Raw genomic sequence first — 201,442 nt, forward strand, 5'->3', positions numbered from 1 at the left:
CCCAGTTCGGCCCGCGTTCCACGTTGCCGTGGGCGTCTTCCTGGAAAATCCCCTTGCCCAGGGCCCAGCGCAGGTATTCCGGGGCCGGTGCCAGGTCGTGCACCTCGCGCAGGGTCTGGTTGTCGTGGGCGCTGGTGTCGAAGTAGGCGAGCATGCGGTCGGTGCTCAGGTACACGTCCATGAAGAAGTTGGCCCCGGCCGCGGTCAGCAACTCGGTGGCCATCTGCTGGCCTTCCAGGGTTACTTGCGAGTGCAGGGTGTAGCAGGGGGCCATGCCCATGGGCAGGCCCAGCAACTTGCCCATGAACTGGTCCTGCAGGCAGGAATAGGTCATCTCGAAGTTGTCGAGGTGGGTTTCCGGGCCGATGAAGCCGGTGACGTTGTTCACCATGTACGGCCGGTAGCGCCGGGCAAGCCCGTAGCACAGGGCTTCGCAGGTGGTCATGTCGATGCCTTCGTGCTTGCCGTAGGTCAGCTCGCTGCCCTGGCCAGTCTCGAAGTACATGAAGTTTTCCGCCACGTCCCGCAGCGGGCCGCGCTCGGCCATGGTCTGCCAGGCCTGGTCCAGCAGTTGCACGGTAACGTCGAACTCGTCGGTCAGGGTACGTTCGGTGCCCGCCAGGCTCTGGAACATGATCTCTACTGGAGCGCCCTGGTCGAGGCAGGCCAGTTGGGTCTTGATATGGGACAGCACGCAGATTTGGGTGGGTGCTCCGGTTTCCCGGCGCAGCTTGTCCAGGTGGTGAAGCGTGGCGCTGATGTTGTCCACGGTGTCGATGGCCGGGTTGAGGCCGATCAGTGCATCCCCCGAGCCCATGCTCAGGCCGGTGTAGACCAGCAGGGTGATGCCGCTGAGGTTGTCGGTGGGATGGTTGGGCTGCAAGCGCGACGACAGGGTGCCGGGCAGGCCCACCAGGGTTCGGGCCTTGGCGGCCGCGCCACTCTTGAGCTTTTTCGACAGCAGGATCAGTTCATGCACATCCAGCAGCTTGGCCAGGGCGGCCACCATCACCCCGGTCAGGGCGCGGCCGATGCGGCGTATTTCGGTGCCGTGGCTGCGCAGCAGGCGATCTTTCAGGGCGCCCAGGGTAAGAGGGGCGATTTCCCCGAACACTTCGTGGTCGATGTCGTAGTTGACCTGCATGACACTGTCGATATGGCCGTGGCGGTCGGTCAGCGGGTGCTGGAAATAGTGATCCAGGGTCAGTTCCGAGAGCACCTTGCGCGCTGCTTCGCGAGTGATTTCATCCACGGCGGCCAGCCCCGCCACACGGTCCCCGGCCTTGCTGATGTCGGCGGCGCCGAGCACCGCCTTGAGGCTGTCGAAGGCGATCTGGCGATCCAGCACCCGGGTGCTGTAGCCACGTTCGGCCGGGACGACGGGAAGGCGGATGTGCTGCAGTTCGGTGAGTGACATGGCAAGACTCTCCTTGGCCGGCATCGGCATCAGTGCACACCGTAAAAGGCGACGGGCACTATGTGCTGATGGGGTGTTCCCAGATTGATGAAGTGCGCCGAGCGTTCACGTACTTCGTCGATGACGATCAGGTTGCAAGAACTGCGCCCCCAATCCGTGGCGTAGTTGCCCAGGACCTTGCCGACGTTGCTCTCCAACAGCAGCACCAGCGGCCATTGGGGCGCCGGGCGGGCAGTGCCCAGGGCCCGGCACAGCAGGGCGCCGAGGTGGCGTATTTCTTCCAGGCCTGGCGCCTGGCCGCCATCGAGCAATTGCAGGCAGGCACCGTCGCGGCTGCTCAGGGCCAGTTCCAGGGCCGCCTCCAGTTGCTGCCGGGAGGCGCGCACCGATAGACGGGCAACGATGGGCAGGTCCTTGAGCGGCAGTGCTTCGGGCCGGGGCAGGAACAAGGTGCTGCCGGAGATTTCGGTGTTGTGCAGGGTCAGCCCGTAGACCGTGGCCCGGCCACGGTTTTCCGGGACCAGGCGGCGGGCGTCACGCACCAGCCGCGGCTGGCGGGCAATGGCCAGGGCCAGGTCGATGCCCAGGTCGCCGTAGTGGGTGGTGCCGGGCAGGGTTTCACCCTGCAAGTGCCGATACAGCAACTCGCCGACGCCACCGGAAAAGGTCAGCGCCACATCAGGTTCGTGAGCCGGCAGGTTCAGCGGCAGTTGCTCCGTCAACCGGCCCAGCGGGCTGGCGAAGAACGCTCGGTCCCCCGACACGAGCGCCAGCAGGGCGTCGATGTACCAATCCAGCACGGCCTGCAGTTGTGAGCTGTCGAGGAGTTGCCCGGATGTTTTGCCAATCGCCAGGTGATCGAGCAGGGCCCGGCCGAACTCCGACATTCCGCTGAGCCGATAGCTGCCCGGCTCGAATTGCAGGTGCCGGGCACCGATGAAATGGCAACCGCTGGCCAGCACATTGCCCTCCAGGCCCCAGGCGGCATTGGTGGTGCCACCGCCGATATCCAGGTTGAGCATGGGCTGCTGCGCGTGAAAGCGGCTCAGGGCCGAGCAACTGCCCATGAACGCCAGCCAGGACTCCAGGCCGCCATCGTCGGCACGGGTGATCAGTGCGTTACCGATCAGTTGCCCCACCAGTTGCGCCAGGGCCTGGGCGTTGTGCCGCCGGGCCGCCAGCCCGGTGATGATCACCCCGCCGGAAAACAACTGCTGCGGGCGCACGTCCGCCTGTTCAAGCCAGGTTTCGATCAGGCCGCGGATCGCGGCTTCATCGATGACCTCATCCTTGAAGGGCGTGAACACCGGGTCGCCGCGAAACAGCACCCGGGGTTCGTTGAGGGCCATGCGCCCGGTGATGCAGTGGCTGCTGAGGCTGGCCTGGGCAATCAGCACGCTGCTGGTGGTGGACCCGAAGTCCAGCCCCAGCAGCAAGACCTGGGCGCCGCCGGTGAAGGCTTGCATGCAGGCGTTCCTCGCCGCGCCGGAGTCAGGCCGTGGCCTTCTGGCCTGCCGGTTCCGGGGTTTCCAGGGCCGTGCCGCCCAGGTACTCGCCTTCGCCGATGATTCCGGCAGCCCGGTCCTGGGCTTCCAGTTGCAGGGCCTTGGGTACCGACAGCCAATAGGCCAGTCCCACCGCGACGAAGCCGGCGCTGATCTTGCCGATCAATACCGGGAGGATGATGGTCGGCTGGAAGTTGGCGGTGAAGGACAGGTGGTCCCCCAGCAGGAAGGCGGCGCAGACACCGAAGGCGATGTTCACCACCTTGTCCTTGGGCGGCATGAAGCGCACCAGGCGGAACATGGCCAGGATGTTGGCGATGGTGGCCAGCATGCCGGCACTGCCTACCGCGCTGAGGCCGATCTTGCCGCCGAGGTTTTCCAGGGGCTTGCCCAGGTACTTGCGCAGCAGGTAGACCATGGGGAAGGCGCCGGCCAGCATGATGCCGATGTAGCCGGCGGTTTCCAGGGCGCGGGTCTGGTCCTCGGCGTCGGCGATGATCGGGTGGAAGCCCCAGCCGCCGAACACCGCGGAGAAGGCCCCGGTGAAGTACTCGACGATGGAGAACACCAGTACCAGCTTGATCGCCGCGTCCATGGCCCGGCCGAAGATGATGAAACCCTTGATCATCATGTCCGGCAAAAAGCGCAGGCCCAGGGCCAGGGCCACGACGAAGATCAGGATCGGCAGCAGGTTGGCGAAGATGCTGCCCAGGCCCAGGGCCAGTTGGTAGCTGGCTTCGCCGCTGGTGCTGACCAGTTCGCGTACCTGCGGGTTGCTGAAGGCCAGGATCAGGCTGGCGATCATTACGCCCACGGGAATGGTGAGGATCCCGGACATGATCCCCAGGGCCATGTACTTGTGGTCGCGCTTGTCGAGCATCGCCAGGCCCATGGGGATCGAGAAGACGATGGTGGCGCCACCCATGAAGCCGGTGATCAGCGCCATTACCAGCGCTTCCTTGCTGGCGGCCAGGGCCGAGGCCAGCTGATAGCCGCCCATGTCCGAGGCGATGATCATGGTCGCCGCCAGGGCCGGATCGGCTCCCAGGGAATTGAAGAACGGTCCGAAGACTGTTTCGATGACCACGGTGAGATAGGGGATGGAGGCCATGATGCCCGCGGCCGGCACGAAGATGTAGCCGGTGGCGTGAATGCCTTCCATGAATTCCTTGCCCAGGCCTCGCTCGCTGTCATAGATGGCGGCGAAGGCGCCAAGTACGGCGCAGAGCATGATGAGGTAGAGCACGTAGTTGCCGATCTGATCCATTGCGTTTGTCCCTTGTTATTGTTTTTCAAGCAGGGTCTGTGCACGACTGGTTTGGCGCAGAACTTCCGACAGCAGTGTCCCGTCCGGCAAGCCGTCGGCACCGGATCAGAGCAGGTGAACCTGTGCGGCAAGGCCGCGAAAAGGCCTCCCGGCGGCCTGGGCCGCCGGGAGGATCGATCAGAAGAAGCCCAGCGGGTTGATGTCGTAGCTCACCAGCAGGTTCTTGGTCTGCTGGTAGTGGTCGAGCATCATCTTGTGGGTTTCACGGCCGACGCCGGATTTCTTGTAGCCACCGAACGCGGCGTGGGCCGGGTACAGGTGGTAGCAGTTGGTCCAGACGCGGCCGGCCTTGATCCCGCGGCCCATGCGGTAGGCGCGGTTGATGTCGCGGGTCCAGACCCCGGCACCCAGGCCGAACTCGGTGTCGTTGGCGATCGCCAGGGCTTCGGCTTCGTCCTTGAAGGTGGTGACGCTGACCACCGGGCCGAAGATTTCCTCCTGGAACACGCGCATCTTGTTGGTGCCCTTGAGCAGGGTCGGCTGGATGTAGTAGCCGCTGGACAGGTCACCCTCGAGTTTTTCCACCTTGCCGCCGGTGAGCAGCTGCGCACCTTCATTCTTGGCGATGTCGAGGTAGGAGAGGATCTTGTCGAACTGCTGCTCGGAAGCCTGGGCGCCGACCATGGTGTCGGTGTCCAGTGGGTCGCCACGCTTGATCTGCTCGATCTTCTTCATCACCACTTGCATGAATTCGTCGTAGATCGATTCCTGCACCAGGGCGCGGGATGGGCAGGTGCAGACTTCACCCTGGTTGAAGAAAGCCAGCACCAGGCCTTCGGCGGCCTTTTCGATGAACTTGGGCTCGGCCTGCATGATGTCTTCGAAGAAGATGTTCGGCGACTTGCCGCCCAGTTCCACGGTGGACGGAATGATGTTCTCGGCGGCGCACTTCATGATGTGCGAGCCCACCGGAGTCGAGCCGGTGAAGGCGATCTTGGCGATGCGCTTGCTGGTGGCCAGGGCTTCGCCGGCTTCGCGGCCAAAACCTTGCACCACGTTGAGTACGCCGGGTGGCAGCAGGTCGCCGATCACTTCCATGAGCACGGTGATGCCCAGCGGGGTCTGCTCGGCGGGCTTGAGTACCACGCAGTTGCCCGCTGCCAGGGCCGGGGCGAGTTTCCAGGCGGCCATCAGGATCGGGAAGTTCCACGGGATGATCTGCCCGACCACGCCCAGGGGTTCATGGATGTGATAGGCCACGGTGTTGCCGTCGATTTCCGCAGCGCTGCCTTCCTGGGCCCGCAGACAACCGGCGAAGTAGCGGAAGTGGTCGGCGGCCAGGGGAATGTCGGCGTTCAGGGTTTCGCGCACGGCCTTGCCGTTGTCCCAGGTTTCGGTGATGGCCAGCAGTTCGAGGTTCTGTTCGATGCGGTCGGCAATCTTCAGCAGGATCAGCGAGCGCGCCTGCACCGAGGTCGCGCCCCAGGCGTCAGCGGCGGCATGGGCGGCGTCCAGGGCCTTGTCGATGTCTTCGGCAGTGGAGCGGGGGAATTCGGCAATCGGCTGGCCGTTGACCGGCGAGGTGTTGGTGAAGTACTGGCCTTTGACAGGCGCGACGAACTCGCCGCCGATGTAGTTACCGTATTTGCTCTTGAACGAAACGATAGCGCCTTCAGTACCGGGGTGTGCGTAACGCATGGTGGGTATCTCCTGGCTTTTATGCTTATGGGGGAGGACGCGCCGTAGCGCATATCAAGCGTAGAGCAAAGGTCGGGCCAGCGTGCTACAGGCCATATGCATCAAGGGTTTGCGGATGTTTCGAGGGGACCGCTACGGGGCGCTGTGACGGATCCGGTACAGGCTTGAGTGACAGTTTGTAACCTAAGTGGCACAACCTGTGACTCGGGAGTCAAGCCGGCATTGCAATGCAGCAGCGCCTGGAGGATGCTGGTTCGCGTGTCGAATCTTGTCGGACAAGTCTGATGAGCATTCCTCCTTCGTAGTCGATTGCAGCCCGGCAGTGGCGACAGTATTTCGTCTGAGCGTGACAGCGCAGCAGGAGAATAATAAGAAATGCACACTAGCAATTACTTGAGCCGGCATGCCCAGCAGGTGCTCACCGTGGCCCAGGGCAAGGCTCATTTGCAGGGCCCGGGCAGCGATCCTTCCATTGCCCGCTCCTGGCTGCGCTGCCTCGAGGACTATCATCTCGACCCGGCCCAGGTCATGGCCCCTACGGTGCTTGAGCATGGCCGCCTGTTGGAAAGCCGCGAGCGCCTGCAAGATGTCTTGCAGATTGCCGGCACCGAGATGGCCAACCTGCACCAACAACTGTCCGGCGCCGGGCATGCGGTGCTGCTGACCGATGCCCGGGGCGTGATCCTCAACTGCATTACCGCCCCCAGCGAACGCAAGATCTTCGAGCATGCCGGACTGTGGCTGGGCGCCGATTGGAGCGAGGCCCGGGAGGGCACCAACGGCATCGGCACCTGCCTGGTGGAGCGCCAGCCGCTGACCATTCACCAGGGCGAGCATTTCCGTGGTCGGCACACCGGCCTGACCTGCTCTGCGAGCCCGGTGTTCGACCCCCATGGCGAGTTGCTGGCGGTGCTGGATGTGTCGTCGGCGCGCCAGGACGTGTCCCGGCAGAGCCAGTTCCACACCATGGCCCTGGTCAATCTGTCGGCGAAGATGATCGAGAGCTGCTATTTCCTGCGTTATTTCGAGAACCAGTGGCTGCTGCGCTTTCATCTGCAGGCGGAGTCGGTGGGGCTGTTCAGCGAGGGCCTGCTGGCGTTCGATGGCGATGGCCGGATCTGTGCGGTGAACCAGAGCGCCCTGAACCTGCTGGGGCATATTCGCGGCGGGTTGCTGGGCAAGCCGGTGGAAAGCTTTTTCGATTGCTCCCTGGATGAACTGCTCGGCCGCGCCAGTATCAATGCCAGCGCCAGTTGGCCATTGCGCACCCGGGACGGGCGACGCCTGTTCGCCTTGTTGCGCGGCCAGCCACAGCCGGCCGCACAACCAGCGGTGCTGCGGGCACCGCAGGCCATTGCGCCGGCGCGGCCCTCGGGGATCTGCCTGGGGGATGACGGCCTGCAGAACGATTTTCGCCGCGCCTCGCGAGTGTTCGAGCGCGATGTGCCGTTGCTGATCAATGGCGAGACCGGCTCCGGCAAGGAGGCCTTCGCCAAGGCGGTGCACCAGGGCAGCGCGCGGGCGGGCAAGGCCTTTGTCGCGCTCAACTGCGCGGCTATCCCGGAAAGCCTGATCGAGAGCGAGCTGTTCGGTTATCGCGGCGGCAGCTTTACCGGGGCGCGCAAGGAGGGCATGCGCGGCAAGTTGCAGCAGGCTGATGGCGGTACCCTGTTCCTCGATGAAATCGGCGATATGCCCCTGGCCCTGCAGACCCGTTTGCTGCGGGTACTGGAGGATCGGCTGGTGGTGCCGATCGGCGGCGAGCCGCAACCGGTCAACGTGCGCATCATCAGCGCGACCCACCGTGACCTGCTGGAGCGGGTGCGCGACGGTAGCTTCCGTGAGGACCTGTATTACCGGCTCAATGGCCTGGAGATCGCCTTGCCGGCCTTGCGCGATCGCAGCGACAAATCCCAGTTGCTGGATTTCCTCCTGGCCGAAGAGGCGGGCGGCCAGCCGGTGATGCTGGAGGACGCGGTGCGCCAGAGCCTGTTGAGTTATTCCTGGCCGGGTAACGTGCGGCAATTGCGCAACGTGCTGCGTACCCTGGCGGCCTTGTGTGAAAACGGCCGCATTGGCCTGGATGATCTGCCGCCGCTGATCCGCCACAGCCGCCCGGCGCCGCTGGGCGAAGCGGAAGCAGAGGTGCCGGAGCGGCCACTGGAGGATGCAGAGCGGGTGGCGTTGCTGGCGGCCCTGGAGCAGCAGCGCTGGCACATGACCCATACCGCCGAGCAGTTGGGCGTGAGCCGCAACACCCTCTATAGAAAGCTGCGCAAGCACGGCATCGCGCGCTAGTCCGAGCTGCCGGCCGCTGCTGGCCCGTCGGGCTTGCGCCGGCGCAGGCCAGCAGCAACCTCCCGGTCAGCTAATGGGTGCGATTTGCAGCCCTCTACGCTAACCTGCGCCGATGTTTTTCGAGGTCGACTATGCACATCCATATTCTCGGTATCTGCGGCACTTTCATGGGGTCGATGGCGGTTCTGGCCAAAGAGCTGGGCCATCACGTCACCGGTTCCGACGCTAACGTGTATCCACCGATGAGCACCCAGTTGCAGGCCCAGGGCATCGAGCTGACCCAGGGCTACGATCCTGCCCAGCTGGACCCGGCGCCGGACCTGGTGGTGATCGGCAATGCCATGTCCCGCGGCAACCCGGCGGTGGAGTACGTGCTGAACAAGGGCCTGCCCTATGTGTCCGGCCCGCAATGGCTGGCCGACCATGTGCTGCAGGGGCGTTGGGTACTGGCGGTGGCCGGGACCCACGGCAAGACCACCACCAGCAGCATGCTGGCCTGGGTCCTGGAGCATGCGGGCATGAGCCCGGGCTTCCTGATCGGCGGCGTGCCACAGAATTTCGCCGTCTCCGCGCGCTTGGGCGGTACGCCGTTCTTCGTGATCGAGGCCGATGAGTACGACAGCGCCTTCTTCGACAAGCGCTCGAAGTTCGTCCACTACCGCCCACGGACCGCGATCCTCAATAACCTGGAATTCGATCATGCGGACATCTTCCCTGATCTTCCGGCTATCGAGCGGCAGTTCCACCATCTGGTGCGGACCATTCCCAGCGAAGGCCTAGTGATCCATCCCACCACCGAGCCTGCCTTGCAGCGGGTGATCGAGATGGGCTGCTGGACCCCGGTGCAGACTACCGGCGCCGGTGGCCAGTGGCAGGTCAAGTTGCTGAGCGCCGACGGTTCGGCCTTCGAGGTGATGTTCGAAGGCGTGAGCCAGGGCGTGGTGGAGTGGGAGCTGACCGGCCAGCACAACGTCGCCAATGCCCTGGCCACCCTGGCTGCGGCACGCCATGTGGGCGTGGTGCCATCGATGGGCATTGCCGGCCTGAGCGCGTTCAAGAGCGTGAAGCGGCGCATGGAGAAAGTCGCCGAAGTGCATGGCGTGACCATCTACGATGACTTCGCCCATCACCCGACGGCCATCGCCACTACGCTGGATGGCTTGCGCAAGCGGGTTGGCGATGCCCCGGTGATCGCCATCATCGAGCCGCGCTCCAACTCCATGAAGCTTGGCGCGCACCGCGATGGCCTGCCGGAAAGCGTCAACCAGGCCGATCAGGTGATCTGGTATGCCCCGGCCAACCTGGGCTGGGACCTGGCCGCCACGGCGGCCTTGTGCACGGTGCCGTCGATTGTCAGCGACTCTCTGGAAGGCATCATCGAGCGGGTGAAGAGCCAGGCCAAGCCGGGCACCCAGGTGGTGATCATGAGCAACGGCGGCTTTGGCGGCCTGCACGGCAAACTGGCCGAGGCGCTGCGATGAACAACGGCCCGGAACGCATCACCCTGGCCATGACCGGTGCCTCGGGCGCCCAGTACGGCTTGCGCCTGCTGGACTGCCTGGTGCGTGAGGACCGGGAGGTGCATTTTCTGATCTCCAAGGCTGCGCAATTGGTCATGGCCACGGAAACCGATGTGACCCTGCCGCCCAAGCCGCAGACCATGCAGGCCTTCCTCACCGAATACACCGGTGCGTCGGCGGGGCAGATCCGCGTTTATGGCAAGGAGGACTGGATGTCGCCGGTGGCCTCGGGCTCCGGCTCGCCGGCGGCGATGGTAGTGGTGCCGTGCTCCACCGGTACCTTGTCGGCGATTGCCACCGGTGCCTGCAACAACCTGATCGAGCGCGCCGCGGACGTGACCCTCAAGGAGCGCCGGCAGTTGATTCTGGTGCCTCGCGAGGCGCCGTACTCCAGCATTCACCTGGAGCACATGCTCAAGTTGTCGAACATGGGCGTGACCATTCTGCCGGCCTCGCCGGGCTTCTATCACCAGCCGCAGACCATCGATGACCTGGTGGATTTTGTCGTGGCGCGGATTCTCAATCTGTTGAACATCCCGCAGGACATGTTGCCGCGCTGGGGCGAGCATCATCTGAGCAGCGATGAGTAAGTCCCTGCTGGTGCTGTTGGCCGCCCTGCAACTGGGCGGCTGTGCCACGGCCCGGACCTTGAATGCCGCCCAGCCCGGGGCGCCGGTGGTGTATTCGGGGACGCGCCTGGACTTGTATGCGATGCAGGGTGGGTGCTGCGCCATGGACCGCTTTGGCGCTGAGGCACCGAGCTATCCTGGCGTGGATCTGCCAGCCAGTGCCCTGCTCGATACCCTGTTGCTGCCGCTGTCGGTGCTGACGGTATTGGGGGTGGGGTTTCAGGCAACGGGCGGGTTGTAGTGCTTCGCCGGCAAGCCGGCTCCTACAGGTACGTGCAGGAGCGGCTTGCGGGCGAGCGATTCATTTGCCCAGCTTGCGTAGTTCGTCGGACTCGACGATCCGCGTGCCGGTCTGCTCTTCCAGGGCCAGGCGCCACATGGCCCGGGCCAGTTGGCAGGCTTCGATCCCGCGGTACTTGCCCGGTATCAGCCGCGACAGTGGTCCGGCCAGCTGTTCGCCCAGGCGCGGCTCGATGCGATCCCCCAGCAGCAGTGATGGCCGGCAGATGGTCAGTTGTGGCCAGCCCTGCAGTTTCAGCGCTTCTTCCATTTCACCTTTGACCCGGTTGTAGAAGATCGACGACTTGGGGTCGGCGCCCAGGGCGCTGATCACGATCAGGTGCCGTGCGCCCAGCTCCCGCGCGCGTTTGCCGAAGGCCACCACCATGTCCAGGTCCACCGCGCGAAAAGCGGCTTCGGAACCGGCCTGCTTGAGGGTGGTACCCAGGCAGCAGAAGGCGATTTCCACTTTGCCGCTGAGTTGCGGCAGGAATACGGCGGGGTCGCCGACCGGGTTTTCCAGGCGTGGGTGTTCGCTCAGTGGGCGTCTGCTGGGCGCGAGGACGCGGGTGATGGTGGGCTCGTTGAGCAGACGATCGAGCAGTTGCTCCCCGGTCAGGCCGGAGGCGCCGGCGAGCAGGATATGCTGAGGCGTCAAGTACATGGTCATTCCCCCTTGATACTGTTTCAGCTTAGTTGCTCTGTGCTTCCTTGCTGCTTATAGAGACACTCTGCAGGGCCTTTCGTGCCTGCTGTTTGCGCAATTGTTGCCAATGGGCAATGACGCCTCTGGGCGCCCAGATCTGCGGCTCCGACGCTTCGAAGCCGTCTGCCTGCTCACGCTCGGCAACGATGCCCCGGGCCAGCTTGAATGCATGCTCCAGGTCGTCGGTCTGGTTCAGCGCCTGGGCGAACAGGGCATCGCCAAAGTAGGTGAAGTCGGCCTCTTCCGAGCAGCCGAAGGACACTCGGTCTGCCTGAGATGCGGTCATGATCAGGGTTCGCTCATCCTTGAGGGCCGGGATGAAGCCGCCGGAGTAGCAGGAAGAGATGACGATGATCTTGTCGCGGTTCTTCAGCGGGGCCAGGGCGGTGGCCAGTTCATCGGCGGGCAGGTCTGCCAGCTCCAGGCGCGGCTGGTCCAGCACCAGTTCGTGGGCGCTGGTGCCGTGGCTGGTGAGGTAGATGAACACCAGGTCTTCCGGGCCGCTGCGTTCGGCCAGGGTCTGGGCGGCGCGGCGCAGGTTTTCCCGGGTGGCCATGGGCCGGTTCATCAGGTGGTCGCGGTGATTGACCAGGCGGATCTGGCCGTAGGCGCCGAAGCGACTGGCGAGCATGTTGCTGACATAGTCGGCCTCGCGCAGGAACACGCTCTGCTTGCCGTCGCCGGCCAGGGTCAGGCTGTAGAGTTCGATGGCCGGGGTGGAGGCGGGCACCGTATCGAGGGCTTCCTTGAGCAAGCGGCCCTGGACCAGCAGCGCAGTTTCCAGCGGGTCTGGCAGTAGCTTGCCATCGGCGTCGCGAACCCGCAGGCCGTTGTTCCACACACCGCTTTGCACGCTGCCATCGCGCAGTACCAGTACGCCGTGGCCTTGGTAGTTGTCACTGTCGAAGCCGCCAACGTAGAAGCTGCCATCGCTGAGATTTAGCCGCCCCTCACCGCTGAAGCGCCAGTCGCTGAAGGTGCCGACATAGTGGCTGCCGTCGGCGCCGGTCAGTTCGCCCTTGCCACTCAGGGCGCCTTCCTTGAACTGGCCGATCCAGACGTCGCCGTCGGAGTTTTCGTAGCGGCCCTTGCCGTTGAGCTGGTTGTGCTTGAAGCCGCCGACGTAGATGTCGCCTTCGGCACTGTTGAAGGTGCCGTTGCCTTCCAGCTGGCCGTTGACGAAGTTGCCGGTGAACTGGTTGCCGCTGGCGTCGCTGCGCTGGCCTTCGCCATTGGGCTTGCCCTTGGCGAACTGGCCCTGGTACTGGCTGCCGTCGTCCAGTTCCAGGCGCCCGAGGCCCGAATACAGGTCGGCCTTGAATTCGCCGCGGTAGGTCATGCCGTCTTCTTTGAGGGTGCCTTCGCCATCCCGGCGGCCGAGCTTGAAGCCGCCGCTGTAGCTGCTGTCCTTGGTGGTCAGGGTGCCCTGACCATGGAACAGCCCTTGCTGGAACTGGCCGCGATAGACCTCGCCGTTGCTGCCGTGCCATTCCCCCTGGCCATGCCACTGGCCCTTGTCGAACTGGCCGGCGTACCAACTGCCGTTGGGGTAGTCGATGCGCCCTTGTCCCTGGAGCAGGCCATTGACCAGGTCGCCTCGATAGCGCCCGCCATCCGGCAGGCGGGCATCGGGCGGCAACAGCGATTCGCCGTCGCCACAGGCACTGAGCAATAGGGTCAAAACCAGGGGTGCAAGTGGGCGCATAACGGGTTCCGGATAATTAGGGGACCGAGTATGCCGCAGCGGTGTGTCTTATATATAGAGAGGTTGAGCGAAACAGCGTGAGCTGTTTCGCATCGGAGGGATTTCAGACGAAACAGAGCGACAGCGGCTCGGCGATATAGGCCGGTTTTTCCTGGCCGTCGATTTCCAGGGTGGCAGTCGCCTTGAGCAGCCACTGACCGGGTTTCTTTTCGGTGACTTCAGTCAGGTCGACCTTGAGCCGCACCTTGGAATTGACTGGCACCGGCTGGATGAAACGCACGCTGTCCAGGCCGTAGTTGACCACCATCTTCAGGCCCTGGGGCAGCACGAGGATGTCTTCCATCAGTTTGGGGATCAGCGACAGGGTCAGGAAACCGTGGGCAATGGTGCTGCCGAACGGGGTCTGTGCGGCCTTGACCGGATCCACGTGGATGAACTGGAAGTCACCGGTCGCCTCGGCGAAGAGGTTGATGCGCTCCTGGTCGATGGTGAGCCATGGGGAACGTCCGAGTTCCTTCCCGACATAATCTTTGAGCTCTGCAACAGGAACATGGGGCATTGAGACTCTCCTTGGATCAACGATTTATTAGTATTCGACGTTGTGTGGTGCGCTCTGAAACTTCCACTTTAGATCATCATGGCGATCCTTCCCGGTAAACATCCATGCTTTTGGCGAATGCCGGTTCATAGCACCTGCGTGCTTATAATGCGCGACGGGATCTGGCTGGAGAGGCGGTATGTTGTTACGCGGTTTGACATGGCTGGTGCTGTTCCAATTGCTCGGAACGGCGCTCAATCACCTGCTGTTGCCCGTGCTTCCCGGGCCCATCATCGGCCTGTTGCTGCTGCTGGTTTTCCTGGTGGTGCGCGGTGAAGTGGGCGAGCCGCTGAATCTCGCGGCTGGCAGCCTGCTGCGTTACCTGCCGCTGCTGCTGGTGCCGCCTGCGGTGGGGGTCATGGTCTATGCCCGGGACATCGCCGCGGACTTCTGGGCCATTACCGGCGCGCTGGTGTTGTCCCTGGTGATCTCGATGGCCTTTGTCGGCGTGCTGATGCAGCGCCTGGTCAAGCGCCAGGGCCGGCAGGAGGACAGTCAATGATCTTCGATTGGCAGGGGGCCTGGGCCGCGGTGATCCATCACCCGCTGTTTGGCATCGGCATCACGCTGGGTGCCTATCAACTGGTGCTGGCGGCGTTCGAGAAGACCCGCTGGATGTTCCTGCAGCCGGTGCTGGTGTCCATGCTATTGGTGATCGGCGTGCTGCTCGGCTGCGGCCTGAGCTATGCCGAGTACCGCAAGAGCACCGAAATCCTGAGCATTCTGCTGGGCCCGGCGACGGTAGCCCTGGCTGTGCCGCTGTACCTCAACCTGCGACGGATCCGCCAATTGTTCTGGCCGATATTGGCTACGCTGGTGGTGGGCGGCGTCGTGGCTACCAGCCTGGGCGTACTGCTGGGATGGTGGTTTGGTGCCGAGCACATGATCCTAATGACCATGGCGCCCAAGTCGGTGACCTCGCCCATTGCCATGCTGGTGGCCGAGCAGATTGGTGGCGTGGCGGCGTTGGCGGCGGTCTTCGTGCTGATTACCGGAGTGATCGGAGCGATATTTGGCCCGGGGCTGCTCAACCGTTTGGGGGTGCATGGCCCGGAAGCGCGAGGCATGGCCCTGGGCATGACCGCCCACGCAGTGGGCACCTCGGTGGCCCTGCAGGAAAGTGAGGAGTGCGGCGCCTTTGCGGCGCTGGCGATGAGTCTGATGGGCGTGGCCACGGCGGTGTTGCTGCCGTTGGCGGTGTCGTTGCTGGTTTAAGGAAGGAAGTATGAACCTGGCGCTTTTTCCTCTGAATACCGTGCTGTTTCCCGATTGCATTCTCGATCTGCAGATTTTCGAGGCGCGTTATCTCGACATGATCGGGCGCTGCATGAAGCAGGGCAGCGGGTTTGGGGTGGTGTGCATCCTTGAAGGGGAGGAGGTCGGGACGGCCGCCCAGGGCTATGCGCAAATTGGCTGTGAAGCCTTGATCACCGACTTCCACCAGCAGGACAACGGGCTGCTGGGAATCAGGGTCAAGGGCGGTCGGCGTTTTCGCATTCTGCAAAGCGAAGTGCAGAAAGACCAACTGACGGTGGCCCGGGTGCAATGGCTTGAAGAGGCCCCCGAACAGCCATTGCAGGATGAAGATGCGGACCTGATTGCGCTGCTCAAGGCCTTGGCCGAACATCCGATGGTCGAGGCCCTGGATATGGGGGTCGAGGCTACGGGGCAGCTGTCACTGGCCAATCAGTTGGCCTACCTGCTGCCTTTTTCCGAACAGGACAAGATCGACCTGCTGCAACTGGATGACCCGCAGCAGCGTCTGGATGCCATCCAGCAGTTGCTGGACGAGCTGCAAGGCGAACTCTTCGCCTGAGCCGCAGCCTGTAGTGGCGGCCGCAGCTTGCCTCTGGCGTTTTTAATAGGCGTACCGCAGCAGGGCGTGAGGCAAGTGCCGTGTCGCCATGTATCCGCACATCAACAGCATGACCGGCAGTAGCAGCCACCAGGCCCTGGCCGGCATCGGCTTGAGCGGGCCTTGCCATTGGCTCAGGGTCAGGCTGGCGGCGCAGACACAGGCCGCGAGCATGGCGCCGGCGAGAATGTCGGTTGGCCAATGGGCCCCCAGATAGACCCGGGACAAGGCAATGGCAGCCGCCGGCAGGCAGCCCAGCAACAGCCAGGTCAGGCGCATGCGGGGTGGCTGGCCACGGCCGGCCAGAACTGCCAGGGTCAAGAACAGGGCGAAGGAGCCGGAAGAGTGACCGCTGGGCATGCTGAAACTGGTGAGAGGCTCGCTCAGCACTTCAGGGCGTACCCGTGCGAAGAACCATTTGCTGCCGGTGTTGGCCAGGGCAGTACACAGCAGGGTCGCTCCGGCGAACGCGGCCTGGCGCCATTGGCGCAGGGCCAGGAGCAGCAGGGTCAGCACTGCGCTGAGGATGAACATGGCGCGGAACTCGCCGATCTGGGTGATCATGACCATGATCTTGTCCAGAGCCGGGTCCCGGTGCTCCTGTACCAGGGCGATCAGGCCCTGGTCGAACTGCGTCAGGTACGGATAGCCGATGAACAGCCCTGCCAGAATCAGCAGGCTCAGGCCGGACATCAACAGGGTTGCCCGGCGATGGCGCCGAAGGCTGCTGTTGACGCTCAGGCCGACAAGCACCACCAGGCTGCCAATGACGATGCCCGCCTGGGGCCAGAAGCCTTCGGGCAGGGGCAGGCGAATCGCCGCGCCCGTGGCCCAGCCCGGCAGCAGATAGGCCAGCGACCAGCCCGCCGCCGCCAGCAGGCTGACGGCGAGGAAGCGTGGGAACGGCATGTCGAACATTCCGGCCACCATCGGCAGCATCGGTCGTAGCGGGCCGATGAAGCGGCCCACCAGCAGGCTGGCGATGCCATAGCGCTGGAAGTAGCTTTCCGCACCGCTGATCCATTCAGGGTGATGACGAAGGCCGGGCAAGCGGCGAATGCCTTGGTGGAAATGCCGTCCCAGCAGATAGGACATCACGTCCCCAAGCAATCCGCCGGCAGCACCTAGGAGCAGGGTTTCCCCCAGTGACAGGGCGCCATTGCCGGCCAGTACCGCAATCGCGAACAGCAGGACCGTGCCCGGCACGATCAGGCCCACGATCGCCAGGCATTCCATGCAGGCCACGATGAACACTGCGGCTGCCAGCCATTGGGGGTTGCTGGTTAGCCAGGCGGTCACGCTGTCGAGCCATGGGCCCATAAATTCAACTCCGTTGTTGTTTTTTGCTGAGGTGGGACGGTGGCGTCAGCCGAGCACCAGGTAGTCGCGCCCTTCGACCTGGCCGCGACGCAAAGGGTTGCGCGTGCAGTAGGGGGCGTAGGCGGCATCGACAAAGCGATACATCAGGTGTTCGTCACGCCCATGGGGGATGCCCAGGCGGGTGGTCTGGAGGATGTGTGGCACGGCGGCACCCACATCTTCGACGAAGAGAATCTCGTGATCGAAGCGTTTCGCATCCCAGACCGGAACCTTCAGGCCCAGGGCCTTGCACAGCAGGGTCTGGCCGGCGCAGAGCTTTTGCGCGGGGCGCGGCCGGCCACTGGCGTCCGGATTGTTCAGCAGCATCTGCGCCAGGCTGGCAGGGCCGGAGACTTCATCGACCCAGGGATAGGCGGACTTGATCAGTACGGCATTGCCAGGGCCCCGGGCGCTGAAGTTCAGGGAGTCGCCGCCGCGGGCGTAGTACATATAGATGTGGCCGCCGTCCAGAAACAAAGCCTTACGCTTTTCTGTGTAGCCGAGGGAGGCGTGGCTGCCTTTTTCCTCGCAGTAATAGGCTTCGGTTTCGATAATGCGCGCGGACAGCCACAGATCGCCGACTTTATGGCGGATGACTTTGCCCAACAGTTCGCGGGCCAAAAGCTCGGCATCACGGTCGAAAAAGCCGTCCGGCAGGGCTTTTGGCAGTTTTGCAGAGGTCAGAATGGACATGGTGGCGAAGGGTTATGGCGGAAAAGGTGACGCAATGGTAACAACTCCAGGCTTAATTCAGGCTGAACGCCGGGTATTTGCACTCCATTTCGACCATCCGCCCGTGACCGCTGTCCGTGGGCCGGCGCGACAGCTATAATCAGCCGCTTTCCTCTTTGCCAAGACCACACCAGACCATGACTGAGTCCGTTCTTGACTACATGACCCGCCTGGGTCGCGCTGCCCGCCAGGCTTCCCGGGTGATCGCCCGTGCCACCACCGCGCAAAAGAATCGTGCGCTGCTGGCGGCTGCCGATGCGTTGGACGCGGCACGACCGGAACTGACTGCGGCCAACGAGCAGGACCTGGCCAACGGCCGGGCCAATGGTCTGGAGCCGGCTCTGCTGGATCGCCTGGCGCTGACCCCGGCGCGTATCGACGAAATGATCGAAGGCCTGCGTCAGGTGGCCAAGCTGCCTGACCCCATCGGTGAAATCCGCGACATGCGCTACCTGCCGTCGGGCATCCAGGTGGGCAAGATGCGCGTGCCCCTGGGGGTGATCGGCATCATCTACGAGTCGCGCCCGAACGTGACCATCGATGCGGCCAGCCTGTGCCTGAAGTCGGGCAACGCCACCATCCTGCGCGGCGGTTCCGAGGCGATCCATTCCAACCGCGCCATCGCCACCTGCATTCAGCAGGGCCTGGCGGCGGCCGACCTGCCGCCTCACGTGGTGCAGGTAGTGGAAACCACCGACCGCGCTGCGGTTGGAGCGCTGATCACCATGCCCGAGTTCGTCGACGTGATCGTGCCCCGTGGCGGCAAGAGCCTGATTGAGCGGGTCAGCCGTGACGCCAAGGTGCCGGTGATCAAGCACCTGGACGGCGTCTGCCACGTGTATATCGATGTCGCGGCGGACCTGGACAAGGCCATTCGCATTGCCGACAACGCCAAGACCCAGCGCTATGCACCGTGCAACACCATGGAAACCCTGCTGGTTCACTCCGCCATTGCCGAGCGCGTATTGCCGCCATTGGCCGCGATCTATCGCGACAAGGGCGTCGAGCTGCGTGGCTGTGCGCAAACCCGCGCACTCCTCGGTGCCGGTGTGTTGGAAGCAACCGAAGAAGACTGGCGCACCGAGTACACCGCGCCGATCCTCTCGATCCGCGTGCTGGACAACCTGGAGCAGGCCATCGAGCACATCAATACCTATGGCTCGCACCACACCGACTCGATCGTCACCGAAAACTTCAGTGACGCCCGGCGCTTCCTTAACGAAGTGGATTCCAGTTCGGTCATGGTCAATGCCTCGACGCGCTTTGCCGACGGCTTCGAGTACGGCCTGGGCGCGGAGATCGGCATTTCCACCGACAAGCTGCACGCCCGTGGCCCGGTTGGGCTGGAAGGGCTGACCAGCGAGAAGTACGTAGTCTTTGGCGACGGTCACGTGCGTACTTGATGGGCAAACGTATCGGTCTGCTGGGCGGCACCTTCGATCCAGTGCATATCGGCCACTTGCGTGGCGCGCTGGAGGTGGCGGAATCCATGCAACTCGATGAGCTGCGCCTGGTACCCAGTGCCAGGCCGCCCCATCGGGATACACCGCAGGTGTCGGCCCTCGATCGTCTGGCGATGGTCGAGTGTGCGGTGGCGGGCGTTTCACCCCTGGTGGTGGACGACCGTGAGCTGAAACGGGACAAGCCGTCCTACACCATCGACACCCTGGAACAGATGCGGGCCGAGCTGGCCGCAGATGACCAGTTGTTTCTGTTACTGGGCTGGGACGCGTTTTGCGGCCTGCCCACCTGGCATCGCTGGGAAGAGTTACTCCAGCATTGCCACATCCTGGTGCTGCAACGCCCGGATGCCGACAGCGAACCGCCGGATGCCTTGCGCAACCTGCTGGCAGCGCGTTCGGTGAGCGACCCTTTGGCCCTGCAAGGGCCTGGGGGACACATTGCATTCGTCTGGCAGACGCCGCTTGCGGTGTCCGCCACCCAGATCCGTCAACTGCTGGCCAGCGGTAAGTCGGTACGTTTCCTGGTGCCTGACGCGGTCCTGGCCTATATCGATGCACACGGGCTTTACCGTGCGCCGAACTGAAGGAGCGCTGCCGGCCTGTGCTGAGCGGCGTTCCAAACATACGAGCTAAACGAGTTTTATATGACTAACCAAGTAATGAAAGGCGAAGATCTGGTCAAGGTGGCTGTCGCCGCGCTGGAAGACGTCAAGGCCCAGGACGTCCTGGTGATCGATGTTCGCGACAAGCAGAGCATCACTGACTACATGATCATCGCTACCGGTACCTCCAACCGCCAGATCGGCGCGATGCTGGAAAAGGTCCGTGAAATGGTCAAGGCCCAGGGCGTGCGCCCATTGGGTGAAGAAGGCAAGGGCGACAGCGACTGGGTGCTGCTGGACCTGGACGACGTGATCGTGCACATGATGACCGCCTCGGCCCGCCAGTTCTACGACCTGGAGCGTCTGTGGCAGGGCGCCGAGCAGAGCCGCGCGGCCGATGGCAAGCACCACAGCCCGGAGCATGGCCACGAGCACTTCACCAAGCTCAACAAAGACCAGCAATAAGGGACGGCTGTGCGCCTGCGTCTGATCGCTGTCGGTTCACGCATGCCCAAGTGGGTGGAAGAGGGTTGGCACGAGTATGCCAAGCGTCTGCCATCCGAGCTGGCGTTGGAACTGGTGGAAATTCCGCTCAATACCCGGGGCAAGAACGCCGACGTGGCTCGCTTCATCCGTCAGGAGGGCGAGGCCATGCTGGCCAAGGTCGGGCATAACGAGCGCATCGTCACCCTCGAGGTGCATGGCAAACCCTGGAGCACCGAGCAACTGGCGGTGGAACTGGATCGCTGGCGTCTCGATTCGCGCACCGTGAATTTCATGGTCGGCGGCCCGGAAGGGCTGGCGCCGGAGGTCTGTGCGCGGGCGGATCAGCGCTGGTCGCTGTCGCCGCTGACCTTGCCGCACCCGCTGGTGCGGATTCTCATCGGTGAACAGCTGTATCGCGCCTGGACCGTGCTGTCCGGGCACCCTTACCACAAGTAGCCCGCGCCCCTCATGTCCCAGCCGATCCGCATCAAGGACCACGAAAAAGACGCCCGTCTGGTGCGTGGCCGTGTCGTGTTCGGCGCCATCATGGTGGTTTGCCTGATCGGTGTGCTGGTTGCCCGGCTGTATTACCTGCAGGTGATCCAGTACGACTACCACTCCACCCTTTCGGAGAACAACCGGGTCCACGTGCAGCCGATTCCACCGACTCGCGGGTTGATTTTCGACCGCAATGGCGTGGTGGTGGCGGACAACCGGCCCAGTTTCAGCCTGAGCATGACCCGCGAGCGTTCCGGCGACTGGCAGCAGGTGCTCGACGTGATCGTCGAGGTGCTGGAGCTGACTCCGGAAGACCGGGTGCTGTTTGAAAAGCGCATGAAGCAGGGGCGTCGGCCTTTCGAGCCGGTGCCGATCCTGTTCGAGCTGACGGAAGAGCAGATCGCCCGGATCGCGGTGAACCAGTTCCGCCTGCCCGGTGTGGAAGTGGTGGCCCAGCTGGTCCGGCATTACCCCCAGGGTGCGCATTTTGCGCACTCCGTGGGCTATATGGGGCGGATCAACGAGAAAGAGCTCAAGTCCCTCGATCCGGTGAACTACAGCGGTACCCACCATATCGGCAAGACCGGCATCGAGCGCTTCTACGAGCCTGAGCTGCACGGCCAGGTGGGTTACGAAGAGGTCGAGACCAACGCCCGTGGCCGGGTGCTGCGGGTGCTCAAGCGCACCGACCCGATTCCCGGCAAGGACATTGTCCTGAGCCTGGACATCAAGTTGCAGGAAGCCGCGGAACTGGCCCTGGGCGGGCGCCGTGGCGCGGTGGTAGCCCTGGACCCGAGTACCGGTGAAGTGCTGGCGATGGTCAGCCAGCCGAGCTTCGACCCCAACCTGTTCGTCACCGGCATCAGCTTCAAGGCCTATGCCGAGCTGCGCGATTCCATCGACCGGCCGCTGTTCAACCGGGTGCTGCGTGGCCTCTATCCGCCGGGTTCGACCATCAAGCCGGCGGTGGCCATTGCCGGGCTGGATGCCGGCGTGGTCACGGCTTCGACCCGGGTCTACGACCCGGGCTACTACCAGTTGCCCAACTACGACCACAAGTACCGCAACTGGAACCGTACCGGTGACGGTTATGTCGACCTGGATACCGCGATCATGCGGTCCAACGACACCTATTTCTACGACCTGGCCCACAAGCTGGGGATCGACCGGCTGTCCGCCTACATGAGCAAGTTCGGTATCGGCCAGAAGGTCTCTTTGGACATGTTCGAGGAGTCGCCGGGCTTGATGCCGACCCGCGAATGGAAGCGCGCCACCCGGCGCCAGGCCTGGTTCCCGGGGGAGACCCTGATTCTCGGGATCGGCCAGGGCTACATGCAGTCCACGCCGTTGCAACTGGCCCAGGCCACCGCCCTGGTCGCCAGCAAGGGCAAGTGGAACCGGCCGCACCTGGCCAAAAGCATCGAGGGCGAGAAGCCGGTGGATCACAACCCGATGCCGGACATTGTCCTGCGTGACCCCTCGGACTGGACGAAGGTCAACCATGGCATGCAGCAGGTGATGCACGGTGCCCGGGGCACCGCGCGCAAGGCTGCGGCCGGTTCGCCGTACCGGATTGCCGGCAAGAGTGGTACCGCCCAGGTGGTGGCGATCAAGCAGGGCGAGAAGTACGACCGCTCCAAGGTCCAGGAACGGCATCGTGACCACGCCTTGTTCGTCGGCTTCGCTCCGGCGGAAAACCCCAAGATCGTGGTCTCGGTCATGGTCGAGAACGGTGAGTCGGGCTCCGGCGTCGCGGCACCGGTAGTGCGTCAGGTGATGGATGCCTGGCTTCTCGGCCAGGACGGCCAGCTCAAGCCCGAGTTCGCCAGCCCTATCAGTGCGGAGGCTACGGCCCGTGAAGAGTAATTTTGACCGCATCCTCTCCAGTGAGGATGTGATGCGTCGTCGCGCGACGCTGTTGCAGCGCCTGCATATCGATGGCCCGCTGCTGGTGCTGCTGCTGACCCTGGCTGCCGGCAGCCTGTTCGTGCTGTATTCCGCCAGCGGCAAGAGTTGGGACCTGCTGGCCAAACAGGCCACTTCATTCGGTATCGGCCTGGTGTCGATGATCGTCATCGCCCAGTTCGAGCCGCGCTTCATGGCCCGCTGGGTGCCGCTGGGCTACGTGTTCGGCGTGGTGCTGCTGGTGGTGGTAGATGTCATGGGCCACAACGCCATGGGAGCGACCCGCTGGATCAACATCCCCGGGGTGATCCGCTTCCAGCCGTCGGAGTTCATGAAGATCATCATGCCGGCGACCATCGCCTGGTACCTGTCCAAGCGCACCCTGCCACCCCATCTCAAGCATGTGGGGATCAGCCTGGTGCTGATTGGCATTCCGTTCATCCTGATCGTGCGTCAGCCTGACCTGGGTACGGCCTTGCTGATCCTGGCCGGCGGCACCTTCGTGCTGTTCATGGGCGGCCTGCGCTGGCGCTGGATCCTCAGCGTGCTGGCGGCTGCGGTTCCCGTGGCCATCGCCATGTGGTTCTTCATCATGCACGACTACCAGAAGCAGCGGATCCTGACTTTCCTCGACCCGGAGAGCGATCCGCTGGGCACCGGCTGGAACATCATCCAGTCCAAGGCCGCCATCGGCTCCGGTGGGGTGTTCGGCAAGGGCTGGCTGCTGGGCACCCAGTCGCACCTGGATTTTTTGCCGGAGAGCCACACCGACTTCATTATCGCTGTCATGGGCGAGGAGTTCGGCCTGGTGGGCATCTGTGCGCTGCTGCTGATCTACCTGCTGCTGATCGGGCGCGGGCTGGTGATCACCGCCCAGGCCCAGACACTGTTTGGCAAATTGCTCGCGGGCAGCCTGACCATGACGTTTTTTGTTTACGTTTTCGTCAACATCGGTATGGTCAGTGGCTTGTTGCCGGTCGTAGGGGTTCCGTTGCCGTTCATTAGCTACGGAGGAACTTCGCTGGTGACGCTACTGTCAGCGTTTGGGGTTTTGATGTCGATCCATACCCATCGCAAGTGGATCGCGCAGGTTTGATTAAGGTGAAGAATTCAATGCAAGCAATGCGTGGCTGGGCCGCTCGGCAGGCGCCGTGGGTCGGTCTGGTAAGCATCCTTGGTGCAGCGCAGCCCGCGTTCGCCGGTGATTACGAAGGTTCGCCCCAGGTGGCCGAATTCGTGGGCGAAATGACTCGGGACTATGGTTTTGCCGGGGAGCAGCTGATGGCTGTGTTCCGCGAGGCCGAGCGCAAGCAGTCGATTCTTGACGCCATTTCGCGGCCCGCCGAGCGGGTCAAGCAGTGGAAGGAATACCGGCCGATGTTCATCACCGACGCGCGCATTGCCCGCGGTGTGGATTTCTGGCGCCAGCATGAAGCGGTGCTGGCCCGCGCCGAGCAGGAATATGGCGTACCGGCCCAGGTAATTGTCTCGATCATCGGCGTTGAAACCTTTTTCGGTCGAAATACCGGGAATTACCGGGTGATCGACGCATTGTCCACCCTGGGTTTCGATTATCCGCCCCGTGCCGAGTTCTTCCGCAAGGAACTGCGCGAGTTTCTGTTGCTGGCGCGTGAGGAGCAGGTCGATCCATTGAGCCTCAAGGGTTCCTACGCCGGAGCCATGGGCCTACCACAGTTCATGCCCAGCAGCTTTCGGGCTTATGCGGTGGACTTCGACGGTGACGGCCACATCAATATCTGGACCAACCCCGATGATGCCATCGGCAGTGTGGCCAGCTATTTCAAACGCCACGGCTGGGTGGCCGGCGAACCGGTGGTCAGTCGCGCCGATGTGCGTGGCGATCGGGTAGATGAAGGCTTGACCACCGGGATCGAACCGACGAAAACCGTCGGGGAGTTGCGGGCCCTGGGCTGGTCGAGTCATGATGCGCTGCGCGATGATATGCCGGTCACCGCTTTCCGTCTGGAAGGTGACAATGGCCCGGAATACTGGATGGGCCTGAAGAATTTTTACGCGATCACTCGCTATAACCGCAGCGTGATGTACGCCATGGCCGTACATCAGTTGTCTGAACAGCTGGTCCAAGCACGGGGCGTCAAGTAATGCTGGCAATGCCAATTCGCAAACCCCTGAAGCTGGTGGCTTTTGCCGCGTTGTCCTTGCTGGTGGTCAGTTGCTCGACGAGTCGCTCGCCGCAGCAGAAATCTTCCACCGCTGTGCGTTCCATGCCGGGCCTGGACGTCAACCGCGCCCACAAGGATGGCGCGCCGTGGTGGGATGTCGACGTTTCGCGCATCCCCGATGCGACCCCGACCCTGCATACCGGCCCCTACAAGGCCAACCCCTACACGGTACTGGGCAAGACCTATTTCCCCATCCAGGAATCGAAGAACTACGTGGCCTCCGGCACGGCGTCCTGGTATGGCACCAAGTTCCACGGCCAGAACACCGCCAATGGCGAGGTCTATGACCTGTACGGCATGAGTGCCGCGCACAAGACCCTGCCGTTGCCCAGTTACGTGAAGGTCACCAACCTGGACAACAATCGCAGCGTGATCCTGCGGGTCAACGACCGTGGGCCGTTCTATTCCGACCGGATCATCGACCTCTCCTACGCCGCGGCCAAGAAGCTCGGCTATGCCGAGACCGGCACCGCCCGGGTCAAGGTCGAGGGCATTGATCCGCAGCAATGGTGGGCTCAGCGTGGCCGTCCGGCGCCGCTGATGCTCAACGAGCCGCAAGTGGCGCAGAATAGCGCGCCGGTGGTTACGGCCTCGGCCGGCACTGTCGAACAATGGACCCCGCCGCCCCAGCAGCACGCGGCGGCTGTGGTTCCCGTACAAGTGAAAAACACGGCAGCAGCTTCTGGCCAGTATCTGCAGGTGGGCGCCTTCGCCAACCCTGACGCTGCCGAGCTGTTGAGGTCGAAATTGAGTGGCATGGTGAGCGCCCCGGTGTTCATCAGCTCGATCGTCCGCAATCAACAGACGCTGCATCGGGTCCGCCTGGGGCCATTCGGCACGCCGGGTGAGGCCCAGCAAGCGCAGAACAGCGTACGCCTGGCGAACCTTGGGCAGGCCAGCGTGGTCTCTGCCGAGTAAGAATACTGAAGATTGAAGATCCGCTTGCGGTATTGGGGGGTGGGTCCTGGTTGTTGGCTCGTCGAACAACAAAAGCCCGGCAAGGGTCAGTGAGTGAACAACTGCACACGCGACAGCCCTTTAGAAGGCTGTCTGAAATAGTTTTGCCCGCAAGGGCAAGTTTCCATTAGCAACTTCGAGAGACGGATGAACATCACCACCTTTGCCAAACGCCTGTGCCTGCTTGTCCCGCTGATCATCACGCCCGCCGCCTGGGCGGTCGAAGCGATGCCGTCGCCACCGCAACTGGCCGCCAAATCCTATGTGCTCATGGACGCCAGCAGCGGTAACGTGCTGGTGGAGAACAATGGTGACCAGCGCCTGCCGCCGGCCAGCCTGACCAAGCTGATGACCGCCTACATCGCGACCCTGGAAATCCGTCGCGGCCAGATCGGCGAGAACGATCCGGTGACCGTCAGCGAGAACGCCTGGCGTACCGGCGGCTCGCGGATGTTCATCAAGGTGGGTTCGCAAGTCACCGTCAGCGACCTGCTGCACGGCATCATCATCCAGTCGGGCAACGACGCCAGCGTCGCGGTTTCCGAGCATATCGCCGGTAGCGAAGACGCGTTCGCCGACATGATGAACAAGACGGCTACCGACCTGGGCATGAGCAACAGCCACTTCATGAACCCTACCGGCCTGCCGAACCCAGAGCATTACTCGTCGGCCCACGACATGGCGGTGCTGGCTCGCGCGATCATCCACGAAGACCCTGCGCACTACGCGATCTACTCGCAGAAGGAGTTCTTCTGGAACGGCATCAAGCAACCCAACCGCAACCTGCTGCTGTGGCGCGACAAGACCGTTGATGGCCTGAAGACCGGCCATACCGACGAAGCCGGCTACTGCATGGTGTCCTCGGCGGTGCGTGATGGCATGCGCCTGATCGCCGTGGTGTTCGGAACCAACAGCGAACAGGCTCGTGCTGCTGAAACCCAGAAGCTGCTGACTTACGGTTTCCGTTTCTTCGAAACCCAGACCTTCTACCAGAAGGGCACCGAGCTGGCCCAGGCCCAGGTCTGGAAGGGCACCACTCATCAGGTCAAGGCCGGTCTGGCCGAAGACCTGACCATGACTATGCCTAAAGGCCAATTGAAAAAGCTCGCCGCCAGCATGACCATGAACCCGCAACTGGTCGCGCCGATCGCCAAGGGCGACGTGATTGGTAAAGTCGAAGTGAAACTGGACGACAAGGTGGTGCACAGCGCTGATCTGATCGCCCTGGAAGCGGTCGACGAAGGTGGTATCTTCCGTCGCATGTGGGATAGCATCCGTCTATTCTTCTACGGCTTGTTCAACTGATATTGTCGACCTGCGTGGCCCTCGTTCCCCAGTGGAGCGGGGGCCATGTCCGTCGTCCGGCTATACGAGGCCGTTACTGCCATGACAGACACTGACGTTAAGTCGCACAAGATTGAGTTTCCCGTCGATGACTATCCGATCAAGGTGATCGGTGACACGGTTGTCGGCTTCAAGGACACCGTGATCGAGATCCTTGCCAAGTACGCCAAGCTGGACATCAAGTCCCTGGCCGAGCGTCAAAGCAGCAACGGCAAGTACACCACCGTACAACTGCACATCACCGCCACCGGTGAAGACCAATTGCGTGATATCAATAGTGCCCTGCGTGCTACCGGTGTCGTCCACATGGTGCTGTGATGCCACAGACGCTGGGCTTTCGTGAGCTTGGCCAGATGGCTTACGAGCCGGTCTGGCAAGCGATGCAGCGCTTTACCAATGAACGCGGTAGCGATGCACCGGATGAAGTCTGGCTGGTGCAGCATCCACCGGTATTCACCCAGGGCCAGGCCGGCAAGGCCGAGCACCTGCTGCTCCCGGGGGATATCCCCGTGGTGCAGGTGGACCGCGGCGGCCAGGTGACCTATCACGGCCCTGGCCAGCTGGTGGCCTACCTGCTGCTGGATGTGCGCCGATTAGGTTTCGGTGTGCGGGACCTGGTCAACCGCATGGAGCACTGCCTGATCGAGCTGCTGGCCAGCTACGGCGTGCCGGCGGCGGCCAAGCCCGATGCACCGGGCGTCTACGTCAATGGGGCGAAAATCGCCTCCCTGGGCCTGCGTATCCGTCACGGATGCTCTTTTCACGGTCTGGCCTTGAACGTGGACATGGATTTGCAGCCGTTTCGACGGATTAACCCCTGTGGTTATGCCGGGTTGGCGATGACCCAGCTGAGCGACCATGCAGGGCCGATTGAATTTGCCGAGGTAAGTGCCCGGCTGCGTGCGCAGCTCGTCAAACACCTCGACTATGCTGAGCAGACGACCCTAACGGGCGGAATCGACTGATATGACTACTGCGCAAGACGCTGTTCAAACCCTGATCCCGACGCTGGATATCTCCGAGCGAGCGGCCCGTCCGAAAGTTGAAACCGGCGTCAAATTGCGCGGTGCGGAAAAGGTCGCGCGCATTCCGGTGAAGATCATTCCGACTACCGAACTGCCGAAGAAACCGGACTGGATTCGCGTACGCATCCCCGTCTCCCCGGAAGTCGATCGGATCAAGCAGCTGCTGCGCAAGCACAAGCTGCACAGCGTCTGCGAAGAGGCGTCCTGCCCGAACCTGGGCGAGTGCTTCTCCGGTGGCACCGCGACCTTCATGATCATGGGCGACATCTGCACCCGTCGCTGCCCCTTCTGTGACGTTGGTCATGGCCGTCCGAAGCCTCTGGATGTCGACGAACCGATGAACCTGGCGGTGGCCATCGCCGATCTGCGCCTGAAATACGTGGTGATCACCTCGGTGGACCGCGATGACCTGCGTGACGGTGGTGCCCAGCACTTTGCCGACTGCATCCGTGAAATCCGCAAGTTGTCGCCGAACGTGCAGTTGGAAACCCTGGTTCCCGACTACCGTGGCCGCATGGATGTTGCCTTGGAAATCACCGCCGCCACGCCGCCGGACGTGTTCAACCACAACCTGGAAACCGTGCCGCGCCTGTACAAGGCCGCCCGTCCTGGCTCGGACTACCAGTGGTCGCTGACCCTGCTGCAGAAATTCAAGCAACTGGTGCCGCATGTGCCCACCAAGTCCGGGCTGATGCTGGGCCTGGGTGAAACCGATGACGAAGTCATCGAGGTCATGAAGCGCATGCGCGAGCACGACATCGACATGCTGACCCTTGGCCAGTACCTGCAACCGTCGCGCAACCACCTGCCGGTCCAGCGCTTCGTGCACCCTGACACCTTCGCCTGGTTCGCCGAGGAAGGTTATCGGATGGGGTTCAAGAACGTTGCTTCCGGCCCGCTGGTACGTTCTTCGTACCATGCCGACGAACAAGCGAAACTGGCCAAGGCAGGCCTGGTTTCCTGATCTGCCTGCCCGCAAGGCGCACGTCTTGCGGGCAGTTCCCCGGCTCTTTCGAGCACTTTCGCAGCGCCCGCCGCTTTTTAAATCCCGCCTCTTCTGTTTGACACCATTCATGGCTACTGTGCTTGGGTGAATTCACACAGGGAGAATCTGCATGCCTATCCAACCGACTGCTGCGCTGAACGCCCACCTGCCGGTGCCGGCGCTGGCCGCAGAAGGCGTTATCGGCCTTATTGCACCTGCCGGTCCCGCAGCGCTGGATACTGAAAAAGCCCACCAATGGATGCGCTCCAGGGGATACAGCCTACGGATCTTCCCGGGTGTCGGGTTGCAGGAGGGGTACCTGGCCGGTAGCGACGAAGCGCGCCTCAAGGATCTGCATGAGGCTTTCGCCGACACGGACATAGACGCCATTCTGTGCCTGCGTGGCGGCTACGGCAGCCCCCGCCTGCTGGACAAGATCGATTTCGATCTGTTGCGGCGCAATCCCAAGCCCTTTGTCGGCTACAGCGATATCACCGCCCTGCACCTGGCGATCAACCGTTATGCCGGCTTTGTGAGCTTTCACGGGCCGATGCTCAACGCCGACCTGCTGGGCGACAAGCAGGCGCCCACCGAGGCCTCCTTTTTCAATCTGCTTCGAGGCCAGGCCCGGGCTGGCAGCCTGCTGCCCCATCCCGTGGCCTTCCCCTTGACCACCATCGAGCCGGGTATTGCGCTGGGCTCCCTGCTGGGCGGGAACCTGTCGCTGATCGCCAGTACCCTGGGCACCCCGTATGAGATCAATACCGACGGCATCATCCTGTTTATCGAGGATGTCAATGAGCCGCTGTACCGCATAGATCGCCTGCTCAATCACCTGCGTCTGGCCGGCAAGCTGGAAAATCTGCGTGGGGTATTGGTGGGGGATGTGGCCGGTGTGGATTTTGCGGCGTTGTGCGCTTTGCTCAAGCAGACCTTCGAACCGCTGCGGATTCCGGTGCTGGCGGGATGGCGCAGTGGTCACTGCGACCCCAACCTGACCTTGCCCATGGGCGCGCTGGTCAGGCTGGATGCGGGAGCCCGAGAACTGACTCTGGCGCAGGATGTGGTCTTCAAGTAATCGCAGGGCCGGCGAGGGGAGTGTTTCCCCTGCGCCGGACCGGCTCCTAACGATTGCGCAGGCTTTCCAGCAGCTTGTGGGTCGGATAGCCATCCGCGGGCCAGCCCAGTGCCTGTTGGGCATTGCGAATGGCCTTGCGGGTGTTGGCGCCGATGATGCCATCGGGATTGCCGGCGTCATAGCTGTTGGCACTGAGCAGTGTCTGTAGCTCGATGCGCTCGGAGCGGCTCAGGGGCAGGTCGTCCTTGGGCCAGCTGCCGCTGATCTGGCCGGCTCCGCCGAAGCGTTCGGAGAGCAGGTTCACCGCCAGGGCATAGGACGAGGAGTTGTTGTATTTGAGCACTGCCCGGAAGTTGTCCAGGATCAGGAACGCCGGGCCGCGGTAACCCGCTGGCAAGAGCAGTGAGGCCGACAGATGTTCCGAGCCGTAAGGCAGGGCCTTGCCATTGGCAGGAGTCATGCCCAGGCGCATCCATTCGCCCACGCTCTTGCGGGTGGAGGCGTCGGCCAGGGCGTAGTCGAAACCACTGTTGAGCTGTACTTCAAGACCCCAGGGCTGTCCCTGCTGCCAGCCGGAACTCTGCAGATAGTGCGCGGTGGAGGCCAGTGCATCGGCCGGGCTGTTCCAGATATCCCGGCGGCCATCGCCGTCGAAGTCCACGGCGTGGGTGTTGTAGGTGGTGGGAATGAACTGGGTCTGGCCCATGGCTCCGGCCCAGGAGCCGAGCATTTTCTCGGGCTGTATATCGCCATGCTGGATGATCTGCAGCGCAGCGATCAATTGGCTGTTGGCAAAGGCCGGGCGCCGACCTTCATAGGCCAGGGTGGCCAGGGAGCGAATGACCGATTTGTTGCCCTGGAAGTCGCCGAAATTGCTTTCCATGCCCCACACCGCCACCAATGCCTGGCGGTCGACGCCGTAGCGCTGTTCGATCCGTTGCAGGATGTCGCTGTACTGCACCAGCAGTGCCTGGCCCTTGCGTACTCGGACCGGGGACAGCGCCCCCTCCAGGTATTCCCATACTGGGCGGCTGAACTCGGGCTGGCTGCGGTCGGCCTTGATCACGCTCATGTCCGGGGTCACGCCGGCAAAGGCGCGATCAAATACTTCGGCACGGATACCGGCGCCCAAGGCTTCGGCACGGAAGGCGTTCAACCATTGGTCAAAGGTCTGGGTGGGCTGGATATCCAGGTTGTCGACGGTCAGGGGCGCGACAGTGGCAGGTGCGGCAAGAGGGGCTGCCTGGAGGCTGGGCAGTGGCTGGGCGTCGGCGGCGGTGGGTTTTTCCGCGCAGGCGACTAGCAGAATAAGGCTGGAGGCAGCGATCAGTTGGCGCATGTGCCAACGACGGGAAAGACAAAAGGGCATGCACGGGTCCAGAGAGAATAACAATCAGGTGCAGACCTTATCATGCCGGCGGGGTTCTGGGCTTCAGGCAGCCAGAAAGTAAGAAGCCTCCCAGCTTTTAGACTGGAAGGCTTCGCGGCGGTAGCTGCCTTTGCCCTTGGCCGGGCGTTCCTGACGGCTGCGGAACAGTGGTTGGGCGACGATGGATTTGGCCTTGTTGGGGCCATGCTTGGATGGCTTGCTCATGCTCAATACTCACTTTGGGAGGGAGGTGTTGCGGCGCAGATCATCGGCCAGAGTCGGGCCGCTGTCCAGCATCATGGATGCAGAAAATTGTAAGCGTGACGGGGTGGCCGCTTTACTCGGCCGCAAGCGCCAGGCGCTGGCCGGCCATCAGCAGCGATAAGCGGCTCAGGCTGCTCCAGGGCGAGCCACTGGCCTGTCCCTTGATCTGCGCATCAATGCGCTGGGCATCGAGCAGCAGTTGGCCCCAGCGTTGTGCGGAGTAGCGCTGCAGGGCTTTGCTCATCAGGGGTTTGCGTTTGTCCCAGACGGGCGGGCGAGCCTGGCTGAAGACCTTGTCCAATGGCACGCCCTGGCTGAACTGCAGGGCCAGGTTGGCCAGCAGGCGCAGTTCTCGGGACAGTGCCCAGAGAATCACCGGTGGTTCCACGCCTTCGCCGCGCAAGCCTTCCAGCATGCGCAGGGCATGGGCCGCTTCACCATTGAGGATGGCGTCCACCAGGCCGAATACGTCGAAGCGGGCACTGTCGGCCACCGCCGCCTGGACCGTTTCGACGGTAATTTGCCCACCCTCGGCCATCAGCTTGAGCTTCTCGATTTCCTGGGCGGCAGCCAGCAGGTTGCCTTCGACCCGGGCGGCGATCAATTCGACGGCATCCTGGCTGGCGGACAAGCCGGCCTGGGACAGGCGCTGGCGAATCCACTGCGGCAGCTGGTTGGCATCCACCGGCCAGATCTGTACGAACTGAGTCTGGGTACCCTCGACCAGCGCCTTGCCCCATTTGGTTTTCTGCGCGCTGCCATCGAGTTTGGGCAGGCTGATCAACAGCACTGTGTCTTCGGCAGGCCGCGAACAGTATTCGATCAGCGCTGCTGCGCCCTTGTCACCAGGCTTGCCCGAGGGCAGACGCAATTCCAGCAGGCGTTTTTCGGCGAACAGCGACATGCTGGCGCCTGCTTGCAGCAGGGTGCCCCAGTCGAAACTGGCGTCGGCGCTGAATACCTGGCGCTCATCGAACCCCTGCTGGCGTACGGCAGAGCGAATGGCGTCGGCGGCTTCCTGGCAAAGCAGGGGATCATCGCCGCTGATCACGTAGATCGGCGCGAGAGTGCCTTGCAGGTGTTTGCCGAGTTGGGCAGGGGCGAGTTTCATAGGCGGGTGCCAGGGGGGCGCCGGAACGCCCCGCATGGCTTACTGGTTCGGCAGTTCCATAGGGGACTGTTGCGGTGTTTCCGCCTCAGCCTTGCGTGCGGCTTCCAGGGCGTCGGCTTCTGCCTTGGCCTTGGCTTCGGCGGTCGCCTGCAGTTGGGCAAGCTGGTCCGGGGTCAGCAATTGCAGACGAATCAGCATGCGCTGGATCAGGTCGCGACGCATTTCCTTGCGGGTCTCGGCAGACTCCTGGTCGGAGCCGGTGATGTTGTTGCCGTCGTGCAGGAAGACTTTCTGCACTTCCAGTTTGTCGCTGAGCAGATGCAGGTTGTCGTGTGTAAGGATCTCGTAGCTCAGAGTGGTGCCGATTTCGTACTCTGCGGAGGCGCCCCCCCCGGTATAACTGAGAGTGCGCTGAGAACTTTCCTCATTCAGCAGTACCAGCTTATAGGGTGCACCGGCATGGACCTGGACGCCGCTGGATTCCAGTTGCTGCTTGAGCATCTTGACGGTAGTGCCGTAGGCATCCCGGGCGCTCAGGTCGAGTTCTTTGACTGTCAGCTCGTTGGTGCCTGTGCCGCGCAGCTGGAAGCCACAGGCGCTCAGCAGCACGGCCAGGCCCATCACCAGCAGATTACGTTTGATCATGTATTGCTCCCCTTGAAACCAGATGGGCCAACCTTGTGGCCCTGGAGGTTTTATTCGGCGCCCGATCCCGGACCGGGCGCCTGATCCAATTAGCTGGCGACGATGTTGACCAGTTTGCCCGGCACCACGATGACCTTGCGAATCGTAAGACCTTCGGTGAAGCGCAGTACGTTCTCGTTGCTGCGAGCGGCCGCTTCGACTTCTTCACGGCTGGCGCTGGCTGGCATCTCGATCTGGCCACGCAGTTTGCCGTTGACCTGGATCACCAGTTGCAGGCTGTCCTGCACCAGCGCGCTTTCGTCCAATGCTGGCCAGCCGGCATCGATGATCGCGCCGCTTTGACCCAGTTGGCCCCACAGCTCATGGCTGATATGCGGAGTGATCGGGGCGAGCAACAGGGCTACGGTCTGCAAGCCTTCCTGCAGCAGTGCACGGTCCTGTTCGCTGCCTTGCGGCGCTTTTTCCAGGACGTTCATCAGAGTCATCACCTGGGCGATGGCGGTGTTGAATTTGTGATGCTGGCCTACGTCCTGGCTGGCCTGCTTGATGGCCAGGTGGATTGCACGGCGAATGGCTTTCTGCTCGTCGCTCAGGGTCGCTACATCCAGAGCCCCCGGCAGCCCCTGGCTGACGTGGGCCTGGGCCAGGCGCCAGACGCGCTTGAGGAAGCGGTGCGCACCTTCAACGCCAGAGTCGGACCATTCCAGGCTCATGTCGGGCGGCGAGGCGAACATCATGAACAGGCGGCAGGTATCGGCGCCGTATTGTTCGATCATCGATTGCGGGTCTACACCGTTGTTCTTCGACTTGGCCATCTTCTCGGTGCCACCGATCTCCACCGGCAGGCCGTCGGAGATGAGTTTGGCGCCAATGATCTTGGCCTTGCTGTCACGCTCCAGCTCGACATCCGCCGGGTTGTACCAGGTGTAGCTGCCATTGGCTTCGCGACGGTAGTAGGTCTCGGCAATCACCATGCCCTGGGTGAGCAGGTTCTTGAACGGCTCGTTGGAACTCACCAGGCCTTCGTCACGCATCAGCTTGTGGAAGAAGCGCGCGTAGAGCAGGTGCAGGATGGCGTGTTCGATACCGCCGATGTACTGATCCACCGGCAACCAGTGGTTGGCCGCGGCCGGATCTACCAGGCCGCCTTCATAGTGCGGCGAGGCGTAACGGGCGTAGTACCACGAGGACTCGACGAAGGTGTCCATGGTGTCGGTTTCGCGCTTGGCAGGTGCTCCGCATTTCGGGCAGTTGCACTCGTAGAACTCGGGCATGCGCGCCAGTGGCGAACCGGCGCCATCGGGAACCACGTCTTCCGGCAATACCACCGGCAACTGCTCTTGCGGGACGGGTACATCGCCGCAGCTGTCGCAGTGGATGATCGGGATCGGGCAGCCCCAGTAGCGCTGGCGGCTGATGCCCCAGTCCCGCAGGCGGAACTGGGTGCGCGATTGGCCGAGGTTCTTCTTCAGCAGCGCCACTTCGATGGCATCGAACGCGCCAGGGAAGTCCAGGCCGTTGAACTCGCCGGAGTTGATCAGCTCGCCATGCTCGCCGTAAGCGTCCTGCCAGGGCGCCGGAGTTTCATCGCCAGCGCTGGTGCGTACCACGGCCTTGATCGGCAGGTTGTACTTGGTGGCGAACTCGAAGTCGCGCTCATCGTGGGCCGGTACCGCCATGACTGCGCCGTCGCCGTAGTGCATGAGCACGTAGTTGGCGACCCAGACCGGGAGTTTTTCACCGGTCAACGGGTGCTCGACGAACAGCGAAGTCGGCAGGCCTTTCTTTTCCTGGGTCGCCATGTCGGCTTCGGCGACGCTGCCACCCTTGCATTCGGCGATGAAGGCCTGCAGCTCGGGGTTGTCCTGTGCTGCCAGGGTGGCCAGCGGGTGCTCGGCTGCCACGGCAACGTAGGTCGCGCCCATCAGGGTGTCTGGACGGGTGGTGAAGACTTTCAGGGTCCCGGCTTCGCCGATGGAGGCCTGGTCGTAGGGAAATTGCACTTCCATGCCACGGGACTTGCCGATCCAGTTGCGTTGCATGGTCTTGACCTGCTCGGGCCAGCCCGGCAGTTCGTCGAGGCTCTCCAGCAGTTCATCCGCGTAGGCGGTGATCTTGAAGTAGTACATCGGAATTTCGCGCTTTTCGATCAGCGCGCCGGAACGCCAGCCGCGGCCGTCGATCACCTGTTCGTTGGCCAGCACGGTCTGGTCGATGGGGTCCCAGTTCACGGTGCCGTTCTTGCGGTAGATCACGCCTTTTTCGAACAGACGGGTGAACAGCCACTGTTCCCAGCGGTAGTAGTCCGGCTTGCAGGTGGTGACCTCGCGGGACCAGTCCACCGCCAGGCCCAGGCTGCGCAGCTGGGTCTTCATGTAGGCGATGTTTTCGTAGGTCCACTTGGCGGGAGCCACGTTGTTTTTCATCGCGGCGTTTTCCGCCGGCATGCCGAAGGCGTCCCAACCCATGGGTTGCAGAACGTTCTTGCCTTGCATGCGCTGGTAGCGGGAGATCACGTCGCCGATGGTGTAGTTGCGCACGTGCCCCATGTGTAGCTTGCCGCTGGGGTAAGGGAACATCGATAGGCAGTAGTAAGTTTCCTTGCCTGGCTGTTCACTGACTTCAAAGGACTTTTGCTCGTCCCAGAACGACTGGGCGGCGGCTTCGATTTCACGGGGCTGATAGTGTTCGTGCATGGCTACTTTTGTACTGAATAGGGGTGGCCTAATCCTCTTCAACGCAACTTCGGGTGGCGATGACGCCAAATGCGGCGTTTTTCAGTGCCCGATGGAGCTGGAAGTGGAGTTACAGGAAGCGCCGTAGCATACATGACCGCACTCTGCCGAGGGAAACCCTGATTGCTCGGGCGGGCCGTTGGTCGCGGCGGCGCGTCGCTTTCGGCTGTCCGACTAAGCTCAAAAAGGGGAGTGAGTCTTATCTTCGATGAGGTGAACGGATGCTTGAATCGCAGCGAAAAGCAACAGAACCGGAGGTGTATGAAAGGCTCCTCAATCGACTGGCTCTGGCCCTGGATGCGGCAAAAACGGCGGATCGACTGCGCAATGAGCGGCCTATCGAGCTGGAGCTGCGGGGTTTGAGCCGGGCGGAGTTTGAATTGATCAGGGCCTATCTGGCCCGCCATCAACGTGAAATGCAGATCAATCCAATGGGCAGTCTGCAACACCAGGAGGTGCCTCGTTCGGCCAAGATCATTTGGCTGAAGGATCAGGCGCCCGTCAAGGCATCGGTGAAAGTCCGATCTCAGCAGTTCAAGTAGGTCCCAGGGCCCCTTATCGGGTCGAGCGAGGTCGCGGCCGAGGACCTCGGGAGCAAAAATACCAGGCATTGGTTGTTGCCGGACAGGTATCCCCTTTAGGCTTCGGGCATCTTGTTGGAGATGCTCGATGCCTTTTCGCTATTTCATCAAACAGTTGCTGCTGCCGCCCGGCATTCTATTGCTGTTGCTGCTGCTTGCCTGGGGCTTGCGCCGTTCCCGGCCACGGCTGGCAGGTTGGTGTTTTGCCTTGGGGCTGGGCGGTTTCTGGCTGATGAGCCTGCCGGTCATGGTGGAGTGGGGCGCGCGCGGTCTGGAGCGCCTGCCGCCCTTGCCGCAAAGCCAATGGGCGAGCCTGGCCGAGCAGGCGGATGTGATTGTGGTGCTGGGTTCGGGGCGGGAGCGGGGCGATCCGGCGTGGGGCTCCGACCAGCCCACCGGCGTGGGCCTGGAGCGCGAACGCTATGCCGCGCGCCTGGCCAAGGCCTCCGGGCTGCCGGTGCTGACCAGTGGCGGCCTGCATTACGGTACGCCGCCCACCGAGGCTGCGTTGATGGCGCAATCCCTGCTCGATGACTTTGGCGTGACGGTGCGCTGGCAGGAAGGCCGCAGCCGCACTACCTGGGAGAACGCGCAGTTCAGCGCCGAGGTCCTGCTGCCATTGGGGATCAAGCGTGTGGTGGTGGTGACCCAGGCCTGGCACATGCCCCGCTCGGTGTGGAGTTTCGAGCACGCCGGGTTTGAAGTGGTGCCTGCACCCGTGGGGTTCCTGGGAGTGGATAACGCCCGTCCGCTGGGAGGCTGGATGCCTGAGTTCAAGTCGATCTGGCAGAGTGGCCAGTTGCTCAATGAGGCAGTGGGCCAATTGGGCTACCGGTTGTTCTATCGCTGATGGCAATCCGGCTCCCTCGGGAGCCGGATTGCCAGCGAGGGCCCTCAAACGGTCTTGGCAATACGGCTGGCCAGCAAGGCCCAGCCAAACAGCAGGGTACAGAGCACCACCAGCGGCCAGGAGCGCCATTGCAGATACGGCGTCAGGTTGTGCATGGGCACGACCTCGCCGTACAGAATGCCGCGTTCGAACTGGGGAATCTGCACCGTGATCCTGCCGAACGGATCGATCAGCCCGGTGACGCCGTTGTTGGTCGCGCGAATCATCCAGCGCCCGGCTTCCAGGGCGCGCATCTGCGCCATCTGCAAGTGTTGCAGGGGGCCGATGGAAGTGCCGAACCAGGTGTCATTGCTGATGGTCAGCAGCAGGTCGCTACGGGCCGAAAGGCTGGCGGCGAATTCGGGGTAGACCACTTCGTAGCAGATGAACGGCGCTATCTGATAGCCCTTGGCCTGCAGCAGCGGCTGGTCGGCCGGGCCGCGGGCGAAGTCCGACATCGGCAGGTTGAAGAAGTCGATCAGGCCGCGCAGCACTTCCTGCAGGGGCACGTACTCGCCAAAAGGCACCAGCTTCTGCTTGAGGTAGGTGCCGTCCCCTTCGCCGGTCACGGTGATGCCGTTGAAGTAGCGTTTTTCATGGCGTACCAGTTGGCGCACCGGAACGCCGGTAATCAGCGCGGAATGACGGTCGGCGGCAAAGTTGCCCATCATCGTCAGGTAGCCTTCGGCCGACTCCTTGAGCACCGGTACTGCGGTTTCCGGCCAGACCAGCAGGTCTACGCGCTTGCTGCGAAAACTCATGTCGCGATACAGCGCCAGCTGGGCGTTGAGCTCGGCCGGGTCCCACTTCATGCTCTGTTCGATATTGCCCTGGATGGCGGCGACCGATAGCGGCTCTCCGGCGGGGCTGGTCCAGGCATGGCCTTTCAGGGCCAGGCCCACGACCCAGGGGGCTGCCAACAGGAGCACGCCCGCAACGATGAAGGCTTTGCGCCCGGCCTTGATCAGTCGCGGCAGGTTGTAGAGCAGCGCTGCGGTGAGGGCCAGGGAGAAGGAGATCAGCCAGATGCCGCCCAGCGGCGCAAGCCCGGCCAGTGGGCCGTCAAGCTGGCTGTAGCCGGAATACAGCCAGGGAAAACCGGTGAGGAACCAGCCGCGAAAGGCTTCCTGGCCCAGCCACAGGGCCGCGAATGCCAGGGCGTCCGCCAGCGGCGCTTCATTGCGTCGCAACCAGCGGGCCCAGAGCCAGGCAGGCAGTGCGAAAAACCAGGCGATGGCGGCGATGAAGGCCAGCATCAGCAGGCCGGCAAGCAGGGCCGAGGCGCCGCCATAGGTGTGAATGCTGACGTAGATCCAGCTGGTGCCGGCCCCGAACAGGCCGAAGCCGAAGCACCAGCCGCGGCCCAGGGCCTGGCGCGGTGTCAGCTCGCGCAGCCCGGCGTAGAACAGGCCGACTGCCAGCAGCGCCAGAGGCCAGATGTTGTAGGGGGCCAGGGCCAGGGTGGTGATGGCGCCGGCGATCACGGCCAGCAGGTTGCCGGGCCAGCCGGGGCGGGTTGAGCGCTGCAAGAGGCGTTTCATCAGCTCTTTCCTGTGTCGTACCGGGCGAGGCACGAGGAGAATGGTTGGGTTGTTTCAGATGAGCGTCGAGTCACGCAGCGCTGCTCGGCCGATGCGTCCCCGCCCTGTATCGCTTGAGGCCAGGCAAGTGGCCTCAAGACGATATCGCGGTGCGGGGGAGGGCAGATGACCCGTTTCCTCAGCGGGAAATGGGGGTCAGGCGCAGCAGATGAATCCGCCGGCTGTCGGCGTTGAGCACGCGGAAGCGATAGGCGCCGATTTCAGTGATTTCGTTGCGTTTTGGCAAGTGGCCGAACGCACTCATGACCAGGCCGCCTACGGTGTCGAATTCGTCGTCGGAAAAGTCGCTGTCGAAAAACTCGTTGAAGTTCTCGATGGGCGTCAGCGCCTTGATCAGGAAGTCGCCGCTGGGCAGTGGCTTGATGTAGCTGTCTTCCTCGACGTCATGTTCGTCCTCGATGTCGCCGACGATCTGTTCCAGCACGTCTTCGATGGTCACCAGGCCTGCCACGCCGCCGTACTCGTCGATGACGATGGCCATGTGGTTGTGGTTGGCGCGGAACTCGCGCAGCAGCACGTTCAGGCGCTTGGACTCGGGGACGAAGGTCGCCGGGCGCAGCAGGTCCTTGATGTTGAAGCTGTCACCGTTCTCCTTGAGGATCAGCGGCAGCAGGTCCTTGGCCAGCAGGACGCCCATCACGTCGTCATGGCTTTCGCCGATCACCGGGTAGCGCGAGTGCGCCGAATCGATGACTGCGGGCAGGAACTCCCGAGGGGTCTGGGTCGCCTTGATGCTGATCATTTGCGAGCGCGGAACCATGATGTCCCGGACTTGCAGGTCAGCGACCTGGATGGCGCCTTCGACGATGGCCAGCGCTTCGCTGTCCAGCAACTTGTTCTGATGGGCTTCGCGCAGCAGCTCCAGCAGCTCCTGGCGGTTTTTCGGCTCATGGGCAAAAGCCTGGGTCAGTTTGCCCAGCCATGACTTTTGCCCGTTGCTCGATCGATCTTCGCTCATAGCGATTGCTCTGAATCCTTGGTTGTTACAGGGGGTTGTTGATCAGCTTTCGTCATCTGCATAAGGGTCCGGATGACCCAGTTCTGCAAGCAACGTTCGTTCCAGCGCTTCCATTTCTTCGGCTTCGTCGTCATCTATATGGTCGTAGCCCAACAGATGCAAGCAGCCGTGAATCACCAGATGGGCCCAGTGGGCCTGAAGTTCCTTGCCTTGTTCAGCCGCTTCGCGTTCGACCACCGCAATGCAGATCACCAGGTCCCCCAGCAATGGGATATCCAGCAGCTCATCCGGTACATCGGCAGGAAATGACAGCACATTGGTGGCGTAATCTTTATGACGCCAGGTGTGGTTCAGCTCACGCCCTTCTGCTTCGTCCACCAGGCGGATGGTCAGTTCCGAATCGGCGGTGCGCTGGCGCAGGGCCAGCTCGCACCACTGGCGGAACTGTTCATCGCTGGGGGCCGGCTGTTGGCTGGCGCGCTGCAGGTCAAGCTCAAGCATCGTGGCGGTTGCCTCGGTCTGCGGCAGCCTTGGCGGCCTCGTCGGCAGCGTGCAGTTCGAAGCGCTCGTAGGCTTCGACGATGCGTTGCACCAGCGGATGGCGCACCACGTCCTTGGGCATGAAGTGAGTGAAGCTGATACCAGGCACATCCTTGAGTACGTTGATCACATGGGCCAGGCCGGACTTGGTGCCCTTGGGCAGGTCGACCTGGGTGATGTCGCCGGTGATCACCGCAGTGGAGCCGAAACCGATCCGTGTCAGGAACATCTTCATCTGTTCCACCGTGGTGTTCTGGCTCTCATCGAGGATGATGAAGCTGTTGTTCAAGGTGCGGCCGCGCATGTAGGCCAGGGGCGCGATCTCGATGACCTGGCGTTCGATGAGCTTGGCCACGTGTTCGAAGCCGAGCATTTCATACAGGGCGTCGTACAGCGGGCGCAGGTAGGGGTCGATCTTCTGGGCCAGGTCGCCGGGCAGGAAACCGAGCTTTTCGCCGGCTTCTACCGCCGGGCGCACCAGCAGGATGCGTCGCACCTGCTCGCGTTCCAGGGCGTCCACGGCGCAGGCCACGGCCAGGTAGGTCTTGCCGGTACCGGCCGGGCCAATGCCGAAGTTGATGTCGTTGCCGAGGATCTCTTTGACGTAGCGCTGCTGATTCAGGCCGCGGGGGCGAATCATGCCTTTCTTGGTGCGCAGGGCCACGGCGGCATCGGCTACCGAAGGGTTGTCCAGCTCTTGCACGGCAGACTCCTGCAAGAACAGGTGGACCAGGTCCGGCGACAGCTCGGTGCCCTTGGTTTCCCGGTAGAGACGGCGCAGAAGGTTTTCCGCGGAGGTGGTTTGCTTGGGTTCGCCGATCAGTTCGAACTGATTGCCGCGGTTGCGGATCTCGATCGTCAGGCGCTGTTCGATCAAGCGCAGATGCTCGTCGAATTGCCCGCACAGATTGGCGAAGCGGCGAGCCTCGAAGGGCTCGAGGATGAAACGATGAGGTTCTATGGGTGCGTTCAAGGTCGTTTTTAGCCGCCCAACGGCAATTAAGATGAATTCAAGGATAACGCCAGCAGCCTGGGTGCGAAAGCTCTTATGCGGAGCAAGGGCTGCTGGGGCTTTTCCCTGCCAGGTTATTGCAGCAGGGAGCCGCGCAGCGAGTGAGGCTGCGCCGAGTCGATGTACACGTCGGCGAACTGGCCGATCAGCGTGGGATTGTCACAGCGGAAGTTGACGATGCGGTTGTTCTCGGTCCGTCCCTGCAGTTCGCCCGGGTCTTTCTTCGAGTAGTCGGTCACCAGGATGCGCTGGGTAGAGCCGACCATTTGTCGGCTGATTTCAAAACCTTGCTGGTTGAGGCGGTGCTGCAAGGCGTTGAGCCGTTCCTTTTTCACCGCCTCCGGTGTTTCGTCGGCCAGGTCGGCGGCCGGTGTTCCCGGCCGTTGGCTGTAGACGAAGGAGTAGGAGAAGTCGAAACCGACGTCTTCGATCAGTTTCATGGTCTGCTGGAAATCCTTCTCCGTCTCGCCTGGGAAGCCGACGATAAAGTCCGAACTGATGCAGATTCCCGGAACAGCCGCCCTGAGCTTGCGCAGCTTGGACTTGTACTCCAGGGCGGTGTGATTGCGCTTCATGGCCGCGAGGATCCGGTCCGAGCCGGATTGCACCGGCAGGTGCAGGTGCTTCACCAGTTCTGGTACTTCGGCATGCGCCTGGATCAGGCTGTCGGAGAACTCCAGCGGATGTGAGGTGGTGTAGCGGATTCGCTCGATGCCATCGATCGCGGCAACCACACGAATCAATTCGGCCAGGTCGGCCATGCGCCCGTCGTGGGTTTGGCCGCGATAGCCGTTGACGTTCTGGCCCAGCAGGGTCACCTCGCGGACGCCGTTTTCCGCCAGGTGGATGATCTCGGCGATCACATCGTCGAAGGGCCGGCTGACTTCTTCGCCGCGGGTGTAGGGCACGACGCAGAAGGTGCAGTACTTGCTGCAGCCTTCCATCACCGAGACATAGGCGCTGGGGCCATCGATCCGGGGCTCGGGCAGGTGGTCGAACTTTTCGATTTCCGGGAACGAGACGTCGACCTGCGGCAATTTGGTGATGCGCGCGACGTCGATCATTTCCGGCAGGCGGTGCAGGGTCTGCGGGCCGAAGACCACGTCCACATAGGGTGCGCGGTCGCGGATGGCCGCGCCCTCCTGGCTGGCCACGCAGCCGCCTACGGCGATCACCATGTCCGGATTGGCCAGCTTGAGCTCACGCCAGCGCCCGAGCTGGGAGTACACCCGGTCCTGGGCGCGTTCGCGAATGGAGCAGGTGTTGAGCAGGATGACGTCCGCATCTTCGGCGCGTGCGGTGACTTCCAGGGCCTGATGTTCGCCCAGCAGGTCCACCATGCGCGAGCTGTCGTACTCGTTCATCTGGCAACCGTGGGTTTCGATGTAAAGCTTCTTGGCCATGGACGGGATCATCACGTGATTCAAAGAACCGCGCATTATAGGGGCCATGCCCACAGGTTCCTAGGGTTGTGCATCGGGTAGCTATGCTATAGTTCGCGCCCTATTTTTGTCCCCCGATGTGTTACCCGCCCGCCATGACCAAACGTGAAGCTCCAATCTACAAGGTGATTTTCCTCAACCAGGGCCAGGTGTTCGAAATGTACGCCAAGCAGATCTATCAGAGTGATCTGTGGGGTTTCCTGGAAGTGGAAGAGTTCGTCTTTGGCGAGCGCACGCAAGTGGTCGTTGACCCGAGCGAGGAGAAGCTCAAGGCCCAGTTCGAAGGTGTAGTGCGCAGCTTTGTGCCGATGCATTCGATCGTGCGCATCGATGAAGTCGAGCGCCTGGGTACGCCGAAGATCAGCGAGGCCCGCGGGGTGAGCAACGTCATGCCGTTCCCGATGCCGATGCCGGAAAAGTAAGCCTGGCCGATTCCGTCTTTCCGGGAGGGCGGTTGTCTGTGTGGAAGCCGGCTCACCGGCGACTGAGGCGCAAATGCCTACGGCAGGGGCGAGAAGGGTGAACGCCCATCGGCGCTCTGCAGTTCCATCAGGTATTTGCGGAAAATCTGTCCCAGCACCTGGGTCGCAACTTCCAGTTCGTCGCGCTGCATGTGCTCGGCGACTTCGTCGGCGGTGTCCAGGGCGTCTTCGGCGCCATTGACCGCAGCCATCTTCAGCACGATGTAAGCCTGGACGTTATTGGCCGGCACGCCTTCACCGTGGAAGAACATGGTGCCCAGCTTGAATTGCGCCTGGGCATGGCCTTGCAAGGAGGCCTTTTCGAAGTAGCTCAGGGCTTGATTGAAATCTTGCGGCGCACCTTTGCCCTCGTAGTAGAACTCGCCCAACTCGTATTGCGCCTCGGCATCCCCCTCGTCGGCGGCCTTCTGGCAGGCGGTGAGGGCCTCGGCCTGGTCCTGAGCCTGGGGATCGAGGGTGCAGCGACCCAGCGCCGGGATCAACAACGAGTTGCCACCTGCTTGTGCATGCGCGAGCAGGGGCTGAAGGAGCAACAGGCAGCCCAGTGTCAGGGCGCGGCCGGTGCGGTTCATGGGAATCGACTTACCTCTGAGGGGCGCGGGGCCCAGCGTGGGGCCCAATAAGCGCGCATTATGAAATAAGCAGGGCCCACCTTACAAAGTCTTTACTCGTTTTTCTGCTGCGTGGGCGCTATATCCCAAGGATTCATCAGCATTTGCAGGTTTCACTGCAGAAAATTCAAGTAAAGACTACAACGGGCGTGATGTTTCACACGCCCGCCGTCCAGCGCTTACTTCAGGGCGGCGAATGCCCGCTCTGCCGCATCCAGCGTCAGCTGCAACTCGGCCTCGCCGTGGGCGATGGAGGTGAAGCCCGCTTCGAAGGCACTCGGCGCCAGGTACACGCCGCCTTCCAGCATCAGGTGGAAGAAGCGCTTGAACAGGTTGGCGTCGCTGGCCATCACATCGTCGAAGGTGACGATGTCATCGGCACCGCTGAAGTACAGGCCGAACATGCCGCCAGCCTGGGTGGTGACGAACGGAATGCCTGCTGCATCGGCGCGTTGTTGCAGGCCTTCGAGCAGACGGCTGGTGTAGTCGCTCAGTTCGGCGTGGAAGCCCGGGCGGCTGATCAGGCGCAGAGTGGTGAGGCCTGCGGCCATGGCCAGCGGGTTGCCGGACAGGGTGCCGGCCTGGTAGACCGGGCCCAGGGGCGCGATGTGCTCCATGATCTTGCGCTTGCCGCCGAAGCAGCCTACCGGCATGCCGCCGCCGATGATCTTGCCGAAGGTCGACAGGTCGGGTGTCACGCCGTAATGGGCCTGAGCGCCACCGAGGGCAACACGGAAACCGGTCATCACTTCGTCGAAGATCAGCACTACGCCGTGCTGATCGCAGAGGCGACGCAGGCCTTCGAGGAAACCCGGTGCCGGGGGTACGCAGTTCATGTTGCCGGCCACTGGTTCAACGATGATGCAGGCCACTTCCTGGCCTACTTCGGCGAGCATTTTTTCCACCGCCGCAATGTCGTTGAAGGGCAGGGTCAGGGTGTGCTTGGCGAAAGCCGCGGGCACACCGGCGGAGCTCGGCACGCCTTGGGTCAGGGCGCCGGAGCCAGCCTTCACCAGCAGGCTGTCGGAGTGGCCGTGGTAGCAGCCTTCGAACTTGATGATGCTGTCCCGGCCGGTGAAGCCACGGGCCAGGCGAATGGCACTCATGGTGGCTTCGGTGCCCGAACTGACCATGCGCACCATTTCCATGGATGGCACGATGGAGCACACCAGGTCGGCCATTTCGGTTTCCATGGCGGTCGGTGCGCCGTAGGACAGGCCGTGTTCCAGTTGCGTGCGCACGGCGTCCAGGACATCAGGGTGGCTGTGGCCAAGAATCATCGGGCCCCAGGAGCCAACGTAGTCGACATAGCGCTTGTCGTCTTCGTCGGTGACGTAGGCACCTTCTGCGTGTTTGAAGAACAGCGGGGTGCCGCCCACGCTCTTGAAGGCGCGGACAGGCGAATTGACGCCACCCGGGATGTGTTTCTGGGCGTTGGCAAACAGGGTTTCGGAACGAGACATGATCGGGCTCTCAAAAATCAGCTGTTGAATAGGGCGTTGAAGGCGCGGGCGCGGCGGGTCACTTCTTCGGCGCTCTCGGCGCCGAACAGGCCGTGGACCACCGCCAGCAGGTCGGCGCCGTGGTTCACCAGTGGCGCGGCGTTGTCCAGGGTGATGCCGCCGATCACGCAGATCGGCAGGTGCAGGCTGGCCCGGGCCTGGTCCAGCAGCTCCAGGCTGGCCGCAGGCGCGCCGGGCTTGGTGGTGGAATTGAAGAAACGGCCGAAGGCGACATAGCTGGCGCCTTCCTTGGCGGCTTGCTCGGCCAGTGGCAACTGGCTGTGGCAGGTGGCACCGATGATCGCCTGGCGGCCCAGCAAGGCTCGGGCCGGGGTCAATGGGCCATCAGTCTGGCCCAGGTGCACGCCGGCACCGATACGCGCCGCCAGCTCGGCATCATCGTTGATGATCAAACGGGTCTTGTAGCGCTCGCACAAGGCCAGCAGGGTTTCGGCTTCCCGCAGTCGGCGGGCCTGGTCGTCGCTTTTGTCGCGGTACTGCAACAGCGTGACACCGCCTTCCAGCGCCGCCTCCACGTACTTCAGAAACTTGCCGGCCAACAGTTGGCTGTCGGTGATGGCGTACAGACCACGTAGTTTCATTGAGCAGGCCTCATGACATTACGAGCAGAAATCCAGCGGCAAGCGGCGCGGAACGAACTGGCCACGGCCAAGCTGTTCGGCATCGCGCAGGGTGCGCCAGGTGTAATCCAGGGCGGACTTCACCGCACTGGCCAGGTGTTCACCTTGGGCCAGGCGGCCGGCCAGTGCGCTGGCCAGGGTGCAGCCGGAGCCGTGGTAGCTGCCCGGCAAGCGCTGGCAGGTATAGGTTTTGCGCAGGCCGTCACGGCTGTACAGGCGATTGTGGACTTCGTGTTCATCGCCGTGGCCGCCGGTGATCAGCAAATGCTTGACGAAGGGCAGAAGTTTTTCGGCGCATTGGTCGGCGCTGCCTTCAGGCAGTTCCGCGAGAATTCGGGCTTCGGGAAGGTTGGGGGTGGCAATGGTTGCCAGGGGCAGGAGGCGCTCGCGCATGGCGTAGCCGACTTCATCCTTGCCCAGCCGGCCACCGCCGCCGGCGCGCAACACCGGATCGCAGACCACTGGCAGGTGCGGGTGGGCCTGGAGCAGCTCGACCACGGTGTCGACCATTTCCAGGGAACCGAGCATGCCCAGCTTGACCGCCGCTACCGTGGAGTCGTTGAGCACCGCATTGGCCTGGGCCAATACCCACTCGCGATCCAGGACGCGGAAGTCGCTGACATTGACCGTGTCCTGCACGGTCAACGCGGTGACAGCCGGAGCTGCATGACAACCCTGAGCCAGCAGGGCTTCGATATCTGCCTGCAGGCCGGCGCCACCACTGGGGTCGTGGCCGGAGAGACAGAGGACAACGGGGCGAGAGCTGTAGATATTCATGGGCGGCGAGCTTACCACCAAACGTTTTTTTTCGCGGCGCTCGACATATAAGAGAGGGGCGGTCTGGCGCCTGCCAGCCCACTTGACCGAAGCAACAGCTCTAGCCCGCTGGATTGCGCTGAAAGCCCCGTTCTAGAGCCTTTAGACTAAAACTTACAATGGTGTTCAATGGCCATCAGCGGCTATGCTAGAGTGGATTCAAATCAATAACAGGTCATGCCGGTTCTACGTCTGCTCAAGGGAAATGGGGGACTTCCTGACACCACCGGACAAGCCACGCTGGGGCTTTATGCACTATTTGCTGATGTTGCTGTTGAGCTTGCCGATGCTGGCTGGCGCCGCCGAGTTCGACGAGTTCACTCAACGCCTGCCCTTGGGCCGAGTGATGCAAGTACTCGAAGACGCGGGGGGTGAGGCGACCATTGCCGATGTCAGCTCGGGGCCTCTGGCTGAACAATTCAGACCCCACGACAAAGACACCCTCAACGCCGGTTATTCGCGCTCGGCGTTCTGGCTGAAGATCGACCTCGACTATCGCCCCGCCAACCCGAGCGCACAACGCAGCTGGTTGCTGGAGTTGGCCTATCCGCCTCTGGACCACCTTGAACTGTACGTCCCTGACGAGTCTGGTGGTTATCGCCTGGCGGGTCGTACCGGGGATGCCTTGCCCTTCGACAGTCGAGAGATTCGCCAGAACAACTACCTGTTCAACCTGAATTTTTCTCCCCACGAGCACAAGACCGTCTACCTGCGGCTGGCCAGTGAAGGCTCGATCCAGGCGCCGGTGAGCCTGTGGTCCAGCAGTGCTTACCTGGAAGCCCAGCCGGTGCGGTTGTATGTGCTCGGGCTGATTTACGGCGTGCTGCTGGGGATGCTGGTGTACAACCTGTTCATCTACCTCAGCGTGCGGGACACCAGCTACCTCTACTACATCTTCTATATCGCTTCCTTCGGTCTCTATCAGCTGTCGGTCAACGGCGCCGCAGTGGAGTACTTCTGGCCCGACAGCCCCTGGTGGGCCAATGCCGCGACACCGTTCTTCATCGGTTCGGCAGGTTTGTTCGGCAGCCAGTTCGCCCGCAGCTTCCTGCAGACTTCCCGCCACAGCCCCTGGGTCGACCGCGTACTACTGGCCTTGATGGCATTTGGCGCGCTGGTCATGGCGCTTTCACTGATGACCAGTTATGCCCTGGCATTGCGCCTGGCCACCACCCTGGCGTTGCTGTTTACCGTGGTGATTTATGTGGCGGGGATCGTCGCCTGGTGTCGCGGGTTGCGGGTGGCGCGTTACTTCATCATCGCCTGGTCGGCCTTTTTGTTTGGAGGGGTGATCAACACCTTGATGGTGCTGGGTTACCTGCCGAATGTGTTCCTGACCATGTACGCCAGCCAGATCGGCTCGGCGATCGAAGTGGCGTTGCTGTCCCTGGCCCTGGCCGATCGCATCAATGCCATGCGTGAGCAACAGGCCCAGACACTGCTCGAAGCCGGGCAGAAGCTTGAAGTGCTGAACCAGCAACTGGCCCACAGCAACCGGCTCAAGGACGAATTCCTGGCCACCCTGACCCATGAGCTGCGGACCCCGATGAACGGCGTCATCGGCTCCCTGGAACTGATGCAGACCCTGGAACTGGATCCGGAGCTGGAGCAATACCAGCAGACAGCGGCCGGCTCGGCGCGGGACATGATGCGCATGGTCAACGGCATTCTGACCCTGACCGAGCTGCAGGCCGGTAAGCTCAGTGCCCAGCGTCAGCCGTTCAGCCTGCGCTCCCTGCTGACGACACTGCAGACCCAATACGGCGCCAGTGCCGCCGCCAAGTCGCTGGCTTTCCAGATCGACTTGAGCGCCGGGCTGCCCGATCGCTTGCAGGGCGACCGCTGCAAACTCAGCCATTGTCTGGAGTGCCTGCTGGACAATGCCATCAAGTTCACCCCTTCGGGCAGCGTGGTGCTGCGGGTGCTCACGCGTTCCGTGTCGGCGCAGCGGGTCAGCCTGAGTTTCGAGGTGATCGACAGCGGTATTGGCTTCGTCAACCTGGATGAAGCGACCCTGTATCAGCGTTTCTTCCAGCTCGATGGTTCCATGACCCGCGAATATGGCGGGCTGGGTATCGGCCTGGCGATCTGTCGGCAGTTGGTGGAGTTGCTGGGCGGGCAATTGACCCACGAATCCACGCCCGGCCGAGGCAGTTGTTTCCGCCTGCTGGTGGAGTTCGACGCCCAGGAACCCGCCCCGCGCTCGCCGGTGGCAGTGGCGCGACGCTTGCCCCGGGACTGCACCGTGCTGCTGGTGGACGACAACGACGTCAATCAGTTGGTGGTCAGGGGCATGCTGCTCAAGCTGGGCTACCAGGTGCGCACCGCCGGTAGCCCTACTGATGCCCTGCAATTGCTCGGGCGTGAGCTGGTCAGTGCGGTGTTGATCGATGGCGAGATGTCCACGGCGCAACTGGGGGCGTTTCGCTTGCAGGCCCAGGCGCTGCCCGGCTATTCCCAATTGCCCATCCTGCTGGCCTGCGTGCCCGGCAAAGAGGGCTGCCCGGCGGGGGCTGGCTCCGACTATCTGGCTAAACCGGTGAAGTTTGAGGCCTTGCAAACGGCATTGTCGAGATATGTGCTCTCTGTGGAGCAGGGCGAAAGCGCCGACATTTAGGCAGGTATGCCACTTTGTTCGGGGTGGGGGCGGTGCTTAACTGGGGTCTTGGCACACCCTGAAGGAGCCCCGCGATGAACCTCCACCAGTTCGCTGAAACCCACGAAGTCACCAACCAGCCGCCAGCTTTGGACGGCGCCAATCTCTATCGGATCGACCTGCCGCTGCAGCAATGGATGCGCCGTTTCGATGCCGGTTGGGCCGAGTCGCGGGTCGACGCCTATGGCGCCCTGGCCGGTGGTCCGTTGATGGAGGCGGGGTTCCTGGCCAATCAGAACAAACCGGTATTTTCCAGCCACGACCGCTTTGGCCACCGGATCGATCTGGTGGAGTTTCATCCCGCCTATCACCAATTGATGCAGGCGGCGATCGAAGCCGGCCTGACCTCACTGCCCTGGACCGATCCGCAAGCGGGGGCCCATGTTGCCCGCGCCTCCATGACCTATCTGCACAGCCAGGCCGAGGCCGGCAGCGGATGTCCGCTGACCATGACCTTCGCCTGTGTACCGGCCTTGAAGCTGCAACCCGATATCGCCGACCAGTGGCTGCCCAAGATCCTTGCCACCCGGTACGACCCGCGAAATGTCGGCATGCAACACAAGGCCGGGCTGACCATCGGCATGGCCATGACGGAGAAACAGGGCGGCACCGATGTGCGTGCCAACACCACCCGGGCCTACCCGGTGGGGGCTGGCGGCCCCGGGCAGGCGTACGAGCTGGTGGGCCACAAATGGTTCTGTTCGGCGCCGATGTGCGATGCCTTCCTGACCCTGGCCCAGACCGACAAGGGCCTGACCTGCTTCCTCCTGCCCCGGCACCGTCCCGATGACACGCGCAACCAGTTCTATATCCAGCGCCTGAAGAACAAGCTCGGCAACCTTTCCAACGCTTCCAGCGAAGTGGAGTTCCGCGGTGCCCTGGCCTGGATGATCGGCGAGGAAGGCCGCGGCGTGCCGACCATTATCGAGATGGTGGCCATGACCCGTTTCGATTGCATGGTCGGCTCCAGCTCCCTGATGCGCCAGGCCCTGACCCAGGCCAGCCATCACTGTGCCCATCGCACCGTGGGCGGGCGGGTGCTCAGCGAGCAGCCCCTGATGCAGAACGTGCTGGCCGACCTGGCCCTGGAAAGCGAAGCGGCCCTGGCCCTGAGCATGCGCATGGGGCGGGCCCTGGATCATCTGGACGATGCCCAGGAGGCGAAGTTTTCCCGGCTGGTGACGGCGGTGGGCAAGTACTGGATCTGCAAGCGGGCCCCGGCGATGATCAACGAGGCGGCGGAGTGCATGGGCGGTGCCGGTTACGTCGAGGACAGCATCCTGCCACGGCTGTACCGCGAGGCGCCGGTGAACTCCACCTGGGAAGGCTCCGGCAACGTGCAATGCCTGGATGTGCTGCGAGCCTTGTCGAAGGAGCCGGGCGTGCTGGACGCCTTGTTCGCCGAATTGGGCGATGGCCATGGCGACAAGCGCCTGGCCGCCCATATCAACGGGCTGAAGGAGAGCTTCAAGGACACCGGCGACATTCAATACCGTGCTCGTCAACTCACCGAGGACATTGCCCTGGGCCTGCAGGCCAAGCTCTTGCTGGAAGCAGGCAACCAGGTGGTCAGCGACGCCTTTATCGCCAGCCGCCTGGGCGGCCAGGGCGGGCGGGTCTACGGCACCTTGCCGCGTGGCCTGGACGTGGCAGCCATTGTCGCCCGCTCCTCCCCTCAGGGCTTCTGACCCTCCCTGGGCGCCGGCTTCCCGGCGCCTGCGGTGATTGCGCTGTTCCCGTGGGACGGTCTTGCAGGCAAGATGAACGCCTGCAAGTTCAGAACACAGGATGCTTATCGTGACCGAAGCTTTTATTGTCGTTCAAACCGCCGAGCAAGCCGTGGACCGGCTTGCCGCCCTGCATGAGCGGGCCACCACGGCGCTGAGCCAGGCGCTCAAGCGTTATCTCAAGGACCGGGTCGAGCCGGATGCCGAGCAACGAGCACTGTTTCGCTACCCTGAGTTGCGCCTGACCTACCACTGCCACGGCGAAGTCCCACAGACCACAAGGGCCTATGCCAAGGTCCAGTTGCCGGGCACCTACAGTGTCACCGTGACCCATCCTGCAGCCTTCCGTAATTACCTGCTCGAACAATTGGTGCCGTTGATGCACGACTTCACCGTGACGGTGGAAGTGGGCGTCAGTGAGCAGAACATTCCTTATCCCTATGTCGTGGAACAGGGCGACGAGCTGGCAGGTTCCGGCGTGACCGCTGCGGCGCTGGCGCGGGTGTTCCCGAGTACCGACCTGTCGGCCGCCACCGATGGCATCGCCGATGGCCTCTACGATTGGGAAAATACCCATCCGCTGCCCCTGGCGCTGTTCGATGCCGCGCGAGTGGATTTCTCCCTGCGGCGCCTGGTGCACTACACCGGTAGCGACTGGCGTCATGTGCAGCCGTGGATCCTGCTGACCAACTATCACCGCTATGTGGACCAGTTCATCGTTCATGGCCTGGAGCAGTTGCGCAGCGATCCGCGCTTTGTGCGCATGGTCCTGCCGGGCAACGTGATCATCGAGAAAAGCATGGATCACGGCGAGGCCTCGGCCATCGCCGCCGGTGTGGTCTGGCACCGCTACCAGATGCCGGCCTACCACTTGCAGGCCAGCGATGGCCACGGCGTGACCCTGGTGAATATCGGTGTCGGCCCGTCCAACGCCAAGAACATCACCGACCACCTGGCGGTGCTACGTCCGCATTGCTGGCTGATGATCGGCCACTGCGGCGGCCTGCGGCAGTCCCAGACCATTGGCGACTACGTGCTGGCCCACGCTTATATGCGGCGCGACGGCATTCTCGACCGCGTGGTGCCGCCGAACATTCCGATTCCGGCCCTGGCCGAAGTCCAGCTGGCGTTGCAGCAGGCGGCGGCCAATGTCACCGGGGAAAAGGGCGAACAACTGAAGAAACGCCTGCGCACCGGCACCGTGCTGACTTACGACGACCGCAACTGGGAGTTGCGTTGGGCCGAAGAACGTCCGCTGATCAACCTGTCCCGGGCCGTGGCGGTGGACATGGAAAGCGGCACCATCGCCGCCCAGGGGTATCGCCTGCGAGTACCATACGGCACCTTGCTGTGTGTCTCGGACAAGCCATTGCACAGTGAAATCAAGTTGCCGGGCGCGGCCAACGCCTTTTATGAGCGTGCGGTCAGCCAGCATCTGAAGATCGGTATCGAAGCGGTGGACCTGATGCGCAGCGAGCTCAACTCCCTGCACTCGCGCAAACTGCGCAGCTTCGACGAGCCGCCTTTCCGCTAAGCGTTTAAGCCATGGTCATTTGGCGGTCAGGCCACTAGCATTGTCGGTCCTGATCGCTGAATGTTCCTGCTCCCATGTCCCGTCCGCCCCGTCCCGCTTCCCGCCGCCCTGGCGCCAAGCCGTTTTCCTCCTCTCCCGCCAAGCGTGTGGCCAAGGCCGCGCCGGTCGAGCCGAAGCTGATCCTGTTCAACAAGCCTTTCGATGTGCTGACCCAGTTCAGCGATGGCGAGGGGCGGGCCACGCTCAAGGACTTCATTGCGGTCCCCGGGGTCTACCCGGCCGGGCGCCTGGATCGCGACAGTGAAGGGTTGCTGCTGTTGACCAATGACGGGCAGTTGCAGGCGCGCATCGCCGATCCCAAGCACAAGCTGGCCAAGACCTATTGGGTGCAGGTCGAGGGCGAGCCCAGTGCCGAGCAGTTGCAGCGCTTGCGCGAAGGTGTGCAGTTGAATGACGGCATGACCCTGCCGGCCGAGGCGCGTCAGCTCGAAGAACCGACGCTATGGCCGCGCAACCCGCCGGTGCGCTTTCGCAAGAGCGTGCCCACCAGTTGGCTGGAGCTGGTGATACGCGAGGGGCGCAACCGCCAGGTAAGGCGCATGACCGCTGCGGTGGGGCTACCGACCTTGCGCCTGGTGCGGGTCAGGATCGGCGACTGGACCCTGGACGGCCTGGAGCAGGGCCAGTGGAAAGAGGTGGCTGCGCGCTTATAAGGCGCCGGACTCGATCAGGCCGATCACCACGCTCTTGATGATGAATGCTGCAACGCCCAGGCCCAGCACGAAGAACAGGATGAACGAGCCGAAGCGCCCGGCCTTGGACTTCTTGGCCAGGTCCCAGACGATGAAACCCATGAAAATGATCAGGATGCTGACCAGGCCGGTCATCATCCACTCTTCGAATACTGCTGGGTCCATCACTCATCTCCAGTGCAGGCAGGGCAAAAAATGCCGGGCGAGTATACGCCAACGCCCGCGGCCCAAGCATTGATCTGCATGCGTTATGTCGCCACAGCGGGGGCCGGGATTCAGTTGCGCAGGTGGGTCAGCGGCAGTTCGGTGCTGTTGAGCACCTGATTGAGCACGAAGCTCGAACGCACGCTGGTCACGCCCTCGATACGGGTCAGATGGCCGAGCAGCAGCTTCTGGTAATGGTCCATGTCCGGTACCACCACCTTGAGCTGATAGTCGGCATCGACCCCGGTCACCAGGCTGCACTCCAGCACCTGGGGCAGGCTGCGGATCGCGGCTTCGAAATTCTCGAAGCGTTCCGGCGTGTGCCGGTCCATGCCGATCAGGACATAGGCGGTCAGGCTCAGACCGAGCATCTTGCGGTCCAGCAGGGCGACCTGGCGGGAAATGTAGCCATCGTCCTCCAGCTGCTTGACCCGGCGCGAGCAAGGGGAGGGCGACAGGCCGATGCGCTCGGCCAGTTCCTGGTTGGAGATACGGGCGTCGCGTTGCAACTCCGCCAAAATGCTCAGGTCGTAGCGGTCGAGTTTGCTCATCAATCAGGCCTTTGTCGTAACTATTGCGTTGAATTATCTATCTTGAGTTAAAAATTGCGCAAGTGGTGTTTTTACAAGCAATCTTCGCAATCCTCTGTCTTCGCTGCGCGCCTATTCTTATCACCAGAATCACTGCCCGGACATAGAGTCCACTGCGGCCCGCCGAATCAGGCCTGCCGCGGCCGCCAATCCCACAGGGTTGAGCCGGCCCCCGGGCTACACACTGTCCAGAAGACGGAGTGAGGTGAGCCGGCGTCAAAAGCGCCGAGCACGGACAAAATCTCAAAGGGCGGCCGACGGGCCGCCCTTTTTTATTGCCTGCGAAATAAGTCTCGTGACTGATAACCTGATGCAGAACCGCCCAGGGCTTTTTCAGTCTTATGTACAGGCCCCCCCTATCCGCAGTGAGGAATAGCATGAAGTCGCGCATCTGGCGTATGGCAGGTGTTGGTGTGTTGTGCCTGAGCGTCAACGCTCAGTTGCTCGCCGATGAGCGAGACGAGAATCGGCCGCCTGTGCAGCATGGCGCTCCCGGGGGCGAGCAGCGAGAGCATCAAGGCCAGGGCCGCCCGGAAAATGCCCCGCCGCGGCCCGCCAATGTTCCCAACCGTCCACCACCCAGTGCGCAGCCACAGCGGCCGCAGAATGAAATCATTCGCGGCGATAACAGCCGTCAGTTCGAGCACAACGGCCAGAACCCGGGAGGGCAGTGGCAGAACCGGCCTCAGCACGATCCCAATCAGCAGGTTCGCCCGGCTCCTGTGCCACAACCCCAGGTGCAGCAGCCGAACAACCTGCCGATCCAGGGCCGCCCCGACACCGTGCGCCAGACCCAGGAGCCACAGCGTGGCTACTATCAGGACATTCCCCGGCGCAACGACTACAACCAGCATTGGCAGGCTGGCGGCCCGGGCTCTCGGCCAGGTGGCGGCCATCCCAACGACTACCGCTGGCCGGGCCGCCCCGATGGCCATGGCAATGGCTGGGGCCCCGGGCCGCAGTACCGCCCCGGGTATGTGATCGACCGCTTCCCCGGGCGCAATGACCGGGTCGCCTATCGCGGCCAGGATTACTTTTTTTCCGGTGGTTACTGGTACCGCCCGCAAGGCCCGCGCTATGTGGTGGTGCGCCCGCCCTATGGCATTCGTGTGACGTACCTGCCCGACTATGCGCGGGAAGTCTGGATCGGCAGCGCGCTGTTCTTTCTGGCGGCAGGGGCTTACTACACCTACGAAGCCAACACCCAGCAGTACGTGGTGGTCGAGCCACCTGCCGGCGTGCCGGTTGCGGACCCGCAGCAGAGCGGCAATGGCTATGACGTGCTGGCCTACCCGGTCAACGGCCAGTCGCCGCAGCAGATCGACCAGGACCGTTACGACTGCTATCGCTGGGCGGTGCAGCAGAGCGGCTTCGATCCTGCGAGCGTGACCTATCAGCCGGCCCCGCAAGTGGTCCAGGCCTACCGCCAGGCCCAGGGCAACTGCTTGAGCTCACGGGGCTATCAGGTGACCTACTGAGCCCTGGCTGCCTTCACCACTTCCTGCGGGTCGGCGTGCACCAGCACTTCGGCCCGTGGATAGGCCTTCTGGATGGCATCGGCGGCCTGGTCGCTGATGCCATGGGCCACCGAAAGGGTCAGTTCCCCGGGTAATTCCAGGTGCAGTTGGACAAACCAGTGGCTGCCGGAAATCCGTGTGCGCAGGTCATGGGCCCCCAGTACTCCCGGCACACTGCACGCCAGCTCCAGCATGTGCTGGCTGACGTCCGGCGGCAGCTCCTGGTCCATCAGCACCGAGAAGCTCTCCCGGGCGATCTGGATCGCGCTCCAGAGAATGTAGACGGCAATTCCCAGGCCGAACCAGGCGTCCACCTGATGCAGGCCGAACGCCGCCAGCACCAGGGCCAGCAGGATGCTGCCGTTGAGCATCAGGTCGGAGCGGTAGTGCAGGGAGTCGGCGCGCACTGCATTGGATCCGGTCGCCCGGATCACCCGGTGCTGCAGGAGCAGCAGGGCGATGGTCAGCGCCAGCGACAGGACGATCACCCCGATGCTCAGCCAGGGCGCGCCTACCGGTTCCGGATGTTGCAGGCGTTGCGCCGCCTGGAAGGCAATCAGAACCGCGCTGCCGGCGATGAACAATGCCTGGGCCATGCCCGCCAGGGACTCGGCCTTGCCGTGGCCATAGCGGTGGTCGTCGTCTGCCGGGCGCAGGGCGTAATGCACTGCCAGCAGGTTGAGCAGCGAGGTGAAACCGTCCAGCACCGAGTCGGTGAGCCCGGCGAGCATGCTCACCGAGCCGCTCAGCCACCAGGCGACAGCCTTGGTCACGATCAGTATGCCCGCCACGGTGACCGAGGCGCGGGTGGCCAGGCGCAGGAGGCGGGCGTGTTCCGAGTTGGCGGTCATCGACGGCGGGTTCCTGGGTAAAAGTGATCAGGCAGCAGGTTGCAGGCCGTACAGCGCCAGTTGTTGCACGCTGCCCTTGTGCTGGATCAGGCGTGGGTCATCCAGGGGGAAGCTGCCCCCCAGTTCGCTTTCCAGGATGGCCTGCAGCTTGCGGTTGTCGACTTTACCGTCGGCGCCGATGGCCTGTTGCAGTTTTTCCGGCGCGATCTGCGCGGTCTTGCCCGGCTCCAGGTAGATGGCCCCGGTGGCGAAGTCGACGCCGAAGGCGATCAGCCCTGGGATCACGTAGAACAGCAGGCCAACGGCATCCAGCACAGCCACCAGGGGATCGATCTTGCCGTCGATCTGGCCGCGCCGGTCGGGGAAGAAGATCGAGCCGCAGGCGGTGAGTTGGGTCAGCAGGGTGGCCACCAGAACGCCGCCGATGACACGGTGGGAAATACGCATGGAAATCTCCTAGCAAGCACGAAAGCAACGAGGGATGAAGCGGGGTGTTGAGTCTTGTCGATCAGCACTCAGACCATGATTAACCCCAGGCAGTTCGCCGTTATACTCGCGCCTCTGTTTTGGAGCCAGCATGAATTCTTTGCCAATTGATGAAGTTTTGCCTGCACTGCGTACCGCCCTGGCGACACGCCATGAAGCGGTGCTCGAAGCCCCGCCCGGTGCCGGCAAGACGACCCGCGTGCCCCTGGCGCTCCTGGACCAGGACTGGCTGGCCGGACAGACCATCCTCATGCTCGAACCCCGGCGCCTGGCCGCCCGGGCCGCCGCCGAGCGCCTGGCCAGCGAGCTGGGAGAGAAAGTCGGCGAGACCGTGGGTTATCGCATCCGCCTGGACAGCAAGGTCGGCCCGCGTACCCGCATCGAGGTGGTCACCGAAGGCATCCTCACCCGGCGCCTGCAGGATGACCCGGCCCTGGAAGGCGTCGGCCTGCTGATCTTCGATGAATTCCACGAACGCAGCCTGGACGCCGATCTGGCGCTGGCCCTGAGCCTCAATGGCCGCGAGCTGTTTCGTGACGAGCAGCCACTGAAGATCCTGCTGATGTCGGCGACGCTGGAAGGCGAGCGCCTGTCGACCCTGCTCGGCGATGCGCCGATCCTGCGCAGTGAAGGGCGCATGTACCCGGTGACCCAGCGCTGGGGCCGACCCTTCCAGCCCGGTGAATTCATCGAGCCAAGGGTGGTGCAGACCGTGCTCGAGGCCCTCAACGATGAAAGCGGCAGCCTGCTGGTGTTCCTCCCCGGCCAGGCGGAGATCCGCCGGGTGCACCAGCAGTTGGCCGAAGCCCTGGGTGAGCGCAGTGAGATCCTGCTCTGCCCGTTGCATGGCGAGCTGGACCTGGCAGCCCAGCGCGCAGCCATCGACCCGGCGCCGTCGGGCAAGCGCAAAGTGGTGCTGGCCACCAACATTGCCGAAACCAGCCTGACCATCAATGGCGTGCGGGTGGTGGTGGATGCCGGGCTGGCGCGGGTGCCGCGTTTCGATCCCGGCAGCGGCATGACCCGCCTCGATACCCAGCGTATCTCCCGGGCCAGCGCCACCCAGCGCGCCGGGCGTGCCGGGCGTCTGGAGCCCGGCGTGTGCTACCGCTTGTGGTCGGCCGATCAACAGGAGCAACTGGCCGCCTATGCCAGTGCGGAAATCCTCCAGGCGGACCTGGCCGGATTGGCCCTGCAACTGGCGCGCTGGGGCGTGACGCCAAATCAACTGGTATGGCTGGACGCTCCCCCCAGTGCCGCTTATGCCCAGGCCCAGGACTTGCTGGTGCGCCTGGGGGCGTTGAATGACGATGGCAGCCTGACCCGCCACGGCCAGGCCATGGCCGAGTTGCCGGCTCACCCGCGCATCGCCCATCTGCTGCTGCGCGGCCAGTCCCTGGGGTTGGCGCCGATGGCTTGCGATGTCGCGGCGCTGCTGGGGGAACGGGATATCCTGCGCGGCGCCGGCGCCGACCTGCACAGCCGCCTGGTGCTGCTTGGCGGGGAAGAGCGTGCCGCTCGCGGAGCCCAGGGCGGGGTGCAGCGTGCCCGACAACTGGCGCGCCAGTACCGGGGCTATCTGCGCGGGCAGCCCGAGGCTGCGGTGGCCGACCCCGAGCACCCGCGCTGGCTCGGCGCCCTGTTGGCCCTGGCCTATCCCGACCGGGTGGCCCAGCAGCGGCGCCCCGGCGGTGCCGAATACCGCCTGGCCAACGGCCGCGCGGCGCTGTTCAGCGAAACTGACAGCCTGATGAAGCAACCCTGGCTGGTAATCGCCGACCTGGGCAGCCGCCAGGGGCAGCGCGAGGAGCGCATCTACCTGGCGGCGGATTTCGATCCGGTGTTGTTCGATTCGGTACTGGCGGAGCAGGTGCGGCAAGTCGATCAGCTGGATTGGGACGAACGCGAAGGCGTGTTGCGGGCCGAACGCCAGCGCAAGGTCGGCGAACTGGTGCTCAGTCGCGAACCGCTAAGCGGGCTGGATGAGTCCGCCCGCACCCAGGCCCTGGTCAATCTGGTCCGGCGCAAAGGCCTGGAGCTGCTGCCCTGGACCCCGGAGCTGCGCCAGTGGCAGGCCCGGGTAGCGTTGCTGCGCCAGCTGGACCTGGAGGCCACGGGCGCCAGCCAATGGCCGGATGTCAGTGACGGGGCCTTGCTCAAGGGGCTGGAGCAGTGGTTGCAGCCCTACCTGGGCAAGGTCTCGCGGCTCAGCCACTTCGCCAACCTGGAACTGGCCGGAATTATCCACAACCTGCTGCCCTGGCCACTGCCTCAGCGCCTGGATGAGCTGGCCCCCCATCACCTGACGGTGCCTTCCGGGTCGTCGATTCGCCTGGACTACAGCGAGTATCCACCCATCCTGGCGGTACGCCTGCAGGAGCTGTTCGGCCTGGCGCAAACACCGCGCATTGCCGGTGGCCGCCAGGTGGTCAAGTTGCACCTGCTGTCTCCGGCACGACGTCCGGTACAGGTCACCCAGGATCTGGCGAACTTCTGGCGCAGCACCTACGCCGAGGTGAAAAAGGACCTCAAGGGCCGTTACCCCAAGCACTACTGGCCGGATGACCCGCTGATCGCCGAAGCCACGGCGCGGGTCAAACCGCGCAAATAACCCGAACTCCCGTACTGCCCTGTAGCCGCTCTGGGGTTTATTGCGCCGGCAAGAGGAACCGGGCCAGCACCGGCAGGTGGTCGGAGATGCGCAAGGTGTCGTCCAGGCGCACCCGGGATTCGACTCGCTTGAGCCGCGGGCTGTAGAACAGGTAGTCCACCGTGCGATCCGGGCCGTCGAGGCTCGGGTCGTTGGGGTAGTGGGTCAGCCAATGCGCGCGGTCGACGCCGCTGGCCTGGGTGTTGCTGGGGATCATCGGGTATTTGTCCCACAGCAGGTGCAGCGGGCTGTCGGCACTGTAGGGCGCCCGTTGCACGTCGCTCAGTCGCTGGTACTGGCCCAGGGGCAACAGGTTGAAATCCCCGCCAATCAGCCAGGGCGTGCCGCGGCCTTCGAGTTTATCCAGGACTTTGCCAATGGCTGCGACCTGCCTTGATTGCGTCTGGCCAGGCGTGCGAGCACGTTCCAGATGGGTATTGAGCACCGCCACCTGGCCGCCGTCGTTCAGGGGCAGGTAGCTCAGCAGCAGGGCCTCCCTGGGCTGGAACTGCCGGCCGATGAAGCCGTGTTCGGCTGTGGGCAGTTGCAGGCGTTCGGCGTGATCGATGCGATAGCGGCTGAGGGTGGCCAGTTGTCGGCCGACACTGCCGAAAATATGCGGCGATGGTACGAAATCGGCTTTCCAGTCGTAAGCCTGGGTGCTGCAGGGGTAGAGATCGGTGAGGCGTTCCTGCAGGAGTTTGAGCTGGTCCTGGTAGGCGCTGGCCTTGGCGCCGTTGTCCACTTCCTGCAGCAGCACCAGGTCCGGTTGTTCGTCGCGGATCACGCGAGCCACTTCGTCGAGGCTGAAGGCCATGTCCTCCAGGGTCGGCTGCTCGTCCTCGCCCTGTGCCTGGTCGTTCCAGAACACATAGCGCTTGCCCGCCAGGTACTGCAGGTTCCAGGTCATCACTTTCAGGGCCTGGCCCGGCACCAGCGGCGCGGCCTGGGCACTGCAACTGACAGCGAGGCTTTCCTTGGCTTCCGGGCGCCAGGTCAGGCTGTAGACCAGCCCGGCCAGCACCAGACCGATCAACAACAGGCTCAACAGGGTGATGCGAAGTAGACGGATCATCGGCTCGGCTTATGGCGTTGCAGGATGGCCCCGGAGCATAACCGAGAGCACGGCCGTCACCCAAGGGGCAGAGCGGCCGGGGGAGGATTTAGCGCTTGTCCGGCTGCTCGCTGATCAGCATGAACAGGCGGAATAGCACCACGCTGGTGAACAGCTGCAGAAAGCTGTAGGCGCTGTCGATGGCCAGGGACAGCAGCGGGTTCAGCGGTTCGGAATAGGCCGCTTCACTGGCACCCTTGAGCAGCCACAGCGGGGTCATTACCGCCAGGATGCACACCAGGATCCGCAGGAAGTGCCCACGGCTGAGGCGGAAACTTTCACTGATGGCCGCCAGCGGCGCCATGCCCTTGAGCACCAGCAGGTACTCGGCGAAAGCCAGTACCACCATCAGCCACAGCCCCGGCAGGAAATACAGCGACAACCCCAGCAGGATCAGCAGGGTGCTGACCGCCGTCAGCAGGGCAAAACGCGGCCACAGGGTCAGGGCCATGGCCAGCAGGTCCCGGGTCCGCGGCGACTCGCCCCGGGTGCGGGCGTCGAGAAACAGGATCAGCGCACCGGTGTACAACGGATACACCAGAAGGCCCACCACCACGCTGTAGCCCGGGAAGGTATCGGGGCCCAGGGCGCTGTTGACCCCTTGTTGCAGCAAGGCTTCGAGAATCACCAGCGGCAGGCACAGCTGGGCGATCTGCCCGAGGTTGCGCTGGAAGAAATACAGAGAGTCACGCAGTACATCTAACGGATTCATTCGATGAGATCGCAGTTGAAGAAGCGGTTGCACACTTTAACCGATGCAGGCCCCGCCCGAGCAAACGTAAACCTTGGGTAAAGACCATTGAAAGTCGTCGCACCAGCCCCATAACTGGTGCGTACCACCGCTCTGTCCGAGTGGCGGACCAGATTTCTACCGGCAATCTAAAGAGGTCGCCATGAACAACCAAGAGCAAACCCTGATCGATGGACTGTTTTCACGGTTGCAGCAAGCCGAAACGGATTCAGCCCCGCGCGACGCCCAGGCAGAGGCGCGGATCAAGGAGCATCTGACCCGCCAGCCTGCGGCCGGGTATTTCATGACCCAGGCGATCCTGGTGCAGGAGGCCGCACTCAAGAGCCTCAACGAGCAGAACCAGCAGCTGACCCAGCAAGTCCAGCAATTGCAGGCTGACCTGCAACAGGCCCGGGCCCAGGCCAGTGCTCCGGCACCGGCGGCCGGTGGCGGTTTCCTGTCGAGCATCTTCGGCGGTTCCCGCGAGCCACAGCCGGCACCGAGCCAGAGCGCGCCGCCACCGTCGTCCGGTGGTGGCTGGCGTGAACCAGCGCGTTCTTCCTTTGGCGCCCCCGCGCAACAGAACTTCGGTGCGCCGCAGCAGAATTACGCCGCACCGCCACAGAACTATGCACCGCAGCAGGCACCGGCGGCGGGTAGCAGTTTCCTGGGCGGCGCCTTGAAAACTGCCGCCGGCGTTGCGGGCGGGGTCATGCTGGCCCAGGGCATCAGCAGCCTGTTCCACAACAACCAGCAGCCCCAGGAAATCGTCGAAGTCATCAAGGAAGAACCGGCGCCGGCCAGCGACAACAGTGGCTGGGGCAATGACGACCAGCGCCTGGCCAACAACGATTCCTGGGGCAACAACGACCAGGGTGGCTTCAGCAACGCCGACTACGACAACGACGACAGCTCGTTCTTCTCCGACGACGACTCCTTCGTCTGACCTGCGTCGGTCCGGGGCAAACACCTGCCCCGGACCGATTATTCGCGGAACAATCCCTGCGACTGGCATACTGGGCGACTTTTCGGGGCCCGAGGCCCGATCCAGCCCTTGCGCTGCTGCGCCATGAGGATTAGCGGTGAAGAAAATCGCTGTGTTCGCCGATGTCCAGAACCTCTACTACACCGTTCGTCAGGCCTATGGTTGCCACTTCAACTATGCGGCGCTGTGGGCGGATATCAGCAAGCAAGGGCAGATAGTCGAAGCCTATGCCTATGCCATCGACCGTGGTGACAGCAAGCAACAGCAGTTCCAGCAGATCCTGCGCAACCTGGGCTTCACGGTAAAACTCAAGCCCTATATCCAGCGCAGCGACGGCTCGGCCAAGGGCGACTGGGACGTGGGCATCACCATCGACATCATGGACGCTGCGGCCCATGTCGACGAAGTGGTGCTGGCTTCCGGCGACGGTGATTTCGACCTGCTGCTGGAGCGCATCATCCACAAGCACGGGGTCAGCGCGGTGGCCTATGGCGTGCCGGGGCTGACCGCCAATTCGCTGATTCGCGCGGCTACGCGCTATGTGCCGATCGAAGGCGCCTTGCTGCTTAAAAGCTGATCAATTTTCATACGGAGCAGGACAGGTTTGGAACGCATTGCCGTCATCGACTTTGAAACCACCGGGATCTCCCCGAGCAGCAGTTGCCGGGCCACGGAAATCGCCGTGGTGATCCTTGAGCAGGGGCGCATCGTCGAGCGTTACCAGAGCCTGATGAACGCCGGCGTGCGGGTGCCGGCGTTTATTGAGCAACTGACCGGCATCAGCAATGCCATGTTGCGCAGCGCACCCCCGGCAGAGCAGGTGATGAACGAGGTCAACGAGTTCGTCGGCATCACGCCGTTGCTGGCGCACAACGCGGCCTTCGACCAGAAGTTCTGGGATTTCGAGCTGGGCCGGATCAAGCGCACCCGCCTGCAGAACTTCGCCTGTTCGCTGCTGCTGGCGCGGCGCCTGATGCCGGCGGCTCCTAATCACAAGCTGGGCACCCTGACCTCATTCGCCGGCCTGCCCCACACCGGCCAGGCTCACCGGGCCATGGCCGATGCGGAAATGGCAGCCAACCTGGTGGCCCACCTGGCCGGCGAACTGAGGCACAAGCATGGCCTGCGCGAGCTGTCCCATGACTTCCTGTGCAAACTGCAGAAGGTTCCCGCGGCCAAAGTCCCCGAACACCTCAAGCGCCACCGCGGGTTCTGAGCCCCGAGGTTCATTTGCTTTCCAGTTGCCCCAGGGGCACGCGCCGTTCAATGGCGCTGGAGAGCACGATGGAGGTCTTGCTGAAACCGAACTGGGCCACGCGGTTGATCAACTCCTCCAGCTCCGGCATCGATCCCACTGCGGCCTGCATGATCACGCAAGGGTCGCCGGTGACCCGGTGGCACTCGGTGAGCTGGGGAATCTTGATCAGTTCGTCATAGGCCTTCTGGTTGCCGTGCTGGGCCAGGCGCAGTTCGATCACGCACTGGATCGGCAAACCGACCTTGGCCATGTCGACTTTGGCCTGGTAGCCGGTGATCACTCCGCAGGCCTCCAGCTTGGCCACGCGCTCGGCCACCGCCGGTGCCGAGAGATTCACCTTGCGTGCCAGCTCGGCGTAACTCGCCCGGCCATTTTCCAGCAGGCTGGCCAGGAGCATGCGGTCGTACTTGTCCATGGAAGGCTCTCGATCTATCCAGCTTTCGAAAGCACGGTATATAGCCCTTATCTCCATCTTTTGGAAAGTGTACGGGCGTTATAAACAGGTTTTGTAACTTAAGTTCCCTGGGCCGAGTTTCTAGAATAGACCTCCCCCTGCCTGCCTCAGAGCCGCCTCCCATGCCTGGCCAAAGCCGTTTTCCGCTGCCGTTGATCGCCGCCTTTTTTGCCCTCTATGTAATCTGGGGCTCGACGTACCTGGTGATTCGCATCGGTGTCGAATACTGGCCGCCACTGATGCTCGGCGGCATTCGCTTCATCATCGCCGGTAGCCTGATGTACGCCTTTCTGCGCTGGCGCGGGGTGCCGGCGCCGACCTGGGCGCAATGGAAGGCCGCAGGGATCATCGGTGTGCTGCTGTTGAGCTGTGGCAATGGCGCGGTAACGCTGGCCGAACACTCCGGGGTGACCTCCGGCGTCGCGGCGCTGGCGGTGGCCACGGTGCCTTTGTTCACCTTGCTCTGCGGGTATTTCTGGGGTGCACGCAACACGCGCCTGGAGTGGGCCGGGATCGTCCTCGGGATGATTGGCATCGGCATGCTCAACCTGGGGTCCAACCTGCAGTCGAGCCCGACGGGCGCTGCCTTGCTGCTGTTCGCTGCGGCGGCCTGGGCTTTCGGCTCGGTGTGGAGCAAGCATTTGCCGCTGCCCCAGGGCGCCATGGCCAGTGCCGCGGAAATGCTCGTCGGTGGCGTGGTGCTGATGATCGGCAGTGCCCTGAGCGGTGAGCATCTGGACACCCTGCCTCCGATGGAAGGCTGGCTGGCCCTGGCCTACCTGGCCGGTTTCGGTTCGATCATCGCCTTCAACGCCTACATGTACCTGCTCAAGCACGTGCGCCCAGCCGCGGCCACCAGCTACGCCTATGTCAACCCGGCGGTGGCGGTGCTGCTGGGCATCGTCTTCGTCGGCGAAACCATTGGCATCGAGGAGGCCATGGCCATGCTGGTGATCATCAGTGCCGTAGTGCTGATCGGCCTGCCCCAATGGCGCAAGCCCAAGGCCGCGGCCCAGGAAGAGGCGGCCTGATCACTGTCCCGGTGGTAGGCCGGCCAGGCTCCGTTGGAGAAAGTCGCCGATGACCTGGCTCGCTTGCTGGTGAATCGCTTCGCGGCTGCGCTGGCCGCCGTCCCGGCAGATGATTTCATCCTCGGGGTTCTCTTCCCGGAGCAGGGCCGTGGCGCCTGGCTTGCAGATTTGCATGAAGCTGAAATGGCTGGCATCGGCGATCACCAGCAGGCTGGAGGTGGCCGACGGCAGGTGGGTTTCCAGGTAGCCCGACTCCTGCTCCACCGGCATGCTGGCAATATCGACTCCTGCTCCCAGGATCAGGGTTGGCGTCTGCACCGCTGACAAGCTTTGCGGGGTGAACCCACGGACCAGCCCCGGGTCCAGGGAGACGACCGCCTTGACTCGCGGGTCCCGCAGGTCGGTGCCCAGAGAGTCCTGGTTTTGCGGCGCGATCCCCAGTTCCGGAGCCAGCCCGCACAGACGCGGGTTGGGATGCAGCCGACATTCCTCAAGGAAGCGTTGCGGGCTATAGCGGGCGCCGGCCAATGCGGTGACCGTCCAGCCGCCCAGCGAATGGCCGATGGCGGCGATGCGCTGCGGGTCGACCGCGCCTGCCAGGGACTTGTCTGCGCTCAGTGCGTCTATGACCCGGCTCAGATCCCGGGGACGCTGCCAAAGCTTCGCCGCTTCTTCCGGACGCTGGTCGAAACTCGTGGTGCCCGGGTGGTCAGGGGCGGCGACCACATAACCCTGGCCGACCAGCGAAGTGACCAGCCAGCTGAGGTTGCGCCAGTTGCCGCGATAGCCGTGTGACAGGACCACCAAGGGATGGGCCGCAGGGGCAGGAGAGGCATCCTTGATGGTGGGCAGGCCCTGGAAGACCGGGTTCTCTGCCGATACCAGAAGCGGGCTGGCGGTTTCGGTGGGGTACCAGAGGGCGACATGCAGGGGGCGCTGTTTGCTTGCATCGGGCAGGGTTATTTCACGAAAACCGACGAGCTCGGCGGCGCAGGCCAGGGGCAGGAACAGGGAGAGTGAAAGGCCCGCTAGCATCCGTGCGGACAGGGCAATCTTGGGCATTGAAGAACTCCATGGGAAAAACGTCAGTGGCCTGCCAATGGGCGCGCTGGGTGGAATCGAGCGGCGATCGACGGCAGTGGGTGGGCGACGACCGGGGCAGTCGCCGCCCACCCTTTTAACCCACATTGCCGGGAAAGGGTGACCCAATTGTGCAGCTGGCGGTCACCCACTTCGCATCAGTTACAGGTTCCGGCGTCGAGCCAGACCTTACCGGAACCATCTGGCCCGGTGAACGCCGGGTTGCCCGGCTCATTGCCCTTGACCCACCAGCGAGCGATGTAAAAGCGCCCGTTATGGCTGACTCGGTCCTTCGCCACATAGGTGCCCTGGGCCGACCATGGGCCCTGGCAAGCGGTACTTTCTGCCTTGACCGTCACGCTGTGCTCGCGAGTCACGCTGTGATGGCCGTTGCCCAGGCTCAGGGTGATGCGGTAGGTGACGTCTTGTGCTGTTTTGGGGGCGGCGAACTTCATCGAGGTCCCGGCCGCCTGGAAGTCCACGCTCGGGTTCACATTCCAGCGGTAATTCAGCGGCAGGCCAGCAGGGTCGCTGGAACCTTTGGCGTCGAGCACCACCGTTGCTCCGGCTTTGGCCTGGCCCGGGCCGTCGATGCTGGCCAGTGGCGGCTTGACCGCCGGCTGTTCGCCTTCGCTGGCGCACGGACCCAGGTCACGCCAGACCTTGCCGGAGCCATCGGGCCCGGTGAAGGCCGGGGTGCCCGGTTCACTGCCCTGGGTCCACCAGCGCGCTTCGTATTGACGGCCTTTCCACTGCACCTGGTCCTTGGCTACATAGGTACCGCGAACCTGCCACTGGGGCTTGCAGCTGCCGCTGCCGGCCTTGCCCTTGATCAGCATTTCGTGGGTCTTGAGGGTGCTCTGCTTGCCGTTGCTCAGGCTCAGGGTGAAACGGTAGCGGGTGTCTTCAGCCAATTCTGGTGCGGTGAAGGCAATACGCGGACCGTCGTAGGTAAAGTCCAGCTTGGGCGAGGCTTCCCAGGCAAAGCTCAGGGCCGCGCCTTGTGGGTCGCTGGAGGCGGACGCATCCAGCACGATCTGTTCACCTGCATTGGCTTCAGTCTTGCCGCGGATCACGGCCACTGGCGGGGTGCCGGCATCCACAGGTTTGAGCGAGGTCACCTTGACCTGGTTGTCGGCGCTGAACTCACCGTCTGCCAGCAAGCTCCAGGGGCCATTGAAGCTGTGGCTGGAGTACACCTGGTAGCCCTTGATATTACCCGCCTGGCCCTGGCGTGGCAGGTAGCGCAACTGAGAGAAACTGTTATTGCTGCCCATGTCGATCACGATCTGGTGGGGATAACGGGCGTCGGCGGCCGAACTCCAGTAGGAGTTGGGGTTGTCATCGAGCACGTTCGAGCCCGAGGTGGTGCCGGATGCCACGCTGCTGGTTGAGTGGACACGCCAGCTGTTTCGAGGAAGGGGCTCGCCTTTGGCGCTGGCCAGCATCAGTTCGGCGATGCTGGCGTTGTTCTTGCCGTCCACCGAAGAGGTCGCCACGAGCTTCAGGTAGGTGCCTTGGGCCGTTTCCCGGGTGTGGCCGTAAGCGTTGCCTTGCAGGATCAGGTCTTCAGCCGCCATACCTTCGGTCCTGATAGCCAGGTACCAGCGGCCCGGTTTTGGATCCTTGGCCCCGAGACCGACTATCTGGCTGAGGGCCGAGCGGTAGTCGTAGCTGGTGGTGGTTGGTTGAGCGCCATACTTGAGCGACAACTGGACCTGGCCGCCCTTGTTGGTACTGGTGCCGGGCACCACGGTGAAGGCCAGGCGCTGGGTGCCTGCCGGTACATCCAGTGGGAAGTAGCGGGTCTGGCCTTTGGCCTGGTTGATCCGTTCTTCGAGAATCGTGATCAGGTTTTCACTGTCCAGCGGCACGACTGAGGGGGCGTAGGCGGAAATCTTCGCAGCGTTCTCGCGCCAGACCCGGGCCATGTTCGCCGTTCGAGCATCGCCCAGGGGCACGCCGAGGTGGTCCTTGAGGTCCGGGTTGGAGAAGTAGCCGACGTGGTTGCCGCAGAGGATGGTGCCGACCCGACCGTTGTTGTGGCCGAAGCGGTAGTTGTCGTTGCCGTCGTTGCAGTGGCTGCCGCCGATGTTGTGCGCCAGTTCGTGGCGGAAGGCGGCCGAGGCGCTGATGGCGTTGACCGAGTAGCGGCCGTTCACGTAGGCCCAGCCGGCGGCGGTGTCCACCCCGGGTGTGCCAACGGTGAATGCGGCGACCAGGTCCGGGCTGTATTTGCGCATGCCATCGGCGAACAGGTTTTTGACATCGGCCAGCACCGGGGTGGTGATCGGGTAGTCGTTGGTTATCACCTGGGTGCCGGCCAGGCGCACACGCACATTCTTGATCTGCGAGTTTTCCACGGCACGGTTGACCGAGGCGACCTGGGCCAGGGCGTAGGCCTCATGGTCACCGATGTAGTTGGCGGCTTTCTGGGTGAAGCCTGCCAGCAGATCGATGACGATCTCGCCCTGGGCGTTGCGGTGGGTCAGGTAGCTGCGCTGACCGCTCTGGGTCTCGATCAGGTTGGGTACGTCGTTGCCTTCGTTGGGCACGGAGTCGATATTGCGCGGGTCGAAGGAGTGCTGGTTGTTGAGGCGAATCAGCGACTGTTCGCCACTGGCGTTGCCGCGAATCATCAGATTACTGTCAGGCATCAGGGCGATGAAGCTGCCGTCGCCACGGGCGGCGACAAACATTTCCTGTGCGGCGCTCTGGGAGCGGTTGTTGCTTTGCAGCGTGCCGACCATGACCTTGAGGCCCTTGAAACTGTCGTTCCGGTCCGGAATGAGGCTGCGCAGGCGCATGCCGATTTCCTGCTGCAGACGTTCGGTTCCCGCGTCGGCGATGTTGCGCTGGGCCGGATTGGCCATCAGCGCCTGGATATTGATGAAGGGGCCGTCGGCCGCGCTTTCGGCGCGTGGCAGGGCCGCATCGGCAGGTTCATCGGCGGCCTGTACCAGGCCCGTCATGGGTAGCAATACGACAGTTCCCAGGCTGGCCACACAAAGGCGGGTGGCACGGGACAGGGTGTTCAATCTGAAGGTCGGCATAACCATTCCTGGATATACACAGCGCGGCGCAAACCTGGCGAACAGGATCGTGAAAGCGTCCGCGCTGATGATGTGGATGAGGAGTTGTGCCGGCGGCGGGCATCATAGGCAGCGGCGCTGGTGCCGTATATTCGAAGCCTGGCTTTTAGTACCTGTCCTAGGGAACTTGCCCGTACGAAGGGCAAGAGCACTGTTGTGCCAGGAGCGTTTGCCGTGTGTCGGGTGCTGCCGGCGGAGGGTGCAGAAGGGCCGGCGAGTTGGCCAGAACGGCCGGGGAGACAGCGTGGTTGCAATAAAAAACGCCGGGCAATGCCCGGCGCGGTGGCTTCAGCCTGAACGGGTCACTCGAACCCGCTCAGCAGGACGAGGGCGAATAACGCTGCCGCCAGGGCCAGGGAAAACAGCAGGCTGATTCCCGCCACTCGCCATAGCGAGAAGAAGCGCCCGTTACCGGCCTTGTGCTCTATCACCTGGGGGCCGAACAGTTGGCGTGCGTAGGCGTTCATCCCGTAGATCGGCGGCAGGATGAACACCACCGCGGGGATACTTTCCGGAAGAAAAAAGCCTGCCACGCTCATGGCAATGAAAAGGCCGATGCCCATGGCCCAGACTTTGTTCACTTCGCTCTCGCGGCCCATGGCCTTGAGGTTCTGGCTGATGAAATAGGCGCCGGCCACGGAGGTGCCGATGAAGGTGCTCAGGCCAATGGCCGCCACGCTGTAGAGGCACAGGCTCTGATCGGTTGGCTTGCTGGCCAGGAGTTCGGCGGCAGGGGCCTGGAAGGGGTTTTGGTTGTCCATGCGCGGTGAGGCTCCTTGGGAAGGGCAAAGGGGCGGTTGAGTGCCAACTCGGGTGTTGCGCCGCCCTTGTGCGCGACCCGTGGCAAACAGTGGGGCGAGCATACACTCACCGGGGCGGGCTTGGCAGGCCTGGGGCGGCCCGGGAGCGAGCCCCTGAATTAGGGTAAACTGCCGCCCATTGCGTCCCTGTGCTGACTTTTTCCTACGGTACCCCCATGACATTCGCCACTCTTGGCCTGATCGAACCCCTGCTGCGCGCCCTCGAAACCCTCGGCTACCAGACCCCGACCCCGGTGCAGGCGCAAGCCATTCCGGCAGTGCTGGGCGGGCGTGACCTGATGGCCGCGGCCCAGACCGGCACCGGCAAGACCGCCGGTTTCGCTCTGCCGCTGTTGCAGTTGCTGACCCTGGAAGGGCCGAAAGTCGATAGCAACTCGGTACGCGCGCTGATCCTGGTGCCGACCCGGGAACTGGCCGAGCAGGTCCACGAAAGCGTGCGCCAGTACGCCGAACACCTGCCGCTGCGCACCTATGCGGTGTACGGCGGGGTCAGCATCAACCCGCAAATGATGAAGCTGCGCAAAGGCGTGGACCTGCTGGTGGCGACTCCGGGGCGTCTGCTGGACCTGTTCCGTCAGAATGCGGTGAAGTTCAGCCAGTTGCAGACCCTGGTGCTGGATGAGGCCGATCGCATGCTCGACCTGGGGTTCTCCGAAGAGCTCAAGAGCATCTACGCGGCCCTGCCGAAGAAACGCCAGACTCTGTTGTTCTCCGCCACCTTCTCCGACGCCATCCGCCAGCTGGCCGGGCAGATGCTCAACGATCCGCTGAGCATCGAGGTCAGCCCGCGCAACGTGGCTGCCAACACGGTCAAGCAATGGGTGGTGCCGGTGGACAAGAAGCGCAAGCCGGAGCTGTTCAGCCACCTGCTGCGCAAGAATCGCTGGAAGCAGGTGCTGGTGTTCGCCAAGACCCGCAACGGTGTGGATGCACTGGTGGAGAAACTCCAGGGCCAGGGCGTGAATGCCGACGGCATCCATGGCGACAAGCCACAGGCCACGCGTCAGCGCGCCCTGGACCGGTTCAAGGCCAGTGAGATCCAGATCCTGGTGGCCACCGATGTGGCGGCCCGCGGCCTGGACATCGAAGACCTGCCGCTGGTGGTCAACTTCGACCTGCCGATCGTGGCCGAGGACTACATCCACCGCATCGGGCGTACCGGCCGTGCCGGTTCCACCGGCGAGGCGATTTCCCTGGTGTGCGCCGACGAGGTGAACCTGCTCTCGGCGATCGAGATGCTCACCCGCCAGACCCTCAAGCGCCATGAGGAACAGGATTTCGAACCCGAGCACCGGGTGCCGGAAACCGACGCCAGTGGCCAGGTGGTGAAAAAGCCGAAGAAGCCCAAGAAGCCGAAAACCTCCGGCGGTGGCGGCAAGCGCAACCTGGGCAAGTGGGTGGACAGTGGCGAAGTGGCTGAAGCCCCGGCGGTGAAGCCGGTGCGCAAGGTGCCGGCTTTCAACACCGGGCCGCGCAAGCGCAAGCCTTGATCTGACATCGCGCCGGGCCCTTCGCCGGCAAGCCGGCTCCTACCCTTGCGTAGGTGCCGACTTGCCGGCGAAGCTGTTTATGGCTGGCGCCGCAACCACTTCAGCATCCCCAGCCCCGCCTGGCGCCCGCTGGCAAAGCAGGCGGTCAGCAGGTAGCCGCCGGTCGGCGCTTCCCAGTCGAGCATTTCCCCTGCGCAAAACACTCCAGGCAACTGCCGGAGCATCAGGTCGTCGTCCAGGGCTTCAAACATTACGCCGCCGGCGCTGCTGATGGCTTCGTCCAGTGGGCGAGGCTTGATCAGCGTCAGGGGCAGGGCCTTGATGGCTGCTGCCAGGAGCGCCGGATCGTTGAAGCTCTCTGCCGGGGTCAGCTCCCGCAGCAACGCCGCCTTCACCCCCTCGATTCCCAACTGGCCCTGCAAGTGCTTGGCCATGGACCGCGAGCCGCGTGGCTTGGAAAGGGCGACCTGGACCTTGTCCAGGGGCTTGTTCGGTAGCAGGTCGATATGGATCGTCGCCTGCCCGTGCCGGTTGATGGATTCGCGAATCGGCGCCGACAGTGCATAGATCAGGCTGCCCTCGATGCCGCTGGCGGTGATCACGCACTCACCCAGCCGTGGTGCGTCGTCATCAAGGCCGATGGCCACGTTCTTCAGCGGCGCGCCGGCGAATTTGCTGCGCAGCAGCTCGCTCCAGGCGCTGACCTCAAAACCGCAATTGCTCGGTTGCAAGGGTGCGAGCTGTACACCGCGCTGTTCCAGCAGGGGCAGCCAAGCCCCGTCGGAACCCAGGCGTGCCCAACTACCGCCGCCCAATGCCAGCAGGACCCCATCCGCCCGTACCGCACTTTCACCCTCGGCATGCCGGATGCGCAGGCTGCCGTCGGCATTCCAGCCCAGCCAGCGGTGCCGAGTGTGGATAACGACTCCGGCATCGCGCAGGCGCTTGAGCCAGGCGCGCAGCAGCGGCGCAGCCTTCATGTCGGTAGGAAACACCCGGCCGGAGCTGCCGACAAACGTCTGGATACCCAGCTCATGAATCCACTGGCACAGCGCCTCGGCGCCAAATTCCCGCAGCAACGGGGCGATGTGCGGCGCCCGCTCGGCGTAGCGGGAAAGGAAGGCCGGATAGGCTTCGGAGTGGGTGATGTTCATGCCACCGACCCCAGCCAGGAGGAATTTTCGGCCCACCGATGGCATGCCGTCGTACAGGTCGACCCGAACCCCGGCCTGGCTCAGTACCTCGGCGGCCATCAGGCCGGCGGGGCCACCGCCGATAATCGCGACGTGGGAAGGAGGGGAGGAGGGCATCAATAAGCCTAGAAAATGGGGGGAGGGATATTGTAAGCAATGCTAGGGAGCAGTCACCTATCTTGAGGTGCCGTCACCGCAGTTCTCCTGATGGCCGACGGGCCGTGCAGATCATTCAGGCTGGCTGCGTCGCAGCAGCTTCCTCTGGATAAGTTGCCGGCCATTGGCATGGAGTGCATGCCGTCGGATTCATCATCAGATATTCAACAGGTTCAACAGTCGCTGATTGACCTCTTGCGCATCGAACTTTTCCTGGGCCATGCGATAGCTTTCCTGGCCCATTTTTTCCAGGCGTTCGGGGTGCTCGATGATGAAGAGCATCTTTTCTGCGAGCTTTTGCGCCGACCAACGTGGCACTAGAAAGCCATTTACGCCATCGACCACCGTTTCACGGCAGCCTGGCCCATCTGTCGTGATTACGGCTCTCCCCACGGCCATCGCCTCTTGCGTACTTCGAGGAACACCTTCTCGATAGTAGGACGGCAAGACGAACACGTCGGATTCGATAATCCAGTCCACGACATTGGAGACATGTCCTGGGTGTACCACCAGCCCATCTTCGACCAGTTGTTTGAGCGTCGCCGCCGATAGGCCGCCGGGGTTTTCTTCGTCCAGCCCGCCCAGCATCACGAACCGAGTCTGCGGGTAGCGCTCCTTTACCAGTCGAGCCGCTGCCACATATTCGTTCACGCCTTTTTCCGCAAGCAACCTGCCGATAAACAGAAAGGAAATGGGTGCTTTAGCGACGGTGGGAGAGTAGGGGTAGTCTTGAAGATTCAGGCCTATGGCGCCCAGCACATCAACTCTTTTTACAGTGATGCGGTACTTGTCTATCAGGTCGACCGGATCATCCGGGTTGAGGAAAATAATCCTCTCGAGAAAGGGAAAAGACAGGCGATAAAGAAGTGCCTGGACTTGCCTTAGTACCCTCAGTTTGTAGCCGGTTCCAGAGGGTGTGTCGGTAAAGACATACCCTAGCCCCTCAAGCATGCCGACCCGGCGTTTGACGCCAGCCAGCACTGCGGCAAAGGTCCCGAATATCACCGGCTTGGAAAAATAGGAGAACACCAGTTCCGGTTTTATCTGCTTGAGGATCTTTGCCAGTTTGAGGGTGTTGGCAATATCGGAAAACGGGTTCAAGCCAGTGCGGCTGAAGCTGTAGTCGACAGTAAGGGCTCCAAGTTTCTGGACCTTTTCCCGGCTCTTTTCGTCGTAATCCAATGCCAATGCATAGACTTCATGGCCGGCAGCAACCAGGGCCTTGATCAGATCTGCACGAAATCCGTAAACGCACGCAGCAGTCGTTCCGACCAGCGCAATCTTCATTTGAAACTACCTGTATCCATCTGGATTGTTCGACTGCCAGCGCCACGTATCTTCCATCATCTCTTTCAAACCGAGTTCTGCCTTCCAGCCCAGATCGTGAAGTGCCTTGGACGGATCTGACCAGCATTGCGCAATGTCGCCCTGCCGACGGGGGGAGAGGGTGTAGGGAATGCTGCAGCCAGAGGCCGCTTCGAATGCCCGGATCATCTCCAGTACTGAGTAACCCACACCCGTCCCCAGGTTCCAGGCGTTTATGCCGGAGTGTTGGGAAATGTAGTCCACGGCGGCTAGATGCCCTTTGGCAAGATCAACGACATGGATGTAATCCCGAACACCGGTGCCATCGTGCGTCGGATAGTCGTTGCCATAGATGGAGAGCCTTTCGAGTTTTCCCACGGCGACACGGCTGATGTAGGGCAACAGGTTCTCCGGCGGGCCATTTGGGTCCTCGCCTAGCAGGCCACTATGATGCGCGCCCACCGGATTGAAGTAACGCAGCAGCGCAACTGACCAGCGTGGATCGGCGGTCGCCATGTCCTGCAAGACTTTTTCCACCATTAACTTGGAACAGCCATAGGGGTTGGTGGGTGTTCCCAGTGGGCAGCTCTCGACAATCGGTATCTGCACCGGATCGCCGTACACGGTGGCGGAAGAACTGAACACCAGGCGGTATACACCTGCGGCTGCCATGGCCTGGCACAGGGTGATGCTGCCACTGAGGTTGTTCTGATAGTAGGACAACGGCTGTTTTACACTTTCTCCGACGGCTTTCAGGCCAGCAAAGTGCAACACCACGTCAATCTCATGTTCGGCAAAAATGCGGTCAAGGGTGGCCCGATCGCAAACATCGCCCTGGATAAATACCGGTGTACCTCCGGTTATTTGCTGCACGCGCTGTAGCGATGACATGGAGCTGTTGCACAAGTTGTCCAGGACCACGGCTTGGTGGCCGGCCTGGAGCAACTCCAGCAAGGTGTGTGAACCAATATAACCTGCGCCGCCAGTTATTAAGAACCGCATAGTTTTGATCCTACTTCAAGTGAATGCTGACAGTGCGATCGCAGTATTATCTGGACCTGATGATTGACTTTGAAAAATGATACAGCACCGCCAATAGGTTTTTAATGCTTTTATTCAAGACGAATTCCCGCGCAGCCAACCCTGTCGCTTCGGCATATCCCAGCAGTTTTCTTTGTGAGGCACCGCTGTGTATTCTGTAATCAAGTAGCACTTCATCCATGTTTGCCCACTTGACGCCAAACCGCTTGAGTCTTAGCCACAGGTCATAGTCTTCAGAGTTGAAGCCAGCGTTATATCCGCCGGCTTTGATAATCAACTCTTTTCGATAAATGATGGTGTTATGCGCAAAGCAGTTTTTATACCGGAGCATCTTGTCTATTCGGGCGCCCTTGGGGTAAATCCTGGTCCCCAGTACGGCACCTTTGGGATCAATGAGCCTTAGGTCGCAGCCTACGAAGTCCAGATTGTTGGCTTGCATGTAGGCAAACTGTTTTTCCAGGCGATCGGGCCAGCAGACATCATCCGCATCCATTCTCGCAACATAGTCGAACTTGGCTGCGTCGAGCCCGATGTTCAGCGCGCAGGCCAATTGTGGGATCCTGCTCTTGATCACTCGCAAGCGCGGTTCACTGCTGTAGAGCTCGCTGAGGCGGGATTCAACCTCATCACTAGAGGGGCCATTGGCGACGATGATCAGCTCGAAATCGGAAAATGTCTGAGAGAGAACACTGTCGACGGCCAAAGGAACAAACTCGTCGAATCTGCTGACGCCCATAACAACACTGATCATTGGTCCACCGCCGTGTTACGTCGACGATCCATCCGGCTTTTTACCCGATAGACGAAAGAGGTACCAAAAACCATGAAGGACACGGTTTTCAGCCATGCCGCATCTATCGGAAAGTAAAAGAAATATTTCAGTTTTCCCCTGCCAAAGAAGGCATCCCTCAAGGCAATGGACTTCCTGAAGTAGGCATTTGGCCAGAACCCCTTGATGTAAGGTTTTATGGCCGAGAAAAAGTCATAATGCCGCGCGTAGTCTCTGGCGACCGAGTCCTGCGTGGGAACAACCGTCCCGCAGTCATTTCCCGCATGTAGCCTGTAGTACAGAACCGGTTCAGTGACCACGGCGACCCTGTTGTCTTTAAGCAGGAAGAAGGAGATCCACCAATCTTCAAACTTGATATGTTCAGGCAGTGGGAAGATGCTCTTGGCGTCTGTTTTCCACAGCATGGCACAGCCTCCGGATAGGCTGCTTCCTAATAGGTTTTTCAAGTAGTTGGGCTGGGCAGGTAATGCTGTTCCGATAACGGCCTTAGCGTCGTTGTCATAGCGGAACAGGCCGCCGTAAACCGACTTTTCGGTCGCCAGGGCTTCATCCAAGAGCCTTCTGGTCCTTCCTGGAACTAAAAAGTCGTCTGCGCCGAGCAGGCAGATGAAATCGCCTTCAGCCATTTCAAAGGCACTGTTGAAGGCCGCATTCTTGCCCTTGTTTTGCGAGAATGCATGTATCTTGATCTTTGGGTTTTCAGCAAATCGCGAGTGCACCACAGACAGTGAGGAATCGGTCGAACCGTCATCGACGAGGCAGACTTCAACGTCCAGATATTCGCTGGCCTCCTTCAAGACTGACTCAATTGCTTCGACTATATACTCCTCCTTGTTGTACAAGGGGATTAAATATGAAACCAGATGCATGTGAGCCCTCAATCTAACGGTGTACTTCGAAGTGAATCGATTTTGATTTTAAGAGTTGCTTTGGCAAGGCAGTGGCGTTTGTTTATAACTAACGACAGCCTTGTATAACTCTCGTTCTGCTTCACTGTCGAACTGTGAGTTATGCCACAGCAGGGTGAAGCATCCACCTACCGCAAGACAGGTCTCTTTCAGGTCTTGAAACTTTTTCAACGCCGCTTCGCCTACGCCCAAGCCCATATAGTGTGGCGCCGTGACGGTTGACTCCATGGCAATCAATGGGCGTATACGCAAATTCAACTGTTTGCCTTCGACTGGATCATAAGCCGGGTACTCGTGGCAGGTTCCGCAACGAAAACCGACGTAGTCAGCGTAACCCAGGGTGCTGTCGTAAGTTAGACCCGCTGCGTCCCAGGCGCGCATTGTAGTGGGATGCTCCCATCGCAGATAGTGCATTCGGCCACCCCAGACGGTTTGCCGGATATTCTCTTCCTCACATGTTCTTCTCAGGCGCTGAGCCTCGGCTTGAATCTGTTGCGGATTCTGAAAAGAGTTATAGCTGGGGTGTAGGCCTATCTCGTGGCCGCGCCTGTGGATATCGTGCATCAAGGCTCGAATAGCTGGATGCTCCGGTTCATAGTCGGCGTCTTTAGCGCGATCAGTTCTGCCGCAGATGAAGTAGAAAGCACTGACCAGTCCATAGCGCTCCGACACATCCATGATCCAGTTGAAAGTGTTTGCAGGGTCGGCGGGATGCAGTGACGTCTGGCTATTGAAGCGTATCCAGGGTGCCAGAAACACCCCTTTGAAGTTTCGGCGTTTCAGTGCGTCCGCCACCATCCCTCGAGCAATGCCTACTGGCGAGCGAAATCCATACTGACTAGGCATATCGACGTCATGGGAGACTTTCATGCCGGACTGCTGCTGCTTGAGCTGTAAATTGGGCCAGGCTTTTTGTATGACTTGCCCAAGAATGCCCAGCCACTCATCTACCACGGGGCGCTCAAGATAACCGTGCTTGAAGGCGTGGGAAGAAGTTGCCGCAAAACGCTGGTGGGTATCCAAGTTCGTGCGATTGGTTTCCTCCAGGCGTGAGAGCATCCAGTAAGTCAGCCCGAGGATGTCATAGTTGATGCGGTAGCCGTTTTGTATGGGCTCGATCAATGGCGACGATAGAGTACTGGCCCCTGGCGCGGGTAACGGGCGGTCCAGGAGTGAGGCCCACCCATCTCCAGTTGCATCCCATGTTGTGAAAGGCAAATCTGAATTGGCTTTATTGAAGCTGATAGGGTCAATCGACAGTAGTATCTGTACGGGGCTTTCCTGATAGCTCAGCCAGAGTGTGTCGGACTCAGTAGAACTGATAGAAAAGGTATGGCCAAAACGTTCAGCCAGAACCTGTTGGAGCCAGCTGAAAATGGATTGGTTCGGCCATGCACTTTGCATCGTTACTTCCCTACTTTCAGTTCTTTGAGGAATTGTACTGTTCTAATCATTCTGGAGGGTGTTTTTGTCACCGCGAAATAGGGCGTCTGTATTGCACCGAAGGCTCTGAAAAAGCGTTCAACCGGTTCTATCATCGAACCCTCAAAGTCGAAGCGCTTAGTCACGGTCGAGGCGAACTTGATCGCTTCCCACATGCACAGGCTGGTGGCTCCGCTGTTGCGTAGTTCAGGATCGCCGCCGCCCATCAGGTAGTAGGCGCTGTTTTCGTCCCAAATCAAATAGACAGCAGCATGCCGTTGCCCCTGCGGGTCTTCTGCGATGAATATCTTGCGTGAGCTGTGTGCAACACATGCTTTGTCGAGGTTTTCGACAAAACTCTCGGAATAGGGAAGCGGCATCCCCTGACGAGTGAAGACCAGGCGATTGAGGGCCAGAAAGTCCTTGATGCCGAGGTCGTCGCGAACTCGTACATTGAAGCGGTCGCTGGCTTTGCGTATGTCGGTTCGAATGTTGGCTTGGACCTCTTGCCACAGCGCTTCCTCATTCGTCAGTTCAGGCAGGACGTAGGTGTAGCGTGTGGTCTGTTTGAACCCTCGCCAGAAGAAGGGCAGCCAGTTCTGTTGTTGGTAATGCCAGTTCTGGCTGTACTGATCGAACTTGGGAAGCTGATCGATCAAAGCTTCCATCAGGTCCTTTTGCTGCCCCAGAGCCTTCGCATATTTCGCATTACTCTCCCGCAGCCATGGGCCGAGGAACTGAGTCAGAGAAGGTTGGGTCAGCAACGTGGACCAGCGCTGCCTTTTAGTCAGGTAAGGCAAGGCAGCCATGAGCTTGCCGCCTTTTTCAACGACAGCTACATCCCAGTTTTCTGCGCCCGCCGTAGCATCGAGCCACCAGGCCTGACTGAATATAGGGATTGTTTTTTCTGCTATGCAAGCATCCCTGTAGAGTTTCTTTTTTTGCTGCATACAGAAAGCCATCAGTTTGAATTTAGTTGTGGAAAGTACATTTGATTTGCTTTTTAAAGTACTTGCCTCGATACGGTATATTTCAATGCTTTTTGACGTGGAGTGAAGAGCGAATTTGCTCAGTTAAAAGTTTTGCGCTCTACTATCAGCTCTTGGGAGTTTACGTATGATTGCGTGATAACGGTACTCATAGTACTTTGAACTGATGAAGTTTATTTCAAGGTTCAGCTTCTTGCATGTCTCGAACCAGAAGTAAGGGGTGTAGGCGAATCCCATACCTTGGTCTTTCCACTTGATCCACTGTTGCCGGCCTAACCTGAAGCTGGCCAGTTTCGCGCAGGATATCAGGTCTCTGGCAATCGACTTGGTTCGAGCTGTCAGCCCATTCAGCGCAGATTCTGGTTGTGTCGAGTAGTAGGATCCCATGCCCAGTGTCATGTAGCGGATCGGATCCACGCAGTCGAACAAGTAGAAAGCATGAGCCTGTTCATTGCGTGCAAAGAGTCCGATGACCCTAGCCATTTCTGTTGGGTTCAAGTACTGGTTCAAGGCTTCGGTCGTGGTCCAGGTTGGGAAGCTGGACTGGGGAAGGATCTCGAAGATGTCAGCCACATCCAGATCGATATCGATGTCCTTGAGGCGCTGCTTGGCAGATTCGATCATGGAGGGGGAGTAATCAATTCCCTTGGAAATTCTTGCCAAGGGTATGAGTTGCTCCAGCAACTCTCCTGCGCCGCAGCCCAGGTCGATGATTTCGCCTGTGGAACCGAACTCCTCCATGACCTGCGCACATTCAAGTGCCTTCTTCCTGAAGTATTCGGTGCTGGAGAAGCGATGTCCGCTATTGGTTTTGTCTTGCCAATAGTCTTTGGGGTTGTTCATAGTAGTTAGCCACTAAAAATTGAGCATGCAGATTCAGTTTGAGGTCAGCTCGAGAATCATTTTTTTTGCAGAAGGCTTGTCCTGGGCTTTAAGGAATCGATTACCGTTGTTCAAATGGTTTGCAATTGCTACAGCCCATGCTTGTCCTTCTTCTCTGCGTTGTGCAATCCCCAGGTTTTGCCACTCCATGTAGTAACTGCAGTTGTGATCAAGCAGTGTAGGGACGCCTTCAAGTGCGGCTTCGATAGTAACTGAAGAGTTGAGGGTGACATGTAGATCAGCCAGCTTCAAAACGTAATCGATAGGTAGGTTGGAGCATAAATCCAAGTCGCTGCACTTGTTTTTGAATCGAGCTGAATAGATATCCTGTTTGTCCATCATTGCCGGGTGTAGCCGAAACAACCAGAATACGGATTCGCATTCAGGGCTCTGCATCGCGTCGAGCAGGGCTTGAAGGAAATCCTCGCACTCTATGGGCTGCAAGGTGATCAGAGTGACTCGTTCACAGCCGGAGTTCTTGATGCGAGATGTCAACGTTTTATATTCGGAGAACTCAACATCCACCTCGCTCAAGTACTGGCTGAAGATTCGCCCTCCCAATATCCCTGTGTGAGCCTGGCCTCCCCATGAGTTCACATTGACTACATCCTCAGCCGTCCAGTTCCAGAATAATCGAGGCAGCATGTCCCAACCACCCTCAGGAACCCGGCCCCAATTTCCATATGCAAAATGCCCGGGACCTTGCACGCCGTGCTGCAGATCAATGGTCTTTATGCCAAGTGCATTGGCCGCCGCCATCAAGGAAAAGCCGAGAATGTTGTAGTAAGTGACGACCAGTACAATATTCGGCTGTGTGGATTTCAGGACTTTTGAAAAACGCTCTTTATGCAAATCTAGCTGTGTAAGGGCTTTCTGGATCGCAGGAAAGTTGATTGAGCGGGCGGTGAAGCCTTGCAACTCAATCTCGCTCTTCAGGTTCTCAATCAGCGCAATATCACTCTCTTCCAGTTTTGTGGATTTGCTTCGGGATCCACCTAGAAGAGAAATTAACGTCAGATATTTTTGTATATAGGCTGTCTTTTCCGACCTCGGAGTGCGGTACTCAGCGCCAGGGACAAACTCTTCGGCGTAGAAGCTGATTTGGTTGTTCGCCGCCTCACACCAATGCCTCAAAGGGGAAAAGAATGCGTCGAAGTACTTGCCCTTAATTTTCAAGCTGCGGCAGGTCGAGTGCGTCAGATAGTAGACATCAGATGGTCCACTTCGACCCAGGTTGCTCTTCGGGTCAATGAAACTCTCAAAAAACGAACTAAGCGCGTATAGGTATTTTCTAAACCGATCTTTGATCCCGGCTTTTTCCTGGGCGGGCGGAACCAGTGGATCATTCTCAAAACCGAGCATCATCCGCAGCAAGGGCCAGTATTGCGTGCCCTTATAGCGCAGTGACGAAACATCATATTTTTTTTCAAGCGTGCACAATACGTCAAGAAAATTTCTTTCACTGACAGCAAGTGCAAGATTGCTTTCTAACTCCCCCACCCGGCGTTACTCCGCAATTACTTCGAAACTGACAGCTGTATTGGCGGTTATGTCTCTAGTCACTCGCTTTCCAATGACCAGGTCATAGCACTTGGGTGGAAGTCCATAGCTCGGGCGTACGCTGCGTATCGCGTCCGGGGTAATCAATTCTCCGGCTTTCAAGTCTTGTACAAAGTACAAGGAGCGGCGGAATTTTGCGTTGCCTTGTTCACTCGACTTGCGTGCGTAGTCGACCTTGCCCATGGCCGACCATGCCGTCTTGCTGTTACGGCAGAGCTCGGCCAGTTCGGCAGGTTCCAGCGAAAAACTGTCATCAGGGCCGCCACCACTTCGATTGAGAGTGAAGTGTTTCTCGATGATCGAAGCGCCCAGGGCAACACTGGTAATGGCTGTGGTGTTGTCCAGTGTATGGTCGGAAAGGCCGGTGACCAATCCAAATCGCTGAATCATTTCAGGAATGGTACGCAAGTTGTAATCACTGGCCGGCGCAGGGTAGCCACTTACACAGTGAAGAATTGCCAGTTCCTTGCAGCCGGCGGATTTTGCGGTATCTATGGCCTCCTGGATTTCCTCGGCGTCAGCCATGCCGGTGGAAATGATCATGGGCTTGCCGGTGCTTGCGACATATTTGATCAGGGGCAGATCCACGGCTTCGAAAGAGGCGATCTTGTAGGCCGGGGCATTGAGATCTTCCAACATGTCTACAGCGGTGTTATCAAATGGCGAGCTGAAAATGGTAATGCCCAGTTTTTCAGCATGCTTGAACAGCGGCGAATGCCAGGCCCATGGCATATGGGCTTCTTGATAAAGCTGATAGAGGGTTTTGCCATCCCAGAGACCTCCCCGTATCTGAAACTCCTCGGAGTCGCAGTTCAAGGTGATGGTGTCGGCGGTATAGGTTTGCAACTTGATGGCGTCAGCGCCTGCTTTCTTGGCCTCTTCAATGATTTTCAGCGCAGTTTCCAGCTTCCCGTTATGGTTCGCGGAAAGCTCGGCGATGATGTATGGAGGCGCGTCCTGAGCAATGCGGCGACCGGCAATGTTGATACTGTAATTGTTTGACATAACGTCGGTGTCTCTCAAGTATTTGGTTGCCATTCAGCGGCGAGGAGGCCAAAACACACAGTGTCGTGATAGCTCTGGCCATCGAAATGTTGCTCGCGCAGGACACCTTCCTGTTGAAAACCAAGGCTGCGATGCATCCGTAATGAGCGCTCATTGTAAGCCAGCACCTGTCCACAGACCTTGTGCAGGTTCAACTCTGTAAACCCATAGCGCAAAGCCGCCTGGCCCATCGTGCGGCCTGTGCCTTTCGGAGCTTGCGGTGCGGCATAGAACCCCCAGTCAGCGGTACGGCCTTGTGTCGTCTGGTGGAAGTTCACATAGCCAAGTGCGGCGCCTTGGCTTTCGAATATCAGCAGCGCGCGGCGGGGGTCCGCTGATGCCTGCTCGAACCAGCGAGCGTGTTCGGCACGGTTGATCTCATGCTGGGTGTGCATGTAGCTGCGCACCTCTTCGTGGTTGCGCCAGGCGAGCACTTGATCGATGTCGTCGCCCGTCATCCTGCGTACCAGGCATTGGCTGTTGCGTTCTCTGGTCATTTAGCGAGCTGCTCCAGTCTTCCTACGACATAACGTGCACCGCAACCGTCGGTAACGCCAATGGCTGCTCCGATCATCTGCACCAGTCTGGAGTCCTGCTGCAGGTTGGCCAGGGCAACAGGCAGGCGGTCGGCGATCTGCTCCACGGTTCCCAGCAGCTCCCCGGCACCGGCATTGGCCAGGGCGCGGGCCCCAGGCCATTGATTCTCGGCAATAACCACCGTCAAGGTGGGGAGTCCCATGCAGCAACGCTCCCAGGACGTGCCACCTGCGGCACCTATCGCCAGATCGCTGTCCGCCATTCGTTGTGCCATGTCGCTGATATTGACCAACACTTCGGTCGGCACCGGCATCCTCGCACATTGCTCCCTTACGCTATCTAGCCATGGGGCCGCAGCGCCCATCACTGTCCAGATGCGGCAGTCGTCTGGGAGGGCGCAGTTTTTCAGGGCATCCAGTACCCGACCGGTGACATTGTCCTTGTCGACTCCGCCCATGCTGATCAGCAATTGTCCAAGCCGTGGGGTGGCCCGACGCTCGATGCTGTAGTCGCGTAGTTGTGCGAAATCTGGTCGCAGCAACGCATATTTCGAACCCGCGAGCACTTCACAGTGAGGTAGCACCCAAGCACGGTAGTCTGCGGCCTGGCGTCCCAGGTTCTGATCCAGTAGCAGGTCACAGCAATGCGCGCGGTCGGCGAGGTCATCAATGACCATCAGTTTGCCGCACAGTGGTCTGACGGCCTGTTCCCAGCGAGCATCTAGAGCGTAGTGGTCGACGATCAACCAGTCAGGCTGCAACTCTCGCAGAATAACTACCGACTCATCGGCATCTTGTTGCTGGGAAACTTCCAGCCATTGGCAATGGGCAAGCTGCGGTCCATGTTCCTTGAATACGCTCGAAGCAGGCGCCTGCACCGAACCCTTGGTGAGGGCGGGGAGCGCATGAACATGGTGTCCCTTGTCCGCAATCAGTGCCGACACGCTCTCGGGCGTGCCACGACAGATGAAGTGACACTCAACCATGCCCATGGACAGGGCATCGGCCAATGTGAGACAGCGCATCACATGGCCAATGCCGATGTTCACCGAGGCATCGACACGAAACGCAACGCGCTCGATCATCGAGACCCAGCCGAATCAAGGTACGGCTTGCGAATGGGCACACCCGCCGCGGCCAGGGCGTTTTTCGCACCAGCAGGTGTCTGTTCGGTGAAATGGAACATGCTGGCTGCGGCCACTGCCGAAGCGCCGGCCTGAGTTACAGCCTCTACCATGTGCTGGTAGTTGCCCGCGCCACCCGAAGCGATGACCGGAATGTTGACCGCCCTGACCACGGCCTCGATCAACGCCAGGTCATACCCCAATTGAGTACCGTCCCGATCGATCGATGTAATCAGGATTTCACCGGCGCCTCTGGCTTCCACCTCGCGCGCCCAGTCAGCCACTTTACGGCCAGTAGCCTGTTTTCCCGCATGGCTGAAGCATTGCCAGCCACTACCGTCCGGCTCATTGCGCACGTCGATGCTTGCCACGACGGACTGTGCACCATGGCGCTTGGCAATCTCAGTCAGCAGCTCCGGGTTGGTATAGGCCGCTGTGTTGATGCTGACCTTGTCCGCACCGGCACGGAGCAGTCGCTGGACCTGGTTGATATGGGTAATACCGCCACCCACGGTCAATGGAACGAAACACTCTTGGCCAAAATCATCGACAGACTCGAAATCCAGATCTTCATCTGACTTGTGCGCCACGATGTCCACCAGGATGAGTTCATCAACTTCGCGCTGGTTATAGACTTTGATGGCGGGCATGACGGATCCCACCCTTCGCCAGCTGTCAAAACCGATGCCTTTTACCAAGCCAAGTTGTTTCCACAGCAGGGTTGGAATTACGCGAACCTTCAGCATTCTGGTGCCTCTACAAAGTTTCGCAGCAACCGAAACCCGGCCCTGGAGCTTTTTTCTGGGTGGAATTGTGTACCCCAGACGCGTCCACGTCTGACGGCGGCGACAACCGGAACACCATAATCGGTAACAGCCAGAATATCGGCGCTGTCTTCTGGCGTGAATGCATAGCTATGCACGAAGTAAAAGTCCGTGCCATCAGGTATGCCATCGAACAGTTCACGTTCTGCAGCGCAGGCCGAAACATTGTTCCAGCCACTATGAGGCACGCGCAGGGTACAGCCCAGTGAACTAAGATGTTCGACCTTGCCGGGTATCAGGTTCAACCCGGGAGTTGTCCCCTGGCCATCACTTTGCGCGCCTTCCATGCTGGTGGTGGCAAGAAGTTGCATGCCGACGCAAACTCCTAGCAGGTGTTTGCCGCGGTGTTGAACTTCCTCATGCAAAGCGTCGACCCAACCCCCTTGGTGCAGGAGCTGTGCGCAATCGGCAAAATTGCCGACGCCTGGCAGAAGGAGCCGATCGACCGTGTGCATGTCAGTGGCGCGATCCACCAGAACCGGTGTAACGCGCAGAGCTTCAATGGCGCGCATCACCGATCCGAGGTTGCCGACCCCATAATCAATAATACCGATCTTCATATGTTGTCGTAGTTGACCTTGGTGAGGTTGCCATCTTTATCTTTAATCAGCGCACCTTTTGCGTCGCGTTTAAAGATTTTTTTGTTGGTGAACTTGTCGCACAGGCTGATGAACTCGTCCACGGTCATGTCCAGTGGACGCAAGATATCTTCGAGGCTTTTCCCCAGGTACTCCCATGGGAACTTGCCGTCGAGGTTCTTGACGATGTCCATGCCATCCTGGCGGGTCAGGCGGTCGCGGCGAATGTGCAGGCAGGCGTGGTCGGTAGCGCGACTGAAACCAAACTTGAGGAACTTGAAGTAGTCGTGAATGCCGTGTTGGTGGTTGTCCAGGTTTTCATAGTTGACCATGGATCCTTCGGCCACTTTTTCATAGGTATGAAAACCATGTGCCTGGGCGATCAGCGAGTTGGACAGGCCATCCCACGGAATGTAGTGGCCAAGGAACAGGCCGGTAACGCCCACACGGGTCAGATCTTCGTCACTGGGGTAGGTGTACGAGATCAAGTGCTTGGCTTCGATGCCATCGGTGCCGATGAGATCGGAAACACGCATGCCCAGCAGGCCACCGAACTCTTCCAGCCAGCGACGGTTGAGGACGTTATTGCTGGCCGCAGCTGCGGGGCCGCCATATTCGTTTTGCGAGTTCTCTCCCCATACGATCAGCGGGATGTTGAACTGAACGGCGGCTCGGACCGGGATGGTAAAGATCCCTACGTGCTCGGGCCAGGCAATGTCGCCCACCTGGGTCAGGCCGATTCGGTTCAGCTTTGCGCGGATCCTTGGGTTGGGGGACATCTCTACGTAGTCGACACCGAGGTGTTTCAGGTTTTCGATGTTCTTGCGGCCAATGTCAGAAAGGTCGCAAGTCGTCGAGGTTACGCACAGGGGGTTCAAACCCAGCTGCAGCATGCGTATTACCTGGTAGGTGCTGTCTTTCCCACCACTGACAGGAACAATGCAATCCCAGTTGTCACCGGTCTTGTTCTTGTACTTGTCGAGAATGACCGCCAGTTCTTTCTTGCGCTGGTCCCAGTCGACTTCGTTTCGTTGTTCATAGCTGCGGCAGGCACTGCAGATACCCTCATCATCGATATAGAGATCAGGTTTGGTGTCTGGCATTACGCAGCGCTTGCAATAAGTCAGCATCTTTTAACGTCCTCTCGAAAAACAAATTTACAGGCTGCTATCCCGAAGCCGCACGGCCTTGAAAAGATATTCAGCCATTTCCCAGTCTTCTAGCGTGTCGATATCTTGAACGCGATGCCGCGGCAGTATGATCGGTAGCGATCTTTTGCCAAAGATGACCCGATTCTCCAGCCATGCGGCGGATGTTCCCCAATAAAATTGGCCGGCATCATGGTAGGCATGTTCAAGGTCTTGAGAGCGGACAGCGAAGTACTCGGGGTTAAACATATCAACGCGACCATCCTCATTTATGCGGATGGCGCGCTGGATTGGAAATGCGTAGCTGGTGACCGAAAAAGCGTAATCCCCTCCTTCTTTATCCAGCGCATTCAACCCCTTGAGGATGTCCTGGCTGTCGATAAGAGGGGCGGTGGCATAAAGGCAGCAAACATATTGAGGGTTAGAACCTTGAAGGTTTAACCATTCAATGGCGTGACGCACTACGGGGGTAGTGCCCGTATGATCATCGGATAGCTCCGCTGGCCGCATGAACGGTACGCTAGCCCCATGCTGAACAGCAACTTCAGCTATTTCGGCGTCGTCCGTAGAGACGATGACCTGTTCAAAGCAGCCACTTTTTAACGCTGCCTCGATGCTCCAGGCAATCATCGGCTTGCCGCAGAACTCTTTGATGTTCTTGCGTGAAATACGCTTGCTGCCACCGCGAGCAGGGATGATTGCGACGTTCATGCCGAGAGAGCCTTGCGCAGTGCGAGCACAACCTGATCCTGCTGCTGCTCAGTCATCGTCTGAAACATCGGCAGGCTGATGGCTTCGCGGTAATAGCCCTGTGCTTCCGGGTAATCTTCAGGCTTGATACCCATCTGCCGATAGTAAGGCTGGGTGGACACCGGGATGTAGTGCACATTCACGCCAATGCCTTGCTCGCGCAGGGATTCAAATACCTGGGCATGTGTCTTGTCGATCTTCTCGAGCTGCAGGCGAATTACATACAGGTGCAGGCCGGAATAACTGTCTGGATGCTGCCAAGGCGTAGTCACCGGCAGTTCAGTCAGCAATTGATCATAGCGTCGGGCCAATGCGTGACGTCGGGCCACGTATTGGTCGAGGCGCTGAACCTGGCTAACGCCCAGAGCCGCTTGCAACTCGGTCATACGGTAGTTGTAGCCAAGAGCGATCTGCTGGTAGTACCAAGGGCCATCAGATTCATGAGTCATCTGGGCCGGATCACGGGTAATACCATGGCTGCGCAACAGCGCCATCTTTTCGGCCAACTCCCCGTTATTGGTCAGGGCCATACCGCCTTCAGCAGTGGTGATGATCTTGACCGGGTGAAAGCTGAATATCGTGATGTCGCTAAATCGGCAGTTACCGATGAACTCGTTCTGATACTTTCCGCCGATGGCATGCGATGCATCTTCGATGACCTTGAATCCATAACGCTTGGCTAGCGCATGGATGGCCTGCATATCGCAGGGCTGGCCACAAAGGTGGACGGGAACCACCACTTTAGGCAGTTTTCCTGCGCGCTCCGCCTGCTCCAACTTGAGCTCCAATGCCCGTGGACAGAGGTTGTAGGTGACGGGGTCGATGTCTACGAAGTCCACCTGGGCGCCGCAGTACAGCGCGCAGTTTGCCGAGGCGACAAAGGTGATTGGAGTGGTCCAGAGCCAATCTCCAGGGCCTACTCCCAGCGCCAAGCAGGCGATGTGCAGCGCAGATGTCGCGCTGTTCAGCGCCAGAGCATGCTCAGCACCAACATGTGCTGCTACCGCTTGCTCAAAACGCGGCACCATAGGGCCTTGAGTGAGAAAGTCGGACTGCAATACCTCCACTACCGAATCAATGTCTGCTTGGGTAATGTCTTGGCGGCCGTAGGGGATCATGGATCAGATACTCCCGATTTTTTCGCGATTGAGATCTATCCATGCCTGCAGCGCCTCACCGGTCATCCACTGGCTGTTGCTGTCACTGGCATAGACAAAGCCTTCGGGGACTTTATGACCGTCCTTGATGCGCTCTTCACAGGTCGACCAGTTGTTGATTGTTGGCAGAATCTTGAAGTGCTCCGGGTACTCGTAGGTGTAGTAAGCATCCTCGACGCTGATCATCTGCTCGTGCAGTTTCTCGCCAGGACGGATACCCACTACTTCCTGCTGTGCATCTGGGGCAATGACACGAGCCAGGTCGGTGACCTTCATGGATGGAATCTTCTTAACGTAGATTTCACCGCCTTCCATATCCTCAAAGGCATGCCATACCAACTCCACACCTTCTTCAAGGGAGATCATGAAGCGAGTCATGCGCTCATCGGTGATTGGCAGTACGCCTTTATCCTTGATCGACATGAAGAACGGGATCACCGAGCCGCGAGAACCCATGACATTGCCATAACGAACGACGGAGAAGCGGGTTTCGTGCCCACCGGAATAGGAGTTCCCAGCGATGAACAGCTTGTCGGAAGCCAGTTTGGTGGCACCGTATAGATTGATCGGGCTGCTGGCTTTGTCCGTGGACAGGGCGACAACGCGCTTGATGCCTTTATCAATGCAGGCATCGATCAGGTTCATGGCGCCGTTAATATTGGTCTTCACGCATTCGAAAGGGTTGTACTCGGCCGTCGGGACAATCTTGGTGGCAGCCGCGTGAACGACATAGTCCACACCATCAAGGGCGCGATACAGACGGTCTTTGTCGCGAACGTCGCCGATGAAGAAGCGCACGCGAGGGTCGCCTTCGAACTTCTTCGCCATGTCCCACTGCTTCATTTCGTCACGAGAGAAAATGATGACTTTCTTCGGATTGTATTTGGCGAGGGTCATCGGCACGAAGGTGTTCCCGAAGGAGCCTGTGCCACCAGTGATAAGAATGGTCTGGTCGGTGAGCATGAACTGTAATCCTATTTTAAGCTTTGAAGTTGAACCAAGGCATTGGATGCACTTTGTTTGAAAGCCACCATGTGCCAACGAAAGAGAAACATTGAGTCAGCATGAATGCTTGGGCTGCACCTACCAATCCGTTACGTTCTACCAGGAAGTACATCAGTGGAATGTTTATCAATCCAGTGATCAGGGTGATCAGTGCCAGAATCGAATTTTTATTTTCGAAAAAGACATAGTTGGTGACCATGTAGTAGCAGCCACCAAAGGCGAAGCCAATCGCAATGTAGATCACCAGTTCGCTTGAGGCCTTGAACTCGTGGCCCACCACGAAGCTCATGACCCATGGGGCGAGCAAGCCAAAGGTGGTGGCCATGACGAGCAGGAACACCATGTATAAATAAGAAAAGCCCACAATGCGCGAGCGCGGTATCTCTTCCTTGCTTGCCAGGTTTTTCATCAGCCAGGGTGCATAGACCTTATTGAAGGACTCGGTAACCAGGCCTATCACTTGTCCAAACTGCAGGGCAACCATGTAAAGACCTGCCTGTCCCACGTCAAGCAACTTGACGATGATGAGCCGGTCGGTGGCGACAATGAGCAGCCCGCCAATGACATGCGGAATCAGTGGAATACCGAACTTCAGCGCGTCCCTGCAGTGGGCTCGCCACACCACGGGTTTTCTCAGCAGGCCGTCTTTCCACAGCCAGAACAATCCGATTACGCCAAACAGGGCTATGGCAATGCTTTGTGCCAGTACCCGGCCTTCCCACGCCATGCCGACCAAAAGTATGAGCACGAGTGAACCGCCCGCGTTCAGAAGGCTTTGCGTGACTTGAAACGCACCATATTTTTTCGCCTCACCGGCAACTTGCCAGAGAGACAGGCGAATGTTACCGAGGAATTGGAAGCCTGAAACCACTACGGCGACCAACAGCCAGTCCATGGGCAGGCCAGTGATCGGTGCGAGCCAGGGCCGAAGGGCGAGGGTTATAAGGAAGATGGTCGTTGTACTGACGACCAGGATCCCCATGCATGTCACTACGTACTCGGCCAACTCTTCCTTGTTGAGCTGAAAGTAACGAACCCCAATGGCTCCATGGACGCTCAGGCCCGTGAATGCACTGATAATGCTCAAGCAAATGCCAAACATGGCGATGGTGCCGTAGTCCGCCGGGCTCAATACCCGGGTCAGAATGGGCAGGAGAAAAAATGGTATGGCCGCATTCAGGATATTCGCCCCGAAGTAAATGGCCGTGTTACTCACCAGTTTTCTACTGTCGCTCATTGATTCGCAACGCCAGCCGCTACCAGGCACTCAACGATCCTTACCTGATCTTCGATCGTCAGGTAGGGGTGCATGGGCAGGCTCATTACCTGTTCTGCAACTTCATCACCCAGAGGCAAACGGGCGCTACTGTCCGCGACAGCCGGTTGCTTGTTCAGGGGAATCGGGTAATGCACGGCGGTTGGAATGCCCTGTTGCTTCAACTTCGCCTGTACGGTGTCTCGCTCTTTTACCCTGATGGTGTATTGCGCGTAGACACTGGTGTTGTGGGGCTCGACGTAGGGAATCGTTTTGATACCGGCCTCAGTCAACAACTGTTCGTAAGTGTTGGCGACTTGTTGACGCAGCAGGATTTCCTTTTCAAAAAGCTCCAGCTTGGCCAACAGAATTGCTGCCTGCAGGGTATCCAGGCGGCTGTTTACGCCAACCCGGACATGGTGGTAGCGACGATCCTGTCCATGACGAGAGATTTGCCGGAGGATCACCGCCAGGTCATCGTCATTGGTGAACATTGCGCCGCCATCGCCATAGCAGCCCAAGGGTTTGCTTGGGAAAAAGCTTGTGCAGGCGATGCTCGTCAGATTGCAGGAGCGCTTGCCTTTATAGCTTGCACCGAAGCTTTGTGCGGCATCTTCAATCACCGGTACATGGTATTTGGCGGCGATACTGTTGATCGTGTCGAAGTCCGCACACTGACCATACAGGGAGACTGGGATAATGGCTTTGGTTCGTGGAGTTATTGCCGCTTCCAGGTGCTTTGGGTCGAGATTGTAGGTGCGAGGGTCGATATCCACGTACACCGGCTTGGCACCTAGCAGGGCCACCGTTTCTGCGGTGGCGATGTAGGTAAAACCAGGTGTGATGACTTCATCGCCGGGGGCAATGCCCAGCGCCATCAGGGCGATCTGCAGGGCATCGGTACCATTGGCGCACGTAATGCAGTGCTTGGCCCCTACTGATATGGCGAGCTTTTCCTCGAGCTCGGCAACTTCAGGCCCGAGGATGTATTGGCCGTGGGAGAGGACTCGCTGGATGCCTGCGTCGATCTGTTCTTTGATCAGTGCCTGTTGGCTTTTCAGGTCGATGAATTCGATCATGCGCAGCTCTCCTCCTTGCTCAATAGTTTCCCGTGCAGGCTGTAATGAGCCCCGGTATGTTCACAGATAGCCCTGGCCTGGCCTTCCACGGGCAAGTCCAGTTGCTCGCCGAACTCGCTCATCCAGCCAATTTGCCGAGCCGGAACCCCAACCATCAGGGCGTACGCAGGTACATCTTTGTTGACCACCGCGCCAGCGCCGATAAAGGCGAACTCGCCAATGGTCACGCCACAGACGACGGTGCAGTTGGCACCCAGCGTCGCGCCTTTTTTCACCAGGGTGTCCCGGTACTGGTTTTTGCGTTCAATCAGGGAGCGGGGGTTGTAGACATTGGTGAAGACCATGCTCGGCCCGCAGAACACGCCGTCTTCCAAGGTGACGTTGTCGTACACCGACACGTTGTTCTGGATCTTGCACTGGTCGCCAATCACTACCTTGTTGCCGACAAAGACGTTTTGCCCAAGCGACACCCCTTTGCCTATGCGCGCGCCGCCGCAGACATGGACGAAATGCCAGATGCGAGAGCCTTCGCCGATCTGTGCGCCGTCATCGACAATGGCGCTGGGATGAGCTTGATAGGGCATGGGAACCTCAGCGAGCCAGGTTGGCGAGGAATGGATGCCCTTCGCCGTCCTGCGACGTGACTGGCGTAGCACAACGGATAACCTCTACGGTTTCGACGCAGTGCCGCGCGTCCTCGATGCCGTAACCCTTGCCGTCCAGGATTGCCTGGTAGCTGACGGTGTGCAGATCGGTAAAACCTTCGGAGAACTCTATTTCCTGACCATCAACGGTGATCGAACGGTAGGTTGGCTTCTTTCCCTTGACGGCATCAGGCAGATCATTCTGGTCAATGGACAAGAACCAGCGTACTCGGGCGTTCTCATATTCCAGATACCCTGCAGCCTTGTAAGCACTGCTGTGGTGCACGACATTGCGCTGCAATTTGCCAAAAATGAAATGCAGCATGTCGTAGAAATGCACACCAATATTGGTGGCTACACCGAATGACTTGCGCTGGTCGCCTTTCCAGCTCTCCATGTACCAGTTACCACGGGAAGTGATGTAGGTCAGTTCGACTTCATGCTTGTGGGTACGCTTCTCGTTCTGGACTTTCTCTTTGAGGTCAATGATCGCCTGGTGATGGCGCAGTTGGAGAATGTTCCAGAGGCGCTTGCCGGTCTCGCGTTCGGTCAGGGCCAGGTCGTCCAGTAGGGCGATGGTTGGAACCAGTGGTTTCTCGCAGATGACATCGCAGCCCATGCGCAGGGCCGAAGTGATATGCGGATGGTGCAAGTAGTTGGGAGAGCAGACGGACACGATATCCAGTGCCTTGGCTGGATCACGCTTCAGGCGCCAGGCGTAATCGTAGAAACGTTCGAACTCGGTAAAGAACTCGCTTTGCGGGGAGAGACTGTCGATGATGCCGACCGAATCGTTGATGTCATAGGCACAAACCAGCTCATTACCGGTGTCCTTGATAGCTCGCATATGGCGTGGGGCTATGTAGCCGGCTGCACCAATCAGGGCAAAACGTTTCACTAGAACGCTCCAAATAACATTGTCTCGGATAGACCAGGACTGAAAAAATTAAGCCTTGATGATGTGGGCTTCAGGCTGGCGGTATTTACCACGGCTATCAATGATCAGTTTGGCGCTGGACTTGATCAACTCATAGTCAAACTTGTCGTGGTCAGTGGCTAGAACAACAGCATCGAAGCCGGCCAGGGTATCGGCAGTCAAAGGCACGCTGGAGAGGTTGAAATGGTGTTCGCGCATCTTCGGGAAGACAGGCACGTGAGGGTCGCTGTAGGCGACGATGGCGCCCTTGGCTTCAATCAGTTCCATGATCTCGACGGAAGGTGACTCACGCATGTCATCGACATTCTTCTTGTAAGCGATGCCCAGTACAAGGATACGGCTGCCCTTCAGAGCGCGGCAGTCATCATTCAGAGCATCCACGAGCTTGCTGACAACATACTCGGGCATGGCCTGATTGACTTCGCCGGAGAGTTCGATGAAGCGGGTATGCAGGCCATATTCCCGCGCCTTCCAGGTCAGATAGAAGGGGTCGATTGGGATGCAGTGGCCGCCCAGGCCGGGGCCTGGGTAATAGGCGGTGAAACCGAAGGGCTTGGTGGCCGCAGCGTCCACAACTTCGAAGATGTCGATGCCCATGCGGTCGGCGACGACTTTCATTTCATTGACCAGGCCAATGTTGACCGCGCGGTGAATGTTCTCCAGTAGCTTGGTCATTTCCGCAGCCTTGGTCGAACTCACCAGCACTACGCGGTCGATGGCCTGTTCGTACAGCGCAACACCTACCTCCAGGCAGCTTGCGGTATGGCCGCCAACCACTTTCGGGATGGTGCGTGTTTCAAAGTCGGGGTTGCCCGGGTCTTCGCGTTCTGGGGAGTAGACCAGGAAGATATTTTCACCGACCTTGAGCCCGCTTTCTTCAACGCGAGGCAGCAGTTCTTCCTCGGTGGTCCCGGGATAGGTAGTGCTTTCCAGTGAGACCACCTGACCGGCGCGCAAATAGGGCTTCAGCGAGTCAGTAGTGTTGATCACGAAGCTCATATCCGGCTCGCGATACTTGTTCAGCGGAGTTGGGACACACAGGATCAGCGCATCGCACTCACTGACGCGGCTGAAGTCCACGGTCGCTTCAAAGCCACTGGCGTGGGCTGCAGCAATCTTGCTGGCAGGAATGTGCTCGATATAGCTTTGGCCGGCATTCAACTGATTGACCTTGTTCTGGTCGACATCAATGCCCAGCACGCGAAAACCAATTGCGTTGTAGCGCAACATCAACGGCAAGCCGACATAGCCAAGCCCGATAATACCGATCAGAGCTTCTCTGCTCTTGAATTTTTCAATGCTTGCCTGTTTGATGTCTGACATCAATTAAAACTCCGACTGGACTTTCGTCTTAATATTGAATAAGTGTTTAACTTTAAGTTGTCGTGGGGCTGGAAGTTTTAATTTTATTAAGTAAAAAACAATTATTAAAACCCAAGTCTGCCTCGAACTAGATGCATAAGGCGGTCTCGGCCTCCAGCATGTCTTTCGCAAGGCTCCTCGCGTGAGCTCCGTTGGTGACAGCGCGGCACACTGAGAATAAATCGGTGGCCCTGATCGGCCTGGCACACCAGGCGTCCGCTGTCAGTCGTTCGCGGTTATTGAGGCAAATGCCGGATTGGCTGTTCCCACCTGTGCACGAGTGCAGGTTGGACGGGCCTATGAGAAGCAGATCGGCGTCAAAGCCGGCCATGGCAATACCGCTTTTGCAGCGAGAGGCTGCAGCGAATGATGCGGTCAAAACTTCTCCCCCCGAGTGCTGCATACCGCAGTCGCCGCCGAATCTGTCGTCATTGAACGGGACATTTTACCTGTATTCGGTGAAATGTCCGATAGCCTCGTCAAGGTCTTCGCCAGTTCGACGTCTGAAAGAACCAGGTCGTTGGCTCAAACTGTTGCCGGCAAGACGGCGTGACGAAGAGGTTTGTGAGCGGAGCGCTGTACTGTTCAAAAAGTGAACATCGGTCTGCAGGCCTTGTGGAGCCAAGGCTGTAGCGCCTTTCGCGCAGGTTATCCACAGGCGGCTCCACAGGGATTGGGGGTAAGCCGCTCACAACTGTATGACCATCTGATGTCACTGATCAAAAAACAGGCGATGGCCTTGAGGCCCCGTGGGACAAGGGCTGCAGAGGCTTTCTCCCAGCTTATCCACAAGCGGTTCCACAGTGGATGTGGGTAAGGCCTGCGGATGTCAGTAGCACCCTGACGATTCCCAGACCTTCTGGGCACTGTGGTGAAGAATGCCGTGGCGCCGGGCCAGGGCCTGGCGGTCCTTGCTGTAGCCGCCGCCGATCACGCCGACCACCGGGATGTCGCGGCCCAGGCAATGGCGCATGACCCGTTCGTCGCGTTCGGCCAAGCCGGCATCGGTGAGTTTGAGGTAGCCCAGGGCGTCGTCCTGATGCACGTCGACCCCAGCGTCGTACAACACCAGGTCCGGCTGGTACAGGGGCAGCAGGTAGTTGAGCGTGTCGTCCACCACGTTCAGGTAGTCGGCGTCGCCCATGCCCATGGGCAGCGGGATATCCCAGTCGCTCTGGGCTTTGCGCGCGGGGAAGTTCTTTTCACAGTGCAACGAGACGGTCACCGCGTCGGCGGTATGTTGCAGGATCCGCGCGGTGCCATCGCCCTGGTGCACATCGCAGTCGAATATCAGCACCCGGCCCACGCGCCCGCTTTCCAGCAGGTAATGGCTGATCACCGCCAGGTCGTTGAAGATGCAGAACCCCGCCGGGTAGTCATAGTGGGCGTGGTGGGTGCCGCCGGCCAGGTGGCAGGCCAGGCCATGTTCCAGTGCCTGTTCGGCGGCCAGCAAGGAGCCGCCGACCGCACGCACCGTGCGCCGGGCCAAGGCTTCGCTCCAGGGCAGGCCAAGGCGCCGCTGGTCCTCCCGGGACAACTCGCCGCTCATGTAGCGTTCGATATAGGCCGGGTCGTGGGCCAGGGCGAGGATTTCTGCCGGGCACAGCTCGGGGCGCAGCAGGTCGTCGTCCCGGGTCAGGCCACTGTCCACCAGGTGATCGCGCAGCAGGCGGAACTTGTCCATGGGGAAGCGGTGCTCCGCCGGGAACTCGGGGCTGTAGTCGTCGTGATAGATCAATGGCAATGGCATGGCATTTTCTTAGAGGAACCCGTGAAGGATCCTACCAGCGATGTAGACTTGCACCCACGGAAACGGAGGGTACTGATGGAGCCGATACTGCAACTCGAAAGCGCGCGCCTGCTGCTGCGTCAATGGCGCGACGATGATTTGCCGGCATTTGCGGCGATGTGTGCCGATCCGCAGGTCATGCGCTACTTTCCGGCGCCCTTGAGCCGTCTGGAAAGCGCGGCGCTGATCGGCCGGGTGCGCGGGCATTTCGCCGAGCATGGCTTCGGACTCTGGGCCCTGGAGCGTAAGGATAGCGGTGAGTTCATCGGTTTTACCGGTCTGGGCGTCGTGGGTTTCGAAGCGCCCTTCACGCCGGCGGTGGAAATCGGCTGGCGCCTGGCCCGCGAGCACTGGGGCCTGGGTTACGCCAGTGAGGCCGCCTGGACCGCCCTGCGCTGCGCTTTCGATCGTCTGGCGCTGGAGGAGGTGGTGGCGTTCACGACCCGGACCAATCTGCCGTCGCAGAAGGTGATGCAGGCCATTGGTATGCATCACGCTGCCGAGGACGACTTCGAGCATCCGAACCTCGCTGGCGATCACCCGCTGCGCGAGCATGTGCTGTACCGCATTACCCGCGAACAATGGTTGGAAACCTTGCATGGATAGCAAGCGCGCACGTTTAGAATGTGCCGATGAGGTGCGACCCCAATTGATTTGACCGCCGCAGCCGAGATTGCGCGGTTTTGCTCTGTGTGAGGAGAGTCTGAATGAGTCATGTGCTGGATGATCTGGTCGATCTGTTGACCCTGGAAGCCATCGAAGAAAACCTGTTTCGCGGTCGCAGCCAGGACCTCGGTTTTCGCCAGCTGTTTGGCGGCCAGGTGCTCGGCCAGTCGTTGTCCGCGGCCAGTCAGACGGTGGAGGAGGCGCGCCATGTGCACTCCATGCACGGCTATTTCCTGCGCCCCGGGGATGCCGCGCTGCCGGTGGTCTACCAGGTGGACCGGGTGCGCGACGGCGGCAGCTTCAGCACCCGGCGAGTGACGGCGATCCAGAAAGGCAACCCGATCTTCACCTGCAGCGCCTCGTTCCAGTACGACGAACAGGGTTTCGAGCACCAGAACAGCATGCCCCAGGTGGTCGGGCCGGAAAACCTGCCATCGGAGCTGGAGATCACCACCCAGCGCGCCCACCTGATTCCCGAGCACATGCGCGAGAAGCTGCTGTGCCCCAAGCCGATCGAAGTGCGCCCGGTGACCGAGAAGGACCCCTATAACCCGCAGCCCATGGATCCGGTGAAGTACGTCTGGTTTCGCGCCGACGGCGCCCTGGCCGACAGCCCGGCGCTGCACAAGTACCTGCTGGCCTACGCTTCGGATTTCGGCCTGCTGACCACCTCGATGCTGCCCCACGGCAAGTCGGTGTGGCAGAAGGACATGCAGGTCGCCAGCCTCGACCACGCTCTGTGGTTTCACGCCGACCTGCGTGCTGACGACTGGCTGCTGTATGCCATGGACAGCCCCTGGGCCGGAAACTCCCGGGGCTTCTCCCGGGGCAGCGTGTTCAACCGTGCCGGGCAGTTGGTGGCCTCGGTGACTCAGGAAGGGTTGATCCGCCATCGCAAGGATTGGGCATGAGTCTTTCAGAGATAAAACATTGGGTGTTCGACATGGACGGCACCCTGACCATCGCTGTGCATGATTTCGCGGCGATCCGCGAGGCGCTGTCGATTCCTGCCGAGGATGACATCCTCACACACCTGGCGGCCTTGCCGGCGGACGAATCCGCGGCCAAGCATGCCTGGCTGCTGGAACACGAGCGCGACCTGGCCCAGGGTTCGCGCCCGGCGCCGGGTGCGGTGGAACTGGTGCGGGAACTGGCCGGGCGCGGTTATCGCCTGGGCATCCTCACCCGCAATGCGAGAGAGCTGGCCCATGTGACCCTGGAGGCCATCGGCCTGGCGGACTGCTTTGCCGAGGCCGACGTGCTGGGCCGCGACGAAGCACCGCCCAAGCCCCATCCGGGCGGTTTGCTGAAGCTGGCCGAAGCCTGGGATGTCTCGCCGTCACGGATGGTCATGGTGGGGGACTATCGCTTCGACCTGGACTGCGGGCGGGCCGCCGGGACCCATACGGTGCTGGTCAACCTGCCGGACAACCCCTGGCCGGAGCTGACCGACTGGCATGCCCGGGATTGTGCGCAGTTGCGCGACCTGCTGTCGGCCTGAGGGCCCTGTTCGCCGGCAAGGCTCCCGTCGGAGCCTTGCCGGCGAAAGCGTCATTCCAGGCAGCGCCTTTCTTTACTTGAACACTGCCGCCTGCCCCTCGGGCGAGGTGAACATCCGGTCACCGTCATGCCCGACCCCGGGCACTTCCACCAGCCGTTGCAGCAAGCCTTGCGGATGACGCCGCACCAGGTAGTCGAAGTAGTTGTGCCCGCGAATCAACCGGTACGCGCCCTGGGTCTCGGCGGCGCAGCTCTTGTCCAGGGCGGGATGGTTGGGATCGGTGTCCTGCTGGCCCAGCAGGTAGGTGATGTCGCGCGTCACGTAGCCCTGTTCAAGCTGCGCCGGGGAATGGCCGCCGGCATAGGCCGGTAGCCGGTTCAGGCCGTACTTCCAGTCGTTGAAGCCCGGGCAACTGGCCGGTTCGAATGCCACCGGGCGCCATGCGTCGAAGTAGGCGTAGGACGACGGATTGGCGATCACGTAGCGCAGGCCGATCCCGGCCTTTTCCAGCTCGGGGTGGCTGCCGGTGCTCAGCGCATAGCGCTGCACCACCTGGGCGCCGCCGGAGTGACCGGCGATCACCACTTCCTTGAGTGCTGGAAAACGTTTGCGGTCTTCCAGGCGCTGGAGGATGGCATCGAGCACCGCATAGGAGCTGACGACCTGCGGGCCCACTGAAGGCTCGCCGGCCATCCAGCCATTGCCCTTCCAGCGCAGTAGCGCGTCTGGCAATTGATGGCGGGCGATGTCGCTCTGGTTGAGAAACTGCGGGGCGATCACCAGGGTTGTTGTGCTTTGCCCGGCCTGCCCGGCAGCGCTTTGCCCACTGTGCAGATACGTCTGGGCGTTGCGCAGCCGGCCGTGAACGATGATCAGGGCCCGCTCTACGCCCGGCAGCGGCTGGCGCCAATCCTGGCTCAGGCCCAGCGCCAGTTGCCCGCCCTCCAGGGGCAGGCGTTGCGGGCTGATGACCTTGACCCCCTGTTCCGCCGCCTGGGCGCCGCAGCCACCCAGGCACAGCAGCAGGGCCAGCAAGCGGCGCATCTACAGGCTCCTGGCGCTGAAGGTATCGCACTGGCTGACCTGGCCCTGGCTGAAGCCGGTCTTGAACCAGCGCACTCGCTGCGCCGAGGTGCCGTGGGTGAAGGAGTCCGGCACCACCCGGCCCTGGCCTTGCTGCTGCAGGCGGTCGTCACCGATGGCATTGGCGGCGTTCAGGGCTTCTTCCACATCCCCGGGTTCCAGCCAGTTCAGGCGCTTCTGTGCGTGATAGGCCCAGACCCCGGCAAAGCAGTCGGCCTGCAGCTCCTGGCGTACCAGCAGGCCGCCATCGCCTTGCATCTGCTGGCCTTGCTGGCGCGCGGCCTGGATTTTTGCCGAGACCCCGAGCAGGGTCTGCACGTGGTGCCCGACTTCATGGGCAATCACGTAGGCCTGGGCGAAGTCGCCGGCGGCGGAAAAGCGCTGGGCCATCTCCCGGAAGAAGTCCATGTCCAGGTACACCTGGCGGTCGGCGGGGCAGTAGAAGGGCCCGCTGGCGGAAGTGGCCGCGCCACAGGCGGAATTGACCCGGCCCCGGAACAGGATCAGCTTGGGCGGCTGATACTGGCGGCCGGCTTGCTGGAAGATCTGGCCCCAGGTGTCTTCGGTGTCACCGAGGATGGCGCGGACAAACTCTGCCTGTTCGTCATTGGCCGGTGGTGCCTTGCGTGCCTGGGTGGTGGCCGGCGCTGAAGTCTGCCCGCTCTGCTGGCCCAGCAGTTGCCCGAGGATCTGCAGCGGATCCTGGCCGGTGGCCCAGCCGATGCCGACGATCAGTACGATCGCCGTCAGGCTCAAGCCCTTGCCTCCACCGAACCGCATGCCACCGCCACCGCCGGCGCTGCTGTCATCTCGCGCGTCCACGACGTTGTCGCTGCGCCGGCCTTTTTTCCAAAGCATGGGGGTGTCCTCGTTTTTTCTGCTGGTCAGTGTTGCTGGTGGCTCGAACCGGCGCCAGTCCGGTCGTCAGGGATTTTTCTGCACGCTACCATGGCCCGGTTACGGATCGATCCGATCCAGGTGCATTCGGGGCTCCCTATTGAACATCGATACCCGCATCAAATTCCGTCACTTGGTGTGTTTTCTTGAAATGGCCCGCCAGGGCAGCCTGGCCCGGGCGGCCGATGTCCTGGCGGTGAGCCAGCCGGCGATGTCGAAAACCCTCAAGGAACTGGAAGAGTTGCTGGAGACCCGGCTGTTTGCCAGGAGCAAGGCCGGCCTCAGCCTGACCGAGGCCGGGCGGGCCTTCCTGCGTTATGCCGGGCCTTCGGTGCAGGCCCTGCGGGAAGGTGTCAGCAGCCTGCGCGGCGGTGAGTACGCCGCCGGGCTGGTGCGCATCGGTGTGCTTTCCACGGTGGAAAGCCTGCTGCTGCCGGAGGTGATGCGGCGCCTGCATCAGCGCCATTCGGCGCTGACCGTGAGTGTGCTGACCGGCCCCAGTGCTTACCTGCTGTCGCAATTGCGGGTCGGCGACCTGGACCTGGTGGTGGGGCGCATGACCGAGAGCCCGGAGATCCACGGCCTGAGCTTCGAGCACCTGTACAGCGAATCCATGACCCTGGTGGCCCGTCCGCAGCATCCACTGGCAACCGGCCCTCTGGACCGCGACGCGGTGAGCGCCTATCCCCTGGTGCTGCCCCTGGCCGGCACCAGCATTCGCAAGCACGCCGACAGCCTGTTCATCCAGTGCGGCATTGCCCCGTCGCAGCAGCGTCTGGAAACCCTCTCGGTGGCCCTGAGCCGACGCTACACCTTGTCCAGCGATGCGCTGTGGATCGCGCCGCTGGATGCCGTGCGCCTGGACCTGGCCAATGGTGAACTGCGGGAGCTGGACCTGGGCCTGCGCGAACCCGGTGGCTCGGTGGGGATTTCCAGCAATGCCAGCCTGCCTTTGTCCCTGGCGGCGCAATGGGCGGTGGAGGTGCTCCGGGAAGTGGGGCTGGCCTATCGCGAGGGCAGTTATCCATAACCATTTGGTTATTGATTGAGGGCGGCATTTCAATTTTCCCCGCTCCTGGTTTGTTTGAAACTGCGCCGGCTGCGCTCCATAAATCAAACAACAGGAGATCGACATGTCTGATGCAGACAGCAGTCGCTTCGTGATTCGCGACCGTAATTGGCACCCCAAGGCCCTGACCCCCGACTACAAGACCTCCGTCACTCGCTCCCCGCGCCAGGCGCTGGTGAGCATTCCACAATCGGTCAGTGAAACCACAGGCCCGGACTTTTCCCACCTGCGCACCGGGCGTTTCGACAACGACCTGCTGCTCAACTTCAACAATGGTGGCTTGCCCGTGGGCGAGCGGATCATCGTTTCCGGGCGGGTCTGCGATCAGTACGGCAAACCCATTCCCCATACCCTGGTGGAAATGTGGCAAGCCAACGCCGGCGGCCGCTACCGGCACAAGAACGACCGCTACCTGGCGCCCCTGGACCCGAACTTCGGTGGCGTCGGCCGGGCCCTCACCGACCGTGATGGCTACTACAGTTTCCGCACCATCAAGCCCGGCCCCTACCCGTGGCGCAACGGCCCCAATGACTGGCGCCCGGCGCATATCCATTTCTCCATCAGTGGCCCGTCGATCGCCACGCGCCTGATCACCCAGCTGTATTTCGAAGGCGACCCGCTGATCCCGCTGTGCCCGATCGTCAAGTCCATCGCCAACCCGGACGCGGTACAGAGCCTGATCGCGCGCCTGGACATGGGCGGCGCCAACCCCATGGATTGCCTGGCCTACCGCTTCGACATCGTGCTGCGCGGCCAGCGCAAGACCCACTTCGAGAACTGCTGAGGAGCCTGACATGCCTGTTCAACTGCTGCCTGAAACCCCCTCGCAAACGGCCGGCCCCTATGTGCATATCGGCCTGGCCCTGGCGGCCGCGGGAAACCCGCCGCGCCCCGAGGAAATCTGGAACCAGATGGCCAAGGCCGATGCGCCGGGTGAGCGGATCCTGCTGATCGGCCACGTCTACGATGGCAATGGCCACCTGGTGCGCGATTCATTCCTGGAGTTCTGGCAGGCCGACCACGCCGGGGTCTACGACCCGGTGTTCGATACGGAGAAGCCGTTCAACTGCTTCGGTCGCACCGCCACCACCTTCGATGCCGGGGAATGGACACTCAACACGGTCAAGCCCGGGGTGGTGAACAACGCAGCTGGCGTGCCCATGGCGCCGCACATCAACCTGTCGCTGTTTGCCCGGGGGATCAATATCCACCTGCACACCCGGCTGTACTTTGCCGATGAGCCGGAAGCCAACGCCCAGTGCCCGGTGCTGAACCTGATCGAACAGCCCCAGCGCCGGGAAACCCTGCTGGCCCATCCTTGCGAGGTGAATGGCCAGCGCGCCTATCGCTTCGACATTCGCATCCAGGGTGAAGGCGAGACGGTGTTCTTCGATTTCTGAAGTATCGCCAAGCCAGGGATGGCCAGCGCTCGAGAATCCGCCCCCTGACGCCACGCTGCGGTGTCAGGGGGCGTTTCGTTTCAGTGGTCGAAGTGGTCCCACACCGGAGCGAAATCCGGGCTGACCTGACGCTGGTCCTTGGGCAGGGCGGCGATCAGCGCCCGGTCTGCATCGTCCAGGTGGATCTTCAGGGACTCCAGGTTGGCCAGTTGGTTGGCCCGGCTGCTGGCCTTGGGGATGGCTGCCACATTGTCCTGGTCGAGCAGCCACTTGAGGGCCACCTGGGTCGGCAGCACGCCGTGCTTGGCGGCGATCTGCTGGATTTCGGCCACCTCTGAGACCTTGTTGCGCGCCAGCGGGGTATAGGCGGTCAACACCATGTCGCGCTCGCGGGCGTAGTCCAGAAGGCCGCTCTGGCCCAGCAGCACGTGGTACTCCACCTGGATCGCCGACAGCGGCGCGCCCAGCCCTTCGATCACTCGGCGCAGCAGGGCCAGAGGAAAGTTGGCCACGCCAATGTGTTTCACCAGCCCCTGCTCCTTGAACGACACCAGGGTTTCGATGCTGCGTTCCAGTTCCCAGTCGCTGGTGGGCCAGTGAATGTGGAACAGGTCGATGTAGTCGGTTTGCAGGGCTTTCAGGCTGCGCTCCAGTGAGTGGCGCATGGCGGTGGGTTGCAACTGGTCCCACCAGACCTTGGTGGTGACGTGGATCTGCTCCCGGGGCACAGGAGTGTTGGCCAGGGCCTGGCCCACCGCTTCTTCGTTGTTGTAGGCCTGGGCGGTGTCGATATGCCGGTAACCCAGTTCCAGTGCCTGTTCCACGGCGCGGGTGCATTCCTGGTCGAGCATTGGCCAGGTGCCCAGGCCGAGCTTGGGCATGTGCAGGCCGCTGTGGGTGAGGACGGGGCAGTCAAGGGTATGAGGCATGGGCAATCTCCCTGTGGATAAAAGAGCACAGCCGGTTGAGGGGCGAGTGACGATCCGGGCTGCGGGGGTGTTGCTGAAGGTTGGACAGCATTGGCGGGCGGAAAATGCCCGGAAAATCGATGCGGCGGGCAAGCCGTTATTTTGCGTTTTATGGAAGCGGGTTCCAAAAAATATACGAGCTCGGCTACCCTGCCACAAGGCGCCGTGCCGGGTACAAGACTCGATCGGCGCCGATTTCGGGCGGTAATCGAACACCGCCGCCCGGTTCCCCAACCGGCCGCTTGTCTCTAGAATCGGCCAAATTTTGTCGGGACCCGACCATGGCTGGCAGTCAAATCGAACGCGTCTTCAGTGTTCTCGAACGTCTTACCGCTGATCCCCGTGGGCTGCCGCTGCAGACCCTGGCCGAGCAACTGGAGATTCCCAAAAGCGCCACCCACCGCTTGCTGGCGGAGCTGATCCGCCTGGGTTATGTGCGGCAGAACCCGGACAACCTGCGCTACCAGCTGTCCACGCGGCTGGTAGCCATGGGCTTTCGCTACCTGTCCGCCAGCGGCGCCGATATCGTTCAGCCAGTACTGGACCGCCTGGCGGTCGAATCCGGCGAGCTGGTGCGCCTGGGCGTGATCGAGGGCGAGCGCCAGACCTGGATCGCCAAGTCCCAGGGCGCCCGTTCCGGCTTGCGCTACGACCCGGACATGGGCCGTGAGGCACCGTTGTTCTATACCGCCTCCGGGCATGCCTGGCTGGCCACCCTGAGTGATGCCGAGGCCCTGTCCCTGGTGGAGCGCCAGGCGGCCGAGCCCCCGACGGACCTGGGGCCCAACGCTCCGCGCTCGAACATCGAACTGCTGGAGCGCCTGCGCCTGGCCCGGGAGCAGGGCTATGCCTGGGTCGAAGAAAGCTCCGCCGTGGGCACCTCGGCGATCGCCGCGGTGGTGCGCCATCCCATTGATGGCCGGGTCGTGGGCGTGCTCAGCGTTGCCGGGCCCAGCGCACGCCTGCCTCTGGCGCGGCTGCACGAACTGGCGCCACTGCTGTTGCAGTTTGCCGAGGAACTGTCGGCCGCCAGCCAGGCGTCCGAGTTGTTCAATTGAGATAACGCCGCGGGGCCTTGCTTGGCGATCTGCCGCTGGGCCGGTGGTGGCCTTGATACCGCCGCGTCTGTATCACAGCCGTTCGCAGCCTGCGGCAGCGGCTACGTAGACCTCGACTCGGCACAAAGCTGTTCGATAATCGGACGGTATTTTTTATCCCTCTTGTGTGAAAGTGGAACTGAGTTCTAAATATTTGAAATTCAGTGTCCCTATAACAATCACAAGAGGATCTTCCATTGAGCACGCCACTGCGCATCGCCCTGATCGGCGTCGGCAATATGGGGCAGCAGCACTATCAGCACCTCAAGACTCTGGCCGAGGCCTGCCTCTGCGCGGTGGCCGATCCCGGCCCCCAGGCGGCGGCTGTCGCCGCACAATGGCAGGTGCCGCACTTTGCCGATCACCAGACCCTGCTCCGGGAAGTCCGCCCGGATGCGGTGATCGTTGCCAACCCTAACAACCTCCATGTCAGCACCGCCCAGGATTGCCTCGCCGCAGGCGTGCCGGTGCTGCTGGAAAAACCGGTGGGCGTGCATCTGGATGAAGTGCGCGAATTGGTAGCGGCCACGCGGACCACTGGGGTCCCGGTGCTGGTGGGGCATCATCGACGGCACAACCCATTGATCGCCCGCGCCCATGAACTGCTGCGCAGCGGCGCCCTGGGGCGCCTGACCAACGTCACCGCACTCTGGCAATTGCAGAAGCCCGAGCACTATTTCGACATTCCCTGGCGCCGCGAGGCCGGGGCCGGCATGTTGCTGACCAACCTGATCCACGACCTGGACCTGCTGCGCCACCTGTGCGGCGAGGTGCGCCAGGTCCAGGCCATCACCAGCAACAGCGTGCGCGGCTACGCCAACGAGGATTGCGCAGCGGTGCTGCTGCAATTCGACAACGGCGCCCTGGGCAGCCTGACCGGTTCCGACGCCGCGGCCGCGCCCTGGAGCTGGGAGCTGGATTCCGGGGAAAACCCGGTGTACCCGCGCCAGCCGGACCAGCCCTGTTACCTGCTGGCCGGGACCGCAGGCGCCTTGAGCATTCCCCAACTCAAGCGCTGGCACTACGCCGAAGCCGGGGCCGGCTGGCATGAGCCTCTGCTGATGGAGCAGGAGGCCTTTGACCCGGGCGAAGCCCTGCGCCTGCAGTTGCAGCACTTTGTCCAAGTGGCCCGGGGGGAAGTCGAGCCTCTGGTCAGTGCCGCCGATGCCGCGCGCACCCTGGCGCTGATTGAAGCGATTCGAGAGGCCGCCGCCACCGGCCGTGCCTGCACCCCAACCCTGATTGAGTGAAGAACGCATGAGTGAGCGGATTTTCTCCCTGGCCAGCCTGACCGTGCTGGAGCTTTCCCCGCCGCAGATGGTCGAGGTGGCGGCCCAGGCCGGCTACAGCCACGTTGGCCTGCGGCTGGTGCCGGCGACGCCGCAAGAGCACCATTTTCCCTTGGTGGCGGATGCCGATCTACGCCGCCAGACCCTGGCCCGGTTACGTGATACCGGGGTGCGGGTGCTGGATGTGGAAATCCTGCGGCTCAAGCCGCAGACCCGGATCAAGGACTTCGAGGGCGTGCTGGCAGTGGGCGCCGAGTTTGCCGCCAGCGAGTTGCTGGTGGCGGGCAATGACCCGGATGAAGCCCGCATGACCGACAACTTTGCCGCCTTGTGTGATCTGGCGGCGCAGTATGGCTTGCACCCCCATCTGGAGTTCATGCCCTGGACCGATGCGCGCAATCTGGAGCAAGCCGTGCGCGTGGTGGAGAACGCCGGTCGCAGCAACGGCTGCGTGCTGGTGGACGCCTTTCACTTCGACCGCTCGGGATCGCGCCTGGAGGACCTGGCCAAGGTGGCTCCGGCGCGGTTGCGGTATGCCCAGTTGTGCGACGTGGCCGGGCCGCGGCCGGACGATATGCAGGAAATCTTGCGCCAGGCCCGTAACGAGCGGCGTTTCCCGGGGGAGGGCGATTGCGATCTGGCGGGGCTGCTCAAGTGCCTGCCGGAAAACCTGCCCCTGAGCCTGGAGATTCCTACGGTGCAATTGCTGGAGCAGGGCGTGAGTGCCTTGCAGCGAGCACAGATGGCCCTGGACAGAACCCGGGAGTTGCTGGCTCGGATTTGAAGCCGCGCAGGCCTTTTCGCCGGCCTGCCGGCTCCTGCCAACTTCCGGTAGGGGCCGGCTGGCCGGCGAAGCCGTTTCTACAATTGCCCCAAGGAAAGCCCATGACCCGCAGCACGCCCCTTTCCGGGACCAACCACCCTTTCAAGGGCATTGTGCTGATCGTTCTGGCGACCTTTCTGTTCGCCAGCCACGATGCCCTGTCCAAATACCTCTCGGGATTCTTTCCGGTGATCATGGTGGTCTGGGCCCGTTACCTGATCCACACCCTGCTGATGGCCGGGATCTTCCTGCCGCAATCCGGCCTGCGGGTACTACGTAGCAAGCGACCGCTGCTGCAACTGCTGCGGGCTCTGTGTTTGCTGAGCACCAGCCTGTTGTTCACCTCGGCGCTGCTGTTCATTCCCCTGGCCGAAGCCACGGCGGTCAACTTTCTCGCCCCGGTGCTGGTCACCGCATTGTCGGTGCCCTTGCTCGGCGAACAGGTGACGCGCGGCCAGTGGCTGGCGGTGATCTGCGGTTTCGTCGGGGTGCTGATCATCGTGCATCCGGGCGGCGAGCTGTTCACGCCGGCGGTGTTGCTGCCGTTCTGTTCGGCGCTGTTCTTCTGTTTCTATCAACTGCTCACGCGCAAGCTGGCCGAGCATGACAGCCCCACCACCAGCAACTTCTTTGCCGGGCTGTGCAACACCCTGGTGATGACGGCGCTGGTGCCGTTCTTCTGGCAGACCCCCGGGTTCCTCCATGGTTTGCTGATGCTGGCACTGGGCGCCTGCGGCATGAGTGCCCACCTGTTCCTGACCCAGGCCTTTCGTCATGCGGCGCCGGCGCTGCTGGCGCCCTTCGGTTATTGCCAGATTGTCTTTGCCGGGTTGCTGGGCTGGTTGCTGTTCGGCCACGCGCCGTCGTTGATCACCCAGGTGGGCATCGCCGTGATCTGCCTCAGCGGGCTGGCGGCGGCCTGGCAGCAACGCCACCGCTGAGACGGCTCAAAAGCGCAAGCGCACCACCAGGTTCTGCAGGCCGGCCGCCAGGTGCGACAGCTCCTGGCTGGTGGCGTTGGTGCGGGTGGCGGCGTCGGCGCTTTCCAGGGACAGGTCGCGGATGTTCAGCAGGTTGCGGTCCACTTCACGGGCCACCTGGGCCTGTTCTTCCGAGGCACTGGCGATCACCAGGTTGCGCTCGTGGATCTGTTCCATGGCCCGGGTGATTTCCCCCAGGGCCAGCCCGGCCTGCTCGGCGATGGACAGGGTCTGGGCCACCCGCTGACTGTTGCCGTGCATGGACTGCACCACGCTGTCGGTGTCGCCCTGGACCCGGCCGATCATCTGTTCGATTTCCTGGGTCGACTGCTGGGTGCGATGGGCCAGGGCCCGCACTTCGTCTGCCACTACGGCAAAACCACGGCCGGCTTCCCCAGCCCGCGCGGCCTCGATGGCGGCGTTCAGGGCCAGCAGGTTGGTCTGTTCGGCAATGGCGCGGATCACGTCCAGCACCTTGCCGATTTCCCGTGACTGCTCGGCCAGGGTCTGCACTTGCTGCAGGGCGATGCCGACATCGCTGCTCATGGCCTGGATCGCGTCCAGGGTCTGGGTCACCCGGGCTTGCCCCTGGGTGGCCTGGGCGGTGGACTGGCGGGTGGTGTCGGAGGTGGACACTGCGTTGCGTGCCACTTCCTCGACGGCCGCGGTCATCTCGTTGACGGCCGTGGCTGCTTGCTCGATTTCGTTGTGTTGCTGCTGCAGCCGGCTGGAGTCCTGATAAGTGCTCTGGCTCATCTGTTGCGCGGCGGCGGCCAGTTGGGTCGAGGTGCTGCTGATCAGTTGCAGGGTTTCACGCAGGCTGGCCTGCATCCTGGCCAGGGCCTTGAGCAGGCGCGCGGTTTCATCGCTGCCCTCGCAGTGGATGGGGCGGCCGAGATCGCCGGCGGCCACTTGCTCGGCCACGCTCACAGCCTGGCGGATGGGCACGACGATGCTGCGAATCAACAGCCAGGCCAGGCACAGGGTCAGCAGGGCGACGGCGATCAGGGCGCCGATCACCGTGATTTTTACTTGGGTGTACAGCGCGTCGGCATGCTGCGCCGACTGGCTGACTTCCTCGGCAGTCAGGTTCATCAGCTCGGTGAACTGGTCGCCGGTCTGGGTCGAGTAATCCTGGATCTTGCCGTTGAGCAGCGCTGTCATCTCGCTGCTGCGGTTGTCCCGGGACAGGGCTTCGTACTGGGCCAGGGCCTGTTGGTAGCTCTTGACCGTGGCGAGGAATGCTTCGTATGGCACCCGATTGTGATCGCCCACCAGCGGCGCGAACCTGGCCAGGGCCTGGTCGAGCCAGGCTTGTACCTGATGCAGGCGGGCAATGGTGCTTTCCAGCACTTGCGGTTCACGGTTGAGGGCCATGCGCAGGCTCAGCACGCGGATGCTCAACACGTAGTCGCGCACTTCTCCCAGGTAGCGGGTGCTGGGCAGGGAAATGTTTTCGGTGTGTTGGCCGGTGGCGCGGACTTCGGCCACTTGCTTGAGGGCGAACAGCCCCTGCAGCAGGACCAGCAGGGCAATCACGCCGAAGCTGATCACGGCGCGTTGGGCGATGCTCAGGTTACCGAGCGTCATGGGACGATCTCCGAGTCTGGAAAAACAAAAGGGGGGGAGGGCGAGCAGATAAAAAAACGCAGGCCCGGAGTGGGCCTGCGTGAAAGGAGCATCAGTCTTCTACGCGGGGAATCTTGCGCGGGGCCATGAAGTACATCCAGGTCAGGGCAATGAAGTACATCGCCGGGATCAGGGTGAACAGCAGGGTGTAGTTGTTGTTGGTCACGGTCAGGATGTGGCCGACGATCTGGGTCATGAACATGCCGCCGATGGCCGCGCACATGCCGCCGAAGCCGAACACTGTGCTCATCATGTGCTTGGGCGTGTAGTCCATCACCAGGCTCCAGATGTTGGCGGTCCAGGCCTGGTGCGCGCCGATCCCCAGGGAGATGGCGAACACGGCCAGCCACAGGTTGGCGGTGCCGGCGGCCATGATCACGCCGATGATGCAGCAGGCGAACAGGAACATCGACAGCAGCCGCGCCTTGATCGGGTTCATGCCGCGCCCGATCAGGAACGAAGAGAGGATGCCGCCGCCGACGCTGCCGAAGTCGGCGGTCAGGTAGATGATGATCAGCGGGATGCCCATCTGGGTCACGTTGATGCCCAGGTTGTACTGCTGGTTGAGGAACGGCGGCAGCCAGTACAGGTAGAACCAGAACACCGGCGCGGTCATCGCATAGGCCAGGGCGAAGGCCCAGGTGCCGCGCATGCGCAGGATGCGGCTGAAGGGCACGCGGGTTTCTTCCGGCTCCACCTGTTGCTGGATGTAGGCCAGCTCGGAGGCTTTGACGCTTGGATGATCTTCAGGGTTGAAGTACTTCAGGCCCCAGAACAGCAGCCAGATGCCACCCAGCGCGGCCATGCACAGGAACGCGGCCTGCCAGCCCCAGGCGTGGAGGATCAGCGGCAGCAGCATGGGCGTGAACATTGCGCCGACGTTGGTCCCGGCGTTGAAGATCCCGGTGGCCACGGCCCGTTCGCCGGCCGGGAACCACAGCCGCGTGGTCTTCACGCAGGCCGGGTAGTTGGCGGCTTCGGTGAGCCCGAGAATGAACCGGCAGACCATGAAGCCTGCCGCCGAAGTGGCCAGGCCGTGGGCGCCGGTGGCCAGGCTCCACAACAGCACGGCGAAGAAGAACACCCGCTTCACCCCAACCCGGTCGATCAGGCGGCCCTGGAGCACGAAGCCCACGGCGTAGCCGACCTGGAACCAGAAGTTGATGTTGGCGTAGTCCATCGCCGTCCAGTTCATTTCCTTGGCCAGGATCGGCTGCATCACGCCCAGTGCGGCGCGATCTATGTAGTTCAGGGTGGTGGCGAAGAACACCAGGGCGAGCATGCCCCAGCGGGTCTTGCCGACCGCCATGGCGCCGCGGATCTTGTCGCCGATGCCGCCGGCAACGCTGAGGCTCGGGGCGATGCGAGAGCTTTGGGAAGGAGTCATGTGGGCCATCCGTTCAGTGACTGGCGAGCCGGGGCTCGTCGGAACTCAAGGGCGCGTGATCAACCGTCGGCGGGGGCATGGCAGCCCGGGAACCTGCGGGTTGATCGGCTGGGGCGGCGCGTCGCTGCGGCAGATGCCGGGCAGGCGAACGCCATCGGGTCGGCTGCAGCTCAGGGCTGTAGCGCGGCGTATTCCAGGGTGCCGGTTGAGGCCGTTGGCGGTATCAGCCAAAGGGATGTGCAGCAGTGAAGGGCGTTGAGTGCAAGCATGAGGGTGTACCCGATTTTTGAAATTTTTATGGTGTGTTCTGGGTCTGGGTGATTGAAGCCGGGGGTTTGGGGCCGGCTCAACGTGCTATCGATGGTGCGCAGTGGCTGAAAAATCGTCAATTCGCCAATCTGTATTTTGTTCGATAATCGAACACAAAACTAACTGGTTCGTACACTTTAACAAGGCCTGTGGAATAATCCGCAACATCCAATAAAAAGCCGCGGTCCCCCTGTGCCCGACTGGCCGTCCTTACCCGGGAGTCGAATCATGCAGCGTTCCATTGCCACCGTGTCCCTGAGCGGTACCCTGCCGGAAAAACTCGAAGCCATCGCCGCCGCCGGGTTCGACGGCGTGGAGATCTTCGAGAACGACCTGCTCTACTACGACGGCAGCCCTCGGGAAATCAAGCAGATGTGCGCCGACCTGGGCATTGCCATCACCCTGTTCCAGCCATTCCGGGATTTCGAGGGCTGCCGTCGCGACCGCCTGCCGCGCAACCTGGAGCGCGCCGAGCGCAAGTTCGACCTGATGCAGGAATTGGGCACCGACCTGGTGCTGGTGTGCAGCAACGCCTCGGCGGACAGCCTGGGGGACCGGCAGATCCTCATCGACGACCTGCACCTGCTGGCCGAGCGGGCCGGTGCCCGGGGCCTGCGCATCGGCTACGAAGCCCTGGCCTGGGGCCGTCACGTGAATACTTATCAACAGGTCTGGGACATCGTGCGCAGCGCCGATCACCCAAGCCTCGGGGTGTTGCTGGACAGCTTCCACACCCTGTCGCTCAAGGGCGACCCGGCGGCGATTGCCGAGATTCCGGGGGACAAGATCTTCTTCGTGCAGATGGCCGATGCGCCGATCCTGGCCATGGATGTGCTGGAGTGGAGCCGGCATTTCCGCTGCTTCCCCGGCCAGGGCGAATTCGACCTGCCGGGCTTTCTGGCGCCGATCATCAAGAGCGGCTACACCGGGCCGCTGTCCCTGGAGATCTTCAACGACGGCTTTCGCGCCGCGCCGCCGCGGGCCAACGCCGCCGATGGCTTGCGCTCGCTGCTGTACCTGGAAGAGAAGACCCGCGAGCGCCTGCTGCAGGAAGGCCAGCCGGTGGCGAACATCGACACCCTGTTCGCGCCGCCTGCGGTGCAGGCCTATGGCGGCACCGAGTTTCTCGAGTTCGCCGTGGACGAGGCCCTGGGCGCCAAGCTCGGCGGCTGGCTGGAGCGCCTGGGTTTCGCCAGGGCCGGGCAGCATCGCTCCAAGAGCGTCAGCCTGATGCGCCAAGGGGATATCAACCTGATCCTCAACTCCGAGCCCTATTCCTTCGCCCACAGTTTTTTCGAGGCCCACGGCCCTTCGGTGTGTGCCACGGCAATCCGGGTCAAGGACAGCGCCAAGGCCCTGGAGCGGGCGGTGGCCTACAAGGGCCAGCCCTATCGCGGCCTGGTGGGCCCCAATGAGCTGGAGCTGGCGGCGGTGCGCGAGCCCGATGGCAGCCTGATCTACCTGGTGGATCAGCAGCAGGGCGGCCAGCACCTGTACGACACCGATTTCAATATGCACAGCGGCGTGGTGGCCAAGGGCGGCCTCAAGCGCATCGACCACATGGCCATGGCCCTGCCGGCGGACAGCCTGGACAGCTGGGTGCTGTTCTACAAGAGCCTGCTGGACTTCGAGGCCGACGACGAAGTGGTGCTGCCCGACCCCTACGGCCTGGTGAAAAGCCGCGCCCTGCGCAGCCGTTGCAGCTCGATCCGCCTGCCACTGAACATCTCGGAAAACCGCAATACTGCGATCTCCCATGCTTTGTCCAGCTATCGCGGTTCCGGGGTGCACCACATCGCTTTCGATTGCGACGACATCTTTGCCGAAGTCAGCCGGGCCAAGGAGGCTGGCGTGCCGCTGCTGGACATCCCGCTCAACTACTACGACGACCTGGCGGCACGCTTTGATTTCGACGACGAATTTCTCAGCGAACTGGCCTACTACAACGTCCTCTACGACCGCGATGCCCAGGGCGGCGAGCTGTTTCACGTCTACACCGAGCCCTTCGAAGGGCGCTTCTTCTTCGAGATCATCCAGCGCAAGAACGGCTATGCCGGCTACGGTGCGGCCAACGTCGCGGTGCGCCTGGCGGCCATGGCCAAATCACGCAGCGGTGCCGTGCGCCAGGCCAAGTTGTAGAAGATTGTTAACGACGGCGGTAACGGCCGCCGTCGCGCTTTCTTTCGCAGGGTGACGCGGCCCATAATCGCCCGCGTGTGCAGTGATGGCCGTGAGCCCAGAATGACAATGACCAGTGAACGCTCGATTGCGCCCGATGAGCCTGCTCTCGAACCGCGCAAGAGTCGCAAGAACAACCCGGAAAAGACCCGCGAGAACATCCTTCAAGAAGCCATTGTCGAGTTCGTCCAGCAGGGCTTGTCCGGCGCGCGAGTGGATGCGATCGCCGAACGCATCCATACCTCCAAGCGCATGATCTATTACTACTTCGGCAGCAAGGAGCAGCTGTACGTCGAGGTGCTGGAGAAGCTCTACGGCGATATCCGCAGCACCGAGAGCCGCCTGCACCTGGCAGAGCTGGCGCCGCAGGAAGCGATTCGCCGGCTGGTGGAGTTCACCTTCGATCACCACGACCGCAACGTCGATTTCGTGCGTATCGTCAGCATCGAGAACATCCACAAGGCCGAGTACGTGAAGCAGTCCGGCGTGATCAAGGCCATGAACAACACCATTCTCCATGCCCTGGGCGAGATCCTCGAGCGCGGCGCGCGCGAAGGCGTGTTCCGCGGCGGCCTGGATCCGCTGGACGTGCATTTGCTGATCAGCTCGTTCTGTTTCTACCGGGTCTCGAACCGCCACACCTTTGGCGAGATCTTCCAGATCGACCTGCCGGATGAAGGCATCAAGCAACGCCACCGGGAGATGATCTGCGAGTCGGTGCTGCGCTACCTGCAGGCCTGATCCCACTCTTTGTAGGCGCTGGCTTGGCAGGCGCTGGCTTGTCAGCGAAAGCGCCCGTAAGATCGCCATCGCCACCAAGGCTTCTGCAACCTGCACCACGACAAGGAAGGCACCATGGGCAACCCCGTTCCAACCCTGAAAATAATCCTGATCCTGATGATCGTGGTCGACACGTTCTGGTTCGGCGAGCGCCTGCTGTCCCTCACCGGGTTCAGCATGTTCGACTGGTTGCCGTCGTCGGTGATCAGCCTGGTGGGCATCCTCGGCAGCCTGCTGATGATTCTCTTCAATGTGCTGCTGATCGGCCTGCTCTCGCGCCTGCAGCTCAAATCCGACTAAGCAGGCTGTAGCCGCTGCCGCAGGCTCGCCAGCGCCCTGAAGGCAGCAGCTGCTACCGAAGCCTGTCTCAGCCGTTCATGCTGTGAAAGTGCGCCAGCATGCGCTGCGGGTCCGCGCGTTGGCCGCTGAACAGCTCGAACGCCTTGACCGCCTGGAACACCGCCATGGTGCCGCCGTCCAGGGTCCTGCAACCCAGGGCCCGGGCGTTGCGCAGCAGTTCGGTTTCCAGGGGAAAGTAGACGATCTCGGCAACCCACAACTGCGCTCGCAGCAGTTCCACCGGCACCGGCATGCCCGGCAGCTTGGCCATGCCCATGGGCGTGGTGTTCACCAGCCCGTCGGCGCTGTGCAGGGCACTCGACAGATCACCGCCTGCCCGGGCCCGGGCGCTGCCGAAATGCTGGTTGAGGTTGTCCGCCAGGCTTTGCGCCCGCTGCGGCTCCACGTCAAAAATGTTCAGTTGCTCCACGCCTTCACTCAGCAGGGCGTGAGCCACTGCGGCCCCGGCACCGCCGGCGCCCATCTGCACCACCTGGCGCCTTGCCACGTCCGGCAGGCCGCGGCGAAAGCCCTCGGCAAAACCCAGGCAGTCGGTGTTGTGGCCGACTCGTTTGCCATCCTTGAGCACCACGGTGTTCACCGCACCGATGCCCCGGGCTTCCGGGGACAGTTCGTCGAGCAGCGGCAGGATGCTCTGCTTGCAGGGAAAGGTGATGTTCAGACCGGTGAAGCTCATCTGCTCGGCGGCGCGCAACAGGTCGGGTAGGGCGCTGCTGTCCAGGCCCAGTTGATCCAGGTCGATCAAGCGGTACAGGTAGCGCAAATGCTGGGCATCGCCCTCTTGTTCGTGCAGGGCCGGGGTGCGGGAGGCCTGGATGCCGGCGCCAATCAGCCCGGCCAGAACGCTGGCTTGCCGGCTCATGCGCCTTGCTCCTTGAACCGCTGGCTGAAGTGTTCCAGCGCCAGGCGATAGCCATGGCTGCCAAAGCCGCACATCACCGCCTGTGCGATGGCGGAAACGAAGGAGTGATGGCGAAACGGTTCGCGCGCGTGGACGTTGGACAGGTGCACTTCGATCACCGGCAGCTCGCTGGCCACCAGGGCGTCACGGATTGCCACCGAGGTGTGGGTCCAGGCGGCCGGGTTGATCAGGATGCCGGCGCAGCGACCACGCGCCCCGTGGATCCAGTCGAGCAACTCGCCTTCGTGGTTGGTCTGACGAAACTCCACGGCGAGGCCGAACTCCTCGGCGGCGCGGCCGCACAGGGCGGAAATGTCAGCCAGGGTTTCGTGGCCGTAAGTGGCCGGCTCGCGGGTGCCGAGCAGGTTCAGGTTCGGGCCGTTGAGCACCAGAACGATAGGACGCATGGGGTAAATCTCCGTTGTTATTGTCGGCCTCGGGAGAGCGTACGAGGCGTTGAAAGGTAAATTGTACTAACTGGTTAATTTGGTCAATTGGCGGTAGATGCACAACGGGGGGCGGGCGGATTAAGTGTTCGGTAATCGAACGGCAGCGTAGGGCTCGCAGGTGCAAGGCTGCCGCCAATGAGTGCTTATATCAATTGAAAATCATTCTCGACTGACCGTAAGATGCCCGGCAATTTCCTTCATGTTCCAGGGAGTCGGTTTGTCGGACGTGGATCTCAAGGGACTGTTTCTCAAGCATGCCGCTGCCTTGCGTGGGTACCTGGCGCGCAAGATACGGGACCCGCAGTTGGCCGCTGATCTGGTGCAGGAGAGTTTCCTGCGGCTGGCCGAGCACACGCGCGGCGAGCGTATCGACAACTCCCAGGGCTATCTCTACCGCACGGCGAACAATCTGCTGATCGACCATGTACGTCAGGAGGCGCGGCGCAAGACCGAGACCGTGCCCCATGAAGTGCTGGCCGACATCGAGGATGAGGCGGCCGGGCTGGAGGCTCAGGCGATGGCGCAGCAACAGCGCAAGGCACTGAAACAGGCGATCATGGAACTGCCCCCGCGGACCCAGGAAATCTTTCGCCTCAACCGTATCGAAGGCATGACCCACGCCGAGGTGGCCCGGCACCTGAATATTTCCGACAGCTCGGTGCAAAAGCACCTGTCCCGGGCGCTGGCCTATGTGATGCAGCGCTTGCAGGCTACCGACGGTCGGCCGGTCGACGAGTGAGTTACGGTAAAAGTCGGGGTCAGACGTCACTGCTTATATATAACGAGAAATCGAGATTCACACGTGAATAGCCAGGGTCCGCAAGAGCGCAGTATCACCGAGGCCGCCGCCGACTGGGCGGTGCGTTTGCACGCGGGAGGCCTGAGCGCCACCGAGCAGGCGCAGCTTGCCCAATGGCAGGCCGCCGACCCGCGTCATCCCCAGGCTCTGGTGTTTGCCCGGCAGACCTGGGAGGCCCTGGGCGAGTTGCGCCTGGACCCCGAACTGGCGGCCACTGCCCCACCACGGCGCCAGGCGGCGCGGCCTGCGGCGACAATACCGCGCCCGCGCCGTCGACGCCGGCTGGTGCGGGCCGCCAGCGTGGCGATGCTGGTACTGGCGGTGGCCCTGGGCTGGCTGCAAGGGCCGCAGGCGCTGCTGTACCTGCAGGCTGACTACCTTACCGGCAAGGGCGAGGTGCGCACCGTACAACTGGCCGATGGCAGCCAGGTTGAGCTGGATTCGGGCAGCGCCATTCGCCTGGACTACAGCGGCGACAAGCGCCAGGTTCAATTGCTGGCCGGCTCCGCGGTGTTTGACGTGGCGCCCATGGCCGGCGAGGAAAAACGACCTTTTATCGTGCAGAGTGCCGGCGGCCAGACCCGCGCCCTGGGCACCCGTTTCGTGGTCGGGCGCGAGAGCGCTCAACAAGCCTGGGTCGGCGTGTTGCAGCACAGTGTCGCGGTGAGCCTGGATGCCCCGGCGCAACGCGGGGCCTCCGAGCGGGTGCTGCAAGAGGGGCAGAGCGTGCGCTATGACCCGCAGTCGGGGGTGGTGGCGCTTGATGGGCTCGACCTGCAGCGGGCCACCAGTTGGCGGCGCGGTGTCCTGGTGTTCGACCGCCAGCCCCTGGGCCTGGTGGTGGAGCGCCTCAATCGCTATCGGCCCGGGCGGGTGGTGCTGACCAACAGTGCCCTGGCCCAGCGTCAGGTCAGCGGTGTCTTCCGCCTGGACATGCTCGATGCAGCCCTGGTTACCCTGACCCAGGAATTGCAGGTGCAGCGTTTCGACCTGGCCGGCGTCAGCCTGATTTACTGAGGCCTGCGGGCCTTTTTCCACCCTTGTGCAAAATAATTCAAAAAAACCTTACTGAGTTTTCCTGCCTGGCACGTCTAGCTAATTGAGATGCATTCGCATAAACAAAGATAGCCAGCGCAGGAACAAGGGACATGAGGGTAGGCAGTCGCACTGGAATTCACGCAGCAAGTCGTTTGGCCCTGGCCATTCACTTGGGCGTCGCAGGGCTGTTGGCAGGAGGCGGTTTGCTGCACGCGGCAGAGCCTGTGGGTGCAGCCCCACAGAGCGCCCAGCAGCAACGCGAGATGGATTTCGATATCCCCGCCCAGGCTCTCGGCAGTGCGGTGCTGGTGTTTGCCGAGCAGGCCGGGGTGCAGGTGCTGTTCGACAGCCTGCGCCTGCATGGCTTGCACAGCTCGCCGCTCAAGGGCCGCTACAGCGCCGAGGAGGGCCTGGCGCGGCTGCTGGGCAATGCGCCGGTGCAGTACCGCTTCACCGGCGAGCGCCAAGTGACCCTGAACCGGGTGGAAACCGGCCGTGACGGCGCCCTGGCCCTGGCGCCCACCACCATCTCCGGCAACCTCGAAGGCCGCCAGAGCGACTGGGTGTATAACGCGCCACGTTCGGTGAGCGTGGTCGGCCGCGAGCAGCTCGATCGCAACCCGCCCCGGCACGCGGCCGACATGCTGGAGGAAACCTCCGGTGTGTATTCGGCAGTCAGCCAGCAGGACCCGGGCCTGTCCGTGAATATCCGCGGCCTCCAGGACTATGGCCGGGTCAACATGTCGGTGGACGGCATGCGCCAGAACTACCAGCAGAGCGGCCACCAGCAGCGCAACGGCACCCTCTACGTCGACCCCGAGCTGCTCTCCGAGGTGGTGGTGGAGAAGGGCGCCACTTCGACCATGGGCGGCGCCGGGGTGATTGGCGGGGTCGCCAATTTTCGCACCGTCGAAGCCCGTGACCTGCTCAAGCCCGGCCAGGAAATCGGTGGCCGGATCCGCGTGACCAGCGGCCTGGGTGGCCGCAGCAACGGCACCCATTTCATCGGCAGCACCGCCTTCGCCATCGGCACCGAGGTCTGGGACATGCTGCTGGCCGCCAGTGAACGGCACCTGGGGGACTACAACCCGGGGACCAAGGGCGGCATTGGCGAGCTGCGTACCGGCAGTTGGATGGACCCGTCGATCAATGACCGGGTGAAGAATTCCAAGGTGGCCTATTCCGCTTCCGTGATGCGTTCGCGCCTGGCCAAGCTGGGGCTCAACCTGCCCCAGGACCAGCGTCTGCAACTGAGCTACCTGACCACCCAGGTGTCCTACGACGACGCCAACATGATGAACGTCGAGAACAAGCAACAGCTCTGGGAAAAGCTCGGCAGCAGCGATGTGCGCTCGCAGAACTTCGGCCTCGACTACAGCTACACCCCGGACAACCCGCTGATCGACTTCAAGGCCAAGCTCTACTACGTCGACAACAGCAACGACCAGAGCACCCTGACCCGGCGCAGCAGCCCCGGCTACTCGATCACCTACCAGACCGACACCTATGGCGCTCAGGCGCAGAACACCTCGACCTTCGCGCTCGGCGAGCTGGCCACGCTGAAGGCCAACTACGGCCTGGAATTCTTCTATGACAAGGTCCGCCCCGACTCCAGCCAGCCGGTGCCCAAAGGGTCGGCGGTCAGCGCTTCGCCCGCGGCCAGCATGACCCCCGAGGGCGATCGTGCCCTGGGCAGCCTGTTCACCCGCCTGGACTTCGACTACGACGGCTGGCTGAACCTCAACGCCGGTTTGCGCTACGACCGCTACCGCCTGCGGGGCGAGACCGGAATCAACACCCGCACCTTCGTGATCGGCAAGACGCCCCAGCAGATTTCGGTGCCGGTGGCCTATGACATCGACAACGAGGAAGGGCGCTTCTCGCCGACCTTCGGCCTGTCGGTCAAGCCGGGCGTCGAATGGCTGCAGTTGTTCGCCAGCTATGGCAAGGGTTGGCGGCCACCGGCGGTGACCGAAACCATGATCACCGGCCGGCCCCACGGCGGCGGCTCGGAGAGCACCTTCCCCAACCCCTTCCTCAAGCCGGAGCGTTCCAGCACCTGGGAAGCGGGGGTCAACGTCTTCAAGGAAAACCTCTGGTTCAACGATGACCGCCTGGGGATCAAGGTGGCGTACTTCGATACCCGGGTCGATGACTTCATCTATATGGCCATGGGTGTGCAGCCCCCTGGCTACGGCTCGCCGGGCATCGGCAACAGTGCCTATGTCAACGACCTCAGCAGCACCCGCTTCAAGGGCGTGGAGTACCAGCTGGACTATGACGCCGGCCGCGCCTACGGCCAGCTGAACTACACCCGCATGATCGGCGACAACGATTTCTGCACGAAAATCGCCTGGCTGGGGGGCGTGACCCAGCCGGTGAAGAATGGCAGCGGGCGTGGCGCGATCGTCACCGGCATGCGTCCCGATGATGCGGCCAACAACGCCAGCCGTTGCAATGCGGCGATCCTCGGTTCGGCCGAACACATGCCCATGGACCGCGGCACCCTGACCCTGGGCGCACGCTTTTTCGACCGCAAGCTGGATATAGGCGCCCGGGCCCGCTACAGCGCCGGCTATTCGATCGCCGGCTCCGCCACCGGCACCGTGAGCCAGACCGGCGTCTACCCGGCCGACTGGAAGCCCTACACCGTCTACGACCTGTATGGCAGCTACCGGGCCACTGAAGAACTGACCCTGCGCCTGGCCATGGAAAACGTCACCGACCGCGCCTACCTGGTGCCCCTCGGCGATGTCCTGGCCTTCACCCTCGGCCGTGGCCGGACCTTGCAGGGCACCGTGGAGTATCAGTTCTGACCGCTTTTGCCCATTGATGGGCAAAACCGCAGCAGGCAGTGGCGTGCTGCGGACATGACCCCCCTAATGTATTGGAGTTTTGCATGAGCATTTCGATCTCTTACAGCGCTACCTACGGCGGTAATACTGTTGCGCAATACCTGACTGACTGGTCGGCCTACTTCGGCGACGTCAACCACCGCCCAGGCGAAGTGGTCGACGGCACCAACACCGGTGGCTTCAACCCGGGCCCGTTCGACGGTACCCAGTACGCCATCAAGAGCACCGCCAGTGACGCGGCCTTCGTCGCCGACGGCAACCTGCACTACACCCTGTTCAGCAACCCGAGCCACACCCTGTGGGGCTCGGTGGACACTATCTCCCTGGGCGACACCCTCGCCGGTGGTTCGGGCAGCAACTACAACCTGGTCAGCCAGGAAGTCAGTTTCACCAACCTGGGCCTCAACAGCCTGAAGGAAGAAGGCCGTGCAGGCGAAGTGCACAAGGTGGTCTACGGCCTGATGAGTGGCGACAGCTCGGCGCTGGCCGGCGAGATCGATGCCCTGCTCAAGGCGATCGACCCAAGCCTGTCGGTGAACTCCACCTTCGACGACCTGGCCGCTGCTGGCGTTGCTCACGTCAACCCGGCTGCCGCAGCCGCTGCCGATGTTGGCCTGGTGGGTGTGCAGGACGTGGCCCAGGACTGGGCGCTGGCCGCCTGAGTGCAGGCCTGAGGCATAAAAAAGCGAATGCAGGATCGCTCCTCCATTCGCTGGCTTGACTCACCTCCGTCGCCCGAGTTTTCGAAGGCCAGGGCGGCGGCGGTGGCAAATTCTGGGGAGCGCCGTGGTGCCTGTCAACGCACCGGGCGCGCCTCTTGTCGTTCCGCTCTGCCCGAGCGGAAGGCCCTATAACCCTAAACTCTCCACAGGACACCTTGATGAGCAGGCCGAATCCACTTGCCGCTTCCGAGACGCTGGCGGCCTTGACGGCCTACAAGGGCGGCTTTTTCAACATCGGCCTGTTCTCGGCGGTGATCAACCTGCTGATGCTGGCCCCGGCCCTTTACATGCTGCAGGTCTACGACCGGGTGCTGGCCTCGGGCAATCAGATGACTCTGCTGATGCTGACGCTGATGATCCTCGGCCTGTTCGGCCTGATGGGGGCGTTGGAGTGGGTGCGTAGCCAGGTGGTGATCCACCTCGGTACCCAGATGGACATGCGCCTGAACCAGCGGGTGTATGACGCCGCTTTCGAAGCCCAGCTCAAGGGCAGCCCCCAGGCCGCCGGCCAGGCTTTGAACGACCTGACCGCGCTGCGCCAGTTCGCCACCGGCAATGCCTTGTTCGCGTTCTTCGATGCGCCCTGGTTTCCGGTCTACCTGCTGGTGATCTTTCTCTTTCACCCCTGGCTCGGCCTGCTGGCCCTGGCCGGCGCGGTGCTGCTGGTGGCGCTGGCCTGGATCAACCAGCATATCTGCCAGGCACCGCTGGCCCAGGCCAGCCAGTTGTCGATCATCACCAGCCAGCAGGCCACCGCCAACCTGCGCAATGCCGACGCGATCGAAGCCATGGGCATGCTCGGCGCCCTGCGCGAGCGCTGGTTCATCGGCCACCAGGGCTTTCTGGCCCAGCAGAACCTGGCCAGCGAAAAGACCGCCACCATCAGCGCCTGGTCCAAGGGCGTGCGCATGGCCCTGCAGTCCCTGGTGCTGGGCCTGGGCGCCTGGCTGGCGGTGCAGGGCCAGATTACCCCGGGGATGATGATCGCCGGCTCGATCCTAATGGGCCGCGTGCTCAGCCCCATCGACCAGTTGATCGCGGTATGGAAGCAATGGAGCTCGGCGCGCCTGGCCTACGAGCGTTTGTCCGAGTTGTTGCAAGCCAACCCGCCACGGCCGGCGCGCATGAGCCTGCCGACGCCCAAGGGCAAGTTGAGTGTCGAGCAGCTGAGTGCCTGTGCCCCTGGCAGCCGGCGCCCGGCCCTGAGCAACCTCGGTTTCACCCTGGAGGCTGGCCAGGTGCTGGGGGTGATCGGCCCTTCCGGCTGTGGCAAGTCGACCCTGGCCCGGCTGCTGGTCGGTGCCTGGACGCCCCTGACGGGAAAGGTACGCCTGGATGGCGCAGACCTGGCTCAGTGGGACAGGCAGCAACTGGGGCCGCATATCGGTTACCTGCCCCAGGACATCCAGCTGTTCGCCGGCAGCATCGCCGAGAACATCGCGCGTTTTGCCCAGCTGGACTCGGATCAGGTCCTGCAGGCCGCGCAAATGGCCGGGGTGCACGAACTGATCCTGCAATTGCCCCAGGGCTATGACACGCGCCTGGGCGAGGGCGGTGCCGGGTTGTCCGGCGGCCAGCGCCAGCGCATTGGCCTGGCCCGGGCCCTGTATGGCCTGCCGGCGCTGATCGTGCTCGACGAGCCCAATTCCAACCTCGATGAGGCCGGTGAGCAGGCGCTGCTGCAAGCCATCAGCCAGCTCAAGCAGCGGCAGCGGACCCTGGTGCTGATCACCCACAAGCCCAACGTGCTGACCCTGACCGACCAGTTGATGATCCTGCGCGACGGCCAGTTGCAGGCCTACGGCCCGACGGCGCGGGTGCTGGAGGCGAACCAGAAGGCCAAGGCCGCGCCGCCGCCGGCTGTACCGATGAGCAATCCGGCGAGCAGCCCGGTGACCAGCTTGAACATGAACTACCGCCTGGGCGTGGCCGGCGGCGAAGGGAAAAAGGCATGAAGGCGAGTTTATCCACAGGTCCTGCTGCGCCGGTCGCGGGGCCGGCCGCCAGCAATGTGTTGTCCCTGGACGACAGGAAGTACTCACGGCTCGGCTGGCTCCTGGTGCTGGGAGGTTTTGCCGGGTTTATCGGCTGGGCCGCCCTGGCGCCGCTGGACAAGGGCGTGGCGGTGTCGGGCAAGGTCATGGTCTCGGGCCATCGCAAGACCGTGCAGCACCAGAGCGGCGGCATCGTCGAGCGGATCGAGGTCAAGGAGGGCGACCGGGTCAGTGCCGGGCAGGTGCTGCTGCGCCTCAACGAGACGCCGCTGCGCACCCAGATGCAATCCCTGCGCAGCCAGTACCTGGGCTCGCTGGCCAGCGAAGCGCGGCTGAATGCCGAGCGCGATGGCGCCAGCGATATCGTCTTCGACCCGCAGCTCCAGGCCCTGGCCAGCGAGCCGGACGTGGCCGCCAGCCTGGCCCTGCAACGGCAGCTGTTCAGCAGCCGGCGCCAGGCCCTGAGCATGGAACAGCAAGGGATCGCCGAGACCATCGCCGGCTCCGAGGCGCAACTGCGGGGTACTCGGGATTCCCAGGCCAGCAAGCGGCAACAGCGCAGTGCCTTGAACGAACAGCTGCAAGGCCTGCGGGAACTGGCCCGGGACGGCTACATCCCGCGCAACCGGCTGCTGGACAGCGAGCGCCTGTACGCGCAGATCGACGGCTCGATCGCCGAGGACTTCGGCCGCATCGGCCAGTTGCAGCGGCAGATCCTCGAATTGCGCCTGCGCATCCGCCAGACCACCGAGGATTTCCAGAAAGACCTGCGCAGCCAGTTGGCCGATACCCGGATCCGTACCGAAGACCTGCGCAATCGCCTGGCGTCCGCCGAGTTCGAACTGGCCAACAGCCAGGTGCGCGCCCCGGCCGCCGGGGTGGTGGTGGGGCTGGAGGTGTACACCGAGGGCGGGGTGATCAAGCCGGGCCAGCCGCTGATGGACATCGTGCCCCAGGACGAGCCGTTGCTGGTGGAGGCACGGGTGCCGGTGCAACTGGTGGACAAGGTGCACCCGGGGCTGCCAGTGGAACTGATGTTCTCGGCCTTCAACCAGAGCACCACGCCCAGGGTGCCGGGGGAGGTGACCCTGGTGTCCGCCGACCGGCAGGTGGACGAGCGCACCGAGGAGCCTTACTACACCCTGCGGGCCACGGTCAGCGCCCAGGGCATGCAGCAGTTGCAGGGCTTGCAGATCCGCCCGGGCATGCCGGTGGAAGCCTTTGTCCGTACCGGCGAACGCTCGATGCTCAATTACCTGTTCAAGCCCTTGCTGGACCGGACTCACATGGCGTTGGTGGAAGAATGATTCGAGCCTGGTGCTACTACCTGCCCCTGCTGTGCCTGTTGGGCAGCCCGTCGGTCCAGGCCCTGGGGTTGCTGGACGCCTATGACCTGGCCTTGCGCAATGACCCGACCTTCCAGGCGGCGATCAAGGAGCGCGATGCCGGGGAAGAGAACCGGGCCATTGGCCGTGCCGGGCTGCTGCCGAACCTGTCCTGGAGCTATAACAATTCGCGCAACCAGTCCGAAGTGACCCAGGAGACCGTTCGCGGTGATGTCACCAATGACCGGGACTACCGCAGCTACGCCTCGACCCTGACCCTGCAGCAACCGCTGCTGGACTACGAAGCCTATGCGCGCTACCGCCAGGGCTCGGCCCAGGCGCTGTTTTCCGACGAACGCTTTCGCGGCAAGAGCCAGGAACTGGCGGTGCGCCTGCTCAGTGCCTACAGCCAGGCGCTGCTGGCCCAGGAGCGTATCGAACTGAGCCGGGCGCAGAAGCGTGCCTACGCCGAACGCTTGCAGCTCAACGAGCGCCTGCTCAAGGGCGGCGAGGGCACCCGCACCGATGTGCTGGAGACCCAGGCCCGGCTGAGCCTGGCCCTGGCGCAGGAGATCGAGGCCCAGGACCAGCAGGATGCCGCCCTGCGCGAGCTGCAAGCCATAGTCGGCGAACCGTTGCAGATCGACGAACTGGATCCGCTGACCCGGCAGTTCCAGATCCAGCCGCTGCTGCCCAACCGCTTCGACAGCTGGCGTGACCTGGCCATGGCCAACAACCCGGACCTGGCGTCCCAGCAGCAGGCGCTGCGAGTGGCGGAGTATGAAGTGGAGCGCAAGCGCGCCGGGCACCTGCCCAAGGTGAGTTTGTATGCCAGCAGCCGTCAGACCAGTTCCGATTCGGAAAGCTCCTACAACCAGAAGTACGACACCAATACCGTGGGCATCCAGGTCAGCCTGCCGCTGTTTGCCGGTGGCTCGGTATCGGCCTCGACCCGCCAGGCGGCCAGCCAGCTGTCCCAGGCCCAGTTCGAACTGGATGCCAAGACCGCCACCACCCTCAACGAACTGCGCAAGCAGTTCAACCTCAACACCAGCGCCGCGGCCAAGGTCCGGGCCTATGAAATGGCCGTCAGCTCCGCCGAGGCCCTGGTGACCGCGACCCAGAAGAGCGTGCACGGCGGCGAGCGGGTCAACCTGGATGTACTGGACGCCGAGCAACAACTGTTCACCGCCCGCCGCGACCTGGCGGATGCCCGTCATGCCTACCTCTTGGCGCGGATCCAGCTCAAGTACTACGCCGGCCTGCTCAACGAACAGGACCTGCAGCAACTGGCCGGTTACTTCCGCCCCCTGGGCTGAACCCCATTGCCGTACCGCCCCCTGTAGGAGCTGGCTTGCCAGCGAAAGCGTCGGCCAGTTTGGCGCAAGGCTCAAGGGCCCCTTCGCCGGCAAGCCGGCTCCTACGGAGTGGGAGGGCGGCAGAATGCAAACAGCCGTCACGAGGACGGCTGTTGGCTATTGCACGGCAAATCAGCGGCGGGTCAGCAAAACCCCGGATTCCATATGGTGGGTCCAGGGGAACTGGTCGAACAGCGCGCAGCGGGTGATGCGGTGGCTGTCGTGCAGCTGGGCGATGTTGGCCGCCAGAGTCTCCGGGTTGCAGGAGATGTACAGGATGTTGTCGAAGCGCCGGGTCAGTTCGCAGGTGTCCGGGTCCATGCCGGCCCGAGGCGGGTCGACGAACACGCTGCCGAATTCGTAGCTCTTGAGGTCCACGCCCTGCAGGCGGCGGAACGGCCGAACTTCGTTCAGGGCTTCGGTCAGCTCTTCGGCCGACAAACGCACCAGGGTGACGTTATCCACAGCGTTTTCGCTGAGGTTGCTCAAGGCGGCATTCACCGAGGTCTTGCTGATCTCGGTGGCCAGCACCTTGCGCACCCGGGTGGCCAGGGGCAGGGTGAAGTTGCCGTTGCCGCAATACAGCTCCAGCAGGTCGTCCTGGCGCTCGCCCAGGGCTTCATAGGCCCAGTTGAGCATCTTCTGGTTCACCGTGCCGTTGGGCTGGGTGAAGGCGCCTTCGGGCTGGCGGTAGCTGAAGGTACGCCCGCCGACTTCGAGCTTTTCCACCACGTAGTCCTGGCCGATAACCTCGCGCTTGCCCTTGGAACGGCCGATCACGCTGACCTTGAGGTCGGCGGCCAACTGGCTCGCGGCCTTGTGCCAGTGCTCGTCCAGCGGGCGGTGGTAGCACAGGGTGATCATCGCGTCGCCGGCCAGGGTGGTGAGGAACTCCACCTGGAACAGCTTGTGGCTCAGGGGCGCGCTGGCTTGCCAGGCGGCCTTGAGCCGGGGCATCAACTGGTTGATGCGCTGGCTGGCGATGGGGAACTCCTCGATGAGGATCGGCGTGCGCTTGTCGTCCTGGGAGAACATCGCGTAGTGCCGTTCCCCGGCCTCGCGCCACAGGCGGAACTCTGCCCGCAGGCGGAAGTGCTGCAGGGGCGAGTCGAAGACCTGAGGCTCGGGCGCATCGAAGGGGGCCAGCAGGTCGCGCAAGCGCGCGACCTTGTCATTCAGCTGGGTGGTGTAGCTTGCGGCGTCAAAAGTCATGCGGGGTAACCGAGCTTGATCACGAACAGGATCGACAGGATCACCAGGGGCGCGTTCAGCTCACGGGCACGGCCCGACAGCAGTTTGATCACGGTCCAGGCGATGAAGCCGAAGGCGATGCCGTTGGCGATGGAATAGGTGAACGGCATGGCCAGGGCGGTGACGACCACGGGAGCGGCGACGGTGATGTCTTCCCAGTCGATTTCCGCCAGGCCCGAGGTCATCAGCACGGCGACGAACAGCAGGGCCGGTGCGGTGGCGAAGGCGGGCACGCTGGCTGCCAGTGGCGAGAAGAACAGCGCCAGCAGGAACATGATCGCCACCACGATGGCGGTCAGGCCGGTGCGGCCGCCGGCGCTCACGCCCGCCGCGGATTCGATGTAGCTGGTGGTGGTCGAGGTGCCCAGCAGGGAACCGGCCATGGCGGCGGTGCTGTCGGCGATCAGCGCCCGGCCCATTTTCGGCATGTGGCCGTCCTTGCCCATCAGGCCGGCGCGCTTGGCGACGCCGATCAGGGTGCCAGAGTTGTCGAACAGATCGACGAACAGGAAGGCGAAGATCACGCTGATCAGGCCGATATCCAGGGCGCCCTTGATGTCCAGTTGCAGGAAGGTCGGGGCCAGGGACGGTGGCATCGAGGTCACGCCGCCGAACGGGGTGACGCCCATGAGAATGGAGACGACGGTCACCGCGAGGATGCCGATCAGCACCGCGCCGCGCACTTTCAGGGCTTCCAGGGCCACGATCAGGGCAAAACCCAGGGCCGCGAGGATAGGGGCCGGTTTGCTGAGATCGCCCAGGCCCACCAGGGTCGACTCGTTGCCCACGACGATCTGGGCGTTATGCAGGGCGATCAGCGCCAGGAACAGGCCGATACCGGCGGCAATGGCCGAGCGCAGGGGCAGGGGGATGCTGTTGATGATCCATTCGCGGATGCGGAAGATCGACAGCAGGAAGAACAGCACCGCCGAGATGAATACCGCACCCAGGGCTACCTGCCAGGTGTGGCCCATGTGCAGGACCACGGTGTAGGTGAAGAAGGCGTTCAGGCCCATGCCCGGTGCCAGGGCGATCGGGTAGTTGGCGATCAGGCCCATGACGGTGGAACCGATGGCCGCCGCCAGGCAGGTGGCAACGAAGATTGCGCCCTTGTCCATGCCCGTCTCGCCGAGAATGCTCGGGTTGACGAAAAGGATGTAGGCCATGGCCAGGAAGGTGGTCACGCCCGCAAGAATCTCGGTGCGCACGTTGGTGTTGTGTGCCTTGAGTTGAAACAGCCTTTCCAGCATGTCTGCTCCCCGTGGCGCCGCCGGGCGCCGTGAATGTATCGACTCCAACAGCAAAGCACAGACTTTATAAGGTGCCTGCGGATTTGCTCTGGGTCGGAAAAAGCCGCGCATCATACCAGCAGCGTGGGCCAATGGCTGCGATCGTCGGCGATGTTTTGCCGCGCTGGCAAGTAGCGCATACTGCGCCCTGGTTTTAGGGGGGATTTATGCGCAGCACAGTGAAAATGACAGCCCTGGCATTGCTCGGCGCGACAGCCTGCTGGCTGGCGGCCCCGGCCATGGCGCGCTCGGCCCCGCCGCTGAGCCGGGTGGAGATTCTCAAGGTGCTGTCACCTTCCTGCGGCCTGGAGGATGTCTCCGACGGCCGTGAACGGACCCAGTGCGATCACAACGGCCCGAACATCAAGGTCTACGTGCTGGAGATCGGCTACGGGCGCGAGCCCCATGTGACCCTGGACGGCTTCGAGGTCGATGGCACCCGTTCGCCGGTGTGCGAGGACGGCTCCAGCTATGTGCCCTGCGGCAACTCGGGGACTACCGTCGGCTATGTCTATGTCTTCGACCTGGCGGGCAAGCAGGAGGGCACCTTCAGCTTTCGCAACACCTCGCTCAACGCCCCGGGCAACAGCCTGGGCGCGCAGATCTACATCAAGTGACGGCGCCCTGAACGGCAGCCGGCAAAGCTGACTAAGCTCTAAAGACCTCCACGCGGAGTCATCTCCATGACCTTCAGAGCCCTGGTCACCCTTGCCGAAGGCATCGACGACCTGCAAAGCGTGACCCTGATCGACGTATTGCGCCGTGCCGAAGTCGAAGTGCTGGCCGCCAGCGTCGAAGGCCGGCGCATGCTCACCTGCGCCCGGGGCACCCGCTTGACCGCCGACGCCATGCTGGTGGACGTGCTGGCCCAGCGCTTCGACCTGATCGTATTGCCCGGCGGCGCGGTGGGCGCCCAGCACCTGGCGGCCCATCAACCGCTGCAGCAACTGCTCAAGGATCAGGCCGCAGCGGGACGCCTGTTCGCCGGCATCGCCGAAGCCCCGGCCCTGGCCTTGCAGGCGTATGGCGTGCTGCGCCAGCGGCGCATGACCTGCCTGCCCAGCGCCAGCCTTCATCTGCTGGGCTGCACCTTTGTCGACCAGCCGGTGGTGGTGGACGGTAACTGCATCACCGCCCAGGGCTCCGCCGCGGCCCTGGCGTTTGCCCTGGCCTTGGTGGAAGCGCTGTGCGGTCGCGGCAAGCGCGCCAAGGTGGCTGGAGAGCTGCTGGTTTAGGGCTCAGCCAACATGGGCCGCGATGGGCTTGATCACCGGTTGCAGTTCCTGCTCGGTGTGCCAGATGTCGTAATCGGCCTGTACCGCCAGCCAGACCTTGGCCTTGCCGATTCCGGCGCGCTCCAGCCTGACCGCCAGTTCCGCGCGGATTGGCGCATGGCCGTTCAACACCTTGGACAGGTGCGGGCGGGCGTAGCCGATATGCCGAGCCAGCTCCGTCACGCTGATGCCCAGTTCGGGCAAGATATCCAGGCGCAGGGTGTCACCGGGGTGGGGCGGGTTGTGGATGGGCATGATCCTGCCTCCTGTTCAGTGGTAGTCCAGATAATCCACCAGCTCGATATCCGAACCTACGAAACGAAAGATCACTCGCCAGTTGCCGGACACTACCAGGGACCAGTAGCCAAGCAGGTCGCCCCTGAGCGGGTGCAGCCGCCAGCCCGGCAGATTGAGGTCTGCCGGTTCGCTGGCGTGATCCATGAACGACAGTTGGCGGGCCAACCGGCGTGCATGCTCGGCCCGTATTCCACGAGTCGATCCGGTTTCATAGAAGGCGCGCAGGCCTTTGTGCTGAAAGGACTTGATCATGGGGTGCGAGTGTAAGGCGATACCTTACACGCTTCGTAGCGGTTTTGTATTGCAGAGAATGATCAACAACCTGTTACGAGGCCCCCCACGGGGCGTTTCTCTGTCGCAGCTCGGTTCGGCAAGGAGTCAGGCGGGGGCTTGTGAACGGGTAACAAAGGCTAACCAGCCGCTTCTTGCACCGCCCGTCCCATCACCCCTATAGTTCGCGCCGTCGCTGCCAATTCAGCGGCCGGGTTTGGTCACCCGAAATTAGAAGGCGCACGCGCCACCCTGGTTTGCAGGCACTTTTTCGTGTCCGCACGCTTAATGGTGGGCTGTGCGCGGGACACCTTCGGGTGTGCCGGGTGCCTTCTTCCCGGTTGACCAACCTGTGCACAGTCCGCCACCCATCGTTTGGTCACGATTGGGGCGGTCATTCATAAAGAAGGATCTAATGATGAATACCCCGGAAACTGCTGCTCACTATGTGCCGCTTAAATCCAACATAAGCCGGCCAGGTGTGTTTTTTATCAACGCCAATGCCTCCCCTGAGGCGCTGCACGAAGCCGCCGAGCAACGCATGCGCACGGCTGCCAATCTGCTGGAAACCCTCTGCTGCCTGAATTTCAGCCACGGCGATGTGAAGGACATCCCCCACATCATCGACGTGCTCTATGTACTGACCCAGGATGGTTGCGACCTGCTGGAGGCGGCGAAATGGCGAGCCGCTGCTGAAGCTCAGCCCAGCCACTGAGGCTTGAACCTGGCCGCGCCAGCCCGGCGCGGCTTCAGGCCTTGGGTTGCTCGAGCCGTTCGATCATCCGATCGCGCTGGGCCAGGGTCGGGAACAGCTTGATCCAGACGCCGGTCACCAGCAGCGTGCCGACCCCGCCCAGCACCACCGCCGGCACCGTGCCGAACCAGTGGGCGGTCAGCCCGGATTCGAACTCCCCCAACTGATTCGAAGCGCCGATGAACAGGCCGTTCACCGCGCTGACCCGGCCGCGCATTTCGTCTGGGGTTTCCAGTTGCACGAAAGAGGCGCGGATCACCATGCTGATCATGTCCGCCGCCCCCAGCACCACCAGCACCGCCAGGGAAAACCAGAACGAGGTCGAGAGGCCGAAGGCGATGGTGGCCACGCCAAACACCCCGACCGCGGTGAACATCACCCGCCCGACCTTGCGCTCGACGCTAAAACGCGCCAGCCACAGGGACATCAGCAAGGCTCCCACCGCTGGCGCCGAACGCAGCAGCCCCAGGCCCCAGGGGCCGGTGAGCAGGATGTCCTTGGCGAACACCGGCAGCAGCGCGGTGGCGCCGCCCAGCAGCACGGCGAACAGGTCCAGGGAAATGGCCCCGAGGATGTCCGGGCGGCTGCGGATGAAGCGGATGCCCGCCAGCAGCGAATCGAGGGTGGCCTTGCCCTTGTTCAACGGGGTCTGCCGGGCCGGCAGGTTGAGCATCAGCAGGCAGGCGATCAGGTACAGGACCACGGTGGGGCCGTAGACCCAGACGCTGCCGAAGGCGTACAGCAAACCGCCCAGGGCCGGGGCGACGATGGTCGCCGACTGCTGCGCCGATTGCGCGGCGGCCACCGCCCGGGGAAACAGCGCCGCGGGCACGATGCTCGGCAGCAGGGCCTGGGTGGTGGGCATTTCGAAGGAGCGGGCGCCGCCGAGCAGGAAGGCCAGGATGAAGATCATTTCCCGGGTGACGCTGTCGGTCAGGCTGCCGACGGCCAGGGCCAGGGCGATCAGGGCTTGCAGCGACTGGCAGATGGCCGCCACCCGACGCCGGTCGTAGCGGTCGGCCACATGCCCGGTGTGCAGCATGAACAGCACCCGCGGGGCGAATTCCACCAGCCCCACCAGGCCCAGGTCCAGCACATTGCCGGTCAGTTGGTAGAGGTTCCAGCCAATGGCCACGGTGAGCATCTGGAAGCCGCTGGCGGTAAAGATCCGCGCCAGCCAGAACGCGATGAACGGACGATGGTGACGGAGCAGCAGAGGGTCTTGGCTGGGCATCGGGCGGTAGATCTGAGCGGGGAGTGCCACGAGATTATCACCAAGGTGTAACCAATAGTTGCGGCCCGGGGAAAAGTCGTTAGCCGCGCATCTATCTTGTTTTTCGCTCGAACACCTGGTCGCGAACCCTGTAGCCGCTGCCGCAGGCTGCGAACGGCTCCGAAGGAGACGCCAGGATCTTGAATACGCCGCAGGTTCGACGGGAAGTTGCCAGCCAAGGCCCTGCGTACCGAACGCGGCCCGGCCTTTCGCAGCTTCGCAGGCTCAGCAGCGGCTACAGGCGTTTTGTGTGGGAAAAGCCGGGAAAACCCCGGGCTTGAGAGGGTGAGGCAAGCTGTCACGCGGCAAATAACCACAGAGTTGCATGGCGAAATTAGGACTACTCTTTCAACGTTGCTTGATCCAGATCAAAACCTTTTTGCAAAGGCTGATGTGGTGGCCCAAGTGCCAGACTCCCTGCGTAGCGATGGTTTAAAAAAGAACGAATCCGAATTCGCCGCACTCCATATCCGTGGGGGCAGTGGGTGCAGGCCTCTGGCCGGCAGCCGGTATTACCTGATAGAGGAAAGCTTATGTTCGGTTTAGAGGCTCTTGATCTCGCCCGAATTCAGTTCGCGTTCACCATCTCGTTCCATATCCTGTTCCCGGCGATCACCATCGGCCTGGCGAGCTACCTGGCGGTACTCGAAGGCCTCTGGCTGAAGACCCGCGACGACACCTACCGCGATCTCTACCACTTCTGGTCGAAGATCTTTGCCGTCAACTTCGGCATGGGCGTGGTCTCCGGCCTGGTGATGGCCTACCAGTTCGGCACCAACTGGAGCCGCTTCTCGGACTTTGCCGGGTCCGTCACCGGCCCCTTGCTCACCTATGAAGTGCTCACGGCCTTCTTCCTGGAAGCCGGTTTCCTCGGGGTGATGCTGTTCGGCTGGAACAAGGTCGGGCGCAAGCTGCACTTCTTCTCCACGGTGATGGTGGCCATCGGCACCCTGATCTCGACGTTCTGGATCCTCTCGTCCAACAGCTGGATGCAGACCCCGCAAGGCTATGAAATCGTCAACGGCCAGGTGATCCCGGTGGATTGGCTGGCGGTAATCTTCAACCCGTCATTCCCCTATCGCCTGGCGCACATGGCTGTAGCGGCGTTCGTCGCCACGGCGTTCTTCGTCGGTTCGTCCGCAGCCTGGCACTTGCTGCGCGGGCGGGACAACCCGGCCATTCGTCGCATGCTGTCGATGGCCATGTGGATGGCCCTGATCGTGGCGCCGGTGCAGGCGGTGATCGGCGACTTCCATGGCCTCAACACCCTCAAGCACCAGCCGGCGAAAATCGCCGCCATCGAAGGCCACTGGGAGAACGTCGGCAACGAGCCGACCCCACTGATCCTCTTCGGCTGGCCGGACATGAAGGCCGAGAAAACCCGCTTCGCGGTGGAAATCCCTTACCTGGGCAGCCTGATCCTCACCCACTCGCTGGACAAGCAGGTGCCGGCGCTCAAGGAGTTCCCACCCGAGGACCGGCCCAACTCGACCATCGTCTTCTGGTCGTTCCGGATCATGGTCGGCCTGGGCATGCTGATGATCTTCACCGGCCTGTGGAGCCTCTGGCTGCGCAAGCGCGACACCCTCTACACCTCGCGCCCGTTCCTGTACCTGGCGTTGTGGATGGGCCCGTCCGGGTTGATCGCGATCCTGGCCGGCTGGTTCACCACCGAGATCGGCCGCCAGCCGTGGGTGGTCTATGGCCTGATGCGCACGGCGGATGCCTCTTCCGGCCACAGCTTTGTGCAGATGAGCATCACCCTGGCGCTGTTCGTGGTGGTGTACTTCTCGCTGTTCGGCGTGGGTATCGGCTACATGATGCGCCTGGTGCGCAAAGGCCCGGTTACCAACGAAGGTGCCGAAACCAGCCACGGTGGCCCCGGCCAGAAACGCACCCCGGCCCGTCCGCTGTCCGCAGCCGACGATGACCACGACGCCGACCACGGCACCCGCCTGAACAAGGGGAACTGAGTCATGGGTATTGATCTTCCGCTGCTCTGGGCCGTGATTATCATCTTCGGCATCATGATGTACGTGGTCATGGACGGCTTCGACCTGGGGATCGGGATTCTCTTCCCGTTCGTCAAGGACGACCGCGACCGTGACGTAATGATGAACACCGTCGCGCCTGTCTGGGACGGCAACGAAACCTGGCTGGTACTGGGCGGCGCGGCGTTGTTCGGCGCCTTCCCGCTGGCCTACTCGGTGGTGCTCTCGGCACTCTACCTGCCGCTGATCCTGATGCTGGTGGGCCTGATCTTCCGCGGCGTGGCCTTCGAGTTCCGCTTCAAGGCCAAGGAAGACAAGCGCCACATCTGGGACAAGGCCTTCATCGGCGGCTCGGTGGCGGCGACCTTCTTCCAGGGCGTGGCCCTGGGGGCATTCATCGATGGGCTGCCGGTGGTCAACCGCCAGTTCGCCGGCGGTTCCCTGGACTGGCTGACCCCGTTCACCCTGTTCTGCGGCCTGGCGCTGGTGGTGGCCTATGCCTTGCTCGGTTGCACCTGGCTGATCATGAAGACCGAAGGCAAGCTGCAACTGCAGATGCATGACCTGGCGCGGCCCCTGGCCTACGTGGTGCTGGCGGTGATCGGCGTCGTCAGTATCTGGACGCCCCTGGCCCACGCCGAGATTGCCGCGCGCTGGTTCACCCTGCCGAACCTGTTCTGGTTCCTGCCGGTGCCGATCCTGGTGCTGGTGACCATGTACGGCCTGCTCCGCGCCGTGGCCCGCAACGCCCACTACACGCCGTTCCTGCTGACCCTGGTGCTGATCTTCCTCGGCTACAGCGGCCTGGGCATCAGCCTGTGGCCGAACATAGTGCCACCGTCGATCTCCATCTGGGACGCCGCCGCGCCGCCGCAGAGCCAGGGCTTCATGCTGGTGGGTACCTTGTTCATCATCCCGTTCATCCTGGGTTATACCTTCTGGAGCTACTACGTGTTCCGCGGCAAGGTCACCCACGAAGACGGTTATCACTAGGTAGGAGCCGGCTTGCCGGCGAAGAGGCCTTCGCGCCTTGCGCCGAGCTTGCGGTCGCTTTCGCTGGCACGCCAGCTCCTACGGGAATCCGGGTTAGGCAGGAGTTGAGGTCATGAGCGGTAAACACTCTTTGCAGGAAATCGAACAGGCGGAAAAGAAGCCGCTGTGGCAGCGCCTGGGTTGGCTGGTAATGATCTGGGGCGGCAGTGTCCTGGCCCTGTTCGTGGTCGCCAGCCTGATGCGCATGTTCATGAATGCCGCAGGCCTGACCACCCACTGATCATCCCATCCCGTTGCCTTGCGGCACGGTTTCAACCCTCCCTTGGTGGAGGGTTTTTTTTGCCTGTCGAAAAGGCCGCTGTGTTCTGGCGAGCCCTTACTTGCGGGCCTTGAGGATGACGAACTTGGGGGTTGCCGCCACTTGCTCGACGCCGCGGAACAGCCGCGCCAGCTTGCTGTGGTAGCCCAGGTGGCGGTTGCCGACGATGTACAGTGCGCCCCCTACCACCAGGGCCTCCCGGGCCTGCTGGAACATGCGCCAGGCGAGGAAGTCGCCCACCACCTGCTGCTGGTGGAACGGCGGGTTGCACAGCACTACCTCCAGGGATTGCGCTGCCTGGCCGGCCAGGCCGTCGCCGGCTCGCATTTGGGCTTCGCGCTCGCCCAGCACGGCCTGCCAGTTCTCCCGGGCCGATTGCACCGCCATGAAGGATTCGTCCACCAGGGTGTAATGGGCCTGGGGGTTGTCCAGGGCGCTGGCAATGGCCAGTACGCCGTTGCCGCAGCCCAGGTCCGCGACCCGGGCGCTGCCGAGGTTCTGCGGCAGGTGCGGGAGGAAGGCGCGGGTGCCGATGTCCAGGCCTTCGCGGCAGAACACGTTGGCGTGGTTGAGCAGCTCGATGGCCGGCTGTTCCAGGCGATAGCGGGTCGGGTAGGGCGACACGACGGGCTGCTTGTCTTGCGGCGTGGCAATCAGCAGCCGAGCCTTTTTCACCGCCAGCGAGGCCTGGACCGGGCCGATGTAGCGCTCCAGCAAATCACCGGCGGCGCGGGGCAGGTGCTTGACCATCGCCGCCGCTACCACCTGGGCGCCGGGGGCCAGCTGCCCTTGCAGGCGGATCAGTTGCTCTTCCAGCAGGGCCAGGGTCTTGGGGACGCGGATCAGCACCCGGTCGAAGGGGCCGGCCAGGGGCTCGCTGGCCGGCACCACGCGCACGGCGTCGAAGGGCAGGCCGTTGCGCACCAGGTTCTTTTCCAGGGCCAGGGCGCCCAGGTAGGAGTCGCCACTGCTGCTGACCTGGACCTTGCCCAGCAGGCTCGCGGCCAGGGCGCCGAAGCTGTCGTTGAGCACCAGCACCCGGGTGTCGCTGGCCGGTTGTTGTTCGGCCAGGTGATTGAGCAGGTATTCGTCCGCCGCGTCGAAGGCTTGCAGTGGCTCGTTCTGCTGTTCGGGCTGGCGGATCAGGTCGAGCTGGGCGAAGGGGCTTGCAAGCAGGGGCATGGGGCGGACTCTAGGTAATCGGTGAATGTCCCGGCGGTGGGGGCTGTCGAGCGCACGGGAACCCTCGGACAGCGGCAGCGCGGGCTGTTCGAAGCGGGGCTAAATGGTACGTTTTTTTGTCGCTGATTGCCCGCGCTCTATGCCACTACAAACCGCCGGTGTTTCTGCGCGGCGCTTTGCGGGACACTAGCGCATCGGTTTTGTGGAGCCTGTCATGACTGCCAGTGAAGAAAAGTACACCCGCCAGACCCTGCTCGAGGTCCAGCCCCTGACCTCCAGCCTGTTCACCCTGCGCACCACCCGGGATGCGGGTTTTCGCTTTCGTGCCGGGCAGTTCGCTCGCCTCGGGGTGACCAAGGCCGACGGCAGTACGGTGTGGCGCGCCTATTCCATGGTGTCGTCGCCGTTCGATGAGTTTCTCGAGTTCTTTTCCATCGTGGTGCCCGGCGGCGAGTTCACCAGCGAGCTGAGCTGCCTGGAAGTGGGGGACAGCCTGCTGGTGGATCGCCAGGCCTTTGGCTACCTGACCCTGGACCGTTTCGTCGATGGTCGCGACCTCTGGTTGCTATCCACCGGCACCGGGATTGCGCCGTTCCTGTCGATCCTCCAGGACTTCGAGGTGTGGGAAAAATTCGAACGCATCATCCTGGTCTACAGCGTGCGCGAGGCCAAGGAGCTGGCCTATCAGCGCCTGCTGGCCGAGTTGCCCCAGCGCGAATACCTGGCGGAATTTGCCCACAAGCTGCAATTCATCAGCACCGTGACCCGCGAGCAGCATCCGGGCAGCCTCAACGGGCGCATCACCCAGTTGATCGAGAACGGTGAGCTGGAGCGTGCCGCCGGCGTGGAGCTGAGCCCCGAGCACTCCCGGGTGATGCTCTGCGGCAACCCGCAGATGATCGATGACACCCGCGCCCTGCTCAAGCAGCGGGGCATGAGCCTGAGCTTGACCCGGCGACCGGGGCAGGTGGCGGTGGAAAACTACTGGTAATGAAAACGGCGCCATCAGGGCGCCGTTGTCGTATTGCGGGATCAGCCTCAGGGCTTGTTGTTCTGAGCCTTGAGCAGATCGCGGATCTCCCCCAGCAGCTCTTCTTCCTTGGTCGGCACCGGCGGCAGCGTCGGGGCCACGGCCTCTTCGCGCTTGAGACGGTTGATCACCTTGACCCCCATGAAGATGGCGAAGGCAATGATCACGAAGTCGATGATGCTCTGGATGAACTTGCCGTACGCCAAGACCACTGCCGGCGTATCGCCCGCAGCCGCCTTGAGCGTGACCGCCAGATCCCCGAAGTTCACCCCACCGATCAGCAGGCCGATTGGCGGCATGACCACGTCGCCAACAAAGGACGAGACGATCTTGCCGAACGCGGCGCCGATGATGATACCGACGGCCATATCGACCACATTACCTTTGACCGCGAAGGCCTTGAATTCACTTAGCACGCCCATAGGTTATTCCTTGCTACAGATGAGGTTGGTTACGGCAGTGTAATTCAGCAAAAAGCATTTTGCCGAAACAACTTTTTACAGCTCGCGGGGTTATCGACCGATAAAGAGGCAAATAGTTTATTCAAAGTGCCATCAAATCGCGCGCGATATACCCCGCGCCCCACGATATAACCAGTACATTCTGTCAATCGAGCGGTTACGGCCTTTCTATTTATCTTTCAAATATTTAGTCACTAGCCTCTAGCAGGCGCATCGAGATGCGCCTTATATAACTAGAGGAATACAACATGACCGCTTCTCTTGGCCTTGGGAGTCTTTCCCAGCGACGCGTACTGGGCGTGCTTGCCGCCAGTATGCTTTCCCTTTCCGTACAGGCCGCCACGCTGACCCGCGACAACGGTGCGGCAGTGGGCGACAACCAGAATTCACAGACTGCGGGCGCCACCGGCCCGGTGCTGTTGCAAGACGTGCAGTTGATTCAGAAACTCCAGCGGTTCGACCGCGAGCGCATTCCAGAGCGTGTGGTGCATGCCCGTGGCACGGGTGCCCACGGTACTTTCACGGTAACCGACAACCTCACGGACCTGACCCGTGCCAAGGTGTTTGCCGCCGGCGAAGTGACCCCGGTATTCGTGCGTTTCTCGGCGGTGGTGCATGGCAACCACTCCCCGGAAACCTTGCGCGATCCACGGGGCTTCGCCACCAAGTTCTATACCGCGGACGGTAACTGGGACCTGGTGGGCAACAACTTCCCGACCTTCTTCATTCGTGATGCCATCAAGTTCCCGGACATGGTGCATGCGTTCAAACCCGACCCGCGCACCAATCTCGACGATGACTCGCGGCGTTTCGACTTCTTCTCCCATGTTCCAGAAGCCACCCGTACTCTGACCGAGCTGTATTCCAACTCCGGCACTCCGGCCAGTTACCGGGAAATGGACGGTAATGGTGTGCATGCCTACAAGTTGATCAACGCCAAGGGCGAAGTGCACTACGTGAAGTTCCACTGGAAGAGCCTGCAGGGTCTGAAGAATCTCGACCCGAAACAAGTGGTGGAGGTACAGGGGCGCGATTACAGCCATATGACTAATGACTTGGTAACCCACATTAATAAAGGGGACTTTCCCAAGTGGGACTTGTATGTCCAGGTATTGAAACCCGAAGACCTGGCCAAGTTTGATTTCGACCCGCTGGACGCTACCAAGATCTGGCCCGGTGTGCCCGAGCGCAAAGTCGGGCAGATGGTGTTGAACCGCAATCCGGCCAACGTCTTCCAGGAAACCGAGCAAGTGGCCATGGCGCCGGCCAATCTGGTGCCAGGCATCGAACCGTCGGAAGACCGCCTGCTGCAAGGCCGGGTGTTCTCCTATGCCGATACCCAGATGTACCGCATCGGCGCCAATGCCCTGCAACTGCCGATCAACGCGCCGAAGAACCCGGTGAACAACGGCAACCAGGACGGCGCGATGAACCTGGGCCACAGCAGCACGGGGGTCAACTACCAGCCAAGCCGCCTGATGCCACGCGAAGAGCCGCAGACCGCGCGCTACAGCCAGATGGCGCTGGCGGGCAGCACCCAGCAGGCGAAGATCCAGCGCGAGCAGAACTTCAAGCAGGCCGGTGACCTGTATCGCTCCTTCAGCAAGAAGGAACGCCAGGACCTGATCGACAGCTTCGGCGGCTCCCTGGCCACCACTGATGATGAGAGCAAGCACATCATGCTGTCGTTCCTTTACAAGGCCGACCCTGAATACGGCACTGGGGTGACCAAGGTGGCCAAGGGCGACCTGGCCCGAGTCAAGGCCCTGGCGGCGAAGTTGAGCGACTGATCGAGCGAGCCTTACCCGTCACGCCCGCCCGGGCGTGACGTCTTTTTCCGACAGAGGAGTCGCGCCATGCGTCTTTTTATAGCGCTGCTGTCAGTGGCCTGGTCGTTTGCCGCCTACGCGCAGCCTACGGCCGAAGCAGCGGCCGCCGCCGACCCGGTGGCGGTCAAGGTCCAGCTGGAAAACTACTATTTCGATGCCGCCCGCCGTGGCGATGTGGAAATGCTCGACACCTTTATCGCGGCCGGCTATTCCCTCGATACCCAGGATGAAAAGGGCTACACCGCGCTGATCCTCGCGGCCTATCACGGCCAGGGCCCGGCGGTGGAGCGCCTGCTGGCCGCTGGGGCCAACGCCTGCGCCCAGGACAAGCGTGGCAACACGGCCTTGATGGGGGCGATCTTCAAGGGCGAGGTGCAGATCGCCCGGCGCCTGCTGGCCGCCGAGTGCAGCCCCGACCAGCGCAATGGCGCCGGGCAGACCGCCGCCATGTACGCCGGGTTGTTCAAGCGGGTCGAATTGCTCGACGCCCTGGCCGCCAAGGGCGCCGACCTGAATGCCGAGGATCCCCTGGGCAATAGCGCCACGCGCCTGGCCAGCGGGCAGATACGTACCGCCGCACCGCGCTGATCCGCGCCAGCTGAGCTATCATCGCGGTTTTTGCCGGGGGTTCAGATGGCCAAGGCCAAGCGCATGTACGGCTGCACCGAGTGCGGCTCCACCTTTCCCAAATGGGCCGGGCAGTGCGGTGAGTGCGGGGCCTGGAACACCCTGACCGAGACCATGATCGAAAGCGGCGGCGCGGCGGCACCTGCCGGGCGCACCGGCTGGGCCGGGCAGCAGGCGCAGATCAAGACCCTGGCGGAAGTCAGCGTCGAGGAAATCCCGCGTTTCTCCACCGCTTCCGGTGAACTCGACCGGGTGCTGGGCGGCGGCCTGGTGGACGGTTCGGTGGTGCTGATCGGTGGTGATCCGGGGATCGGCAAGTCGACCATCCTGCTGCAGACCCTGTGCAATATCGCCACGCGCATGCCGGCGCTGTATGTCACCGGTGAGGAATCCCAGCAGCAGGTGGCGATGCGCGCCCGGCGCCTGGGCCTGCCCCAGGACCAACTGCGGGTGATGACCGAGACCTGCATCGAAACCATCATCGCCACGGCCCGGGTAGAAAAACCCAAGGTCATGGTGATCGACTCGATCCAGACGATTTTCACCGAACAACTGCAGTCGGCCCCGGGCGGCGTGTCCCAGGTGCGCGAGAGCGCGGCCTTGCTGGTGCGCTACGCCAAGCAGAGCGGCACGGCGATCTTCCTCGTCGGCCACGTGACCAAGGAAGGCGCCCTGGCCGGGCCGCGGGTGCTGGAGCACATGGTGGACACCGTGCTGTATTTCGAAGGCGAATCCGACGGGCGCCTGCGCTTGCTGAGGGCGGTGAAGAACCGTTTCGGTGCGGTGAATGAGCTGGGTGTATTCGGCATGACTGACCGCGGATTGAAGGAGGTCTCCAATCCTTCGGCGATTTTCCTGACTCGTGCCCAGGAAGAGGTTCCGGGCAGCGTGGTGATGGCCACCTGGGAAGGCACCCGGCCGATGCTGGTGGAGGTCCAGGCGCTGGTGGATGACAGCCACCTGGCCAACCCGCGCCGGGTGACCCTGGGCCTGGACCAGAACCGCCTGGCCATGCTGCTGGCGGTGCTGCATCGCCATGGCGGCATCCCCACCCACGATCAGGATGTGTTCCTCAACGTGGTGGGCGGGGTCAAGGTGCTGGAAACCGCCTCCGACCTGGCGTTGATGGCCGCCGTGATGTCGAGCCTGCGCAACCGTCCGTTGCCCCATGACCTGCTGGTGTTTGGCGAAGTCGGCCTGTCGGGTGAGGTGCGCCCGGTGCCCAGCGGTCAGGAGCGCTTGAAGGAAGCGGCCAAGCACGGCTTCAAGCGAGCTATCGTGCCCAAGGGCAACGCGCCGAAAGAGGCGCCGCCGGGCTTGAAGATCATTGCCGTGACCCGCCTGGAGCAGGCGCTGGATGCACTTTTCGAGTAAGCATGCAGGTCTTTTTTGAAAGGAAGCAGGTGATATGGCCATGAGCGGATTCAGGGGGCGGGTGTTGGGTTGGGGGTTACTGGGCTATTGCGGCCTGGCCCTGGCACAGCCGGCCGAGGTGCCGGAAGGCTATCGGATTGCCCAGCAGGTGCTGGTGGGCGACGGTTCGGTGCTGGAGGTGCTGGAGGATGTGCGCATCACCCCCCAGTTGCATGCCGATAGCTGGGGCAATGGCCTGGACGCCGACAGCTTTGCCGAGCCGGAGGGGGATCAGCCGAGCGCGCCGTTGGGAGCCCAGGCGCGCCTGGTGTCCGATAGCGGCGAGGTACTGGCGCAGAAGTCCCTGGGCTACCCGATGGCCACCGTGGAAAAGGCACCGCTGAACGGCCTGCCGTCCCCGGCGTTTTTCCTGACCATCGACCAGACCGCTCCCATGGGCAGCTACAGCGGCCCGGCCACCCAAGTGCTGATGCCGGAACAGAATCAGTTGGACCCGGTGCTGTGCCAGGGGGAGGGCGCGGAGAAGCAGCCGCTGCTGTTTGCCCAGACCGGCAAGGCGGCCTGGCAGATCGTACCGTCCGTTGGTGGCGGCACGGAAAGCATCCAGCAGGTGTCGTCCGCTTCATCGATGGAGAACGAAGAGTTCGTTACCACCTATCGCACCTTCCGTTATGCCGACGGCCAGTGGACTGTCACCACGCGCCAGCAGGCGGGTTACTGGGACACGGAAAGCGAGTTTCCCGAGCCCGCGCTGTTTCCCTGAAAGGCCATCAGATATCGATCAAGGCCCCGAGCTCGCGCTCAAGCTCCTCGGGGTCTCCCAGGTTCAATTCGATCAGGCGCCTGAGGTGCTCGATGGACTCCAGGCCGATGTGCAGGCAGACGAAGCCCAGTTGGCCCTTATTGTCATGGGCCAGTTGTACGTCCATGCGCACATCGGCGTCGGAGCTCAGGTGAATGTCGGCCTCGAAGGGGCGCGCCGGGTCGCCCAGCCACGGGTCGGGGCGCTCGATCAGCAGGCCCTTCAGTGAAAGATCCAGCAGCCGTACCGGCCAGCGGTGGGTGCCTTGGCTGAGTTCGGTCCGGGCATCGAAGGCGATGCGTTTGAAGCGTCGGCGGTCGTCGTGTTGCTCGGTCATGGGCTGGCCCTCTACATGGTGCCCTGAACTATAGACCCCGGTTCGCGCCTGTCGCTACAACCAGCGCCGGACCTTGCGGCAGTAGTCACGGTAGGGCTGGCCAAAGAGCTCCAGCAGTTGTCTCTCGTCCGGGCGGATCACCGTGCGGTTCATCAGGTACAGCAGCCCCGGCAGCAACAGCCAGGGCCACAGGTTGCCCAGCAGCAGGGCTATGGCGCAGTAGCCCAGGGTGTCGCCCAGGTTGATCGGGTTACGCGAGATGGCGAAGGGGCCATCGCGGAGCAACTGGTCGGGCTGGTCGAAGTTGCTGGAGGTGGTGCGCTGTTGCCGGAAACGCCACATGGCCCAGAACGACAAGCCCTGCCCGAAGACGATCAGGATCACTGCCAGGCTGCGCACGCCGTTATTGACCGGCAGCGGCAAGGGCAGCCAGCCGCTGAGAAACAGCGCCAGGGTCAGGCACAGTAAATACAGGAGTGGCGGTGGCAATGGCGGTTGTTCGGGTGGCGTTGACATGGAGGTTCCTGCACCAAGGCTCAAGCGTGCGACTGTCGGCAAGTGCCCAGGGTTCCGGTTTTTTCCTGGCGGGCGCCGCTCAGGCAGATCGGGAGCAAGAAAAACCGCCCTCATAAGTTAAAAGAAGGCTCTAGACCAACGTGGGGGGTGGTCTTTAAGAGCAGTAGCGCTACACTCGAAACGCGGTTTTTCTATCCTCCTGGCTGGAATAAAAAAATGAAAAATAATAATAGCCTGTTGCGCCATGTTCCTTGGCTGCTGCTGGCAATCGTAGGAGCTTGCGCCCTTGGCGTAGTTGCATTGCGTCGCGGCGAGGCGATCAACGCCTTGTGGATTGTGGTCGCCGCCGTGGCCATCTATCTGGTGGCGTACCGGTATTACAGTCTGTTCATTGCCAACAACGTGATGCAGCTGGACCCGGGCCGGGCCACGCCCGCCGTGGTCAACAATGATGGTCTGGACTACGTCCCGACCAACAAGCACATTCTCTTCGGTCACCACTTCGCGGCCATTGCCGGCGCAGGCCCCCTGGTGGGCCCGGTGCTGGCGGCGCAGATGGGCTACCTGCCCGGCACCCTGTGGCTGATTGCCGGGGTGGTCCTGGCCGGTGCGGTGCAGGACTTCATGGTGCTGTTCCTGTCCACCCGGCGTAACGGCCGTTCCCTGGGCGACATGGTCCGTGAGGAAATGGGCCGTATCCCGGGGACCATCGCGCTGTTCGGCTGCTTCCTGATCATGATCATCATCCTCGCGGTGCTGGCGCTGATCGTGGTCAAGGCCCTGGCCGAGAGCCCGTGGGGCATCTTCACGGTGATGGCGACCATCCCGATCGCGGTGTTCATGGGCGTGTACATGCGCTACATCCGCCCGGGCCGCATTGGTGAGATCTCGTTGATCGGCGTGCTGCTGTTGCTCGGCTCCATCTGGCTGGGTGGCCAGGTGGCGGCGGATCCGGTGTGGGGCAAGATGTTCACCTTCACCGGCGTGCAGATCACCTGGATGCTGATCGGCTACGGTTTCGTCGCGGCAGTACTGCCGGTGTGGCTGATCTTGGCACCGCGGGACTACCTGTCGACCTTCCTCAAGATCGGCACCATCATCGCTCTGGCGATCGGCATCCTGATCACCATGCCCGAGCTGAAGATGCCGGCCCTGACCCAGTTCACCGACGGCACCGGCCCGGTGTGGAAAGGCGGCCTGTTCCCCTTCCTGTTCATCACCATTGCCTGCGGTGCGGTCTCCGGCTTCCATGCGCTGATCTCCTCGGGCACCACGCCCAAGCTGCTGGATAACGAAGCCAACGCCCGCTACATCGGCTACGGCGGCATGCTCATGGAGTCCTTCGTGGCGATCATGGCCATGGTCGCGGCCTCGGTGATCGAGCCGGGCGTGTACTTCGCCATGAACAGTCCGGCGGCCATCGTCGGCGGCGACGTGGTGGCGGTAGCCCAGACTGTCAGCAGCTGGGGTTTTGCGATCAGCCCGGACCAACTGCAGGCGGTGGCCAAGGACATCGGTGAAAACACCATCCTGGCCCGTGCCGGCGGCGCGCCGACCCTGGCAGTGGGGATCGCGCAGATCCTCCACCATGTATTGCCGGGTGAGAACACCATGGCCTTCTGGTACCACTTCGCGATCCTGTTCGAAGCCCTGTTCATCCTCACTGCGGTGGACGCCGGTACCCGTGCCGGGCGCTTCATGCTCCAGGACCTGCTGGGTTCCTTCGTTCCGGCGCTGAAACGCACCGAGTCGTGGACCGCCAACCTGATTGCCACCGCAGGCTGCGTGGCGCTCTGGGGCTACCTGCTGTACCAGGGCGTGATCGATCCTCTGGGCGGCATCAACACCCTGTGGCCGCTGTTCGGCATCTCCAACCAGATGCTGGCCGGTATCGCCCTGATGCTGGGTACCGTGGTGCTGATCAAGATGAAGCGCCAGCGCTACATCTGGGTCACCCTGCTGCCGGCTGTGTGGCTGCTGATCTGCACCACCACCGCAGGCTTCATCAAGCTGTTCGACGCCAACCCGGCGATCGGCTTCCTGTCGCTGGCGAAGAAATACAGCGATGCAATGGCCAACGGCCAGATCATCGCTCCGGCCAAGGACATCACGCAGATGCAGCACGTGATCTTCAACGCCTACACCAACGCGACCCTGACAGCCCTGTTCCTGCTGGTGGTGTTCAGCATCCTGTTCTACGCGCTCAAGGTCGGCATCGCCGCCTGGGGCAGCAAGGAGCGTACGGATAAAGAATCGCCCTATCAGGCCGTGCCGGACGCGTAACTCGAGGATTGCAACGATGTTCAATGACCTGAGTCGCCTCGGTAAATACCTCGGTCAGGCCGCGCGCCTGATGGTCGGCATGCCCGACTACGACAACTACGTCGAGCATATGCAAACCAAGCACCCGGACAAGCCGGTGATGTCGTACGAGGCGTTCTTCCGGGAACGCCAGGAGGCGCGATACGGCGGCAAGGGCGGTCCGAAGTGCTGTTGAAACACAGCGTTTGAGCCACACCCCTGTAGGAGCCGGTTTGCCGGCGATAGCGGTTCTTCGGACGCCATCGCCGACAAGCCGGCTTCTACGTTTTTATGCGTGGGAGATCCTGTTTTGCACAACCCTATTCCCGTGACCGTGCTCAGCGGTTTTCTTGGCGCCGGCAAGACCACTTTGTTGCGCCACCTGCTCAAGGCCGAGCACGGCCTGAAGATCGCCGTGATCGAGAACGAATTCAGCGATGCCGGCATCGACACCCAGTTGCTGGGCGAGCAGCCGGTACAGGTCATGACCCTGTCCAACGGCTGCGTCTGCTGCACCATCCACACCGACCTGACCAAGGCCCTGTACCTGTTGCTGGAGCGTCTGGACAGCGGCGAGATCGCCTTTGACCGGCTGGTGATCGAGTGCACCGGGCTGGCCGATCCGGCGCCGGTGGCACAGACCTTCTTCATCGATGAGGAACTGCGCGAACGCTATATCCTCGACGGCATCATCACCCTGGTGGACGCCAAGCACGCCGAGTTCCACCTGACCCAGACCATTGCCCAGGCGCAGATCGGTTTTGCCGACCGGCTGCTGGTGAGCAAGCGTGACCTGGTGGACGAGGCGACTTTCGAAGCCCTCGGCCAGCGCCTGACCCGGATCAACCGCCGGGCACCGATCCGCCTGGTGGAGCACGGCCAGATCGACCTGGCCGAGCTGCTGGATGTGCGGGGGTTCAATCTCAATGCCGACCTGGGGGGCGGTCTCAGCCTGCGGCCAGTGAGCAAGGCGCCGTCAGTGGACCGGATTTCCAGCCTGGTGCTGCGCACCGAGCAAGCCCTGGACCTGGATCGCCTGAGCGAATTCATGAATGAGCTGCTGGAAGACCACGGCAAGCAACTGCTGCGCTACAAAGGTGTGCTGAGCGTTATCGACGAGCCCCGGCGCATGGTGTTCCAGGGCGTGCTCAAGCTCTATGGCTTCGATTGGGACAGCGAATGGGCCGAAGGCGAAGTGCGCGAGAGCGTGATGGTGTTCATTGCCGACGATCTGCCGGAAGAGAAGATCCGGCAGGGGTTCGAGCGGATGCTCGCGGGCTGATGGCGGCTACAGGCCGCCCAGCAGGCGCTGCTCCAGGTGCGCCAGGTGCTGGTTCATCAGGGTTTCGGCCTTTTCGGCATCGGCCTCCTGTAGTGCATCGATGATCTTCGAGTGTTCCTGCCAGGAGCAGTAGTTGCGGGCCTGGCCCTCGAACTGGGCGATGGCCAGTGAGGTCAGGGGCACCAGGCTGCCGAGGAACTGTGCCAGGGGCCCGTTGCCGGCGATTTCCGCCAGTTGCAGGTGGAACTCCCCGGACAGGCGGATAGCCGGCCCGCGCTGGTCGCGGGCAATGGCCTCGCGCTCCTGGGCGATCAACTCGCGCAAGGGTTGCAACTGGCGCCGGGGCTGCTGGCAGGCCAGGCGCACCAGGGTGATTTCCGTCAGGCGCCGGGCATGCAGGATCTGCCGGGTCTGTTCCAGGTCCGGCGCCGCCACCTGGGGCCGGTAATTGGGCCGCAGGATCACCACTTGCTGATGGGAAAGCCGCGCCAGGACCTGGCGCACTATGCTGCGGCTGACGCCGAAGGCCTGCCCCAGGCTGTCTTCGGTGAAGCGGCTGCCGGGAGCGATGCGCTGTTCGAGAATGGCGTCGAAGATCTGCGGGTAGACATCATCCACCAGCAGCTTCCTTTCGCCCCGCGGGCGCCTTGGCAGGCTGGCCACCCGGGTGAAGGGATTGTTTTTCAGGGCGTAGCTGACCATGGCCTGTCTCCAGTCCGGTTGCTGACTCGGGGGGATTACTGGGCGCTGTTGCCCAGGTGATCGTCCGGGATATTCAGTTCGATGCCCATGCGCTGGCCTTCCTGGAGGATGTGCCGGCGCATCTCGGCGCTGGCCAGGGCGCTGTTCTTGTTGCGGATGGCCCGCACCACCGCCTCGTTTTCTTCCAGGCGTTCGGCCAGGTGCTCCGGTGAATTGCGCAGGATCTGTGCACTTTGCTTGAGGGCATTGCTGGTCTGTTGCACCACGTTCTGGAAGATCGGGTTGCTGGTCAGGGTGAACAGTTCCTCGTGGAAGGCGATGTAGGCGTTGACCCCGGCTTCGCTGTCGCCGGCTTCAAGGGCTTCGCGCATGTCCATCAGGGTCAGGCGCAACTGGCCGACTTCCTTGCTGCTGATGGATTGCGCCACCAGGCCGACGATGAAGGGCTCCAGGGTGTAGCGCAGTTGCAGCACGTCTTCGAGGCTGGCCCCGGCCACTGCACTGTCGCTGCCCTGCGCTTCGTCCAAGGGTGTGTCCAGCACCACCACGCCTTTGCCGGGCATGGAGCGCACCAGGCCCAGGGTCTCCAGGACGATCACCGCTTCGCGCAGGCTGGGGCGGCTGATGCCCAGTTGCTCGGCCAATTCGCGTTGCCCTGGCAGCATGTCGCCGGAGCGCCACTGGCCGCGGGCCAGGGCGGCCCGGAGCTTTTCTACCACTGAATTCACCACTGTTGACGAGCTGATCACTGTTGACTCCATGAACGATTAATAGCGCGCTGTTGCCGCGCCGAGTGTTGTGCCTGCCGATGACAGGCACAAGATCGGGTCAAAATTCCTGCTGGTGGGCGCCGGTCACCGGTTTTCGGGCCTGGAAGGTGTAGCCCTGCTGGCCGCTGAGCACCTTGTTGGCCCGCTGCACGTCGATGTCCTTTTCCCAGCGGGCGATGGCGACGGTGGCCACGCAGTTGCCGATCAGGTTGGTCAAGGCGCGGCCAATGCCCATGAACCAGTCCACCGCCAGCACCAGCACCAGGCCCACCACTGGAATCGCCGGGATTGCAGTCAGGGTTGCCGCCAGGATCACCAGCGCCGAGCCGGGGATGCCGTGGGCGCCCTTGGAGGTGATCAGCGACACCAGAAGAATGGTCAAGAGGTCCGACATGGACAGCGGAGTGCCGGTGGCGTTGGCAATGAAGACGATGGCCAGGGTCAGGTAGATGGAGAAGCCGTCGAGGTTGAACGAGTAGCCGGTGGGAATCACCAGGCCTACGGTGGAACTGCCGATCCCCAGGTGTTCCAGCTTGCGCATGATCTGCGGCAGCACGGCGTCGGAGGAAGCGGTGCCGAGGACGATCAGCAACTCTTCGCGCAGGTACTTGAGAAAGGGCAGCATGCGCAGGCCCGACAAACGCATCACCAGGCCCAGGATCACCGCGACGAAGGCAAAGCAGGTCAGGTAGAACAGCCCCACCAGGCTGCCCAGGTGCTGCAGCGAATCCAGGCCGTACTTGCTGGTGGTGAAGGCGATGGCACCGAACACGCCGATGGGCGCCAGACGCACGATCATGCCCATGATGCGGAAGATCACATGGCTCAGTTCGTTGATCAGCCGGGAGATGCCCGAGGCGGCTTCACCCACCAGGTTAAGGGCGCTGCCGAACAGCACCGAGAACAGCAGTACCTGGAGGATGTTGTTCTCGGCGAAGGCACCGATCACCGAGGTGGGAATCAGGTCCATGAGGAACTGAGTGGTGGTGTGCATGTGCTGGCCACGCTGGGCGATGTCGCCCATGTCCGCGGTGGACAGTTGCTCCAGATGGATGTTGGCGCCGCTGCCGATGCCGGTGCTGAAGGCCATGATCAGGCCGATCACCAGGGCCACGGTGGTGAGGATCTCGAAGTAGATCACCGACTTGAGGCCGATGCGGCCGACCTTTTTCAGGTCGCCGGCACCGGAGATGCCGCTGACGACCACGCAGAACACGATCAGCCCGATCAGCATCTTGATCAGCTTGATGAAACCATCGCCTAGGGGTTTGAGCTGGGAGGAGTATTCGGGGAGGGTGAGTCCGCACACGATGCCGAGCATCAGTCCGAGGACAACCTGGAGGAAAATCGAACGCGAGCACCATCTGAGCATGGGGGGAATCCTGGTCGGTGTCCTGTCTGCCGTGCGCGGGGGACGCGCAACGGATGGAGGACTTAATTATTGTGGTCTTACCGGTATGTCCAGTGCAGGCGCAGTCTACGCTCGGGTTTTATGGGTTTACAAGGGGGAGGGTGCAGATTGGCTTTACCGGTCTGACCAGTGGTTTTTCCTCCCCTGGCCACTGTAGCCGTTGTCGCAGGCTGCGATCGGCCGGACCAGCCGCCCGGGTATCTTGCGTTCGCAAGACCTCGCAGGCTCCTTTCACCGCCTGTCTGCGCGGCCCTGCGGGCACAAAAAAGCCCGGCGCTGGGCCGGGCTTTTTCTGCTGCGGTCTGCGGGCTGATTAAGCGCCGTATACCGGCAGCTTCTTGCAGATGGCCTTGACCTTCTCACGCACGGCGTCGATCACCGCTTCGTTGGAAAGGTCCGCCAGGATGTCGCAGATCCAGCCGGCCAGTTCCTTGCACTCGGCTTCCTTGAAGCCACGAGTGGTCACGGCCGGAGTACCGAAGCGCAGGCCGGAGGTGACGAACGGGGAGCGTGGATCGTTTGGCACGGAGTTCTTGTTCACGGTGATGAAGGCTTTGCCCAGGGCGGCGTCGGCGTCTTTACCGGAGATGTCCTGCTTGATCAGCGACAGCAGGAACAGGTGGTTCTTGGTACCACCGGACACCACGTCGAAACCGCGCTCGATGAACACTTCGGCCATGGCCTGGGCGTTCTTCACCACTTGTTCCTGGTAAGCCTTGAACTCAGGCTGCAGTGCTTCCTTGAAGCAGATGGCCTTGGCGGCGATCACGTGCTCCAGTGGGCCGCCCTGGGCGCCAGGGAATACGGCGGAGTTGAGCTTCTTCTCGATGTCGGCGTTGGCGCGAGCCAGGATCAGGCCGCCACGTGGACCGCGCAGGGTCTTGTGGGTGGTGGTGGTGACCACGTCGGCGAATGGTACTGGGTTCGGGTAGACGCCAGCGGCGACCAGACCGGCCACGTGGGCCATGTCGACGAACAGGTAGGCGCCCACTTTGTCAGCGATTTCGCGGAAACGCGGGAAGTCGAGGATCTGCGAGTAGGCGGAGAAACCGGCCACGATCATTTTCGGCTTGTGCTCGACGGCCAGGCGCTCGACTTCGTCGTAGTCGATCAGACCGTTGGCGTCGATGCCGTACTGGATAGCGTTGTACAGCTTGCCGGAGGAGGACACCGCGGCGCCGTGGGTCAGGTGACCACCGTGGGCCAGGCTCATGCCCAGGATGGTGTCGCCGCCTTGCAGCAGGGCCAGGTAGACCGCGGCGTTGGCTTGGGAGCCGGCGTGTGGCTGGACGTTGGCGTAGTCGGCGCCGAACAGCTCCTTGGCGCGGTCGATGGCCAGCTGTTCAACCACGTCGACGTATTCGCAGCCGCCGTAGTAACGCTTGCCCGGGTAACCTTCGGCGTACTTGTTGGTCAGTACCGAGCCTTGAGCTTCCATCACCGCTGGGCTGGTGTAGTTTTCCGAAGCGATCAGCTCAATGTGCTCTTCCTGGCGCTGAGCTTCTTGCTCCATGGCGGCAAAGAGATCGGCGTCGTACTTGGCAATAGTCAAATCACGGCTGAACATGGCGGTCCTCAAGGATCGGGGGCAGAAAAGGGAGGCATTCTAACCCAATGGGTTTTAGATGGCATATGAAAGGACATCATGTCGCAGACAAGTGGCCTTCACTTGGGTACGGGCTTGTATAGGAGCTGGCTTGCCAGCGAAGAGGCCCCTGAGACCGCCTTCGCCGGCAGGCCGGCAATTACGCAAGCAGGGGATGTTAGTCGAACATGAACAGGGCGTCGTTGCTGAACTGCGCCTCGAAGCGGTTGGCCGGCATCGGCCGGCCGAACAGGTAGCCCTGGACCTCGTCGCAGCCATGTTCGCGCAGGAACTCCAGCTGTTCGTGGGTTTCCACGCCTTCGGCGATCACCGCCAGGTTCAGGCTGTGGGCCATGGCGATGATGGCGCGGGCGATCTGCGCATCCTGCTCGCCGGACGGCAGGCCGTCGACGAAGGTGCGGTCGATCTTCAGTACGTCGATGGGGAACTGCTTGAGGTAGTTAAGCGATGAGTAGCCGGTGCCGAAGTCGTCCACCGCGATGCTCAGGCCGAGGTTCTTCAAGCCATCGAGAATCTGCATCGCCTCGCTGACTTCGCGCATCAGGATACTTTCGGTCAGTTCCAGCTCCAGGCACGCCGGTGGCAGGCCGGTGTCCTTGAGGATGGTGGCGATGCGCATGCCCAGCTGGCCGTCGGAGAACTGCCGGGCGGAGATGTTCACCGAAACTTTCGGCACCCGCACCTTGGCCTGGTGCCAGGACTTGAGCTGGCGGCAGGCTTCACTGATCACCCAGTCGCCCACATCCACCACCAGCCCCAGTTCTTCGAGCACCGGAATGAAGTCACCCGGCGGTACCAGGCCGCGACGCGGGTGGCGCCAGCGCAGCAGTGCCTCGGCGCCGGTCAGGCGCTTGCCGTCACCGCTGAACTGCGGTTGGTAATAAAGCACGAATTCCTCCTGCTCCAGGGCGTGGCGCAGGTCGCTTTCCAGTTCCAGGCGCTCCAGGGCGCTGGCGTTCATGTCTGCCTGGTAGAACTGGAAATTGTTCTTGCCGCGTTCCTTGGCGTGGTACATCGCGGTGTCGGCGTTCTTCATCAACTGGCTCAGCTCGTTGCCATCCTGGGGGCTCAGAGCGATGCCGATACTGGCGGTAACAAAGAACTCGCGGCCTTCGAGGACGAAGGGTTTGACCAGGCTGGCGAGAATCTGCTCGGCCACATGGATCGCCCGGTTCAGGGCCATCTCACGGCTGGAGCGCGGCTGCAGGAGCAGGGTGAATTCGTCGCCGCCCATGCGTGCCACGGTGTCGTCGTCATCGACGCAGCCCAGTAGGCGCGTGGCCATTTCCTTGAGCATGCGATCGCCGGCGGCATGGCCCAGGGAGTCGTTGATCGGCTTGAAGCGGTCCAGGTCGAGGAACATCAGCACCACCCAGGACTTCTGTCGTTCTGCCGATTGCAGGGCGGTGTGCAGGCGGTCCTGGAACAGAGTGCGGTTGGGCAGGTGGGTCAGGGCGTCGTAGTAGGCCAGGCGGTGGATGCGCTGTTCACTGGCCTTGCGTTCGCTGATGTCGCTGAAGAAGCACACGTAGCTGGCCAGGTCGCCTTCATCGTCGAGCACTGCGGTGATCCCGACCCACGCCGGGTAGTGCTCGCCATTGCGGCGCTTGAGCCAGACTTCGCCTTCCCAGGTGCTGTGCTGGTTCAACTGCTTGAGTACATAGCGCAGGTGGGCTTCCTGCTGGTCGTCCACGGTGAGCATGTTCGGCAACTGGTCGAGCACCTGGGACACCGCGTAGCCGCTGACCCGGCTGAACGCCTCGTTGGCCTGGACGATATAGCCGGCGGGGTCGGTGATCAGGATCGCCGAGGTCGAGTGCTCGAATACCGTGGCCGCCATGCGCAGGTCCTTTTCCGCTCGGCGCTGCTGGCTGATGTCGCGGCCGACCCCGAGCACGCCCTCGAAGGCGCCATGCTCGTCCCACACCAGTACCAGGCGCAGTTCGATGGGGATCTTGCGGCCATCGGCCCGCAGGCAGTCGAACAGGAACAGCTGGGTCTGCACCTGGCTGCGCAATTGCGCCAGTTGCTCGGGTTTGTCCAGGGCCTTGCTGACCCGGTCCATGAGGGTGTAGATGCCGCTCAGCTGCTGCGGGTTGGCGATGGTCGACTGCCAGCCGTTCTGGAAGATCCACTCCACGTCGTAGCCGAGCACCGCGTGCACCGAAGGGCTGACGTAGTTCAGCGAAAGCTTGCTGTCGGTGGAGAAGATCACGTCGCTGATGCTTTCGGCGAGCATGCGGTAGCGCTGCTCGCTGTCACGCAGGGACTCGCTGGCCTCGATCTGGTCGGTGATGTCCTTGGCTACGCCGATGATCCGCGTCACCTGGTCGTAGCGGTCCCGGGCCAGGGCCTGCTCGCGGATCTCGAAGCGCCGCCACTGGCCGCTGCGGTGGCGGAAACGCAACTGGCATTGCAGCAATTGGGCATAGGCCGAGTGCCGCTGCTCCTGGCGCAGGCGGTGGTACAGGTCGGCGTCTTCCGGGTGCAGGAGGATTTCCCAGAAGTACTCGCCCATCTGGTGCAGCTCGGTCTTGTTGTAGCCCAGGGTCTGGCCCAGATGGTGGTTGCTGAAGATCATCCGCTGGCTGATCACATCCTGTACGTACAGGTGATCGGGCACGGTGCGCACCACGTCCGACCAGAAACCTTCGCGCTCCAGCAGTGAAAGTTCGATCAGCTTGCGGCTGGTGATGTCGCTGATGCTGAGGATCACCGCGCTGTAGTCCGCGATGGCCTCGGGCAGGCGCAGGACCAGCCACAGATGCTGGTCGTTGCCCTGGGCGTCGCTGAGCTTGATCTCCAGTTCCAGCTGTTTCTGCTGGTTGATCACGGCTTCGAGCAACTGGCTGCCGATGGCGTTGCCGTTCTTCGGGCTGCCTTCGATCAGCAGTTGCCAGGCCTGCTCGCTGGATTCGACGTTGAGCAGGCGCAGGGCAACCTGGTTGACCTCGGTGATGCGCAATTCACTGAGCAGTTGCAGGCGGTGGCCAGGGTCGCTGGCCTGCCAGCGCTTGAGTTGGTCGCTGTTGTGCAGGTTGTGCTTGTCGAGCAACCCTGGAAGCCCTGAGATATCCATGACGCACAAGGCCACGCCGGTGCCTTCGAAAATGTCCTGATAGCGCCGCCGGCCTTCGTGCAGTTGGCGCTGGCGCCGGCGCATGTTCAGCAGGGCGATCACCGGCAGCAGGGAGAAGGCCAGGCCCAGCAGGCACTTGCCAATGAAGGCCGGCAGCAGCGCCTCGAGCACGGCCCGCTGGTCGAACAGGCCGCGCAGTTGCCAGTCGCTGTTGCTCAGGGGCACCAGCAGTACGCTGCTGGCCATTTCGTCGGGATCCAGCATGCCTGGGGTCGAAGTGCTGCGCTCATCGCGCTTGATCACCTGGTGGCTGAGGCGGTTCTCGATCACCCAGGTGGGCTTGAAGCCCTCTTCGCTTTGCCGCACCAGGGTCTGCAGAAAGCTTGGAGCCAGGCGCAGGACCCAGTAGCCGCGGCTCCCGCCGCTGGACTGGTGCAGCAGGACATGCACCACCGAGCCATCGGCGGGGTTGCTGTAGTAGTAGCGTTGGGCACGGCTGCGCTGGACCAGCTCGGCGAGCCACAGGGCGTCCTGGCTATCGGTGGCGCTGTCGCTGAGGATTTGCCCCTTGCTGTCCAGCAGGGCAAAGCTGCGTACGTCCGGCAGCGAGCGCTGGAGTTTCTGAAGCAGTTGCTGTTGCTGCTGGCTGTCTTGCGGTGCCTCGATGATGGGCAGCAGATTGAGAGCGATCTGGGCGTTGAGCGCCAGGTTCAGGCTCAGGTGGTCGGCCAGGTCGGCGCTGTAGTCGATGGCATGCTGACGCTGGTCCTGGCGTGTCTGTTGCAGTTGATCGAGCAACTGCCAGAACAACAGGGCCAGCAGCAACAGCACCAGCGTCGCCAGTGCGCCTTTGAGTGTGCCACGCATAGGATAGGCCGGCCCGGGGGCAGCGGCGCGCGCGGGCTTTGGCGAAGTGACGTTGAACAAGCTGTGATCCTGCGGTTTGGCTGGGCTGGCGCGACGTGCACTATAAGCCGGACGCCCGAAGGGCGGCTAGCATGCCTTGAGTTGTGGCAAAGTGCCAGTCCCGCCTGGCTGGACCTGGATCGTGCATTGAGGTAGTTTTGCCGGTTACGCGGGAGCGTTCCAGCTCCAGACAATCAGGCTTTTTCCGCCCGTCGGTATTGATCATGGTCAATGCCGGCGCAGCGCATGGCCTGGCCCGGGCCCGGCCCGTTCTATTCATCTGTCACTGACGCTAGGTTCACCATGGCTCAATACGTCTTCACCATGCATCGGCTGGGCAAGGTTGTTCCGCCGAAGCGGGAAATCCTGAAAAACATCTCCCTGTCCTTTTTCCCTGGCGCCAAGATCGGCGTGCTGGGCCTCAACGGTTCGGGCAAGTCCACGCTGCTGAAGATCATGGCCGGCGTCGACACCGAGTTCGAGGGCGAAGCCCGCCCGATGCCGGACCTGAACATCGGCTACCTGCCTCAGGAACCCCAGTTGGACCCGGCCAAGACCGTGCGTGAAGTGGTCGAGGAAGCGGTCAGCGTGATCAAGGACGCCCAGGCGCGCCTGGACGAGGTCTACGCCGCCTATGCCGAGCCGGATGCCGACTTCGACAAGCTGGCCGCCGAGCAGGCCAAGCTGGAAGCCATCCTGCAGGCCAGCGACGGCCACAACCTGGAGCGCCAGCTGGAAGTGGCCGCCGACGCTCTGCGTCTGCCGGCCTGGGACGCCAAGGTCGAGCACCTGTCCGGTGGCGAGAAGCGTCGTGTGGCCCTGTGCCGCCTGCTGCTGTCGGCCCCTGACATGCTGCTGCTCGACGAACCCACCAACCACCTGGACGCCGACTCCGTCGCCTGGCTGGAGCACTTCCTCCACGACTTCCCGGGCACCGTGGTTGCGATCACGCACGACCGTTACTTCCTGGACAACGTTGCCGGCTGGATTCTGGAACTCGACCGCGGCGCCGGCATTCCTTACGAGGGCAACTACTCCGGTTGGCTGGAAGCCAAGTCCGACCGTCTGGCCCAGGAATCCAAGCAGCAGTCGGCCCATGAAAAGGCCATGAAGGAAGAGCTGGAGTGGGTGCGCAAAGGCGCCAAGGCCCGCCAGTCGAAATCCAAGGCTCGTCTGCAACGCTTCGAGGAAATGCAGTCCCAGGAATTCCAGAAGCGCAGCGAAACCAACGAGATCTACATCCCGGCCGGCCCGCGCCTGGGTGACAAGGTCATCGAATTCAAGAACGTCACCAAGGGCTACGGCGATCGCGTGCTGATCGACAACCTGTCGTTCTCCATGCCCAAGGGCGCCATTGTCGGCGTGATCGGCGGTAACGGTGCCGGTAAATCGACCCTGTTCCGCATGCTCATGGGCAAGGAAACCCCGGATTCGGGCAGCATCGAGATCGGTGAAACCGTGCAGCTTGCCTGCGTGGACCAGAGCCGTGAGGACCTGGACGGCAGCAAGACCGTGTTCCAGCAGATCTCCGACGGCTCCGACCAGATCCGCATCGGCAACTACGAGATCCCGTCGCGTACCTACGTCGGCCGTTTCAACTTCAAGGGCGGCGACCAGCAGAAGTTCGTCAAGGACCTGTCCGGTGGTGAGCGCGGCCGCCTGCACCTGGCCCTGACCCTGAAGGAGGGTGGCAACGTCCTGCTGCTCGACGAACCTTCCAACGACCTCGACGTTGAAACCCTGCGCTCCCTGGAAGAAGCCCTGCTGGACTTCCCGGGCGCCGCCATTGTGATCTCCCACGATCGGTGGTTCCTGGACCGGGTGGCCACTCACATCCTGGCGTACGAAGACGACTCCCAAGCGGTGTTCTTCGAAGGCAACTACACCGAGTACGAAGCCGATCGCAAGAAACGCCTGGGCGAAGCCGCGGCGCAACCGCACCGGGTACGGCACAAGAAGCTGGCCTGATCGGTTAGCTGCTTGAAAAAACGGGGCCTTCGGGCTCCGTTTTTTTATGCCTGGCAGAAACCTGGGCGGTTCATTCGGGGGCGTGGCTCAACGTTCAAAGTGAGTGCAAAACAGTCAGTTTTTGTCACCAATTCGGTGCGTAAAACACCTGTAGAACCGGGCTATTTATATTTATTGCACCATTTAAATTCATATCTGCGACATTTTGCGCTGTCGCGGTGCGGATTGAATTGATAAAGTCCCGGGCAAATCTCTTCTTAACGACAATAAATTTGCCGAGACTTCCCATGATCGAATCCGTCGAAGACTTCCTCGCCCGCCTGAAAAAACGCGACCCGGACCAGCCTGAATTCCATCAGGCGGTGGAAGAGGTCCTGCGCAGCCTCTGGCCGTTTCTCGAAGCCAATCCGCACTACCTGAGCTCCGGTATTCTCGAGCGGATCTGCGAGCCGGAACGCGCGGTGGTGTTTCGCGTGTCGTGGGTCGACGATCAGGGCAAGGTCCGGGTCAACCGCGGCTTCCGCATCCAGATGAACAGCGCCATCGGCCCGTACAAGGGCGGCCTGCGCTTCCATCCCTCGGTCAACATGGGCGTGCTGAAATTCCTCGCCTTCGAGCAGACCTTCAAGAACTCCCTGACCTCCCTGCCCATGGGCGGCGGCAAGGGCGGTTCGGACTTCAATCCCAAGGGCAAGAGCGACGCCGAGGTGATGCGCTTCTGCCAGGCCTTCATGAGCGAGCTGTACCGGCATATCGGTGCCGACGTTGACGTCCCGGCCGGTGACATCGGCGTGGGTGCCCGGGAAATCGGTTTCCTCTTTGGCCAGTACAAGCGCCTGAGCAACCAGTTCACGTCGGTGCTGACCGGCAAGGGCATCAGCTACGGCGGCAGCCTGATCCGCCCCGAGGCCACGGGCTTTGGCTGCGTGTACTTCGCCGAGGAAATGCTCAAGCGCCGCGGTGATCGGGTCGAAGGCAAGCGCGTGGCGATCTCCGGCTCCGGCAACGTGGCCCAGTATGCGGCGCGCAAGGTCATGGACCTGGGTGGCAAGGTGATCTCCCTGTCCGATTCCGAAGGCACCCTGTATTGCGAGTCGGGCCTGAGTGAAGAGCAGTGGCTGGCGGTACTGGAACTCAAGAACGTGCAGCGTGGGCGTATCAGCGAGCTGGCGAGCCAGTTCGGCCTGGAGTTCCGTGCCGGCAAGACTCCGTGGGACCTGCCGTGCGATATCGCCTTGCCCTGTGCCACGCAGAATGAACTGGACGCCGAGGCGGCCCGTACCCTGCTGCGCAACGGCTGCACCTGTGTCGCCGAAGGTGCCAACATGCCGACCACTCTGGAGGCTGTGGATATCTTTATCGACGCGGGCATCCTCTTCGCCCCGGGCAAGGCGTCCAACGCCGGTGGCGTGGCGGTGAGTGGCCTGGAAATGTCGCAGAACGCCATGCGCCTGCTGTGGACCGCCGGTGAAGTGGACAGCAAGCTGCACAACATCATGCAGTCGATCCACCACGCTTGCGTGCACTATGGCGAAGAGAATGGCCGGATCAACTACGTGAAGGGCGCGAACATCGCCGGCTTCGTCAAGGTCGCCGATGCCATGCTGGCCCAGGGCGTGGTCTGAACCGTCTCAGGCCGGTTCGATGCGGATGATCTCGATCAACTGATTGCCCGCCGGCCTTTGCCACAGGACTTCGTCCCCCGGTTGTGCTCCCAGTAGGGCACGACCCAGGGGCGAGGCCCAGTTGATCAGCCCCTTGGCCGCATCCGCTTGATCCTCCCCCACCAATTGCACGCTTTGCTGGCGATCCTGTTCATCGGCGAAGGTCACCCGGCTGCCGATCTGCACCTTGTCGGTTGAATTGGCCGTCGTCACCACTTGGGCGCTGTGCAGGCGCTGGGTGAAATAGCGCAGGTCGCGCTCAAGCTCTGCCATTCGCTGCTTGTCGGCGTCATCTCCCAGGTCGTTTTGCTCGCTGTGCTGGCTGTGCAGCAGGGCAACCCTGGCCTGCAATTCGGCAAGGCCCTGGGGCGTGACGTAATTGGGCTGGGCGCTGATCTGGCGCTCCACCGGCTGCTCGGCCTGGGCGGCTTGATCTTCATTGACGAAAGCGCGGCTCACGGTTTTCTCCTTGAAGGGAGGCGGGTGGACCATGGTTGCAGGCTTTTCACCTGGGCGGTTACCTGAAAGCGACCTACGGCGAACGATAGGCCCGGGCCGCATCGCGGTCCTTTTCCTGCTGCCAGGCTCGCTCGCGCTCGTCCCAGTGCCGCTCTCGATACTCGTTGCGGTCCTGGTTCTCCAGCATGGCCTGGCATTGGCGGAAACCATCGTTCCAGCCTTCGGCGTATTGCGCGTCCTTGAGGTAGCGCGGTACGTCCTTGCGAAACTCTCCGCTCATGGAGCCTGCCGCCTGGCGGCCGCTGACGCAGCCGGCATCGAAGCCATCGGCAAAGGCCGGCGGATAGCCCTGCGCCAGCAGATGCTCATGGGTTGATTCACAGCCACCGACTAGCGCCAGCAACAGCGCTGCCCACCCGTACCGCCACATTTTCGTCTCCCAGGCTTCCTCTGCGTGAAGTCTAGAAGGGCGTTTGTCAGCAAGCCGTGAAAGCCGGGTGATCAACCCATTTATCCGTGGCCGCTGGTGCAGGCTGCGACAAGGTTCGCAGCACCTTCCAGGGCCCTTGAGAGCGGCCTCTGGCTGCCTTTAGTAGTGATACCACTTGAGTTCGAGCATGACCTCGTTGACCGGAGTCGCCAGTTGGCTGAACTCCCGCTGTGCGCTCAGGCGCAGGCCCAGGTTGCGCGACAGCTCCCACTGCTGGTTGAGGCTCAGGCTGCGGCGTACCTCGCCATTGGTGAAGTAGTCGCCCTTGGCCTCAAGGCTGAAGTTGCCCAGCGGGTTTTTCCACAGCAGCCCGGAGTTGAAGCCTGCTGCCGGGGCGATGAAACCAGCAAAGTCGGCGTTGTGCTCGACTCGCACCGTGCCCAGGACAAAGCCCAGGGTGTCCTCGCCCAACTGCCAGGTGCCGCCGGCCCCGCCGTTGACGTGGCTGACCAGGGTCTCGTCGTCGTGTTTGCCCGGTACTCGCTCCAGGCCGCCGGTGACCTGCCAGGACCAGGGTTGCAGCAGGTCGTTGCGTGGGGTCAGGGAACGGATGGTCGCCAGGTCCAACTGTTGCAACTGCCAGTGGTTGCCTTCGTACTGGCGCAGCTTCATCTGCAGGATCTCGATCTGCGCCCCCAGGGGGAAGCCTTCGGCGTTGTCGTTGAGGTCGTGATAGGCCATGCGCAGGCCGTACTCGGCGAAGGCCTTGTCGTCCCGGGTGCCGACTCCCAGCTGCCAGGTGCGCGACTGGTGGCCGTCTTCCGGCAGGCCGGGGCGCTGGATCTGCAGCTCCGGTGCCGGGTTCTGGTTGATTGCCCGCAGCAGTTCGAAACTGCGTTGCGAGCGCTGCGCATCTCGTTCCAGGCCGTTGGCCCGGTAGCGTTCAAGACGGTAGGCGGCATCCACGATCAAGGCCTGGCGATCCCGGGGCAGAGCCTTCAGCTCAGGGGCCTGCAGTTGCTTCTGGTCAGCGCTGACCTTGAGCACCCATTGCTGTTCTTCCGGGTCCAGGGGCTGGGCGCGGCTCAGCAGCTCCCGCTCCCGGGATGGGCGATAGTCGATGCGTTCCACCAGCCCGGCGTCCTTGACTGCCTTGACCGTATCGGTAGGGATCGCCGTCAGCGGGAACTGTTCGGTCAGGCGCAGGCTGGGGCGCGCCACTTGCAGCAGTTCCAGCAGCCGGTAGGAGCAGTTTTCATCGAAGAAGAAGTAGTCGAACTTGATCTGCTTGAGTTCCCAGACATGCTCCACCATGCGTTCGGTTTCGGCCTGGGTCAGGTTCAGGCGGTATTCCCACAGGTCGCGGTTTTCCAGGCTGCGGTATTCCGAGAGCTTCTCCTGGTAGGGCACCAGAGCGAACAGCCCCGGATAGCCGCCCATCAGGCCTTTCCAGGCGTAGAGAATGCTGTTGTCCGAGCCCTCGATATAGGCCCCGAAGTTGATTGCGTAGCTGAGCAGCGCGGTGTTGTTGCTCTGTACGTCCGCCTGATCGATGCGCAGGAGGGTGTGGCCGAACATCGACGAGGGGCTGTTCAGGTAGGCCGCGGGAAAGATCATCACCGTGCTGTGGGGCGAGACATCCTTGAACCATTGCTTGAACTCGGCGCACTCCACCGCAGGCAAGTCATTCAGGCCCAGTTGCGCCTTGAGCCAGCGGGTGCGGGACGGGTAGACGCACTGGGCATGCTGGTCACCCGCATCGGCGGGGGCGTAGAGGGCGTTCAGGGTCGCGGCCAGCTCAGCGTCGGGATGATGGGCACCGTCGGCAGCGAGGAAGAATTTCGGGTCGCTGACATAACTGCGCCAGCCGCCGAGCTTGGCAGTTTCGTAGTGACCTATGGATATCCAGAAGGGGTCATTGGCCAGTTGCTGCAAACGTTGAGGGTCGATGTGAGGCGCGGCATACAGCGGGGCGCAGACACAGAGCGCCAGGTAGGCAAGGCGTTTGAGCATGTTGGGCAACTTAAGTCGGAAATACAAAGACCCAAGGTGGGCAAGGTCCGGAAAATAAAACCCGCTCCTCGCGAGGAGCGGGTGGGGCGAGCTTAAGCTGGGGTTGCGTACTTGGCCAGGCGCGCGTCGTTTTTCAACACGGCCAGGGTATTGGTGTGCACATCTTCCGCGGTCACGTCAGCCTTGCTGAAGATCTGTTGGAAGTGCTCGTGGGTAACCGCGGCAAAGTGCGCGCGATCCTCAGGGGCTACACCGAGTACCACGGCGTAGGTGGTCAGGGCTTCGCCTTGACCCTTGGCCATGTCTTCGGAGAGCTCGTTCATCATGCCGTTCATGGCGAACCAGGACTTGCCGCCATAGGTCAGCGAGGCATTGGTCGAGCAGCCGTTGGTACCGGAGGTCATGCCGAAAGTGGCGTTGCCTGAGGTGCCGTTGGTGGTGGATGCGAGGAAGTGCGCCGGAGTGCCGCGCTGGCCTTCGAACAGCATGTTGCCCCAGCCGCAATCCGGGCCGCCTGGCGCCTGGGCCATGGCGTTGAGGGATACAGCGGTGAAAAGAGTACCGAGAAGAATCCGTTTCATAGCGTTGTTCTCTTTGTGTGCATACCAATGGACAGGGAGACTGGCCCGTGTGGGCGCCAGTGGGCCGGTTATCTATCCAGCCGCGCAGTTTGGAGTTTAGGCAGGTTCCTCAGGTTCCGTAACTATTTACAAAACAATACCTGAAACAGCTGGTTTTACTTGGTGCGGGTCGTGGCCTGCGGCTTGGCTATGCTTTCCCCTGAGGCGCGCCTTGCCAGCCGGGCATACCCGGCGCCAGAATGCCGCCATCTGCCCCGCCTGATGTAAGGAAGCCCGATGCCTGATCCTGTTGCTGCCAGCCTGCGTCTTGCGCCTGAAGCGCTGACCCGTCCTTTCTCTGCTGAACAGTTCAGCTTCTCCACCACCAATGATCTGGAGCCCTTCCGCGGTGTGCTAGGCCAGGAACGTGCGGTCGAAGCCTTGCAGTTTGGCGTGGCCATGCCGCGCCCCGGCTACAACGTCTTTGTCATGGGCGAGCCGGGTACCGGCCGCTTCTCTTTCGTCAAACGCTATCTGAAGGCCGAAGGCAAGCGCCTGCAGACCCCGTCGGACTGGGTCTATGTCAACAACTTCGACGAGCCCCGGGAGCCCCGGGCACTGGAGCTGCCAGCGGGGGCCGCGGGCAGTTTCATCAGCGACATCAACGGCCTGATCGATAACCTGCTGGCCACCTTTCCGGCGGTCTTCGAGCACCCTTCGTACCAGCAGAAGAAGAGCGCCATCGATCGCGCCTTCAACCAGCGCTATGACCGCGCCCTGGATGTGATCGAGCGCCTGGCCCTGGAAAAGGACGTGGCGCTGTACCGCGACAGCAGCAACATCGCCTTTACCCCGATGTTCGAAGGCAAGGCCCTGGACGAGGCTGAGTTCGCCCAGTTGCCCGAGGCCGATCGCGAACGCTTCCACGAGGACATTTCCGCCCTGGAGGAGCGCCTCAACGAAGAACTGGCGAGCCTGCCGCAATGGAAGCGCGAGTCGAGCAACCAGTTGCGCCAGCTCAATGAAGAAACCATCACCCTGGCCCTGCAGCCCTTGCTCGCGCCGCTGTCCGAGAAGTACGCGGAAAACGCCGCGGTCTGCGGTTACCTGCAGGCCATGCAGGTCTATCTGTTGAAGACCGTGGTCGAACAACTGGTGGACGACAGCAAGACCGACGCCGTGGCGCGCAAGCTGCTGGAAGAACAGTACTGCCCGAGCCTGGTGGTCGGTCACCCGGCCAGCGGTGGCGCCCCGGTGGTATTCGAGCCCCATCCGACCTACGACAACCTGTTCGGGCGCATCGAGTACAGCACCGACCAGGGGGCGCTCTACACCACCTACCGGCAGTTGCGCCCTGGCGCCTTGCACCGGGCCAATGGCGGTTTCCTGATTCTGGAAGCCGAGAAGATGCTCAGCGAGCCCTTTGTCTGGGACGCGCTCAAGCGCGCCCTGCAATCGCGCAAGCTGAAGATGGAGTCGCCACTGGGCGAGATGGGCCGCCTGGCCACTGTGACCCTGACGCCGCAGGTGATTCCGCTGCAGGTCAAGGTCATCATCATTGGCGCCCGCCAGTTGTATTACACGCTGCAGGATCTGGATCCGGACTTCCAGGAGATGTTCCGGGTACTGGTGGATTTCGACGAAGACATTCCGATGGTGGACGAAAGCCTGGAGCAGTTCGCCCAGTTGCTGAAAACCCGCACCTCGGAAGAGGGCATGGCGCCACTGACCGCCGACGCCGTGGCGCGGCTGGCCACCTACAGTGCACGCCTGGCGGAGCATCAGGGGCGCTTGTCGGCGCGTATCGGTGATCTGTTCCAACTGGTCAGCGAAGCCGATTTCATCCGGCACCTGGCTTCGGATGAAATGACCGACGCCGGGCATATCGAGCGCGCGCTGAAGGCCAAGGCCACGCGTACCGGGCGGGTGTCGGCGCGGATTCTCGACGACATGCTGGCGGGCATCATCCTCATCGACACCGATGGTGCCGCGGTAGGCAAGTGCAACGGCCTGACGGTGCTGGAGGTCGGGGACTCGGCCTTTGGCGTGCCGGCGCGGATCTCGGCCACGGTCTACCCCGGCGGCAGCGGTATCGTCGACATCGAGCGCGAGGTCAATCTCGGCCAGCCGATCCACTCCAAGGGGGTGATGATCCTCACGGGTTACCTGGGCAGCCGTTACGCCCAGGAGTTCCCCCTGGCGATTTCCGCGAGCATCGCCCTGGAGCAGTCCTATGGCTATGTGGACGGTGACAGTGCTTCGCTGGGCGAGGCCTGCACGCTGATTTCGGCGCTCTCCAAAACCCCGCTCAAGCAGTGCTTCGCCATTACCGGCTCGATCAACCAGTTTGGTGAGGTGCAGGCGGTCGGCGGGGTTAACGAGAAGATCGAGGGCTTCTTCCGTCTGTGCGAGGCCCGTGGCCTGACCGGGGAGCAGGGGGCGATCATTCCCCAGGCCAACGTCGCCACACTGATGCTCGACGAGAAGGTCTTGCAGGCGGTGCGAGCCGGGCAGTTCCATGTGTATGCGGTGCGCCAGGCCGATGAGGCCCTGAGCCTCCTGGTGGGCGAGCCGGCTGGCGAGCCGGATGCCGAAGGGCAGTTCCCCGAGGGCAGCGTCAATGCGCGTGTGGTGGAGCGGCTGCGGGTGATTGCCGAGATGATCAGCGAAGACGACCTGAAGGAGGCCGAGAAGGAACAGGCCCAGGAGGCGTTGGCCGATACCAAGCCGGCGTGATGCTGTTCGTTGGCGAGGGGGGTGTTCCCTCGCCATCGGCGCCAGGCCGCTGACGCCAATTTTTCAAAATAGACCATTCGGCGCCTGTTGGATCGGTCAACTTTGTTTATCAGGCTTTTCTTCTATTCTCAGGGCAAGGAGAACGACAGTCGTCGCTGGATCGAAACAGCCTTGCGTTGAAGGCTGAATAGTGGATCTACCGAGGGTCGCCGCCATGTCGCGCAACCTTTGCCTTACTCGCCAATGCCTTGGCCTGGTTACCCGTATCGAATGCATTGTTCGCCCTTTGGCGGGGGACAACGGTATGTGGACCCTTCTCTTCGCCGCCGGAATGGCCGGTGAACAACCCTCGGCGATCAAGTCCCAGGGGCCGTTCTGCGGACCTGTGGTGGCCGAATCGATCCTCGATTCGATCGTTGAAAGCCTGACTACCCACGGTTACCAACTGGCCGACGATCCGCAGATATGGTGCCTGCATCTGCAGGCCCAACTGCGGCAGATCAACGGTGAGCGGGGGCGTCACGCCGGGGATTTCCAGTTCCATCCCGAACACTGATGGCTAGGGTGGTGTCGGCTCGGCTTTGTCGAGTTTGACCTCGAAGCCGTATTCGACGGCATTGAGTTCGCTGCGCTCGTAGCTTTCCAGTTGGCTGGGCTGGCCGTAGAAGTAATGCACGTCGAACAGCGCGGGCCCGTTGTTCGAGGCGCCGTGGCTGACGGCAAGGATCTCCTTCAGGTACTGGCCACTGTCGTCCTTGGCATAGAAGCGCCAGGCATCCGCGGGAAAGAGCTTCTGGTCGACTATCAGGGCATTGCCCTTGAGCTCCAGGCCCTTGGGCAGTTGCTGGGCACTGATGGTCTTTTTCTCGATGTTGGCGAGAAACAGCGGGATAGAGCCGACGGCATAGGCCGGGGTTTCCGGGAACAGGTTCAGGTCATAGGTGATGACGCCACGCATGGGGTCGATTTCAAAGGCCTCGTCCGGAAGTTCGATCGGTTCGCCACGCTGGCCCTTGTCGTCCTGAGTGAAGAAGGTCAGCGGGGTGTCGCCGGCATTGAACTCCGAGCCCAGCAGTTCGTCGTTGAAGGTCCGCGGATGGCTGAACTCAATGCGTGCTGCACTGGCATCTTCCACCGATTGGCTGATGGTCACGGACTTTTTCAATGAATCCTCATCAAGCTCCGCGCCCTTGAGGTAGCTGGCGGCCTGATCGTCATAGACCACCACCGGCATCGGCAGTGGCTGGATGTTCTTGTCGGTGGTGAGCCGATCGAAGCGGTGTACCGGCAGGTCGAGGTCCTTGCGGGTCACGCTGGCCTGAGCGAAGTCGAGTACGGCGACCTCCAGCTTGTCGATCTGGCCGTTGAAATACACCTTGGCGTAATGCTGGGTGTGCTGCTGGTCGAAGGCTTTCTGCTCATCCTCCAGTTGCTTCTCGAAGGCCTCGCTCCAGCTCTTCTGCTTCTGCATCTCGGCCAGTTGCTGGCGGTAAAAGGCGACCTGCTGGGCGCTCTCATTGATCGAGCCCGACCGAGAGAGGATTTGCCCGCTGCTGTCCCGAGCCTGCGCCAGCAAGGGGTTGAGGGAGGCGTCGTCGGCTTCCTGAGGCAGGGCGGCGTTATTGCTCAGTTCGATCTCGGCGACATTCTTTTCCAGCGCCAGCAAGGTCAGGCTGATGTTGCCGTCCTGGCGTGGCTTGCCGATGTCGGCCCGGGTCAGTTCGAAGGTCAGGGTGCGGCCGGGAGCTATCACTTCCAGCTTGCCCTGCAGCGAGACCGGCTGCGGCTGGTTCTTGTTGTCCACTTCCAGGCCCTCGATGAAGGGATAGGTCACGGTCAGGTCATCCGGGTTGGTCAGGTTGGAACTGGACGGGCTGAGTTGAATCCCCGGGTCGGTTTCCGACCATTCGGGCTGAAAGGGGATGACCTTCTTGTTGCTCAGGGTGACGGACTGCCACTCCAGGCCATGGGGAAAGGGGAACTGCGCGGGCATGTTGAAGCTGAAGGGGAACACCGGCTGCAGGTCGGTCAGGTAGTCCGAGCTGGAGGGCTTGCGCAGCACGAACAGGCCATTGACGTAGGTGTCCACCAGCGCCTGGGCCGTGGGGTAGTGCTTGAGCAGGGCCAGGCTGTCGTCACCGTATTCGGTTTCGATCGGCTTGCTGTCGAGCTTGATCTGCGCACGCTCGAGCAGCAGCAGTGAGCCGCCGAGGTCGGCGATGGCGTCCTTGAGCTTGGGGTCCTGGATGGCGTCCAGGGATTTTTCAAACTGTGCGGTCCTCTCTTCGAGGCTGGCCTGCTTCTTTTCGTCGCTGGGTGAACAGCCGCCGCTGATCAGCAGCGCCAGACCAAGGCCGAAGCTGGCCAAAGGCAATCGCAAATCCATTTTCCAGTCTTCCTGTCCAGTGTCGGTGGGCGGTGGCAATGGCTTCGACACTAGCAGAAAAAACGTTTGGAAAAACCCGTGGGGCAGGGGATTGTCTGTGGTTTATGGGCTTTTGGCGCGCTGATATACTCGCCGCCGTTTTTACACCGGGTACGAGATTCAATGGAACGTTTTATCGAAAATGCAATGTATGCCTCACGCTGGCTGCTGGCGCCGATCTACTTCGGATTGTCCCTGGGCCTGCTGGCACTGGCATTGAAGTTTTTCCAGGAAGTCTTCCACGTTATTCCCAATGTGTTCTCCATGGCCGAGTCCGACCTGATCCTGGTGCTCCTGTCGCTGATCGACATGGCGCTGGTGGGTGGCCTGCTGGTGATGGTGATGATTTCCGGCTACGAAAATTTCGTGTCGCAACTGGACATCGATGAGGACAAGGAAAAGCTCAGCTGGCTGGGCAAGATGGATTCTTCGTCGCTGAAGATGAAAGTGGCGGCGTCTATCGTCGCGATCTCCTCGATCCACCTGCTGCGGGTGTTCATGGACGCCAAGAACACCCCCACCGAGTACCTGCTGTGGTACGTGGTGATCCACATGACCTTCGTGATCTCGGCATTTGCCATGGGGTACCTGGACAAGCTGACCAAGCACTGACCGCCCCCTGCCCACCGGACAGCTGCCGCCCGGCCGTTGCGAAACGGACGGGCGGCGTTGTTTGTGGCTTGTGCTTTTTCCGGGCGGGGCATATGCCTGTAGAGGTCATGGCTTTCAATTGCACGAGGTGCGCTCATGAACCTGCAGGAAATGAATGCCTACGCCATTGCCGGAAAAGTCGATGAGTTGAACCTGATTTCGCTGGAAGGCGGAATCTACCTGCTTGAGGCGCGCATGCACGGGGCTGCATACCCGTTGAGCGACGCCCATGGGCAGATGTTTCATCTGCGTTCGGTGGAGCATGCCCGTGAAGTGCTGCAGTCGTTTCCCAAGCTGCCGTTCAACCTGATCCACACCTCGGTGCATGACGAGATGTGCGGGTTGTCTGCCAGCGCCGAGGAAAGCCTCAAGGTGCCGATCACCCTGCACTCCGGCTGGTAGCGCCGGGGTTGCGCTGATTGTCGCCGGACTTCTGTGCTAGTCTGCTCGCCCTTTTGGTTCCGGGCGCTCCGGAAGGTGCTGTGTTTCCACGGCCTTTCCCGAGCCGTCCGCACAGCGGAGCAGTGTCATGTCCGAAGTAAATCTGTCCACCGACGAAACCCGCGTCAGCTACGGCATCGGCCGTCAGCTGGGCGACCAACTGCGTGACAACCCGCCACCGGGCGTGAGCCTGGATGCAATCCTGGCCGGTCTGACCGACGCTTTCGCCGGTAAGCCAAGCCGTGTGGGTCAGGAAGAAATGTCTGCCAGCTTCAAAGTCATCCGCGAAATCATGCAGGCTGAAGCCGCTGCCAAGGCTGAAGCGGCTGCCGGTGCCGGTCTGGCATTCCTGGCGGAAAACGCCAAGCGTGAAGGCATCACCACCCTGGCTTCCGGCCTGCAGTTCGAAGTGCTGACCCAGGGCGAAGGCGCCAAGCCATCCCGTGAAGACAGCGTTCGCACTCACTACCACGGCACCCTGATCGACGGCACTGTGTTCGACAGCTCCTACGAGCGCGGCCAGCCTGCCGAATTCCCGGTTGGCGGCGTGATCGCTGGCTGGACCGAAGCGCTGCAACTGATGAACGCCGGTAGCAAATGGCGTCTGTACGTGCCGAGCGAACTGGCTTACGGCGCACAAGGCGTGGGCAGCATCCCGCCGCACAGCGTCCTGGTGTTCGACGTCGAGCTGCTGGACGTTCTGTAACCCCTGTAGGAGCCAGCTTGCTGGCGATGAAGGCTGCGCACTCGCGGTCTGCTCATCGCCGGCAAGCTTGCCCCTTGATCGGCTTAGGTTTCATAGACGGATTTTTGCGCCCAGGCTTTGACAATCGGTACCGGTCGGCCGCAAGGCTCTGGCGTAGCAGAACAAAAACAGGTTGCGCACCAATTCCTTGAGTACCAGCGGTTCGCTGGAGCTCAGGCCGTTCAGGTCCAGATCTCCCTGGTCCTGCAGCTCGTTCAGGGCTTCCTCTTCCAGTACCGCACAGACTTCCCCGGTTTCCCGATGCAGGATTCGCAGGTAAGGGTGTGGGCGGTCCAGCCAGGCATCAATCAAATAAGTCATGGTCGTCATCTCCTTGAATGGGGTTCAATGAGAATAATTCTTATTCAATGAATAGCAAGTGCCTATTGGCGGTTTCTGCTTTTTTCTGTGCAGAAATTGTTTTCGATCAAATCGACTGGCTTTCTGCTAGCAAGGTTGCGGGTTGACCGAGCGGGGAGGGGCGTAGGGGGGGGACCCTCTCGCGGCGGGCGCGAGAGGGGGGGATTCAGACCTTGCGGACGAACTCGGACTTGAGTTTCATCGGGCCGATACCGTCGATCTTGCAGTCGATGTCATGGTCGCCATCGCACAGGCGGATGTTCTTGACCTTGGTGCCGACCTTGACCACCAGCGAGGTGCCCTTGACCTTGAGGTCCTTGATCACGGTAATGGTGTCGCCGTCTTGCAGCACGTTGCCCACCGAATCTTTCTTCACGGCTTCATCGGATACGGCTTCGGCTTCACCGCTGGCGGACCACTCGTGGGCGCACTCAGGGCAGATCAGCTGGGTGCCGTCCTCGTAGGTGTATTCGGAATTGCATTTTGGGCAGGGTGGCAAAGTGCTCACTTAAGCTCCTCAAAGTCAGGATGGCTAAAAAGCGCACATTGTATAGGGTTTTGTGGGCGAGAGGGGATGAAGGGGGGGCAGGGCAACGAGCCGGCTCCTGTGATGAGCAGGAGCCGGGCTGTTTAGTGGGTGCGGGCGACGGCGAATTCGCTCAGTTCCACCAGGGCATCGCGGTACTCGCTCGGTGGCAGGGCTTCCAGGCAAGTGATGGCGCGCGCGACGTAATCGCGGGCCAGTTGTGCGGTGTAGTCCAGGGAGCCCGAGGCCTCGACGGCGGCACGGATGCTTTCCAGATCTTCGATGCCGCCTTTCTGGATCGCCTGGCGAACCAGGGCTGCCTGTTCCGGTGTGCCTTCGCGCATGGTGTAGATCAGCGGCAGCGTCGGCTTGCCTTCTGCCAGATCGTCACCGACGTTCTTGCCCAGGGTCTCGGCATCGCCGCGGTAGTCCAGCAGGTCGTCCACCAGTTGGAAGGCCACGCCCAGATGGTCGCCAAAGGTGCGCAGGGCCTCGGCCTGTTCCTCGGTGGCGCCGGCCAGTGCGGCGGCGCTGTGGGTCGAGGCTTCGAAGAGCATCGCGGTCTTGCCGCGGATGACTTCCATGTAGGTTTCTTCGGTGGTGCTGGCGTCACGCACCTTGGAGAGCTGCAGGACTTCGCCTTCAGCGATGATCCGGGTGGCCTGGGACAGGATGCGCATGACCGGCATCGAGCCCAGCTCGACCATCATTTCGAACGAGCGCGAGTACAGGAAGTCGCCCACCAGTACGCTGGGAGCGTTGCCCCACATGGCGTTGGCGGTTGAGCGGCCACGGCGCATGCCGGACATGTCGACCACGTCGTCATGCAGCAGAGTGGCGGTGTGCAGGAATTCGATGGTGGCGGCCAGCAGGCGCAGGTCGTCGCCTTCACGGCCCAGGGCCTTGCCGCACAGCAGCACCAATAAAGGACGCAGGCGCTTGCCTCCGGCCGAGGTGATGTAATCGCCGATTTTGGAAACCAGCGGAACTCGGGAGGTCAGCTGTTTCTTGATGATGCCGTCGACGGCGCTAAAATCGTCCGCCACCGCGCGGTAGAAAGCTTGGGGTTGCATCAGCGACAGGTGCTCCAGAAGGGTTGCGCGGCATGCTAGGACCCACGTCCGCGGGTGTCAAGGCGCGGTCCCGCACGGCTAAAGCCCCGACGGGCTGTAATTTGTCAGGGTAAAACACTGGGGTATAGTCGCGTGCTGCCATTAAACCCAGGTTTCAGGGGGTTAGGTCCCCGGCGCCAGGGCTGGCAGCGTTGTCCGACGTGGCCTGAACGGCACTTGCAAGGCCATTGAGCCTTGCGTACAATCGCGCACCCTGAACTTCCTGGGCAGCACCTGCCTTACGCAATTGCACTTGGGCCGTTCCAGCCCCATGCAGCCATGCCAGCCAATACCTCTTCTTATAAAGAGCTGGGTGAGCAGGATTATCGGAGAAATACCATGTACGCAGTAATCGTTACCGGCGGTAAGCAATACAAGGTCGCTGAAGGTGAATACCTGAAGATCGAAAAACTGGAAGTCGCTACTGGCGAATCCGTGACTTTTGACCGCGTTCTGTTGGTCGCCAACGGCGACGACGTGAACATCGGCGCACCTGTTGTTGCTGGCGCAACCGTCAAGGCTGAAGTGATCTCCCAAGGTCGTCACGATAAAGTCCGCATCATCAAGTTCCGTCGCCGTAAGCACCACATGAAGCGTATGGGCCACCGCCAGTGGTTCACCGAGATCAAAATCACCGGTATTCAGGCTTAATTTCAGCCTAATTCCTCACTAGGAGAATTGAACTCATGGCACACAAAAAAGCTGGTGGTAGTACCCGTAACGGTCGCGACTCAGAAGCCAAACGCCTTGGCGTGAAGATGTATGGCGGCCAGGTCATCAAGGCCGGCAACATCATCGTGCGTCAGCGCGGCACCCAATTCCACGCTGGCTACGGCGTTGGCATGGGTAAAGATCACACCCTGTTCGCGAAAATCGAAGGCGTGATCAAGTTTGAAGTAAAAGGCGCCTTCGGTCGTCGTTACGTGAGCGTCGTCGCAGCTTAATTGCGCGATCGCTGGAAAAGCCCTGTCTCGCGACGGGGCTTTTTCGTTTGTGGGATGAGTCTCTTGCAAAACTGTTTGTACGAGCTGCCAGCGTTGGATGTTTCGGTCGTTGATTGAGGTCGCTGCGCTCATTTTTGCAAGAGTCTTATGTCTTAGTGCTTTTCAGCTCGCCCGTGTGGCGAGAGGCGTTTGAACATGAAGTTTGTTGATGAAGTATCGATTCGAGTAAAGGCTGGCGACGGCGGCAATGGTTGCATGAGTTTCCGTCGGGAAAAGTTCATCGAGAACGGTGGTCCCAACGGTGGTGATGGTGGTGATGGCGGCTCGATCTACATGGTCGCCGACGAAAACCTCAATACCCTGGTGGACTACCGCTACACCCGGCACTTCGATGCCGAGCGCGGCTCCAACGGCGGCAGTACCGACTGTACCGGCAAGAAGGGTGAGGATCTGGAGCTGCGGGTTCCGGTCGGTACCACGATCATTGATGCGGGCACTCAGGAAGTCATTGGCGACCTGACCAAGGCTGGCCAGCGGTTGATGGTGGTGCAGGGCGGCTGGCACGGTTTGGGCAACACCCGTTTCAAGTCCAGTACCAACCGTGCGCCGCGCCAGACCACTCCGGGCAAGCCGGGTGAGCAGCGTGATCTCAAGCTGGAGCTGAAGGTGTTGGCGGACGTGGGTCTGCTGGGCTTGCCGAATGCGGGCAAAAGTACCTTTATCCGCTCGGTGTCCGCGGCCAAGCCGAAGGTGGCCGATTACCCGTTCACCACCCTGGTGCCGAACCTGGGTGTGGTCAGCGTCGATCGCTGGAAGAGCTTCGTGATCGCCGACATTCCGGGTCTGATCGAGGGTGCTTCCGATGGTGCCGGCCTGGGGATTCGCTTCCTCAAGCACCTGGCGCGTACGCGCATCCTGCTGCACCTGGTGGACATGGCGCCGCTGGATGAAAGCAGCCCGGCGGATGCGGCAGAGGTGATTGTCAATGAGTTGATGAAGTTCAGCCCGTCCCTGGCCGAGCGCGAGCGCTGGCTGGTGCTGAACAAGTCCGATCAGATCCTCGAGGAAGAGCGTGAAGAGCGGGTCAAGGAAATCGTTGATCGCCTGGAGTGGACGGGGCCGGTATACGTGATCTCGGCCATCTCCAAGGATGGTACCGAGCGCCTGAGCCGCGACATCATGCGTTACCTGGAGGATCGTGCCGATCGCCTGGCAGCCGACCCTGCCTATGCCGACGAGCTGGCTGAGCTGGATCAGCGCATCGAAGACGAGGCGCGTGCCCAGTTGCAAGCCCTCGACGATCAGCGTGCTCTGCGCCGCAGTGGCGTGAAGAGTGTCCATGACATCGGTGATGATGACTGGGACGAAGAAGACGTTGACGATGAAGATGGTCCGGAAATCATTTACGTCCGCGACTGATTCGGCAGGAGCGGGCTTGCCCCGCGAAGACGGTTTATCTGGCAGGGTGCGGTGTTATCATCGCAGCCAAGCCAGCTTCCAAGGCGCCGCTCATTTGAGCGGCGTTTTGGTGTCTGCAGGATACAAATACGAATAACCCCATGAGTGGCGCTCGGTCGCGTCGCTCGCTGGCAAAGGTTGAATAAGATGCGGAGCAAGGTGACAGGTGCGCAGCGCTGGGTCGTTAAGATCGGCAGTGCGCTGCTGACGGCGGACGGCAAGGGGCTGGATCGCACGGCAATGGGTGTGTGGGTGGAGCAGATGGTGGCCTTGCATGAGGCCGGCGTCGAGCTGGTACTGGTTTCCTCCGGTGCTGTAGCGGCCGGCATGAGCCGCCTGGGCTGGACCGCACGACCGAGTGCGATGCATGAGTTGCAGGCCGCTGCGGCCATCGGCCAGATGGGGCTGGTGCAGGCCTGGGAGTCGAGCTTTGCCGAGCATGGCCGGCATACTGCACAGATTCTCCTGACCCATGACGACCTCTCCGATCGCAAGCGCTACCTCAATGCTCGCAGTACCTTGCGTGCCCTGGTGGAGCTCAAGGTGATCCCGGTGATCAACGAGAACGACACCGTGGTGACCGACGAGATCCGCTTTGGCGACAACGATACTCTGGCGGCGCTGGTGGCCAACCTGGTTGAGGCTGATCTGCTGGTGATTCTTACCGACCGTGACGGCATGTTCGATGCCGACCCGCGTAACAATCCTGATGCCCAGCTGATCTATGAGGCGCGGGCCGACGACCCGGCGCTGGATGCGGTGGCCGGTGGTACGGGCGGTGCGCTGGGGCGTGGCGGCATGCAGACCAAGTTGCGTGCGGCGCGGCTGGCTGCGCGTTCCGGGGCGCATACGATCATCGTTGGTGGGCGTCTGGATCGCGTGCTGGACCGCCTCAAGGCTGGCGAGCGCATCGGCACCTTGCTGTCGCCGGAGCGCGGCATGCTGGCGGCGCGCAAGCAGTGGCTGGCCGGGCATCTGCAGACCCGCGGCACCCTGGTGCTGGATGAGGGGGCGGTGTCGGCTCTGTCCCAGGGTAACAAGAGCCTGTTGCCGGTGGGGGTCAAGCAGGTCCAGGGTGGTTTCCGGCGTGGTGAGATGGTGGTGTGCGTAGCGCCGGATGGTCGTGAGATTGCTCGTGGCCTGGCCAACTACAGTGCGCTTGAGGCGCAGAAGATCATTGGTCAGCCGTCCGACGCTATTGTCGGTGTCCTGGGGTATATGGCGGAGCCTGAACTGGTACACCGCGATAACCTGATTCTGGTGTAAGTGGCGTAAGGAAAAGCGTATGCGCGTAGCAAAAGGATTGTTGGGCTTGCTCTTGGCGATGCCGTTCATGGCTTCGGCCGAGGAGATTGGCCAGGTGTCCACGGTGTTCAAGTTTGTCGGGCCGAATGACCGGATCGTGGTCGAGGCGTTCGATGATCCCAAGGTCGATGGGGTGACGTGCTATCTGTCGCGAGCCAAGACGGGTGGGCTCAAGGGTGGCCTGGGCCTGGCGGAAGATCGTGCGGAAGCCTCCATTGCCTGTCGTCAGGTGGGGCCTATTGCGTTCAAGGGTGAGCTCAAGGATGGCGACGAGGTATTCAAGGAGCGCACCTCGCTGGTATTCAAGACCATGCAGGTGGTGCGTTTCCTGGATAAGAAGCGCAATACCCTGGTGTACCTGGTCTACAGTGATCGCCTGATCGAGGGTAGTCCGCAGAATGCGGTGACGGCTATCCCGATCCTGCCCTGGCCGCACCCGTAACGGAGTTTCTCCTGGCATGCTGGCCCTCTGTTGAAGGCGGGGCTGGTTTGCTGGGTGGGTAAATCGCGGGCAATAAAAAACCGACCCTTGGGTCGGTTTTTTAACAAGCGTGTCGCTTAGGCTGCAGCAGCAAGGTTCAGAGCCTTGATGTGGCCATTCAGACGACCTTTATGGCGAGCAGCCTTGTTCTTGTGGATGATGCCTTTATCGGCCATGCGGTCGATAACTGGCACAGCCAGAACATAAGCAGCTTGCGCTTTTTCAGCGTCTTTTGCGTCGATGGCTTTAACTACATTCTTGATGTAGGTACGAACCATGGAACGCAGGCTGGCGTTGTGGCTGCGACGCTTCTCAGCCTGTTTTGCACGTTTTTTGGCGGAAGGTGAGTTGGCCACCGTCGAGCTCCTCGAAAGACTTTTTGGGAAATAGCAAACAAAATAGGCCGCGAATCATGCCGATGAGTTGAAGTCTTGTCAAGGGCGGGTGATGCGTTCCGCTGAGTGGTCGATCTGAAGAGGCGGGATATTTATTTCCGGCGCTTGACCTGTAAACTCGCGAGCTTTGGCTCTGTGCTGTTGCGGCGCGGAGTATCGCATAAGTGGGTGTCTTTTCGCCTGCTGTTTATCTACAAGGCGCAAAACCTTTTCATGAACCTGCTCAAGTCGTTGGCCGCCGTCAGCTCTATCACGATGCTTTCCCGGATACTGGGGTTTGTGCGTGACACCATCATCGCGCGCACTTTCGGTGCCGGGATGGCCACCGATGCCTTCTTCATTGCCTTCAAGCTGCCCAACCTGCTGCGGCGCATCTTTGCCGAAGGAGCGTTCTCCCAGGCGTTCGTGCCGATCCTGGCGGAATACAAGAGCCAGCAGGGGGAAGAGGCGACCCGTACCTTCATTGCCTATGTCTCGGGTCTGCTGACCCTGGTCCTGGCGCTGGTGACGGCTTTGGGCATCATCGCCGCGCCCTGGGTGATCTGGGCCACGGCACCGGGGTTCGTCGACTCTCCGGAAAAGTTCGCCCTGACCTCTGACCTGTTGCGGGTGACCTTTCCTTATATATTGCTGATCTCGCTGTCGTCTCTGGCCGGGGCAATCCTCAATACCTGGAATCGTTTCTCGGTGCCGGCCTTCGTGCCGACCCTGCTCAACGTCAGCATGATCATTTTTGCGGTGTTTCTGACGCCGTATTTCGATCCGCCAGTGATGGCTCTGGGCTGGGCGGTGCTGGCTGGTGGCCTGGCGCAGTTGCTGTATCAGCTGCCGCACCTGAAGAAGATCGGCATGCTGGTGCTGCCACGCCTGAACCTGCGGGATACCGGGGTCTGGCGGGTGATGAAGCAGATGCTGCCGGCGATTCTCGGGGTTTCGGTGAGCCAGATTTCGTTGATCATCAACACCATCTTCGCCTCTTTCCTGGTAGCCGGTTCGGTGTCGTGGATGTATTACGCCGACCGCCTGATGGAGCTGCCGTCCGGTGTGCTGGGGGTGGCGCTGGGCACCATTCTTCTGCCGACCCTGGCCAAGACCTACGCCAGCAAGGACCGCCACGAGTATTCGCGGATTCTCGATTGGGGCCTGCGCCTGTGTTTCATCCTGGTGCTGCCGTGCTCCCTGGCCCTGGGTATCCTCGCCGAGCCGCTGACCGTGTCACTGTTCCAATACGGTGAGTTCAGTGCCTTCGATGCGTCCATGACCCAGCGTGCGCTGGTGGCTTATGCCGTGGGTTTGCTGGGGATCATCGTGATCAAGGTGCTGGCGCCGGGCTTCTATGCGCAGCAGAACATTCGTACACCGGTGAAAATCGCCATCTTTACGCTGATCGTCACCCAACTGCTGAACCTGGCCTTTATCGGCCCCCTGAAACACGCGGGCCTGGCCCTGGCCATTAGCGCCGGGGCCTGTATCAACGCCGGACTGCTGTTCTACCAGTTGCGCAAGCAGCAGATGTTCCAGCCGCTGCCGGGGTGGGGGCGGTTCACCTTGAAGTTGCTGTTGGCGGTAGCGGTCATGTCCGCGGTATTGCTGGGCCTGATGCATTTCATGCCGGCCTGGGATCAAGGCCATATGCTCCAGCGGTTCCTGCGCCTGGGCGTGCTGGTGGTGGCTGGGGTGGTGGCATATTTCGGCATGCTGGCGCTGCTGGGCTTCCGTTTGCGCGACTTCAATCGCAAGGCCTTGAACTGACGGCTGTTTAGTCGCCAGGGCAGGGCAGGCATCGGTTTTGTCGGATCAACCACATTGGGTGCGGTGCTGCCTGTCGTCGGCCGCCGGGTGTGGTTATAATCGACCACTTTATGAGCAAGAAGCGCGTTATGCAGCTGGTTCGAGGCCTCCACAATCTGCGCCCCCAGCATCGGGGCTGCGTCGCCACTATTGGCAACTTTGACGGTGTTCACCGTGGTCACCAGGCTATCCTGGGCCGGCTGCGCGAACGTGCGCTCGAGTTGGGCGTGCCCAGCTGCGTGGTGATTTTCGAGCCCCAGCCGCGGGAATTCTTTGCCCCCGAGACGGCTCCGGCGCGTCTGGCCCGCCTGCGGGACAAGCTGCAGTTGCTGGCTGACGCCGGTGTTGACCGGGTGCTGTGCCTGGCCTTCAACCAGCGCCTGAGCAAACTCAGCGCCAGCGAGTTCGTCGAGCGAATTCTGGTGGATGGCCTGGGTGTACAGCACCTGGAAGTGGGTGATGACTTCCGCTTCGGTTGCGACCGGGTCGGTGATTTTGACTTCCTGCAGCAGGCCGGAGCCACCCACGGCTTTACCGTGGAGGCGGCGCAGACCGTCGAGCTCGACGGCCTGCGGGTGAGTAGTACCCAGGTCCGCAATGCCCTGGCCGCCGCCGATTTCGATCTGGCCGAGCGCCTGCTGGGTCGCCCGTACCGCATTGCCGGGCGGGTGTTGCACGGCCAGAAACTGGCGCGCCAGTTGGGTACGCCCACTGCCAATGTGCAGTTGAAGCGCCGTCGCGTGCCGCTTTCCGGGGTGTACCTGGTGAGTGTCGATCTCGATGGCAAGACCTGGCCCGGCGTCGCCAATATCGGCGTGCGGCCCACGGTTGCAGGTGATGGCAAGGCCCACCTGGAAGTACATCTTTTAGATTTTGCCGGCGATCTGTATGACCGGCGTTTGACGGTGGTTTTCCACCACAAGCTGCGTGAAGAGCAGCGTTTCGCCTCCCTGGAGGCGTTGAAGACGGCGATCAATGCGGATGTTGCCGCCGCCCGTGCCCAAGTGGCACGTATCCATAGCGCCAATCGCTAATGAAGAGCCTTAAATGACCGACTATAAAGCCACGTTAAACCTTCCGGACACCGCCTTCCCAATGAAGGCCGGCCTGCCTCAGCGCGAACCACAGATTCTGCAGCGTTGGGACAGCATTGGCCTGTACGGAAAGTTGCGCGAGATTGGCAAGGATCGTCCCAAGTTCGTACTGCACGACGGTCCTCCCTATGCCAACGGCTCGATTCACATCGGTCATGCGGTCAACAAGATTCTCAAGGACATGATCATCCGCTCGAAAACCCTGGCGGGTTTCGACGCGCCTTACGTTCCTGGCTGGGACTGCCACGGTCTGCCGATCGAGCACAAGGTCGAGGTGACCCACGGCAAGAACCTGTCCTCGGACCAGACCCGCGAGCTGTGCCGCGCCTACGCTTCCGAGCAGATTGAAGGGCAGAAGGCCGAGTTCATCCGCCTGGGTGTGCTGGGCGACTGGGCCAATCCCTACAAGACCATGAACTTCGCCAACGAGGCCGGCGAGATCCGTGCCCTGGCGGAAATGGTCAAGGGCGGCTTCGTGTTCAAGGGCCTGAAGCCGGTGAACTGGTGCTTCGACTGCGGCTCGGCCCTGGCTGAAGCAGAAGTCGAGTATCAGGACAAGAAGTCCGCGACCATCGACGTGGCCTTCCCGGTCGCCGACGAAGCCAAGCTGGCCGGCGCCTTCGGCCTGGCCAAGCTGGCCAAGCCTGCTGCCATCGTGATCTGGACCACCACCCCCTGGACCATCCCGGCCAACCAGGCGCTGAACGTACACCCTGAGTTCAACTATGCCCTGGTCGACACCGGCGCACGCCTGCTGGTGCTGGCCGAAGAGCTGGTGGAATCCTGCCTGGCCCGCTACAACCTGGAAGGCTCGGTGATTGCCACGGCTCCAGGTTCGGCCCTGGAACTGATCAATTTCCGTCATCCGTTCTACGATCGTCTGTCGCCGGTGTATCTGGCCGAATACGTGGAGCTGGGTGCCGGCACTGGCGTGGTTCACTCGGCCCCGGCCTATGGTGAAGACGACTTCGTGACCTGCAAGCGTTATGGCATGGTCAACGACGACATCCTCAATCCGGTGCAGAGCAACGGTGTCTACGCGACATCGCTGGAGTTCTTCGGCGGCCAGTTCATCTGGAAGGCCAACCCGGCCATTGTCGACAAGCTGAGCGAAGTCGGTGCGCTGCTGCACACCGAAACCATCAGCCACAGCTACATGCACTGCTGGCGCCACAAGACCCCGCTGATCTATCGCGCCACCGCGCAGTGGTTCGTTGGCATGGACAAGCAGCCGGAAGCCGGCGACACCCTGCGCCAACGCGCCCTGCAAGCCATCGAAGACACCCAGTTCGTACCGGCCTGGGGCCAGGCACGCCTGCACTCGATGATCGCCAACCGCCCGGACTGGTGCATCTCCCGCCAGCGCAACTGGGGTGTGCCGATCCCGTTCTTCCTGAACAAGGAAAGCGGCGACCTGCACCCACGCACTGTCGAGCTGATGGAAGAAGTGGCCCAGCGCGTCGAGCAGGAAGGCATCGAGGCCTGGTTCAAGATGGACGCCGCTGAGCTGCTGGGCGACGAAGCCGCCCAGTACGACAAGATCAGCGACACCCTGGACGTCTGGTTCGACTCCGGCACCACTCACTGGCACGTGCTGCGCGGTTCGCACCCCATGGGCCACGAAAGCGGTCCGCGGGCCGACCTGTACCTGGAGGGCTCCGACCAGCACCGTGGCTGGTTCCACTCGTCCCTGCTCACCGGTTGCGCCATCGACAACCACGCGCCGTACCGCGAACTGTTGACCCACGGCTTCACCGTGGACGAGAACGGCCGCAAGATGTCCAAGTCCCTGGGCAACGTGATCGCGCCACAGAAGGTCAACGACACCCTGGGTGCCGACATCATGCGCCTGTGGGTCTCGGCCACCGACTACTCCGGCGAGATGGCGGTTTCCGACCAGATTCTGCAGCGCAGCGCCGACGCCTACCGGCGGATCCGCAACACTGCGCGTTTCCTGCTTTCCAACCTGAGCGGCTTCAACCCGGCCACCGACCTGCTGCCGGCCGAAGACATGCTGGCCCTGGACCGTTGGGCCGTGGACCGTACCTTGTTGCTGCAGCGCGAGCTGGAGCTGCACTACGGCGAATACCGCTTCTGGAACGTCTACTCCAAGGTGCACAACTTCTGCGTGCAGGAGTTGGGCGGCTTCTACCTCGACATCATCAAGGACCGCCAGTACACCACCGGCGCCAACAGCAAGGCGCGCCGCTCGGCGCAGACCGCGCTGTACCACATCTCCGAAGCGCTGGTGCGCTGGATCGCACCGATCCTGGCCTTCACCGCCGATGAGCTGTGGGAATACCTGCCGGGCGAGCGTAACGAATCCGTGATGCTTAACACCTGGTACGAAGGCCTGACCGAATTGCCCGCTGACTTCGAACTGGGCCGCGAGTACTGGGAAGGCGTGATGGCCGTCAAGGTTGCGGTGAACAAGGAGCTGGAAGTTCAGCGCGCGGCCAAGGCCGTCGGTGGCAACCTGCAAGCCGAAGTCACCCTGTTTGCCGAGGATGGCCTGGCCGCTGACCTGGACAAGCTGAGCAACGAACTGCGTTTCGTGCTGATCACCTCGACCGCCAGCCTGGCCCCGTTTGCCCAGGCACCAGCGGACGCCGTGGCCACCGAAGTACCGGGCCTCAAGCTCAAAGTCGTCAAGTCGGCCTTCCCCAAGTGCGCCCGTTGCTGGCACTGCCGTGAAGACGTCGGCGTGCACCCTGAGCACCCGGAAATCTGCGGTCGTTGTGTAGACAACATCAGCGGAGCAGGCGAGGTCCGTCACTATGCCTAACGCCGCAGGCCGTTTCGGCCGTCTGGGCTGGCTGTGGTTGAGCGTGCTGGTCCTGGTCATCGACCAGGTCAGCAAGCTGCACTTCGAAAGTTCGCTGAGCATGTACCAGCAGATCGTGGTGGTCCCGGATTACTTCAGCTGGACCCTGGCCTACAACACCGGCGCCGCCTTCAGCTTCCTCGCCGACGGCTCCGGCTGGCAGCGCTGGCTGTTCGCCCTGATCGCGATTGCGGTCAGTGCGGTGCTGGTGGTCTGGCTCAAGCGTCTGGGGCGCAATGAAACCTGGCTGGCCATCGCTCTGGCGCTGGTGCTGGGCGGGGCCCTGGGTAACCTGTACGACCGCATCGCCCTGGGCCATGTGATTGATTTCATCCTGGTGCACTGGCAGAACCGCTGGTACTTCCCGGCATTCAACTTCGCCGACAGTGCCATTACCGTTGGCGCGGTGATGCTGGCCCTGGATATGTTCAAGAGCAAGAAAACCGGAGAAGCCGTTCATGACTGAACAGGTATTGACTGATCAACGCATCGGTCAGAACACGGAAGTCACTTTGCATTTCGCATTGCGCCTGGAGAACGGCGACACCGTAGACAGCACGTTCGACAAGGCCCCGGCGACCTTCAAGGTCGGCGATGGCAACCTGCTGCCAGGGTTCGAGGCGGCGCTGTTCGGCTTCAAGGCCGGCGACAAGCGCAACCTGACCATCGAACCGGAAAACGCCTTCGGCCAGCCCAACCCGCAGAACGTGCAGGTCATCCCGCGTTCGCAGTTCCAGGACATGGAGCTTTCGGAAGGCTTGCTGGTGATCTTCAACGATGCGGCGAACACCGAGTTGCCAGGTGTGGTCAAAACTTTCGATGACGCGCAGGTGACCATCGATTTCAACCACCCGCTGGCCGGCAAGACCTTGACCTTCGACGTTGAAATCATCGACGTCAAAGCGCTTTAAAAGCATCGCCGGCATGCCGTCTTCTATTATCCAGGAGCCGGCTGCCGGCGATCCGCTGTCTACAACGATCTAACTTCTTGCGCGCAAGACACGAGGCACAGCATGCAAATCAAACTCGCCAACCCCCGTGGCTTCTGCGCCGGCGTGGACCGGGCGATCGAAATCGTCAATCGCGCCCTGGAAGTCTTCGGGCCGCCGATCTACGTCCGGCATGAAGTGGTGCACAACAAATTTGTCGTCGAAGACCTGCGCAATCGTGGAGCGATCTTCGTCGAAGAGCTGGACCAGGTGCCGGATGATGTCATCGTCATCTTCAGCGCCCACGGTGTTTCCCAGGCGGTGCGCAGCGAGGCTGCAGGTCGTGGCCTCAAAGTGTTCGACGCCACCTGCCCGCTGGTGACCAAGGTGCATATCGAAGTGGCGCGCTACAGCCGCGACGGCCGTGAATGCATCCTGATCGGCCACGCCGGCCACCCCGAGGTCGAAGGCACCATGGGCCAGTACGACGCCAGCAATGGCGGCGCCATCTACCTGGTGGAAGACGAAAAGGATGTGGCCGAATTGCAGGTGCGCAACCCCGAGCGCCTGGCATTCGTGACCCAGACCACCTTGTCCATGGATGACACCAGCCGGGTGATCGATGCCTTGCGCACGCGCTTTCCGGCCATCGGCGGGCCACGCAAGGACGACATCTGCTACGCCACACAGAACCGTCAGGACGCGGTCAAGCAACTGGCCGACGAATGCGACGTGGTGCTGGTGGTCGGCAGCCCCAACAGCTCCAACTCCAACCGCCTGCGCGAGCTGGCCGAACGCATGGCCACCCCGGCCTACCTGATCGACGGTGCCGAAGACCTGCAGCGCAGCTGGTTCGATGGTGTGGAGCGCATCGGCATTACCGCCGGCGCCTCGGCCCCGGAAGTGCTGGTGCGTGGCGTGATCCAGCAACTGCAGGCCTGGGGTGCCACCGGCGCCGATGAGCTGGCCGGCCGCGAAGAAAACATCACCTTCTCCATGCCCAAAGAGCTGCGGGTTCGCTCGCTGCTCTGATCAGCCGACGCCTGCACACAAGGCCTGCTCGGCGTTTTCCCTGCGCAGGCTGACCCTCCCGCTACGTGACAGCACCACTTGATGGCGGCTGTACTCCTGGCCTGCCTGGCAGACATGGAGTGTTCCGGCCTGGAACGCGCCACTGGGCAGCAGCGGATGGCCCAGGGCACTGAAGCGCACGAAGTGCTGCACCGGGCGATTGCCCACGATCAATACCTGCCCACTGCCTTGGCGCTCGATCAGTTGCGGGTTGCGTGCGTCCTGGGCGCCCTTGCCGCTGATATCCAGGATGATCCTCCAGCCCCGGCTCCAGTCGTCCTCCAGACCATGGATCAGGACCGTGCGCTGGTGCAGGATCGCTGCCGCCCGGGCGTTGCGCAGGCCACTGGCGAGCATCTGCGCGGCGTCCTGCTGGCGATTGGAGCGCAGCAGCTCACTCATGGCGCTACCGGAAAGCGGCAGCAGCAGGGCCAGCAGAACCAATGCGGTCAGCAGTTCAATCAGGCTGAAGCCTTTCTCATGCATGGGGTCTCCCTCCCTGGGGACGACGGTTTCACGCAATCCGTGCGTGTTCATTGAGCAAATGGCCAAAGCGCCGGTCTATGTAGGGTCCGGGCGCTTGCCTGTTATAGCCGATGACACTTCCAAGGCCGGCCATGAATTTGCATACAAAGGGTTTCACCTTGCTGGAATTGCTCGTCGCCCTGGCGATCGCGGCCCTTCTTCTGGGCCTGGTGGTGCCAGCCTATCGCACCACCGTGCAGCGAGTGCGTGCCGACACCGAGATCAATCAACTACGTCAGGCCCTGGCTTACGCACGGTTGGAAGCGATCAATCGCCGCCAGAGGGTCGGGATTCGCCCGGCTGCCAAGGACGCTCCCTGGAACGGCGAATTGATGGTGTATGCGGGGCAGGACCCCGGAGGCAATGTATTGCGGGTTGTTCCAGCCATCAGTCCGGGCGCCACCCTGACGCTAACCTCAGATGACCACAGCATCGATTTCAATCGCCTCGGCGGCTTGGCGGCCAGTGATGCGCTGCACATCGTCTATGGACTGGACCAGCAGCGGCGGGTGATCAGTGTCTGTCTCAATGGGCGGGTGATAGCAGCGGAGAACTGCGGATGAACGTGCGGGATGCACAGGGTGGCATGACCCTGATCGAGGTGCTGGTGGCGCTGTTGATACTGGCGGTGGGCCTGCTGGGTGCGGCGGCGGTGCAGATCAAGGCGCTGCAGTACACCGACAGCTCGCGGATGACCACCCAGGCCAGCTTTATCGCCTATGACATGCTCGACCGGATCCGCGCCAACGCCGCCGCCGACTACAGCGTGGCGATACCGGCCGAGGGCAACCCGGGCAATGTGCGGGATCAGGACCTGTACGACTTCGCCGCCAATATCGCGAGCTTCGCCGGCCCCAGCGGCAAGGGCAGCATCAGCGTCAAGCAGCATGTCTACACCATTCGCATCACCTGGGACGACTCCCGTGCCGAAGGCCGGGAGGGCAGCCTGCGTAGCCTGGAGCTCAGCAGCCGGGTTGCAGCGCAACCGGGAGGCTTGCCGTGAACCGGGCCGATAGTGGCTTCGGCCTGGTGGAGATGATGCTGGCACTGGCCTTGAGCCTGGTGCTGGTACTGGGGGTGGCCCAGGTATTCATTGCAGCGAAGAACACCTACCAGAGTCAGAGCGCTGCCGCCTACCTGCAGGAGGATGCTCGCTTTGTCCTGAGCAAGATGCTTCAGGAAATCCGCATGGTGGGGCTGTTCGGTTGCCTGCGGACCATCAGTGATGCCAGCACGGCACGGGAGTTCTCGCACTATGCGGCGACGCCGATCCAATGGGACAACGCCGAGCAGAAACTGACCCTGATCACCGCCGATGTCGGGGACGATGGCGGTACGCCGACCTGGAGCGTGGTCAGCGACTGCCAGCGCAGCGCCGTAGCCTATTCAGGCGCTCATCGAGGGGCCGGCGCTGAGCAGGTGTTCGCCCTGCGCCGGCTGTTCTACAGCCTGAAGAATCGCCAGTTGCTGCTGGGCAGCGGCCTTGGCAAGCAGCAAGCGGTGCTGCTGGACAACGTCGAAGCCTTTGATGTGAGTTTCGGCATGGCCCGTTCGGCCACCGACATTGCCGCCTCCAGCTACAGTCGCAACCCGTTGGACCCGGAACGGATCCGCAGTGTGCGCTTGCGCCTGACCCTGGTCGACCCCCATGACCGCGTGCGCCCGCAGACCTATAGCGTGGTCGCGGCCCTGCGCAACAGGTTGCCCTGATGACGCGCTTGCGAGGTCGGGTTCCTCTCGGGCAGCGGGGCATGGCGTTGCTGGTCAGCCTGGTGTTCCTGTTGCTGCTGACCCTGATCGGGCTCTCGTCGCTGCAGAACGCCACCCTGCAGGAAAAAATGGCCGCCAGCCTGGCTCTGCACAACCGCGCATTCCAGGCCGCCGAAGCCGCGCTGCGGGTGGGGGAGAGTGCGGTGCAGCAGGATGATTTTCGCTTGCCGGTATGTGCCAGCCCTGCTCAGTGTGCGCCTCCCGCCGAATCAGCGCTGGTCAAGGCTCCTGGAGTCAATGCTGCTTCGGCGGTGCTGTGGATCGCTAGCGGCTCTGGCTTCTACGGGGTGCAGAACCTCGGTGTTTCACAGGATGCGGTGAATGTGCCGAGCAATACTCCAGCCACCTTGTATCGCGTGACCGCTGTCGGTCTGGCCGGGCAATCGCGCAGTGTGCTGGAGAGCATCTATGCCAAGTATTGATCGGGGCATGCGTCGGCCCGGCTGGCGAAGCCTGGGCGCGCTGCTGCTGAGCCTGTTGCCGGTGCCTCTGGCCATGGCGTTCAACCCTGCCAGCACCCCGCTTCTTGGTGCCGCGGCGGTGGCGCCGAACGTGATGCTGGTGCTGGATGACTCCCTGGGCATGAACAGCATTGTCCATGCCCGGGAGTTCGATCCGCTGCTCGCCCGGGCTGCGGTCTGGCGCTGTGCCGGAGTGGGGGGCGAGTGTGCTCGGGGTGAGCGACTTGCAGGCCAGGCGATTGCCTTGTCCAGCCTCGGCGAGTCGGGGTGCCGGGCAGGCTTTCACAGCTTCCATGATCCCGAGCGTGGGGTGCGCTGCCTGAAGCTGCCGGACCCGGTTGGGGCTGGAAATACGCTGTACTCCGCGGACTACCTGTCCTGGCTACTGGCGCAGGCCAAGGGACGGGAGCGAGACTTCACTGACGGTTCCATTCCCAACGACTACCGGATGAATGTGGCTCGGCGGCTGGCCACGGCCCTGGTTACCCGGTATCGCTGGCTGCGCCTGGGGTTGGCCACCTTCAACCCGCCGGCCCCGGGTGATCCGGGCCCTGGGGGTTACATTGCCCGTCCCATCAGCGACCTGTCGGCCATTGAAGGCGCTGTGAGCCCGGCCCAGGCCGAGGCCAATTACCAGGCCCTGCTGGCGACAATCAACGGCCTCAAGGCCGGCGGTCATACGCCGTTGGCGGAAACCTACTACGAGATCACCCGCTACCTGCGCGGCATGGTGCCGTACTACAACCTTTCACCGGCGCTCTACAGCAGCCCCATTCAATACCGTTGCCAGAAGAACTACGGAGTGGTGATCAGTGCCGGCGCGGCGGATCACGATACTCAGTTCCCGTTCAACGACCCTTTGGGGGCGGGGCGCCTGCCCAACTGGGACGGGATCGGCAACGATGGTGGCGAGCGCGATGGGCAGACTCTATTCCTCGATGACCTGGCCAAGTTCGCCTTCGATATCGACTTGCGTGGCCCAGGAGTGGATGAGGCCGGTAAAAGCTGGGCGGCGGTGGATTTCCCCCGTCAGTACCTGAATACCTTCACGGTGGGTTTCCAGGCCCACAATCCTCTGCTGATGGGTGCTGCGGACTACGGCCAGGGTGAGTATTTCCAGGCCCGCAGCAACCTTGAAGGCGTGCTGGCAGGCGTTCTGGGCGAAGGCGTAGCCAGTGCCGTGACTGCCGGCAGTGGTGTACTGGATGCCGCCAGTGGTCGTTATTACCAGAGCCAGTACGACCCGGTCGATTGGCATGGCACGATCCGCGCCTACGGCATCGACAATCAGGGCCGAGTGGCTGTCGGTTCGCCGTTGTGGAGCAGCGATAGTGGCGTGGATGGTGCCGGCGCGGCGGTAATCCATGAGACCTGGAACACTGCCAGCCGGCGTCCGGTGAGCCTGGCCTACGGCAACTTGTCCACCGCTCAGCGTGGCGAACTTGAGCAGTCGTTGCCTGCAGGTGTCAGTGGCGCCGAACTATTGGACTGGAGCCAGGGCCGCTCCGTGAGCGGGCTCAGGGAGCGCCGCTATCAGTTGGGAGATATCGTCAATTCGCCGCTGGTGCTGGCAACTGCCGGGCAGCGCAGTGCTGTCGATGGGGCTGCCGGGGGCGACTACAGCCGCTACCTGGCACAGAAAGCCACGGCCATGGCGACGCGCTTGTTGGTGAACAGCAATGACGGGTTGTTCAATGTGCTGGACCCGGCCAGCGGTGAGCGCCTCTATGGCTACATGCCCTCCAGCGCGTTGGGCGCCCTGGCGCAGGTCGCCGATCCCGGTTATCGGCGGGGCGAGCGCCATCGCTATCTGGTGGATGGTCCCCTGGCGGTGTTCGATGGGCAGCGGGGCGGTGCCTGGCAAACCCTGGCCCTGGGGGGCGTCGGGGCGGGCGGCAAGAGTTTCTTTGCAGTGCGTCTGTTCGACGCCGTGCACGGCAATACGCCTGGCGCCTTGTGGGAAATCGGCGCTCCTCCCGAGCCGGACCGCAATCATCCTTTCAATGACCTGGGGTATGCCTATGCCCGCCCACAGGTAGCGCGCTTGGCCGATGGTCGCTGGGCGGCCTTCATCGGCAATGGCTACGGCAGCCATTCCGGGGTGGCAGCGCTGTATGTGGTGGACCTGAATGATGGCTCGCTGATTCGCGAGATCGCCATTGACGACCAGCCTGACAATGGCCTGTCGTCCGTCACCCTCAAGGTCAATGCACGCAATGAAGTGCAGGCGGCCTATGCGGGCGACCTCAAGGGGCGACTGTGGAAATTCGAGCTGTCCGGCAACGATAGCGCCAGCTGGCATCTGGCATTTGCCGGGCAGCCCTTGTTCCGCACCGCGGGAGGCGCCAGCCAGCCGATCAGCGCACCGCCGCGCCTGCTCGATCATCCCCGTGGTGGCCAATTGGTGCTGTTCGGTACGGGCAAGCTCAACGAGACCCGGGACAAGCAAAGCCGGGCGCGCCAGGGATTCTATGGCGTGTGGGACGCCGAGGGCGGTCCTGGGGGCATTGGCGAAAGTCAGTTGCAGGTGCAGCACCTTGAGGCCGGGTTCAGCGCGGCGGCCGGCAGTTTCCTGCGCAGCACCCTCAACGAGGTGCGTTATCCGGCGCAGCGCGGCTGGTACCTGCCCCTGGTACAAGGTGGCCTGGCAGCCGGCGAGCGGGTGCTCAACGAGGCGACCCTGGTGGCCGGCAGGGTGGTGTTCAGCACCCTGCAACTGGAGCCCGACGACCCTTGTTCGAGTGCCGGCAGTGGGAAATTGATCGAGCTGGAGGCGTTCAGCGGTAAGATGCTCGACGCTGCGGTGCTCGACACCAATGGCGACGGGGTCGTGGATGACCAGGACCAGCCCTCCAGCGGCGTGCGCTACGTCGGCACCGTGCCCAGCCTCGGCGGAGTTGCCAGCAATGGCGCCCGCAAGATCATCAATGACTCCAGGGGTGGCATCAGCACCCTGGTGGAAAGGCCCGGCGGTGGCAGCCGGCGCATCCTGTGGCGACAAATCCAGTAAGCGAGATTCTTGACCATGCGCAGATCCAACCAAGGTTTTACCCTGATCGAAATCATGATCGTGATTGCGATCATCGGTCTGGTCCTTACCTTGAGCCTTCCCAGCATCACCGAATACGTGAAAAAACCGCACCGCAGTGAAATCGCGGTACTGCTTACCGAGCAGGCACAGCAGCTTGAACGGCATTTCTCCAAGGCTGGGGTCTACAGCAACGCCCCGGACCTGAGCGCCGGCAATGAGTACTACAGCATTGCCGCAACCCTGACCGACACCGGCTTCTCCCTGACCGCGACCCCGAAGGACGATGGGCTGATGGCGGCGGACAAGTGCGGCAGTTTCAGCATCGACCAGACCGGCGCGACCCGCATCAGCGGCCAGGCCGAAGGGCTGACCGCCAAGGATTGCTGGGGGCGCTGAGCACCTGATTCGGGCCGCAGCGCCCACTGTCTTTCTCATGATTGGATCGGACTATGGCTAAGCAACAGCAAGTGCTGGTGGTGGGCGGCGGGGTGATCGGCCTGCTCACCGCCTTCAATCTGGCGTCCCAGGGCCAGCAGGTACGGCTTCTGGAACGTTCGGACCTGGGGCGTGAATCGTCCTGGGCCGGTGGTGGGATCGTCTCGCCGCTTTACCCCTGGCGCTACAACCCGGCGGTCACTGCCCTGGCGCACTGGTCGCAGGATTTCTACCCACAACTGGCCCAGCAACTGTTCAGTGCCACCGGTGTCGACCCGCAGGTGCATGTCACCGGCCTCTACTGGTTGGACCTGGAGGATGAAGCCCAGGCCCTGGAGTGGGCCAAGCGTGAAGGCCGGCCGCTGAGTGCTGTGGATATCTCGGCGGTGCATGACGCGGTGCCGGTGCTGGGCAATGGTTATCAACAGGCGATCTACATGGCCGATGTGGCCAACGTGCGCAACCCGCGCCTGGTCAAATCCCTGAAGGCGGCGTTACAGGCGTTGCCTAATGTGCAAATCGATGAGCAATGCACCGTCAGTGGTTTTATCCGCGAAGGCCAGCAAGTGGTGGGGGTCGATAGCTCGCTGGGCCAGGTTCGCGCTGATCAGGTGGTGCTCTGCGCCGGGGCCTGGAGTGGCGAACTGCTGGGCAGCCTGGGCCTGGAACTGCCGGTGGAGCCGGTGAAGGGGCAGATGATCCTCTACAAGTGTGCTGCCGACTTTCTGTCCTGCATGGTCCTGGCCAAGGGGCGCTATGCCATCCCGCGGCGCGATGGCCACATTCTGGTGGGCAGCACTCTGGAGTATGAAGGTTTCGACAAGACCCCGACCGTTTCGGCCCTGGAGAGCCTCAAGGCCTCCGCGGTCGAGCTGATTCCCGCACTGGCCGAGGCCGAGGTGGTCGGGCACTGGGCCGGGCTGCGCCCGGGCTCTCCGGAAGGCATTCCCTACATCGGGCCGGTTCCGGGCTTTGCAGGCCTGTGGCTCAACTGCGGGCACTACCGCAATGGCCTGGTGTTGGCGCCGGCCTCCTGCCAGCTGTTCTGCGACCTGCTGCTGGGGAACCCGCCGATCATCGACCCGGCGCCTTATGCGCCTGAAGGTCGGATCTAGTCCAGCCCGAGCTTCTTCATGCGGTAACGCATCGAACGAAACGACAGGCTCAGCCGCCGGGCCGCCGCCGTGCGGTTCCAGCGGGTTTCCTCCAGGGCCTGGAGCAGCAGCTGGCGCTCCACCTGTTGCAGGTGCAGCGCCAGGTCTAGCTGGGTGGCCGCCGCCGATGATCGGGCTTCAAGGCTGTCGGCTCTGGGCAACTGCAGGTCGTCTGTTTCTATCCAGCGTCCTTCGCATAGGGTCTGCGCCCGTTCCAGCAGGTTTTCCAGCTCTCGCACGTTGCCCGGAAAGTCATAGCGCTCCAGGGCTTGCAGGGCTTCGGGACGTAGCTGGACGGCAGGCTGGCCGCTGTCCCTGGCCAGGCGCTGCAGGACGTGCCCGGCCAGTGCGGGGATGTCGCCACGGCGCTCGCGCAACGCCGGGACTCGCAACTCGATGACGTTCAGGCGGTAGTAGAGGTCCTGGCGAAAGCGTCCGGTCTCTACCTCGTTTTTCAGGTCCTTGTGGGTGGCACAGAGAATCCGCACGTCGACGGATTTTTCCTGTTGGCTGCCTACAGGGCGCACGGATTTTTCCTGCAAGGCTCGCAGCAGTTTTACTTGCATGGCCAGGGGCAGGTCGGCGACCTCATCAAGAAACAGTGTGCCGCCGTGGGCGGCCAGAAATAGCCCGGGCTGATCGCTGACGGCGCCACTGAAGCTGCCTTTGCAATGGCCGAAGAGTTCACTCTCCATCAATTCGGAAGGAATCGCCCCGCAGTTGACCGGGACGAACGGGTATCGGGCCCTGGGGCCAAGCTGGTGGAGCAGACGGGCGACCCGTTCCTTGCCACTGCCGGATTCACCGCTGATATAGACCGCCGCCAGGCTGTGGGCCAGCTTGTCGATGTGGCGACGCAGGGCATTCATGGGCGCCGAGTCTCCCAGCAATTGCCGGGCTGGGTCCTCCGTTGCGCAGTCCGTGGCCTGCTTCAGGCTGGCACCTACCCAAGCGCGCAGTTGCTTGAGGTCCAGAGGCTTGTGCAGCAACTGGCAGGCTCCGGCCTGCAGGGCGCCCGCGCTGGCCTGTGCACAGGCGCCGTTGCTTAGCAGCGCCACAGGAAGGTTGGGGTGGGACTGGCGGATGTGCCGCAGCAGCTCCAGCCCGCTGCCGTCCGGTAGCTGCAGGTCGGTCAGGCACAGGTCAAAGCGCTCACGGGCCAGGCGGCCACGGGCTTCCTGCAGGGTGCGCGCACTTTGGGTGTGCAAGCGCATTCGGCCCAGAGTGATCTCCACAAGGGCGCGGGTTTCCGTGGCGTCATCGACCACCAGCACCGATTGCCGTGGGTTCATGGCAGCTGCAGTTTTCATCCGTGAGTGAGGAGCGGGCAACAGTGCTCGCCCGATGGGCGTGAACTCAAGTCTAGGCCCGACGGGGTAGCGGCGCAGGGGATGGGCCACTGGTCATCCTGCCGGGCGTCCTGAAGGTGCGCGTCGTCGGGACGTTGTGGTGCCCGTGGATGGGGGGCTACAGCGCTCTGCCCGAGAGCGAAACGGCGAGTGGGCGCCCACAGGCTATTTTGTCGCCAATTGTTCGGCCGGGGTTGGCACTTGGGCCTTCCCGTTCCTGAGTAGAGGTTCGAAGCCTGGGAGAGGCGAGGGAGGAAGGGGGCGACGAGCCGGTTCATGCGCTGACCAAGGCCTGGAATAGTCCGTGTCAGACGCCATTTTTCGCCCCCGAGTTCCTTGCCTCGGGTATCCGCAGTGGGCCTGGCGGCTCAGCGGTCCTGGTTTCCCGGCCCTTGTTGCAGGTGTGCCTGGCTGCAGTACCACTGTTGCGACTGGCTCAGGGCCCGGTCCTGGGGCAGGTGCACGCCGCAATGGGCGCAACGCACCATGGGCGTAGTGGCCGGTTCATTGGGGGAGCGAGGGGCGGCGGCAGGACGCTTGAACTTGCGCCAGAACCATACCGCGGCGGCAATCAGAGCGATCCAGAACAGTAGACGAACCATGGCAACCAGCTTTTTGAAGGGGGAGGGGGCAGTTTAGCCAAGCGCCCGTCGGGCGCACAGGCCCATCAATGCGCGGGCATAAAAAAGGGAGACTTCAAGTCTCCCTTTCCGGCCTGCGGGGTGATCAGTCGAACACGCCGAAGGTCATGTAGCTGAACCAGGAACGGTCGCTATTGTTGTTGCCGGCAGCCTCGTGCTCTTCTTCCTCGACCACGTCGCCGTTGCTGTCTTTAGGCTTGAGCTCGGACGGAATGGCGTCCTTGGCATCCTGGTACTGCTTCATCACGTCCTGGTTGGCGCGGGTTTCTCCCGGCGGCAGCGGTGGACGGGACTCGATCAGGCCCAGGGTGGCCTTGCTCAGCCAGGAACGGTTGTCGGCCTCAGCCACGCGTGGCACGAACTGACCGTCCACCAGGCTTGGGTGGTTGGGGTAGTTGAGCTTGAGAGTTTCCAGGCTGGTGGCAGCCAGTTCATCCAGGTGCAGGCGCTGGTAGGCCTCGGTCATCACCGCCAGGCCGTCGCCGACCGATGGGGTTTCCTGGAAGTTCTCCACTACGTAGCGGCCACGGTTGGCGGCGGCGACATAGGCCTGGCGGGTCAGGTAATAGTCGGCTACGTGGATCTCGTAGGCAGCCAGCAGGTTGCGCAGGTAGATCATGCGCTGCTTGGCGTCCGGCGCGTAGCGGCTGTTGGGGAAGCGGCTGGTCAGCTGGGCGAACTCGTTGTAGGAGTCGCGGGCGGCACCCGGGTCACGCTTGGTCATGTCCAGCGGCAGGAAGCGCGCCAGCAGGCCGACGTCCTGGTCGAACGAGGTCAGGCCCTTGAGGTAGTAGGCGTAGTCCACGTTCGGGTGCTGGGGGTGCAGGCGAATGAAGCGCTCGGCGGCGGACTTGGCGGCCTCCGGCTCGGCATTCTTGTAGTTGGCGTAGATCAGCTCGAGCTGTGCCTGATCGGCGTAGCGACCAAAGGGATAGCGCGATTCCAGGGCCTTGAGCTTGGCAGTGGCGCTGGTATAGCTGTGGTTGTCCAGGTCGGTCTGCGCCTGCTGGTACAACTCGACTTCGCTCAGGTTTTCGTCAACGACTTCCTTCGATGAGCAAGCAGCGGTCAGTGCGAGGATGGCGATCAGCAGCAGGTGTTTCACTTGCATGGCGGCTTGCGTCCCTATGACGGCCGCTGTCTTGGGCGGGGCCGTCCTGTTATGATGAGCGCCCCGTTGAAAGCCTCGGGGCAAAAGACGCCGTATTTAACCACAAGCGCGCAGCCGAAACCAAAGGCTGTGCCGACGCCCAGTCCGAGCATGTCCGATAAAATTGAACTTCGCGCAGAGGTGCCGTCCGAACTGGGCGGTCAACGCCTCGATCAAGTCGCCGCCCAACTATTCGCTGAGCATTCGCGCTCGCGCCTTTCCGCCTGGATCAAGGACGGCCGCCTGACTGTGGACGGAGCGGTCATCCGCCCGCGGGACATCGTGCACGGCGGCTCCATTCTTGAGCTGACTGCCGAGCAGGAGGCCCAGGGCGAGTGGATCGCCCAGGATATCGAGCTGGATATCGTCTATGAAGATGACGACATCCTGGTGATCAACAAGCCTGCGGGCCTGGTGGTGCACCCGGCTGCCGGCCATGCCGACGGCACCCTGCTCAATGCCCTGCTGCATCACATCCCGGACATTATCAATGTGCCGCGGGCCGGTATCGTCCACCGCCTGGACAAGGACACCACAGGACTGATGGTGGTGGCCAAGACCATCCAGGCGCAGACCCAACTGGTGGCCCAGCTGCAAAGCCGCAGTGTCAGCCGCATCTATGAATGCATCGTGATCGGCGTGGTAACCGCCGGGGGCAAGATCAACGCTCCGATCGGCCGTCATGGCCAGCAGCGCCAGCGCATGGCGGTGATGGAGGGCGGCAAGCAGGCCGTCAGCCACTACCGGGTCCTGGAACGTTTCCGTTCCCACACCCATGTGCGGGTCAAGCTGGAAACCGGTCGTACCCACCAGATCCGGGTGCACATGGCCCACATCAACTTCCCGCTGGTGGGGGATCCAGCCTACGGCGGCCGCTTCCGCATTCCGCCGGCGGCGAGCCAGACCATGGTCGACTCGCTGAAGAACTTCCCGCGCCAGGCCCTGCATGCACGCTTCCTGGAGCTGGATCATCCGACCACCGGTATCCGCATGAGCTGGGAATCGCCGCTGCCGGACGATTTCGTCTGGCTGCTGTCGCTGCTCAAGCAGGACCGTGAGGCGTTCATCGGATGAATGACTGGCTGATTCCCGACTGGCCCGCGCCGGCCGGAGTCAAAGCCTGTACTACCACCCGCGCTGGCGGCGTCAGCCTGACGCCGTTCGACAGCCTTAACCTGGGCGACCATGTCGACGATCAGCCGCAAGCAGTGGCCGAGAATCGCCGTCGCCTGAGCGAACACTTCGGCATCGCCCCGGCCTGGCTGCAACAGGTGCACGGGGTGGCCGTGGCCCACGCCGACCCTTCCATGGTCGCGACCGCGGACGCCAGTTGGTCCGCCACCCCGGGCGTTGCCTGTGCGGTGATGACGGCCGACTGCCTGCCGGCACTGTTCTGCAACCGTGCCGGAACCCGAGTCGCCGCGGCCCATGCCGGCTGGCGCGGGTTGGCGGCGGGCGTGCTGGAAGCCACCCTCGACAGCCTGCATACGCCCTGCGCCGAGGTGCTGGTGTGGCTGGGGCCGGCCATTGGCCCGCAGCGCTTTGAAGTGGGGCCCGAGGTGCGTGAAGCCTTCGTCGCCCAGTTGCCGGCAGCCGAGCAGGCCTTTGTGCCGAGCGCCAATGCCGGGCGCTTCATGGCCGATATCTATCAGCTGGCGCGCCTGCGACTGGCTGCCTGTGGTGTGACTGCCGTGTACGGTGGCGGCTACTGCACCGTCAGCGATCCCCGCTTCTTTTCCTACCGGCGCAGCCCGCGCACCGGGCGTTTTGCCTCCCTTATCTGGCTTGAGCGCTAGACTAATCTGACTTGTGTCAAGCTGCTGACGCTTGAATCTCCCAGAATCGACCGCATCTAGTGAAACATCTGGCAGGTTTCTCTATTTAGGTGTGTCCATCGCTCCGGCCTGCTCAAAAGGAAGGTGACTAATGCGTATAGACCGATTAACCAGCAAATTGCAGCTGGCCTTATCCGATTCTCAATCTCTGGCGGTTGGCCTCGATCATCCGGCCATTGAACCGGCGCACCTGATGCAGGCGCTGCTGGAACAGCAGGGCGGCTCGATCAAGCCTCTGCTGATGCAGGTGGGCTTCGACGTCAACAGCCTGCGCAAGGAACTGAGCAAAGAGCTCGACCAGCTGCCGAAAATCCAGAACCCCACTGGCGACGTCAACATGTCCCAGGATCTGGCGCGCCTGCTCAACCAGGCCGACCGCCTGGCGCAGCAGAAAGGCGACCAGTTCATCTCCAGCGAGCTGGTGCTGCTGGCCGCCATGGATGAGAACAGCAAACTCGGCAAATTGTTGCTGGGCCAGGGCGTGAGCAAGAAAGCCCTGGAGAACGCCATCAACAACCTGCGTGGCGGTGAGGCGGTGAATGACGCCAACGTCGAAGAGTCGCGCCAGGCCCTGGACAAGTACACCGTCGACCTGACCAAGCGCGCCGAAGACGGCAAGCTTGATCCGGTAATCGGCCGTGACGACGAAATTCGCCGGACCATCCAGGTGCTGCAACGCCGGACCAAGAACAACCCGGTGCTGATTGGTGAACCAGGCGTGGGTAAGACCGCCATCGCCGAAGGCCTGGCCCAGCGGATCATCAACGGCGAAGTGCCCGATGGCCTCAAAGGCAAGCGCTTGCTGTCCCTGGACATGGGCGCCTTGATCGCCGGTGCCAAATACCGTGGCGAGTTCGAAGAACGCCTGAAGTCTTTGCTTAATGAACTGTCGAAGCAGGAAGGGCAGATCATCCTGTTCATCGATGAGCTGCACACCATGGTCGGCGCTGGTAAAGGCGAAGGCTCGATGGATGCGGGCAATATGCTCAAGCCGGCCCTGGCCCGTGGCGAGCTGCACTGCGTGGGCGCCACCACGCTCAACGAATACCGCCAATATATAGAGAAGGACGCAGCCCTCGAGCGGCGCTTCCAGAAAGTGTTGGTGGATGAACCGAGCGAGGAAGACACCATTGCTATCCTGCGCGGCCTGAAAGAGCGCTATGAGGTGCACCACAAGGTGGCGATCACCGACGGCGCGATCATTGCCGCGGCCAAGCTCAGCCATCGTTACATCACTGACCGGCAACTGCCGGACAAGGCCATCGACCTGATCGACGAGGCCGCCAGCCGCATCCGCATGGAGATCGACTCCAAGCCGGAAGTGCTGGACCGTCTGGAGCGGCGCCTGATTCAGCTCAAGGTCGAATCCCAGGCCCTGAAGAAAGAAGACGACGAGGCCGCGATCAAGCGCCTGGAAAAACTCCAGGAAGAGATTGTCCGCCTGGAGCGTGAATACGCTGACCTGGAAGAAGTCTGGACCTCGGAGAAAGCCGAAGTGCAGGGTTCTGCGCAGATCCAGCAGAAGATCGAGCAGTCGCGCCAGGAACTGGAAGCGGCGCGTCGTAAAGGCGATCTCAATCGCATGGCCGAGCTGCAGTACGGGGTGATTCCGGACCTGGAGCGCAGCCTGCAGATGGTCGACCAGCACGGCCACAGCGAGAACCAGTTGCTGCGCAGCAAGGTTACCGAGGAAGAGATTGCCGAAGTGGTGTCCAAGTGGACCGGCATTCCAGTGTCGAAAATGCTAGAAGGCGAGCGCGACAAGCTGCTGAAGATGGAAAGCCTGCTGCACGAGCGGGTGATTGGCCAGAACGAAGCCGTGGTGGCGGTGGCCAACGCTGTGCGCCGTTCCCGAGCCGGGTTGTCCGACCCGAACCGGCCCAGCGGTTCGTTCATGTTCCTCGGCCCGACCGGCGTGGGTAAGACCGAACTGTGCAAGGCCCTGGCGGAATTCCTCTTCGATACCGAAGAGGCCATGGTGCGGATCGACATGTCCGAGTTCATGGAGAAACATTCCGTGGCTCGCCTGATCGGTGCGCCACCAGGCTATGTCGGTTATGAAGAGGGCGGTTACCTGACCGAAGCCGTGCGTCGCAAGCCGTACTCGGTGATTCTTCTGGACGAAGTCGAGAAGGCGCACCCGGATGTGTTCAACATCCTGCTGCAGGTCCTGGAAGATGGCCGTCTGACGGACAGCCACGGGCGTACCGTGGATTTTCGCAATACGGTGATCGTCATGACCTCCAACCTGGGGTCGGCGCAGATCCAGGAGCTGGTAGGGGATCGCGAGGCACAACGTGCGGCGGTGATGGACGCGGTGTCCACCCACTTCCGGCCGGAGTTCATCAACCGGGTCGACGAAGTGGTGATCTTCGAGCCTCTGGCACGGGATCAGATCGCCGGCATCACGCAGATCCAGTTGGGTCGCCTGCGCAGTCGCCTGGCGGAGCGCGAGCTGAGCCTGGAACTGAGCGACGAGGCCTTGGACAAGCTGATCGCTGTGGGTTACGACCCGGTGTATGGCGCACGGCCGCTGAAACGGGCCATCCAGCGCTGGATCGAGAACCCGTTGGCGCAGTTGATCCTCTCCGGCGGTTTCCTGCCGGGAGCTACGGTTACCGCCTCGGTGCAGGACGACGAAATCGTCTTCGCCTGATCACTGATCGGTGGGTTTATAGAGGAGGCCTCGCATTGCGAGGCCTTTTTTTTCACTAGGGCGTTGAACTGTAAGGAAAAGGCTTGTAAAGTGCGCCCCGCAGTCAGTCACCCCCGAGGTTTTTTCTGATCAAGAAGAAACCGGCAATGAAGTCGCAAATCATTGTCTTAAAAGCAATTTAAGGGGTTGACAGGGGTTTTTAAGATTGTAAAATAGCGCGCCTCAGAGACATGAACGTAGCGATACGAACAAGTCGAAGAGGATGAAGTAAAAAGTTGTAACTTGAAATATGTAGTTCCGTGATAGCTCAGTCGGTAGAGCAAATGACTGTTAATCATTGGGTCCCAGGTTCGAGTCCTGGTCACGGAGCCAATTTCAAACCGGGGTATAGCGCAGTCCGGTAGCGCGCCTGCTTTGGGAGCAGGATGTCAGGAGTTCGAATCCCCTTACCCCGAC

The 201,442-nt window shown here is 62.2% G+C and carries 187 protein-coding genes, 2 tRNA genes and 1 pseudogene (1 of these 190 running past the window's edge); 98 read left to right on the forward strand and 92 right to left on the reverse strand.

Features of this window, described 5'->3' with window-relative positions:
- The 4 genes from AC1RMG_RS28705 to exaC all read right to left on the reverse strand — a co-directional run.
- On the reverse strand, positions 1–1,417 hold the 5' portion of the coding sequence (locus tag AC1RMG_RS28705) for an ethanolamine ammonia-lyase (RefSeq protein ID WP_103407242.1). The gene continues 779 nt to the left of window position 1, outside the view; only the first 1,417 of its 2,196 coding nucleotides appear in the window; the start codon lies at positions 1,415–1,417; its stop codon lies beyond the left edge, outside the window.
- Positions 1,418–1,446: 29 nt separating this feature from the next.
- On the reverse strand, positions 1,447–2,883 hold the full coding sequence (locus AC1RMG_RS28710) for an ethanolamine ammonia-lyase reactivating factor EutA (protein WP_011063689.1): 1,437 nt from the start codon (positions 2,881–2,883) through the stop codon (positions 1,447–1,449).
- A 25-nt stretch (positions 2,884–2,908) separates the two neighbouring features.
- On the reverse strand, positions 2,909–4,189 hold the full coding sequence (gene eutH / locus AC1RMG_RS28715; RefSeq protein ID WP_011063688.1) for an ethanolamine utilization protein EutH: 1,281 nt from the start codon (positions 4,187–4,189) through the stop codon (positions 2,909–2,911).
- 177 nt (positions 4,190–4,366) lie between these two features.
- Positions 4,367–5,887 carry an acetaldehyde dehydrogenase ExaC gene (gene exaC / locus AC1RMG_RS28720; RefSeq protein ID WP_011063687.1) on the reverse strand — a complete coding sequence of 507 codons (1,521 nt, stop codon included), beginning with the start codon at positions 5,885–5,887 and terminating at the stop codon, positions 4,367–4,369.
- A 375-nt stretch (positions 5,888–6,262) separates the two neighbouring features.
- Between exaC and AC1RMG_RS28725 the strand changes: the two genes are divergently transcribed.
- The 4 genes from AC1RMG_RS28725 (at position 6,263) to AC1RMG_RS28740 (ending at position 10,575) form a co-directional block, all read left to right on the forward strand.
- Positions 6,263–8,185 carry a sigma-54-dependent Fis family transcriptional regulator gene (locus AC1RMG_RS28725; RefSeq protein WP_011063686.1) on the forward strand — a complete coding sequence of 641 codons (1,923 nt, stop codon included), beginning with the start codon at positions 6,263–6,265 and terminating at the stop codon, positions 8,183–8,185.
- 131 nt (positions 8,186–8,316) lie between these two features.
- A complete protein-coding gene (gene mpl, locus AC1RMG_RS28730; RefSeq protein ID WP_011063685.1) occupies positions 8,317–9,666 on the forward strand; it encodes a UDP-N-acetylmuramate:L-alanyl-gamma-D-glutamyl-meso-diaminopimelate ligase in 1,350 nt (449 codons plus the stop codon).
- Positions 9,663–10,295 (forward strand): flavin prenyltransferase UbiX, encoded by a 633-nt coding sequence (gene ubiX / locus AC1RMG_RS28735; RefSeq protein WP_011063684.1) that lies wholly within the window; start codon positions 9,663–9,665, stop codon positions 10,293–10,295. The genes mpl and ubiX overlap by 4 nt, the downstream gene beginning before the upstream one ends.
- Positions 10,288–10,575: a YceK/YidQ family lipoprotein gene (locus AC1RMG_RS28740; RefSeq protein ID WP_011063683.1), complete on the forward strand. Its 288-nt coding sequence runs from the start codon at positions 10,288–10,290 to the stop codon at positions 10,573–10,575. The genes ubiX and AC1RMG_RS28740 overlap by 8 nt, the downstream gene beginning before the upstream one ends.
- A 60-nt stretch (positions 10,576–10,635) precedes the next feature.
- On the opposite strand, the gene AC1RMG_RS28745 is transcribed toward AC1RMG_RS28740, so the two are convergent.
- The 3 genes from AC1RMG_RS28745 to AC1RMG_RS28755 all read right to left on the reverse strand — a co-directional run bounded on the left by AC1RMG_RS28745 (position 10,636) and on the right by AC1RMG_RS28755 (position 13,583).
- Positions 10,636–11,277, reverse strand: a complete 642-nt coding sequence (locus AC1RMG_RS28745; RefSeq protein WP_011063682.1) for an oxidoreductase — start codon at positions 11,275–11,277, stop codon at positions 10,636–10,638.
- Positions 11,278–11,305: 28 nt separating this feature from the next.
- Positions 11,306–13,024, reverse strand: coding sequence for a C13 family peptidase (locus tag AC1RMG_RS28750; protein ID WP_011063681.1), 1,719 nt, complete (start codon positions 13,022–13,024; stop codon positions 11,306–11,308).
- A gap of 103 nt (positions 13,025–13,127) precedes the next feature.
- Entirely contained in the window at positions 13,128–13,583 is a 456-nt protein-coding gene (locus AC1RMG_RS28755) for a MaoC family dehydratase (protein ID WP_015637175.1), read from the reverse strand.
- 178 nt (positions 13,584–13,761) lie between these two features.
- Between AC1RMG_RS28755 and AC1RMG_RS28760 the strand changes: the two genes are divergently transcribed.
- From AC1RMG_RS28760 to AC1RMG_RS28770, 3 genes are read left to right on the forward strand one after another with little or no spacing between them, the layout of a single operon-like run.
- Positions 13,762–14,124 (forward strand): CidA/LrgA family protein, encoded by a 363-nt coding sequence (locus tag AC1RMG_RS28760; RefSeq protein WP_011063679.1) that lies wholly within the window; start codon positions 13,762–13,764, stop codon positions 14,122–14,124.
- A complete protein-coding gene (locus AC1RMG_RS28765; protein ID WP_011063678.1) occupies positions 14,121–14,837 on the forward strand; it encodes an LrgB family protein in 717 nt (238 codons plus the stop codon). Before AC1RMG_RS28760 ends, AC1RMG_RS28765 begins: the two co-directional genes overlap by 4 nt.
- 10 nt (positions 14,838–14,847) lie before the next feature.
- Positions 14,848–15,438: an LON peptidase substrate-binding domain-containing protein gene (locus AC1RMG_RS28770; RefSeq protein WP_011063677.1), complete on the forward strand. Its 591-nt coding sequence runs from the start codon at positions 14,848–14,850 to the stop codon at positions 15,436–15,438.
- A 42-nt stretch (positions 15,439–15,480) separates the two neighbouring features.
- On the opposite strand, the gene AC1RMG_RS28775 is transcribed toward AC1RMG_RS28770, so the two are convergent.
- Together AC1RMG_RS28775 and AC1RMG_RS28780 are read right to left on the reverse strand one after the other, a co-directional pair.
- The gene (locus AC1RMG_RS28775) at positions 15,481–16,797 is read right to left on the reverse strand and encodes a bifunctional DedA family/phosphatase PAP2 family protein (protein WP_210458020.1); all 1,317 of its coding nucleotides are present in this window, start codon (positions 16,795–16,797) and stop codon (positions 15,481–15,483) included.
- A 45-nt stretch (positions 16,798–16,842) separates the two neighbouring features.
- Positions 16,843–17,529, reverse strand: a complete 687-nt coding sequence (locus AC1RMG_RS28780; protein WP_019094179.1) for a DNA-3-methyladenine glycosylase — start codon at positions 17,527–17,529, stop codon at positions 16,843–16,845.
- A gap of 176 nt (positions 17,530–17,705) precedes the next feature.
- Between AC1RMG_RS28780 and AC1RMG_RS28785 the strand changes: the two genes are divergently transcribed.
- The 13 genes from AC1RMG_RS28785 to AC1RMG_RS28845 all read left to right on the forward strand — a co-directional run bounded on the left by AC1RMG_RS28785 (position 17,706) and on the right by AC1RMG_RS28845 (position 30,115).
- Entirely contained in the window at positions 17,706–18,971 is a 1,266-nt protein-coding gene (locus AC1RMG_RS28785) for a glutamate-5-semialdehyde dehydrogenase (protein ID WP_011063674.1), read from the forward strand.
- Complete coding sequence (gene nadD, locus AC1RMG_RS28790; protein WP_011063673.1) at positions 18,971–19,615, forward strand: nicotinate-nucleotide adenylyltransferase; 645 nt, start codon at positions 18,971–18,973, stop codon at positions 19,613–19,615. Before AC1RMG_RS28785 ends, nadD begins: the two co-directional genes overlap by 1 nt.
- 60 nt (positions 19,616–19,675) lie before the next feature.
- On the forward strand, positions 19,676–20,098 hold the full coding sequence (gene rsfS / locus AC1RMG_RS28795) for a ribosome silencing factor (protein WP_015637171.1): 423 nt from the start codon (positions 19,676–19,678) through the stop codon (positions 20,096–20,098).
- 9 nt (positions 20,099–20,107) lie between these two features.
- On the forward strand, positions 20,108–20,575 hold the full coding sequence (gene rlmH / locus AC1RMG_RS28800) for a 23S rRNA (pseudouridine(1915)-N(3))-methyltransferase RlmH (protein WP_011063671.1): 468 nt from the start codon (positions 20,108–20,110) through the stop codon (positions 20,573–20,575).
- A gap of 12 nt (positions 20,576–20,587) precedes the next feature.
- Complete coding sequence (gene mrdA, locus AC1RMG_RS28805) at positions 20,588–22,483, forward strand: penicillin-binding protein 2 (protein ID WP_493170826.1); 1,896 nt, start codon at positions 20,588–20,590, stop codon at positions 22,481–22,483.
- 31 nt (positions 22,484–22,514) lie between these two features.
- Positions 22,515–23,618, forward strand: coding sequence for a rod shape-determining protein RodA (gene rodA, locus AC1RMG_RS28810; protein WP_015637169.1), 1,104 nt, complete (start codon positions 22,515–22,517; stop codon positions 23,616–23,618).
- Positions 23,619–23,635: 17 nt separating this feature from the next.
- Complete coding sequence (gene mltB, locus AC1RMG_RS28815) at positions 23,636–24,646, forward strand: lytic murein transglycosylase B (RefSeq protein ID WP_011063668.1); 1,011 nt, start codon at positions 23,636–23,638, stop codon at positions 24,644–24,646.
- Positions 24,646–25,644, forward strand: a complete 999-nt coding sequence (locus tag AC1RMG_RS28820; RefSeq protein ID WP_011063667.1) for a septal ring lytic transglycosylase RlpA family protein — start codon at positions 24,646–24,648, stop codon at positions 25,642–25,644. Before mltB ends, AC1RMG_RS28820 begins: the two co-directional genes overlap by 1 nt.
- A 186-nt stretch (positions 25,645–25,830) precedes the next feature.
- Positions 25,831–26,988, forward strand: coding sequence for a D-alanyl-D-alanine carboxypeptidase family protein (locus AC1RMG_RS28825; RefSeq protein WP_125062968.1), 1,158 nt, complete (start codon positions 25,831–25,833; stop codon positions 26,986–26,988).
- Between the two features lie 81 nt (positions 26,989–27,069).
- On the forward strand, positions 27,070–27,345 hold the full coding sequence (locus AC1RMG_RS28830) for a DUF493 domain-containing protein (RefSeq protein WP_011063665.1): 276 nt from the start codon (positions 27,070–27,072) through the stop codon (positions 27,343–27,345).
- Positions 27,345–27,992 (forward strand): lipoyl(octanoyl) transferase LipB, encoded by a 648-nt coding sequence (lipB, locus tag AC1RMG_RS28835; protein ID WP_015637167.1) that lies wholly within the window; start codon positions 27,345–27,347, stop codon positions 27,990–27,992. The genes AC1RMG_RS28830 and lipB overlap by 1 nt, the downstream gene beginning before the upstream one ends.
- A 1-nt stretch (position 27,993) precedes the next feature.
- Entirely contained in the window at positions 27,994–29,016 is a 1,023-nt protein-coding gene (lipA, locus tag AC1RMG_RS28840; protein WP_011063663.1) for a lipoyl synthase, read from the forward strand.
- Positions 29,017–29,167: 151 nt separating this feature from the next.
- On the forward strand, positions 29,168–30,115 hold the full coding sequence (locus AC1RMG_RS28845) for a S66 peptidase family protein (protein WP_011063662.1): 948 nt from the start codon (positions 29,168–29,170) through the stop codon (positions 30,113–30,115).
- Between the two features lie 46 nt (positions 30,116–30,161).
- On the opposite strand, the gene AC1RMG_RS28850 is transcribed toward AC1RMG_RS28845, so the two are convergent.
- The 5 genes from AC1RMG_RS28850 to leuS form a co-directional block, all read right to left on the reverse strand.
- On the reverse strand, positions 30,162–31,484 hold the full coding sequence (locus tag AC1RMG_RS28850) for a lytic murein transglycosylase (protein WP_125062967.1): 1,323 nt from the start codon (positions 31,482–31,484) through the stop codon (positions 30,162–30,164).
- A gap of 63 nt (positions 31,485–31,547) precedes the next feature.
- Entirely contained in the window at positions 31,548–31,709 is a 162-nt protein-coding gene (gene arfA, locus AC1RMG_RS28855; protein WP_015637164.1) for an alternative ribosome rescue factor ArfA, read from the reverse strand.
- Positions 31,710–31,821: 112 nt separating this feature from the next.
- Entirely contained in the window at positions 31,822–32,859 is a 1,038-nt protein-coding gene (gene holA / locus AC1RMG_RS28860; protein ID WP_077934839.1) for a DNA polymerase III subunit delta, read from the reverse strand.
- Positions 32,860–32,898: 39 nt separating this feature from the next.
- Positions 32,899–33,504 carry an LPS-assembly lipoprotein LptE gene (locus AC1RMG_RS28865; protein WP_125062966.1) on the reverse strand — a complete coding sequence of 202 codons (606 nt, stop codon included), beginning with the start codon at positions 33,502–33,504 and terminating at the stop codon, positions 32,899–32,901.
- 89 nt (positions 33,505–33,593) lie between these two features.
- The gene (leuS, locus tag AC1RMG_RS28870; RefSeq protein WP_145714345.1) at positions 33,594–36,200 is read right to left on the reverse strand and encodes a leucine--tRNA ligase; all 2,607 of its coding nucleotides are present in this window, start codon (positions 36,198–36,200) and stop codon (positions 33,594–33,596) included.
- A 260-nt stretch (positions 36,201–36,460) separates the two neighbouring features.
- Between leuS and AC1RMG_RS28875 the strand changes: the two genes are divergently transcribed.
- Positions 36,461–36,781, forward strand: a complete 321-nt coding sequence (locus tag AC1RMG_RS28875; RefSeq protein WP_011063656.1) for a hypothetical protein — start codon at positions 36,461–36,463, stop codon at positions 36,779–36,781.
- A gap of 127 nt (positions 36,782–36,908) precedes the next feature.
- The gene (locus AC1RMG_RS28880; RefSeq protein ID WP_103290680.1) at positions 36,909–37,670 is read left to right on the forward strand and encodes a YdcF family protein; all 762 of its coding nucleotides are present in this window, start codon (positions 36,909–36,911) and stop codon (positions 37,668–37,670) included.
- 44 nt (positions 37,671–37,714) lie between these two features.
- Here the strand turns inward: AC1RMG_RS28880 and lnt are convergent, their stop codons facing one another.
- From lnt to miaB, 5 genes are all read right to left on the reverse strand, one after another.
- Positions 37,715–39,238: an apolipoprotein N-acyltransferase gene (gene lnt / locus AC1RMG_RS28885; RefSeq protein WP_053160199.1), complete on the reverse strand. Its 1,524-nt coding sequence runs from the start codon at positions 39,236–39,238 to the stop codon at positions 37,715–37,717.
- Positions 39,239–39,428: 190 nt separating this feature from the next.
- The gene (locus AC1RMG_RS28890; protein ID WP_011063653.1) at positions 39,429–40,268 is read right to left on the reverse strand and encodes a CorC family transporter; all 840 of its coding nucleotides are present in this window, start codon (positions 40,266–40,268) and stop codon (positions 39,429–39,431) included.
- 42 nt (positions 40,269–40,310) lie between these two features.
- Complete coding sequence (ybeY, locus tag AC1RMG_RS28895) at positions 40,311–40,769, reverse strand: rRNA maturation RNase YbeY (RefSeq protein ID WP_011063652.1); 459 nt, start codon at positions 40,767–40,769, stop codon at positions 40,311–40,313.
- A complete protein-coding gene (locus AC1RMG_RS28900) occupies positions 40,762–41,781 on the reverse strand; it encodes a PhoH family protein (protein WP_011063651.1) in 1,020 nt (339 codons plus the stop codon). The genes ybeY and AC1RMG_RS28900 overlap by 8 nt, the downstream gene beginning before the upstream one ends.
- A gap of 113 nt (positions 41,782–41,894) precedes the next feature.
- Positions 41,895–43,223, reverse strand: a complete 1,329-nt coding sequence (miaB, locus tag AC1RMG_RS28905) for a tRNA (N6-isopentenyl adenosine(37)-C2)-methylthiotransferase MiaB (protein ID WP_011063650.1) — start codon at positions 43,221–43,223, stop codon at positions 41,895–41,897.
- Between the two features lie 134 nt (positions 43,224–43,357).
- Here miaB and AC1RMG_RS28910 point away from each other — a divergent pair, with 134 nt between their 5' ends.
- Positions 43,358–43,684: a DUF1820 family protein gene (locus AC1RMG_RS28910; RefSeq protein WP_007927079.1), complete on the forward strand. Its 327-nt coding sequence runs from the start codon at positions 43,358–43,360 to the stop codon at positions 43,682–43,684.
- Positions 43,685–43,761: 77 nt separating this feature from the next.
- On the opposite strand, the gene AC1RMG_RS28915 is transcribed toward AC1RMG_RS28910, so the two are convergent.
- From AC1RMG_RS28915 to AC1RMG_RS28930, 4 genes are all read right to left on the reverse strand, one after another.
- The gene (locus AC1RMG_RS28915) at positions 43,762–44,316 is read right to left on the reverse strand and encodes a tetratricopeptide repeat protein (protein ID WP_011063648.1); all 555 of its coding nucleotides are present in this window, start codon (positions 44,314–44,316) and stop codon (positions 43,762–43,764) included.
- A gap of 218 nt (positions 44,317–44,534) precedes the next feature.
- Positions 44,535–45,818, reverse strand: a complete 1,284-nt coding sequence (gene hemL / locus AC1RMG_RS28920) for a glutamate-1-semialdehyde 2,1-aminomutase (protein WP_125062965.1) — start codon at positions 45,816–45,818, stop codon at positions 44,535–44,537.
- Between the two features lie 17 nt (positions 45,819–45,835).
- Positions 45,836–46,459, reverse strand: a complete 624-nt coding sequence (thiE, locus tag AC1RMG_RS28925; protein WP_011063646.1) for a thiamine phosphate synthase — start codon at positions 46,457–46,459, stop codon at positions 45,836–45,838.
- Between the two features lie 18 nt (positions 46,460–46,477).
- On the reverse strand, positions 46,478–47,275 hold the full coding sequence (locus tag AC1RMG_RS28930; RefSeq protein ID WP_015637156.1) for a hydroxymethylpyrimidine/phosphomethylpyrimidine kinase: 798 nt from the start codon (positions 47,273–47,275) through the stop codon (positions 46,478–46,480).
- A gap of 289 nt (positions 47,276–47,564) precedes the next feature.
- Between AC1RMG_RS28930 and AC1RMG_RS28935 the strand changes: the two genes are divergently transcribed.
- The 4 genes from AC1RMG_RS28935 to AC1RMG_RS28950 all read left to right on the forward strand — a co-directional run bounded on the left by AC1RMG_RS28935 (position 47,565) and on the right by AC1RMG_RS28950 (position 53,944).
- Positions 47,565–49,931, forward strand: a complete 2,367-nt coding sequence (locus AC1RMG_RS28935) for a hybrid sensor histidine kinase/response regulator (protein WP_404673598.1) — start codon at positions 47,565–47,567, stop codon at positions 49,929–49,931.
- A gap of 74 nt (positions 49,932–50,005) precedes the next feature.
- Positions 50,006–51,658: an acyl-CoA dehydrogenase family protein gene (locus tag AC1RMG_RS28940; RefSeq protein WP_065363626.1), complete on the forward strand. Its 1,653-nt coding sequence runs from the start codon at positions 50,006–50,008 to the stop codon at positions 51,656–51,658.
- A gap of 100 nt (positions 51,659–51,758) precedes the next feature.
- Entirely contained in the window at positions 51,759–53,231 is a 1,473-nt protein-coding gene (amn, locus tag AC1RMG_RS28945; protein WP_015637154.1) for an AMP nucleosidase, read from the forward strand.
- A 146-nt stretch (positions 53,232–53,377) separates the two neighbouring features.
- Positions 53,378–53,944 (forward strand): pseudouridine synthase, encoded by a 567-nt coding sequence (locus AC1RMG_RS28950; RefSeq protein ID WP_161466734.1) that lies wholly within the window; start codon positions 53,378–53,380, stop codon positions 53,942–53,944.
- Here the strand turns inward: AC1RMG_RS28950 and AC1RMG_RS28955 are convergent.
- The gene (locus AC1RMG_RS28955; protein ID WP_003228500.1) at positions 53,939–54,148 is read right to left on the reverse strand and encodes a DUF2788 domain-containing protein; all 210 of its coding nucleotides are present in this window, start codon (positions 54,146–54,148) and stop codon (positions 53,939–53,941) included. The genes AC1RMG_RS28950 and AC1RMG_RS28955 overlap by 6 nt on opposite strands.
- A 110-nt stretch (positions 54,149–54,258) precedes the next feature.
- On the reverse strand, positions 54,259–54,738 hold the full coding sequence (locus AC1RMG_RS28960; RefSeq protein ID WP_011063640.1) for an Lrp/AsnC family transcriptional regulator: 480 nt from the start codon (positions 54,736–54,738) through the stop codon (positions 54,259–54,261).
- A 416-nt stretch (positions 54,739–55,154) separates the two neighbouring features.
- Between AC1RMG_RS28960 and AC1RMG_RS28965 the strand changes: the two genes are divergently transcribed.
- Positions 55,155–56,255, forward strand: coding sequence for a DUF6515 family protein (locus AC1RMG_RS28965; RefSeq protein ID WP_493170830.1), 1,101 nt, complete (start codon positions 55,155–55,157; stop codon positions 56,253–56,255).
- On the opposite strand, the gene AC1RMG_RS28970 is transcribed toward AC1RMG_RS28965, so the two are convergent.
- Positions 56,249–57,145: a cation diffusion facilitator family transporter gene (locus AC1RMG_RS28970; protein ID WP_019093824.1), complete on the reverse strand. Its 897-nt coding sequence runs from the start codon at positions 57,143–57,145 to the stop codon at positions 56,249–56,251. The genes AC1RMG_RS28965 and AC1RMG_RS28970 overlap by 7 nt on opposite strands.
- Before the next feature lie 27 nt (positions 57,146–57,172).
- A complete protein-coding gene (locus AC1RMG_RS28975) occupies positions 57,173–57,592 on the reverse strand; it encodes a hypothetical protein (RefSeq protein ID WP_011063637.1) in 420 nt (139 codons plus the stop codon).
- Positions 57,593–57,722: 130 nt separating this feature from the next.
- Between AC1RMG_RS28975 and hrpB the strand changes: the two genes are divergently transcribed.
- Positions 57,723–60,242 carry an ATP-dependent helicase HrpB gene (gene hrpB / locus AC1RMG_RS28980; protein WP_493170831.1) on the forward strand — a complete coding sequence of 840 codons (2,520 nt, stop codon included), beginning with the start codon at positions 57,723–57,725 and terminating at the stop codon, positions 60,240–60,242.
- Positions 60,243–60,279: 37 nt separating this feature from the next.
- Here the strand turns inward: hrpB and AC1RMG_RS28985 are convergent, their stop codons facing one another.
- A complete protein-coding gene (locus AC1RMG_RS28985) occupies positions 60,280–61,356 on the reverse strand; it encodes an endonuclease/exonuclease/phosphatase family protein (RefSeq protein WP_404673597.1) in 1,077 nt (358 codons plus the stop codon).
- An 88-nt stretch (positions 61,357–61,444) separates the two neighbouring features.
- Positions 61,445–62,107: a YciC family protein gene (locus AC1RMG_RS28990; protein WP_019093827.1), complete on the reverse strand. Its 663-nt coding sequence runs from the start codon at positions 62,105–62,107 to the stop codon at positions 61,445–61,447.
- 181 nt (positions 62,108–62,288) lie between these two features.
- On the opposite strand from AC1RMG_RS28990, the gene AC1RMG_RS28995 reads away from it, so the two are divergent.
- The 3 genes from AC1RMG_RS28995 (at position 62,289) to AC1RMG_RS29005 (ending at position 64,326) form a co-directional block, all read left to right on the forward strand.
- Positions 62,289–63,071 (forward strand): DUF2076 domain-containing protein, encoded by a 783-nt coding sequence (locus AC1RMG_RS28995; RefSeq protein ID WP_053154073.1) that lies wholly within the window; start codon positions 62,289–62,291, stop codon positions 63,069–63,071.
- A 136-nt stretch (positions 63,072–63,207) separates the two neighbouring features.
- Positions 63,208–63,687, forward strand: a complete 480-nt coding sequence (locus AC1RMG_RS29000; protein ID WP_011063632.1) for an NYN domain-containing protein — start codon at positions 63,208–63,210, stop codon at positions 63,685–63,687.
- 27 nt (positions 63,688–63,714) lie between these two features.
- Positions 63,715–64,326 carry a 3'-5' exonuclease gene (locus tag AC1RMG_RS29005; protein WP_011063631.1) on the forward strand — a complete coding sequence of 204 codons (612 nt, stop codon included), beginning with the start codon at positions 63,715–63,717 and terminating at the stop codon, positions 64,324–64,326.
- 10 nt (positions 64,327–64,336) lie between these two features.
- Here the strand turns inward: AC1RMG_RS29005 and AC1RMG_RS29010 are convergent, their stop codons facing one another.
- Positions 64,337–64,783 carry an Lrp/AsnC family transcriptional regulator gene (locus AC1RMG_RS29010; protein ID WP_210458027.1) on the reverse strand — a complete coding sequence of 149 codons (447 nt, stop codon included), beginning with the start codon at positions 64,781–64,783 and terminating at the stop codon, positions 64,337–64,339.
- Positions 64,784–64,944: 161 nt separating this feature from the next.
- On the opposite strand from AC1RMG_RS29010, the gene yedA reads away from it, so the two are divergent.
- Entirely contained in the window at positions 64,945–65,853 is a 909-nt protein-coding gene (yedA, locus tag AC1RMG_RS29015) for a drug/metabolite exporter YedA (protein ID WP_493170833.1), read from the forward strand.
- On the opposite strand, the gene AC1RMG_RS29020 is transcribed toward yedA, so the two are convergent.
- From AC1RMG_RS29020 to AC1RMG_RS29030, 3 genes are all read right to left on the reverse strand, one after another.
- Positions 65,854–66,915, reverse strand: coding sequence for an alpha/beta hydrolase family protein (locus tag AC1RMG_RS29020; RefSeq protein WP_493170834.1), 1,062 nt, complete (start codon positions 66,913–66,915; stop codon positions 65,854–65,856).
- Between the two features lie 176 nt (positions 66,916–67,091).
- Positions 67,092–69,986 carry a carbohydrate-binding protein gene (locus AC1RMG_RS29025; protein WP_493170836.1) on the reverse strand — a complete coding sequence of 965 codons (2,895 nt, stop codon included), beginning with the start codon at positions 69,984–69,986 and terminating at the stop codon, positions 67,092–67,094.
- Between the two features lie 341 nt (positions 69,987–70,327).
- A complete protein-coding gene (locus AC1RMG_RS29030) occupies positions 70,328–70,786 on the reverse strand; it encodes a hypothetical protein (RefSeq protein ID WP_019093830.1) in 459 nt (152 codons plus the stop codon).
- Between the two features lie 215 nt (positions 70,787–71,001).
- Here AC1RMG_RS29030 and rhlE1 point away from each other — a divergent pair, with 215 nt between their 5' ends.
- Positions 71,002–72,336 carry an RNA helicase RhlE1 gene (rhlE1, locus tag AC1RMG_RS29035; RefSeq protein WP_011063626.1) on the forward strand — a complete coding sequence of 445 codons (1,335 nt, stop codon included), beginning with the start codon at positions 71,002–71,004 and terminating at the stop codon, positions 72,334–72,336.
- Between the two features lie 77 nt (positions 72,337–72,413).
- Here rhlE1 and AC1RMG_RS29040 read toward each other — a convergent pair whose 3' ends face one another.
- The 24 genes from AC1RMG_RS29040 to AC1RMG_RS29155 all read right to left on the reverse strand — a co-directional run bounded on the left by AC1RMG_RS29040 (position 72,414) and on the right by AC1RMG_RS29155 (position 97,775).
- Positions 72,414–73,646, reverse strand: coding sequence for a TIGR03862 family flavoprotein (locus AC1RMG_RS29040; protein ID WP_125062957.1), 1,233 nt, complete (start codon positions 73,644–73,646; stop codon positions 72,414–72,416).
- 195 nt (positions 73,647–73,841) lie between these two features.
- On the reverse strand, positions 73,842–74,972 hold the full coding sequence (locus AC1RMG_RS29045) for a glycosyltransferase family 4 protein (RefSeq protein ID WP_078471677.1): 1,131 nt from the start codon (positions 74,970–74,972) through the stop codon (positions 73,842–73,844).
- Between the two features lie 6 nt (positions 74,973–74,978).
- Positions 74,979–75,992 (reverse strand): UDP-glucose 4-epimerase GalE, encoded by a 1,014-nt coding sequence (gene galE / locus AC1RMG_RS29050; RefSeq protein WP_125062956.1) that lies wholly within the window; start codon positions 75,990–75,992, stop codon positions 74,979–74,981.
- A gap of 46 nt (positions 75,993–76,038) precedes the next feature.
- Positions 76,039–76,782 (reverse strand): glycosyltransferase, encoded by a 744-nt coding sequence (locus tag AC1RMG_RS29055; protein ID WP_125062955.1) that lies wholly within the window; start codon positions 76,780–76,782, stop codon positions 76,039–76,041.
- Positions 76,779–77,690 (reverse strand): glycosyltransferase family 2 protein, encoded by a 912-nt coding sequence (locus AC1RMG_RS29060; protein WP_410036941.1) that lies wholly within the window; start codon positions 77,688–77,690, stop codon positions 76,779–76,781. Before AC1RMG_RS29060 ends, AC1RMG_RS29055 begins: the two co-directional genes overlap by 4 nt.
- Positions 77,691–77,738: 48 nt before the next feature.
- Complete coding sequence (locus AC1RMG_RS29065; RefSeq protein WP_125062954.1) at positions 77,739–79,133, reverse strand: polysaccharide deacetylase family protein; 1,395 nt, start codon at positions 79,131–79,133, stop codon at positions 77,739–77,741.
- 2 nt (positions 79,134–79,135) lie between these two features.
- The gene (locus tag AC1RMG_RS29070; RefSeq protein ID WP_078471682.1) at positions 79,136–80,101 is read right to left on the reverse strand and encodes a GNAT family N-acetyltransferase; all 966 of its coding nucleotides are present in this window, start codon (positions 80,099–80,101) and stop codon (positions 79,136–79,138) included.
- Positions 80,102–80,224: 123 nt separating this feature from the next.
- Positions 80,225–80,983, reverse strand: coding sequence for a class I SAM-dependent methyltransferase (locus AC1RMG_RS29075; protein ID WP_161466713.1), 759 nt, complete (start codon positions 80,981–80,983; stop codon positions 80,225–80,227).
- A gap of 33 nt (positions 80,984–81,016) precedes the next feature.
- Complete coding sequence (locus tag AC1RMG_RS29080; RefSeq protein ID WP_153050248.1) at positions 81,017–82,522, reverse strand: hypothetical protein; 1,506 nt, start codon at positions 82,520–82,522, stop codon at positions 81,017–81,019.
- A gap of 6 nt (positions 82,523–82,528) precedes the next feature.
- Entirely contained in the window at positions 82,529–83,587 is a 1,059-nt protein-coding gene (pseI, locus tag AC1RMG_RS29085; RefSeq protein WP_125062951.1) for a pseudaminic acid synthase, read from the reverse strand.
- 14 nt (positions 83,588–83,601) lie between these two features.
- Positions 83,602–84,123, reverse strand: coding sequence for a UDP-4-amino-4,6-dideoxy-N-acetyl-beta-L-altrosamine N-acetyltransferase (gene pseH / locus AC1RMG_RS29090; protein ID WP_493170838.1), 522 nt, complete (start codon positions 84,121–84,123; stop codon positions 83,602–83,604).
- Positions 84,120–85,247, reverse strand: coding sequence for a UDP-2,4-diacetamido-2,4,6-trideoxy-beta-L-altropyranose hydrolase (gene pseG, locus AC1RMG_RS29095; protein WP_125062950.1), 1,128 nt, complete (start codon positions 85,245–85,247; stop codon positions 84,120–84,122). Before pseG ends, pseH begins: the two co-directional genes overlap by 4 nt.
- Positions 85,244–86,032: an imidazole glycerol phosphate synthase subunit HisF gene (gene hisF, locus AC1RMG_RS29100; protein WP_125062949.1), complete on the reverse strand. Its 789-nt coding sequence runs from the start codon at positions 86,030–86,032 to the stop codon at positions 85,244–85,246. Before hisF ends, pseG begins: the two co-directional genes overlap by 4 nt.
- Entirely contained in the window at positions 86,026–86,670 is a 645-nt protein-coding gene (gene hisH / locus AC1RMG_RS29105; RefSeq protein ID WP_125062948.1) for an imidazole glycerol phosphate synthase subunit HisH, read from the reverse strand. The genes hisF and hisH overlap by 7 nt, the downstream gene beginning before the upstream one ends.
- Positions 86,667–87,818, reverse strand: a complete 1,152-nt coding sequence (locus AC1RMG_RS29110; RefSeq protein WP_125062947.1) for an N-acetyl sugar amidotransferase — start codon at positions 87,816–87,818, stop codon at positions 86,667–86,669. Before AC1RMG_RS29110 ends, hisH begins: the two co-directional genes overlap by 4 nt.
- Before the next feature lie 27 nt (positions 87,819–87,845).
- Positions 87,846–88,547, reverse strand: coding sequence for a pseudaminic acid cytidylyltransferase (gene pseF / locus AC1RMG_RS29115; RefSeq protein ID WP_125062946.1), 702 nt, complete (start codon positions 88,545–88,547; stop codon positions 87,846–87,848).
- A complete protein-coding gene (gene pseC / locus AC1RMG_RS29120; RefSeq protein WP_078471691.1) occupies positions 88,544–89,704 on the reverse strand; it encodes a UDP-4-amino-4,6-dideoxy-N-acetyl-beta-L-altrosamine transaminase in 1,161 nt (386 codons plus the stop codon). Before pseC ends, pseF begins: the two co-directional genes overlap by 4 nt.
- Before the next feature lie 3 nt (positions 89,705–89,707).
- On the reverse strand, positions 89,708–90,706 hold the full coding sequence (pseB, locus tag AC1RMG_RS29125) for a UDP-N-acetylglucosamine 4,6-dehydratase (inverting) (RefSeq protein ID WP_078471692.1): 999 nt from the start codon (positions 90,704–90,706) through the stop codon (positions 89,708–89,710).
- Between the two features lie 16 nt (positions 90,707–90,722).
- The gene (locus AC1RMG_RS29130; RefSeq protein WP_194237529.1) at positions 90,723–92,015 is read right to left on the reverse strand and encodes a lipopolysaccharide biosynthesis protein; all 1,293 of its coding nucleotides are present in this window, start codon (positions 92,013–92,015) and stop codon (positions 90,723–90,725) included.
- A complete protein-coding gene (locus AC1RMG_RS29135) occupies positions 91,982–93,082 on the reverse strand; it encodes a DegT/DnrJ/EryC1/StrS family aminotransferase (protein ID WP_078471694.1) in 1,101 nt (366 codons plus the stop codon). The genes AC1RMG_RS29130 and AC1RMG_RS29135 overlap by 34 nt, the downstream gene beginning before the upstream one ends.
- Complete coding sequence (gene wbpD / locus AC1RMG_RS29140) at positions 93,079–93,666, reverse strand: UDP-2-acetamido-3-amino-2,3-dideoxy-D-glucuronate N-acetyltransferase (protein WP_125062945.1); 588 nt, start codon at positions 93,664–93,666, stop codon at positions 93,079–93,081. Before wbpD ends, AC1RMG_RS29135 begins: the two co-directional genes overlap by 4 nt.
- Before the next feature lie 7 nt (positions 93,667–93,673).
- Positions 93,674–94,624: a Gfo/Idh/MocA family protein gene (locus tag AC1RMG_RS29145; RefSeq protein WP_125062944.1), complete on the reverse strand. Its 951-nt coding sequence runs from the start codon at positions 94,622–94,624 to the stop codon at positions 93,674–93,676.
- Positions 94,625–94,672: 48 nt separating this feature from the next.
- Positions 94,673–95,986, reverse strand: coding sequence for a UDP-N-acetyl-D-glucosamine 6-dehydrogenase (gene wbpA, locus AC1RMG_RS29150; RefSeq protein ID WP_125062943.1), 1,314 nt, complete (start codon positions 95,984–95,986; stop codon positions 94,673–94,675).
- Between the two features lie 868 nt (positions 95,987–96,854).
- Positions 96,855–97,775 (reverse strand): histone deacetylase family protein, encoded by a 921-nt coding sequence (locus AC1RMG_RS29155; RefSeq protein ID WP_493170840.1) that lies wholly within the window; start codon positions 97,773–97,775, stop codon positions 96,855–96,857.
- Positions 97,776–97,850: 75 nt separating this feature from the next.
- Here AC1RMG_RS29155 and AC1RMG_RS29160 point away from each other — a divergent pair, with 75 nt between their 5' ends.
- The 3 genes from AC1RMG_RS29160 to AC1RMG_RS29170 all read left to right on the forward strand — a co-directional run bounded on the left by AC1RMG_RS29160 (position 97,851) and on the right by AC1RMG_RS29170 (position 99,981).
- Positions 97,851–98,420 (forward strand): GNAT family N-acetyltransferase, encoded by a 570-nt coding sequence (locus tag AC1RMG_RS29160; protein ID WP_210713680.1) that lies wholly within the window; start codon positions 97,851–97,853, stop codon positions 98,418–98,420.
- Between the two features lie 101 nt (positions 98,421–98,521).
- A complete protein-coding gene (tesB, locus tag AC1RMG_RS29165) occupies positions 98,522–99,391 on the forward strand; it encodes an acyl-CoA thioesterase II (RefSeq protein ID WP_011063621.1) in 870 nt (289 codons plus the stop codon).
- Positions 99,388–99,981 (forward strand): HAD family hydrolase, encoded by a 594-nt coding sequence (locus AC1RMG_RS29170; RefSeq protein WP_410036943.1) that lies wholly within the window; start codon positions 99,388–99,390, stop codon positions 99,979–99,981. The genes tesB and AC1RMG_RS29170 overlap by 4 nt, the downstream gene beginning before the upstream one ends.
- 72 nt (positions 99,982–100,053) lie before the next feature.
- Here AC1RMG_RS29170 and AC1RMG_RS29175 read toward each other — a convergent pair whose 3' ends face one another.
- Positions 100,054–101,025, reverse strand: a complete 972-nt coding sequence (locus AC1RMG_RS29175; RefSeq protein WP_493170842.1) for an alpha/beta hydrolase — start codon at positions 101,023–101,025, stop codon at positions 100,054–100,056.
- Positions 101,026–101,922, reverse strand: coding sequence for a KPN_02809 family neutral zinc metallopeptidase (gene ypfJ / locus AC1RMG_RS29180; protein WP_011063618.1), 897 nt, complete (start codon positions 101,920–101,922; stop codon positions 101,026–101,028).
- 139 nt (positions 101,923–102,061) lie between these two features.
- Here ypfJ and pcaQ point away from each other — a divergent pair, with 139 nt between their 5' ends.
- The 3 genes from pcaQ to pcaG all read left to right on the forward strand — a co-directional run bounded on the left by pcaQ (position 102,062) and on the right by pcaG (position 104,430).
- The gene (gene pcaQ, locus AC1RMG_RS29185) at positions 102,062–102,991 is read left to right on the forward strand and encodes a pca operon transcription factor PcaQ (RefSeq protein WP_493170844.1); all 930 of its coding nucleotides are present in this window, start codon (positions 102,062–102,064) and stop codon (positions 102,989–102,991) included.
- Positions 102,992–103,094: 103 nt separating this feature from the next.
- Positions 103,095–103,814 carry a protocatechuate 3,4-dioxygenase subunit beta gene (gene pcaH / locus AC1RMG_RS29190; RefSeq protein WP_011063616.1) on the forward strand — a complete coding sequence of 240 codons (720 nt, stop codon included), beginning with the start codon at positions 103,095–103,097 and terminating at the stop codon, positions 103,812–103,814.
- Positions 103,815–103,824: 10 nt separating this feature from the next.
- On the forward strand, positions 103,825–104,430 hold the full coding sequence (pcaG, locus tag AC1RMG_RS29195; protein WP_015637137.1) for a protocatechuate 3,4-dioxygenase subunit alpha: 606 nt from the start codon (positions 103,825–103,827) through the stop codon (positions 104,428–104,430).
- Between the two features lie 80 nt (positions 104,431–104,510).
- Here the strand turns inward: pcaG and AC1RMG_RS29200 are convergent, their stop codons facing one another.
- Positions 104,511–105,359 (reverse strand): aldo/keto reductase, encoded by an 849-nt coding sequence (locus AC1RMG_RS29200; RefSeq protein WP_065363636.1) that lies wholly within the window; start codon positions 105,357–105,359, stop codon positions 104,511–104,513.
- Between the two features lie 320 nt (positions 105,360–105,679).
- Here AC1RMG_RS29200 and AC1RMG_RS29205 point away from each other — a divergent pair, with 320 nt between their 5' ends.
- From AC1RMG_RS29205 to AC1RMG_RS29220, 4 genes are all read left to right on the forward strand, one after another.
- On the forward strand, positions 105,680–106,456 hold the full coding sequence (locus tag AC1RMG_RS29205; RefSeq protein WP_011063613.1) for an IclR family transcriptional regulator: 777 nt from the start codon (positions 105,680–105,682) through the stop codon (positions 106,454–106,456).
- 236 nt (positions 106,457–106,692) lie between these two features.
- Positions 106,693–107,745 carry a Gfo/Idh/MocA family protein gene (locus AC1RMG_RS29210; protein ID WP_103290672.1) on the forward strand — a complete coding sequence of 351 codons (1,053 nt, stop codon included), beginning with the start codon at positions 106,693–106,695 and terminating at the stop codon, positions 107,743–107,745.
- Between the two features lie 7 nt (positions 107,746–107,752).
- Entirely contained in the window at positions 107,753–108,568 is an 816-nt protein-coding gene (locus AC1RMG_RS29215; protein ID WP_220223315.1) for a sugar phosphate isomerase/epimerase family protein, read from the forward strand.
- A 101-nt stretch (positions 108,569–108,669) separates the two neighbouring features.
- Entirely contained in the window at positions 108,670–109,548 is an 879-nt protein-coding gene (locus AC1RMG_RS29220) for a DMT family transporter (protein ID WP_210458035.1), read from the forward strand.
- 6 nt (positions 109,549–109,554) lie between these two features.
- On the opposite strand, the gene AC1RMG_RS29225 is transcribed toward AC1RMG_RS29220, so the two are convergent.
- The 3 genes and pseudogenes from AC1RMG_RS29225 to AC1RMG_RS29235 all read right to left on the reverse strand — a co-directional run bounded on the left by AC1RMG_RS29225 (position 109,555) and on the right by AC1RMG_RS29235 (position 112,603).
- Positions 109,555–110,418, reverse strand: coding sequence for a methyl-accepting chemotaxis protein (locus tag AC1RMG_RS29225; protein ID WP_390897084.1), 864 nt, complete (start codon positions 110,416–110,418; stop codon positions 109,555–109,557).
- Positions 110,410–111,177 (reverse strand): annotated as a pseudogene (locus tag AC1RMG_RS29230) (MCP four helix bundle domain-containing protein); the annotation flags it as partial. The pseudogene AC1RMG_RS29230 and the gene AC1RMG_RS29225, both read right to left, overlap by 9 nt.
- 91 nt (positions 111,178–111,268) lie before the next feature.
- A complete protein-coding gene (locus AC1RMG_RS29235) occupies positions 111,269–112,603 on the reverse strand; it encodes an MFS transporter (RefSeq protein WP_011063608.1) in 1,335 nt (444 codons plus the stop codon).
- A gap of 537 nt (positions 112,604–113,140) precedes the next feature.
- Here AC1RMG_RS29235 and quiC point away from each other — a divergent pair.
- The 3 genes from quiC (at position 113,141) to AC1RMG_RS29250 (ending at position 116,170) form a co-directional block, all read left to right on the forward strand.
- Positions 113,141–115,051 carry a 3-dehydroshikimate dehydratase QuiC gene (quiC, locus tag AC1RMG_RS29240; protein ID WP_011063607.1) on the forward strand — a complete coding sequence of 637 codons (1,911 nt, stop codon included), beginning with the start codon at positions 113,141–113,143 and terminating at the stop codon, positions 115,049–115,051.
- A 102-nt stretch (positions 115,052–115,153) separates the two neighbouring features.
- Positions 115,154–115,831 (forward strand): TetR/AcrR family transcriptional regulator, encoded by a 678-nt coding sequence (locus tag AC1RMG_RS29245; protein ID WP_011063606.1) that lies wholly within the window; start codon positions 115,154–115,156, stop codon positions 115,829–115,831.
- A 114-nt stretch (positions 115,832–115,945) separates the two neighbouring features.
- Positions 115,946–116,170, forward strand: coding sequence for a hypothetical protein (locus tag AC1RMG_RS29250; protein WP_015637127.1), 225 nt, complete (start codon positions 115,946–115,948; stop codon positions 116,168–116,170).
- A gap of 67 nt (positions 116,171–116,237) precedes the next feature.
- On the opposite strand, the gene AC1RMG_RS29255 is transcribed toward AC1RMG_RS29250, so the two are convergent.
- Positions 116,238–117,092 (reverse strand): shikimate dehydrogenase, encoded by an 855-nt coding sequence (locus tag AC1RMG_RS29255; protein ID WP_210713686.1) that lies wholly within the window; start codon positions 117,090–117,092, stop codon positions 116,238–116,240.
- Positions 117,089–117,538 (reverse strand): type II 3-dehydroquinate dehydratase, encoded by a 450-nt coding sequence (aroQ, locus tag AC1RMG_RS29260; protein ID WP_011063604.1) that lies wholly within the window; start codon positions 117,536–117,538, stop codon positions 117,089–117,091. Before aroQ ends, AC1RMG_RS29255 begins: the two co-directional genes overlap by 4 nt.
- A 259-nt stretch (positions 117,539–117,797) precedes the next feature.
- On the opposite strand from aroQ, the gene AC1RMG_RS29265 reads away from it, so the two are divergent.
- The 7 genes from AC1RMG_RS29265 to AC1RMG_RS29295 all read left to right on the forward strand — a co-directional run bounded on the left by AC1RMG_RS29265 (position 117,798) and on the right by AC1RMG_RS29295 (position 127,632).
- The gene (locus AC1RMG_RS29265) at positions 117,798–118,319 is read left to right on the forward strand and encodes an RNA polymerase sigma factor (protein WP_011063603.1); all 522 of its coding nucleotides are present in this window, start codon (positions 117,798–117,800) and stop codon (positions 118,317–118,319) included.
- A gap of 63 nt (positions 118,320–118,382) precedes the next feature.
- Positions 118,383–119,396 carry a FecR family protein gene (locus AC1RMG_RS29270; RefSeq protein WP_015637124.1) on the forward strand — a complete coding sequence of 338 codons (1,014 nt, stop codon included), beginning with the start codon at positions 118,383–118,385 and terminating at the stop codon, positions 119,394–119,396.
- Between the two features lie 131 nt (positions 119,397–119,527).
- Complete coding sequence (locus AC1RMG_RS29275; protein ID WP_053154025.1) at positions 119,528–122,233, forward strand: TonB-dependent receptor; 2,706 nt, start codon at positions 119,528–119,530, stop codon at positions 122,231–122,233.
- 83 nt (positions 122,234–122,316) lie between these two features.
- Positions 122,317–122,934, forward strand: coding sequence for a heme acquisition protein HasA (locus AC1RMG_RS29280; RefSeq protein ID WP_011063600.1), 618 nt, complete (start codon positions 122,317–122,319; stop codon positions 122,932–122,934).
- Between the two features lie 218 nt (positions 122,935–123,152).
- Positions 123,153–124,949 carry a type I secretion system permease/ATPase gene (locus AC1RMG_RS29285; protein WP_169893431.1) on the forward strand — a complete coding sequence of 599 codons (1,797 nt, stop codon included), beginning with the start codon at positions 123,153–123,155 and terminating at the stop codon, positions 124,947–124,949.
- Positions 124,946–126,295: an HlyD family type I secretion periplasmic adaptor subunit gene (locus tag AC1RMG_RS29290; RefSeq protein WP_457819574.1), complete on the forward strand. Its 1,350-nt coding sequence runs from the start codon at positions 124,946–124,948 to the stop codon at positions 126,293–126,295. Before AC1RMG_RS29285 ends, AC1RMG_RS29290 begins: the two co-directional genes overlap by 4 nt.
- Positions 126,292–127,632 carry a TolC family outer membrane protein gene (locus AC1RMG_RS29295; protein WP_011063597.1) on the forward strand — a complete coding sequence of 447 codons (1,341 nt, stop codon included), beginning with the start codon at positions 126,292–126,294 and terminating at the stop codon, positions 127,630–127,632. Before AC1RMG_RS29290 ends, AC1RMG_RS29295 begins: the two co-directional genes overlap by 4 nt.
- 171 nt (positions 127,633–127,803) lie before the next feature.
- Here the strand turns inward: AC1RMG_RS29295 and trmA are convergent, their stop codons facing one another.
- On the reverse strand, positions 127,804–128,883 hold the full coding sequence (gene trmA, locus AC1RMG_RS29300; RefSeq protein ID WP_123577392.1) for a tRNA (uridine(54)-C5)-methyltransferase TrmA: 1,080 nt from the start codon (positions 128,881–128,883) through the stop codon (positions 127,804–127,806).
- Positions 128,880–130,172 carry an NCS2 family permease gene (locus tag AC1RMG_RS29305; protein ID WP_015637118.1) on the reverse strand — a complete coding sequence of 431 codons (1,293 nt, stop codon included), beginning with the start codon at positions 130,170–130,172 and terminating at the stop codon, positions 128,880–128,882. Before AC1RMG_RS29305 ends, trmA begins: the two co-directional genes overlap by 4 nt.
- A gap of 206 nt (positions 130,173–130,378) precedes the next feature.
- Between AC1RMG_RS29305 and AC1RMG_RS29310 the strand changes: the two genes are divergently transcribed.
- Together AC1RMG_RS29310 and AC1RMG_RS29315 are read left to right on the forward strand one after the other, a co-directional pair.
- Positions 130,379–130,828 carry a DUF4879 domain-containing protein gene (locus AC1RMG_RS29310; RefSeq protein WP_015637117.1) on the forward strand — a complete coding sequence of 150 codons (450 nt, stop codon included), beginning with the start codon at positions 130,379–130,381 and terminating at the stop codon, positions 130,826–130,828.
- 66 nt (positions 130,829–130,894) lie between these two features.
- Positions 130,895–131,446: a DJ-1 family glyoxalase III gene (locus tag AC1RMG_RS29315; protein WP_493170848.1), complete on the forward strand. Its 552-nt coding sequence runs from the start codon at positions 130,895–130,897 to the stop codon at positions 131,444–131,446.
- Between the two features lie 3 nt (positions 131,447–131,449).
- Here AC1RMG_RS29315 and AC1RMG_RS29320 read toward each other — a convergent pair whose 3' ends face one another.
- Positions 131,450–131,740, reverse strand: coding sequence for a HigA family addiction module antitoxin (locus AC1RMG_RS29320; RefSeq protein WP_265577536.1), 291 nt, complete (start codon positions 131,738–131,740; stop codon positions 131,450–131,452).
- Positions 131,741–131,755: 15 nt separating this feature from the next.
- Positions 131,756–132,034, reverse strand: a complete 279-nt coding sequence (locus AC1RMG_RS29325) for a type II toxin-antitoxin system RelE/ParE family toxin (protein ID WP_011063591.1) — start codon at positions 132,032–132,034, stop codon at positions 131,756–131,758.
- A gap of 436 nt (positions 132,035–132,470) precedes the next feature.
- Between AC1RMG_RS29325 and AC1RMG_RS29330 the strand changes: the two genes are divergently transcribed.
- Positions 132,471–132,767 carry a hypothetical protein gene (locus AC1RMG_RS29330; protein WP_019096028.1) on the forward strand — a complete coding sequence of 99 codons (297 nt, stop codon included), beginning with the start codon at positions 132,471–132,473 and terminating at the stop codon, positions 132,765–132,767.
- A 34-nt stretch (positions 132,768–132,801) separates the two neighbouring features.
- Here AC1RMG_RS29330 and AC1RMG_RS29335 read toward each other — a convergent pair whose 3' ends face one another.
- Entirely contained in the window at positions 132,802–134,040 is a 1,239-nt protein-coding gene (locus tag AC1RMG_RS29335) for an MFS transporter (RefSeq protein WP_015637113.1), read from the reverse strand.
- A 572-nt stretch (positions 134,041–134,612) separates the two neighbouring features.
- Here AC1RMG_RS29335 and AC1RMG_RS29340 point away from each other — a divergent pair.
- The 3 genes from AC1RMG_RS29340 to AC1RMG_RS29350 all read left to right on the forward strand — a co-directional run bounded on the left by AC1RMG_RS29340 (position 134,613) and on the right by AC1RMG_RS29350 (position 137,343).
- Positions 134,613–136,052: a cytochrome ubiquinol oxidase subunit I gene (locus AC1RMG_RS29340; protein ID WP_011063588.1), complete on the forward strand. Its 1,440-nt coding sequence runs from the start codon at positions 134,613–134,615 to the stop codon at positions 136,050–136,052.
- 3 nt (positions 136,053–136,055) lie between these two features.
- Entirely contained in the window at positions 136,056–137,063 is a 1,008-nt protein-coding gene (gene cydB / locus AC1RMG_RS29345) for a cytochrome d ubiquinol oxidase subunit II (protein WP_011063587.1), read from the forward strand.
- Positions 137,064–137,175: 112 nt separating this feature from the next.
- A complete protein-coding gene (locus AC1RMG_RS29350; protein ID WP_011063586.1) occupies positions 137,176–137,343 on the forward strand; it encodes a DUF2474 domain-containing protein in 168 nt (55 codons plus the stop codon).
- A gap of 96 nt (positions 137,344–137,439) precedes the next feature.
- Here the strand turns inward: AC1RMG_RS29350 and AC1RMG_RS29355 are convergent, their stop codons facing one another.
- Positions 137,440–138,564 (reverse strand): methyltransferase, encoded by a 1,125-nt coding sequence (locus AC1RMG_RS29355; protein ID WP_015637112.1) that lies wholly within the window; start codon positions 138,562–138,564, stop codon positions 137,440–137,442.
- Positions 138,565–138,778: 214 nt separating this feature from the next.
- On the opposite strand from AC1RMG_RS29355, the gene AC1RMG_RS29360 reads away from it, so the two are divergent.
- Positions 138,779–139,555: a ferredoxin--NADP reductase gene (locus tag AC1RMG_RS29360; RefSeq protein ID WP_493170850.1), complete on the forward strand. Its 777-nt coding sequence runs from the start codon at positions 138,779–138,781 to the stop codon at positions 139,553–139,555.
- A gap of 47 nt (positions 139,556–139,602) precedes the next feature.
- Here AC1RMG_RS29360 and mscL read toward each other — a convergent pair whose 3' ends face one another.
- On the reverse strand, positions 139,603–140,016 hold the full coding sequence (gene mscL / locus AC1RMG_RS29365; protein ID WP_011063583.1) for a large-conductance mechanosensitive channel protein MscL: 414 nt from the start codon (positions 140,014–140,016) through the stop codon (positions 139,603–139,605).
- A gap of 287 nt (positions 140,017–140,303) precedes the next feature.
- Between mscL and katB the strand changes: the two genes are divergently transcribed.
- The 4 genes from katB (at position 140,304) to AC1RMG_RS29385 (ending at position 144,648) form a co-directional block, all read left to right on the forward strand.
- Entirely contained in the window at positions 140,304–141,845 is a 1,542-nt protein-coding gene (gene katB, locus AC1RMG_RS29370; RefSeq protein ID WP_053160119.1) for a catalase KatB, read from the forward strand.
- A 66-nt stretch (positions 141,846–141,911) separates the two neighbouring features.
- Entirely contained in the window at positions 141,912–142,472 is a 561-nt protein-coding gene (locus tag AC1RMG_RS29375; RefSeq protein ID WP_220223306.1) for an ankyrin repeat domain-containing protein, read from the forward strand.
- A 45-nt stretch (positions 142,473–142,517) separates the two neighbouring features.
- Positions 142,518–143,885: a DNA repair protein RadA gene (gene radA, locus AC1RMG_RS29380; RefSeq protein WP_011063580.1), complete on the forward strand. Its 1,368-nt coding sequence runs from the start codon at positions 142,518–142,520 to the stop codon at positions 143,883–143,885.
- A gap of 34 nt (positions 143,886–143,919) precedes the next feature.
- Positions 143,920–144,648, forward strand: coding sequence for a hypothetical protein (locus AC1RMG_RS29385; RefSeq protein ID WP_053153988.1), 729 nt, complete (start codon positions 143,920–143,922; stop codon positions 144,646–144,648).
- 7 nt (positions 144,649–144,655) lie between these two features.
- On the opposite strand, the gene AC1RMG_RS29390 is transcribed toward AC1RMG_RS29385, so the two are convergent.
- Together AC1RMG_RS29390 and AC1RMG_RS29395 are read right to left on the reverse strand one after the other, a co-directional pair.
- Positions 144,656–145,024, reverse strand: a complete 369-nt coding sequence (locus AC1RMG_RS29390; RefSeq protein WP_011063578.1) for a PilZ domain-containing protein — start codon at positions 145,022–145,024, stop codon at positions 144,656–144,658.
- 54 nt (positions 145,025–145,078) lie between these two features.
- Positions 145,079–145,540 carry a methyltransferase family protein gene (locus tag AC1RMG_RS29395; RefSeq protein ID WP_015637107.1) on the reverse strand — a complete coding sequence of 154 codons (462 nt, stop codon included), beginning with the start codon at positions 145,538–145,540 and terminating at the stop codon, positions 145,079–145,081.
- A gap of 216 nt (positions 145,541–145,756) precedes the next feature.
- Here AC1RMG_RS29395 and AC1RMG_RS29400 point away from each other — a divergent pair, with 216 nt between their 5' ends.
- The 3 genes from AC1RMG_RS29400 to yjiA all read left to right on the forward strand — a co-directional run bounded on the left by AC1RMG_RS29400 (position 145,757) and on the right by yjiA (position 149,123).
- A complete protein-coding gene (locus AC1RMG_RS29400) occupies positions 145,757–147,823 on the forward strand; it encodes a carbon starvation CstA family protein (RefSeq protein ID WP_011063576.1) in 2,067 nt (688 codons plus the stop codon).
- Positions 147,824–147,839: 16 nt separating this feature from the next.
- The gene (locus AC1RMG_RS29405; protein WP_007937254.1) at positions 147,840–148,037 is read left to right on the forward strand and encodes a YbdD/YjiX family protein; all 198 of its coding nucleotides are present in this window, start codon (positions 147,840–147,842) and stop codon (positions 148,035–148,037) included.
- A gap of 114 nt (positions 148,038–148,151) precedes the next feature.
- Entirely contained in the window at positions 148,152–149,123 is a 972-nt protein-coding gene (gene yjiA, locus AC1RMG_RS29410) for a GTPase (RefSeq protein ID WP_019095101.1), read from the forward strand.
- Between the two features lie 6 nt (positions 149,124–149,129).
- Here yjiA and AC1RMG_RS29415 read toward each other — a convergent pair whose 3' ends face one another.
- The 5 genes from AC1RMG_RS29415 to AC1RMG_RS29435 all read right to left on the reverse strand — a co-directional run bounded on the left by AC1RMG_RS29415 (position 149,130) and on the right by AC1RMG_RS29435 (position 157,618).
- A complete protein-coding gene (locus tag AC1RMG_RS29415) occupies positions 149,130–149,825 on the reverse strand; it encodes a GntR family transcriptional regulator (RefSeq protein ID WP_011063574.1) in 696 nt (231 codons plus the stop codon).
- A gap of 35 nt (positions 149,826–149,860) precedes the next feature.
- Positions 149,861–150,574 (reverse strand): FadR/GntR family transcriptional regulator, encoded by a 714-nt coding sequence (locus AC1RMG_RS29420; protein WP_041119954.1) that lies wholly within the window; start codon positions 150,572–150,574, stop codon positions 149,861–149,863.
- 79 nt (positions 150,575–150,653) lie between these two features.
- Complete coding sequence (locus AC1RMG_RS29425) at positions 150,654–151,967, reverse strand: C4-dicarboxylate transporter DctA (RefSeq protein WP_015637104.1); 1,314 nt, start codon at positions 151,965–151,967, stop codon at positions 150,654–150,656.
- 352 nt (positions 151,968–152,319) lie between these two features.
- On the reverse strand, positions 152,320–153,573 hold the full coding sequence (gene glyA / locus AC1RMG_RS29430; RefSeq protein ID WP_401027849.1) for a serine hydroxymethyltransferase: 1,254 nt from the start codon (positions 153,571–153,573) through the stop codon (positions 152,320–152,322).
- A 196-nt stretch (positions 153,574–153,769) separates the two neighbouring features.
- On the reverse strand, positions 153,770–157,618 hold the full coding sequence (locus AC1RMG_RS29435) for a bifunctional diguanylate cyclase/phosphodiesterase (protein ID WP_011063570.1): 3,849 nt from the start codon (positions 157,616–157,618) through the stop codon (positions 153,770–153,772).
- Positions 157,619–157,900: 282 nt separating this feature from the next.
- On the opposite strand from AC1RMG_RS29435, the gene ettA reads away from it, so the two are divergent.
- Both ettA and gdhA read left to right on the forward strand, forming a co-directional pair.
- Positions 157,901–159,565, forward strand: coding sequence for an energy-dependent translational throttle protein EttA (gene ettA, locus AC1RMG_RS29440; RefSeq protein WP_011063569.1), 1,665 nt, complete (start codon positions 157,901–157,903; stop codon positions 159,563–159,565).
- A gap of 287 nt (positions 159,566–159,852) precedes the next feature.
- The gene (gene gdhA, locus AC1RMG_RS29445; protein ID WP_041119950.1) at positions 159,853–161,190 is read left to right on the forward strand and encodes an NADP-specific glutamate dehydrogenase; all 1,338 of its coding nucleotides are present in this window, start codon (positions 159,853–159,855) and stop codon (positions 161,188–161,190) included.
- A gap of 6 nt (positions 161,191–161,196) precedes the next feature.
- Here the strand turns inward: gdhA and AC1RMG_RS29450 are convergent, their stop codons facing one another.
- From AC1RMG_RS29450 to AC1RMG_RS29465, 4 genes are all read right to left on the reverse strand, one after another.
- Positions 161,197–161,688: a GreA/GreB family elongation factor gene (locus tag AC1RMG_RS29450; protein WP_011063567.1), complete on the reverse strand. Its 492-nt coding sequence runs from the start codon at positions 161,686–161,688 to the stop codon at positions 161,197–161,199.
- Between the two features lie 73 nt (positions 161,689–161,761).
- Entirely contained in the window at positions 161,762–162,118 is a 357-nt protein-coding gene (locus AC1RMG_RS29455) for a hypothetical protein (RefSeq protein WP_011063566.1), read from the reverse strand.
- Positions 162,119–162,277: 159 nt separating this feature from the next.
- On the reverse strand, positions 162,278–164,131 hold the full coding sequence (locus AC1RMG_RS29460) for an Lnb N-terminal periplasmic domain-containing protein (RefSeq protein ID WP_026020072.1): 1,854 nt from the start codon (positions 164,129–164,131) through the stop codon (positions 162,278–162,280).
- Between the two features lie 92 nt (positions 164,132–164,223).
- The gene (locus AC1RMG_RS29465; RefSeq protein ID WP_011063564.1) at positions 164,224–164,712 is read right to left on the reverse strand and encodes a DUF3015 domain-containing protein; all 489 of its coding nucleotides are present in this window, start codon (positions 164,710–164,712) and stop codon (positions 164,224–164,226) included.
- A gap of 276 nt (positions 164,713–164,988) precedes the next feature.
- On the opposite strand from AC1RMG_RS29465, the gene AC1RMG_RS29470 reads away from it, so the two are divergent.
- Together AC1RMG_RS29470 and AC1RMG_RS29475 are read left to right on the forward strand one after the other, a co-directional pair.
- Positions 164,989–167,427 carry a Lon protease family protein gene (locus AC1RMG_RS29470; protein ID WP_015637098.1) on the forward strand — a complete coding sequence of 813 codons (2,439 nt, stop codon included), beginning with the start codon at positions 164,989–164,991 and terminating at the stop codon, positions 167,425–167,427.
- A gap of 214 nt (positions 167,428–167,641) precedes the next feature.
- Complete coding sequence (locus AC1RMG_RS29475) at positions 167,642–167,983, forward strand: PA4575 family protein (protein ID WP_015637097.1); 342 nt, start codon at positions 167,642–167,644, stop codon at positions 167,981–167,983.
- 3 nt (positions 167,984–167,986) lie between these two features.
- On the opposite strand, the gene AC1RMG_RS29480 is transcribed toward AC1RMG_RS29475, so the two are convergent.
- Entirely contained in the window at positions 167,987–169,813 is a 1,827-nt protein-coding gene (locus tag AC1RMG_RS29480; RefSeq protein WP_342403758.1) for a hypothetical protein, read from the reverse strand.
- Positions 169,814–169,975: 162 nt separating this feature from the next.
- On the opposite strand from AC1RMG_RS29480, the gene AC1RMG_RS29485 reads away from it, so the two are divergent.
- From AC1RMG_RS29485 to bamJ, 3 genes are all read left to right on the forward strand, one after another.
- Positions 169,976–170,464 carry a TIGR00645 family protein gene (locus AC1RMG_RS29485; protein WP_015637095.1) on the forward strand — a complete coding sequence of 163 codons (489 nt, stop codon included), beginning with the start codon at positions 169,976–169,978 and terminating at the stop codon, positions 170,462–170,464.
- Between the two features lie 135 nt (positions 170,465–170,599).
- A complete protein-coding gene (locus AC1RMG_RS29490) occupies positions 170,600–170,905 on the forward strand; it encodes a DUF6482 family protein (protein WP_011063559.1) in 306 nt (101 codons plus the stop codon).
- 127 nt (positions 170,906–171,032) lie between these two features.
- On the forward strand, positions 171,033–171,650 hold the full coding sequence (bamJ, locus tag AC1RMG_RS29495; protein WP_007924751.1) for a BamJ family beta-barrel-assembly machinery protein: 618 nt from the start codon (positions 171,033–171,035) through the stop codon (positions 171,648–171,650).
- A 90-nt stretch (positions 171,651–171,740) separates the two neighbouring features.
- Here the strand turns inward: bamJ and AC1RMG_RS29500 are convergent, their stop codons facing one another.
- The 3 genes from AC1RMG_RS29500 to AC1RMG_RS29510 all read right to left on the reverse strand — a co-directional run bounded on the left by AC1RMG_RS29500 (position 171,741) and on the right by AC1RMG_RS29510 (position 173,648).
- Entirely contained in the window at positions 171,741–172,010 is a 270-nt protein-coding gene (locus AC1RMG_RS29500) for a PA4570 family protein (protein WP_493170852.1), read from the reverse strand.
- A gap of 205 nt (positions 172,011–172,215) precedes the next feature.
- Positions 172,216–172,557, reverse strand: coding sequence for a zinc ribbon domain-containing protein YjdM (locus AC1RMG_RS29505; RefSeq protein WP_011063557.1), 342 nt, complete (start codon positions 172,555–172,557; stop codon positions 172,216–172,218).
- A gap of 122 nt (positions 172,558–172,679) precedes the next feature.
- Positions 172,680–173,648, reverse strand: coding sequence for a polyprenyl synthetase family protein (locus tag AC1RMG_RS29510; protein WP_011063556.1), 969 nt, complete (start codon positions 173,646–173,648; stop codon positions 172,680–172,682).
- Positions 173,649–174,026: 378 nt separating this feature from the next.
- Between AC1RMG_RS29510 and rplU the strand changes: the two genes are divergently transcribed.
- From rplU to AC1RMG_RS29535, 5 genes are all read left to right on the forward strand, one after another.
- Positions 174,027–174,338, forward strand: coding sequence for a 50S ribosomal protein L21 (gene rplU, locus AC1RMG_RS29515; protein ID WP_003228361.1), 312 nt, complete (start codon positions 174,027–174,029; stop codon positions 174,336–174,338).
- 35 nt (positions 174,339–174,373) lie between these two features.
- Positions 174,374–174,631 carry a 50S ribosomal protein L27 gene (gene rpmA / locus AC1RMG_RS29520; protein WP_003228360.1) on the forward strand — a complete coding sequence of 86 codons (258 nt, stop codon included), beginning with the start codon at positions 174,374–174,376 and terminating at the stop codon, positions 174,629–174,631.
- Positions 174,632–174,826: 195 nt separating this feature from the next.
- A complete protein-coding gene (gene cgtA / locus AC1RMG_RS29525) occupies positions 174,827–176,050 on the forward strand; it encodes an Obg family GTPase CgtA (RefSeq protein ID WP_011063554.1) in 1,224 nt (407 codons plus the stop codon).
- Between the two features lie 186 nt (positions 176,051–176,236).
- Positions 176,237–177,355 (forward strand): glutamate 5-kinase, encoded by a 1,119-nt coding sequence (gene proB, locus AC1RMG_RS29530; RefSeq protein WP_011063553.1) that lies wholly within the window; start codon positions 176,237–176,239, stop codon positions 177,353–177,355.
- Positions 177,356–177,374: 19 nt separating this feature from the next.
- The gene (locus AC1RMG_RS29535) at positions 177,375–177,836 is read left to right on the forward strand and encodes a CreA family protein (protein ID WP_011063552.1); all 462 of its coding nucleotides are present in this window, start codon (positions 177,375–177,377) and stop codon (positions 177,834–177,836) included.
- Positions 177,837–177,952: 116 nt separating this feature from the next.
- Here the strand turns inward: AC1RMG_RS29535 and rpsT are convergent, their stop codons facing one another.
- Positions 177,953–178,231: a 30S ribosomal protein S20 gene (rpsT, locus tag AC1RMG_RS29540; RefSeq protein WP_007924739.1), complete on the reverse strand. Its 279-nt coding sequence runs from the start codon at positions 178,229–178,231 to the stop codon at positions 177,953–177,955.
- A 252-nt stretch (positions 178,232–178,483) separates the two neighbouring features.
- Between rpsT and murJ the strand changes: the two genes are divergently transcribed.
- From murJ to ispH, 6 genes are all read left to right on the forward strand, one after another.
- A complete protein-coding gene (murJ, locus tag AC1RMG_RS29545; RefSeq protein ID WP_011063551.1) occupies positions 178,484–180,022 on the forward strand; it encodes a murein biosynthesis integral membrane protein MurJ in 1,539 nt (512 codons plus the stop codon).
- 128 nt (positions 180,023–180,150) lie between these two features.
- Positions 180,151–181,095: a bifunctional riboflavin kinase/FAD synthetase gene (gene ribF / locus AC1RMG_RS29550; protein ID WP_161466726.1), complete on the forward strand. Its 945-nt coding sequence runs from the start codon at positions 180,151–180,153 to the stop codon at positions 181,093–181,095.
- A 13-nt stretch (positions 181,096–181,108) separates the two neighbouring features.
- Positions 181,109–183,940: an isoleucine--tRNA ligase gene (ileS, locus tag AC1RMG_RS29555; protein WP_493170854.1), complete on the forward strand. Its 2,832-nt coding sequence runs from the start codon at positions 181,109–181,111 to the stop codon at positions 183,938–183,940.
- A complete protein-coding gene (gene lspA, locus AC1RMG_RS29560; RefSeq protein ID WP_401028148.1) occupies positions 183,933–184,445 on the forward strand; it encodes a signal peptidase II in 513 nt (170 codons plus the stop codon). Before ileS ends, lspA begins: the two co-directional genes overlap by 8 nt.
- The gene (gene fkpB / locus AC1RMG_RS29565; RefSeq protein ID WP_493170855.1) at positions 184,438–184,890 is read left to right on the forward strand and encodes an FKBP-type peptidyl-prolyl cis-trans isomerase; all 453 of its coding nucleotides are present in this window, start codon (positions 184,438–184,440) and stop codon (positions 184,888–184,890) included. Before lspA ends, fkpB begins: the two co-directional genes overlap by 8 nt.
- A 102-nt stretch (positions 184,891–184,992) precedes the next feature.
- Positions 184,993–185,940, forward strand: coding sequence for a 4-hydroxy-3-methylbut-2-enyl diphosphate reductase (gene ispH, locus AC1RMG_RS29570; RefSeq protein ID WP_011063546.1), 948 nt, complete (start codon positions 184,993–184,995; stop codon positions 185,938–185,940).
- Here ispH and AC1RMG_RS29575 read toward each other — a convergent pair whose 3' ends face one another.
- On the reverse strand, positions 185,941–186,465 hold the full coding sequence (locus AC1RMG_RS29575; protein ID WP_236203390.1) for a GspH/FimT family protein: 525 nt from the start codon (positions 186,463–186,465) through the stop codon (positions 185,941–185,943). It lies immediately after the preceding gene.
- 131 nt (positions 186,466–186,596) lie between these two features.
- Between AC1RMG_RS29575 and AC1RMG_RS29580 the strand changes: the two genes are divergently transcribed.
- The 7 genes from AC1RMG_RS29580 to thiO are packed head-to-tail and all read left to right on the forward strand — an operon-like array spanning position 186,597 to position 193,316.
- A complete protein-coding gene (locus AC1RMG_RS29580; RefSeq protein ID WP_011063545.1) occupies positions 186,597–187,067 on the forward strand; it encodes a GspH/FimT family pseudopilin in 471 nt (156 codons plus the stop codon).
- Positions 187,064–187,507 carry a type IV pilus modification protein PilV gene (gene pilV / locus AC1RMG_RS29585; protein ID WP_210671178.1) on the forward strand — a complete coding sequence of 148 codons (444 nt, stop codon included), beginning with the start codon at positions 187,064–187,066 and terminating at the stop codon, positions 187,505–187,507. The genes AC1RMG_RS29580 and pilV overlap by 4 nt, the downstream gene beginning before the upstream one ends.
- A complete protein-coding gene (locus tag AC1RMG_RS29590) occupies positions 187,504–188,214 on the forward strand; it encodes a PilW family protein (RefSeq protein ID WP_015637087.1) in 711 nt (236 codons plus the stop codon). The genes pilV and AC1RMG_RS29590 overlap by 4 nt, the downstream gene beginning before the upstream one ends.
- On the forward strand, positions 188,214–188,696 hold the full coding sequence (locus AC1RMG_RS29595; protein WP_233447094.1) for a pilus assembly PilX family protein: 483 nt from the start codon (positions 188,214–188,216) through the stop codon (positions 188,694–188,696). Before AC1RMG_RS29590 ends, AC1RMG_RS29595 begins: the two co-directional genes overlap by 1 nt.
- Positions 188,683–191,745 (forward strand): pilus assembly protein, encoded by a 3,063-nt coding sequence (locus AC1RMG_RS29600; protein WP_493170858.1) that lies wholly within the window; start codon positions 188,683–188,685, stop codon positions 191,743–191,745. Before AC1RMG_RS29595 ends, AC1RMG_RS29600 begins: the two co-directional genes overlap by 14 nt.
- Before the next feature lie 15 nt (positions 191,746–191,760).
- Positions 191,761–192,162: a type IV pilin protein gene (locus tag AC1RMG_RS29605; RefSeq protein ID WP_015637084.1), complete on the forward strand. Its 402-nt coding sequence runs from the start codon at positions 191,761–191,763 to the stop codon at positions 192,160–192,162.
- A 53-nt stretch (positions 192,163–192,215) separates the two neighbouring features.
- Positions 192,216–193,316, forward strand: coding sequence for a glycine oxidase ThiO (gene thiO / locus AC1RMG_RS29610; RefSeq protein WP_125063598.1), 1,101 nt, complete (start codon positions 192,216–192,218; stop codon positions 193,314–193,316).
- On the opposite strand, the gene AC1RMG_RS29615 is transcribed toward thiO, so the two are convergent.
- From AC1RMG_RS29615 to AC1RMG_RS29625, 3 genes are all read right to left on the reverse strand, one after another.
- Positions 193,313–194,647, reverse strand: a complete 1,335-nt coding sequence (locus AC1RMG_RS29615; protein WP_019094003.1) for a sigma-54-dependent transcriptional regulator — start codon at positions 194,645–194,647, stop codon at positions 193,313–193,315. The genes thiO and AC1RMG_RS29615 overlap by 4 nt on opposite strands.
- Positions 194,648–195,072: 425 nt before the next feature.
- On the reverse strand, positions 195,073–195,306 hold the full coding sequence (locus AC1RMG_RS29620; protein ID WP_125063600.1) for a PP0621 family protein: 234 nt from the start codon (positions 195,304–195,306) through the stop codon (positions 195,073–195,075).
- 124 nt (positions 195,307–195,430) lie between these two features.
- Positions 195,431–196,456: an outer membrane protein assembly factor BamD gene (locus tag AC1RMG_RS29625; protein ID WP_011063536.1), complete on the reverse strand. Its 1,026-nt coding sequence runs from the start codon at positions 196,454–196,456 to the stop codon at positions 195,431–195,433.
- 150 nt (positions 196,457–196,606) lie between these two features.
- Between AC1RMG_RS29625 and rluD the strand changes: the two genes are divergently transcribed.
- The 5 genes from rluD to AC1RMG_RS29650 all read left to right on the forward strand — a co-directional run bounded on the left by rluD (position 196,607) and on the right by AC1RMG_RS29650 (position 201,441).
- Positions 196,607–197,569, forward strand: coding sequence for a 23S rRNA pseudouridine(1911/1915/1917) synthase RluD (gene rluD / locus AC1RMG_RS29630; protein WP_011063535.1), 963 nt, complete (start codon positions 196,607–196,609; stop codon positions 197,567–197,569).
- Positions 197,566–198,291 (forward strand): peptidoglycan editing factor PgeF, encoded by a 726-nt coding sequence (pgeF, locus tag AC1RMG_RS29635; RefSeq protein WP_123577383.1) that lies wholly within the window; start codon positions 197,566–197,568, stop codon positions 198,289–198,291. The genes rluD and pgeF overlap by 4 nt, the downstream gene beginning before the upstream one ends.
- Before the next feature lie 130 nt (positions 198,292–198,421).
- Positions 198,422–200,986: an ATP-dependent chaperone ClpB gene (gene clpB, locus AC1RMG_RS29640; protein ID WP_011063533.1), complete on the forward strand. Its 2,565-nt coding sequence runs from the start codon at positions 198,422–198,424 to the stop codon at positions 200,984–200,986.
- 296 nt (positions 200,987–201,282) lie between these two features.
- Positions 201,283–201,358 (forward strand) — tRNA-Asn (locus tag AC1RMG_RS29645).
- Between the two features lie 9 nt (positions 201,359–201,367).
- Positions 201,368–201,441 (forward strand) — tRNA-Pro (locus tag AC1RMG_RS29650).
- Position 201,442 lies beyond the last annotated feature (1 nt).

The organism is Pseudomonas sp. GW822-FHT04H02, from assembly GCF_058800645.1.

Coding starts and splice junctions, on each gene's coding strand:
- AC1RMG_RS28710 (WP_011063689.1), bottom strand. CDS start 2,883: ATGCAAGCCTTCACCGGCGGCGCCCAGGTCTTGCTGCTGGGGCTGGAC.
- eutH (WP_011063688.1), bottom strand. CDS start 4,189: ATGGATCAGATCGGCAACTACGTGCTCTACCTCATCATGCTCTGCGCC.
- exaC (WP_011063687.1), bottom strand. CDS start 5,887: ATGCGTTACGCACACCCCGGTACTGAAGGCGCTATCGTTTCGTTCAAG.
- AC1RMG_RS28725 (WP_011063686.1), top strand. CDS start 6,263: ATGCACACTAGCAATTACTTGAGCCGGCATGCCCAGCAGGTGCTCACC.
- mpl (WP_011063685.1), top strand. CDS start 8,317: ATGCACATCCATATTCTCGGTATCTGCGGCACTTTCATGGGGTCGATG.
- ubiX (WP_011063684.1), top strand. CDS start 9,663: ATGAACAACGGCCCGGAACGCATCACCCTGGCCATGACCGGTGCCTCG.
- AC1RMG_RS28740 (WP_011063683.1), top strand. CDS start 10,288: ATGAGTAAGTCCCTGCTGGTGCTGTTGGCCGCCCTGCAACTGGGCGGC.
- AC1RMG_RS28745 (WP_011063682.1), bottom strand. CDS start 11,277: ATGTACTTGACGCCTCAGCATATCCTGCTCGCCGGCGCCTCCGGCCTG.
- AC1RMG_RS28750 (WP_011063681.1), bottom strand. CDS start 13,024: ATGCGCCCACTTGCACCCCTGGTTTTGACCCTATTGCTCAGTGCCTGT.
- AC1RMG_RS28755 (WP_015637175.1), bottom strand. CDS start 13,583: ATGCCCCATGTTCCTGTTGCAGAGCTCAAAGATTATGTCGGGAAGGAA.
- AC1RMG_RS28760 (WP_011063679.1), top strand. CDS start 13,762: ATGTTGTTACGCGGTTTGACATGGCTGGTGCTGTTCCAATTGCTCGGA.
- AC1RMG_RS28765 (WP_011063678.1), top strand. CDS start 14,121: ATGATCTTCGATTGGCAGGGGGCCTGGGCCGCGGTGATCCATCACCCG.
- AC1RMG_RS28770 (WP_011063677.1), top strand. CDS start 14,848: ATGAACCTGGCGCTTTTTCCTCTGAATACCGTGCTGTTTCCCGATTGC.
- AC1RMG_RS28775 (WP_210458020.1), bottom strand. CDS start 16,797: ATGGGCCCATGGCTCGACAGCGTGACCGCCTGGCTAACCAGCAACCCC.
- AC1RMG_RS28780 (WP_019094179.1), bottom strand. CDS start 17,529: ATGTCCATTCTGACCTCTGCAAAACTGCCAAAAGCCCTGCCGGACGGC.
- AC1RMG_RS28785 (WP_011063674.1), top strand. CDS start 17,706: ATGACTGAGTCCGTTCTTGACTACATGACCCGCCTGGGTCGCGCTGCC.
- nadD (WP_011063673.1), top strand. CDS start 18,971: ATGGGCAAACGTATCGGTCTGCTGGGCGGCACCTTCGATCCAGTGCAT.
- rsfS (WP_015637171.1), top strand. CDS start 19,676: ATGACTAACCAAGTAATGAAAGGCGAAGATCTGGTCAAGGTGGCTGTC.
- mrdA (WP_493170826.1), top strand. CDS start 20,588: ATGTCCCAGCCGATCCGCATCAAGGACCACGAAAAAGACGCCCGTCTG.
- rodA (WP_015637169.1), top strand. CDS start 22,515: ATGCGTCGTCGCGCGACGCTGTTGCAGCGCCTGCATATCGATGGCCCG.
- mltB (WP_011063668.1), top strand. CDS start 23,636: ATGCAAGCAATGCGTGGCTGGGCCGCTCGGCAGGCGCCGTGGGTCGGT.
- AC1RMG_RS28820 (WP_011063667.1), top strand. CDS start 24,646: ATGCTGGCAATGCCAATTCGCAAACCCCTGAAGCTGGTGGCTTTTGCC.
- AC1RMG_RS28825 (WP_125062968.1), top strand. CDS start 25,831: ATGAACATCACCACCTTTGCCAAACGCCTGTGCCTGCTTGTCCCGCTG.
- AC1RMG_RS28830 (WP_011063665.1), top strand. CDS start 27,070: ATGACAGACACTGACGTTAAGTCGCACAAGATTGAGTTTCCCGTCGAT.
- lipB (WP_015637167.1), top strand. CDS start 27,345: ATGCCACAGACGCTGGGCTTTCGTGAGCTTGGCCAGATGGCTTACGAG.
- lipA (WP_011063663.1), top strand. CDS start 27,994: ATGACTACTGCGCAAGACGCTGTTCAAACCCTGATCCCGACGCTGGAT.
- AC1RMG_RS28845 (WP_011063662.1), top strand. CDS start 29,168: ATGCCTATCCAACCGACTGCTGCGCTGAACGCCCACCTGCCGGTGCCG.
- AC1RMG_RS28850 (WP_125062967.1), bottom strand. CDS start 31,484: ATGCCCTTTTGTCTTTCCCGTCGTTGGCACATGCGCCAACTGATCGCT.
- arfA (WP_015637164.1), bottom strand. CDS start 31,709: ATGAGCAAGCCATCCAAGCATGGCCCCAACAAGGCCAAATCCATCGTC.
- holA (WP_077934839.1), bottom strand. CDS start 32,859: ATGAAACTCGCCCCTGCCCAACTCGGCAAACACCTGCAAGGCACTCTC.
- AC1RMG_RS28865 (WP_125062966.1), bottom strand. CDS start 33,504: ATGATCAAACGTAATCTGCTGGTGATGGGCCTGGCCGTGCTGCTGAGC.
- leuS (WP_145714345.1), bottom strand. CDS start 36,200: ATGCACGAACACTATCAGCCCCGTGAAATCGAAGCCGCCGCCCAGTCG.
- AC1RMG_RS28875 (WP_011063656.1), top strand. CDS start 36,461: ATGCTTGAATCGCAGCGAAAAGCAACAGAACCGGAGGTGTATGAAAGG.
- AC1RMG_RS28880 (WP_103290680.1), top strand. CDS start 36,909: ATGCCTTTTCGCTATTTCATCAAACAGTTGCTGCTGCCGCCCGGCATT.
- AC1RMG_RS28890 (WP_011063653.1), bottom strand. CDS start 40,268: ATGAGCGAAGATCGATCGAGCAACGGGCAAAAGTCATGGCTGGGCAAA.
- ybeY (WP_011063652.1), bottom strand. CDS start 40,769: ATGCTTGAGCTTGACCTGCAGCGCGCCAGCCAACAGCCGGCCCCCAGC.
- miaB (WP_011063650.1), bottom strand. CDS start 43,223: ATGGCCAAGAAGCTTTACATCGAAACCCACGGTTGCCAGATGAACGAG.
- AC1RMG_RS28910 (WP_007927079.1), top strand. CDS start 43,358: ATGACCAAACGTGAAGCTCCAATCTACAAGGTGATTTTCCTCAACCAG.
- AC1RMG_RS28915 (WP_011063648.1), bottom strand. CDS start 44,316: ATGAACCGCACCGGCCGCGCCCTGACACTGGGCTGCCTGTTGCTCCTT.
- hemL (WP_125062965.1), bottom strand. CDS start 45,818: ATGTCTCGTTCCGAAACCCTGTTTGCCAACGCCCAGAAACACATCCCG.
- thiE (WP_011063646.1), bottom strand. CDS start 46,459: ATGAAACTACGTGGTCTGTACGCCATCACCGACAGCCAACTGTTGGCC.
- AC1RMG_RS28930 (WP_015637156.1), bottom strand. CDS start 47,275: ATGAATATCTACAGCTCTCGCCCCGTTGTCCTCTGTCTCTCCGGCCAC.
- AC1RMG_RS28935 (WP_404673598.1), top strand. CDS start 47,565: ATGCACTATTTGCTGATGTTGCTGTTGAGCTTGCCGATGCTGGCTGGC.
- AC1RMG_RS28940 (WP_065363626.1), top strand. CDS start 50,006: ATGAACCTCCACCAGTTCGCTGAAACCCACGAAGTCACCAACCAGCCG.
- amn (WP_015637154.1), top strand. CDS start 51,759: ATGCTTATCGTGACCGAAGCTTTTATTGTCGTTCAAACCGCCGAGCAA.
- AC1RMG_RS28955 (WP_003228500.1), bottom strand. CDS start 54,148: ATGGACCCAGCAGTATTCGAAGAGTGGATGATGACCGGCCTGGTCAGC.
- AC1RMG_RS28960 (WP_011063640.1), bottom strand. CDS start 54,738: ATGAGCAAACTCGACCGCTACGACCTGAGCATTTTGGCGGAGTTGCAA.
- AC1RMG_RS28965 (WP_493170830.1), top strand. CDS start 55,155: ATGAAGTCGCGCATCTGGCGTATGGCAGGTGTTGGTGTGTTGTGCCTG.
- AC1RMG_RS28970 (WP_019093824.1), bottom strand. CDS start 57,145: ATGACCGCCAACTCGGAACACGCCCGCCTCCTGCGCCTGGCCACCCGC.
- AC1RMG_RS28975 (WP_011063637.1), bottom strand. CDS start 57,592: ATGCGTATTTCCCACCGTGTCATCGGCGGCGTTCTGGTGGCCACCCTG.
- hrpB (WP_493170831.1), top strand. CDS start 57,723: ATGAATTCTTTGCCAATTGATGAAGTTTTGCCTGCACTGCGTACCGCC.
- AC1RMG_RS28985 (WP_404673597.1), bottom strand. CDS start 61,356: ATGATCCGTCTACTTCGCATCACCCTGTTGAGCCTGTTGTTGATCGGT.
- AC1RMG_RS28990 (WP_019093827.1), bottom strand. CDS start 62,107: ATGAATCCGTTAGATGTACTGCGTGACTCTCTGTATTTCTTCCAGCGC.
- AC1RMG_RS28995 (WP_053154073.1), top strand. CDS start 62,289: ATGAACAACCAAGAGCAAACCCTGATCGATGGACTGTTTTCACGGTTG.
- AC1RMG_RS29010 (WP_210458027.1), bottom strand. CDS start 64,783: ATGGACAAGTACGACCGCATGCTCCTGGCCAGCCTGCTGGAAAATGGC.
- yedA (WP_493170833.1), top strand. CDS start 64,945: ATGCCTGGCCAAAGCCGTTTTCCGCTGCCGTTGATCGCCGCCTTTTTT.
- AC1RMG_RS29020 (WP_493170834.1), bottom strand. CDS start 66,915: ATGCCCAAGATTGCCCTGTCCGCACGGATGCTAGCGGGCCTTTCACTC.
- AC1RMG_RS29025 (WP_493170836.1), bottom strand. CDS start 69,986: ATGCCGACCTTCAGATTGAACACCCTGTCCCGTGCCACCCGCCTTTGT.
- AC1RMG_RS29030 (WP_019093830.1), bottom strand. CDS start 70,786: ATGGACAACCAAAACCCCTTCCAGGCCCCTGCCGCCGAACTCCTGGCC.
- rhlE1 (WP_011063626.1), top strand. CDS start 71,002: ATGACATTCGCCACTCTTGGCCTGATCGAACCCCTGCTGCGCGCCCTC.
- AC1RMG_RS29040 (WP_125062957.1), bottom strand. CDS start 73,646: ATGCCCTCCTCCCCTCCTTCCCACGTCGCGATTATCGGCGGTGGCCCC.
- AC1RMG_RS29045 (WP_078471677.1), bottom strand. CDS start 74,972: ATGAAGATTGCGCTGGTCGGAACGACTGCTGCGTGCGTTTACGGATTT.
- galE (WP_125062956.1), bottom strand. CDS start 75,992: ATGCGGTTCTTAATAACTGGCGGCGCAGGTTATATTGGTTCACACACC.
- AC1RMG_RS29055 (WP_125062955.1), bottom strand. CDS start 76,782: ATGATCAGTGTTGTTATGGGCGTCAGCAGATTCGACGAGTTTGTTCCT.
- AC1RMG_RS29060 (WP_410036941.1), bottom strand. CDS start 77,690: ATGCATCTGGTTTCATATTTAATCCCCTTGTACAACAAGGAGGAGTAT.
- AC1RMG_RS29065 (WP_125062954.1), bottom strand. CDS start 79,133: ATGCAAAGTGCATGGCCGAACCAATCCATTTTCAGCTGGCTCCAACAG.
- AC1RMG_RS29070 (WP_078471682.1), bottom strand. CDS start 80,101: ATGCAGCAAAAAAAGAAACTCTACAGGGATGCTTGCATAGCAGAAAAA.
- AC1RMG_RS29075 (WP_161466713.1), bottom strand. CDS start 80,983: ATGAACAACCCCAAAGACTATTGGCAAGACAAAACCAATAGCGGACAT.
- pseI (WP_125062951.1), bottom strand. CDS start 83,587: ATGTCAAACAATTACAGTATCAACATTGCCGGTCGCCGCATTGCTCAG.
- pseH (WP_493170838.1), bottom strand. CDS start 84,123: ATGACCAGAGAACGCAACAGCCAATGCCTGGTACGCAGGATGACGGGC.
- pseG (WP_125062950.1), bottom strand. CDS start 85,247: ATGATCGAGCGCGTTGCGTTTCGTGTCGATGCCTCGGTGAACATCGGC.
- hisF (WP_125062949.1), bottom strand. CDS start 86,032: ATGCTGAAGGTTCGCGTAATTCCAACCCTGCTGTGGAAACAACTTGGC.
- hisH (WP_125062948.1), bottom strand. CDS start 86,670: ATGAAGATCGGTATTATTGATTATGGGGTCGGCAACCTCGGATCGGTG.
- AC1RMG_RS29110 (WP_125062947.1), bottom strand. CDS start 87,818: ATGCTGACTTATTGCAAGCGCTGCGTAATGCCAGACACCAAACCTGAT.
- pseF (WP_125062946.1), bottom strand. CDS start 88,547: ATGAACGTCGCAATCATCCCTGCTCGCGGTGGCAGCAAGCGTATTTCA.
- pseC (WP_078471691.1), bottom strand. CDS start 89,704: ATGATCCCCTACGGCCGCCAAGACATTACCCAAGCAGACATTGATTCG.
- pseB (WP_078471692.1), bottom strand. CDS start 90,706: ATGCTCACCGACCAGACCATTCTTATCACTGGTGGCACAGGCTCCTTC.
- AC1RMG_RS29135 (WP_078471694.1), bottom strand. CDS start 93,082: ATGATCGAATTCATCGACCTGAAAAGCCAACAGGCACTGATCAAAGAA.
- wbpD (WP_125062945.1), bottom strand. CDS start 93,666: ATGCCCTATCAAGCTCATCCCAGCGCCATTGTCGATGACGGCGCACAG.
- wbpA (WP_125062943.1), bottom strand. CDS start 95,986: ATGTCAGACATCAAACAGGCAAGCATTGAAAAATTCAAGAGCAGAGAA.
- AC1RMG_RS29155 (WP_493170840.1), bottom strand. CDS start 97,775: ATGCCATTGCCATTGATCTATCACGACGACTACAGCCCCGAGTTCCCG.
- AC1RMG_RS29160 (WP_210713680.1), top strand. CDS start 97,851: ATGGAGCCGATACTGCAACTCGAAAGCGCGCGCCTGCTGCTGCGTCAA.
- tesB (WP_011063621.1), top strand. CDS start 98,522: ATGAGTCATGTGCTGGATGATCTGGTCGATCTGTTGACCCTGGAAGCC.
- AC1RMG_RS29170 (WP_410036943.1), top strand. CDS start 99,388: ATGAGTCTTTCAGAGATAAAACATTGGGTGTTCGACATGGACGGCACC.
- AC1RMG_RS29175 (WP_493170842.1), bottom strand. CDS start 101,025: ATGCGCCGCTTGCTGGCCCTGCTGCTGTGCCTGGGTGGCTGCGGCGCC.
- ypfJ (WP_011063618.1), bottom strand. CDS start 101,922: ATGCTTTGGAAAAAAGGCCGGCGCAGCGACAACGTCGTGGACGCGCGA.
- pcaH (WP_011063616.1), top strand. CDS start 103,095: ATGTCTGATGCAGACAGCAGTCGCTTCGTGATTCGCGACCGTAATTGG.
- pcaG (WP_015637137.1), top strand. CDS start 103,825: ATGCCTGTTCAACTGCTGCCTGAAACCCCCTCGCAAACGGCCGGCCCC.
- AC1RMG_RS29200 (WP_065363636.1), bottom strand. CDS start 105,359: ATGCCTCATACCCTTGACTGCCCCGTCCTCACCCACAGCGGCCTGCAC.
- AC1RMG_RS29205 (WP_011063613.1), top strand. CDS start 105,680: ATGGCTGGCAGTCAAATCGAACGCGTCTTCAGTGTTCTCGAACGTCTT.
- AC1RMG_RS29215 (WP_220223315.1), top strand. CDS start 107,753: ATGAGTGAGCGGATTTTCTCCCTGGCCAGCCTGACCGTGCTGGAGCTT.
- AC1RMG_RS29220 (WP_210458035.1), top strand. CDS start 108,670: ATGACCCGCAGCACGCCCCTTTCCGGGACCAACCACCCTTTCAAGGGC.
- AC1RMG_RS29225 (WP_390897084.1), bottom strand. CDS start 110,418: ATGCAGGCCAGCCTGCGTGAAACCCTGCAACTGATCAGCAGCACCTCG.
- AC1RMG_RS29235 (WP_011063608.1), bottom strand. CDS start 112,603: ATGACTCCTTCCCAAAGCTCTCGCATCGCCCCGAGCCTCAGCGTTGCC.
- quiC (WP_011063607.1), top strand. CDS start 113,141: ATGCAGCGTTCCATTGCCACCGTGTCCCTGAGCGGTACCCTGCCGGAA.
- AC1RMG_RS29245 (WP_011063606.1), top strand. CDS start 115,154: ATGACAATGACCAGTGAACGCTCGATTGCGCCCGATGAGCCTGCTCTC.
- AC1RMG_RS29250 (WP_015637127.1), top strand. CDS start 115,946: ATGGGCAACCCCGTTCCAACCCTGAAAATAATCCTGATCCTGATGATC.
- AC1RMG_RS29255 (WP_210713686.1), bottom strand. CDS start 117,092: ATGAGCCGGCAAGCCAGCGTTCTGGCCGGGCTGATTGGCGCCGGCATC.
- aroQ (WP_011063604.1), bottom strand. CDS start 117,538: ATGCGTCCTATCGTTCTGGTGCTCAACGGCCCGAACCTGAACCTGCTC.
- AC1RMG_RS29275 (WP_053154025.1), top strand. CDS start 119,528: ATGAGGGTAGGCAGTCGCACTGGAATTCACGCAGCAAGTCGTTTGGCC.
- AC1RMG_RS29280 (WP_011063600.1), top strand. CDS start 122,317: ATGAGCATTTCGATCTCTTACAGCGCTACCTACGGCGGTAATACTGTT.
- AC1RMG_RS29285 (WP_169893431.1), top strand. CDS start 123,153: ATGAGCAGGCCGAATCCACTTGCCGCTTCCGAGACGCTGGCGGCCTTG.
- AC1RMG_RS29290 (WP_457819574.1), top strand. CDS start 124,946: ATGAAGGCGAGTTTATCCACAGGTCCTGCTGCGCCGGTCGCGGGGCCG.
- AC1RMG_RS29295 (WP_011063597.1), top strand. CDS start 126,292: ATGATTCGAGCCTGGTGCTACTACCTGCCCCTGCTGTGCCTGTTGGGC.
- trmA (WP_123577392.1), bottom strand. CDS start 128,883: ATGACTTTTGACGCCGCAAGCTACACCACCCAGCTGAATGACAAGGTC.
- AC1RMG_RS29305 (WP_015637118.1), bottom strand. CDS start 130,172: ATGCTGGAAAGGCTGTTTCAACTCAAGGCACACAACACCAACGTGCGC.
- AC1RMG_RS29310 (WP_015637117.1), top strand. CDS start 130,379: ATGCGCAGCACAGTGAAAATGACAGCCCTGGCATTGCTCGGCGCGACA.
- AC1RMG_RS29315 (WP_493170848.1), top strand. CDS start 130,895: ATGACCTTCAGAGCCCTGGTCACCCTTGCCGAAGGCATCGACGACCTG.
- AC1RMG_RS29320 (WP_265577536.1), bottom strand. CDS start 131,740: ATGCCCATCCACAACCCGCCCCACCCCGGTGACACCCTGCGCCTGGAT.
- AC1RMG_RS29325 (WP_011063591.1), bottom strand. CDS start 132,034: ATGATCAAGTCCTTTCAGCACAAAGGCCTGCGCGCCTTCTATGAAACC.
- AC1RMG_RS29330 (WP_019096028.1), top strand. CDS start 132,471: ATGAATACCCCGGAAACTGCTGCTCACTATGTGCCGCTTAAATCCAAC.
- AC1RMG_RS29335 (WP_015637113.1), bottom strand. CDS start 134,040: ATGCCCAGCCAAGACCCTCTGCTGCTCCGTCACCATCGTCCGTTCATC.
- AC1RMG_RS29340 (WP_011063588.1), top strand. CDS start 134,613: ATGTTCGGTTTAGAGGCTCTTGATCTCGCCCGAATTCAGTTCGCGTTC.
- cydB (WP_011063587.1), top strand. CDS start 136,056: ATGGGTATTGATCTTCCGCTGCTCTGGGCCGTGATTATCATCTTCGGC.
- AC1RMG_RS29350 (WP_011063586.1), top strand. CDS start 137,176: ATGAGCGGTAAACACTCTTTGCAGGAAATCGAACAGGCGGAAAAGAAG.
- AC1RMG_RS29355 (WP_015637112.1), bottom strand. CDS start 138,564: ATGCCCCTGCTTGCAAGCCCCTTCGCCCAGCTCGACCTGATCCGCCAG.
- AC1RMG_RS29360 (WP_493170850.1), top strand. CDS start 138,779: ATGACTGCCAGTGAAGAAAAGTACACCCGCCAGACCCTGCTCGAGGTC.
- mscL (WP_011063583.1), bottom strand. CDS start 140,016: ATGGGCGTGCTAAGTGAATTCAAGGCCTTCGCGGTCAAAGGTAATGTG.
- katB (WP_053160119.1), top strand. CDS start 140,304: ATGACCGCTTCTCTTGGCCTTGGGAGTCTTTCCCAGCGACGCGTACTG.
- AC1RMG_RS29375 (WP_220223306.1), top strand. CDS start 141,912: ATGCGTCTTTTTATAGCGCTGCTGTCAGTGGCCTGGTCGTTTGCCGCC.
- radA (WP_011063580.1), top strand. CDS start 142,518: ATGGCCAAGGCCAAGCGCATGTACGGCTGCACCGAGTGCGGCTCCACC.
- AC1RMG_RS29385 (WP_053153988.1), top strand. CDS start 143,920: ATGGCCATGAGCGGATTCAGGGGGCGGGTGTTGGGTTGGGGGTTACTG.
- AC1RMG_RS29390 (WP_011063578.1), bottom strand. CDS start 145,024: ATGACCGAGCAACACGACGACCGCCGACGCTTCAAACGCATCGCCTTC.
- AC1RMG_RS29395 (WP_015637107.1), bottom strand. CDS start 145,540: ATGTCAACGCCACCCGAACAACCGCCATTGCCACCGCCACTCCTGTAT.
- AC1RMG_RS29400 (WP_011063576.1), top strand. CDS start 145,757: ATGAAAAATAATAATAGCCTGTTGCGCCATGTTCCTTGGCTGCTGCTG.
- AC1RMG_RS29405 (WP_007937254.1), top strand. CDS start 147,840: ATGTTCAATGACCTGAGTCGCCTCGGTAAATACCTCGGTCAGGCCGCG.
- AC1RMG_RS29415 (WP_011063574.1), bottom strand. CDS start 149,825: ATGGTCAGCTACGCCCTGAAAAACAATCCCTTCACCCGGGTGGCCAGC.
- AC1RMG_RS29425 (WP_015637104.1), bottom strand. CDS start 151,967: ATGCTCAGATGGTGCTCGCGTTCGATTTTCCTCCAGGTTGTCCTCGGA.
- glyA (WP_401027849.1), bottom strand. CDS start 153,573: ATGTTCAGCCGTGATTTGACTATTGCCAAGTACGACGCCGATCTCTTT.
- ettA (WP_011063569.1), top strand. CDS start 157,901: ATGGCTCAATACGTCTTCACCATGCATCGGCTGGGCAAGGTTGTTCCG.
- gdhA (WP_041119950.1), top strand. CDS start 159,853: ATGATCGAATCCGTCGAAGACTTCCTCGCCCGCCTGAAAAAACGCGAC.
- AC1RMG_RS29455 (WP_011063566.1), bottom strand. CDS start 162,118: ATGTGGCGGTACGGGTGGGCAGCGCTGTTGCTGGCGCTAGTCGGTGGC.
- AC1RMG_RS29460 (WP_026020072.1), bottom strand. CDS start 164,131: ATGCTCAAACGCCTTGCCTACCTGGCGCTCTGTGTCTGCGCCCCGCTG.
- AC1RMG_RS29465 (WP_011063564.1), bottom strand. CDS start 164,712: ATGAAACGGATTCTTCTCGGTACTCTTTTCACCGCTGTATCCCTCAAC.
- AC1RMG_RS29470 (WP_015637098.1), top strand. CDS start 164,989: ATGCCTGATCCTGTTGCTGCCAGCCTGCGTCTTGCGCCTGAAGCGCTG.
- AC1RMG_RS29475 (WP_015637097.1), top strand. CDS start 167,642: ATGTCGCGCAACCTTTGCCTTACTCGCCAATGCCTTGGCCTGGTTACC.
- AC1RMG_RS29480 (WP_342403758.1), bottom strand. CDS start 169,813: ATGGATTTGCGATTGCCTTTGGCCAGCTTCGGCCTTGGTCTGGCGCTG.
- AC1RMG_RS29485 (WP_015637095.1), top strand. CDS start 169,976: ATGGAACGTTTTATCGAAAATGCAATGTATGCCTCACGCTGGCTGCTG.
- AC1RMG_RS29490 (WP_011063559.1), top strand. CDS start 170,600: ATGAACCTGCAGGAAATGAATGCCTACGCCATTGCCGGAAAAGTCGAT.
- bamJ (WP_007924751.1), top strand. CDS start 171,033: ATGTCCGAAGTAAATCTGTCCACCGACGAAACCCGCGTCAGCTACGGC.
- AC1RMG_RS29500 (WP_493170852.1), bottom strand. CDS start 172,010: ATGACTTATTTGATTGATGCCTGGCTGGACCGCCCACACCCTTACCTG.
- AC1RMG_RS29510 (WP_011063556.1), bottom strand. CDS start 173,648: ATGCAACCCCAAGCTTTCTACCGCGCGGTGGCGGACGATTTTAGCGCC.
- rplU (WP_003228361.1), top strand. CDS start 174,027: ATGTACGCAGTAATCGTTACCGGCGGTAAGCAATACAAGGTCGCTGAA.
- rpmA (WP_003228360.1), top strand. CDS start 174,374: ATGGCACACAAAAAAGCTGGTGGTAGTACCCGTAACGGTCGCGACTCA.
- cgtA (WP_011063554.1), top strand. CDS start 174,827: ATGAAGTTTGTTGATGAAGTATCGATTCGAGTAAAGGCTGGCGACGGC.
- proB (WP_011063553.1), top strand. CDS start 176,237: ATGCGGAGCAAGGTGACAGGTGCGCAGCGCTGGGTCGTTAAGATCGGC.
- AC1RMG_RS29535 (WP_011063552.1), top strand. CDS start 177,375: ATGCGCGTAGCAAAAGGATTGTTGGGCTTGCTCTTGGCGATGCCGTTC.
- murJ (WP_011063551.1), top strand. CDS start 178,484: ATGAACCTGCTCAAGTCGTTGGCCGCCGTCAGCTCTATCACGATGCTT.
- ribF (WP_161466726.1), top strand. CDS start 180,151: ATGCAGCTGGTTCGAGGCCTCCACAATCTGCGCCCCCAGCATCGGGGC.
- ileS (WP_493170854.1), top strand. CDS start 181,109: ATGACCGACTATAAAGCCACGTTAAACCTTCCGGACACCGCCTTCCCA.
- lspA (WP_401028148.1), top strand. CDS start 183,933: ATGCCTAACGCCGCAGGCCGTTTCGGCCGTCTGGGCTGGCTGTGGTTG.
- fkpB (WP_493170855.1), top strand. CDS start 184,438: ATGACTGAACAGGTATTGACTGATCAACGCATCGGTCAGAACACGGAA.
- ispH (WP_011063546.1), top strand. CDS start 184,993: ATGCAAATCAAACTCGCCAACCCCCGTGGCTTCTGCGCCGGCGTGGAC.
- AC1RMG_RS29575 (WP_236203390.1), bottom strand. CDS start 186,465: ATGCATGAGAAAGGCTTCAGCCTGATTGAACTGCTGACCGCATTGGTT.
- AC1RMG_RS29580 (WP_011063545.1), top strand. CDS start 186,597: ATGAATTTGCATACAAAGGGTTTCACCTTGCTGGAATTGCTCGTCGCC.
- pilV (WP_210671178.1), top strand. CDS start 187,064: ATGAACGTGCGGGATGCACAGGGTGGCATGACCCTGATCGAGGTGCTG.
- AC1RMG_RS29595 (WP_233447094.1), top strand. CDS start 188,214: ATGACGCGCTTGCGAGGTCGGGTTCCTCTCGGGCAGCGGGGCATGGCG.
- AC1RMG_RS29600 (WP_493170858.1), top strand. CDS start 188,683: ATGCCAAGTATTGATCGGGGCATGCGTCGGCCCGGCTGGCGAAGCCTG.
- AC1RMG_RS29605 (WP_015637084.1), top strand. CDS start 191,761: ATGCGCAGATCCAACCAAGGTTTTACCCTGATCGAAATCATGATCGTG.
- thiO (WP_125063598.1), top strand. CDS start 192,216: ATGGCTAAGCAACAGCAAGTGCTGGTGGTGGGCGGCGGGGTGATCGGC.
- AC1RMG_RS29615 (WP_019094003.1), bottom strand. CDS start 194,647: ATGAACCCACGGCAATCGGTGCTGGTGGTCGATGACGCCACGGAAACC.
- AC1RMG_RS29620 (WP_125063600.1), bottom strand. CDS start 195,306: ATGGTTCGTCTACTGTTCTGGATCGCTCTGATTGCCGCCGCGGTATGG.
- AC1RMG_RS29625 (WP_011063536.1), bottom strand. CDS start 196,456: ATGCAAGTGAAACACCTGCTGCTGATCGCCATCCTCGCACTGACCGCT.
- rluD (WP_011063535.1), top strand. CDS start 196,607: ATGTCCGATAAAATTGAACTTCGCGCAGAGGTGCCGTCCGAACTGGGC.
- pgeF (WP_123577383.1), top strand. CDS start 197,566: ATGAATGACTGGCTGATTCCCGACTGGCCCGCGCCGGCCGGAGTCAAA.
- clpB (WP_011063533.1), top strand. CDS start 198,422: ATGCGTATAGACCGATTAACCAGCAAATTGCAGCTGGCCTTATCCGAT.